Below are 228,265 nucleotides of genomic sequence, written 5' to 3' on the forward strand. Positions count from 1 at the left end.
ACGTCTCAGGCTTCATGGCGGCCAGCACTCCGTCCAGCCGGTCGTAATTGGTTTCAAGCGCCCGCCGCAGCATGCCGAGCCATTGATCGATCTCGGCGACCGCCGTCGGCGCCAGCCGGCACGGCCGCTTGGTGCCTTCAACGCGGCGAACGATCAGACCCGCGCCCTCGAGCACCTTGAGATGGCGGGAGATCGCGGGCTGGGTCATCTCGAACGGCTCGACCAGCTCCATGACAGTCGCCTCACCCAAAGCGAGACGCGCCAGGATCGCCCGGCGGGTCGGGTCGGCGAGTGCGGAAAAGGCGGCGTCGAGGTTGGGCATCCTTGATCCCGTATCTGTTATATAACCGACTTGCTATATAACCGATCACGCATAGTCAAGCAAAATCCGCTGCGGCGATGGCGCGCAGCGGATTTGGTCGTCCCAGTGCAGGATTGGCGCGCCGCCGGGCGCGGTCAGCGGCTAGACGTCGAAGAACACGGTCTCGTCGTCGCCCTGCAGATGGACGTCGAACGTGTAGGTATTGCCCGCACCGGCCTTGCGCTTCGCGATCAAGGTCGGGCGGCGATCGGCCGGCACCAGCGCGAGCACGGCATCGCCGGCGTTGCCGGCTTCGTCGTCGAAATAGATCCTTGTGTAGAGATGCAGCAGCATGCCGCGTGCGAACACCGCGAGCACGATGTGCGGCGCCTGCGGCTTGCCGTCGGCATCAGGCACCACGCCGGGCTTGATGGTGTCGAACGCATAGAAGCCGCTCTTGTCGGTGCCGCAGCGACCGAAGCCCTTGAACGAGGAATTCGGCAGCGCGCGCGCATCCTGCGGATCGGAGAAGCGGCCCTGGCTGTCGGCCTGCCAGATCTCCAGCATGCAATCCGGGATCACGGCGCCGTCGCCGTCATAGACGGTACCCTCGACACGGATGCGCTCGCCCGAGGCGTCAGGCGTCAGCAAGTTGTTGGTGAAAGCATCGTTCCACTCATACTCGCCGTTCGGCGTCAGGCCGTATTTGAAATAGGGGCCGACGGTCTGCGAGGGCGTGATTCCATCAGGACGTGACACTTACTTGGTCTCCATCGGCGTGGCGCTGCGCCCGCGCAGCACGATATCGAAGCGATAGCAAAGCGCCCATTCCGGCTTGGTGTTCTCGAGATCGAACGACGAGATCATCCGCGCCCGCGCCTTCTCATCCGTCACCGAATTGAAGATCGGATCGAACGGGAACAGCGGATCGCCGGGGAAATACATCTGCGTCACCAGCCGCGAGATGAAGGAATGCCCGAACACCGAGAAGTGGATATGCGCGGGCCGCCACGCATTGTGATGATTGCCCCACGGATACGCGCCGGGCTTGATGGTGATGAACTTGTAGTAGCCTTGCGCGTCACTCTGCGTCCGGCCGGCGCCGGTAAAATTCGGATCGAGCGGCGCGGGGTGCTGGTCGACGACGTGGATGTAGCGGCCGCAGGCATTGGCCTGCCACAACTCGACCAGCGTATTCGGGACCCCGCGGCCATCCTCGTCGCGCACATGACCGTGCACGATGATGCGCTCGCCGAGCGGCTCGCCCTTGGCCTGGATGGTGAGATCATTGTCGTGCGCGCGCACGGTCTCATGACCGTAGACCGGACCGGTCAGTTCCGAGAGCGTGTGCCGCATCGGGATCAGCGGCTTTTGCGGCGAGCGCTTCACGGTGGAGCGATAGTCCGGCGACAGCCGCGCCGGATGGGCCGCAAGCGATTGCAGCGGGTACAACAAGGTCATGGCGAATTCCTCCGCGGCCCACGCGCCCCGTGGGCTCACATCAGATCATTATAGCGCATAACCAAATTGGGGAAGGGCTGTTTTCAGCCCTTCCAAGCCATTGGATTAGTTCAGCTTTTCGATCGCGACGGCAACGCCTTGGCCGACCCCGACGCACATAGTTGCCAAGGCAAGCTTCCCGCCCCGCTTCTCCATGCCGTGCACGGCGGTCAGTACCAGCCGCGCGCCGCTCATGCCGAGCGGATGGCCGAGCGCGATCGCGCCGCCATGCGGATTGACGAAATCGGCGTCTTCCTTGACGCCGAGCTGGCGCAGGCAGGCGATGCCCTGCGAAGCGAAGGCTTCGTTGAGCTCGATCAGATCGAAGTCCGACACCTTGATGCCGAGGCGCTCGACCAGCTTCTTGGTCGCAGGCACCGGGCCGATGCCCATGATGCGCGGCGGCACCGCGGCCGAGGCGAGCCCGAGGATTTTTGCGCGCGGCGTCAGGCCGTGCTTCTTCACCGCGGCCTCCGAGGCCAGGATCATCGCGGCGGCGCCGTCATTGACACCGGAGGCGTTGCCCGCGGTCACGGTGCCCGGATTGCGCACGATCGGCTTCAGCTTGGCGAGAGCTTCGAGCGTGGTCTCCGGCCGCGGATGCTCGTCCTTGTCGACGGTGATCGGGCCGGCCTTGCCGCCCGGCACCTGGATCGGCACGATCTCCTCGGCGAAATAGCCCGATGCGATTGCGGCACCTGCGCGCTGCTGCGAGCGGATCGCCATCGCATCCTGATCGGCGCGCGAGACCTGGAATTCCTCGGCGACGTTCTCGCCGGTCTCCGGCATCGCATCGACGCCGTACTGCGCCTTCATCAGCGGATTGATGAAGCGCCACCCGATCGTGGTGTCGTAGATCTCGGACGAACGTGAGAAGGCCTCCGAGGCCTTGCCCATTACGAACGGCGCGCGCGTCATCGATTCGACGCCGCCCGCGATCGCGAAATCGATCTCGCCGGCGCGGATGGCACGGCCCGCGGCGCCGACCGCGTCGAGGCCGGAGGCGCAGAGCCGGTTCAGGGTCTGGCCGGGAACCGATTCCGGCATGCCGGCGAGCAGCAGCGCCATGCGCGCGACGTTGCGGTTGTCTTCGCCTGCCTGGTTGGCGCAGCCGAAATAGACCTCGTCGACCTCGTTCCAGTTGATCGTCGGATGCTTGGCCATCAGCGCCTTGATCGGGGCCGCGGCGAGATCGTCGGCGCGCACCTTGGCGAGCGAACCGCCGAAACGGCCGATCGGAGTCCGGACGGCATCACAAATGAACACATCACGCATTGAATCTCTCCCTGAATGCCGCGACTTAGGCGCTGGATCGGCTGGAACTTGAGGTGAGTTTTAGGAGCGTGCCCGCGGCAGGTCAATTGACGCGGCAGCGCGCCCCGCACGCATTACCGTGAGAGCTGTCATAATGGCACCGTGGACAGGGTGGAAAACTCCGCCTTCGCGGATAGGACCGCATGGCGAAATTCTGTAGTTTCCGCCCCTTGGAGCCCTGACGGTTCTGATGAAATCAGAATCGGGCTCCAGATTCTTCTTTGGACGCGTTTTCTTCACGCGAACCGGTGCCCACTTCTCTTGAAAACGCTTCGATGACCATTCAGCAGCCCATCCCCGCTCCGCCCGAAGCGACTCCCGCCGAGGCCCCGTCGCGCATCACGCCGATGATGGAACAGTATCTGGAGATCAAGGCGGCCCATCCCGGCCTGCTGCTGTTCTATCGGATGGGCGATTTTTACGAGCTGTTCTTCGAGGACGCCGAGATCGCCTCCAAGACGCTCGGCATCGTGCTGACCAAGCGCGGCAAGCATCAGGGCATCGACATCCCGATGTGCGGCGTGCCGGTCGAACGCTCCGAGGACTACCTGCATCGCCTGATCGGCGCCGGGCACCGCGTCGCGGTGTGCGAGCAGACGGAAAATCCCGCGGAGGCAAAAGCCCGCGGCAACAAGAGTGTAGTCCGCCGCGGCGTGGTGCGGCTGGTGACGCCGGGCACGCTGACCGAAGATACGCTGCTCGACGCCCGCACCAACAATTACCTGATCGCAATCGCGCGCGCCCGCGGCTCGGCCGGCGCGGATCGTCTCGGCCTTGCCTGGATCGACATCTCGACCTCCGAATTCATGGTGACGGAATGCGCGACATCAGAGCTTGCGGCGACGCTGGCGCGGATCAACCCGAACGAGGCTATCGTCACCGACGCGCTCTACAGCGACAATGAACTGGCGCCGACCTTGCGCGAACTGCCGTCGGTGACGCCGCTGACCCGTGACGTGTTCGACAGCGCCACCGCGGAGCGGCGGCTGTGCGACTACTTCGCGGTCGCGACCATGGATGGCCTGTCCGCGATGTCGCGGCTGGAGGCGACCGCCGCGGCCGCCGCCGTCACCTATATCGACCGCACCCAGGTGGGGAAACGTCCGCCGCTGTCGCCGCCGGCGCGCGAGGCCGCCGGCACCACGATGGCGATCGATCCGGCGACCCGCGCCAACCTCGAGCTGACGCGGACACTGGCCGGCGAACGCCGCGGCTCGCTGCTCGATGCGATCGACTGCACCGTCACGGCGGCGGGCTCGCGCCTCCTCGCACAACGCCTTGCCGCGCCGCTGACCGATGTCGCCGTGATCGCGCGGCGGCTCGATGCGGTTTCGGCGTTCGTTGCGGACTCGGCGGCGCGCGAGGACGTCAGAACCGTGCTGCGCGCGGCGCCCGACATGTCGCGGGCGCTGGCCCGGCTCTCGGTCGGCCGCGGCGGCCCGCGCGATCTCGCCAGCCTGCGCGACGGCATCCTCGCCGCCGACCAGGCGCTGGAGCTCTTGGCGCAGCTGACCAACCCACCGGCGGAAGTCTCCACGGTGATGGCGGCCTTGCGGCGCCCCTCGCGCGATCTGGCGCAGGAATTCTCCCGCGCACTCTCCGAGCAGTTGCCGCTGATCAAGCGCGACGGCGGCTTCGTCCGCGAAGGCTATGAGGCCGCGCTCGACGAGAGCCGCAATTTGCGCGATGCCTCGCGCCTCGTCGTCGCCGCGATGCAGGCGCGCTATGCCGAGGACAGCGGCATCAAGACGCTGAAGATCCGGCACAACAATGTGCTTGGCTATTTCGTCGAGGTCACCGCGCAGCACGGCGACAAGCTGTTCGCGCCGCCGCTGAATGCGACCTTCATCCACCGCCAGACGCTGGCGGGACAGGTCCGCTTCACCACGGCAGAGCTCGGCGAGACCGAGGCCAAGATCGCCAATGCCGGCGAGCGCGCGCTCAATCTCGAGCTCGAGATCTTCGAGCGGCTGAGCGCGCTGGCGCTCGCGGCGAGCGACGATCTGCGCAACGCCGCGCATGCCTTTGCGATGCTCGATGTCGCGACCTCGCTGGCGAAGCTTGCGATCGACGACAATTATGTGCGGCCCGATGTCGACGGCTCGCTCGGCTTTGCGATCGAGGGCGGCCGGCATCCGGTGGTCGAGCAGGCGCTAAAGCGCGACGGCCAGCCGTTCATCGCCAACGCCTGCGATCTGTCGCCGGCGCCGGGACAGAAGTCCGGCCAGCTCTGGCTGATCACCGGTCCGAACATGGCCGGTAAATCGACCTTCCTGCGCCAGAATGCGCTGATCGCGCTGCTGGCGCAGATCGGCTCCTACGTGCCGGCGTCGCGGGCGCGACTCGGCATCGTCGACCGGCTGTTCTCGCGCGTCGGCGCCGCCGACGATCTGGCGCGGGGACGCTCGACCTTCATGGTCGAGATGGTCGAGACCGCCGTGATCCTGAACCAGGCCAGCGAACGGTCGCTGGTGATCCTCGACGAGATCGGCCGCGGCACTGCGACCTTCGACGGCCTGTCGATTGCCTGGGCCGCGATCGAGCATCTGCATGAAAGCAACCGCTGCCGCACGCTCTTTGCCACCCACTATCATGAGCTGACCGCGCTCTCGGCAAAACTGCCGCGGATGTTCAACGCCACGGTGCGGGTCAAGGAATGGCAGGGCGATGTCGTGTTCCTGCACGAGGTGCTGCCGGGCTCCGCGGACCGCTCCTACGGCATCCAGGTCGCCAAGCTCGCCGGCCTGCCGCCGGCCGTGATCACGCGCGCCAAATCGGTGCTGGCGAAACTCGAAGCCCAGGACCGCGGCCAGACCGCGCGCGCTCTGGCCGACGACCTGCCACTGTTCGCCGTCCCCTCCCGCGCCGCAAGTGAGGACAAGCCGCCGAGCGAGGCGGATTTGCTGGTCGAGGCGGTGAAGGCACTGCATCCCGACGAGATGTCACCGCGCGAGGCGCTCGACGCGCTGTATGCGCTGAGGGCCAAACTGCCGAAGACATAGACGGTACCGTAGGATGGGTAGAGCAAAGCGAAACCCATCAACCGTTGTATGCCGAAGCATGATGGGTTTTGCTTCGCTCTACCCATCCCACGCCTCTACAGCTTCGCGGCTTTCCTCCGCCCGATCTGCCACAGCGCCAGATTCCACACGATGCAGGTGGCGAGCGCGCAGCTGAGCCCGATGGCCGAGCCGAATTGCGCGACCGCGATGTGCAGCACGGCGATGCCGAGGCCGAAGCCGAGCAGGCCCCAGGCGCTGTTGGCGAGCACGGCGGCGGTGGCGGGGCCGCCGATCCGCGGATGCAGGATCAGCATCATCGAGGAGAACACGATCGGAAACAGCGCGATCACGCCGGTGACGCGCGGGCCGACCCAGGTCGACGCGGTGACGACGGTGCCGACAAGGCTCGCGACCAGCGCGGCGCGCAGCGGAATGTCGTACCAGCGCCGCGCGATCAGCGGCATTTTCGCGACGTGCCGATAAGGCCTCAGCAGCGGGATGCAGATCGCAAAGGCAATGGCATTGAGGATCAAGCCGCCGGCGAGCGTCCAGGCGAACTGGCGAATGATGGTGCCGAGCACGAGCCACAAGGCGATCGCGGAACCCGCGCTGATCCACATGCCGCGGCGCTGCGCCAGCACGGCGTAAGTGAGGCCCATGAAGATCGTGGCGGCATTGACCGGCAGGCTCGACAGCGCGCCCTCGGCGATGAAGGCGGCGTCATGGTCGAGCGCGAGGAAGGTGTAGGACGGCCCGGCCGAGATCGGCAGCGTGGCGATCAGCGCGCCGATCACCGGTCCCGAACGTTCCGTGATGATGGACGCACTGACCACGAAGGCGGCGGCAACCGCCATGCGCAGCACAAGGAGCAGGACGAAGTGGAGTTCGGGGGACATCACGTGTCGTCCCGGCGAAGGCCGGGACCCATAACCACAAATGGGTGTGAGGAGCGAAAGCCGTCGGGCAGCGCGGCTTGAACCGAGAGGACACGGCGTATGGGTCCCGGCCTTCGCCGGGACGACACCGGTAAAGGCGGCTTAGACCCTGACCATCGACACCGACACCTTCGGGCCGTTCTTGATGGTCTGATAGACCACGCAATAACGCTCGGTGAGTTTCAGCAGCAGGTCGAGCTTGTCCTGCGGTGCGTCGGTGCCGACGTCGAAGCGCAGGCGGATCTCGCGGAAGCCGACCGGGGCCTCCTTGTCGACGCCGAGCGTGCCGCGGAAATCGAGATCGCCCTCGGCGAACACATTGCCGACCTTCAGCGGCACCTCGACGGCGGTCGCGACCGATTTCAGCGTGACCCCGGCGCAGGCGACCAGCGCTTCCAGCAGCATGTCGCCGGAGCAGAGCTCGAGCCCGGAGCCGCCGGTGGCGGGATGCAGGCCGGCGACCGCGAGCGCGCGGCCGGTTTCGACCTTGCAGGACAGGCTTTCGTTGTCGATCGTGCCCTTGGCCTTCAACGTGATCACGGCGGCCTGGGGATCGGTCTTGTAGCGCTCCTTGATCGGAGCCTGCATTGCGCGGAGTTCGGCGGAGTCCATAGGTGTCTGCTCCCGGCTGTTCTTCTTTATTCCGATGTAAGCCCTTGCCGCGCCGATGTCACCACCACATCGCCTCGCCGGCGCTGGATTTGTCCGTGACGTCACGCACCGAACGGTCCAGCGAGCGGTCGAGTGCGGTCAGCACGCGGCGCTTGAAGGTATCGAACAGCTCCGATTTGCGGTCGCGGGGCCGCGCCAGATTGATGGTGATCTCCTCGAACAGCCGGCCCGGCCGCGGCCGCATCACCAGCACCCGGTCGGCCAGCACCACCGCCTCGTCGACGTCATGGGTGACCAGGATCAAGGTCGGCCGCGTGTCGGCCCAGAGATCGAGCAGATGGTCCTGCAGGTCACGTCGCGTGAAGGCATCGAGCGCCGAGAACGGCTCGTCGAGCAGCAGCACTTCCGGTTGCGGCACCAGCGCACGGGCGATCGCGACCCGCTGCGCCTGCCCACCGGACAATTCGCGCGGCCATGCCACAGCCTTGTCGGCAAGGCCGACGCGGGCCAACGCCGCCGCGATCCGCTCGCGCCTGACCTCGGCTGGGAGATCGGCGAGACCGAAGCCGATATTGTCGGCGACGCTGAGCCATGGCAGCAGCCGCGGCTCCTGGAAGATGATGCCGATCTCGGCGTGCGGCGATGTGATCGGCGCATTGTCGAGCGTCACGCTGCCAGTGCTGGCGCGATCGAGGCCGGCGATGGCGCGCAGCAGCGTCGACTTGCCGCAACCGGAGCCGCCGATGATCGCGACGATCTCGCCGGGTGAAATCTCGGCCGAGAAGCGCTCCAGCGCGTGCACACCGTTCGGATAGGTCTTGCCGACCTCTTTGAGCGCCAGCATCACTGCCCTCCCCGCGCGCCGAACGCGTCCTGCCAGCGCAGCAGCGGCGCGGCGGCGACCTCGATCAGCCAGTCGGTGAGCTTGCCGAGGATCGCGAAGATCACGATCGCGGCGAGGATCTGCGCCGGCTTGCCGAGTTGCTGGCCGTCGAGCAGGAGATAGCCGAGACCTTCGGAGGCGCCGATCAATTCGGCCGCGACCACGAACATCCAGCCGAGGCCGAGGCCGACCCGCAGCGACACCACATAGGCCGGCAGCACCGCCGGCAACAGGATGCGGCGGATCATCGCCGGTCCGGAGAGGCGGAACACGCGGCCGACCTCGACGATCTTGCGATCGACCGCCAGGATCGCGCCCATCACGCCGAGATAGATCGGAAAGAACACGCCGACCGCGATCAGCGCGACCTTCGAGGTTTCGAAGATGCCGAGCCAGAGCACGAACAGCGGCACCCAGGCGAGCGAAGGGATCGCACGCAGCGCCTGTACGGTCGGATCAAGCAGCCGCTTGGCAAAATCCCAGTAGCCGGAGATCGCACCCATGATGGTGCCGGCGACGACGCCAAGCGCAAAACCCGCGCCGACGCGCCAGAGCGTCGCCAGGATATGGCGCGACAGCTCGCCGCTTTTGGCGAGCGCCACGATGGTCTCGAACACCTTCGACGGCGGCGGCACCAGGCGGCCGTTGGAATAGCCGAGAGCAACGACCAGTTCCCAGCCCAGCGCGAGCGCGACCGGCAGCACGAGCCCGAGCACCGGGCGCGCATAACGCGACCACCGCGCCGCCGCCGCCGCACGCGGCGCGGCCGTCTGTTCCAGCGCAGGCAGGTCAACGGACATGGCCATAGCAAGAACTATTCTTCCGGCGGGATTGCAAGGTGGGGATCGCCCCCGTCCATTCTACGTCGTCCCGGCGAAGGCCGGGACGACAGTTGTTAATTCGTCGGCAGCGGGACCTGATCGTCGATCAAGCTGTCGAGCGCGGCCTTCACGTCGGTCTTGGCATCGATCACGCCGGCCTGTTGCAAGGCGAGGCCCGCGGCCAGGATCGACTCGCGCTGGGGGCTACCGATCCGGCTGTGGGTCAGCTCGGTGCGCTCCTTGAGCTGCTTGTCGACCACGGCATCGGGCAGCTTGGTGACCGCGATGAAGGTCTTCTTCAGCTCGTCATAGTTCGCCAGCGAATATTTCCGCGCCTCTTCATAGGTGGCGAGCACGCGGCGGACGATATCCGGATGCGCTTTCAAAAACTCCTCGCGCACATTGAGGATGCCCCAGGTGTTGGCGTCGGCCTTCCGGTAGAACAGCTTGGCGCCGTCCTCGACCTCGGCCTGCGCCATCATCGGGTCGAGGCCGGCCCAGGCGTCGACATCGCCGCGGATCAGCGCGGTCTTGCCGTCGGCGTGCTGCAGCAGCACCGGGGTGATGTCCTTTTCCGTCAGGCCGGCGCCGAGCAGCGCACGGACCAGGAAGATGTGCGGGTCGGTGCCCCGGGTCACCGCGACGCGCTTGCCCTTGAGGTCGGCGACGGAGGCGATCTTGGAGTCCTTGGTGGTGACCAGCGCGGTCCATTCCGGGCGCGAATAGACATAGATCGACTTGATCGGGTTGCCGTTGATCCGGGCGACCAAAGCGGCCGAGCCCGCGGTCGAGCCGAGATCGATCGAACCGGCGTTGAGGAATTCGAGCGCCTTGTTGGAGCCGGCCGACTGCACCCAGACGATGCTGATGCCGTCCTTGGCGAACTCCTTCTCCAGCAGGCCCTTCTGCTTCAGGACCATCGACACCGGATTGTAGGTCGCCCAGTCGATCCGGATCTCCTTCAGCGCGTCGGCGGCGAGAGCTGCGCCGGGCAGCAACGCGGAGATCGCGAACAGCGCCGCAAAAGCGCGCCGGGAAAATTTCTGCATTGGTCGCCCCCTCAGGTTGATTAATAAACAGTCTTTTAATTCAATGAGTTAGCCTTGCGGTCAACGAGAAAATCTCTACCCTTTGTTTGGCGGCGCGAGAACGATCTTGCTCACGGCGTCGTCAGGAGAGCATGGAGCTGCTGTCCTTATACTTTGGTCAGTGACAGCAACAGCTCCGTCCGATATCGGAAGAACGTATGGACAGCGTCGTAGCCGAAGTCCGCCCTGAAGCGGATGATCGTTTCGAGACCGAGCGGATCACCGCGGCGGTCAATGCACTCGCCGAACAGCATGCCGGGCGCGAGGACCAGTTCCGCGCCGCGATGGCGCAGTTGCTCAAGGCCGAGCTGATCGCGGCGCGCGCCACGGCGCAGACGCTGCTGCTGAAGGACCGCCACGGCCGACGCTGCGCCGAACGGCTCTGCTTCGTGCAGGACGAGATCATCCGCATCCTCTACGCGGCGGCGACCCGGCATCTGTATCACTCGCCGATCCCCTCGGGCGCCGAGCGCATGGCCGTGGTCGCGACCGGCGGTTATGGCCGCGGGCTGATGGCACCGGAATCCGACATCGATCTGCTGTTCATCCTGCCCTATAAGCAGACCGCCTGGGGCGAGCAGGTCGCCGAAGCCATCCTCTACTGCCTCTGGGACATGGGGCTGAAGGTCGGCCACGCCACGCGCTCGGTCGACGAATCGATCCGCCAGGCGCGCGGCGACATGACGATCCGCACCGCGATCCTGGAGACGCGCTTTCTGACCGGCGACCAACCGCTCTACGACGAGCTGGTCGAACGCTTCGACAAGGAAGTGGTGCAGGGCACCGCGGCGGAATTCGTCACCGCCAAGCTCGCCGAGCGCGAGGAGCGGCATCGCCGCGCCGGCCAGTCGCGCTACCTGGTCGAGCCCAACGTCAAGGACGGCAAGGGCGGCCTGCGCGACCTGCATACGCTGTTCTGGATCGCGAAATACGTCTACCGGGTGCGCGAGACCGACGAGCTGCTGGAACGCGGCGTGTTCGACGCGCAGGAATACCGCACGTTCCGCCGCTGCGCCGACTTCCTGTGGTCGGTCCGCTGCAATTTGCACTTTTTTGCCGGACGCGCCGAGGAGCGGCTGTCGTTCGACATGCAGCGCGAGATCGCGGTCCGCCTCGGCTACACCTCGCATCCCGGCATGCAGGACGTCGAGCGCTTCATGAAGCACTACTTCCTGATCGCCAAGGACGTCGGCGACCTCACCGCGATCCTATGCGCCAAGCTCGAGGAGGAGCACAACAAGCCGGCGCCGGTGCTGAGCCGGATGGTGGCGCGGCTGCGGCCCGGCACGAAGCGGCGGCGGGTGGCCGGCAGCGACGACTTCATCGTCGACAACAACCGCATCAACCTCGCCGCGCCCGATGTGTTCAAGCACGATCCGGTCAATCTGATCCGGATCTTCCGCCTCGCGCAGCAGAACAACCTCGCCTTCCATCCCGATGCGATGCGCACGGTGACGCGCTCGCTGAAGCTGATCAACACCCAGCTCCGCGATAACGAGGAAGCCAACCGCCTGTTCATGGAGATCCTGACCTCGAACGATGCGGAGACCGTGCTGCGGCGGATGAACGAGACCGGCGTGCTCGGCCATTTCATCCGCGCCTTCGGCAAGATCGTCTCGATGATGCAGTTCAACATGTACCATCACTATACGGTGGACGAGCATCTGCTGCGCTGCATCGGCTTCCTGCAGGACATCGAGCGCGGCGGCAATGAGGAGTTCACGGTCGCCAGCGACCTGTTCCGCAAGATCCGTCCCGAGCACCGCCCGGTGATCTATATCGCGACCCTGCTGCACGACATCGCCAAGGGCCGGCCGGAAGATCATTCGATCGCCGGCGCCAAGGTGGCGCGGCGGCTGTGCCCGCGGCTCGGCTTCTCCGCCGCCGACACCGAGCTGGTGGCGTGGCTGATCGAGGAACATCTGACGATGTCGACGGTGGCGCAATCGCGCGATCTGTCGGATCGCAAGACCATCGAGAATTTCGCCGCCGTGGTACAATCCGTAGAGCAGATGAAGCTGCTCACGATCTTGACCACCGCGGACATCCGCGGCGTCGGCCCGGGCGTGTGGAACGGCTGGAAGGCGCAGCTGTTGCGCACGCTGTACTATGAAACAGAGCCGGTGCTGACCGGCGGCTTCTCCGAGGTCAACCGCGCCCAGCGCATCGCGGTGGCGCAGGCCGAGTTCCGCCGCGCCTTCACCGAGTGGCCGGAGGTCGAGCTCAACGCCTATATCGGCCGGCACTACCCCGCCTACTGGCTCAAGGTCGAACTGCAACGCAAGATCCGCCAGGCGCGCTTCATCCGCGCCAGCGAGCAGGCCGGCCACAAGCTCGCGATCAATGTCGGATTCGACGAGGTCCGCGCCGTCACCGAGCTCACGATCCTGGCGACCGACCATCCCTGGCTGCTGTCGATCATCGCGGGCGCCTGCGCCTCGGCCGGCGCCAACATCGTCGACGCGCAAATCTACACCACGACCGACGGCCGCGCGCTCGACACCATCTCGATCTCGCGCGAATACGACCGTGACGATGACGAGGGCCGCCGCGCGACGCGGATCGGCGAGATGATCGAGCAGGTGCTGGAAGGCAAGCTCAGGCTGCCCGAGGCGGTAGCCAAGCGCGCGGTGCGCAGCAAGGCGCGGCCGTTCATCGTCGAGCCCGAAGTGACCATCAACAACCAGTGGTCCGACCGCTACACCGTGATCGAGGTCTCCGGCCTCGACCGCCCCGGCCTGCTCTACCAGCTGACCACCGCGATCTCGAAGCTCAACCTCAACATCGCCTCGGCACATGTCGCGACGTTCGGCGAGCGCGCCCGCGACGTGTTCTATGTCACCGACCTGCTCGGCGCCCAGATCACCGCGCCGACCCGGCAGGCCGCGATCAAGAGCGCGCTGCTGCATCTGCTGTCGAGCGAGGACCAAGCGGCGAAGCCGGCGGCGTAACGCGTCGCCTCTCTCCACTCGTCATCCCGGGGCGCGCCTCTGGGCGCGAGCCCGGAATGACGGCGGAAAAAAGCTGCGGCAAATCCCCGCGCATCCTGCCTCAACCGAACAGCCGCATCAGCAGCGCCTTGCCGACCGGCGCCGCGCGCACGCTGCTGAAGGCGCGGACATATTCGCCGGCATAGAAGGCGCGCACCACATTGACCCGCGTCGCGACCGCGTCTTCGAAACGGACGCCGAAGCCGTCACGGGTGCGGCGGACCACCAGCGCGCTCACGTTCTGGCCGTAGACGTTGCACTTGATCGAAGCGCCGATGGCGGGCGGCGCGGGATCGATGAACCGCGCGCCCGAGATCGATATGTCGGCCATCCGCACCAGCCGCGGCTCGGCGCCCTCGTGCATCAGGATCGGCTCGTCGCGCTCGAAACGCTCGGCCTTGCGGCGCCGCGGCTGCTCGATGCAAATGAAGCACACGATCGCGAGCACAACGCAATTGTACAGGCTCCAGGCCAGCGCCAGCCCGCCATAGGCGATGTTTTCCCCGCGCAGATGCAGGATGAAGGCGTAGGCGATGGCCACCAGCGTGATCAGCAAGGCGCTGCCGTAGAGCCGCAGCAGCGGCCACTCGATGAAGCGCCGGTTGCGATCGCCGCCCTTGGCCGTCACCTTGAATTTGTGGCCTTGCGGCTTGGCGAGGCCGGTCACGACCGCCTTCAGCACCGCGGGCGCGGCGATATATTGCGAGACGTCGGTCATGATCGCGAGCGAGCGGCCACGCGAAATCCAGGCCATCGTGAAAGCGTGCCAGACATAGAACGGCATGAAGTATTTCAGCAACTCGGACAGGTCGGCGTGGACAGCCTTGATCCCGAACAGCAAGAAGAGCCACGGCACGACCAGGCCGAACACCTTGGTGCTATAGACCGCCGCCCAACTCATGAAGGCATCGACCAGCGACAGCCGGTCCATGAATGCGAGCCTGGATTGCCGCGAGAACGGCCCGCTGCGGCCGCGGACGATCTGCATGAAGCCGAGACACCAGCGCCCGCGCTGGGTGATGTATTCCTTCAATCCCTCCGGCGCGAGCCCGATGGTCAGGCGCTCGTTGAGATAGACCGTGCGCAGGCCCTTCTCCTTCAGCCGCAGCGTGACGAGGTAGTCCTCCGTCACCGAGTCGGTCGGGAAGCCGCCGATCTGCATCAGGCCGGAAAAGCTGATCAGCGACGAGGTGCCGCAGCAGAATGCGGTGCCCCAGGCGTCCTTGGCCGGCATCAGGATGTCGAAGAAGAAGCGCTGCTCGTCGGGCCAGACGTCGGTCGCGGCGAGATTGGTCTGGATCGGATCCGGATTGATGAAATGCTGCGGCGTCTGCACGACGCCGACGGTGCCGTCCTGCATCAGGCTCATCGCTCGCGTCAGGAAGTCTGGCATTGGGACAAAATCCGCATCGAGGATCGAGACGAATTCCGGCCGGTCCGCCAGCGCGGACACGTGCTGGAGCGCATGATTGATGTTGCCGGCCTTGGCGTGGCGGTTGTCGGGACGGGTCAGGTAGTTGCAGCCGAGCTCCTGTGCGAGCCGGCGCAGCCAGAGCCTGCGCCCGTCGTCGAGCACCCAGACGCGATAGTTTGGGTAGTTGAGACCCGTCGCGCCGATGATGGTGCGCTCGAGGATCGCCTTTTCCTCGTTATACGTGCAGATGAAGACGTCGACGCGCGGCGCATCCGCCGACGCCTTGGATCCGCGCAGGATGGCGTTGACCTCGGGCGAGCGGTCGATGGTGCGGCTGAGAAACAGCAGCGACAGGCACACCGCGATCATTGAGGCCGCCTCCGCCGCCACGAAGGGATAGCCGATCAGCGCGTCGGCGGTGAGACTCACCGGCGGAAGAGTCTGGGTCACCCGCCAGACGAAGTAGTGCAGCAACAGCAGGAACGACATGCCGGTCATCAAGACGCGGGCCAGCGTCTGCTCGCGCCGGAGCAAGGGCAGGATCGCAAGGCAGGCACCGAAGGCGACCAGCCCGGGCGCAAATGCCGCCATCATGGCTTTGCCGCATCCGTGTTGAACACCACCCGCCCGGTGCGGCCGACCGCGCATTCCTTGCCCGTGGTATCGAGCTCCGGCATCGAGACCGTCACCCGATATGGCTCCTTGTTGAGCGCATCCGGATTGATCGCAAGGTTTGCGGGCGCACCCGACGCGCCGGTGAGATTGACGATCTCACCCTGGATCGCGGCGCTGCCGTCGTTCGGCTCGAAGCTCGCCTGCTCGCCGAGCTTGAGGCGATTGTAGACGCCTTCGGTGACGTTGGCGGTAACCACGGCGCCCGAGCAATCGAGCAGCTTGAGCAAAGGCTGCCCGGCCCTGACGTCCTCGCCCGGCGAGGTCATCATCTCCCAGATGCGCCCGGCGACCGGCGCCTTGATGTCGGCTTCCGCCCGGTTGACGTAATGCAGCTGCTCCGAGGCAATCTCGTGGGTGAGCCAATCGATCTCGGCATCGGAATGCGCGAGATCGGCACGCAGATCGCTGACGCGCTGGCGCATCTCCTCTTCCCGCTGCACGGAACTCGGCCGGTCGTTGTAGCTGTCGCCGAGATAGGTGCCGTTCCTTGCCGCCGTGAGTTCGACCTTGGCGGCATCGAGCCGGCGCTGCGCGCCGATCTCGGTTTGCTGGGCGATCGACTGCTCGCGCGTCAGCCGGGCCATTTCGACCGTCGAGACGCTGCCCGATTTGATCAGCGACGAGGCGCGCTCGACCGCCGCCGTCGCTTCTTCCCGCCGCGCGGCCGCGGCCTCGATCGCGGTCTGGATTTCGGCGATGCGCGCCTGGAGCTGTAGGATGCGACCATCGCGGAACTGGGCCGCCTGGCGGGCAAGGTCCTGTTGCGCCGTCTCGGCGGCGGCAAGCTTGGCGGCGAAACTCGGGCGCTCATTTTCCATCCGGGACATCTGCCGCCGAAGATCGTCGAGCCGCACGCGATCGCCGCGCGCGTTGACGACATGAAGGATCGCATCGCCCTCATGGACCACACTGAGCTGCGTCGAGCTTTGCTGCGGCTTCGCGCTCACGGTGCCGTCGATCGGCGAGCGCAAGGTCACGATCCGGGCATTGACCACGGCCTCGACACTCGAGGTCTGCAGCACGGCCTTCAGTGGCAACCATCCGAACACGGCCACGATCGCAAGGCCGATGCCGACCTTGAGCAGGCGGCGAACCCACCGGCCCGCGCTTGCAGACGCTTCCGGGTGGGGCGTGCTGTCGCCGGCGGGTTCGCTGACCGGCTCGTCGTGCGCCGGCTGCAGCCGGTCCTGCAAGTCACGCTGCAATCCGCGTGCGCCTGCTTCCTCATCCTTGGCGACGGAAACATCGCCTTCGGGAAATGGCTTCTGGTGCTGTGCCTGATTCATGTTGACCGGCCCCTGAACTGTCAGTGCGCGAATCCAACGCACAGCTCCGCGGAGCGATGCCGTTGCCGGACCGATCCAATAATCAGGTGCTTCAAAAGCAGCTAAAGCGAACCGAGCATCTTTCGGAAAAATGTCTGCAGTTTGCGACGGTCGGAAGATCGATGGCGCAGCGACGGTGCCGACCTTGTTCCTCCGCCATTGGGCAGGCGACGGAGAAAACTGAGCCCGGAATCCATCAGGGCCGGGGCTAGACGGGGAGTGGATTCCGGGCTCTCACGGAGGCTGTTGTCGGACCCGTTTTGCGCGACCCAGGCGTGAGCAGCCAGCGCGTCGGTCCCGGCAGCCTGCCGGACTTGGATCCAGAGCGGGCTACGATCCTGGATCCGGCACGTTCTGCAGCGCCGCGAGGCTTGCCCCCAGCAAGGCCAGGTAGCTCGCCTGACAGAGCACCACGCTCAAATCGAAGACGTCGAGTAGATCGATCCAGGGGTCGCCGACCTGCACGCTCGCTGCTTGCTTGCCGCCGTCGATGACGGAGGGCTGGAAGCTGCGGTTACGCGTCCGACGCACGGTCTCCCGCTCGACGTCGTCGGAGCAAACGATCAGATGCAGGCGCGTGTTGGGCATTTCATCTCCCGTCTCTGATTGACGATGGCTGAACCCCGAAAGGCCTCTACTGTCATCGAGTTACCCAGTAAGCGTAGCCAGCGGGAGGGAACCGGCCATTGAACGGAGGTTGATCCGGCCGTTACATTCGGATGGGGACGACATACTTTGGTTTAGCCGCAACCTGGACCTGCGTTCGTCTGGCGATTGCGCTTTCCGCGCGATCTCGCACGAGGCGAGCGGATCGCCAAAAAACGCCCCACGATCCGGTTCGGACGTCGAGAAAGCTGCTAACATGCAGTTAGTTAGGAGGGCGACGTTGTCGCCGCTGATGGTAGCGGTCACCTAGCGACGCAGCGCGGCCCACGATGGCCAAATGCTGGTGCTGCCGATGATGCGCATCCCGACCACGAAGTCCCGGTCGCCCGAGCAATGGCTGCTCGGCGGCATGGTGCTGGCCTTGGCCGCAACCTGCATTGGACTGCTGCTTGGTCCGCAGCCTGCAGCTTCCGCCCATCTGATCGCGCTGGCGCTGCTGATCGCCTCGCTTGTCGCCGCATTGCTGATGATGGGGGTGGTGGGCCGCACCCACAGGCGGATGGAAGCCATGTTGCGCGGCCGGGCCAGCGGCGAAGAGCGCGCAATCGAGGCCCTGCGGAGCAGCGAAGCGCAATGGCGGGAGGTGTTCGAGCACAACCCGGTCATGTACTTCATGGTCGACGCCACGGGTCTCGTGCTGTCGGTCAACACGTTCGGCGCGGCACAACTCGGCTACACCGTCGACGAATTGCTCGGACAATCCGTGCTGCGGGTGTTTGCCGCCGAAGACCATCAGGCGGTCCAGCGCAACGTCGCAGCGTGCCTCGACAACATCGGCCAAACCCACAATTGGGAAATCCGGAAGGTCCGCAAGGACGGCTCACGACTTTGGGTTCGTGAAAATGCCAAGGCCGTACGGCGGCAGGACGATCGATTGATCGTCCTGATCGCATGCGAGGACATCACCGAGCGCAAACAGGCCGAAAACGCGCTGCAGCAGAGTGAGATGTACCTGAGCGAAGCCCAGCGATTGAGCCACACCGGCAGCTTTGGCTGGCACGTCGCCAGCGGTGAGGTGATCTGGTCTGAAGAGACGTTCAGGATCTTCGGATTCGACCGGGCGCCTTCCATCAAGCATGCCGCGGTCCTTCAGCGCATCCATCCGGACGATCGCAGCCGCGTGCAACAGACCGTCGACCGCGTCTCGCTCGACGGCAGGGATTTCGAGCACGGCTACCGGTTGCTGATGCCGGACGGCGCGATCAAATATGTTCACGCCAGGGCGCATGCGGTGACCGCCCCCTCCGGCAATACCGAATTCATCGGAGCGGTCACCGACGTGACCGCCCGCAAGCGCGCCGAGGCGGAGTTGCATGAAGCGCAGAGCAACCTCGCGCATGTCACGCGTGTGACGGCCCTCGGCGAGCTCGCCGCATCGATCGCCCATGAAGTGAATCAGCCGCTCGCTGCCGTGGTCGCCAACGCCGCGGCATGCCTGCGCTGGCTCAACCGGGCGGCTCCCGATCTGAATGAAGCGCGCGGGGCGGTCAGGTCGATCATCAGCGACGGCAACCGCGCCGGCGAGGTCATCCAGCGCGTCCGGGCCCTGGTGAACAAGACAACCGGTCAGATGGCGCCGCTCGACATCAATCAAGCCATCAACCAGGTGATCGGCCTGGTGCAGCATGAGCTGCAGAGCCACCTTGTATCCCTGCAGCTCGACCTCGCGGCCGCGCTTGCGCCTGTGGTCGCCGACCGCGTCCAGCTGCAGCAAGTCATCCTCAACCTCATCGTCAACGGCATCGAAGCAATGCAGCCGGTCACGGACAGGCCACGGGAGCTCGTGATCCGGACCCGCCAGGACGATGCCGGGCAGATCCTGGTCACCGTCATCGACTGTGGTGTCGGGGTTGCGACAGAGGATGCCGAGCGGCTGTTTGACGCCTTCTACACCACCAAGGCCAGCGGCATGGGAATGGGATTGTCGATCTGCCGCTCGATCGTCGAAGCCCACCGAGGGCGCCTGTCCATGTCCAGAAATATCGGTCCCGGCACGACGTTCCAGTTCATCCTGCCGCTGCGTCAGGAGGATCGTGCATGGTGATCGGACACGCGGCATCGTCTCCCGCCCTGGCGAACGCCGAGCCGATCGTGTTCGTCGTTGACGACGACGCGTCCGTGCGAGACTCGCTGAACAATCTTCTCCGCTCGGTCGGCCTGCGGACCGCGGCGTTCGGGTCGGCCCATGAATTTCTCCAGCACAAGCTCCCCGATGTTCCGAGCTGCCTGATCCTGGACATCAGGCTGCCCCGGCTGAGCGGCCTCGACTTCCAGGCGGAGCTGGCCAAGGCCGACATTCATATTCCGATCATCTTCATGACCGGCCATGGCGATATCCCGATGACGGTCAGAGCCATGAAGGCCGGAGCCGTCGACTTCCTGACCAAGCCGTTCCGCGATCAGGACATGCTGGATGCCGTCACGACTGCGATCGAACGCGACAGAACGCGCCGCAATGAGGCCAGGGCGCTCGCGAACCTGCGCGCAGCCTTCGCGACCCTGACCCCTCGCGAGCGCCAGATCATGAGCCTCGTCACCGCGGGGCTGATGAACAAGCAGGTCGCCGCCGAAATCGGCGTCGCCGAGATCACGGTCAAGATCCACCGCGGGCACATCATGCGGAAAATGGCGGCGAAGTCGCTGCCTGACCTGGTCAGGATGGCGCAGATCCTAGGGATCAAGCAGGCGTCCGGCGGCGCGCAAACCTAAGTATGATTCTCCGGCCGCGCCCGACGACGCACTGTGGCGCCGTGAGAGCAGACACCAGAGGCCCCTCTGGCCGTTCCAGGAAGCCCTTCTTGTCCAACCCGGTGATCTCGATCGTCGACGATGACATGTCGGTCCGCACCGCGACCGACAATCTGGTCAGATCGCTGGGCTACGCGGTCCGGACCTATGCCTCGGCCGAGGAATTCCTGCATTCGCCGCAACTGAACGACACCTCCTGCGTGATAGCCGATGTCAGGATGCCGGCGATGAGCGGGCTCGACTTGCAGGCCCGCCTGATTGCCGACGGCCGGCACGTTCCGTTCATTTTCATCACGGCGTTCTCCGTCGAAAGCGATCGGGCCCGCGCCATGGAGGCGGGAGCGATCTGCTTTCTGATCAAGCCGTTTGACGGAGATGCGCTGGTCAAATGCCTCGATGCCGCGCTCGCACAGCATGGCACAGCGACAAGCGCGTGAGTTCAGGTCGAATATACGCAAGGATGATGCCGGGAAACATCTGGACAAGTTGCACATCGACGGTGGCAGCGCGAGATTTCGCGGCGCCGCCCCTCCAGAAGACCGGCGGCAATGACAGCATCAGACATTCTTGATTGGCAAATGGCAGTTCCTTGGAGGGAAGTCGCCATGCGTACGGAACCGCGCTGCGCCCAGTGTGACAGCGAAGATGCCAGGATCATCTGCCTGCGAAGTCCGGCGGGTGAGCGCTACTGCGGACGGCTCTGTCTTCACAAGGGTCAGGAGGATTTCATTCGCTGGCTTTGGCGAGCGAATGCGGAGGCAGCATCATGACCGGCCGTTGCGGGAATCCAGGATGCCGGCGGCCCTTCGGACTGATCCGGCATAGCTGGTACTTCGAGCAATTCTGCTCGACGAAGTGCCGCGAGATCTACAAGCGGCAGCTAGAGCGCAACAAGGTCTATTGGAAGTGGCTCTATCCCCTCCCGAGAACCGGCGGCCCGTCGAAGAAACTGATCTGACGCGCCCAAGGAGATCCGATGACGACGGTCGACGCGATGCTGGTAGGAGCGATCCTCGCATGGGTGCCTTCGTTCATTGTGTTCCTCTACATCGTACGCGATCTGCGCAACATGCCGCGCGAGGATCTCGATTGATCGTCTCGCTGCGGCTGGATCCGGCCGCTAGACCGCCACGCCCTCGTGCCGCAGCAGCCAACGCTTGCGCTCCAGTCCGCCGCCATATTTGACCAGCGAACCGTTGGCACCGATCAGGCGGTGACAGGGCACGACGACGCTGATCGGGTTGGAGCCGTTGGCGTGGCCGACCGCGCGCATCGCATTCGGCACTTTGAGTTTCGCCGCCAGCGCGCCGTAGCTCATGGTGGTGCCCGGCGGAATCTTCGGCAATGCGTGCCAGACCTTCTGCTGGAACGGCGTGCCGGCGACGCGCCATTCGACATCGGCGAGCCGGTCGAGATCGCCGCTGAAGTAATCGCCGAGCGCCTTGCGCATCGCAGCCGGTGCGTGGCCGTCCCGCAAGGTCACGGCGCCATAGTGCAGCCGCAGAAGGTCGAGCATGCGCCCTTCATAGTCGTCCCAGTCGAGCGCGCGCAGCACGCCGTCGCCATCGGTCACCAGCAGCGCGGTGCCGATCGGGGTCTTGAGGCGGTCGAGGTTGAAGGTATGGGCAGTCTTGCGGTCGGCCATGTCGGTCACTCTGGAATGTCGCAGCGCTCGAACGGATCGCTCCGCATACAATTCACCGCGCGCATGCTAGCGTCCACCCGAATTCCGGTGAGGGGATCGAAGATGCTTTGGCTTGCCAATTTTCTGGTCGCGGTGGTGGCTGCGCTGCACATCTATTTCCTCGTGCTCGAGATGTTTCTCTGGACCAAGCCGCTCGGGCTGAAGACCTTCAGCAACTCGATCGAGAAGGCAACAGACTCGGCAGTGCTCGCCGCCAATCAGGGACTTTATAACGGCTTCCTCGCCACCGGACTGATCTGGGGCCTCGTGCATGGAAATCCAGCCTTCGCGTTCCAGATCAAGACATTCTTCCTGCTCTGCGTGATCGTCGCCGGCGCCTATGGCGCGGCCACCGTCAGCCGCCGCATCCTCTATGTGCAGGCGGCCCCCGCCGCGCTGGCGCTGATCCTGCTCTGGCTCGCCTGACGCGACATCGCGCGCAGGGACATCGCCTTGCAATGCCCCCGCCCTTCCTCCATCATCCCTGACAACGGTGACATCCGCCGGCTTGACGCTTGCGGACAAGATCACCGGCAACATGGGAGGTCACGGACATGAGGAGCGTGCAATTGCTCGCTGCGACAGCGCTTGCCATCGCGTTGTCGGTTACATCGGCCACCGCGCAGAAGAAATACGACATCGGCGCGACCGACACCGAGATCAAGATCGGCCAGACCGTGCCGTTCTCGGGCCCCGCATCCGCCTATGCCGGCATCGGCAAGACCCAGGCCGCCTACATCAAGATGATCAACGATCAGGGCGGCATCAACGGCCGCAAGCTGAACCTGATCCAGTATGACGACGCCTATTCGCCGCCGAAAGCGGTCGAGCAGGTGCGCAAGCTGGTCGAGGGCGACGAGGTGCTGTTCACCTTCCAGATCATCGGCACGCCCTCAAATGCCGCCGTGCAGAAATATCTGAATGCCAGGAAGGTGCCGCAGCTGCTGGCCTCCACCGGCGCCTCGCGCTTCTCGGATCCGCAGAATGCGCCCTGGACCATCGCCTTCAACCCGAACTACCAGTCCGAGGGCCGCATCTACGCCAAATACATCCTGGCCAATCACCCGAACGCCAAGATCGGCATTTTCTACCAGAACGACGATCTCGGCCGCGACTACATCACCGGCCTGAAGAGCGGGCTCGGCGACAAGGCCGCGAGCATGATCGTCGCCGAGGTGTCCTACGAGCTGACCGACCCGACCGTCGATTCGCAGATCGTCAAGCTGAAGGCCGCCGGCGTCGACCTGCTCTACAACGCATCGACGCCGAAATTCGCCGCGCAGGCGATCCGCAAGGTCGCGGACCTTGACTGGCACCCGGTGCATATCCTCGACATCAATGCGAGCCCGGTGTCGGCGACGCTGAAGCCGGCCGGCCTCGACATCTCCAAGGGCATCATCTCGACCAATTACGGCAAGGACCCCGCCGACCCGCAGTGGAAGGACGATCCCGGCGTGAAGGCCTATTTCGCCTTCATGGACAAGTATTACCCGGAGGGCGACAAGCTCAACACCGTCAACACCTACGGCTATTCGACGGCCGAGCTGCTGATACAGGTGCTGAAGCAGTGCGGCGACGACCTCACCCGCGAGAACCTGATGAAGCAGGTGACCAGCCTGAAGAAGTTCGTGCCGAGCCTCGCGCTGCCGGGCATGTCGATCACGACGGGACCGAACGATTATCGCATCAACAAGCAGATGCAGATGATGAAGTTCAACGGCGAGCGCTGGGAGCTGTTCGGCCCGATCATCGAGGATACCGGACCGGCGGGCTAGGCTCGCGCCAAAGACGAGATGTGCTCCCTCGCCCCGCTCTTGCGGGGTCGAGACGAGCGAAGCTCGCTCTTAGAGGGTTGGGGTGAGGGGCTGCTGCCGCGCAACGGCTGTAGGTACGCCGGCGGAGACTCCCCCTCACCCGCATCGCATCTTCGATGCGACCTCTCCCCGCAAGCGGGGCGAGGTGAAGCGGAGCCGGCTCTTTCCGGCTGCACCGGCTCTTTTCGCACCGCCCCCTACTTTCGTTGACTGAAATTGCTCGCCTTTTCGGCACCGCTCGTCTTGCGTCGCAGCAATGGTTCCGCCAGTATCCCGGCCCAGCGATGGCGACCGCGGGACCTTGAACCCGCGGACAAGATCATCGGCCAACCATCAGTCACGTGAGGGAAACAGCATTATGAGGAATGGGATTTTCCACCTGGTCACGGGAACGGCGCTCGCGATCGCGCTGTCTGCAACGTCGGCCTCCGCGCAGAGGAAGTACGATCCCGGCGCGAGCGACACCGAGATCAAGATCGGCCAGACCGTCCCCTTCTCCGGACCGGCTTCCGCCTATGCCTCGATCGGCAAAACCCAGGCGGCCTATTTCAAGATGATCAACGATCAGGGCGGCATCAATGGCCGCAAGATCAACCTGATCCAGTATGACGACGCCTATTCGCCGCCCAAGGCCGTCGAACAGGTGCGCAAACTGGTCGAGAGCGACGAGGTGCTGCTCACCTTCCAGATCGTCGGCACGCCGTCGAACGCCGCCGTGCAGAAATATCTCAACGCCAAGAAGGTGCCGCAGCTGTTCGCCGCCACCGGCGCCTCGAAGTTCACCGATCCGAAGAACTTCCCGTGGACCCTCGGCTTCAATCCGAACTACTTCGTCGAAGGTCGCATCTACGGCCAGTACATCCTGAAGGAGCATCCGAACGCCAAGATCGGCGTGCTCTATCAGAACGACGACCTCGGCAAGGATTATCTGAACGGCATCAAGGCCGGCCTCGGCGACAAGGCGGCCAAGATGATCGTGGCCGAAGCCTCCTATGAAGTCTCCGACCCGACCATCGATTCCCAGGTGATCAAGATCAAGGACGCCGGCGCCGACCTGTTCTTCTCGGCCTCGACGCCGAAGCAGGCCGCGCAGGCAATCAAGAAGATCGCCGAGCTCGGCTGGCATCCGGTCCACATCGTCGATATCAACGCCACCTCGGTCGGCGCCGTGCTGCAGCCGGCGGGCCTGGAGGCCTCCAAGGGCCTGATCTCGACCAACTACGGCAAGGATCCCGCCGATCCGCAGTGGAAGGACGATCCCGGCATGAAGCGCTACTTCGACTTCATGGCGAAGTACTATCCCGACGGCGACAAGAACTCGAACTTCAACACCTACGGCTACTCCACCGCCCAGCTGATGGTGCATGTGCTGAAGCAGTGCGGCGACGAGCTGACGCGCGAGAACGTGCTGAAGCAGGCCACCAACCTGAAGAATGTCGAGCTCGACATGGCGCTGCCCGGCATCAAGGGCAACACCACGCCGAACGACTACCGCGTCAACAAGCAGTTGCAGATGATGAAGTTCAACGGCGAGCGCTGGGAGCTGTTCGGCCCGATCCTCGAAGACGCCGGCGCGGCGGGCTAGGATCGCGCAGGTTTGAGATGCAATCGGCGGCCTCCGGGCCGCCGATTTGTTTTTGGAGTGCGAACATCGGCTCCATCACCGTCACCCTGAGGAGCGCGCTCTTGCGCGCGTCTCGAAGGGTCGACGGCCCGACTGTGGCCGTGCATCCTTCGAGACGCGCTACGCGCTCCTCAGGATGAGGGGATAGCAAGCGCTAGCGGTTTTGATGGCCTACGCCGGGATCTCGCCGAAATTCTTGCCCACCGGCAGCACCGCATGCCGGATCAGGCGCGAATCCTCGACGCCGGCCTGGCGGTGTTTCACCGCCTCGCGATAGACGGGGTCGCGAATCATTTCGACGAAGGCGGCGACGCTTGGATACTCCGCGATGAAGCAGTGATCCCAACGCTCCTCTTGCGGGCCGATCAGCATCAGCTCGAAGCGGCCCTGCCAGACGATGCGCCCGCCAAGACGTTCGAACACCGGGCCGCTCTCGCGGCCGTAGGCGGCATAGGCCTCGGCACCGGTCGCCTTGCGGCCGTCGGGATAGGCGGCCCACTCACGCAGACGCACCAGATTGAGCATATGGATCGGGCCCGGCCGGTTGTTGTCCCGGAATTGCGCGAAGACCTCCTTGGTCGGATCGATATGGCCCATGCGGTGCTCCTTTTTTCCTTTGTTCCATCTCTATGTAGCACGCGTCGCCTCACCTCCTAATCCCCCGTTAAGCTTTGCGTAACCGCCCCTTAAACCGGGAACGCTAGCGTGCGCCCCTGTCAGGGTGTGAGCGTTGCGGATGGCGTGGGGACGTAAAAAAGGCGGTGCGCGCAAGGAGCCGCTGTTTGGGCTTCCGGCCGCGCTTGCCGACCTCCGCCTGTCGCCCTCCGATCGCGTTCCCGGCGGCGGCGACGACAAGCCTGCCAGATCCAAACCCAAGAATACCGACAAGAATACCGAAAAGAGCAGCGATTCCGGCAGCGAGAAACCGCGCCCGTCGCGCAGCGGCAGCAAGCGGCGCAGCAAGTCGCGCGGCTTCGGCATTGGCCGCCTGTTCTATTGGACCGCGGTGCTCGGCCTGTGGACGGGCATTGCGGTGATCGGTGTCGTGGTATGGGTCGGCGCGCATCTGCCGCCGATCCAGTCGCTGGAAATCCCCAAGCGACCGCCGACGATCCAGATCGTCGGCATCGACGGCAGCGTGCTGGCGCAGCGCGGCGAAATGGCCGGCGCCAACATCGCGTTGAAGGACCTGCCGCCCTATCTGCCGAAGGCCTTCATCGCCATTGAAGACCGCCGCTTCTATTCGCATTTCGGCGTCGACCCGTTCGGCATCTTACGCGCAGCCGTCACCAACGTGCTGCATCGGGGTGTGTCGCAGGGCGGCTCGACGTTGACGCAGCAGCTCGCCAAGAACCTGTTCCTGACCCAGGAGCGCACCATGCAGCGCAAGCTGCAGGAGGCCGAGCTCGCGTTGTGGCTGGAACGCAAGCATTCCAAGGACGAGATCCTCGAGCTCTATCTCAACCGCGTCTATTTCGGTTCCGGCGCCTACGGCGTCGAGGCCGCTGCGCAGCGCTATTTCGGCAAGTCGGCGAAGAACGTGACCCTGCCGGAAGCTGCGATGCTCGCGGGCCTCGTCAAGTCGCCGTCGCGGCTGGCGCCGAACCGCAACCCTGAAGGCGCGGAGCAGCGCGCGCAGGTCGTGCTCGCGGCGATGGCCGACGCCAAATTCATCACCGAGGCGCAAGCAAAGGCCTCGATCGGCCAACCCTCGATCGCCGTGAAGCCGGCCGGCGCCGGCACCGTGAACTATGTCGCCGACTGGATCGGCGAAGTGCTCGACGATCTGGTCGGCCAGATCGATCAGGACATCATCGTGCAGACCACGATCGATCCAAAACTGCAGAACGTCGCCGAAGCTGCCGTGATCGACGAGCTCGCCGCCAAGAGCGTGAAGTTCAATGTCAGCCAGGGCGCGTTGGTGGCGATGACGCCTGATGGCGCGGTGCGCGCCATGGTCGGCGGGCGAAACTACTCGGAGAGCCAGTACAATCGCGCCGTTACCGCCAAGCGGCAGCCCGGATCGTCGTTCAAGCCGTTCGTCTATCTCACCGCGGTCGAGGCCGGGCTGACGCCGGACACCATCCGCACCGACGCGCCGCTCGACATCAAGGGCTGGAAGCCGGAGAACTACACCCACGAATATTTCGGCTCGGTGACGCTGACCCAGGCGCTGGCGATGTCGCTGAACACGGTGGCGGTGCGGCTCGGCGTCGAGGTCGGCGCCAAGAATGTGGTGCGCACCGCGCACCGGCTCGGCATCTCCTCCAAGCTCGAGCCCAACGTCTCGATCGCGCTCGGCACCTCGGAAGTATCCGTGCTCGAGCTGGTCGGCGCCTATGCACCGTTCGCCAACGGCGGCTACGCCGTGTCGCCGCATGTGGTGACCAGGATCAAGACCAGCTCCGGCAAGCTGCTCTATGACCGCCCCACCGATCCACCCAACCAGGTGATCGAGCCGCGCTATGATGCGATGATGAACAGCATGATGCGCGAGACGCTGATCTCCGGCACCGCACGCAAGGCGGAGATCCCCGGCTGGACCGCCGCCGGCAAGACCGGCACCAGCCAGGATTATCGCGACGCCTGGTTCATCGGCTACACCGCCAAGCTCGTCACCGGCGTCTGGCTCGGCAATGACGACAATTCGCCGACCAAGAAGGCAACCGGCGGCGGGCTGCCGGTGGAAGTGTGGACCCGCTTCATGAAGGCCGCGCATCAGGGCGTACCGGTCGCGGCGATCCCGAACTCGCAAGGCAGTTGGGCGCCCGCGAACCTGATGCAGATCTCCTCGCAAATATCGGCGCCGTCAGCACCGGCGGCACCGATGCAGATTCAACCGCCGATGCAGGCGCCCGCGCCGGTCCCGTCCGGCGGCGGCTATTACCGCCAGCCCCCGCCGACGCCGGCCCGCGCCTCGGCGCCGCCGAATCCGAACGCGCGGCCGGAGGCAGCGGCAGGGCTGGATGGCTGGCTGGCCGATCGGTTGTTTCGGTAGGCCGTCGACAGCTGGTGTGTAGGATGGGTAGAGCGCAGCGAAACCCATCGCTTCGTGCACGCGTCATGATGGGTTTCGCTTCGCTCTACCCATCCTACGGGCGCAACGAGAGCGCCTACTCCTGAATCCCGTAGCGGTGCAGGTCGTTGCCGTAGGTGTCGAGCCAGTTCTTGGCGCGCGTGACCGACGCGCAAACCTTGTCGACCACCCGCCAGAACCGCGCCGAGTGGTTCATCTCGACGAGATGCGCTACCTCATGGGCGGCGAGGTAATCGAGCACGAAGGGCGGCGCCAGGATCAACCGCCACGAGAACGACAACGAACCCGCCGAGGTGCACGAGCCCCAACGGCTGGACTGGTCGCGGATCGAGATCCGCCGCACCCTTACGCCGAGCTCCGCGGCGTGCAGCTGCGCCGCCTTCTGCAGATCCTTGCGCGCCTCGCGCTTGAGGAAGTCATGCACCCGGCGATCCATGTGCTCGACGCCGCCGGCAACGCAAAGGATCTTCTCGCCGCTGTCGCGCGTCTCGGTCCAGACCGTTCCGCGTTCGCCCGAGCGATGCACCAGCCGATGCGGCACGCCGCGCAACGGCACCACGGTGCCGGGCTGGAACGGCGCCGCCTTCGGCAAGCGGCCAAGACGGGCGGCGATCCAGCCGCCATGGATATTGGCGAATTCCTTCGCTTCCACGATCGTGCCCCGCGGCGGCATGGTCAGGATCGCTTCGCGATCGGTCGGATGTATCCTGAGCGTATAGCGGCGCGCGCGCCGGTGCCGGCGCAGCCTGACGGTGAAGAACTGGGAGCCGTGTCTGACCAATACGGTCGCGGGTTCGGCAGGCCGCCGATAGAGGAGCGCGCGAGTAGCCATTTCTGAGAGTCCGGGGAGCAGGAGTTCGCCCGAACTTTGCCATATCCGCCGCCAGGGAAAGCGCTCGGCGCAAAAACAAATCATTTGCCCAATATACAGGGGTTGGCCGTTAATTGACCTCTACCGGCTGGGGTTGGAACCGGATTTTTTCTGATGAATCGGAGTCACGAAAAAGGTCCAAGAGATGAAATTAAATTCATCACTTGAGCCTTCGCTGATTTGACATTCTTTTAGTTAAATCAATTACTTGCGCGACTGCAGCAATCGCGGCCGGGACGATACCTATTCGGCCGCGGCGACCAGGGAAAGCCGCGTATTTGCCGCCGAAACCATGAAATCGGAGATCCGCGGCACGATTTCGGAGCGGAACCGCGAGCCGTTGAACACGCCGTAGTGCCCGACGCCCTTCTGCACGTAGTGGACACGGCGATGGTTCGGAATCGCGGTGCAGAGCGCGTGCGTTGCCTCGGTCTGGCCGAGGCCGGAGATGTCGTCCTTCTCGCCTTCCACCGTCATCAGCGCGACGCGGCGGATCTTCGACGGATCGACCGGCTTGCCGCGATGGGTCATCTCGCCCTTCGGCAGCGCGTGCTTGACGAAGACGAGGTCGACGGTCTGCAGGTAATACTCGGCAGTGAGGTCCATCACCGCGAGATATTCGTCATAGAATTCGCGATGCTTGTCGACGAGATCGCCGTCGCCCTTGACCAAATTGGCGAACAGCGCCTTGTGCGCGTCCATGTGCCGATCCAGGTTCATGCTGATGAAGCCGTTGAGCTGCAGGAAGCCCGGATAGACGTCGCGCATCACGCCCGGATGCGGGAACGGCACCTTGGTGATGACATTGTTGCGGAACCAATCGATGCCGCGCTCCGCCGCCAGATCATTGACAGCGGTCGGATTGCGCCTTGTATCGATCGGGCCGCCCATCAGCGTCATCGACAGCGGCACGAACGGGTCGCTATTGGCTTCCATCACCGAAACGGCTGCCACTACAGGCACCGAGGGCTGGCACACCGCTACAATATGCATGTTGCCGCCGAGCGCGTGCAGCATCTCGATCACGTAGTCGACGTAATCGTCGAGATCGAACCGCCCTTCCGCGAGCGGCACCATGCGCGCATCGGCCCAATCGGTGATGTAGACCTCATGCGTCGGCAGGAACGCCTCGACCGTGCCACGCAGCAGCGTCGCGTAATGGCCGGACATCGGTGCCACGATCAGCACGCGCGGCTGCGGCGCGCGCAGCGGGCGCGTCAGCTTGCGATCGAAATGCAGCAGGCGGCAGAACGGCTTTTCCCAGACCGTGCGAACCTCGACCGCCGTGCGGATGCCATTGACCTCGGTCGTCGGCAGGTTCCAATCCGGCTTGCCGTAGCGGCGCGTCGTGCGCTCGAACAATTCGCAGCCGGCGGCGATCGACTTGCCGAACTCGGTGTGCGTCCACGGATTGAGCGGGTTCTGAAACAGGATCTTGGTGGCGTCGGTCACGGCGCGTACCGGATTGAGCGACGCATGCGCCATCTCGTACATCCAGTACAGCGGCGTCGTGAGTGCCGGACTGCCTTCCGCCGCCAGTGGCGGCGCACCGCCAAATTCACCGATGGGCATAGTATTTTCAGACCCCTGTTTTGCGCCGCAGCATACTGACCAATGCGTAACAATGCGTCAATGCGCCGCGAGCCGAATCTGGGGTCGATATAGGGCTAAAACACCGAGAATCCACGTGAAAGTGACATTTATTCACCACCCGCGAGCAGCGATCCGTTGCGCTTGGCGCTCTGCAAAAGGGCAAGGAAGACCGCAAAAGAGGCAGTGAACAGGATGGCGTTGATGACCAGAGCCCAGGCCATCAGGTCAGCGCGGAAGACGTGATCGATCAGCAGCGACCGCATGCCTTCGAACACGTAGGTCGGCGGCAACGTCCAAGCGACATACTGCAGCCAGACCGGCAGCACCTCGACCGGATAGTAGATGCAGGCGAGCGGCATCACCGCGAACATCAGCGTCCAGACGATGCTCTCCGCGCCGAGCCCGTTGCGCAGCACAAGGCCCGAGGCGAACACACCGACCGACCAGCTGGTGAAGATCAGATTGCAGAAGAACGCGATCAGCGGCAGCCCGATGGCGTAAAAGTTGAAGCCGAAAAAGAACAGCGCCAGCAGCGTCATCGGGATCACGCCGATGGCGAGCCGGATCAGGCTCATGATCATCAGCGAGAGCAGGAATTCGATCGGCTTCAGCGGGCTCATCATCAGGTTGCCGAGATTGCGCGCCCACATCTCTTCTAGGAACGAGATGGAGAAGCCGAGCTGGCCGCGAAACAGGATGTCCCACAGGATCACGGCACCGATCAGCGTGCCGCCCGCCTTGGCGAAGAAGCCGGACGCCTGCGAGATGTAGTTCTGCAGGAAACCCCAGGTGATGATCTGCAAGGCCGGCCAGTAGATCAGTTCCAGCAGCCGCGGCCATGACGAGATCAACAGATACCAATAGCGCAGCACCATCGCGTTGATGCGTTGCAGGGAAATGCCGCGCGGCTGATGGCTGACGATCTCGCTCATGGTGTCTCTTCCCGTACCCGGCCGCGCGCCACGTCGAGAAACACCTCCTCCAGCGTGTCGCGGTTGTAGCGCGCCATGATCCCCTCGGGGCTGTCGTCGTCCTCGATCTTGCCGCGCTTCATGATGATGACGCGGTCGCAGAGGCGCTCGACCTCCAGCATGTTGTGCGAGGCCAGCAGGATGGTCGCGTTATGGGTCTTGCGGTAGGTTTCGAGATGCTGCCGCACCCAGTCGGCGGTGTCCGGGTCGAGCGATGCGGTCGGCTCGTCGAGCAGCAGCAGGTCCGGCTCGTTGATCAGCGCCTTCGCCAGCGCGACGCGGGTCTTCTGCCCGGCGGAGAGCTTGCCGTTGGAGCGGTCCAAGAATTCCTTCAGATCGAGATCGGCGGCGAGCTGGTCGATCCGCTCGCGCAGATGCTTCACGGCATAAAGGCGGCCGAAGATGGTCAGGTTCTGCCGCACCGTGAGCCGCATCGGCATATCGACATAGGGGCTCTCGAAATTCATCCGGCCGAGCACGTCATAGCGCTGCTCGGGTATTTTCGCGCCCAGCACCTCGACGCTGCCCGAGGTCGGCAGCACCAGCCCCATGATCATTGCGATCGTCGTGGTCTTGCCGGCGCCGTTGCCGCCGAGCAGGCCGGTGATGCTGCCGCGCGCGATACTGAAGGAGATGTCATCGACCGCGCGGGTGGTCTTGTAGACCTTGACCAGATGCGCGACGTCGATCGCGGCCGATCCACCCTGATCGGCCACTGGCGCTTGGTCGGCCGCAGTCGCTTCTTTGGCCGCAGGCGCTTGCGCCTGACCTGTCCCGCGCTGTTGCATATCGCCGTCATTGAGGCATTGCGACAATAAGCGCAAGGCTTGCCCGGCGTGCTTGCGCTAAGTCGCGAATTTGTGCGCCGCCCACGGCACAGCTAAAGTCCAGAGATGACCGACTTCGCTTCCGATTTCCGCCAACCCCGCCGCTATGTCCGCCTGGATACGATCCTGCGGCTGCGCTGGCTCGCCGCGCTCGGCCAGCTCGTCGCGATCTTCGTCGTGGCCCAGGGGCTGGAATTCGACGTTCCGATCGTCCCCTGCGTCATCATCGTGACGTTCTCGGCGCTGCTCAATCTGGCGCTGCAGATCGCGTTCAACCCGATGCAGCGGCTGGAGCCGGCCTATGCCGCGGCCCTGCTCGCGTTCAACATCGTCGAGCTCGGCGGCCTGCTGTACTTCACCGGCGGATTGCAGAACCCGTTCTCGTTCCTGTTCCTGGCGCCGGTGCTGATCTCGGCCACGGTGCTGCCGATCCGGCTGACGATCGCGCTCGGCTGCCTTGCGGTCGCCTGCGCCTCGGCGCTGTTCTTCTACCATCTGCCGCTGCCGTGGGACGGCGACGATCCGCTGGTGCTGCCGCCGATCTATCTGATCGGCGTCTGGCTTTCGATCCTGCTCGCGATCGGCGTCACCAGCCTTTACGCATTCCAGGTGACCGAGGAAGCCCGCCAGCTCTCCGATGCGCTTGCCGCGACCGAGCTGATCCTGACGCGCGAGCAGCATCTGACCCAGCTCGACGGCCTCGCCGCCGCCGCCGCGCATGAACTCGGCACGCCGCTGTCGACGATCTTCCTGATCTCGCGCGAGCTCGAGAAGACGGTGCATGACCCGGCGATCACTGACGACCTCAAGACGGTGCGTGAACAGGCGCAGCGCTGCCGCGACATCCTGAGCAAGATTGCGCAATTGTCATCAAGCGGCGCGCCGTTCGACACGATGAAACTGTCGACCCTGATCGAGGAGGCGGTGGCGCCGCATCGCGATTTCGGCATCAACATCAAGGTGCGGCTTGCTGTCGCAGCAACGCGTGAACCGGTCGCGGCGCGCAATCCCGCGATCCTTTATGGTGTCGGAAACATTCTCGAAAATGCCGTCGATTTCGCGCACCAGACCGTCGAGGTGAACGCGTGGTGGAACGCCGAAACCATCGAGATCGTGGTCTCCGACGACGGCCCGGGCATCGCGCCCGACATGCTGAAGCGGATCGGCGAGCCGTATTTGTCGCGCCGCCGGGGCGCAGATGAGGCCCAAAATGCCCGTGGCGGCCTGGGCTTGGGCGTTTTCATCGCAAGAACGCTGCTGGAACGCACCGGCGCCAAGGTGTCGTTTACCAATCGCACCTTCCCCGATCACGGCGCCGTGGTGCAGATCGTCTGGCCCCGCGAGCGCTTCGAGGAAGCGGCGCCGGCCGATGAAACCGAAGCCTGAGAACGATTCTTAATCGCACCTCTGGCATACCGGATGCAGCACTCTTTCCGGAATGGCACGCGACTTTCGGCTGCCTTGGCAGCGCCGCAGTAGGACCCCATATAATGGGTGTCTGCCACAGGGAAAAATGGATCGTGAACGCCATCACTGAACTGAATGACCATGCCGACCGCTCGCTCCTCATCGTCGAGGACGACAAGCCGTTCCTGGAACGCCTGTCGCGTGCGATGGAGACGCGCGGTTTCGCGGTGAAGTCATGCGACACGGTGTCTGATGGTCTCGCCGAGATCGGCCGCGCTGCGCCCGCTTTCGCGGTCGTCGACCTCCGCCTCGGCGACGGCAACGGCCTCGACGTCGTCTCGGCGTTGAAGCGCAAGCGCCCCGAGGCGCGCGCGATCGTGCTGACCGGCTACGGCAATATCGCCACCGCCGTGACCGCGGTGAAGATGGGCGCTGTCGACTATCTTTCGAAGCCCGCCGATGCCGACGACGTCGTCGCCGCGCTGCTCGCGACCGGCACCGAGAAGTCCGAGTTGCCGGCCAATCCGATGTCGGCGGACCGCGTGCGCTGGGAACACATCCAGCGCATCTACGAGATGTGCAATCGCAACGTCTCGGAGACCGCGCGCCGCCTCAACATGCACCGTCGGACCTTGCAGCGCATCCTCGCCAAGCGCGCGCCGCGCTAAGCGGCGCTTCATACGGTTTTGCGATGGCCGGGCTTCGTCCCGGCCATTTGCTTTTTGGATACTTCGTACGGTTCGCAAAGCGAAGCGTGCGCACCCTACGCCTAGTCAATTGTCGACGTGATCTCGTTGGCCCCGCTCTTTGCGCTGCCATACCGCCTTTTAACGCGCGCCCCCTTCATAAAGGAGCGTGCGCGAAGAATCGGTACGACGACTTCAAACAGCCGGTCGGCGTCGGGACCATACATGTAAAGCGTAGCAGCGCTACCATCCGCAGCAATCTCGTTGCCGTCATATTTACCGACGCCGGAGCCGGAGATGGCCTTCTGCAAGAAGTCCTCCAGTTCGAAGAGCCTGTCTAGACTCGTGGATTCGTAACGAAACGCTATGATTACGGCATGTTCGGCCATGCGAGCTTCAGCTCCAGTCGCAGGGTGGGCAAGGTAGAGCACGCCCAGCACCATGAACAACGCAAGCAATGGTCGACAAGCTTTGCTCACCCTACGACCTTCATAACTCATGCCCCTGCGGATCGACCAGCCGGTTGATGCGCTGCGCCGCAGCCATCGCAAAGCGCACCGTCATCGCCTTGCGGGTGGCCGCCGGCAGGCGACGCTCCGGCGCCTCGCAGTGCAGATGCGCGCCATAGGCGTCGGCGATGATCAGGCCGGTGTCCGAGGGGAAGATCTCGCACGGCAGATCCTGCGTGAAGGCGAAGAACAACCGGTCGCAATGCATCCGGTAGTCCTGCCATTTCTGGTCGGCGCGCAGATCCTCAACCGATGACTTGATCTCGACGATCCAGATCTCGCCGCGCTCGTTCAGCGCCACCAGATCGGCACGGCGGCCGGACGGCAGCGGCAATTCGCTGATGCAGGAAAATCCCAGCGACCTCAGAAGCCGCGCGGTGCCGCGCGCGATCGCCAGCGCAGTCTCCGACTGGCGTCGGTCGGGCGCGGGCACAAGGGCGATCTGGCGGGCGGGCGATTCCATCGCTCAAGAATAGCCGATTCCGATGCGCGGCGGCAGCGCCGGAATCGGCCGCAAATTCGCACCCAGGCCGCCGCGATTCCGGCCTCATGCCACCGCGAAGCCGGTGGAACCTTGATTCCGAGGGACGAAACCACTGGAGGAGAGACCCATGCGGTCACGCATCACACTTCGCTCGTTCGTCTTCGCTCTCGCAGCCCTTCCACTGTCCGCCGGACTGTCATCGGCGATCGCCAAGCCCGTTGTCGAAGTCGCCTTCGTGCTCGATACCACGGGCTCGATGGGCGGATTGATCGAGGGAGCCAAGCGCAAGATCTGGTCGATCGCGACCGCGATCGTCGATTCCAATCCCGACGCCGATATCCGGATGGGCCTGATCGCCTATCGCGACATCGGCGACGAGTATGTGACCAAAAAGGTCGAGCTGACGCGCGACATCCAGGATCTCTACGCCAATCTGCTGGAATTGAAGGCGCGCGGCGGCGGCGACTGGCCGGAGAGCGTCAACGAGGCGCTCGACGTCGCCGTCAACAAGATGCAATGGACGCAAGGCCGCGACGGTACGCGCATCGTGTTCCTGGTCGGCGACGCTCCGCCGCATATGGACTATGCGCAGGACACCAAATATCCGGTGACGCTCGCGGTCGCCAAGCAACGCGACATCATCGTCAACGCCGTGCTCGCCGGCAACGCGCAGGATACCGAGCGGGTGTGGCGCGACATCGCGCAGAACGGCAACGGCGAATTCATCCCGATCCCGCAGGACGGCGGCCAGATCGTCACCATCGAGACACCGTTCGACGAGGACATCATCATCCTGCAGCGCGAGATCAACGGCACCGTGATCCCCTACGGCCCGCGCGCGTTGCAGAAGCGCACCGAATCCAAGACCCAGCAGCTGGCGAGCGTCGCGGCAGCTTCACCGGCGCGCGCCTCGGAGATGGCAAGCTTCATCAACAAGCGTGCCAAGGTGACGTCGGAGGCGGTGACCGGCGACGGCGATCTGGTCGCCGACGTCGCGGCCGGCCGCAACGACATCGCCAAGGTCAGGGATGAGGATCTGCCCGACAATCTCCGCGCCATGAAGCCCGAGGCCCGCAGCGCCGAGATCGACAAGCAGATCACCCAGCGCAAGGCGCTGAACGAGAAGCTCGCCGCACTGGTCGCCAAGCGCGACAAATATATCACCGAGCACCGCAAGAGCGCGCCGAAGGCAGCATCGTTCGATCGCGTGGTCGAGGATGCGCTGAAGGCACAGATCAAGCGGTAGGACTGACTACTCTCTCCATTCCCTCCCCCGCTTGCGGGGGAGGGTCAGGGCGGGGGCTCTCGCCGCTGTGGGAGCGGTAATTGTTCACGAGGAACATTTCACGCCTGAGGGGCCAAGCAGATCGTTCGCAACGAACCTTCGAGAGCCCCAATGTGGATAGACCCCCACCCCACCCTCCCCCGCAAGCGGGAGAGGGAGCCTGATCAGCGCGCTCCCCTCACTCTCTGCCGGAGTCCATCGGCAGCCCGAGGATCACGCCCTCATTGCCGCGCAGGTCGAGGACGCCTTCGATCTTCTCGCCTTGGCGGTCCATCAAGGTCGACAGCAGGACCTCGTTGCTGAAGCCGATGGCGCTGGAGGAGACCGACGCGGGGGCCGCGCCGAAATTCAGCGCGATCACGACCACGCCCTCGGCGCTCCGCCGCCGATAGAGCAGGACATCGCCGTGCGCCGTCACCGGCTCATAGCTGCCGTGGACGAGCTGCGGCAGCCTTCGCCGCAGCGCGATCAGCGCCTTGTAGAAGTTGAGGATCGACGCCCGGTCCGCCTCCAGGCTCGCGACATTGTCGGTTGCGAAATCCTGCGCGAGCGGCAGCCACGGCCTTGTGGTCGAGAAACCGGCATGGCGCTCGGCGCTCCATTGCATCGGGGTGCGGCAGCCGTCGCGGCCGACGCCGATGCCAGGCACGTTCTTCTCGAAGGGATCGCGCACCTCGCCAGGGGCAATCGCAACCTGGCGCATGCCGATCTCGTCGCCGTAGTACAGCGTCGGTGTGCCGCGCAGCGTCAGCAGCAGCATTGCGGCAACCGGTGCCTGCGCGGGCCCCACCCGGCTCGCCACCCGCGGCCGGTCGTGATTGCCGAGCACCCAGTTCGGCCATGCCCCCGGCGGCAGCGCCTTCTCATAGTCGGCAATGATCTGCTCGACCGAGCGCGCGCTCCACAAGGTCGACAGCAGCGCGAAATTGAACGGCATCTGCGCGCCGCGCAGATCGTTGCCGTAATAGGCGACCAGCCGGTGCAGCGGCAGATAGATCTCGCCGATCAGCACGCGGTTGTCGAACTCCTCGGTGACGCGGCGCATCTCGGTGATGACCGCGTGGACTTCGAGCTGATCGGTCGAATATTGCGTCAGCACCTTCTCGTGCGGCGGCCGGCCCTCCCGGTAATGCGGGTTCGGCGGATTGTCGCGGAATTCGGCATCCTTGATCAGGTGCCAGATCACGTCGACACGAAAACCGTCGACACCCTTGCGCAGCCAGAAGCGCATCACGTCATAGATCGCGTCCCTGACCTCGCGATTGCGCCAGTTCAGATCAGGCTGCTGGGTCAGGAACGCGTGGTAGTAGTACTGGCCGGAGGCCTCGTCATAGGTCCAGGCACTGCCGCCGAACTCCGACAGCCAGTTGTTGGGTGGGCCGCCATCCGGCCCCGGATCGCGCCAGATGTACCAATCGCGCTTCGGGTTATCGCGCGAGCTCTTCGCCTCGATGAACCACGGATGCTGATCCGATGTATGGTTCGGCACCAAATCGAGGATCAGCTTGAGGCCGGAATCGTGCGCGGCCGCGACCAGCTCGTCGAAATCCTCCATCGTCCCGAACAGCGGATCGATGCCGGTGTAGTCCGAGATGTCGTAACCGAAATCGGCCATCGGTGAGGGGAAGATCGGCGACAGCCAGACCGCGTCGACGCCAAGCCGCGTCAGATAAGGCAGCCGCGCGATGATGCCCCTGAGATCGCCGACGCCATCGCCGTCGCTATCCCCGAACGAGCGCGGATAGATCTGATAGAAGATGCCACGCCGCCACCAGTCCCTGTCGTCCCGATCCATCCCGTCCCCCCAAGCTCGCAGCCCGGTCCAGGCCGTCCCGCGCCCCGGGGCGGTCTGTCGGTTCAGGGATGACGCACAATTCGGGACGGAAAAATGGCTGCAATGCGTCAGTGGCGGGCGATCGCGAGCTGATAGATGGTGATCAGCACCTCGAACAGGATCAGGAAGACGATGATCAGCTCCAGCCGCAGCGAGCGGCTGGTGTCGATGATGTCGGTCAGCACCTGCGCGGTCTCGGCCACGACGGCGAGCTTGCGGTTCAGCGATTCCGCGCGCTCCTTCAACTCGTACTCGTCCTCGAGCCGGGCATAGAGCCGCTCGAGATGCGGCTTGTCCCAGAGGATGTCGGGCTTCTCCGACACCTCGACCGGACCGGCCACGCGATGCCGCACCAACAGCGCGTTGCCGATGTGCTTGAGGATCGCGACGCGGCCGCCCCGGACCTGGCCGCCCTTGGCGAGCTCGCGCGCCAACGGCTCGGTCGTGTCGAACACCGCCCGGACCTCGCGTTCATGCCGCGCCAGCACCACGCTCTTGGCCAGCGCTTCGCCGACCAGGATCAGCCGCTCCGGCGACAGGCTTTGCAGATAGATCGGGCCTCCCGGCGGAATCTGATCTTCCTTCTCGGCCGCGAGTTCGATGATCGCGATCTCCTCCTCGCGCCGCGTGAACAGACCGGTCATGCGCGACTGCAGACTGCGCAGGAATTCATCCTCCTCCAGCGCATTGAGACCGATCAGGACGACGACGCCATAACGGAACAGGATCGCCACGCCATTGTCGTTGACGCGAAACGCCAGCGGCGTGGTGGCCAGCACGTCGCCGCGCTCGAGGCCGGACGTGTTGATGCGGTCCGCGACGAAGAAGGCGCGGGCGGTGGTCCGGGGTCCGCCGAGCGGTGAATTGGGGGCCTGGGTCATGAAGTTCCGGACTGCGAGGACTTAACGCGTGATCGAGGGCAACCGTTTACCGGCCTGCTCATGAAGGTGTTCTGCTGGAGGTGACCTTATCACGGTCCGTTTTGGGATCACACGCCGGAGCCGACGCATTCCCGCGCGTGTTGACGGCAGTTTCCGGTAGCCTATGGTGCCCCCATGAACGAGACAACCGACACCAAACCGAAGGCCGGCGCGATCATCGTGCCGGTGACGCTGTTCGAGCAGAACTGCACCATCATCTGGCACGAGCCGACCAAGAAGGCCGTGGTGATCGACCCCGGCGGCGACGTGGCGAAGATCCAGGCTGCGATCAAGCAGACCGGCGTGACGGTCGAGAAGATCTGGCTGACCCACGGCCATATCGACCATGTCGGCGGCGCCGCCGAATTGCGCGACGCGCTGCAGGTCAAGATCGAGGGCCCGCATATCGCGGACAAGTATCTGCTCGACAACGTGGTCTCGAGCGGCGAGCGCTTCGGCATGACCGGGGTGCGCAATTTCGGGCCGGACCGCTGGCTCGACGAGGGCGATCAGGTTTCGATCGGCGACCTCACCTTCGACATCCTGCACTGCCCCGGCCATTCGCCGGGCAGCGTGGTGTTCTTCAACAAGGGCCTGCGCTTCGCCCATGTCGGCGACGTGCTGTTCGCCGGCTCGGTCGGGCGTACCGACCTGCCCGGCGGCAGCCATCCGACACTGATCCAGTCGATCAAGGAGAAGCTGCTGCCGCTCGGCGACGATGTCGGCTTCATCTGCGGCCACGGCGCCGGATCGAGCATCGGCCAGGAGCGGATGACGAACCCGTTCCTGACCGGCGAGATGTAGAGCGTCTTCGAGCGAAGTGGAAACCGGTTCGCGTGAAGAAAACGCGTCAAAAGCAGGAAGCTTCGGTTCTGATTTAATCAAAACCGAAGCCCTGGCTGCTTCATCAGCCGTTACTTCATCAGGCCTGCGGCGGTCAGCGCCCGCGTGATGACGCCGCCGACGTCGACACCCTTGCTCCGCCGCTTGCGTGGCTGGTCGCTCTTGCGGCCGGATGCGGGCTCAGCCTCGGGCTCGGCCGCAGGCACCGGGATCGTCATCGAGATCGTGTCGGCGCGCTCGCGCGGGATTCCGGTCGGCGCGATGTGCGGCTGACGGACCTTGTCGGTGAGGCCGAAGAAGCTCGCGATGTGATACGACGAGGAGATCCCGGCCTCGATCAGGAACGCGCCCTCCACGCCATAGCGCTCGTCATTGTCGGCCAACCCGAGCGGCGTGCCATGCGCCATGTCGGTGATGCTGAACGATTCGACCAGCGTTTCGCCATCGGCGTTCCACCAGACCTCGCGCGGATGGCCGTCGACATCCGCCTTCGACATCGCAGCCTGCGGCAGGCCGTGAACGTCCAGCCACTGCCGGACGATCGCATCAGCATTGCCGGGATGTACGGTGCGGTCGGCACTGCCGTGCCACACCGAAATCTTCGGCCAGGCGCCGCTATGCGTGGATGCGTTGCGGACCAGTCCGCCGAGTTCGGGCGCGGACAGCGCGCTCGCATGCATCATCGCATTGAGCGCCTCGCGCAGATCGGTGGCGACGCCGAACGGCAGGCCGGCGATGATGGCGCCCGCGGCGAATACATCCGGATAGGCCGCGAGCATGACCGAGGCCATCGCGCCGCCGGCGGACAGCCCCGTCACATAGATGCGCTGCGGATCGATCTGATGCGCGCCGACCATCTGCGCGATCATCTGTCGAATCGAACAGGCTTCTCCCTGCCCGCGCGCGATGTCTTGCGGATTGAACCAGTTGAAGCAGGTGTTGCCGTTGTTGATCGCCTGCTGCTCGGGCATCAGCAGCGCAAAGCCGTAATGCTTCGCCAATGTCGACCAGCCGGCGCCGAGATCATAGGACGCAGCCGTCTGGCCGCAGCCATGCAGCACCACGACGAGCGCGGGCGACCGCGCAAGCTGCGCGGGCACGAACGAGAACATCTTCAGATCGCCGGGGTTGACGCCGAATTCGGTCGTCTCGACGAGCGGCGTCGGCACGGTCGGCGCAAGCGCGCCGAGACCGCTGAACGCGTTCATCTTGGGCAGATGACGCAAGAATTCGACGTTGTTGACCAGGGACAACAGCAACTCCTGAGGTGATTTATTCTTCTGTGTCACCCGATCAGATAATTGCTGCACTGCAAAATGAAAAGGCCGTGCGCTCTCTTTCCCTGCGGAAATGTGAGAATCGGCGTTAACGCGTGATCGCGCGGCGGGCTGGTCGAAAAAGTTGCCTTAGCACTTTGTTCGAGCACCAACTTTTCAAGATTGCGCGCCAGACCGGCGCGGATTCATGCGCTCGCGCGTCGCATCCATGACAGAAATGCGGCTGAAATAATGATCGACAGCACAAACAATGCGCATGCCGCATACAGCGCCAGATGCGCTGATGTCGCACTTTCGACGGCGAAGAACACCGCGCCGATCGCGGCGACGCCGGCCGCGTTGCCGATCTGCGTGGTCGTGCCATACATGCCGGAGCCGGCTCCGGCGCTCGCAGGCTTCACGCTCGACAGCACCGCGCTCGACAGCGGTGCCATCACCAGACCCTGACCGTAGCCGAAGATGACAAGCACCAGCGCAAGCAAGAGCGCCGATGGCGCTGCGATCGCCTGAACCGTCGCGACCAGCACACCGAGGCCGACGATCTGCAACGCGCAGCCCTCGATCAGCACCAGCGTGCCGCGATGCCTCGCGCGCAGGCCGCTGTGACGCGAGGCAATCACGAAGGTCAGCGCCAGCGGCACGAACACCAGCCCGGCCTGCAATGGCGGGATCTGCAAGGCCTTCTGCATGAACATGGTCATGATCAGGTAGAAGGACAGATTGGCGAAGAAGAAGCAAAACACCGCGACCAGGCCGCGCATGAAGGCGCCATCCGACAGCAGCGACAGATCGATAAGCGGCATGCCGCCGCGGCGCGCGACGCTGCGCTCGAACCGCACGAAGGCCGCAATGATCGCAACACCGAGCGCCATCACCAGCCAGATCCACGCCGTCCAATCGAGATCGTGGCCGAACAGCAGTGGCCCGATCAGGCACAGCAAACCCACAAACAGCACGATCGCGCCCGGGATATCGAGCCGCGTGCCTGATCGGCGCGGCACCGTCGGCATGATCTTCAGGGCGGCTGCGATGATGATGACGCCGAACGGCACGTTGACGAAGAACACCGTGCGCCAGCCGAGGCCGGCGAGATCGAGTGTCACCAGTATGCCGCCGAGCATGAAGCCGGCCGCGCCGGCGAGCCCCAGCACGATGCCGTAGATGCCGAACGCCCGTGCGCGGGCGGCATCGGAGAACAGCAGATGCAGCGTCGCCAGCACCTGCGGCACCATCAGCGCCGCCGTCGCGCCCTGTGCCAGCCGGGCGATGATCAGCTCGGGCCCGGACTGCGCGAGACCGCACCACAGCGACGTCGCCGAGAAGCCCGCGACGCCGGCGATGAACACGTTCCTAGTGCCGTGGATGTCGCCGAGCCGGCCGCCGGTGACCACCAGCGTGGCATAGGCGATCAGATAGATCGCGATCACGGCCTCGATCTGCGCCGGCGTCGCGTGCAACTCCGCCGCGATCGTCGGAATCGCGACGTTGACGATGAAGGCGTCGACGCCGAACATGAACTGCGCGGCCACGACGATCGCAAGCACCCACCAGCGGCGGGAGGTCTCCGCCCGCGTCGAAACGATCTGGTGCATGCGCTGTCCTGCCCGAAATGACGTCGTGCCCGACATCAGCAGATTCCAGTCATTGCTTCGATTACCTGCGAGGTAAGCCTGGGATCACGGACGCGCGACCCGGCGCCAATTTGCGTTGATGCGCTGGGAAACATTCCGGAGGGCGGCAATCGCGGCCGATTTGCGCAACAACCATGCGGGCGCCGCAACCCCGGAGCATTGCCTTGCCCCGGGCCACCCCGTAGGTTGGCGGAAAGCCCCCATAACAATCATCCGGAGAGAACGACCAATGGCGCGCCTCAAGTTCGGAGCCTTCCTCGCCCCGCATCACCCGATCGGCGAGCATCCGATGCTGCAATTCCGCCGCGACCTCGATTTCGTCGAACAGCTCGACGCGCTCGGTTACGACGAATTCTGGTGCGGCGAACACCATTCCTCGGGCTGGGAGACGATCGCCTCGCCGGAAATGTTCCTGGCCGCAGCCGGCGAGCGCACCAAGCGCATCAAGCTCGGCACCGGCGTGATCTCGCTGCCCTATCACCACCCCTTCAACGTCGCGCAGCGCATGGTGCAGCTCGACCACATGACCGGCGGCCGCGCCATCTTCGGCTCCGGCCCCGGCGCGCTCGCCTCCGACGCGCATACGCTCGGCATCGACCCGATGACCCAGCGCGACCGTCAGGACGAGGCGATCGCGGTGATCCGCCGCCTGTTCAACGGCGAGCGCGTCACCGCCAAGACCGACTGGTTCGAGATGCACGACGCCGCGTTGCAGATCCTGCCGCTGCAGGAGGACATGCCGTTCGTGGTGGCCTCGCAGATCTCGCCGTCGGGCATGACGCTTGCCGGCAAATACGGCATCGGCATCATCTCGCTCGGCTCGATGTCGACCCAGGGCCTGATGGCGCTGCCGCAGCAATGGCAGTTCGCCGAAGATGCCGCCAAGAAGGCCGGCACCACGGTGAGCCGTTCCAACTGGCGCGTGCTGCTGTCCTGGCACATCGCCGAGACCCGCGAGCAGGCGCGGCGCGAGGCCGGCGCCGGGCTGCTGCGCTGGCACAACGAATATAACGTCGGCACCCTGATGCGGCCGGGCCTCACCGCGTTCGCCTCGCCGGATGAAGCCGTCGACAAGACCGCCTTTGTCGAAGGTGCTGCGTCGACCATCGGCACGCCGGATGACCTGATCAAGATGATCAAGAACCTGGTCGACGTCTCCGGCGGCGTTGGCTCGATCATCGGCTTCGCCCATGACTGGGCCAACCCGGAGAACACGCGCCGCAGCTGGGATATGGTCGCGCGCTATGTCGTGCCGGAGATCAACGGCTATATCGACGGCCTGCGCAAGTCGCGCCAGTTCCTGATCGACAACCGCGCGGTGTTCGAGCGCGCCGGCCAGGCTGTGATGGCCAAGATCATGCAGAACGACAAGGCCGCCGCCGCGCTTCAGCATACCGGCACCGGCCGCGTCGCGATCCCGGCCGTGAATGCGCCCGACCTTGCCAAGGCCGCGGCGAAGCAGAAGGTGTGATCTGCTGCCCTTCCTGGAGGAAGAAAGAACTCCAGCTCGCATCACATCCACCGCGGTCGTCCCGGCGCAGGCCGGGACAATAACTACAGGATTGGGTTGGCGCGGAAAGCTGTGGCCTCATCATTGCGCAACAGCTCTCATTCGGGGTAATGGGTCCCGGCCTTCCCCGGGACGACGATGAGGATGGGGCTCGGTCCAAACAGCGCAGTGTCATCGACCGGGCGCTGACAGTTGTCGTGGGGACGCGGCTTCGCGTTCAAGCGCCCCGTCGGGTTAATTTGTCGCGGCCCGATCAAAGCGGACACCCCGATCACGATCGAATTCCCATCGAGACGGCGTCGCTCTCTCTGCGCTATCCGCCCTCGCGCCCCAACGCCTGAAACTTGATCTCGTCGACCCTTGAGAGAACAAACTCCAACAACGGAGAGCGGTTAGTCTCGTTGTAGCCGATCACCAGATCGACCATGGGCGGCGCACCCTGAATCGGACGGCAGACGATGGATTTCGGGATCAAGTTCTGCGCATAGAGCGGAAGAAGGCTGATGCCGCCGGTGGACGCGATCAGCGAAACGGCCATGGCCAGGTTTTCTGCCTGATGCGCTGTCTCGATCGCCAACCCGTGACGTTTGAAGAAATCATCGATCGCTGCCCGCAGCGTCGGCGCCCTCACCAAGGAAACGCCGATGTAGCTCTGCCCCATCAGATCCTTCGGACGGACCGCGGAGCGCGCCGCAAGCGGATGGTCTCGTGGCATCATGGCCAGGATCGGATCATGGCGGAGCAACTTGAACTGAAGACCCGCCGCGCTCTTCTCCGGACGCATGAACGCGAGGTCGATCTTGCCCCGCGTAAGTGCCGCGGCGAGGTCGGGAGAGTCCTCGCTGCGAATCGTGATTTCCGTGCTCGGCAGCTTGCCACGCAAGATATTCATGACCGCCGGAAGCCAGTCCATCTCGTAGCCGGTAAGAAACCCTATCGAAAAGGTCGATTTCGCAGGCTGCGCCGCACGCCTCGCCGCTTCCGCGGCGGCCTCGACCTGCAGCAGAGCCACGCGCGCATGGTCCAGAAAGACGCGCCCCGATGGCGTCAGTTCGATGCCGCGCGGTCCGCGCACGAACAACTGCACACCGAGTTCCAGTTCAAGGTCGTGAATCTGGCGGCTCAGTGATGGCTGAGCGGTGTGCAGACGCTTCTGGGCCGCGACCGAGAGGCTGCCCTCCTCGGCCACGGCGACGAAATAACGAAGGTGTCGCAGCTCCATAGCTATCCCTCAAAAGTATAGCTCGAACCCTACTAAGTCTTTCTCAAGGAAGCCAGCCTCAACTAAATCTCCTGTCACTGAAGCCACACCGACGCAAATGCCTCCGAGTCTTTCATTGCGGACGAGTTGGCCAACCAGACCGATTAAGCATATCGACCGCACCAGTTGGAGAGTGATATGACCAATCCCGTTGTTCTGATTACAGGTGCCCTTACCGGTATCGGCCGCGCCACGGCACTCGCCTTCGCCCGCGAGGGCGCCAACGTCGTTATTTCCGGTCGCCATGACGATGCAGGCCGTGCCCTGGCGGACGAACTCCGTTCGCATGGCATTGAAGCGGAATTCGTCCGCGTCGACGTCCGGCGCGAGAGCGACGTTGCGGCGTTGGTCGAGCAGACGATCAAGCGGTTCGGCCGGCTCGACGTGGCGGTCAACAACGCAGGCACGGAAGGCACGCCGGGCCCGGTGACCGAGCAGACCGCGGAGAGCTACGCAGCAACGTTCGACACGAACGTCCTCGGAGTTCTGCTGTCGATGAAGCACGAACTCCGGGTCATGCAGCCGCAAGGCTTCGGCAGCATCGTGAACATCTCGTCGACCATGGGCAGCCGCGGCGCGCCCAACGCATCCCTCTACGTTGCCAGCAAACATGCTGTCGAAGGCTTCACCAAGTCCGCCGCGCTGGAGGCGGCGGCCTTCGGCGTTCGCGTCAACGCGATCGCACCTGGCCCGATCGAGACCGCGATGCTCGACCGGTTCACGGGCTCCGCCGATCGCAAGGCAGGGATGGTCGCGGGAGTTCCGCTGAAGCGCGCGGGGCGCCCCGAGGAGCTTGCGGACGCCATCCTGTTTGCAGCTTCGAGCAAGGCGTCGTTCATCACCGGCCAGATCATCAACGTCAACGGCGGCAAGACCGCCGCGTGAACACCCCCGATAACAATCCCACCAGGAGAACAACCATGACCGACCTCATCAGCCGAACCGCTCTCGTCACCGGTGCCTCTCGAGGTATCGGCCGCGCCACCGCCCGCGCACTCGCGCTCGCCGGCGCCCGCGTTATCGTTCACTACGGGAATTCCGCCGAGGATGCGCATTCCCTGGTCGCGGAAATCCGCGAAGCCGGCGGGCAGGCCGACGCCGTCGGCGCCGACTTGTCCGCATCCGATGGCGCGCCGAGACTCGCCGCCGAGGTGCGCAAGCTTGTCGTCGGTCAACTCGACATTCTCGTTGCCAACGCGGGAATTGCCGTGCCCGCCACCATCGAAGCGCAGACCATCGAGGATTTCGATCGCATGTTCGCGGTCAACGTCCGCGCGCCGTTCTTCCTGGTGCAGCAGCTGCTCCCCCTGTTGGGCGACGGTTCCAGCATCGTGATGACGTCGTCATTGGCGGCGCGGGCCGCTGTCGGGCAGTTGTCGGCGTATTCCGCCACCAAGGGCGCGATCGACACGCTCGTGAAGCACTTCGCCTCGCTGCTCGGACCGCGCGGCATCCGCGTCAATGCCGTGGCGCCGGGCATCATCGACACCGACATGTCGGAATTCGCCAAGACGGACGAGGGGCGCGACTACGCGCTCAAGATGCAAGCCCTGCAACGAATCGGCCATGCCGACGACGTCGCCGACGCCGTGACCTTTCTCGCTTCGAATTCCGCCCGCTGGGTGACTGGCGACACGATCCAGGTCGGCGGCGGCTCAAAGCTTTGACTTCGGGAGATCGGCCATGAAGCTCTATCAGTCCTCCAGCTCGCCCAACTCTCGCCGCGTCAGAATCTATCTGGCGGAGAAAGGCATAGCGATGCCCTTCGTCCCGGTCGATCTCGCCTCGCGCGAACAGTCTTCGGACGCTTACGCGGCAATCAACCCACGACGCGTCGTGCCCGCGCTCGTTCTCGATGATGGGACAGTCATAGCGGAAGTACCGGCGATCATCCGCTATCTCGAAGAGGCGCATCCGAACCCTCCGTTACTCGGAAGCTCACCCAAGGAGAAAGCGACCGTCACCATGTGGGAGCGCCGGATGGAACTGGAGGGCTTCGCTCCGATCATGGAGACCGTACGCAACGGAGCCCCCGGCCTGAAGGGGCGGGCAATCGCGGGTCCGCATGGCTACGATCAGATACCCGAACTGGTCGTCCGTGGCCGGCGCCGGATCGCCGATTTCTACGGCGACCTCGACGTACGGCTATCAGAGACGCCGTTCGTTGCGGGTGACACGTACAGTACCGCCGACATCACGGCGATCGTCGCAATCGACTTCGCCAGCAAGGCCCTTGGATTATCCACGCCGGAAGAGCACGGGGCGACGCGCCGATGGTACGATTCCGTCGCTTCGCGACCTAGCATGACAGCCTAAGCGTCAATCGCGAGATATCCTGCGATTGACCGGCGCTTGTGGCGTGACGAGCACACGGTACGCCGTCGCTCCCGCTTGCGAGAGAGGCGAAAGGTTACGCCACCGCTCCGATCCCCACGACGTCGATGCCGTCGACGCGGCCGCGGATCGGGAGCGTGCCGAGATCGCTCACCGGAAACGGCGGCGGCACAGCGAAGCGCGCCATCGCCGCGCGCGAGGCGAGGAAGCCGCCGTCGACCTTGCGGCTCAGCTCCTCCAGCCGCGCGGCGGTGTTCATGACGTCGCCGTTGAACACGATCGCGCGCTTGATGTCGCCGATCTCGCCGACGATCACCGGTCCGAAATGCAGGCTGCCGCGAATCTGCGGCACCGCGCCGAACTCGCGCTCGAACTGCGGCGCCGCCTTTTGCAGCGCGCGGCGCATCGCCACGAAACAGCGCAGCGGCCGGCAATCGACCGCACCGTTCCCCTCCGGCCAGGTGACGATGATCTCGTCGCCGATGTAATTGAGCACCTCACCGCGATAATCGACCACTGACTGCGTCAGCAGGCGGAAGGTGCGGTCGAGGAAGCGATGGATGCCGATGCCGCCGAGCCGTTCGGCAAGCCCGGTCGATCCGGCGATATCGACGAACAGCACGAAGCGGTCTTCCTCGACAGGCCGGTGATAACGTCCGCTGACGAAGTTCATGAAGGCGCGCGGACCGATCAGATTGGCGATGCTGAAGCCGAGATTCACCAGCACCGAGATGCTTGCGGACATGACGAAGCTCGACCAAAAATCCCCGAACGAAGGATCCAACGGCAACCCCGCAACGCGTTCACCGGGCTGCAGCAGCTGAATGCCGATGATGATGACGGCATAGACGGCACTGCGCACAGCCAGATTGGCGATGAACGGCAAGCGGCCGAGCCAATCCCAATCCTCCAGGACGAACAGCTCGATCGTTCCGATCACGGCCGCGAGCAGGAAGCCATAGGTGACGCCAGTGGTCAGCGCCGGCGTCGCAATGCCGCCGCGGATCAATCCCATCACGACACCGGACAGGATGCCAACGATGACGACTGCCATGAGATAGCGCAGCTTGCGCTCGACCCGCGCGCTCACGCGAGCTCGGAGCCGCTGCGAACCATTCATCGATCCGGTCGATGCGGACATAGGCGTCTTACCTCTCTCCGCGTCATTGCGAGGAGCGAAGCGACCAAGCAAATCCATTCCCAGCCAGCGGCACGATGGATTGCTTCGCTTCGCTCGCAATGACGGATGTTGCTAGCCCGCCCCCTGATCGAATGCCTTGCGCAGCGCGACGTAGCCCGCCTGCTGCTGGCTCCAGTTGCGGCCGCCGGTCATGGCGCCGTCGACGACGAGGTCATGGCCGTTGATGAAGCTCGACTCGTCGCTTGCGAGGAACACCGCGGCATGCGCGATGTCGTCGGGCAGGCCCGCGCGCGGGATCGGCTGCGCCGCCTTGTAGACCTCGCGCATCACAGCCGGAGTCTGCTCGGCGGCTTCAGTCGACAACCCCAGCGCCTTGCCGAAAATGCCGGTGGCGATCGCGCCGGGCGAGATCGAGTTGACGCGAACGCCGGACTCGCCGAGCTCCATCGCCACGCATTTGGTGAAATGGATCACCGCGGCCTTCGCGGCGCCATAGACCATCGAGGAGGAGAAGCCGGCGAGCCGGCCGGCGATGCTGCCGTTGTTGATGATGCTGCCGGAGCCCTGCTGGCGCATGATCGGCGCAACATGCTTCATGCCGAGCATGACGCTGCGCACCAGGGTCGCCATCGCGGCGTCGAACCGCTCGACGTCGAGGCCCTCGATGCCGCCGGTCTGCGCCGGTCCGCCGGCATTGTTGAACAGGCAGTCGATCCGGCCGAACTTCTCGACCGCGAGCGCGATCAGCGCCTGCATCTGCTCCTCGACCGTGACATCGGTCTGGCGAAAGATGCAGTTGCCGCCGAGCCGGTGCGCCAGTGCCTCGCCCTCCGGCGCGCGGCGCCCAGCGATCACGACCCTCGCACCCTCTGCGACAAAGATCTCGGCCGTGCGCAACCCGATGCCGCTGGTCGCCCCGGTGATGATCGCGACCTTGCCGTCCAGCCGTCCCATGCCAGTCCCCGACTTTACCTTCGATGTTGCGGATATTCCCCAGCTGCTCCCGCCAGCGCAAGCGCGGGCGCAGTTAACGGCTGGCGAGGTCCACCTGTGGCCAGAAGGCCACAACTGCGGTTTTTCGGTCGCAGCGGCCTTATTTTGGGTCGCCTGTTCACGTGAACTGGCGCGACCGATGGCGAGATGGATCGACGATTTCAGGACGAGTTGGCGAGGTGATGCGCAGCCATCGCTGCTGCTTGCGGTCGGCTTCGCCGTGTTCTGTCTCGTTTTGGCCACGGCCGCGCGGTTCGGGCTCGCCCAGATCAGGCCGGACGTGTTCTTCACGCCCTATTTCCCTGCGGTATTCTTCGCCACCGCCCTTGGCGGCTTCCGGATCGGGATCGCAACTGCGCTGGCCAGCGGCCTGCTCGGCGTCCTGCTCAATTTCAGCAGCGCGCACGCCGACCCGGCGCGCTTTGCGCTGCTGATGATCTTCTGGGTGGTGTGCGGCATCGCGATCTGGGGGGTGGAGCACTACCGTTCCCTGGTCGCGCAGCAGCGCGAAGTTTCCAAGCAGCTGATCGAGGAGGAGCAGTACCGCAAGATCGTGGTCGACGAATTGCAGCACCGGCTGAAGAACAAATCCTCGACCATTCATGCCGTGCTGCATCAGGCGCTGCAGGACCGGCCCGACGTCTGGCAGCGCATCGACCATCGCATCCGCGCGCTCGCGGCGACCGACGATCTGATCGCGCGGGTCGACGGCTATGGCTGCGATATCAAGGATTTGCTGCGCTCGGAACTTGGCCCCTACGGCCATGTGCGGTTCAATCTCAATGGCGAGCAATTGTTCCTGCCCGCCAAGCTCGCCGTCTCGCTGGCGCTGATCTTCCATGAGCTCGCAACCAACGCCGGAAAATACGGCGCCTTCTCCTCGCCGCGCGGATTTCTGCAGGTGTCATGGACGGTGGACGATGGGCGTCTCAACGTGATCTGGGACGAAACCGAGGGACCGGTGGTCGAGGTCATCGGCGAAGCCGGCTTCGGCACCAAGCTGTTGAAGTCGGCGCTGCGGCCGTTCGACGGCAAGACCGAGATCAGTTACCTGAAGACCGGCGTTCACTGCATCATGCAGTGCAATCTTCCGAGCTGTTGATAAGCCTGCTTTTCGGCACACGCGCTTGATTTGCGCGTGCCGACGCAACCGCGCGCTCCGCAACCGCTTTCACCGGCAGCCGATGCCGCCATTGATACTCTGTTAATGACGATTGCCGCGACGGCTTGCGAAAGCAGCCCGGGTCTCTTTCTGTCACGGCATTTCGCAAGTCCGCTTAACCAAAACTACAACGGACTTTGCCAAGGTCGGCGCATGCATAGTTTCACCAAAAACGATTTTCAGGCGGGCACGGCAACAACCGGGCAGGACGACATTTCCAGCAATGAATTGCGCATCCTGCGCGATCTTCTCCAGCTGCTGCCGGCCGGCGTGACGGTCCAGGACGAACAGGGCCAGTTCATCCTGGTGAACGAAGCGGCAGCGAGCCAGTTGCAGCTGGCAGCCGGCGCGAGCCAGCCGTCGCCGGTCGACGAGCGCCATGCCGCCAACCTGGACCTGTTGCGCAGCGGCCGTCCGGTGGTGCTCGAGGAGGTTCTCGCCTGCGGCGCCTCCAAATACGTGTTCCTCACCTCGCACCGGCCGGTGCAGATCGCCGGGCGCAATCTCCTGATTTCGACCTCGACCGACATCAGCGAACAGAAGGCGTTCGAGGACCAACTGTTCCGCTCGGCCTATTACGATGAACTGACCAGCCTGCCGACCCGGCGGGTGATCGAGCATCGCGTCAACGGCCTGATCCGCGACTCCTCGCAGAGCCAATTCGCGCTCGCCTTCCTCGATGTCGACAATTTCAAGCACATCAACGACTATTACGGCCACGCGATCGGCGACGCACTGCTGGTCGAACTGTCCAAGCGGCTCGGCCACGCGCTGCGCGAGACCGACATCCTGTCCCGGATCTCCGGCGACGAGTTCCTGCTGCTGCTGAACCCGATCAGCGGCAATGACGAGGTTGCCGAATTCATCCATGTCATGCAGGAGCGGCTGAAGGCGCCGTTCTTCATCGAGGACTCCGAGATCTTCGCCTCGACCTCGATCGGCGTCAGCCTCTACCCGGTGCATGGCCGGGGCTACGAGGCGCTGCGCCAGAACGCCGACATCGCGATGTACCGCGTCAAGAACAACGGCAAGGGCTCGATCGCATTCTTCGACAACAGCATGGAGCGCGAGGCGCTGGCGCGGATGAAGATCGAGCAGTCGCTGCGGCTGGCAATCCTTGAAAAGCGCTTCTGCTGCGCCTTCCAGGCCAAGGTCGACATCCGCACCCTGGAGGTCAAGGGCATCGAGGCGCTGGTGCGGCTGCGCGACGACGAGGGCGTGATCCAGGCGCCGGGCACCTTCATCGACCTCGCGGTGGAGCTCGGCCTGATCGACGAGCTGACGTTTCTGGTGCTGGCGGAGATCGTCAAGTCGATCGACCTGATCAACGACACGTTCGGCCCCACGGCGACGATCAGCATCAATGTCGCCGCCAAGCAGGCCTCCAACCTCGAGTTCATGCGCCGCTTCGCGATCGCGATCGAGGAGACCGGCTTCCCGAAACGATTCATGATCGAGGTGACCGAGGACGCGTTCGTGACCCGGTCGCATTTCCAGGACCAGATCGTACCGATCCTGCGCGGCATCGGCGTCGGCATCTCGATCGACGATTTCGGCATCGGCTATTCGTCGCTGTCAGCGCTCGCCGACATCACGGCCGACGAGATCAAGATCGATCGCTCCTTCATCACCGACATCCATCAACGGCCGCGCAGCCAGGGCATCCTGCGCGCGATCGAATCGCTGAGCGAGGCGCTCGGCATGACCGTGATCGCCGAGGGCATTGAGTCCTACGAAGAGCTCACCTATCTGCAGGCGGCGACCAAGATCCGTTACGCGCAGGGCTTTTACTTCGCCAAGCCGATCTTCCTCGAGGACCTGAAGCCGGCGACACCGGTCGCCAGCGAGAGCCGCGCCAGCATGGCGGCGCGCCCGGCCCAGGAAGGCCGCCAGAGCTACTCCCGCGCCAGCGGTTTCAGGCGATAGCACCGCGAAGCGACAGCGCCCCTCGCTGGGCACGTTGCCAAAATATTGAAAACAACCCCATGCACAGTAGCCGGCGGCCGCCGGCGTTCGACCAGGCGACTTGACACGTCGGGCAACTCACCGGCACAATTCCATTACTCCGAAATCTCGCCGTGAGTCTGCGGTTCCTCCAGCCTGTCGCCCCTGCCTGGTGCGCAATTGCTCACGGGAGCAGGGACGACGATGAGGATGGTTCTCGATTCAAGGCGTCACACCACGCGGTGTCATCACCCGCGCATGCGGGTGATCCAGTATTCCAGAGGCAGCAGTGCTCGAGCCGAGGAGCCGCGGCGTACTGGATCGCCCGGTCGAGCCGGGCGATGACATCGAATGCAGCTACTTCTCCAGCACCGGCAATGGCGGCACGCTGTCATTGGCAGAGCCGGCCTGCATCGTGATCAGCGTCATCGAGACCAGGTCGTAGTAGCCCATGATGCCGATGATATCCATGATGCCGCGCTCGCCGAACTTCTCCAGCGCAGCCTTGTAGACGGTGTCGCTGACCTTCCGGTCGCGATAGAGCGCGATGCCGAGATCATAGAGCGCGGCTTCATCGTCCTTCATGCCGTCGGGCCGCGCGCCCTTGGCGATCGCATCCGCGATCTTCGGATCGAGCCCGCCCTTCATCGCCAACGGATAGTGCGCGGACCATTCGTATTGCGCGGTCCAGTGCCGCGCCGTGATCAGGATCGCCATTTCGCTCAGCCGCGGCGGCAGCGAGGTGTTCCAGCGCAGATAGTCCGACAGGTTCGACAGCTTCGGCGCCAGGTCGGGATTGCGGATATAGGCGCGGTAGGGCGGCGCGGTGAACTTCGCATTCCGCGGCGGCGCGCTGATCAGGTCGGCCCAGGCCTTTTGCCGCGGCGACAGCTCCTCGGCCTTGAGCGGCGCGAAACGCACGGCGTCCTCGGCTCGGGCTGCGGCTGGTGCAGTCAACGCCAGCACGGCCAGAACGCCCGCCCCAGGTAATTTTCTCATTGTTGCTCTCCCTTTCCGCTGCAGGCTTCTCGTGTCCTGCACGATCGCGCGAGCTTAGTCGCGATCAAGACAGATGCAACGCGGCGAGTGCGCGTTCGGGCCGCACCTACCGCCACGCCCGACGTCAGCCTATATTGAGGGCGTCCGAAGCGGCGCGAAGGTGTCAGCCATGCAGCCTGTGTCTATCCTCCTGAACATCCTCTGGATCCTGATCGGCGGCGCCTGGATGGCGTTTGGCTGGCTGATCGCCGCCGTGATCATGGCCGTCACCATTATCGGGCTGCCCTGGGCACGCGCGGCGTTCAACATCGCGGTCTACACGCTGTTGCCGTTCGGCTCGCGTGCCGTACGGCGCGACGAAGTCACCGGCATGTCCGATATCGGAACCGGACCGCTCGGCGTGATCGGCAATCTGATCTGGTTCATCCTGGCCGGCTGGTGGCTCGCGATCGGCCACCTGATCACCGCCATCCTGCTGGCCGTGACCATTATCGGCATCCCCTTCGCCTGGGCGCATCTCAAGCTTGCCGGCATCGCGCTGTGGCCGATCGGCAAGGTGATCGTGCCGGCGTAAGACGCAGTCCGCAGGCGGATCGCGAGGCGTTCGTCAGCGCGCCAGCGCGTCGACCTGCGCTTCGAGCGCTTCGATCACCATCGTCAGCGAGGCCGCCTTGCCCATCGTCCGCGAAATGATCGGCGCGCCGGACTGGAAGCCGGTCAGCCCGGCGATCATCATCACGGCGCGGACGCGCGCCTGCGCCGTCGTCAATCGCGCGCTGGACGCTGCGATGATCAGCTGGGCCACGAGCTCGATTCCCGGCCGCCACAGCCCGGCATAGAGAACCTCGAACGCCCGCCCGGGATCCGCCAGCTCGCGCTGGACGAACAGGCGATTCTGCTCGCTCGCCGACGTCAGCAGGAAGCGCGCCAGCGCCGTGAGCAGCAGCTTCAACTGCGCACGGGCGCCGTCCGGATCGGGTGCCCCCTGCAGCGATGCGAGGGCGGCCTCGCCGACCGCTGCCATGCTCTCGCGATAGCGCGCCAGGATTTCATGCGCGCAGGCGAGATAGAGGCCTTCCTTGTTGCCGAAATAATAGTTGAGCGCAGGCAGGTTGATGCCCGCCTCCTCGGCGATCTGGCGGGTGGTCACCCGGGCAAAGCCGCTGTTGCCGAACGCCGCGAGCGCGGCGTTGAGGATGCGGTCGCGGGTCTCGTCACCCTTCTTGTAGGGGGTCGTGGCCGATCGCGTCGGCGGCGGCAGGGGGCTGTTTCGTGCGCTCATCGGAAAATCATATCACACGATATTATTTATTGCATTTTCTATCGCTTGATATAAATTCGTTGAATCTAATCAAGATCAGGGGGAGCCGCGGATGCAGGCCGGAACGCTGGAAAAGCTGCGCAGCAATGTCGCCGCGCAGAAGGAGAGAAATCCCGGGATCTACGGCAAGGTCGATTTCTCCATCGTCCCGGAACGATTTGCGCAAGATGCCGGCACGCCGAGCGTGCTTCCCGAAAAATTCGCCGAAGCCCGAGCCGCATTGCTGGCCGATCCCGACCGCATGGCATTCATCCGCGGCTACACGATGATGGGCGACCCGCCGGCCGACGCCTATGCGGCGCTGATGCGCGAATACGGCTTCCGCCGCCTGGTCACCATGCTGGTTCAGGCCTGCGATGCCGGCGTCGAAGCGGTGGCCGATGCGCCTGGTGAACTGATCGCGCTGATCCGCGACATGGAGCGGACGCCCGCCTGGCTCGACATGAAGCTGGTCGAGGAAGGCGCGCGGATCGATCGCAACGCGGCCGCCAATCTGAGCCCCTTCATCATCCGCGGCGCGTTTCTCGCCACCTTCATGAACAAATACGCGGCGCTGCCGATGGCGATCACCAACGCCTTGTCGAGCGGCTCATCGGCACGGCGCGTCAAGGAGACCGCGACGTTCTTTGCCACCTCAGTGCTTCCAGGTGCGCTCGGGCGGTTCGGCGCGGGCTTCAAGGCAGCGGCTATGGTGCGGCTGATGCATTCGATGGTGCGCGCCAACGTGATGCGCCGCGCCGACAATTGGGACATCTCGGTCTACGGCATCCCGATTCCGCAGGTCGACCAGATGCCCGCCGGACTGATCCCGATCTTCCTGCTGGCGCAGAAGGTGCTGGCCGACGGCCGCACCGAGTTCACAGCGGAGGAACGCGCCCGCGTCGAGCTTGCGCGCTACCGCTGCGTCCTGCTCGGCCTGCCGGAGGACCTGCTCGCCGATACGCCGAAGGGAATTGTCGATCTCATGCTGCTGCGTTCCGCGACACTGCGGGCTGGCTATGACGACGAGACCTGCGGCGAACTGGTCCGGGCCACGATGGCGGCAACCTTGCGCTCCGACGAATCCGTTGGCAGCCGCCTGTTCGAATTCTTCGAACGCAGCTTCGCGAAGACGTTCTTCCTGAACAGCTTCCTGAACGGCGACAAAGCGAGGGCCGCATCGATCGGCGTGCCGATCACGGCCAAGGATCGCACCGTGACAGCGCTGGTCGGGATCTTCCTATTCACGCGGCTTGCGCTCTACCGGCTGGCATCCCGCATTCCCGGCCTGCGCGAGGCCGCGGATCGGCGGCTGGTCAAGCGAATCGAAAATCTCTTGAAGGACTACGGCCACGCCGAGTTCACGACAGATGCCTCGGCCTATCGGCCGGCGCATCCATCCGTGGTGAAATCCTGAAGCGCAATGAGATTGAGTTAAACTGAACGACGCGAAGACCTTGCGCTCCCTCTCCCGCTTGCGGGGGAGGGCTGGGGTGGGGGTATCACCGCGAATCCCATCGAGGTGAGAACCCCCACCCGCCGCGCTCAGGCGCGCAAGAGCGCTGCCGAGCGCGTCGGCCTAAGAGCGAGCTTCGCTCGTCTCGACCCCGCAAGCGGGAGAGGCGAAGTCAATCTGCGGTCCGACTGTGTCAGCCAAATTCATCGCGCTTTAGCGCGCCGCCTCGCAGCCGGGAATGTCGAACACCGCGGTCAGGCCGCAAGGCGAGTTGAGCATCTTGCCACCCTCGTGGCCGACGCCGGGCACATCCCACACGCTGTGGTTCGGCGCGCCGTGGTCGCGGGCCTGCATCGCCGCGACATAGGAATGCCCGCGCGCATAGCGATACGGCCCTTCGGCTTCCGCCATGCAGGATTTGTCGAGCGCGGGATGATTGGGGTTGGTGTCGAGCGTTCCCAGGAGATAGATCACGCGGCGCGCGACATAGGCCTGCTCGAGCGCCACCGGGGTCGGCTCGGCGAGATAGGGCGGACGGTCGTCCATGCCGAACTTCCAGCTGTTATAGCCATGACAGTTCGCCGCGATCGCAGGCTCCGGCCGCTCACTGGTGAAATAGGCGTAGGAGGATGGATTGGCGACGACGTAGCGCACGCCGATGCCCTCGCGCAGCAGCACCTGGTCGCCCTCCACCGCGATCGCATAGCGCTGCACCACCTGGCCGCCGCCGGAATGGCCGAACACGACGACCTGCTTCAGGTTCGGAAACAGCTTGCGATCGCCGAGTTTTGCAAGGATGGCATCGAGCGCCTCGAACGAGCTGGCCGGGTTGGGCGCAAGCGCAGGCTCGCCGCCCTGCCAGCCATAGAGGCTCCAGCGCAGCGTTTCCGCCGGCAGCTTGAACGCCTCGACATCGGGCTCGATCAAGAATTGCGGCGCGATCATCAGCGTGCTCTTGCCGATATCGCCGGCCGCGGCCTGCGCGCTCAGCGCCGCGCGGAAATAGTCGTCGGCATTGCGCAGCACCCCGTGCAGCACCAGCACCGCGCGGGTGACGTCCGGCAGCGGAGTGGACCAGTCGGCCGAGAGGTAGACCGGAAAGGTCGCGTTGCCGACGGCAATGCGACCGCTCGCGATTTCCTTGACCGGCTTCTTGTCACGCCCGATCTGCGGCTGCGTTGCCGACACGATCGGCGCGTATGCCACCGTCAGAACGAGCAGCGTCAACGCCGCAAGCCAGCTTCGATGATGCATGGTTCAACTCCGTTGGTGCCATTCTTGTTTTGACGCGTTTTCTTGACGCGAACCGGAACCCACTTCGCTCGAAAACGCTTTGGCAGGGACGATGCGATCGGACGGGATCATGGCGCGTCAGACGCCGATTCACCCATGAATTTTCAGAAAGCTTCCGGATGACACCTTACGCCGCGAGCCGCCCGCGATTGTTGGCAGCGAGGATCGGGCGGATCAGGCGGCCGAACCTCTCGGCCTCCTCATCGTGCAGATAGCCGGACAGGCAGAAGGAGTGGCAGCCGGCGTCGATGAACTGCTGCAAGGTCGCGGCGCATTGCTCGGGGTTGCCGACAACGGCGATGCCGGCGCCGGGCCGCACCTTGGTGATCCCGGTCCACAGATGCGGCATCAGGAGGTCGCCGTAGTCGCGCGCGAGCTGCTGCACGCGCTGGTTGGCCTCGGAGCGGACGTAAAGCGTCTTCATCTCCTGCTTCTGCCGCTCGGTGGCGTGGCGCACCAGCTGGTCGGCCGCCTCCCAGGCGCCGGCCTCGTTCTCGCGGCAGATCACCTGCAGCCGCATGCCGAAGCCGATCGCATCCTCGCGGTCATGCCCCCGCGCCATCCGCCTGATCTCGGCGATATTGTCCGCGATGCGCTCCGGCAGATCGCCCCAGAACAGATGGACGTCGGAATGCTTCGCCGAGACCTCCCAGGCCTGCCGCGAGCCGCCGCCGAGATAGAATTTTGGAAACGGCTGCTGCAGCGGACGCGGCCGGATATGCGCGCCCGAGATGGTGTGAAACCTGCCCTGGAAGTTCACCGGCCCGCGCGTGGTCCACAGCGCCTTGAGGATCGAGACCTCCTCCTCCATCAGCGCGTAGCGTTCCTCCTTGGCGTAGCGCACGCCTTCGGCCTCGACCTCGCTCTCGTTCTGCCCGGCGATCAAATTGATGCAGATCCGCCCGCCCGACATCTGGTCGAAGGTCGAGATCATCTTGGCCATCAGCACCGGGTTGATATAGCCGGGCCGTGCTGCGATCAGCGGCTTGATCCGCGCCGAGCGCGCCGCCATGAAGGCGCCGGATATCCAGGCTTCCCAGCACACCGAGCCGACCGGGATCAGGAGATATTCGAACCCGGCGTCCTCGGCCGCCTTGACCACGCGGTCGCAGAGTTCCGGCGACCCCGCGATCTGCGCCTCCATCAGCCCATAGGCCGTGGTGTCGCCATGCGTGGGCAGATACCAGCCGAATTCCAGCGGACGCATGGGCAAACTCCCTCGAAAGACGGCCTTTTGGGAAGACCTGTCATGTTGGCGCAGGCAGTTTACAGCCCTCGGCCGGTCGGACAACGCCGTTGCCGACCCGGAGCCAATCAGCTAAATGGTGGCCGGTACGCACCCGTAGCTCAGCTGGATAGAGCGTTGCCCTCCGAAGGCAAAGGTCACACGTTCGAATCGTGTCGGGTGCGCCACTTCGGTACAAAACTGGGCACTCCAAAACCTGCCGATTTTGCGCCGGACGCGGCGACGAGAGTGCGCAAGAGCACGCTTTTCGATCCCGTGATGCGAACTTCTTGCGCGTCCACCTCGATGCGCTGGGCCAGCGCGCGCAGGTGATCGCGGCGGTAGCCGCCCTGTTCGGTCCGCATGCGCCGGCGGGCCTGGCTGGCGAAGGCCTTGAGCGCCTGGGGTGTGATGCTCGGCCCAGCCCGATCCAGCGCACCCTCGCCCCGCTCCGCGTCGGCGCGGGCCTGGTCGCGGATCGACTTCAGCTCGGTTACACGCTCCTTGAGCATCGGGTCTGAGACGTCGGCGATCCCGTTTTCGATGGCGTCGTATAGCCGCTTGAGTTTGGCTTCCGCTTCGGCCGCACGCTTGCGCAATTCGGCGATATGCGTCGTTCGGCGCTCGGCGCGCTCCTTCCGGCGATGCAGGACGGCCGATAAGACTTCCTCGAGACGTTTGGGCTGCAAAAGGCGGTGCTCGATGTGCTCGGCTACGACGCTGTCGAGCTTTTCCATGGGAACGGTGCGGCCTTTGCAGCCGGTCTCGCCCTGCCGGGCCTTGGTCGAGCACGTGTAGTACCTGTACCGTCCACTCTTCCCGGTCCTCAGTGTCATCGCGCCGCCGCAGGTGGCGCAAAAGCAGATGCCGGTAAGGAGGGTCGGTCCGCTGACGACGCGCGGCGCGGTCAGCGCCGGGCAGCGCGTCTTGCGCAGCATCTGCACGGCCTCGAACTCGGCCGCATCGATGATCGGCGGCACCGCCATTTCCACCACCTCGGCGTCCGGTTTGCGCTCGCGGGTCTTCCAAAATTTGGTGTTGAACCGGTGACGGCCGATGTACGTGGTTCGCGTTAGTACCTTGTGCACGGCATCGACGCCCCAGCGTCCGCCATCGCGCGTTCGGATGCCGGCTTCGTTCAGATGCTTGGCGATCGATTTGACGCCCATCGACCCGGATGAGCCGCTTCCTTCGCGCGCCAGGCGATAGATCAGCCGCACGGTCTCGGCCTGGATAGGATCGATCTCCAGCGTCTTCTTGGTGCGATGGCCGCGCTGCTCACTGGCTTCCACGATACGGTAACCGATCGGCGGCAACGCGCCATTCCAGAAGCCTTGCCGTGCGTTCTCCTTCATCGCTCGCAGCGTGTGCTTGGCATTCTCCTTGGACTGATATTCGTCGAACAGTGCCATGATTTGGCGGATCATGTTGCTCATCGGATCATCGCCGAGTTCCTGCGTGATCGACACCAGCCGCACGCCATTCTTGGCGAGCCGGCGGACATAAAACTCAAGCTGGAACTGGTCGCGGAAGAAGCGGCTGAAGCTGTGGACCAGGATCACGTCGAACGCCGGCGGCTTGACCGTCGCCGCGTCGATCATGCGCTGGAACTCCGGCCGCCGATCGTCGATCGCGGACGCTCCGGGCTCGACATAGTCAGCGACGATCTCCCACCCACGAGACGCACAATGAGCCTTCGCCTGGCGGCGCTGATCCGGGATAGAAAGATCGCTGTCTGCTTGCCGCCCCGTCGAGACCCGCAGGTAGAGAGCCACCCGAACCGTCGCTGCCATGGTGATTTCCCCCTTAGCCGTCTCCAAACAGCTCGTCGAACAGGTCGCCGAACCAAGCCTCAAAGACGGCGATCTCGGCTTCAGCAACCGGCACGTCTTCCGGCCAGTCATCCGTCACCGTCCATGTCACCGAAGTGCGCTTCGCTCCTCGCCGGCTAGGACGCGCGGGCGCCACTGCATAGTCGTAGAGATCGTCGCATTGCACGTTGGTCGACACGCGCCGCTGCGATTCTTGAGAGCGAGCCATGGCGCCATTGTGGCAAGCTTGGCCGATCCACTGAACAGCCGAAGCGCGCGCTACATCACGCTGCTGTGCTCCGACCTCGCGCTTCGTCTGCCGGCTGAGCGCAATCGCGCAGAGCAAGCTATGATCGCATGGCAGCAAAGGCCGGGCCATCGGAGCGCAGTCAAGGCCGCAAGCCGGCGCAGCCGGTCGCGCAAAGCGCGAGCCTTGACGGCGCACCGTTGGTCCGGCAGCGGTCTCGCATGCGATCATGGCGGGCATCCCGCCGAGCCTGCGCAACACGACGCTACGCTGCGAACGATGGCGCTCGGAACGTTGATTTTGAATGCTTTCTCGGTTCGAGCGGCACCAGACCGCTTCATACGGTGCCGCTGCAGTGCCATCTGAAACAATGTGCAGACAAACACTTAGGACCCCCGACGGCACAGAGCGACACCGTCGCTTTTATCTTGCCGTCCTAATCGGTCGAGATCCGCACTCCAGCTCTTGGCCGGCAATGTCAGGTATTGTCGATAGCGGACCAGAAGGCAGACATGGCAATGCCGACGCGAATGACCCACAGGAGACATTCCGGCTCCTTGCGCTCGCAACTGCGGAGCTCGCATGTCAAGATTAGCGCGGGATTGGAAGCTAGGCGCGAGCGAGAGATTAGTATGACCGGTCAAGTCTGGATCAGTGAAGTGATGAGCAACAACGAGCTCGGCAACAAGCTCGGGCTTCGTCAAAAATGGTTCGGCGAGCCGTGGGAAGCTCCATATGTGAACCATCGCGTCCCGGACACGAGCAAGACGGTGTTCGCGGCCATTATGAAGCACTACGCCGGCCACACGATGAGGCGAGAAGACATGCCGGAAGCGTCGGCCGTGTACAGCATGTCTCATTTCAAGCGCGCAAAGGACATCTTCTTTCTCGGCGGATTCCTCGGCGTGAAAGGCAAGGTCGCCGAGGTGCTTTCCAAGTTCGATTTCGGTGTGGGCGGCGGGCTCGTGCGCCATACCATCTACGAGGCGGACCAGAAGACGCCGCTGGCGGGTCCGTTCTACATCATCAATTTCGGGTCGAAGAAGGATTGTTTTCTTCCGGACGCAAGCACCAACATTGGGAAGCCATCAGTCCACCATGAGACGGGCAGAACTCGTTGGTCGCTCGCCTATCTCAAGGACGGCGATATCGCGGTGTCCCCTGCTGCCTTGGTTGGGGCGGATCTCTGGATGTGTCCCGGCGTGGAGGGGCGCATCTTTATGAGCCATCGCCTCGTCGAGGCGCTGAGGACCGCGCTCATCGATGCGGACTTCGCTGACTTCAAGCTGCATCGCTGCAGGGTCGTGTGAGAGCTGCGGAGAGGATCGTTGCGGGAGGGCAACCGGGCGATGGCGGGCTGCTATAGTGATCGAACGCGGATGCTCAGAAATGTCGCCTTCTGGCCCATCGCGCCGTTCCCGGAATTGATCGAAATGGCCGCAATCGGAGGCTAACCGGACGGCCTGCAAAATTGGGAAGACAGCCGCCCATAAGGGGTAGCACAAGATCGCAGTGCGTCGCTGGTTATCCGGCCGGATCGCTTGGGCGGCCGCTACGTCATAGCGCCACGGCGAAGCAGTAGTGCCCATCTTCATCGGCCGTGGCGCGCCACTTCGTTTTTTCTACCCGATTTGTTGTCCGGCCATGGTACCGGCCGATCTGCCGGTTTCCGGCAGACCGGCCTCGCCTCAATGATGAGCCGACACGCTCTTCATGTATTGGGACATGAGATCGGCACCGGCAAAGTGGCCCACGTCCCCTAGGCTGACCATGCCGACCATCCGTTTGCTCTTGTTGATGACAGGCAGCCTGCGGATCTTCAGCGTCTCCATGTGATGCACCGCTTTCGCCAGATCGTCGTCTTCCCGGCAGCAGTGAATGCCTTCGGTCATCACATCCCGCGCCGTGGCGCGCGCAGAGTTGAAGTTCTTGTTCGCCAGACCTTTGCAGACGAGGTCGCGATCCGTCACCATCCCGATCAGACGATCGTCTTGCCCGATCGGAATGCAGCCGACGTCGTGCCCTTGCATCAATTTTGCGATTTCGGTGATCGGGGTATCGGGGCTAACCCAATCGACACCCTTGTGCATCACGTCCTTGACCTTCATGGAGGATCTCCCTTGCAAGGCAGCAGCCCCCTCGCGTGCAACTATACAGCAGATCGGGTGCGACCGCATGCGCGCTGCGCCCTGGTCAAGACGCAGCGAGCAGGACGCGATCCCTAATTCGGACGCCGCGCCAGGTTCAAGTTCCGGGCCTTGTCCAGATTGCGGGCCTCGGCCAGCGCCGTCGCGCTCGGCAAGACGGCAGACGCGAGGTCGGTCTCGGTCAAATCGGCGCCCGCGAGATTGGCGCCGGAGAGGTCGGCTCCCGCCAGGTCGGCCTTGTTGAGGTTGCAGTTCGCCAGATTGGCGTTCTGCAACTGGGCGAATTCGAGATCGGCGCGCGCGAGATTGGCGCCGCTCAAATCCGCATTGCGGAGATCGGCGGATTTGAGCACGCCACGCATCAGGCCCATCGATTGGTTGCGCATATCGGCGCTCAAATCCGCGCCTGCGAGCTTGGCCCCGATCAGGCTGGCACCGGATAGATCGGCGGTGATGCGGGCGTCGCTCAGATCGGCGCCGCCAAGCTTGGCGCGCTGCATCTGCGTGCCGAGCAGCGATGCCTTGACGAAGGACGCCCCCGTCAGATCTGCGTCGATGAGCCAAGCCTGGTTCAGGATGGCCCGATCGAAGCGCGCGGCTCTCAGATTGGACCGATTGAACTTTACGAGATGAAGGTTGCCGCCGGAGAAGTCGAGGCCCGAGAGATCGAGGCGCGACAGCCGCTTTGCCTCCAAATCTACAGTATGTCGGTCCCCTTGAGGCGCCATCTTGAGGAGCGTGTCGACCTCGGCGCGCGTCATCTCCGACGTCGTCATGTCGAGACTGTCGAGGTCGACGCTGCGCAACATGTCCTGCGACATGGCGGCAATCGGATCAACGAGCAGCGCCGCCATCGATACAACAACAAACGCGAGACGAAACCGCATCGCCGTCTCTCCGCCTCTAAGGTATCGCCTCTCGCATCTCCGCACCGGACGCTGCGTGGAGATTCGCTTCCGGCGTCACAGTATGAGACCGGATCACGGTTCGGGCAATGCTCGTGACCGTTTCGTGCGCAGGAACGGGCCTCGGCAGCGCGACAACCGGTCGATGCGAGCCTGCCGTCTTTCAGCTCCGGCTCAGCAGCTGCCAAGTCGACGTCGCATGCGCAATCGGCTCGCCGGACGCGTTGGAGGCCTGAGACTGCAGGAAGAAGGTCTTCCGGCCGCGCTTCAGGAAGGCCGCGTGACAGGTCACGCGCCCTTCGCGGGCCGCGGCGAGATATTGCACCTTCATCTCGAGCGTGGTGCCGGGACCCGCGACGTGGTTGACGAGATGCCCCATCGAGATGTCGAGCGCGGTCGCGAGAACCCCGCCATGCAACGTGCCTTGCGGATTGAACATGGGCCTCTCGACATCGAACGAGACGATGCACGCCTCGCCTTGGTAGGCGATCTCGAGGCCGAAGAAGCGCGACAGGAAGAACGAACCGAATTCCTGCCGCTCGTCTTCGACGGCGCGAAGCATCATCTGCTCGGCGATATCTCTCATGACGACACTCATTTGGTCACGATATTCACGTGGGCGATCGCACGAAGCTCCGTCCAAAGTCTCCGAACGCGCCTTCGCGGGCGAATCTCTCGAGCCGATCGTCGGTCCAGCCGCGCCATTCCGCAAGCACCTCGCGCGTGTGTTCGCCGAGCATCGGCGGCGGCGTGGAAGGCGCCGGCGGTTCGTCGCCGAACCGCGTCGGCCGGGCGATGAACCTGACATCCCCCGCCGCTGGATGGCTGACGCTCTGGACCATGCCGCGCTGCGTGAGTTGCGGCGTCTCGCAGACTTCGCCGACCGACTTGATCGCGCCGCAGGGAATACCGGCCACGGCGAGCGCCTGCAGCCAATCGGCACGGCTCCTGCGGGCGAAGATGGGAGCGAGGATCGCGACGAGTTCGTTGCGGCTCGCCGCGCGTTTCGGGGCGGTTTCGAAGCGCGCATCTTCGCGCAGGTCCGGCCGGCCGATGACGTCGCAAAACGCCGTCCAGAACTTGTCGTTCGCGACCCCGACATTGATCCAGCCGTCACTCGCCTCGAACGGCTCGTACGGGCTGATGGTCGGATGGACGTTGCCCCGGCGCCTCGGGCTTTGTCCCGAGGCGAAATACATGCCGGCGTTGAACGTCAGCAGCGACGCCATGGCGTCGAGCATCGAGACGTCGACCCGGCCGCCCTCGCCCGTGCGGCTCTTCCGCATCAAGGCGGCCAGCACCGAATGCGACGCGTACAGGCCGGTGACGAGATCGGCGATCGAGGTGCCGACCTTGGTCGGCGGCCCCTTGGGATCACCGGTGATGTCCATCACGCCGGATTCGCCTTGCAGGATCAGATCATAGCCGGGCCGCAAGGCGTCCGCGCCGGTGCGGCCGAACCCCGAGATGCTGCACAGGATGATGTCGCCCTTGCGGGCCCGCAGCGCCTCGAAGCCGAGGCCCCATTTGTCGAGCGTGCCCGGCCGGAAATTCTCGATCACGACGTCGGCAACGGACGCAAGATCGAGCACCGCGTCGCGCCCCGCCGGCGATTTCAGATCGATGGCGCAACTGCGCTTGTTGCGGTTCACCGACAGGAAATACGCGCTCTCGCCGCCGACGAAGGGCGGCCCGTAGCGGCGGCTTTCGTCGCCCTGCCGCGGATCCTCGATCTTGACGATGTCGGCACCGAGATCGCCGAGCTGCATCGTGGCAAACGGACCCGAGACCACGCGGCAGAGATCGAGAACCCTGATGCCCGACAGCGGCTCGCGATCAGACGACCGCATCGGCGAGGTCCTTCATCGACGGCACCAGGATGTCGGGCTGGTGCGGCGTGATGCCGAACGGGCGGTTGCGCCGATCGATGAAGGCGGTCCGCATGCCGGCGGATTTGGCGCCGATGCAGTCGAAGGCATGATTGGCGACGAACAGCACCTCGGCGGGCTTCACGCCCATGATCTCGGCCGCCTTGGTGTAGGTCGCGACATGCGGCTTGAACGAATTGGCTTCCGCCACCGAGATCACGCGATCGAACGGGACCTTGTGGTACTGTTTCGCGGTCTCGAGCATGTCCGGATCGCCGTTCGAGAGCACCACCAGCTTGTATCTGGTTTGCAGCCGCGCCAGCGCCTCCGGCACTTCCGGAAACGGCACCAGCTTCTCGATCTCGCCGACAAGATAGCGCACCTCGTCCATCGTGTAGTCGATCCTGGCGCGGTCCATCACGTGCGACACCGCGCGATGCCCGATCTCGCGATAGGGCGTGTGCTCACGATGCAGCAGCGCATCGATCATCGAATTCTCGAAATGGGTGCGGCGCCACCAGGTGACGAAGGAATTCGGATCGCCGTTCCAGCCTTTCTTCGCGAGGAACGGCGTCGCGATCCTGGTCAGGCCGCCCTGCATGTCGACGACCGTGCCGTACTGGTCGAACATGCAGATCTTCACGTCGCGCTTGATGGTCTCAAAGCTCATTGATGCCTCCTGGGTTCAGGTCGATTGGATACGCGCCGCGCCGCCATAGATGAAATGGATTTGTGATCTCCGACTATTCACGATATGAATGATGCCATGAACCTCCGATCCATCGACCTCAATCTGCTCGTCGCGCTGGACGCACTGCTGACCGAACGTCATGTCACCAAGGCGGCCGACCGCGTCGGTCTCAGTCAACCCGCCATGAGCAACGCGCTCAACCGGTTGCGCGCGATGTTCGAGGACGAACTTCTGGTGCGGACGACAAGCGGGATGAAGCCGACGCCCCGCGCCACCGAACTGGCGGAGCCGCTGCGCCAGGTGCTGCGCCAGGTCGAGCGGGTGATGGCGAGCGACGCCGGCTTCGATCCGGCCCGGACGGAACGCACTTTCACGATCAGGATGTCGGATATTCTCGCCTGCCTGCTGCTGCCGCGACTCGCCGCGGCGCGGCCGCCGGATGCGCGGATCTCCTACAACACGATCCATCTGCCGCCGGCCCTCACGATCGATGCGCTGGAGCGGGACGAGATCGACGTCGCAGTCAGCATGGGACTCGAACACTCCGCATCGATCCGTTCGGAGACGCTGCTGCGGGACCGCATGGTCTGCCTGATGCGGAGCGGTCACCAGATCAAGCGCGGCCGGCTGACCTTCGAGCGCTTCATCGCGCAGGAGCACATGAAGGTCTCGATGAGCCCGGCCGACCTTCGCTTCGTCGACGACGTGCTCGCCGAACGCGGCCACCAGAGACGCATCGTGCTGAATGTGCCGCATTGGCTGGTCGTGCCTCACGTCTTGAAGAGCACCGATCTGCTCGCAGTGATGCCGCGGCACCTCGCCGCCGTGCTGATGGACGACGGACTGCGAATGGAGGAACTGCCGTTCGAGTCCGCGCCTTTCGACTGGATGTTGTACTGGCATCGCCGATACGATCAGAGCAATGCCAATAGCTGGCTCCGCGATCGGCTGAGGGCGGCGTGCTCCGACCTGGGCTAGACACCGATGTCCGCCGGCCTCCGCGCGATCGACGGCTCGCTTCCCGTCTCGGCATTCGCCACGGCCGACGCGTCCTCCAACGAGCGTCCCTTGGTCTCGAATCCGAACACCAGAAACACCACGGCCTGGAACACGAGGATGCCGGCGAGGGTCGTCAGCACGCCGGTCAACCCTTGCCAGGCGAAGATCGCGACCACGACGTACTGCACCAACGCGGTCGCGATGCGTCCGGACGTGGCGCAGATCGCCGTGCCGCGAAGCCGGTAGCGCGTCGGGAACAGTTCAGGGACATGCATTGCGAACCCGGTCGCCAGCATGACGTAGATCGCGGTGACGAGAAGGAAGCCCACGCCCGCGAGCGCAACACCGTCCGCCATGTATGGATAGGCGATGCCGAGCACGGCTGCCGCAATCGACGAGCAGACGATCGAGAGCCGGCGTCCCAGCCGGTCCGCCAGCACGAGCCCGATCAGCGATCCGACCGGACCGCCAAGCGCCATCACGGTGGTGTAGCCCAGCGAGGAGACCACGCTATGGCCGCCCTTGACCATGAAGGTCGGCAGCCAGCCGATGAACCCGTAGAGGCTGAAGCCGACGACGATGTGCAGCAGGCTGCCGAGCAGCGTGCGTGCGAGATATGGCGGCTGGAACAGGCGCCAGACCGCGCCAGGCGGTTCCTGCACCGTCGCGCCGGCGCCGACGGGAGCCAGCGTTCCCTTGTGCGCGGCCTCCGCTTCGATCGCCGACAGAATCGCCTCGGCCTCATCGGTGCGGCCGTTGGCAGCAAGCCAGCGCGGCGATTCCGGCATCGACTTGCGCAGGAACCAGACGATCATCGCCAGGATGCCGACGAGGCCGAACATGTAGCGCCAGCCGAGTGTCGGGATCACCCACAGACCGATCATGGACGACGCGAACAGCGAGAAGTTGGTGATCACGGCCAATAGCCCGATCCAGCGGCCGCGCGAAGCCGTCGGCACGAACTCCGTCAAGGTCGCATAGCCGACCACTATCTCCGCGCCGAGCCCGATGCCGATGATGAAACGCAGGCCGATCAGGACGGCCATGTTGGGCGCGAAGGCCGCCGCGATCGACGCGAGGCCGAAGATCGCGAGGTTCATCTGGTAGGAGAAGCGGCGGCCGAAGCGGTCGCCAAGGATGCCGGAGAACCAGGCACCGATCGTCATGCCGACAAAGGTCGCGGAGACGAATGCCGCGTTGAGCTCGAGCGTCGACCAGCCTTCCTTGAGCACCGCACCCAGCACGCCGCCGGCCAGATAGATGTCGAATGCGTCGAGGAACATGCCGGCGCCGATCAGGGCCAGGATACGCCAGTGGAATCCGCAGATCGGCAGCCGGTCGAGGCGCGCGCCCGCGTTGATGTCGATGTCGGCGGATCGCGCCATTCCAAACCTCCCTGCCCGGCCTTATGCGAGCCGGATGTTCCGATGATCGATTGATGACGCGCAGGGGGTCGTCGTCCAATTCAAATCGAAAATTCGACTATTTGGCGGACTGATGAAGCCGATGCGGGCGTCGCGCTCGCGACGCAAGACGCCAGCACAACTTGACCAGCCGCGAGGTCGCTCGCTTTGAAGGCGCAGCCGATCGAACACAGCTGATGCAGACCCGAAGCAGACACGCGCTACACGCGCGTCTCGTGCAACTCGCGTGGTCCATATCCGAACTGCGAGTTGTCGTGATTCGCGTTCCATCCTGACACCGAGCTGACGCGCATTCGCTGTCGTTAACGCTTTCATCGCCGCGCGATCGCGAAATCACGATGTCGGCACAAACATTCACAACGGGTTCATGTCGCCGCCACTATTCAACTCCAACGCTGGGGGGAAGAAGATTGGAGTATGTGCCATGCGCCGCATCGCCGGACTGCCTTTCGCCTTAGCTCTCAGCCTCTGCTGTCTCTCTCCACCTCACGCTGCGCGCGCGCAGCTTGCCATCGGCATCGGCATCAGCGTCGATGCAGCACCGCCGCCCTTGCCTGTTTACGAGCAGCCGCCAATCCCTGGCGACGGCTACATCTGGACGCCCGGCTATTGGGCGTGGAGCGACGACATCGGTTACTACTGGGTTCCCGGCACATGGGTGCTGCCGCCCGCACCTGCATTGCTATGGACGCCCGGCTATTGGGGCTGGAACGATGGCGCCTACGCGTTCCACGCCGGTTATTGGGGAGCGACCGTCGGCTTCTACGGCGGCATCTCTTATGGCTTCGGCTACACCGGCATCGGCTATGAGGGCGGCTATTGGCGCGGCGGCAACTTCTTCTACAACAGTTCCGTCAACAACATCTCGAATGTCTCGGTCACCAACGTCTACAACAAGACCGTCATCAACAACACGACCAACGTCAGCTACAACGGCGGCACCGGCGGCACCGCGGTGAGACCGACGCCGCAACAGCTCGCCGCGGCGAACGAACACCATGTGGCTGCGACCGCCGAGCAGACCCGGCACGCGGAAGCGGCGATGAAGGATCCGGCGCTGACGCTCGCCAACAACCATGGTCATCCGGCGGTCGCCGCGACCGCGCACGCGGCACGGTTCAGCGGTGCCGGCGTGATCGCCGCGCATCCGGGCAAGCCGATCGCGGCGCCGCCGCCCCATCATGCGCAATCCGCGACAGGGCATGCTCCGCAGACGGGAAATGCCGTGCCGCCAGGACACGCTCTGCCGAGCGGAAACGCGCTGCCGCCCACACATGCATCGCCGACCGGGCACGCCTTGCCTTCCGGAAACGCGCTACCGCCGGCACAGACAACGACGACAGGACACGCCTTGCCCACCGGAAACGCGCTACCGCCGGCCCACGCGTCGACAACGGGACACGCCTTGCCCACGGCAACCGCCTCGCCGGCTGCACACGCGCCGCCGACCGGACACGCTCCGCCGGTCGCCGCCAACCATCCCGCTCCGGCGCCGCGCGTCGCAGCGCCAGCCGTGCATGCGCCGAGACCTCAGATCGCACAGCACGCGCCACCTGCGCCGCGCCCGGCCGCGCATCCGCCGGCGCCGCACGTCGCGCAAGCAGCCGTGCATCGTGCTCCGCCGCCGCCCCGGCGTGCGCCGCCACCGCACGTGTCGCGGCCGGCACCTCGGCCCCATCCCGCGCCACGGCCGCAGCATCCCGCTGCGAGGCCAGCGCCACACAGGCACGCGTGATCCAGCCTATCGGCGTGCCCGCAACGGCACGCCGATGTCGTATGAGAACCGATCGCGTGCGGAACGGCACGCGAAGCAAATCAGTCACGGGATTTCAGGCGCGCCAGGCGTACCGTCAGGCCAGCTCGTCGGCTGCGTCCGCGATCGCGGCATAAATCTCAACGAGGTCCGCCTCCGTCACGCAGTAGGGCGGCATCACATAGATCGTGTTGCCGAGCGGGCGAAGCAGCAGGTTTCGACGGGCGAAGAAGGCCTGAAGCTTGGGGCCGATGCCCGCGAGATAGCCGGCATCGCCTGCCTTCAGGTCAAGCGCGGTGATGGTGCCGGTGCGGCGGACATTCTCGAAGCGGGCGTCGGCGCGGAATGGTGCGATCAGACGCTCCTGCATCGCGGCGAGCGATGTGGCGCACTCGCCCGCGCGGTGTTGCCAGAGCTCGAGGTTTGCTCTTGCCGCGGCGCAGGCGATCGGGTTTGCCGTGTAGGAACTGGAATGGAAGAACATCCGCGAACGATCGCTTGAATAATGCGCGTCGTAGATCTCGGCCCGGCAAAGCGTCACCGCGAGCGGCAGCGATCCACCGGTGAGACCTTTCGAATAACAGGCGATGTCCGGCGTGACGTCGGCCTGCTCGCACGCGAACAACGTGCCGGTGCGGCCCCAGCCGGTCATCACCTCGTCGGCGATGAACAGCACATCATGGGCTTCGCAGACCCGCTTCATTTCCTTCAGTACCCGGGGCGGATACATCAGCATCCCGCCCGCGCCCAGGATCAGCGGCTCGACGATGAACGCGGCCGCGGATTCCGTCCTGCACGCGGCTTCGAGCGCATCAAGTGTCGCCTGCTCGTGGCCGGCCGCGGGAAACGGGATTGATTCGACGTCGAACAGCAGCGGCTCGTACGCCTTGTTGAACACGCCGCGGGCGCCGACCGACATCGTTCCCACGGTGTCGCCGTGGTAGGAGTGCTGCATCACGATGATGCGCGTGCGCGGCACGCCGACATTGTGCCAGTAGCCGAGCGCCATCTTCAGCGCCACTTCCACGCTGGTCGAGCCGGAGTCGGAGAAGAACACATACTCCAGGCCGCGCGGCGCCAGCTTCAGGAGCTGCGCGGCGACCTCTTCGGCCGGATCATGGGTATGACCGGCAAAGATGATCTGGTTGAGCTGTTCGGCCTGGTTCTGGATGGCGCGCACGATATGCGGATGGCAATGGCCGTGGGTCACGACCCACCAGGATGAGATCGCATCGATGATCCGGCGGCCATCCGCGGTGTAGAGATAGGCGCCCTCCCCGCGCACGATCCTGGTCATCCGGTCGTGCAGCGCGTGCTGGGTGAACGGGTGCCAGATCGGCGATTTCCGAGCTGATGTCATGGGTTGAAATCGTCGCGGCGGAACGAGGCGTTGAAGGCCGTCTGCAGCGTGTCTGCGGCGAGCGGAGACAGCCAGGGCAACCGGCCGAGCCGACGGACCTGCCCGAACTCGCAGATCGCCCGCTCGCTCTCGGGATTGCTCTCGCCGATGAACGCGATCCCGAGAACATCAATGTTGCGCTTGCGCAGCGCCTCGACTGACAGCAGCGAGTGATTGATGGTGCCCAAGGCAGTGCGGGCGCAGAGCACGACCGGCAGCCGCCACCGTTCGAACATGTCGATGAAGAGCGTGTCGTCATTGAGCGGCACCATCAGCCCGCCGGCGCCCTCGATCACCAGCGGCCGGCCGCCGGTATCTGGCACGTCGAGCGCGGCTGGATCGATCCGCAAGCCATCGATCGCGGCGGATTGATGCGGCGACGCCGGCTTTCGAAGCCGGTAGCGTTCCGGCACGATGCGATCGGCGGCAAGTCCCGCAAGCCGCGCCACCAGCTGCGCATCGGTCTCTTCCTCGAGGCCGGACTGGACCGGCTTCCAGTAGCTTGCGCCGAGGAAACCGGCGAGGCCCGCGGAGAAGATCGTCTTGCCGATCCCGGTATCGGTGCCGGTCACCACGACGCGGCTGATCATTGCGCCCAGCCCTGCGTCTCCGCGACGAGCGCATCGAGCAGTGCGCGCACGTCGTCCTCATCGACATTGAGGGTCAGCGCAATGCGCAATCGCGCGGTGCCGGCCGGCACGGTCGGCGGCCGGATGCCTCTGATGTCAAATCCGCGCGCCTGCAGCGCCGAGGCAAGCCGCATCGCGCGCGCATTGTCGCCGACGACATAGGGCACGATCTGCGAACGCGACGGACTGCGCCAGCCGCGCAGATCGAGCTCGCGATGTGTGAACGCAACCAGGTCTGCGAGGCGCTGCTGGCGCTCGGGCTCCTGCTGCAGGATCAGCAGCGCCTCGCGCACGGCAACGGCCACAAGCGGCGACGGCGCGGTGGCGAAGATGAACGGGCGGGATCGATTGACCATGAAGTCGCGCAGCACGGTGGAGGCCGTGACCAGCGCGCCTGCTGCGCCCAGTGCCTTGCCGCAGGTATGAACGATCACGAGATTCTCGCGCCCTTCATAGGGCGCCGTCAGCCCGCGGCCCTGTTCGCCGTAGACGCCGGTGCCGTGCGCTTCGTCCACCATCAGGAACGCGTCGTGCCGTTCGGCGATGGCGATGAGGTCGTCGAGCGGCGCGACGTCGCCGTCCATGCTGTAGACGCTCTCGACCACGATCCAGACCCGGCCCATTCCGCCCTCGGCGCGCCAGTCGCGAATGGTGTCCTCGACCGACCCGGGATCATTGTGCGCGCTGAACCGGAACGCGGCCCGGCCGGCCCGCGCGCCCTCATGAATGCTGGCGTGCACCAGCGCATCGAGCACGAGCAGGTCGCCGCGCTGCGGCAGCGTCGTCAGCACGGCAAAATTCGCGACATAGCCGCCGCCGAAGAACAACGCGGTCTCGGCGCGGAAGAACGCGGCGGCCTCGGCTTCCAGCCGTTCATGCTCCTCGCAATTGCCGCGCAACAGCCGCGACCCGCCGGCGCCGATCGGTGTGCCGGCCTCGATCGCGGCCGAGACAGCCCGCTTGATGCGCGGCGCGCTCGCCAGCGCCAGATAGTCGTTCGATACGAAATCGATGCCCGCGCGCGGCTTGAGACCGCGCAGCCGATCGTCCTCGCGCAGGGCGTGCAAGGCCGCGGCGTAATCAGCGGCCTTGGCCGCCTGAATTGCGCTCATGCTTCACTCTCAGGATGGTGGTTGGCCGCGCGGCGAATAACGCCGCGCGCTCGCGGATGATTGCGGTCAGGCGAGGCGGGATGTGATGCCGAGCCGGTCCAGCAGATCGGCGTCACGATCGCGCTGCGGGTTCTTGGTGGTCAGCAGCACATCACCGATGAAGATCGAATTGGCGCCGGCGAGGAAGCACATCGCCTGCAATTCGTCAGTCATGTATTGCCGTCCGGCCGACAGCCGCACCACGCTGTTCGGCATCATGATCCGTGCCGTGGCGACCAGCCGGACCAGCGCGATCGGATCGGGGCGTTCCGCGGTGTCGTTGACCGGCACGCCCTTGACCTCGTTCCACAGATTGATCGGCACGCTCTCCGGATGGCTCGGGAGATTGGCGAGCAGCATCAGCATGCCGAGCCGATCCTCGACCTGCTCACCCATCCCGATAATGCCGCCGCAGCAGACCTTGATGCCGACGTCGCGCACATGCGCAAGCGTATCGATGCGGTCCTGCAAGGTGCGCGTGGTGATGATCTTGTCGTAGTACTCCGGCGAGGTATCGACGTTGTGGTTGTAGAAATCGAGCCCGGCGTCGGAGAGGCGTTCGGCCTGATTGGGCGTCAGCATGCCGAGCGTGACGCAGGTTTCCATGCCGAGGCCCTTCACCGCGCTGACCATGTCGCAGACCTGATCGAGATCGCGGTCCTTCGGACTGCGCCAGGCCGCGGCCATACAGAACCGGGTGGCGCCGGCGTCCTTGGCGCGCTGCGCGATCGCGACGACCTCGTCCCGCGGCATCAAGCGGGTGGCCTTCAGGCCGGTGTCGTAGTGGGCGCTCTGGGAGCAGTAGCCGCAGTCTTCCGGACAGCCGCCGGTCTTGATGCTGAGCAGGCTCGCGGTTTCGACGTGGTTCGGATTGAAGTTGGTGCGGTGGATGCCCTGCGCCTGAAACATCAGGTCCGCGAATGGCAGGTTGTAGAGCGCCTCGGCCTCGGCACGCTCCCAGTTCTTGCGGAGCGGTGCGCTGTTGCGGCTTTCGGTCCGTTCGATCTCAACGACATCAACCATCGGCTTGCCTTCTTGCTTGTGTAAATCATAGATAATCATGTATATTATCTATGATAATGGACTTAGAATGATGCTAGCCGAGCTCAAACGAGAGCGCACCCGTTTTTGTGATAGATAATCTATGAGTAGCGAAGGCGAGAACATGACGACCGCCGGGCGCATCGCCGAAGCGATCGGCGAGCGCATCATCGGCGGCGCATTGCCGCCGGATGCTCCGCTCCGGCAGGACCATGTCGCGCGGGAATTCCATTCCAGCCACGTCCCGGTGCGCGAGGCCTTCAGGCAATTGGAGGCGCAGCATCTCGTCGTAGCCGTGCCGCGTCGCGGGGTGCGGGTTGCCCCGCTCGATACCAAGTCGGTGAAGGAGATCGCCGAGATGCGCGCCGCGCTCGAGGTGGTGGCGCTGCGCAATGCCGCTCCCAGGTACACATCCGCCCATCTGGCGCGGATCGAGGTCGCGCTGATCGAAGGCGATAATGCCGAGACCGTTCAGGAATTCGAACTGGCCAATCGCGCCTTCCATTACGCCCTGGTCGCGCCCTGCGCGATGCCGCGACTGCTCGCCAGCCTCGACGGACTGCAGCTCGCAAATTCACGACTGGTGTTCGCGATGGCGCGCAACGCCGGCTGGCGGCCGCGGCCGAGCCAGGATCACCGCGTGATCCTGCAGGCGCTGCGCACGCGCAACATCGAGCAGGCCTGCAGCCTGCTCGCGCGGCATATTCAGACCATCGAGCGGCTTGCGCTGCCGGCGGCGTGACGGGGAGCAGCGATCCGCTCCACGTTAGTTTTTCTCACACCATGGGCGAGTTCTTGAAGATTGTCCGGCTCGTACCCGAGAGATACGTTCACTCCGAATGGGAGGCACGGGCAGCATGGTGGACGACATGAAGGTGCGAGCGGGCCAGTGCCATTGCGGCGCCGTGCGTTTCGAGGTGTCGCTCAGCGACGACTTCAATTCGATTCGCCGCTGCACCTGTTCCTATTGCCGAATGCGCGGCGCCGTCGTTGCCATGGCAGAAATGGGCGGGATCAAGTTCCTGCAAGGTGAGGACGTGTTGACGAGCTACCGCTTCCATACCGGATCAGCGCAGCACTTCTTCTGCTCCCGCTGCGGAATATACACGCATCATCAACGGCGATCCGACCAGAGCCTCTATGCCGTCAACGTGGCTTGCCTCGACGGGGTAAGCCCGTTCGATTTCCCGGAAGTACCTGTGATGGACGGCGTAAATCACACCAACGACACCGGCAGGCCGACGCGTCGCGCAGGTACACTGCGCTTCATCTCGGCCGACTAACGATCACCGTCTGCAACGACCGCGCGACAAGATTGAGAATCTCGAATCTTCGGTTCCGATTGACCAGACCGAAAATGCTCTAGGCGATCGCGACGATCTCCAGCTCCTGGGCGCCCGAGCCCGTGACGTCGCCCACGGCTTTTCCCATCAGCGATCTCGCCACCGGCGAGACGAAGGAGATCGAGCCCGCCTTTGGATCGGCCTCGTCCTCGCCGACAATGCGGTAGGTCTGCACGCGGCCATCGGCGCGGCTGAACGTCACGGTGCTGCCGAAGGCAACGGTTTCGGTTGAGGCGGGATCGGGGACGACCTGCGCGGTGCGGAGCCTTTCGGTGAGATAGCGTGTGTCGCGCAGCGGCACCGCCGACTGCCGGCGCCGTTCGTTGACGTCATCCAGCTGCTGCGCGGTCTCGTAGGCCTCGCGCGCCTCCAGGAGTTGGCGCTCCAGTGCTTTCCGTCCTGCCTCGGTCACGAGATTGGGATGCGGCGATATGGGGCGGTCCGGCAACAGCGTTTCGGACGCGGTCTCAGCGCTTTCTTCCTTGGTAAAGGCAACACTCAATCCAGAACTCCATCGCTGGGGCGGGCAGTATAGCCCCACCTCACCCGTGCCGCTAATGCGCGATGGGATTAGGCCGGGTCGTCATCGCACATTGGCGCGTTGATCACGCACGATCCTTCCGGATCTAATGCGACGTGGACTGTTCCGTCTTGCCGCGACGGCCGAAACGGCTCTTTGCACCCTCGCGCCAGCCCTGGAAGGTGACAAACAGCATCGGCACCAGGAAGATGCCGATCGAGCTGGCGGCGAGCATGCCGCCGAATACCGCGGTGCCGACTGCACGGCGGCTGATTTCCGCGGCACCGGTCGCGATCACCAGCGGCACCAGGCCGAGGATGAAGGCGATCGAGGTCATCATGACCGCGCGGAACCGCATCTGCGCGCCCATCGTCGCGGCCTCCGCAATCGGCCTTCCGGCCTCGCGCTGCTCCTTGGCGAACTCGACGATCAGAATGCCGTTCTTGGCGGCGAGCGCAATCAGCACCACGAGGCCGATCTGGCCGTAGAGATCGAGGTTGAGGCCGGCAAGCTTGATGCCGAGATAGGAGCCCAGCACGCCGACCGTGACCGACAACAGCACCGGAATCGGGATCGTCCAGCTCTCATACAGCGCGACCAGGAACAAATAGGCAAACAGCACCGCGAGCGCGAGGATGATGCCGGTCTGGCCGGAAGCCGCCTGCTCCTGATAGGCGGTGCCGGTCCATTCGTAGGAGTAGCCGGAAGGCAGCGTCGTCTTGGACAGGTCGGCCATCGTCGCGATCGCGGTGCCCGAGGACACGCCCGCGGCCGGGCTGCCGTTCACCGTGACCGAGCGATAATTGTTGTAGCGCGTGATCACCTGCGGGCCGGTGACGATGCGCAAGCTTGCGATCGAGCGGATCGGCACCATCTCGCCGCCGGTGTTGCGGACATAGATCTGCCAGATGTCGGGGATGTCGCGCCGGTCGGCCGCATCGCCCTGCACATTGACCTGCCAGGTGCGGCCAAACAGGTTGAAATTGTTGACGTAGATGCCGCCGAGCGTGGCCTGCAGCGCGGTGAACACGTCGGCCATGTTGAGGCCGAGCGCCTGCGCCTTGGCACGGTCGATATCGAGATAGACCGATGGGTTGGTCGCGGTGAAGGTCGAGAACACGCGAGCCAGATTCGGATTGCGGTTCGCAGCACCGATCAACCCGCCCATCACGCTGCTGAGCGACGCCGGATCCTGCCCTTCCAGCGCCTCGAGCTGATATTCGAAGCCGCCGGAGGTCGAGAGCCCGATGATCGGCGGCAGGTTGAACGGCAGCACCGAGGCCTGGCGAATCTGCGATCCCCCGACGAAGGTCTGCCCGATCGCCGCCTGCACCGATTCGGTGACAGCCTTACGGTCCGCGAACGCCTTCATGCGCGCCACCATGAAGGCGGAATTCGGCTCGCTGGCGCCGTCGAGCAGCGAGAAGCCGATGATCGACAGCACGTGGTCGATCGCCGGATTCTTCTTCAACAGCGCCTCGACCTGCTTGGTGACCTCGCTGGTGCGCGCCACCGAAGCGCCATCAGGCAGCTGCACGGCGATGAAGAAGGCGCCCTGGTCTTCCTCGGGCAGGAATCCGGTCGGCGTGATCTTCGAGACGCCGAACACCGCGCCGGCAAACACCAGCACCGCAACCAGCGACAACACCGCCACGCGGACCAGCCGCTGTACGATGCCGGCATAGCGGTCGCGGACCCAGTCGATGCCGCCGAGCACCCGTCCCATGATGCCGCGGCGCGGTCCGCCGTGACGCAGGAACACGGCGCACAACGCCGGCGACAATGTCAGCGCGTTCAGCGCCGAGATCACCATCGCGGCACTGATCGTCACCGCGAACTGGCGGAACAGCGTACCTGATATGCCGGGAATGAACGCGATCGGCACGAACACCGAGAGCAGCACCAGCGAGATCGCGATGATCGGCGCCGTGATCTGCGCCATCGCCTTCTTGGTAGCGTCGGCCGGCGACAGCTCCGGCTCCTCCTCCATGACACGTTCGACGTTCTCGACCACGACGATGGCGTCGTCGACCACGATGCCGATCGCCAGCACCATCGCCAGCAGCGAGACGGTGTTGGCGGAATAGCCGAGCGCCAGCAGCACCGCGAAGGCGCCGATCAGGCTGACCGGAACCGCGACCGCCGGAATCACCGTGGCGCGCAGATTGCCGAGGAACAGGAACACCACGATCACGACGAGCACGAAGGCTTCGCCGAGCGTCTTCATCACTTCCTTGATCGTATCGGAGACGAAGGTCGTGGAGTCGTACTGCACGAGGTAGGTCAGCCCAGGCGGGAACCGCTCCGACAGCCGCGCAAGCGTGGCCTGCACGGCCTTGGCCGTGGTCACCGCATTGGCGCCGGGCGCCAGATAGATGCCCATCGGCACGCCGGGATTGCCGTCGATCCGCGATTCCGAGTCCGAGTTCTGCGCGCCGATCTCGACGGTTGCGACGTCCCTGATCCGCAGCACCGAGCCGTCGGGATTGGCCCGCAGCACGATGTCGCCGAACTGCTTGGATGTCGTCAGGCGGCCCTGGGTCTGCACGTTGAACTGGAATTGCTGGTCGTTGCTGATCGGACGCGCACCGATCCGGCCGACCGGCGCCTGCACGCTCTGGGCGCGGATCGCGGCGATCACGTCCGATGGCGCCAGATTGAGGCTGGTCAGGCGCTGGGTGTCGAACCAGATCCGCATCGAATAGTTCAGCTTGGCGAACAGCGAGGCCTGTCCGACGCCGGGCGTGCGCGAGATCGCGTCGAGCACGTTGATGATGGCGTAGTTGGTGATGAACAGCGGATCCTGCTCGCCGCTCTTGCTGTAGAGCACGATGAACTGCAGCACGGCCGAGGATTTCTTCTGCACGGTCAGGCCCTGCGCCTGCACCTCGGTCGGCAATTGGGCGAGCGCGCTCTGCACGCGGTTGTTGACGTTGACGGTGTTGATGTCGGGGTCGGTGCCGAGCGCGAACGAGACCGTCAGCGTATAGCTGCCGTCGTTGCCGCTGGTCGACTTCATGTAGAGCATCTTGTCGACGCCGACGACCTGCGCTTCGAGCGGCTGGGCGACGCTCGATTCCACCACTTCGGCCGAAGCACCGGGAAATACGGCCGAGACCGTGACCTGCGGCGGCACGATGTCCGGGAACTGGGCGACCGGGATTTGCATCAGCGCCAGCGCGCCCGCGATCGTGATCACGAACGCGATGACGATCGCAAGCCGCGGACGATCGACGAAGATTGCGGAAATCATGGGTTGTTGCCCGTCGCTTTCGGCGCGCTGCCGGCACTGCCGTCCGCCGAAACCTTCATGCTCGACTGGATCAGCGCGCTGGCGGGCCCCGGCGCGACCACCTCGCCCGGCTTGACCTTCTGCAACCCCTCGACGATCACCTTGTCGCCGAGCGCGATGCCGCTCGTCACCGCAGCGATCGTCGATGTCGATTGCCCGAGCTGGATCCGCTTCTGCTCGGCCTTGTTGTCCGCGCCGACGACGTAGACATATTCACCCTGCTGGTCCGACAGCACCGCCGAGCGCGGGATCGCCACCACCTCGACCGGCTGCACACCTTCCAGCAGAACGGTGACGAACTGATTGTCGGTGAGCTCGCGGACCGAGCCGCCGGTCGCAACGGACGTGTAGGTCGACGGGTTGGGGATGGTGCCACGCAGGGAGATGGTGTCGGTATTCTGCGCGATGGTGTTGTTGACGAAGTTCAGCTCACCGGTCTTCTCGTAGAGCCGGCCGTTCGGCAGGCGCACCCGGATGATGACAGCCTTGAAGCCACCGCGTGTCGCATAGCGGTCGCGCAGGTCGAGCGCCTCGCGCACCGGCACGGGGAAGGTGACATACATCGGGTCCTGGCTGACGATGGTCGTCAGCGTTCCCGAGCTCGGCGTCACGACGTTGCCTTCGGTGACCGAGGTGCGTCCGATCCTGCCGTCGATCGGCGAGTGGATCTCGGTGTAATCGAGATTGATCTGGGACAGGTCGACCTGCGCCTGCGCGGCCTGCACCTGTGCCTCGAGGCTTTGCTGGTTGGCGACTGCGGCGTCGACGCTCGATTGCTGGCCGGCCGGTCCGCCGAGCAGCGATTTGGCGCGGTCGGTGGTCAGCTTGGCGTTGACCAGCGTCGCCTGCAACTGGGCGACCTGCGCCTTCTTCGAGGCGAGGTCCGCCTCGAACGGGCCGCGCTCGAGTTGATACAAGAGGTCGCCGGCCTTGACCTCGGCACCCTCGACGAAGTTCCGCTTCTCGAGGAACGCCGTGACGCGCGCCACCACGTTGACGCGGTTGGGAGCCTCGATGCGTCCCAGGAATTCATTGGTTTCGGTGACCGGACGCTTCACCGCCTCGAATACGCCGACGGCAGGAGGCCCGGGCGGTCCCGCCTGAGCATGGGCCGCCGAAATCCCGAGTGCCGCCAATCCCGCCGATACCAGAAGCCCTGCCAATCCACCGAGCATTCGTTCCGTACCACTCATGCTGTTCAACCCTTCGGCTACCAACAAGCTCTACGAGACGGATATGACGTCGAGTTCCCTCAGACCGAGAAGGTCAGGATGGGCAAGGTGCATCACAGGAGATCATAACGCGGCCAATCCGACAATCCTGTAACCTGAACGCCCGTTTGGCTCATCCCGGCAACAGGCGCTTCGAGCCTTGTAAGGTCGAAGTCAGACGTGGCGCCCGTATGACGACGTCTTGGAAGCGGGGGCAACGGCGGACGCCGCTCACAACGCGATGGCGTTCTTCAAGCGGGATGTCTCTTGATAGGCGGGCGATGCCAGATGGCCGTACAGCCATGGCTTCGCGCGCTTGCCGCTGGCCTCGTGCACGCCGTCGAACACGTCCATGTCGATCAGATCCGGATGGGTGCATGATGCATAGACGGATCGCATCTCCGCGAACTTCTCATCCCGCCCGAGCTCGATCGCGTTTGCGGCGTCGCGGCTGCCGATCTCGACGAACACCGGACACGGACGGAGCAGATACGCCAGCTCCGCACCGGTGTATTTGGCGCGGCCGTTGGCAAAATGAATGTAGGCCGCAAGTTCGATGCTGAGGTTCTTGCTGATGACGGATGACATCAGAAACTTCTTCTCGTCACGCATGTATCCGGAAGCGACGGTCGGCCGCATCCGCCCCGTCGCGGCTTCCAGATGCAACGCGAGGAAGGCGCCCCACGACACCCCATAGACGCCGACATTCAGACCGGACGCTCCGGTCAGCTTCCGGCAAACGGTCTCGCCGGCATCGATCGACGCACACGACACGTTGTGCGCCGAGACGCCATGGGATGCCAGCATCGCGGCGATGTTGTTCTGGCTCTCCTGATTTCCGATCTGGACGATGTAGGGACACCACACGACATAGCCGTCCTGGCAAAGCTGCTTGCCGATCGCGTTCATGTAGTCCTTGTCGGCATCATCGAAGCACCGCTCCGGCGTGCTCGCCATGCCGTGGCCGAGCAGGATCAATCCCTTGAACGGGCCGTCGGGAATCCCGAGACATCCACGCACCGGCACGCCGCATTCCAGGTCGAACTCGACCTTCACGACCGAGAATCGATCCGCCGTGCCACGCCACAGAATCCGGATCTCGTCGTGCGATGGCCGATACAGCCGCCGCTCCCGGAACAGCGAGTGCATCTCCCTTCGAATGTCCGGGCCGGTGGCGACTGCGCGGAGCTTTCCTCGGGTCGCGATATCAAAGAACGATCGGCAGAACGTATCGTAGCCCAGCGCCGGCAGATCGACATTCGCACACGATCCCCGGCAATGACTCAGCGTCAGCGTGTTGCCGGTGACCGATGAGGGGCCGACCAGCGTCATCAACAATCCGGAAAGCACCCTGCGGCTGATCATCGGCCCTCCCCGAGCCGGCGTTGGCTCGATAGCATGTCAGCGATCGCCGCGTAGCAGGCGCGACAAGTGACGCGGATACAAATTAAAGGATGTTCATGGTCGAATGATCGCGCGCAGCGTTGCAAAGGTGTGACGCTCGCAGGCCTTGCGCCGCGGCAGTTCACGCCGAATGCGTTTCGAGACGCTTCGGAAATATGTCTGACTGTCTCGCAGCTTCAATTTCGCCACACGCGGCGGTGATCGCGAGGTCAAGTCTTGGGCTTGACCTCGGTGACCTTGGCGTCGGCGGCCTTCGGCGCGTCGCCAAAATCGAGCTTCTTCTGGAAGCCGATCTGCACGTTGAGTGCCCACGGCTGCACCTCGTCGGGCCGCCGGACCTGCCGGATCGAGGCTCCGGCCGTACCGATATATCCGTCGCCGAAATCGTGCGCGAAATCGAGGCCGGTGAGGAACGTCGTGCTCCACAGATCGGTGTTGAGATAGTCGTCACGGCGATAGCGCGCCAGCAGGCTGACGGCGTTCTTGTCGTCGAACTTGTAGCTGACCGAGGCCTCGTTCGACTGCCCGACATCGAGCGATGCAAACGAGAGCGTGGTGTCCGTGACCGTTCGCGACGACCCGACGCCGAATGTCCATGAACCGGTCTGGTACTTGGCCTTTGCGGTGTAGAGCAGCTGCTTGACGTCGTCGAAATCGGTCGTGTCGTATTGGGCGAGGTATGGCGACACGGACCCTTCGACTTCGATACCATTGCTCTTCATCGTGAAGAAGACGTTCGGCTGCACGATGTTGTGGCTGCGATCGAGGCCGAAAATGTCGGTCGCGAGATAAGCGACGCGCGACAGCACGAGCGACGTGCCGATCTCTCCGGTCCCGAACTTGTAGGCAAAGCCGGGCATGAACGTGCGCGTCACGAAGTTCTCGTCCTGGGGCAGGAAATCACCCAGCGTGAAGATGTTTCGCTCGTTGAGCGCATTGATGCCGGCGTCGACATTGGCGAATATTCGGAAATCGGTGGTGTCGTATTCGACACGGTTGCGCAGCTGGACGCCATGCGAGCGGCGCGCCCAATTGTCGTCGACCGTCGTCGTCAGCGTGGTGCGCAACGCCAGCTTCGGCGCAAGCTCGATCGCCCCGCTGGCTGCGATGATGGCCGTGGTGCTGGGGGCCGCGACGCCGGGATCGTATTGCGTATCGGCGAACTTGACGTTGAGCCCGATGATGCCGTCCTGGAGCGAGCCGCGCAGATAATCGTAGTTGATCGTCTGTGTCGCGAACACGCTGCCGCGCGCGCCCAGCGTGTCGGTCGGATTGGAATCGTAGCCCGTGCGCAGGCCGATCGAGCCCGCGTTCACGGTCACCGTCTCCGCCGGCGTGGCCTGCGCGAGTGCCGCTGAGGCGCCGAGCTGCGAAGCAACAACAACTGCCGCCATCAACGCACGCCGAATCATGGACGCGCCCCCCTCGCACAGGGTCGGAAATCATGGTTAATCGGCCGTTAAATATGCAATTTCTGGTTGATTTGACCCTCGAGCCCCGATGGCGGGATGTTCGATTTTGATGGGATCATCAGCAGCAATAAGGGCATCATGGAATTTGATGGTATGGTTAACGCTAAGTATTAGAGTAAAGAACTACTTCAAGTTGTAAGCGAATTCGAGGCGTGGATAGTGGCGGCGACCAAGCAAACGGCTTGGCTTGATAACAACGGAGGAAGTCATGAAGCAGTATATCGTCGCCGTCGCTCTCGCCTCGCTCGTCGCCTCGCCGGCCTTCGCCGGTGGCCCCCGTGGTGGTGGCGGCGCGCTGATCGGTTCGGTGATCGCTCCGATCACGACCGCGGTCTCCGCGCTCAATGTCAACGCGCTCAACAACGTCAACGTGCTCGGCGGCGGCGTGAACGTCCTGAACGGCAACAAGACCAACGTCTCGGCGATCCTGCCGATCAGCCTCAAGAACACCAACATCCTGTCTGGTATCCTGGGCGGCGGCCGCTCGCACGGCTGCGGCTGCAACTAAGGGCCGATCTCGGGAGGGCGCCGAGGTGTCCTCCCAACACCTTTGGGCGAGCTTCCTGCAAGCCTCACCATTCGACCAGTTCACCCGCCTCCAACCTCCTTCCCCAATTCCGGATCGCGTCGCGGCAGTTGTCGGACGCTGAGGTTCCGGTCGTCATTCCGCGGGCCTGATTGCCCTGCGAGCCCGGGAATGGTTGCCAGTCCTGCCTTTGCCGAATTCCTGCGCGAGCAACTCGCGCCGCTCGGCCGCATCACGATGCGGCGCATGTTCGGCAAGACCGGCGTGTTCTGCGACGGCGTGATGTTCGGGATGGTCACCGACAATACATTCTACGTGCGGGTCGAGGATCAGAATCGCGAGATCTTCAAGGAGGCGGCGGCGAGCCCGCCGCTCAACTACGCCAAGCGGGGCGCGACCATCGATCTCGCCTTCTGGCGGGTGCCGGAACGGCTGTTCGATGAGCCCGACGAACTCGCCGTCTGGGCGCAGGCTGCGCTGGCCGCCGCGCACCGGGTCGCAGCCAAACGAGCGGGCCCCTCCGCGCCCGCGCGAAAATCCCGAGCAAGCCCGGCCAAACGCCGCAATTCCCCGTGATGCGCGCCGACGCGCACCGGGATAGCCCGGACTCGTGGCTTGGTCTGAATTGCACTACGCAATACTTTCGCGGTCGATGGGTTAATCTGTTGGGCAGCAATATTTCCTGGAATGGCCGATGGCGAACGACCTGCACGAGCATCTGATCGAACTGGCCTATGAGGCCGCGGTCGTCCCCGAGCTTTGGCCGAACGTGCTGCATCAGGTCGGCGGGATCGCGCGAGCGCGCGGTATCGTGCTGCTGACGGCAGCCCCGCACGACGTCCGCTGGGTCGCATCGCCCGACATGCACGACGACACGGTTGCCTATGTCGAGGGCGGCTGGCACGAGCGCAACGGACGGTTGCCGCGCCTGTTGGCGGCCAACCATGCCGGCTTCCTGCGCGACATCGACGTATTCGACACGCCCGAGGAAGTGCAGCAGGATTTCCAGATCCGAGAGTTCTTCCGCCCGCGCGGGCTCGGGTGGGGCGCCGGTACCGCGATTCCAGTACCGAGTGGCGACGTGCTGATCTACAGCGTCGAGCGCGAGTACCGGCACGGACCGATCGAGCGGGAAGCGATCGAGCAGCTCGACGCGCTGCGCCCGCATCTGGCGCGGGCAGCGCTGCTGTCGGCACGGCTCGGGATGGAGCGCGCCAGGGCGGCAACCGAGTCGCTGGCGATGCTCGGACTGCCCGCGGCGGTGCTGCGGCGCGGCGGCCGTCTGATGGCGGCCAACCCGCTGTTCGACCGCCTGGTGCCCGATGTGATGCAGGATCGCACCGATCGCCTGACGCTGGCGGCAACCGCCGCCGACGCGCTGTTCGCGCAGGCACTGGCCGCGCTCGATCAGGGCCTCATCAGCGCCGAGGTCCGCTCGGTCCCGATCGCGGCACAGGACGATCGCCCGCCGCTGATCGTGCATCTGGTCCCGATCCAGGGTGCAGCGCGTGACTTGTTCGACCGCGCGCTGGCGATCGTGATCGTGACGCCGGTGGTGCCATCGGAGGTGCCGACCGCGGAAGTGCTGCAGGGCCTGTTCGACCTGACGCCGGCGGAAGCGCGCGTCGCGCGCGGCATCGGCGAAGGACGCACCGTCGAGGCCATCGCCGGCGCATTCGGCATCTCCCGCGAAACCGTGCGCAACCAGCTCAAGGCCGTGCTGGCGAAGACCGGGCTCGGCCGACAGGTGGAATTGGCCGGACTGCTTGCCGGCGCCAAGGTGCCGCCGGGTTCAGCGGCGGACTGAGACTCAAGGCACGTTCAGACGAGCCTGGAAGAAGCCGGCGACACGGTTGACCGCATCGACGGTCATCGGATCATTGTCGGCGAAATCGAAGCCGTGCGCCCTGCCCGGATAGAGAGCGCGCAACCATCCGCCGGCCCACGCCCCTCAGGGGCATCGCAAAGGATCACATGTTCAAACGGCGCGGGTTGCGCTAGTGATAGCTCCCCCTCCTCCCACCGTGCGCCGATCCCGGCGCGCGTCCAGTCAATGAGTGCATCTGAATGGCCGAAGCCGACCTCGACGCCGTCATCCGGCAAACCGCAAGAGCGCAGACCAAGGCCGTGATGGCGGCTGCCAAGAAGCGCCAGGCCGTCTGGGTCGCGCGCGCTGCCAAGGCCAAGGACAAGGAGACCAAGGCGCGCTTCCGCTTCCTCGCCAAGAGCACGATCCTGAACGCGACCGCGACCGCCAAGCGGTTGCAGAATTCCGCAGAAAACGCCGCCGACGCCTATGCGCGCGCCATGAAGAAGGCGATGGAAGAGCCGCCGCCGGCCAACAAGCCCGAGAAGAAATCCGAGAAGAAGCCGGCGAAGAAGAAAGCGGCCGCCTGACAAGGAGCACAGATGCTCACCGTTCACCATCTCGGCAAGTCGCAATCGGAGCGCATCGTCTGGCTGTGCGAGGAGCTTGCAATTCCGTACGAGCTGAAGTGCACCACCCGCGACCCGGTCACGATGCTGGCGCCGGCCGATTACAAGGCGCTGCATCCGATCGGCGCCGCGCCCGTCATCACCGACGGCGAGCTGGTGCTGGCCGAATCCGGCGCGGTCGTCGAATACATCGTCGCCAAATACGGCAATGGACGGCTGACGCTGACCTCAGACCATCCCGATTTTGCGCAGTTCCTGTACTGGTTTCACTTCGCCAACGGCACGCTGCAGGCGCAGATGGGCCGCAGCATGATCCTGAACCGCCTCAACCTCGCGGCCGACAATCCGGTTCTGGCTGCGACCCGGGCACGGGTCGACCGCTCGTTCGATCTGATCGAGGCGCGGGTGCGCGACGCCGAATATCTCGCGGGCGAGGCGTTCACGACGGCCGATATCATGATCGGCTTCTCGCTGACGACGATGCGCTACTTCCTGCCCTACGACCTCAGCCGCCGGCCCTGCATCAGGAATTATCTCGGCCGCATCGCCGCACGTCCGGCCTATCAGCGCGCGATGCAGAAGGGCGATCCGGGCATGGCGCTGCTGCTGACGTGAGGTCGTGATGCCGCGTTACGTCGCCTTGCTGCGCGCGGTCAATGTGGGCGGCACCGGCAAGCTGCCGATGACCGAGTTGACGGCGATGTGCCTCGATGCGGGATTTGCTGATGTGCAGACCTATATCGCCAGCGGCAATGTCGTGTTCTCCTCGAAGCTCGGCGCAGCGAAGGTCAAGGCCGCGCTGGAACAGCGACTACACGCCTATGCGGGCAAGCCGGTCGGCGTCGCGGTACGGAGCGCCGACGAGATCGCCGCGGTGCTGAAGGCCAATCCGTTTCCAAAAGCGCCGCCGAACTTCACCGTCGCGATCTTCCTCGACGAGCCGCCGCCCAAGGACGCCCTGAAGGACGTCAAGGGCCAGCAGGACGAGCAGATGCGGCTCGGCAAGCGCGAGATCTATGTCGCCTATGGCAGCGGCATGGGCCGCTCCAAGCTGAAGATCCCCGCCGCCGCCAACGGCACCGCGCGGAATATCAACACGATCGCGAAGCTCGCCGAGCTGGCGGCAGACGAGGATTGAGTCCAGTCGAGAACCCAATCCCGTCATCCTGAGGCGCGAGCCACTTCGGCGAGCCTCGAAGGATGAATCGGCCACCAGCCGGGCCGTGCATCCTTCGAGGCTCGCTCCGCTCGCACCTCAGGATGACGGGTTAGGTGCTTCGACTCGGGTCGGTACAGCGTCAGCTAGCTCTCCCGCACCGCAAATCCTTCGGCGCCGAGCCTCGCCAGCACCTCCTCCAGATGCGCGCGGTCGCGGGTTTCGATCACGAGCTCGAGCAGCGTCGCCTTGGCCGGCAGGTCGGAGAAGGTACGCTGGTGCGAGACCTCGATGATGTTGGCGCCGGCATCGGCAAGCAGGATCGACACCGCGGCGAGCTGGCCGGGCCGGTCGACGATGTCGAGCGCCAGCTGCGTCAACCGTCCCTCGCGCGCCAGCTCGCGGGTCAGCACCGAGGCGATCAGCCTGGTGTCGATATTGCCGCCGGTCAGCACCAGGCCGACATTGCGGCCGGCAAAGCGTTCGGGTGCCGCGAGCACCGCGGCGAGGCCGGCGGCGCCGGCGCCCTCGACCACCGTCTTCTCGATCGAGATCAGGGTCGCGACCGCGCGCTCGATCTGGTCCTCGCTGACCAGGACGATGTCGTCGACGAGGTCGCGAACGATTTTGGTGGTGATCTGCCCCGGCGCCTTGACGGCGATGCCCTCGGCAAGCGTATCGCCGCGCATCGGCAGCTGCGCGCCTTTGACGGCATTGTACATCGAGGGATAGAGCTGGGCCTGCACGCCGATCACCTGCACCGACGGCTTGATCGCCTTCGCGGCGGTGGCGATGCCCGAGATCAGCCCGCCGCCGCCGATCGGCACCACCAGGATATCGAGCTCCGGCACCGCCTCGAGCATTTCGAGCCCGATCGTGCCCTGTCCGGCAATGATCAGCGGATCGTCATAGGGATGGACCAGGATCAGGCCGCGCTCGGCGGCATGCGCGCCGACGAACGCGAAGCATTCTTCCAGCGTCTGGCCGGTGATGATGACCTCGGCGCCGTGCCGCCTGGTGTTCTCGATCTTCACCATCGGCGTGCCCACCGGCATCACGATGGTGGCGGGGATGCCGAGCCGCTTGGCGTGATAGGCCACGCCCTGGGCGTGATTGCCGGCCGACATCGCGATCACCCCGCGCTTGCGCTCCTCGGGGGACAGCGCCTGCAGCCGGTTCAGCGCCCCGCGCTCCTTGAAGGTCGAGGTGAACTGCAGGTTCTCGAATTTGAGGAACAGCCGGCAGCCGCAGATCTCACCCAGCGTACGGCTCTCGTTGCACGCCGTGACCATGACCGAATCCCGGATCACGTCGGCAGCACGGCGCACGTCGGCAAGCGTCACGGCTGCGGGGGTCACAGCGGGTGTATTGGAAGGATGCGGCATCGGGTTTCGCTTGGGTCCGTTTCGTCGGACGGAACCTAGCGTGTTTCGGCGCCGAAAACGACCGCGCTCGAGCATGATCCGGAAAAGTGCGAAGCGGTTTTCCGGAAAGACCATGCTTAAACAACGAGCTGGAGCGCGATGAGGGCTGAACCCCGGCGCGCTTTAGCTTGCGGTCAATGCCTCTTCCTCCGGCTGGGCCGGCCCGGCCAGCTCGATCTCATCACATTTGGGGCAAACCAGCGCGGTCCGGAAATGCTTGTCGAGCACAATGGTGCGCGTCCTGCCGCACTGGCAGCGCATCGGCTTGTCCATGGAAGGTCGGCCCGGGTTCGAGATGCAGGGAAGGCTGCGCTTTGCTATCCCGGTCCGGTTAACCCAATATGACGCGCCGCCGGAAAAATCAGAAGAAGCCCGCGCTCAGATCGAGGCCATAGCTTGCCCTGAGCACCGCGACGAACAGGATCGCAAAGCCGAACAGCAGGACATGCCGGGCGATATTGCTCCGAAGCGAATTGGCCGGAAACACGCGTGCGATCGATTGAGCCAAAGCAGTCATTTGCGACCTCCAGAGCCACGTCCCGAAGTTAGGTCGCGCGCGGGGCCATGAGGTTCAACGCGGCTCGCGGAACGGCCGGCGGCGCACCGCTGCGCTCGGCTCCGGGTCGCGCTGCGGCCGTGCCTTGTTCCTGAAGCGGTGACCGACCACGATCAGCTTGCCCTCTTCGCGGATCGCGGACTCGGCCAATGGCGCAGCCGGCAGATTGTCTTGCGTGACAGCCTCCAGCGCGCGCAGGAACTCTCGACCGGCCGCTGTGATCTCCCAGCCTTCGACATCACGCAGCACGTAGCGATTGCTAAAGATGTCGAGTTCGGGAACCCGCGATGCCAGGCGCTTGATCCGCGCATGCCAATCGTCGCCGCTCGAGGAGAGAATGGCGAGGTCATGCTTGAGTGAATCGAGCGTAGCTCTGCCGCTGACGTGACTGGCCAATATTTTTAGAATCGCAACCTGTATGCTCAACTCAAAGCCTCGACCGCCACGGTTCTTTTTGTTCTGCGCAGCCGATCTGGAAATTATCGCGCTGATGACTCAGGCGTCCAGTCATCAGCGCCAGTTATCCAGAAGACGGCATGACGGTATCGATTTACGCTGCGCGTGATGTGCCGACGCGGCGCTCGGGCCGCTGTGACGACATCGACTCCTCCTCCATATCCTGCGGCGCGCCCCAAAATTCCCGCACCGTCGGCCCGTGCTTCAACCTGCGGGCGCGCAGGAAGCCGAGAATCTCGTGCGGCCAGACCCGGCGTCCCATCTGCGTGTACCAGCGCATCGCATGACGAAGTCCGGCGTCGCGATGCAGCAGCACGCGGAGCAAGGCCTTCGGGCGGCACTGCAACACCATCTCGGTGAACTTGAACCAGAGCAGCACGCGCCACGGCGGCATGTGCCGCGTCGCGAGCACCTGATGCTTGTAGTCCCAGAGCCGGCGATCGGTCTGGATCACGCGCCGTTCTGCCGCAAGACGGAAATACGGCGTCCGGCGATGCGGCGTGACGTAGAGCATCTGGATCTGATCGGGATCGTAGGACAACAGCTGCCGCAGGCCGCGCCAGTGATCGCGATCGGTCTCCTCCTCGAAGCCGACCACCCAGGTCGCCATCGACAGGATGCCGTGCCGGCGCATCAGGCGAAACGCCTCGCGATCGATCGTGGTGGTCGCGCCCTTGCGGATCAGTTGCAGCGTCTTCTCATCGGTGTTCTCCATGCCGAGCAGGAAGCGCTGCCAGCCCGCCCTCTTGTAGAGATGCAGGATGTCGGCATCGCGCACGATGTCGTCGGCGCGGGTCGAGCCGACCAGGATCAAATCGACATTCTCCGCGATCAGGGCCTCGAGGAAGCTCCGCCAGGCTTTCTTAGAGACGGTCGGATTCTCGTCGGCGAAATTGATCACCTTGACGCCGTGCTCGCGATGGAGCCGCGCCAATTCCCTGGCGAACCGCACGGGATCGCGGTGTCGCCATCGCGTCCAGAAACCGCGCTGGCCGCAATAATTGCACAGATGCGGACAACCGCGCGAGAACTGCACCACGACGGCGCGCAGCCCGCCCCAATAGCTGTAGCGCGCGTGATCGATCAACTCCCAGCCGACGCGATAGGCATCGAGATCGCGGATGACGGGCGCGGGCCGCGTGGCGCGCGGTCCGTCATCGTCGCGAAATGCGATGCCGTCGATGCTGCCGAGGTCGCCGCCAGACTCCAGCGCCCGCATCAGGCGGCGCGCAGTCTCCTCGCCCTCGCCGCGCACGATCGCGGTGACGTAAGGCTCCTCGCACAGGATCTCGCGCCAATGATAGGTCGGGAACACGCCGCCGTAGACGATCAGCGCCCTGGGCACGGCCCTGACGATCGCCTGCGCCACCTCGGCGATGACCGGATGGCCCGAGGTCGAGCCGGAGTGGCCGAACAACACCGCATCCGGCGAAAACCGCGATGCCTCTGCCAGGATGGCGGCAAGCGGCATCGGCCCGAACTCGGCATCGAGAAGCCGGACTTCTTGTCCGTCGTCGATCAGCGGACCGCCGATCGACAGCAAGCCGAGCGGCGGCAAATGGTCGTCGGGAATCCGGCTGCCGATTGCCGGATGCGGCACGTTGATGAGAAGTATGCGCATGGATGATCGCTCCCGCTTTGATTGGCGTGATCGTTCGTCCCCGCATGTTGTGGAAGAGAGCCCAACCCCCCGGCCGGGCTTTGAGAAGAGAACAGTTGGCGCCGCTTGACGCGCTAGAGGTTCGGTACCTCCGCCGGTGCGATCGCGGTCAGCCCGCCGAAGCGGCGCTCGCGGCCATGGAAGGAGGCGAGCGCGTCGGCGAGATCGTCGGCATCGAATTCGGGCCACATCCGCTCGGTGAAATGCAGCTCGGCATAGGCGCCTTCCCAGAGCAGGAAGTCCGACAGCCGCCTCTCGCCGGAGGTGCGGATGATCAGGTCGACGTCGCGCAGGCCGGCTTCGCCGGTGATGAGATCGGCAAAAGCCTCGCGGCTCAGCTGGCCTGCGCCGGCGACGCGCGCGGCGGCGTTCAGGATGGCGTCGCGCGCCGAATAGTCGATCGCGATGCGCAGATGCAGCGTGGTGCCGTCGGCGGTCTCGGCCTCGGCGCGCGTGATCGCGGCAGCGATGCCGTCGGGCAGCCGGTCGCGGCGACCGATCACGGTGAGGCGGACGCCATTGCGGACCAGGGCTGCGATCTCGTTGGCGAGATAGAACCGCAGCAGCCCCATCAGCGCCGTGACTTCGGCCTTCGGACGGCGCCAATTGTCGCTCGAGAACGCGTAGAGCGTCAGCGTGCCGACGCCGTGGTCCGGCGCGGCCTCGACGATACGGCGGATCGCCTCGACGCCCGCCTCATGTCCGCGCAGGCGCGACAGGCCGCGCCGCGTCGCCCAGCGGCCGTTGCCGTCCATGATGATGCCGACGTGGAGCCGTCCGGCTACCTCCGGCTTGAGCGCGACGTTACTTTGCATCACAAAGTCTCCGGGTAAAAAATGGCATAATCAAATCGTTTGAACGCCGAGCCGTCCGGGCGCGCCTTCGTGCTTGCCGGCGGCCTTGGCCGCGTCGCGCACCAGCTGCTCGAGCACGGCGAGATAATCGAGGAAGCGGCGGCGGCCGCTCTTGGTCAGGCGGCAGGTGGTGTGCGGGCGATTGCCTTCATAGCCCTTGATGACGTCGACGAGGCCGGCCTCCTGCAGCACCTGCAGATGCCGGCTGAGATTGCCGTCGGTCAGGCCGCAGAGTTGCTTGAGATCGGCGAAGGCGAGCCCCTTCGGATGCGCCATCAGCGAGGTCAGTAGTCCAAGCCGCGCCTTCTCGTGGATGACCCGGTCGAGGCCATCATAGGCGAACGGCGCGGTGGTCACGTCAGTCTTCGGCATCATTGCCTCCGGAAGCGAAATACAACAGCGCTGCGAGCAGCAGCTGGCCGATCGCGAATGGCAGGCCCATGGTCCAGGGCGACAATGCGTGGCTCTGGCTTGCGATCAGCAACACCGTGAAGCCCGACAGGAAATACCAGGCGCCGCCGAGCGCGATCGTGCGCGGCAGCAGGCGGACCGAGGCGAACACGCCGAGGCTGACCAGCACCTGCCACAGGCCGGGCAGCATCCACAGCGTCTCGGGCGCGAATTTCCATTGCAGGATCGCGAGCAGCACGCCGGCGATGACAGCGGGAACGAACTGCTCGATCGCCTGCTGGACCATCGCGTCGGCAAGGCCGGAATGGTGCCGCCGCGAACGCGCCTGCATCTCGATCCAGATCAGCAGCGCGGACAGCAACGCGGCTGCGGCCCAGCCGGCGAGGAACGCGATCGGATGGTGGGTCGGATCATCGAGCCAGAGATATTGCGCAAGCGCCGTAACCAGCGCGATGCCGCTGGTGGCGGCGACCGTCGCCGGACCGTAGCCGCGGAATGCGGTTCCCGCCGCGATCTGACTGCGGATCGCGAGAATATCGGCCAACGCCTTGTCGAGGTCGCGCATGTTCTGCCCGCACTTTGTAATGCAAAGTATACGGGATCACCAAGCAAACGCAAGCGTCATCGCACCGCTTGCCGATCGTGATGTTTAATGGCCGGTTACTGCACGGATTGCGGCGAAAGCGTGCCGCCTCAGACCTTCACCAGGCTGGTAAAGCCGCCATAGATCATCCGCTTGACGTCGAACGGCACGTCGCCCTTGCCCATCGATTCCAGACGGGGGTCGGCCATCACCTTGGCGTTGATCCTGTCGCGCTGGGCGCGCGACTTGTAGGTGATCCAGGCGAACACGACGGTTTCGCCGGCCTTCAGTTTCACGCTTTGCGGAAACGAGGTCAGCTTGCCGGGCTTGACGTCGTCGGCGACCCATTCGCGATAATCCAGCGCACCGTGTTCGCGCCAGACCTTGCCGACCATCTTCGAGAGCTGGGCGTAGGCTTTGAGTTTCTTCTTCGGCACGGCGACGACGAAACCATCGACGTAAGGCATGGGCGTTTCCTGTTGTTACGTTGACGTCATTGCGAGGAGCCAACGGGTTGCGCGGATGCGCGCCCGATGACAGGCTCCGCGACGAAGCAATCCAGCTCGACGCTTGCAGCGCGATGGATTGCTTCCCTTCGCTCGCAATGACGCCGCGTGACGCGTTGCGCGTCAGCTGTGACAGCAGGATGCCTGAACCGGCGCCGGTTGGTATTGGTCACGTAGCCGCACCCAATCCATCGGATAGGGCAACCCCTCCTCGTGGCGGCCAAGCGGCGTCAGGTCGAGATAGTGATAGGCGGCGTTCATCATGTCGAGGCCGCGCGCGAAGGTCGAGTAAGTGTGGAACACGTTCCCCTTCTCGTCGCGGAAGAACACGCTGATGCCGGGCAGTTCGGGACCATAGAGCGGGGTCGTTCCATAATTGTATTTCGCGTCCCCGGCATCGATCTGGCCTTGCGTGAACGACACACCGTAGTCGTAGTTGAAGTCATTGGCGCCCGACGACACCCAGTCGAAGGTCCAGCCCATCCGCTGCTTGAAGGCCTCCAGCTTGGCGAGCGGCGCAAGCGAGATCGCCACCATCGTCGTGTCGCGCGCAGCCAGATGCGGAACCATGCGTTCGAAGCCGTCGACCCAGAACGAGCAGCTCTTGCAGGCTGCGTCCCAATCGGGCGCGAACATCACGTGCTGCACCACGAGCTGCGGCCTGCCCTTGAAGAGATCGCCGAGCGTCACCTTGCCATCCGGTCCGTCGAACACATAGTCCTTGTCGACCTTCACCCACGGCAGTTCGCGGCGCTCTTGGCTCAGCGCCTCGCGGGCCTGGGTGAGCTCCTTCTCGCGGGCCATCAACGCCTTGCGGGCCGCGATCCATTCGTCACGCGAAACGATCTTGTGCTGTTGCATGCGATGCTCCTTTGCGGGGTCAGGCGTCGACATATTGCGCGAGATTGCCGAGGAATTCGGTCCAGCCGCGCTGGTGGTTGTCGCGCGCGGTCTCGTCGACGAACTGCGCGTGACGGAAGGTGAGCAAGGTGCCGCCGGCGTCGGGCTTGATCGACACCGTCACCTCGGACTCGCGCTCCGGCGTCGAATGCCAGGCCCAGCTGAACACCAGCTTCTGGTTCGGCACTACTTCGCGGTAGACGCCGCCGACCTCGTGATACTCACCGTTGGTGCCGGTGAATTTGATCCGGTAGCGTCCGCCGACGCGGACATCGAGCTCGGCCTGCGTCGTGCCGGGCTTGACCTCGCCCGGGCCGAACCACCGCACTAGGTTTTCCGGCTCGGTCCACGCGGCGTAGACTTTTTCCGGCCGGGCGCGGAGGCGCCGCGTGAGGGTGAGGCTTGGTCGCGCGGCAAGGCCGGCGTCGGCTGCGGATTGGTTTGCCGATTCAGTTGCCGATTCAGTTGCCATGGGTCTTCCTCCACAAAAGCGGCAAGGCGGTCGAGATTATCGGACCAGAATTGCGCATAGCGATTGAGCCAGTTCATCGCCTGCTCCATCGGCCTCGCGGTGAGGCGGCACGCCACCGTGCGGCCGGTCTTTTCGCGCGCGACCAGGCCGGCATCCGTGAGCACGTCGAGATGCTTCATGATCGCCGGCAACGACATCGCGAATGGCTGCGCCAGCTCGCTCACCGACAGGCTTTCCTGCGCGCCGAGCCGGGCCAGCAGCGCGCGGCGGGTGGGATCGGAAAGCGCCGCAAAGGTGCGGTCCAGCGTCTCGTCTTGATACTTAACCATGTGGTTTAGTATAGGCGCAAACGGCGCGGCGTCAAGCGCCTACCTTCACGATCACGTCAATGCCGCAGCGTCGCGACGCCGGATGGTTGGGACGATTGCAGGCGGAGAGCAGAAGCGCCCTCCCGGCCCACGGCTACTGCCGGTGGTGCCGGTGCCGATGCCCGTGACGATACGGCGGAGGCTGCTCCGGCTCGAGCTGCTCGCGAAACAGGAATCGCGGATTTTCGCCGCAAGCGAGGAAGCGCCCCGATACGCTCGCAAGGCACTGCTGGTAGGTCCGATAGGCGCATTCGCCGGGATAGCCGAGGCTCGGGCCCTGTGCGCACCACGGGTAGTCATAAGGATCGGCGGCAGCAGGCCTGATGCTCGCCGCACCGGCAAGCGTCATCGCTCCCAAGACAAGCATTGCCATTTGCGATGCGCGCATGATCCGCCTCCTCAGATGCCGCAGTTAAAGCGCGGCATCTTGGGTAAGGTTCCTGAAGGTCATTTTATTCCGCGTCAAGGTTCGGCAATTTTCGGGCTCGCCCGCGCGGATCAGACCTGGCCCGCGCGGTTCAGCCAAGCTGAACATACAAAGGCCTACTCGACCTTGAGGCCGGCGAACTCGACCACCTTCTTCCACTTGTCGGTCTCGGCCTTGATGTCGTTGCCGAAGGCGTCCGGCGTCTGGATCAGCGAGTCGCCGCCGAGCTCGACCAGGCGCTTCCGCATGTCGGGTTCGGCGAGAACGGCGTTGATCTCGGTGTTGAGCTTGGCGATCAGCTCCTTCGGCGTGTTCTTCGGCGCGCCCATGCCGAACAGCGCGCTCGCCTCATAGCCCTTCACGGTCTCGGCGATCGCCGGCACATCAGGCAATTGCGAGGAGCGTTCCGTCGTGGTCACGCCGAGCGCGCGCAGCGAGCCGGAGCGGATGTGCTGGATGATCGAAGGCATATTGTCGAAGATCACCTGTACCTGGCCGCCGAGCATGTCGGTGATCGCGGGCGCGGCGCCGCGATACGGCACGTGCTGCATCTTGCAGCCGGTCATCGACATGAACATCTCGCCGGAAAGGTGCACCGAGGTGCCGTTGCCGGAAGAGGCCATGTTCACCTTGCCGGGATTGGCCTTCACATACTCGATGAACTCGGCGACGTTCTTCGCCGGTACGTCCTTGTTCACCGTCATCACGTTCGGCACGCGGTTGAAGGAGGCGACCGGCGCGACGTCGCGCACGAAGTTGAACTTCAGGTTGGCGTAGAGCGAGGCGTTGATGTAGTTCGCCGGATTGACCAGCAGCACGGTGTAGCCGTCCGGCTCGGCATTGATCGCAGCTTCGGTGCCGATATTGTTGCCGGCGCCCGGCTTGTTCTCGATCACGAACTGCTGGCCGAGCTTCTCCGACAGCCGCTGCCCGATCAGGCGCGCGATGATGTCGGTGGCGCCGCCCGGCGGATAGCCCACGATCCAGCGCACCGGCCGCGCCGGATAGTCGGCAGCCGAGGCGCGGCCGATCGCGAATGTCGAAATCCCCGACCCGATCAGGCCCAGCGCGGCGCGGCGTGAAATCATGAAGTCTCTCCCAATCCCGCAGGGTTCGACCCTGCCCGTTTCTGTTGCGTTGCGTGCGGCGCGGTTCTAACAAACAATGTCTGAAGCGGCCAGTGCGACACGTGCGACATTGACCGCGACGAAAGGCTAAGCTGCAACGCTCCGAACCGAAGAGAATCGATCATGTCCGTCAAGGTGAATGGGCTCGACCATCTCGTGATCAACGTCACCGATGTCGTGCGCTCGGTTGCCTGGTACAGCAGGATCCTCGGCATGGAGGTGAAGGTGTTCGACCCCGGCAAGGGCAAGACACCGCGGACCTCGCTGGTGTTCGGCAACCAGAAGATCAACGTGCGGCCACGCGACGCGGACAAGGTGGACTGGTTCACCGCCGATCATGAAGCGGCCGGCAGCGACGATCTCTGCTTCCTCACCTCGAGCCCGCCCGAGGCGGTGGTCGCGCATCTGAAGGCCCACGGCGTCAAGATCGAGGAAGGCCCGGTAGCCAAGCAGGGCGCGCGCGGCACGCTGCGCTCGGTCTATTGCCGCGACCCCGACGGCAGCCTGATTGAGATCTCGTCGTATGAGAGGGATCCAAGCTAGCTGTCGTTCGGCATTGCTAGCAAACCAGTCGGGCGAACGCGCGCCGATGGCAGCGGCGCGAACAGATCCACCCGTTCCGTGCGGCGGAACGAATTGCTTCAGCGCAAGATCACTTTGCGAATCCCGATTTGCTCTCGGCGCACACCGATGGCAGAACTGATCTCAACCAAGATCAATGGCGGCCGGCAAGGCTGCGCGGGAGGACACATGACGACTTCACAGCCAGTGCCGGGCATCGTCGGACCGTTTGCGGGGCTCGACGTGCCGTGGCTGCTCAGGATGCGCGCCGAGGTGCGCCGCGATCATCCATTCCTGATCTGGGCGCCGTTCGATGCGCCGGCACGGCGCTGGAGCTACGGCGAATTCCATGAGCGCGTCGGCGCGCTCGCGGCGGGCCTCGCCAGGCGCGGCATCAAGCAGGGCGACTATGTCCTGATCCATCTCGACAACTGCGTCGAGGCGATCATGGCGTGGTTCGCCTGTGTCGAGCTTGGCGCCATTGCCGTCACCACGAATACCCGCTCGGCCGCGGCCGAGATCGAATATTTTGCCGGTCATTGCGGCGCGGTCGCCGCGATCACCCAGCCGGCCTATGCCGAGCTGATATCTGCCAACTGCAAGGGCCTGCGCTGGATCGCAGTGACCTCGCATGATGCGGGGCAGGCGCCGGCACAGCCGGCCGCGCGCGGCGACAGTTTTGACGCATTGTTCGCCGACAGCGCCGACCGGCCGAAGCGCCCGATCGATCCGCTCGCTCCCTGCAGCGTGCAATATACCTCAGGGACCACATCGCGGCCGAAGGCGGTGTTATGGACGCATGCCAACGCGCTGTGGGGCGCCAAGATCAACGCCGCCCATCAGGACCTGCACGCGAGCGACGTGCACCAGACCTACCTGCCGCTGTTCCACACCAACGCGCTGGCCTATTCGATGCTGGCGAGCCTGTGGGTCGGCGCGACCTGCCTGATCCAGCCGCGCTTCTCGGCGAGCCGGTTCTGGCGGGTGGCGATCGAGCACGGCTCGACCTGGACCTCGACGATCCCGTTCTGCATGAAGGCGCTGCTGGAGCACGAGGTTCCGAAGAACCACAAGTTCCGCCTCTGGGGTACGGCCGTGAACGAGCCGCCGGCATTCGCCGTGTTCGGCATCAAGATCATCGGCTGGTGGGGCATGACCGAAACCATCACCCACGGCATCATCGGCGAGGTCGACCAGCCGAACCCGCCGATGTCGATCGGCCGCGCTGCGCCGGAATACGAAATCCGCATCACCAACGATGACGGTGCGCCAACCGGCGTCGGCGAGACCGGCAATCTCCTGATCAAGGGCATCCCCGGCCTGTCGCTGTTCGCCGAATATCTGCATAACGAGAAGGCGACGCGCGAGAGCTTTGACGAGCACGGCTATTTCATCACCGGCGACCGCGTCACGATGCTGGAGCGCGGCTATCTCAGGTTCGGCGATCGCTCCAAGGACATGCTCAAGGTCGGTGGCGAGAACGTCGCGGCCTCCGAGATCGAGCAGGTGATCGCGGTGGTGCCGGGCGTGCGCGAGGCCGCCGTGGTGGCGAAGAAGCACCCGATGCTGGACGAGGTGCCGGTCGTCTTCATCATCCCGCAAACCGGCGTCGCGGCGCTGCCCGCCGACCTGCACGACAAGGTCATGACCGCCTGCCGCTCCGCGCTCGCCGACTTCAAGGTGCCGCGCGAGATCCGCTTCGTCGACGAGATGCCGCGCTCGACGCTGGAGAAGGTTGCGAAGGCGGAATTGCGGAAGATGCTGGAGTAGGAACGGCACTGTGCCTCGCCGTCATTGCGAGCGAAGCGAAGCAATCCACCGGCCCGCGTACGCTGAAGCATGGATTGCTTCGTCGCTTCGCTCCTCGCAATGACGGTCAATTCACCTCGAACCGGATCGGCAGCTTCTTCGGGCCGTTGACAAAATAGGCCTGCGTCATCTTCACCTCGCCGTCGAGCGACAGCGATTTGAGGTGCGGCAGCAGCTCCTCGAACAGGATGCGCATCTCGAGCTTGGCCAGATACTGGCCGAGGCAGAGATGCGCGCCATAGCCGAACGCGACGTGGCGATTGGGCTTGCGGTCGCTGCGGAAGCGATCGGGATCCTCGAACACGTCCTCGTCGCGATTGCCCGAGGCGTAGCACAGCATCAGCCAGTCGCCCTTGGCGATCTTGCGGCCGCCGAGCTCGGTATCCGCGGTGGCCGAGCGCATGAAATGCTTGACCGGCGTCATCCAACGGATCGCCTCGTCGACCAGGCCCGGGATCAATTCCGGGTTGGCCTTCACCTTGGCGAATTCCGCCGGGTCCCTCGCCAGCGCCCAGATCGCACCCGCGGTCGAGGATGAGGTGGTGTCGTGGCCCGCGGTCGCGACGATCATGTAATAGCTGGTCTGATCGTGCTCGGGCATGTAGTCGCCGCCGATCTTCGCGTTGGCAATGACGGTGGCGAGATCGTCGCGCGGGTTCTGGCGACGTTCCTCGGTGATCTTGCGGAAATAGGCGGAGAAGTCGGCGACGATCGACTGCAACATCGCCGAGACCTGTTCCGCGCTCAGCGCCTCGCGGACCCGGGCGGTGTCGGGATCCTGCGGGCCGAACAGCTCCTGCGTCAGCTTCAGCATGCGCGGCTCATCCGCTTCGGGCACGCCGAGGATCTCCATGATGACGTGCAGCGGGTAGCCGAGCGCGACGTCCTCGACGAAATCGCAGGCGCCGCCGCGGTCGAGCATGCGCTGCACCGTGGCGCGCGCGATCTCGCGGACGCGGGCCTCGAACTTGCCGAGATTGGCCGGCATGAACCAGCCCTGCGTCAGCGCGCGGTACTTCGGATGGTCGGGCGCATCCATCTGCACAAGCGAGCGCACCAGATTGGGCCCGCCGGTGATCTTGCGCACCCGCTCCTCCAGCGCTTGCGTCGTCAGCGTGGTCGGCCGGTCGGCATTGTGGAACAAATCGTTCTGGCGGCTGATCGCCTGGATATGGGCGTGCTTGGTCACCACCCAGAACGGGTCGAACTTCTCGGGGCGCGCGATGCCGAGCGGGTTGTTGGCGCGCAGCCAGCGATAGCTGTCGTGGATGCGGTCGTCGGCATAGGCGACGGGATCGACGAGGGTTTCAGCGATATTGGCGGGGATATCAAAATCCCCGGTCGTTGCCGTGTCCATGATCGTCCTCACCTGCCCAAGCACCGGTCGCGCGCCGATGATCGCCGAAATCTAGGCGGAGGTAAGGAGGGCGACTTGCGTTGATTGGCTAAACGCGGCGCCGCACGCGCTATTGCGCGGCATGGCGGAGCAATGACGGCGGGCTCAATAATGCCCGAACGCCACCGGGCGGAACGCCTGCAGCAATTGCTGGTCGAGCTTGCCGCCCATCTCCTCCATCATGGAGAACGCCTTGGCATGGGTGAATTGCAGCCGGTAGGCGCGCTTCTCGACCAGAGCGGCGTAGACATCGACGATCGTGGTGACGCGGACGATGTCGCTGATCTGGTTGCCGCTGAGGCCGTTCGGATATCCGGTGCCGTCGAGGAATTCGTGGTGATGCAGGATCACGTCGAGCATCTCCGGCGGGAAGCCGCCCTGCGCCGACAACGCCTCGTAGCCGCGGCGCGGATGCTCGCGCATCTCGGCCATTTCCTCGACCGTGAATGCGCCCGGCTTGTCGAGCAGCGCGACCGGAACGAAGGCCTTGCCGACATCGTGCAGCAGCGCGGCACGGGCCAGCCGGCGCTGATCGTCGTCGCGCATGCCGAGATGCTGCGCGAACGCGACCGCAAAGCCGGTCACGAACAGGCAATGGCGATAGGTCTCCTGGTGATGGCAGCCGACCGTGGTCAGCCATTCACGCAGCGAGTTGTGCTTGATCGCCTTCAGGATCTTGTTTTCGGCGGCAACGATGTCCTCGAACTTCAGCGGCTCGCCGGCGCGCATCCGCTCGAACATCTTGACCATCACGCCGTGCGCGGCTTCGACGCCGCGGTTGAGCGCCTTGCCGCGATCGGTCTCGTCGTAGCCGCTGTTGTCGGGAAACGCGGCGCGAATGCGCTGCAGGATGCCGCGCGCGTCGAACGGCCGCGAGATCGTGTCGGTGGCGCCGAGCGCCCAGGCCTGCATCGAGGCGTGATGCAGCGCATCCGCCAGCACGAACAGCCGCGGCATCTCGCGATAGGCGTCGGCCTGCAGCTTGGCACGGACCATCTGCACGGCTTCGGGCGAGCGCAGGTTGATGTCGACCACGATGCCGGAGAGATCGCGGGCCGGCTGCTCGGGAATGTCCGACGTCGGAACGGTATCGACCTCGCCCACCGAGCGCAGGATGCTGGCGAGTTCGTTGCTCTGATCGCTTCGATCTGACGCCAGCAGGAGGCGGCGCTTCGAAGTCTGGTTATTGGCTAAGGCAGTCATGACATCCCCGTCGCGGTAACGACCGACGGGTGGACGCTACCCGACGATGCGTTCCCTCCGGCTTAATGGGGATGCTGAACGGCGGTTGAGCGCAATGGATACAATTTGAGGAACCGCGGAATCCGCCAGCAGAATCAGGCCGCCAGAAAATGATGGCGGGTGGCCGCAGCGCCGGCGAATCGTGAATTTTTGCGGTGTCAAAGACGCCGACGCCGTCCCCACCCGGCCGGTGCCCAGAGCAAAGAAAAACGCCGGAGAGCGCTGTGCTCTCCGGCGCCTTCATTGGTTCAGGCCGTTACGCCTTCATCGCAGCCTTGACGGCCTCCGCGGTGATCGGCAGGCCGCGGACGCGGGCACCGACCGCGTTGAAGACGGCGTTGCCGATCGCCGGCGCCACCACCGTCACTGCGGGCTCGCCGACACCGGTCGCCTTCTCGCCATTGGCGATGACGTTGACCGCGACTTCCGGCAGCTGGCTCATCCGAAGCGGCGTGTAGCTGTCGAAATTGGTCTGCTCGATGCCGCCGTCCTTCAACGTCGCCTTCTCGAACAGCGCCAGTGACATGCCCCACAGCGCCGCGCCCTCGACCTGGGCCCGGATGCCGTCGGGATTCACTTGCGTACCAACGTCGGTCGCAACCGTCAGCTTCTTCACCGTCACCTCGCCCGAGGGGGCGACGGCGACGTGGGCGACGCAGGCGGTCCAGCTCGCCGTGGCGCGCTCCTGCGACGACACACAGGCAACGCCCATGCCTTCGCCCTTGGGCAGCTTCTTGGTGCCGTAGCCGGCGAGACCCATCGCCGCGAGCAAGGTGTTACGGAGACGCTGCGCACCACCGTCGTTCTTGCCCTTGCCGTCGAGCAGCTCGACGCGAAGCTGGGCCGGATCCTTGCCGGTCGCATGCGCGATCTCGTCGACCATGCTTTCGACCGCCCAGAACGTCCAGCCCGGCGCCACCGAACGGAGCTGACCCGACGGGGTGGCGTTGTGCGCCATCTCGTTCTTGATCGCCCGCACATAGTGGTTGGGGACGGTGTAGAAGAAGTCCGAACCGTTCACCGTGAACGCATCGAGCGGCCCCTTCTTGTCGACCGATGGCGACAGGAAGTCGGGGATGCCCCAACGCTGGGTCGGCCAGGCCGAGACGACGTCGTGGCTCAATGCGACGAGCTTGCCGTCGCCGTCCACGCCGGCCTTCACTTTCTGGTAGGTCAGCGGACGCGAGAAATCCATCGTCATGTCGTTTTCGCGCGTGTAGATGACCTTGACCGGCTTGCCGACGGCCTTGGCCGCCTGCACCGCGGGCACCATCATGTCGGCGTCGAGACGCCGGCCGAAGCCGCCGCCCAGCCACATCTGATGCATCACCACGAACTTCGGATCGATCCCGGCGGCGCCGGCGGCGATCGCACCGGAGCGCGTCGCGAACTGGTTGCCGGAATAGATGTGCAGGATGTCGCCCTTGAACTCCGCGGTGGCGTTCATCGGCTCCATCGGCGCGTGGATGTTGATGTTGGTGGTGTATTCCGCCTCGAGCACCTTGGCCGCCGTGCCGAAGGCTGCGTTCGGATCGCCGTCCTTGACGAAGAACTCGCCGGAATCGCTGAGTCCCTGAAGCCGCTTGGCCTCGGCGAACAACGATTCGCTCGACAGTTTGGCGTTCGGACCGCCATCGTAGTCGATCTTCAGCGCCGCCGCCGCTTTCTTGGCGTTGGCGTAGGTGTTGGCGACCGCGACGACCCAACCGGTCGTGGTTGTGGTCTTGTCGTCGAGGGTGACGGCCTTGATGAAGCCCGGCACCTTCTTGGCCGCGCCATCATCCACCGACTTCACGGTGGCGCCGTAGCGGACCGGCGGGGTGACCAGCGCGCCGTAGACCATGCCCGGCAGCATCACGTCGATGCCGTACTTGGCGGTGCCGTTGACCTTCAACGGAATGTCGAGCTGCGGCACCGAGACGCCGATCATGGTGTACTGGTCGGCCGACTTCAGCTTGATGGCCTTCAGATCATCCGCCGTGAAGGTCTTGGTCGCCTTGCCGCTCTTCACCACCTCGGCGAACGACATCGACTTCTTCGACTTCGGATGGCTGATCGTCGACGCGCGCACCACCAGCTCGCCGGCCGGGACGCCCATCGAGGCCGCCGCCGCCTCGGTCAATGCGATGCGGCCGGCGGCGCCGGCGCGGCTCATGGCGTCGAAGTTCATCATCGTCGACCAGCTGCCGCCGGTGATCTGCGCGCCCAGCACGGGATCGTTGAACTTCGGATCGTTGGAGGCGAGCTGGACCCGCATGTCCTTCCAGTTCGCGCCGAGCTCTTCGGCCACGATCTGCGCCATCGTCGAGGCGACGTGCTGGCCCATATCGGCCTTGCCGCAGGTCACGGTGACGAGACCATCGGGCGCGATCGAGTACCAGACGCTGGGCTCGAAGTTGGCGGGTGCGGGCGCCGCCAGCGCGCCATCGATGCCGGACCCGGCGTAACCGAGCACGAGGCCGGTTGCAGCGGTGCCGACCAGGAAGGAACGGCGGCTGAGATCGGTCGTCTCAGGAGCGAGGTTTTTCACGTGCTTGTTCATGTGGCCCTCCGCTCGGATCCGGTGGCCGATGCGGTGCGCATGTCGGACGCAGCGCGCATGATCGCCTTCTGGATTCGTGAATAGGTCATGCAACGGCAGAGATTACCGTCCATATGCGCGACCACTTCTTCCTTCGTCGGGTTGGTGTTCTTCGACAGCAGCGCTGCCGCCTGCATGATCTGGCCGGACTGGCAGTAGCCGCATTGCGGCACCTGCTCGGCGACCCAGGCCTTCTGCAAGGGATGTTCGCCCTTGGCGGAGAGGCCTTCGATGGTGGTGATCTTCTTGCCGACGGCGTCGGCGAGCGAGGTCTGGCAGGACCGCACCGCTTCGCCGTTGAGGTGAACCGTGCAGGCGCCACAGAGACCGGCGCCGCAACCGAATTTGGTGCCCGTCATCTGCAATTGCTCGCGGATGACCCAAAGCAGCGGCGTGTCACTGGCCGCCTCGACGGACATATTCCGTCCGTTGATATTGAGATTTGGCATCTCTCTCCCCTTCCGGTGTCGGAAGCCGCTTACGGCGGCAACTCACTGTTGGGTCATGGCTGGCGCCCACCGGGTAAGCGACAGTTGCCGAAACAATGATCCGGTTCCCGGCTGGAGGCAATCCAATTTGGAATTGCTCGAAAGGAATAAATTTCGGAAACTGCCTGTTGTGCGATGCGGCAACGGCATGAAGCTTTTGAAATGCCAGTATTGATGCCGTATCGATGGCTCCTACCAAGGTCGGTAGCGCTGCCGGACCCGAGATCGACAACAGAAGGAGCCCGTCAATGGCCAAGCTCAACCGCAGCGGTGTCGATATCTATTACGAGATTCATGGCAGCGGCCCACCCCTGATCCTCACCCACGGCTATTCGTCGACGTCTGCGATGTGGCAGGGCCAGATCGAGGCGCTGTCGAAGCGGCACAAACTGATCCTGTGGGACATGCGCGGGCACGGCCAGTCCGACTATCCCGACAATCCGGATGCTTATAGTGAAGCCCTGACCGTGGGCGACATCGCCGCCCTGCTCGACGCCGCCGGCGCCGACAAGGCGATCGTCGGCGGGCTGTCGCTCGGCGGCTACATGTCGCTTGCCTTCCACCGCGCTCATCCAGAGCGGGTGCGTGCGCTCTTGATCATCGACACCGGTCCGGGATTCAAGAAAGACGACGCCCGCGAGGTCTGGAACAAACGCGCCCGCGACACCGGCGACCGGTTCGATCGCGAAGGGCTCGAGGTGCTGAAGTCGCTGAGTGCCGAGCGCGCGTCGGTCACGCATCGCAACGCCAAGGGCCTGGCGCTCGCCGCGCGCGGCATGCTGGCGCAACGCGATGCGCGGGTGATCGAGTCATTGCCTGGGATCAAGGTGCCGTCGCTGGTTGTGGTCGGGGCCGACGACACGCCGTTCCTGGCGGCGTCCGACTACATGGCGGCGAAGATTCCTGGCGCGCAGAAGGTGGTGGTTCCGAACGCCGGCCACGCCGTCAACATCGATCAGCCGCAGGCCTTCATCGAAGCCGTGCTGCCGTTCCTGGATAGCCTTGAGGCCGGCGCGCCGGGAAAGGCCGCCTCATGAAGTCGATTGCCGTCGCCTTGTTGCTGATGGCGGCCGCGACTGCAGCGAACGCCCAGAAGCTGCGGCCGTTCGCTGACCCGGCCACGCCGACCTTCACCGCGACGCTGTCGAACAACACACCGCTGGTGTTCGGCATGGATGTCGCGGACGCGCAGCGCGCGCTCGGCACCCCCTTCACCCATGTCAGCGGGCGGCCCGGCAACGAGATCTTCCTGACCTTCCGCGATCTCGGCGGCAGCGGGCTGTTTCCGCACCATGACCGTCTCTATCTGCAGTTCCGCAAACACCGGCTGACCGGCTGGAAGGCCGACTGGGGCGAGAACTGGATGTGGCGCTAACCCTCATCATCGAAAGCTTCATGCAACCCCCAACGTGACAAGGATGGACCATGGGACAAGACATCAAGCTCAAGGCTTCGGACGGATTTGAACTCGGTGCCTATCGCGCCGATCCCGCGGGCGCGCCGAAGGGCGCGATCGTGGTGATCCAGGAGATCTTTGGCGTCAACCACCACATCCGCTCGGTTTGCGACCGCCTGGCGAACGAAGGCTATGTCGCGGTTGCGCCATCGATCTTCGACCGCATCACACCGAACTTCCAGAGCGGCTATTCTCCCGACGAGGTGGCCGAAGCGCGCAAATTCGTCGCCAATCCGGACTTTGCCGCGATGCTGCGCGACAGCCAGGCGGCGATCGACGCGGTGAAGTCGGTCGGGCCGGTCGGCATCATCGGCTTCTGCCTCGGCGGCAGCATCGCCTATGCGGCCGCCACCAAGCTGACCGGGCTCTCGGCCGCGATCGGCTATTACGGCGGCGCTGTGATCCGCTTCGCCGACGACAAGCCGGCCGTGCCGACGCAGCTGCATTTCGGCGAGAAGGATGCCGGCATTCCCTTGAGCGACGTCGAGACCATCAAGTCGAAGCGGCCCGAGGTTGAGGTCTTCATCTATCCCGGCGCGCAGCACGGCTTCCATTGCGATGAGCGCGCCAGCTACGACAAGGCAAGCGCCGACATCGCCTGGCCGCGCAGCATGGAATTTTTTGGAAAGCATTTGAAGAAGTAGGACGCACCCCTACTCCATCATCATTCCGGCGCGCGCGACGCGCGAGCCTCAGGTGCGCTATTGCGCACCTGGAAACCTCGAGATTCCGGGTTCGATGCTGCGCACCGCCCCGGAATGACGAGGGATGTTGTCCTTCGTCAGAACCAGCGCTCGCCGACGAACACCGTATCGCCCGGGCTCATCGGCGTGCCCAGCGGCACCACGAAGCGGCCGGCGCCGGACGCATCCGTATGGGTCAGCGTCACGCTGTCGCGGCGGGCGCGCGGCGAGAAACCGCCGGCGATCGCGACCGCGCTTTCGACGGTCATGTTCGGCACGTAGGGATATTGGCCAGGAGCCTGGACCTCGCCGAGGATGAAGAACGGCCGGTAGGATTCGATCTCGACGGCGACCGAAGGATCGCGGATGAAGCCGTTGCGCAGCCGTGCCGAGATTTCGCCGGCGAGCCCGGCCGGCGTGCGGCCGCGTGCCGGCACCGAGCCGATCAGCGGCATGGTGATCGAGCCGGCAGCGTCGATCGCGTAGGAGTTGGTCAGGCCTTCCTGGCCGTAGACCACGACGCGGAGCTTGTCGCCCGGACCGAGATGATAGGAGTTGTCGTAACCGGCGGGCCCACCCGGGGCGGCGGCATAAACCACCGGGGCGGCGCCCGGCGCGGCATAGCCATAACCGGGAGACGTGCTGGCGAAGGCGGAACGCAATGCGCTGATCGCACCACCGCCGCCTGCATCGGCAACCGGGACGGGTCCGTAGGCCGGGCCATAGGTGACGGCATCGACACCTTGCGGGCCGATGGCAACAGGGCCGGACGTGCTCATGCAGCCAGACAGCGCGAGCGCAGCCACAACGGCAGTGATCGGCAATCGTAACGCGCGTGCAACCGGCACCGGACCTATCCCTCAACGGCGAGACAAGCCCAGTCTTGCACCACTTATGGTTAATAAAGGGTTTTCGAGGACCGAGTGGGGAGCCGGAAAGCCCGCCTCCCCCTCGATTTAGAGCACGACACGGCGATCAGGCAGTGACGCCGACGCCGATCGGGCAGGACACGCCGGTGCCGCCGAGCCCGCAATAGCCCGCCGGATTCTTGGCGAGGTATTGCTGATGGTAGTCCTCGGCGAAGTAGAATTCGCCGGCCGGCGCCACCTCCGTCGTGATCGCGCCGAGGCCCTTGGCGGCGAGCGCCTTCTGATACATCGCCTGCGACGCATCGGCGGCTTTGCGCTGCGCGTCGCTGTACGTGTAGATCGCGGAACGATACTGCGTGCCGATGTCGTTGCCCTGGCGCATGCCCTGTGTCGGGTTGTGGTTCTCCCAGAACGTCTTCAGCAGCTTCTCGTAGGAGATCTTCTTCGGATCGAACACGACCAGCACGACTTCGGTGTGGCCGGTGCGTCCCGAGCACACCTCTTCATAGGTCGGGTTCGGCGTGTGGCCGCCGGCATAGCCGACCGCGGTGGTGTAGATTCCGTCGCCGAGTTCCCAGAACTTGCGCTCCGCGCCCCAGAAGCAGCCGAGCCCGAACACGGCCTGCTCGAGGCCTTGCGGATAGGGCGGCGTCAACTTGCTGCCATTGACGAAATGCGTCGTCGCGGTCGGGATCGGCGTCGCGCGGCCTGGCAGCGCCTCGGCGGCGCTTGGCAACGCGGTGGTCTTGCGCATGAACAACATGGATACCTCCGGGCGGGACATCGGCCGACGCGGGCTGCGGCCTGCGGGCCGGCTGTCACCTATATATGTCCTTACGCGGATGATGGCAGCCCCGTTACTGAACGGCTGCGGCCAAGACAAGCTCAAGCGGATCGCGGTCGGTTCAGTCGCGTGCGTAGCCGATCAGCGGCTTGCGCGGCCGGAACAGGATCATCAGCAGGATGCCGGCAATGCCGAGCACCGCGAACACCGGCTGCTCCAGAAGCAAGCGGATCACGTCGTTCCACAGCCAAGGCGCGAAGCGGTCCACCCAGGCGTGGAACGCCTGCTGGCTCGACTGATGGATATCGTTCCAGAACTGGCCGAACTGGGTGAACCGCAGGCTCTGGTCGGCGACGTAGCGGGCTCCGTCATAGACCATGAAGATGAAACTGCCGGCCAGCAGCAAAAGGCCGATCAGGCGGAAAAAGCCGCGGATCATGCGTCACCCTAACTCCCAGTCGTGCCCCACGCGTCGACAGGCCTTACCGGGCGCCCCCCGGAAATTCAACCTCTTCAGCGGCTTATCCGGCCCTCGCGAGGCCGATTTCGGGCCCTTTTTCGGTCCCGAAAGCGTTGACGGTTAAGCCTGCGCCATCTATAAGACCGGCCGATGGCGGCGGGCGCAATCCTGCCGCCGCTGTTCTTTGGACAGTGCCGCATGCGGGGGCAGCATTTTGCGCTCTTCGTATGGCCGCCTCAAGGACACCCAAGACAACACCTTGGACAAATACATCAGAGTTGAGATTTGAACCGGCCGGTGCGCGCCAGCCCGACCACCGAGCGATCACCGCCGAAGGACAGTTAGAGAACCATGGCCAACACCACCTCCGCCAAGAAGGCGACCCGCAAGATTGCTCGCCGCACCATCGTCAACAAATCGCGTCGCACGCAGATGCGTGGCGCGGTGCGCACCGTCGAGGAAGCGATCAAGAGCGGCGACCGCGAGGCGGCACTGAAGGCGATGAGCAAGGCCGAGCCCGAACTGATGAAGGCAGCGCAGCGCAACATCATTCACAAGAACCTCGCGAGCCGGAAGGTGTCGCGCCTTACGCAGAGCATCGCCAAGCTCGCCAAGTAAGCGCAACAAAGTAAGCTCAGCGCGTAACGCTCGCCGCGCGAGCTGACGGAGGAACACATTTGTCACGAAGCCCGGCTCGCGCCGGGCTTTTTGTTTTGGTCTCGCATTTTGTCGTGGAAGTTTCATAGCGCGAGAAGAGCAGGCGTTGCCGCGCAACGCACTGCGTGTCATGTTTCGTCGCGTCCGTAGTTCTACCGGCTCAACATGCTTAATGCGCCGCACTCGCGCACAGATTGTTCTGCGCTAAGCTAGATAGATGGAATAGCGCGCAGCATTTTCGCGTTGAAAATTACTCAGCGGGGTTACCCTGCAAAAGTAATCGAGAAAAACGACGCTTCGCGAGTTACTTATCCACATAGCGCCGAGCAGCGATTGGAAAAATGACCGGCGCGAGACCAAATGTAAATTTTCTATGAAAAATTTTTGGTATTGCACCGTCGTTTGTGACGCGCGTGAATCTGTACGCTGATTCAAAACCTTGCTTTCGCAACTCTGCATTTGCAACACCGCAACAGTCGCGAAGAGTCACGATCCCCGTCGAATCCACGGATTGTCAGAAAATACGCTTGGTGTATTTATTTCTTGTTCGCGACGCCCACGGCTCTCCAGATCAGCGCGGTTTGAGACCCAAGGGCGGACGTGCAAATCGGCGGCGGTGTGCGCGTTAGCGACGCTCTCCAAGCGAAGCTAGATTGACGGCTCATAGCGATATGAGGACGGTCGACCTGTGTCAAAATATCTCCGGCGATGTCCCCGGCAATTTGGGGGATCGAACAAGAGAGACCAGGGCGTCAGTCGGAGTCTGGCAGCGGGAACGCGGCGCAAGCGAACGGATTGACGACGACACGCGGCGGCGAAGCGCCGGGCATTTCGGTGTTCGGTAGCAGCAGTTCGATTTTGAAGACACCAGCAAGCTGACAACTTGCCGCGATACGTCGCGGTGGGAGGGGGAGGACTTATGCCTTACGGTATCATCACTGCAGTCGAACCGACGACAGCCCAAGTGCAGACTTCCTGTGGTGCCGTAATCACCCCCTCGGACGCTGGCTCTCACCCGCAGAGACCGTCGAGTACGCGCTGACCTCGCGGGACGCATCTTCTCCAAACAGCTGACCTGTCGCATGGCGCATGGCCGCCACACGGGAGAGCTTTGTCCGGAGCAGACCGCGCCCGCTAGAGGTCGCGTCGTGGCAGCAATCCTGCGCGGCGCTTTCGCATTCATCATCTCTCTCAGTTTTGGAAAAGTACGAAGGCAATGACGAACACGGAACAGGATCGCTGGTCGCGGGTGAAGGGACGTTTGCGGACGAGTGTTGGCGAGGACGTCTACACGAGCTGGTTTGCGCGGATGGATCTGGAGAGCGTGCACGACGAGAGCGTGCACCTGTCGGTTCCGACCCGGTTCCTCAAGAGCTGGATCCAGGCGCATTACGCCGAACGCGTGCTCACCTGCTGGCAGGCCGAGATGCCCGAAGTGCATCGCATCGACCTCACCGTGCGCTCGGCGATCCGCGCGACGGCCCCGGTGAAGGAAGCGGCTGCGCCCGCCGAAGTACGCCGTGTCGAGCGCCATGACGGCCGTCCCGCGCCCGAACTGCGCTCGTTCGCGACCGCGCCGGTGTCCGCCAGCCATGACGCGCTCGGCGGCTCGCCGCTCGATCCGCGCCTGACCTTTGCAAGCTTCGTCGTCGGCCGTTCCAACACGCTGGCCCATGCGGCTGCGCGCCAGGTCGCGGAAGGTCGCCGCGGCGATCCCGTGATGTTCAACCCGCTCTACATCCACGCCGGCGTCGGCCTCGGCAAGACGCATCTGCTGCAGGCCGTGACCTGGGCCGGCAATTCCGGCGGCGAGCGCAAGGTGCTGTATCTCACCGCCGAGAAATTCATGTACGGCTTCGTCGCGGCGCTGAAGACGCAGACGGCGCTGGCGTTCAAGGAGGCGCTGCGCGGCATCGACGTGCTGGTCATCGACGACCTGCAGTTCCTGCAGGGCAAGTCGACGCAGGCCGAGTTCTGCCACACGCTGAACGCGCTGATCGACGCCGGCCGTCAGGTCGTGATCGCGGCCGACCGTCCGCCGTCCGACCTCGAAAGCCTCGACGACCGCGTGCGCTCGCGGCTCGCCGGTGGCCTGGTGGTCGAGATGGGTTCGCTCGGCGAGGAGCTGCGGCTCGGCATCCTGAAGTCGCGCGTCGCCGCGGCCCGCGCCCACCATGCGACCTTCGATGTGCCGGAGGAAGTGCTGGACTATCTGGCGCGCACCATCACCCATAACGGCCGCGACCTCGAAGGCGCGATCAACCGCCTCTTGGCGCACTCCAAGCTCAACAACCAGCCGGTGACGCTGGAGATGGCCGAGCGCGAGGTGCGCGACCTGATCCGCCCGCAGGAGCCGAAGCGAATCAAGATCGAGGACATCCAGCGCGTCGTCGCCCGGCAGTACAACGTCAGCCGCTCCGACCTCCTGTCGTCCCGCCGCACCGCCAACGTGGTGCGCCCGCGCCAGGTTGCGATGTATCTGGCCAAGACGCTGACCCTGCGCTCGCTGCCGGAGATCGGCCGGCGCTTCGGCGGCCGCGACCACACCACGGTGTTGCACGCGGTGCGCAAGATTGAGGCACTGGTCGCCAAGGACACGACGCTGTCCGAGGAAGTCGAATCGCTGAAGCGGCAATTGCAGGAATAAGACTGCAGGAATAAGGCCGCCTCATCCGGCCGGATCGTTCCATGGCCCTCCCCTTTATCAAGAGGGGAGGGCCAAACTTTTTTCCGGCCCAAAACGTGGGGAACGGGGCCCGTTTCGCGCCCGTATCCCTTGCACCGGCCGCCCATCCGCGCCACCTTGCGGTCCCCCCGTGGGTTTGATCAAATCCGGTATTGATCCGGCTTATCGGGTTTCCAACGCCGCGGTGCTGCCCTGAACGGCCGCCCGGCTTTTCCATCTGAGGGATCTGGCGGGTATTGCAATGAAGGTCACCGTCGAGCGCGCGCAACTCCTGAAATCGCTGGGCCACGTTCACCGCGTAGTCGAGCGTCGCAACACCATCCCGATCCTCGGCAACGTGCTGATCCGCGCCGAGGGCGCCAAATTGTCGCTGAAGGCGACCGACCTCGATCTCGAGGTGACGGAGACGCTGCCGGCCGAGACCGGAACCGCCGGCTCGACCACGGTGCCCGCGCACATGTTCTATGACATCGTCCGCAAGCTGCCCGACGGCTCGCAGATCGTGCTGGAGGCCGACGGCGACCGCTCGGTGCTCGCGGTGCGCGCCGGCCGCTCGCGCTTCACGCTGCAGACGCTGCCCGAGAGCGATTTCCCGGGCCTTGCCGCCGGCGACATGACGCATTCGTTCTCCCTGCCGGCCTCCGACATCAAGCGCCTGATCGACCGCACCCAGTTTGCGATCTCGACCGAAGAGACCCGCTATTACCTCAACGGCATCTATCTGCACGCCGCCGGCAGCGCCAAGGCTGCGACCCTGCGCGGGGTTGCGACCGACGGCCATCGTCTGGCGCAGATCGACCTCGCGCTGCCCAAGGGCGCGACCGGCATGCCCGGCGTGATCGTCCCGCGCAAGACCGTCGGCGAGGTGCAGCGGCTGATCGAGGGCGACGACGCCGAGATCTCGATCGAGCTGTCGGACGGCAAGATCCGTTTCACGCTCGGCAATGTGGTGCTGACCTCGAAGCTGATCGACGGTACCTTCCCGGACTATGGCCGCGTCATTCCGCAGAACAACGACAAGGAACTGGTGGTCGACAAGAAGGATTTCGAGGCCGCCGTCGATCGCGTCTCGACCATCTCCAGCGAACGCGGCCGCGCGGTGAAGCTGGCTCTGTCCGCCGGCAAGCTCGTCCTCTCGGTCACCAACCCGGATTCCGGCAGCGCCACCGAAGAGCTCGAGGTCGAGTACGCCTCCGACGCGCTCGATATCGGCTTCAACTCGCGCTATCTGCTCGACATCGCCGCCCAGATCGAGGGTGAGGTCGCAGTGCTGAAGCTCGCCGATCCCGGCTCGCCGACCCTGGTGCAGGACCGTGACAGCAAGGGCGCGCTCTACGTGCTGATGCCGATGCGGGTGTGACGCACTTCTCTTGGCGCACATCAGCACTAGATTGCGTCGTGGCTGGGCACGACTGCCCGGCAATGACGAGCTGAGATGACCCCGTCCCGCATTCATCGCCTGTCGCTGACGCATTTCCGCAATTACCGGGCGGCGACGCTGCAGGTCGCGGGCGACATGGTGGTGCTGGTCGGGCCGAACGGTGCCGGCAAGACCAATTGCATGGAGGCGGTCTCGTTCCTTTCGCCGGGCCGCGGCCTGCGCCGCGCGACCCTGGAGGACATCGCCGACAATCAGGGCGACGGCTCCTGGGCCGTCTCGGCCGAAGTCGAGGGCGCGCTCGGCCTTGCTACGCTCGGCACCGGCATCGATCCGCCGACCGGCGAGGCGAGCAACAGCCGGCGCTGCCGCATCGATCGCGAACCGGTGGGGTCCGCGACCGCGTTCGGCGACCATCTGCGCATCGTGTGGCTGACGCCGGCGATGGACGGCCTGTTCATGGGCGCCGCGTCCGAGCGGCGGCGTTTCTTCGACCGCCTGGTGCTGGCGATCGATTCCGAGCATTCCAGCCGGGTCTCGGCGCTGGAGCGCTCGCTGCGCTCGCGCAACCGGCTGCTCGAGGTCCGCAACTACGACGACCATTGGTGTGATGCGATCGAGCGCGAGACCGCCGAGCTTGCGGTCGCGGTCGCCGCATCACGCGGCCAGACCGCCGCCAAGCTCGCCGCGATGCTGCGCGAGCGCGGCGCCGCCTCGGCCTTCCCGTCCGCCGAGATCATGCTCGACGGCTGGATGGAGAACGCGCTGCTGCAGGAGCCTGCAACGGCGGTGGAAGACCGCTACCGCGAGATCCTGCGGGCCAGCCGTCCGCGCGACGCCGCCGCCGGGCGCACGCTGGACGGCCCGCATCTGACCGACCTGCAAGTGATCTACGCGCCGAAGAACATGCCGGCGCGCGACGCCTCGACCGGCGAGCAGAAGGCGCTGTTGATCGGGCTGGTGCTGGCGCATGCCACGATGGTCGCGGAGATGACCGGCATCGTGCCGCTGCTGCTGCTCGACGAAGTCGTCGCCCATCTCGACCCCAACAGGCGCAAGGCGCTGTTCGACGAACTCGCCAAGCTCGGCGCACAGGTCTGGATGACCGGCGCCGATCCCGCCGCCTTCGTCGATATCGGCCCGACGGGAGAGATTTTCGACGTCGAATCCGGCCGCGCCACGCGGCGCGGCTAATTGGCTGGTCTAAGGACGTCTGAGGTGACGGCGCCGTCGCAGGGCGCTTTGTCAAAATACCGAAAACAACCCCATGCAAAGTAGCCGGCCGCGGCCGGCGTTCGACCAGGCAGCTTGACACGTCGGGCAACTCAGGAGCATTATTCTAATATTCCGAAATTGTGCCGGTATCCCCCTCGCCCCTGGCTTGCCGAGGGGAGAAGCGAACCGCCGAAGCCGCTCCAATTCAGCCGGGTCCCATCATGTTTCTGGCCGTGCAGAATCGGCCTCGATATGGGCTCCGAATCCGCCACCGAATCGGGCTTTTCAGAGCCCTCGGAATCGGCCTTTGAAGACCTTGAAAGAGGCCTAAAAAATCCTATTTATTCAATAGTTTGTAGACGGAGACTTTGCGCTAGGCGCAACTCGTCTTTCATGGCACAAATAGCGGAATCAGCGCCTCATTTTGTGCAGCTGATTCGGGACATCCTCGAAGGCCTCACATGACTGAACCTGCCCGGCAGACCCCTGCCGAATCTGAGCATCCCATTCCGGCCGAATATGGTGCGGAATCGATCCGGGTGCTGAAGGGCCTCGACGCTGTCCGCAAGCGGCCCGGCATGTATATCGGCGACACCGATGACGGGTCCGGCCTGCATCACATGGTCTACGAAGTCGTCGACAACGCGATCGACGAGGCGCTGGCGGGCCATGCCAGCCGCGTCCTGGTCACCCTCAACGCCGACAATTCCGTCACCGTCTACGACGACGGCCGCGGCATTCCGGTCGACATCCACAAGGGCGAAGGCGTCTCCGCCGCCGAGGTCATCATGACCCAACTGCACGCCGGCGGAAAGTTCGACCAGAACTCCTACAAGGTCTCCGGCGGCCTGCACGGCGTCGGCGTCTCCGTGGTCAACGCGCTGTCGAGCAAGCTGGGCTTGCGGATCTGGCGCGACGACAAGGAGCACTACATCGAATTCGCGCACGGCGATGCCGTGGCGCCGCTCAAGGTGGTCGGCGATGCCCCGGGCAAACGCGGCACCGAGGTCACCTTCCTCGCCTCGCCCGAGACCTTCAAGAACATCGAATATGATTTCGCGACGCTCGAGCATCGGCTGCGCGAGCTCGCCTTCCTCAATTCCGGCGTCCACATCGTGCTCTCAGACATGCGCCACGCGGTCGAGAAGCGCGAGGAGATGTACTATTCCGGCGGCGTCGAGGAATTCGTCAAATATCTCGACCGCAACAAGAAGGCGATCGTGCCGGCGCCGATCATGGTGCGTTCGGAAGCCAACGGCATCGGCGTCGAAGCCGCGCTGTGGTGGAACGACAGCTACCACGAGAACGTGCTGTGCTTCACCAACAACATCCCGCAGCGCGACGGCGGCACCCATCTGGCCGGCTTCCGCGGCGCGCTGACGCGCCAGGTCAACGGCTATGCCGAGGCCAATGCGAAGAAGGAAAAGATCGCGCTGACCGGCGATGATTGCCGCGAAGGCCTCACCGCGGTGCTGTCGGTGAAGGTGCCCGATCCGAAATTCTCGTCGCAGACCAAGGACAAGCTGGTGTCCTCGGAGGTTCGACCGGTGGTCGAGAACGTCCTCAACGAGGCGTTGGCGGCCTGGTTCGAGGAGAATCCGAAGGAAGCCAAGGAAATCGTCGGCAAGGTGATCCAGGCCGCCGCAGCCCGCGAGGCTGCGCGCAAGGCGCGCGAGCTGACCCGCAAGAATCCGCTCAGCGTCTCCTCGCTGCCCGGCAAGCTCGCCGACTGCCAGGAGAAGGATCCGGCGAAGTCCGAACTGTTCATCGTCGAGGGCGACTCGGCAGGCGGCAGCGCCAAGCAGGGCCGCAACCGCGAATTCCAGGCGGTGCTGCCGCTGCGCGGCAAGATCCTCAATGTCGAGCGCGTGCGCCCGGACAAGATGCTGTCGTCGGAGCAGATCGGCACGCTGATCACCGCGCTCGGCACCGGCATCAGCGACGATTTCTCGGTCGAAAAGCTGCGCTATCACAAGATCATCGTGATGACCGACGCCGACGTCGACGGCGCCCATATCCGCACGCTGCTGCTGACCTTCTTCTATCGCCAGATGCGCTCGATCATCGACGGCGGCTATCTCTATATCGCCCAGCCGCCGCTCTATAAGGTCTCGCGCGGCAAGTCCGAGCAATATCTGAAGGACGAGCGCGCGCTCGAGGATTATCTGATCTCGACCGGGCTCGACGAATGCGTCTTCAAGCCGGCCTCCGGCGACGACCGTTCGGGCCGTGACTTGCTGTCGCTGGTCGAAGACGCCCGGATCATCCGCTCCGTGCTGCGCAACCTGCACAGCCGCTACAACCGCGCGGTGATCGAGCAGGCCGCGATCGCGGGCGTGCTGACCCCGAAAATCACCAGCGATATCGCGACCGCCAACTCCGCGGCCGATTACATCGCCAAGCGCCTGGACGCGGTTGCCGACGAAGTCGAGCGCGGCTGGATCGGCACCTTCACGGAAGGCCAGGGCTTCCAGTTCGAGCGCACCGTGCGCGGCGTCAAGGAAGTGGCCGTGATCGACGACGCGTTTCTCGGCTCGGCCGATGCACGCAAGCTCGACGAGTATGCGACCAGGCTGCAGGAGATCTACGTGCGGGCGGGCAAGCTCCGGCGCAAGGATGCCGAGCAGATCATTCACGGCCCGATCGACCTGTTCGAGGCCGTGACCGATGCCGCCCGCAAGGGCGTCTCGCTGCAGCGCTACAAAGGTCTCGGCGAGATGAATCCGGAGCAGCTGTGGGAGACCACGCTGGACACCGAGGCGCGCTCGCTGCTCCAGGTGAAGGTCAAGGAGGTCGACGAGGCCGACGACATCTTCACCAAGCTGATGGGCGACGTGGTCGAACCGCGCCGCGACTTCATCCAGGAAAACTCGCTCAGCGCCACCATCGACATCTGAGGACCTGCTCCCGGCGGCCATACAGCTTCCGGGGCGATGGCTCAGCGAGAGTGACGTGTCCGTGACAAGGCGATCGGCAGCGTCGCGCGGCTACCTTTCGGGTGGAAGCTGCGCCGGAAGTTGTGTTACGGTGCCGAGCGGCCCTTGATTCCGTTACGGAATTTCGCGCGGCCAAGTTCGAATCCAAGTCTGATGCGTTAGGGGACATTCCGCGTGCCGCCGATCCAATACATCGTCGAAGGCGGCCGCCGCCTCTCGGGCACCATCGAGCCGTCGGGCAACAAGAACTCCGCGCTGCCGATCATCGCGGCTGCCCTGCTCACCGAGCATCCGGTCACGCTGACCAACGTGCCGCGCATTCGCGACACCGAGACGCTGGTCGAGCTGTGCCGTTCGGTCGGCGCCAGCGCCGAATGGACCGAGCGCAACACGCTGCAGATCCATGCCAAGGAGATCCGCGCCGCCGATCTCGATCCGGCGCTGTGCGCGCGCATTCGCGCCTCGATCCTGCTGGCAGGTCCGCTGCTCGCCCGCTGCGGCGAGGTCGCGCTGCCGCCGCCCGGCGGCGACGTGATCGGCCGCCGCCGGCTCGACACGCATTTCCTCGCCTTCGAGCAACTCGGCGCCACGGTCACCGCGACGCATCGGCTCGAATTCCGCGCTTCGCGTCTGAAGGGCGCCGACGTGTTCCTCGACGAGCCCAGCGTCACCGCGACGGAGAACGCGCTGGTCGCCGCCGTCGCCGCCCGCGGCACCACCTATCTGCGCAACGCGGCGTCCGAGCCGCATGTGCAGGACCTCGCCAATTTCCTGGTGGCGCTCGGCGCCAGGATCGAGGGCATCGGCACCAACACCATCATCGTGCATGGCCAGGCGACGCTCGGCGGCACGAGCTACGCGATCCAGCCCGACCATATCGAGGTCGGATCGCTGATCGGGCTTGCCGCGGTGACCCGCTCGCCGCTGCGCATCGCGCGCGCCGGCGTCGAGCATCTGCGCTCGATCCGGATGGGCTTTGAGCGGCTCGGCATCGTCTGCGGCATCGAGGGCGACGACCTCGTCGTGCCGTCGAACCAGACCATGAAGATCCAGGACGATTTCGGCGGCCACGTGCCGAAGCTCGAGGACCAGCCCTGGCCGGCCTTCCCGGCGGACCTGATGTCGATCGCGATCGTCACCGCGACGCAGTGCGACGGCGTCATTCTGATGCACGAGAAGATGTTCGAGTCGCGGATGTTCTTCGTCGACAACCTGATCGCGATGGGTGGCCGGATCGTGCTGTGCGACCCGCACCGCGCGATCGTGGCAGGTCCCAGCCGGCTGCGCGGCGCGCCGATGAACTCGCCCGACATCCGCGCCGGCATGGCGATGCTGCTGGCCGCGGTATGCGCCAACGGCACCTCCACCATCAACAATGCCGACCAGATCGAGCGCGGCTATGAGCGGATCGACGAGCGGCTGAACGCGCTCGGCGCCAAGATCAAGCGGATACCCGCGCGATCGTGATACCCTGCGGCAGCTTGGCCATGCATTTGGCCGATCTGCCGTGTTAAGCCCGTCGCCATGACCTGCATCGACAAGATCGACCCGGCCGCGTCGCGCGCGGCCGTCGTCCCCTCTCGCAAGCTGCTGACGGCCGAGCTCGCGGAAACGCTGAAGCTCGCGGTGCCGCTGGCGCTGACGCAGCTCGGGCAGATCGCGATGATGACGACCGACCTCGCCTTCATCGGACGGCTCGGCAGCGAGAACGTCGCCGCGGCGGCGCTGGCGCACACCGTGTATTTCGTCAGCTTCACCATCGGCATGGGCATGATGTCCGCGGTCTCGCCGCTGGCCGCGCAGGCGTTCGGCGCCCGCGACCCGCGCGTGATGCGGCGCGCGCTCCGCGTCGGCCTGTGGGCCGGGTTCTTCATGGTGCTGCCGCTGATGGCGCTACCGTTCCATGGCGAGCGCATCCTGCTCGCGCTCGGCCAGACCCAGGCCACCGCGCATCTGGCGCAGCAATATCTGTTCGGGCTCGCCTGGGGCATTCTGCCGGCGCTGTGGTTCATCGCGATCCGCGGCTTCATGAGCGCGGTGAACCGGCCGGAGCCGGTACTGTGGATCACGCTCGCGGCGATCCCGGCCAATGCGCTGATGGTCTATCTGCTGCTGTACGGCAAATGGGGCATGCCCGAACTCGGCATGTTCGGCGCCGGGCTTGCCACGACCATCGTCAATCTCGGCACCTTCCTTGCCGGCGTGTGGTTCGCGGCGCGTCGCCGCCCGTTCCGCAAGTATCACGTGTTCAGCCGAGTCTGGCGCATCGACTGGCCGTTGTTGGGCAAGCTGGTTACGATCGGCGCGCCGATCTCGATCGCCTTCCTGCTGGAATACGGCCTGTTCGGCGCGGCCGGCCTGCTGATGGGGCTGATCAGCACCACGGCGCTGGCGGCGCACCAGATCGCGCTGCAGATTGCGGCGATCCTGTTCATGGTGCCGTTCGGCGTCAGCATGGCCGCCACCGTGCGGGTCGGCCAGGCGGTCGGCCGCCGCGACACCGAGGCGGTGCAGCGCGCCGGCTTTGTCGCGGTCGCGCTGTCAGGCGTGTTTATGAGCATCATGACGCTCGCGGTGATCCTGGCGCGCTTCGAGATCGCGGCGCTGTTCCTTGGCGAGGCCTCTGACGCCACCGCGCAACTCACCGCGATGCTGCTGCTGATCGGCGCGACCTTCTTCATCGCCGACGGCGTGCAGACCACCACCGCCGGGGCGCTGCGCGGCATGCACGACACCCAGGTGCCGCTGCTGTTCGCCGTCATCAGCTACTGGCTGATCGGCTTCGCGGCGGCTTCTGCGCTGGCCTTCTGGGCCGGGCTCAACGCCCCCGGTGTCTGGATCGGGCTGTCGCTCGGCACCGCCGTCTATGCGACCCTCCTGATCTTGCGTTTCCGCCTGCTGGCACGCAGACTGGTCGGACGAAGGTCGACGAGGTCACAACGAACGGAGGCTAGCGCATGACCTTGTCGGTCGACCTGTTCTTCTCGTTCCGCAGTCCGTACAGCTATCTGGCGCTGCCGAAGACATTGAAGATGGTCGCCGACTACGACCTCGCGGTGAATTTGCGGCCGGTCTATCCGCTCGCGGTGCGCGTGCCCGGCTTCTTCAAGAAGACCAATCCGCAGTTCGCCCGCTATGTCGTGCTCGATTCCAGCCGCGTCGCCAAGCATGAGAACATCCCGTTCCGCTTTCCGCGCCCGGACCCGATCGTGCAGGACATGGCGACGCTCGACGTCGCCGAACACCAGCCCTACATCCACCGCCTGACCCGGCTCGGCGCTGCCGCGCAGCTCGATGGACGGTCGCTCGCCTTCACTGCCGCGATCAGCCGCGTGCTGTGGGACGGCTCGGTGAAGGGCTGGCACGAGGGCGATCATCTGGCGAAGGCTGCCGATGCCGCCGGCTTCGATCTCGCGGAGATGGATGCGGCGATCGCGGCAGATCCCGATCGCTATGAAGCGGTCATCAAGGGCAACGAGGACGCGCACGCCGCCTCCGGCCATTGGGGCGTGCCGACCTTCGTGTTCGAGGACGAGCCGTTCTTCGGTCAGGACCGTATCGACCTCCTGATCTGGCGCATGGAAGGCAAGGGCCTGACGCGCCGCACAACATAGCCGAAGGTCAAGCCGCACTCTTCTCCGACGTTTCGGCAACGATCTTTTCGGCAGCCTCTTCGTTGGTGCACCAATTGCCGTGGCAGCGCTTGAGGTCGTTCAGGTTCTGCCGCATCTGGTCGAGCGAAAATCCAAGCGCGAAGAACCGCTCCATGGCATCGACCGGAAGGCCCCGGGTCAGGCCTTCGCTGCGCACCGCGGCAACCTCCTCGCTGTAGGCATGCAGCGCGGCATCGACCGGCGCCATGTCGGCCGGGCCGCTGCCGGCGCGCAACGCGGTCGCGACCGCCACCATGTAGGTCACGATGGCATTGCTGACGTCGGCCAACGGCCGCGCCAGCCTGGCCTGGATATCGGCCGGCAGCGGCACCACGCAGGCGCGCCCGATCATCACGACGTCGTGCCGCAACCGCTGAATCGTCCGCAGCAGCGGACCGGTGTCCGGCCCGGATGACAGATGCATGGTGCGTTCGCGCTCGGCCTCGAGGCCGGTCGCGTGCAGATTGGTCACCGCGGTGCCGATGCCGTCCTGGATCCGGTGCAGCGCGTCGTTGTCGAGCCCGCGGGTCAGGCCGGCGAGCAATTCGGCGAACGCCGCCGAGAGCAGTTCCAGCAGCCTCGACGCGTTGACCCTGATCTGGCTGACCGCGCGCGACGGCAGTACCAGGAACGAGATCACAAGGCCGGTGAGCGCGCCGACCGTGACCTCGAGCACGCGGTCGATCGCGGAGTCCAGCGGATTGGAATGATGCATCGTCGGCAGCAGCAGCACGATCACCGCCGTCACCGTCGCCGAGTTCAGGCTGGGATTGAGCGCGGCGATGAACGCCAGCGGCACGATCGCCAGGACCAGCAGCGCCAGCAGGCTGCCCTCGCCGGAGTGCGGGATCAGCACCGCGATCGCGCCGCCATAGATGGCGCCGCCGATGGTGCCGAGCATGTAGTCGCGGGTCGCCTTCAGCGAGCGGCCGACACTCATCTGGGTCACGATCAGCGAGGTCAGCACCGCCCACAGCGGCAGCAGCAAATGGAGCGCCAGCGCGATGGCATAGGCCGCCACGCCGGCGGACGCGATCCGGACCGCCAGCGCCAGCTGCGTCTTTCGGGTCCAAAGCTTGTCGAACATGCGTTTTGCGAAGGTCCTCATGCACCCTGATCCGCAGTCAATGGAAAGGCCCGTGTTACATGACTTGAGGTCCAGCGACCTGAAGCATGGCTGCTGCCCGCGGCGGCAAGGTGGCTTGAAAGGCCAAACCCGCCCGCCTACCCTGCGCCGCAAAATTGAGGAAACACGATGGCCCACGAAACCGCAACGCTCGCCGCCTACGTCGCCGACCTGAAATATTCCGACATTCCGCCGGAGGTGCTGGCGCGCGCCAAGGTTTTGACGCTGGATTTCCTGGGCAGCACCATCCGCGCCCGCCGCGATGCGGAATCCACTCCGTCGCTGATGAAGATGCTGGAGGCGCTGGCGCTGGACGGCAAGGGCGAGGCCACGGTGTTCGGCGACACCAAGACCTGGACGCCGGCGGTGGCGGCGCTGCTCAACGGCGCGCTCGGCCATTCGCTCGACTTCGACGACACCCACGCCGATTCCTCGTTGCATCCGAGCGCGCCGGTGGTGCCCGCTGCGTTTGCAGTCGGCGAGATGGTCGGCGCCTCCGGCCGCGACGTGCTGACCGCGATCGTTGCTGGCTATGAAGTGTGCTGCCGGCTCGGCAACGCGCTCGACCCGACCTCGCATTATGCGAGGGGTTTCCACCCGACCGCGACGGCCGGCACCTATGGTGCCGCGGCGGCGGCAGCCAAGCTGTTCGGGCTGACGAAGGAGCAGATCGTCTCCGCGTTCGGCGTCTCCGGCAGCCAGGCCGCCGGCTCGCTACAATTCCTGGTCAACGGCGCCTGGAACAAGCGCTACCAGGTCGGCGCCGCCGCGATGAACGGCGTGATCGCCGCGACCTTGGCGCGCAACGACTTCATCGGTTCGAGCGAATCGGTCGAAGGCAAGCACGGCCTCTTGGTCGGCTATACCGATGACGCGCATCCGGACAAGGCGGTGGCCGGCCTCGGCAGCACCTACGAGACGCTGAAGATCGGCGTGAAGCCGTATCCGAGCTGCCGCTACACCCATGCCGCAATCGACGCGCTGATCGCGATGCGGCGCGAGCACAATCTGACGCCGGACCAGATCAAAAAGGTCGAGATCGGCCTGCACCGCAACGGCATCACGCTGACCGGCGATGCCGCCACCAAGCGCCACCCGACCTCGGTGGTCGGCGGCCAGTTCTCGATGTTCTTCACCGGCGCGATCGCGCTCGACCAGGGCCATTTCGGCTGGGACGATTACGACCGGCTCGGCGATGCGGCGATCGACGCGCTCGCCGACAAGTTCGACGTGGTGCAGGACGACCGTCTCGAGGTCGGCCGCACCCATCCGTTCGGCGCCCGCGTCTCGATCACCACCGATGACGCTACCCATGAGCGTCTCTATGCCGATCCCTCCGGAGAGCCGACCTCGTTCCCCGATGCGCAGGCGATGCAGCAGAAGTTTTTGACGCTGGCCCGCCCGGTGCTCGACAAGCGCGCCGACCAGCTCGCCGACGCGATCCTGACGCTGGAGCGGTTCGACCGCGTCGAGAAGGCGACGCAGCTGGGAAGGCAGTAAGCGAATCTAGATGCTGCGCGCCATACCTACCGCTGTGGTCCCTGCTAAGGCAGGGACCCATAACCACAGGGTTGCGTTGTTGAAGGGAGCGGCGGCCCCAACCTCGCGCAATAATTCTCATTTGGGGTAATGGGTCCCGGCCTTCGTCGGGACGACGGTGAGGATGGTTTTCGATTCAAGTCGTCGCTCCGTCATTCCGCTCCATCAATGATCACGAAATCCCCGTCCGAATATTTCTGCCGGATCGCCTTCGCGGCCTGATAGTCGGGGCAGGTGTAGCATTCCATCGCGGTGGCGCGATCCCTGAACTCGATGACGAAGTTGCGCTGGCGCGTTGCGCCCTCCATCACCTCATGGGGACCGTTACGCACGATGAAATTGGCGCCGTATCTATCGAATACCGGCATCGCGGCAGCGAGATATTCGGGATAGCGCGCTTCATCGTGCACCGTGACGTGCACGATCCAATAGGCTTTCGGCATGGCGCTCTCCGGCTGAGGCGTGTTTCAAGAAACTGTGGCGCACCCCTGCGAGATGCGCCACGGCATCAGAAAATTCCGGAGGCTAAGATACAATTCACGATCGCGCGGGTGTTGCGTGATGCCTCCGTCAACTACCGCCCGCGAGCCGCGCGCTTGTCGAGGTTGCCGTCACAACGTCACGGACCAGATCGGACATACCGTCCGCCTCGGGCGGCATGTTCGGCGAGCGGCCGAGCCGGACGATGACGAGGTGCTGCGACGGCACGATCACGGCATATTGCCCGATCGTGCCCTTGGCGAAATACGCATCGTGCGGCCAGCCATGCGCGATGCGATGGTTGGCGCCGAAGCTGTCGCCGAGATTGGTCCAGAAGCCCGCGCCGTAACCGACCCAGGCATTCGGCGTGGCCGAAGCCGAATAGGCCGCCCAGCCCTCCGGCAGAATGCGCTTGTCGCCGGCCATCCCGTCATTGAGGTAGAGCTGGCCGAGACGCGCCCAGTCGCGCGCGCTCGCCATCATCGCGCCCGATCCTTCCAGCGTGTCCGCAGCATCGAACTGCATCACGACATTGCGCATGCCGAGCGGACCGAACAGCTTTTCACGCGCGAAGCGGATGACGTCCGCCGCGTGCCCGCCGGCGGCGTTGCGGATCAGATGCGAGAGGATCAGGTAGTTGCCGTCATGATAATTCCAGACCCGGCCGGGCACGCTCTCCAGCGAAGCGCTCTCGGCGAAGGCGGCCATATCCGATTCCATGTACTTCATGCGGTTGACCGGTTCGAGCACGGACGCCAGCGACGCCTGCAGCGAGCTGCCGAGCGCAAGCCCAGCGGTGTGGCGCAGCAGCTCGTCGACCGTGATCGCGTGGCGCGGATCGTCGGGATTCCGCCAGGCCGCGATCGGGACCGGCTGGTCGCGCGTCAACCTGCCTTCGCGGACGAGGATTCCGATCAGGGCGGAGACCGCCGACTTGCTCATGGAGAAGCCGAGCAGCGGCGTCTCGATGCCGATGCCGTCGGCGTAGCGCTCGGCGACGATGCGGCCGTCCTTCATCACGACGACAGCGCGGGTGTGGCGGAACGGCGGCTCCGCCGGCTCGGCAAAGGCGCGGTCGAGCGCGGCTCCAAGCTGCGGGCTTCGTGGCGCGACGAGCGCAGGACCTGCGATCTCGGGCAGCGATGCGGCTTGCAGCCTCGAAGGCGGCACCGCGGTATCGGCCAGCGTCTCGCCATGTTCGAGCATGCAGCCGAGCCCCTCGCGATAGACCGCATGGCTGCGGCCAAGCCCGAACAGCGTCACGGTGACGTCGCGGCGATCGAGGTCGACCTCGGTGTCCATCGCCCAGTTGAGCAGGCCAGCCCCTGGCATCGCATCGGTGGTCTCGGTCAGGTTTCGCCTGGGGTCGAGGCCGCTGACGAAGGTCTCCGAGCAGACGATATTCGCAACAAAGCCGGTTGCGACCTTCGGCACGTCGCGGGCACGGGCGGCGGACAGCGCCAGCGCCCCGAATGCAGTGGTGGCGGCGAGAATGAGAAAGAGCTTTCGACGGGTCACGGGATCCTCCGGCATGGCGCGATGGGTGCGTGGCCGGGATCAGGCCGCAGCGGACGCGGTGGCGCTCGCCGGATTTGGAAATGAGGCTAGTCGAGAACTCGGGGCGCCTCGCCGATTTTGAAATTATCAAACAATTACTGTGCTTTAGGAACGAGGCGAGTCTTCCCTTCTCCCCTTTTGGGAGAAGGTGGCGCGGATGAAATCCGCGACGGATGAGGGGTCTGCATCCGCGGAGACAGACCCCTCACCCGGCTTCAATGCGTCCGCATTGAAGCCACCCTCTCCCACAAGGGGAGAGGGTGCAGCTGAGCTCGCGGCAACCTGATCACGCCGCGCTCGCCTTCAGCCGCCGGTACTCGGTCGGGGTCACGCCTGTGGTCGCCTTGAAGGCACGGTTGAAGGGGCCGAGCGACTGGAAGCCGGCGTCCATGGCGATGGTGATGACGGGGACCTCGGCCTGCGAGGGATCGGCGAGCGCGGCCTTGGCTTCCTCGATCCGGTGGTTGTTGAGAAAGACATTGAAATTGCGGTAGCCGAGCCGCTGGTTGATCAGCCGCCGGAGACGATATTCGGGAATCTTCAACCGGGACGCCAGGGTGCCGATCGTGACGTTGTCGTGGCGATAGATGCGCTCGTCCGCCATCAGCCGCATCAGGGCATCGACCAGTTTCTGGTCCGCCGCCTCCTCGGCCGCGGCCGGTTTCGTCAGCACGACGGCCTCCGCCGGCACCGTGAACAGGTCGGCGCCGTCGACGCGCATCATCGCCCAGGTGATCGCGGCCACGATGACGGTGAGCACGGCCGCGTTCAGCAGATTGGCCCATTCCACGGTCACGCGGCTGCCGGCATAAGCAATCTGGAGCAGCGCGTTCATGCCGCCGTACAGCGCGGATGCGGCGACGATGAAGACGCGGACACGGCGGCGGCGCTCGACCAGATCCGCCGACCACGATCCGATGGTTTGCGCCACCGCGAGCGCAATGAAGACGAGCGAGAGCGAATTGACCATGGTGATCGCGATCCGCGCGTGTCCGGCGGGTGCAATCCACATGCAACTGACGAAGCTGTAGGCCACGACCGCGGCCCAGACCAGGCCGTGCCACCAGCGCAGCACAAACCCGTCATCGAACAGCGCGCGCGTGAACAGCCAGAACACCACGATAGCGCCGGTCGAGAGCGCGATCAGCGGCGCATGCCAGTCCGAGACCGGCGGCCCGGCACCAATCGACGCGGTCACCGCATGCGCGGCCGAACCAAGCGCGAAGGCGGCCGCAAGTCGCCCGGCCAGCACTTTGCTGAAATCCGCGAACATCGAGGCCGCAAGCACCAGCAGCAGCGTCACGGTGGCGGCGCGCAGGCACAGTTCGGTCGCGGCAAAGGTCATCGGTCGATGCGATCTCCAAGGTCAGCAGAGAATCGTCCGTCAGGCGAGATTTTTCAAGAACCATCGCGCGGCCAGCGGCTGCGCTGCGTGACCCAGATATCGACCACATCGCCCTCGAGCTTGCCCGAGCCCTCGTTCTCGGCACCCAGCCGCCGCGCCACGGCCTGCGAGGCGAAATTGGCGGGATCGATGCAATGGATGATGCGGTCGATGGTGAAGTTCGCGAACACAAAGTCGATCGCGGCGCGTGCGGCTTCCACCGCATAGCCCTTGCCGCGGCACTCCCTGGCGATGCCCCAGCCGACTTCGAAGCCCGGCCATTCCGGCGGATAATACGGGCCGACACGACCGATATAGCGGGACGAGGATTTTTCCTCGACCGCGAACATGCCGAAGCCGTGCAGCGCCCAATGGCCGGAGATGACGGCAGCGTTACGCCAGCCCTTCAGCTCCGAGGTGACCGGCTGATGATCCGGCGTGATGAAGCGCGCCGTCTCGGGATCGGACAGCATCTTCGTGTTGTCAGCGATATCGGACGCACGCCATGGCCGCAGGATGAGACGCGCGGTCTCGATCACGGGACCATCGATCCGCAACAGCCTTGCGCCTGGCTTGATCAGAGAAACCATGGTTGGCTCCGGTTTCCAGGACTTTACCGTTACGCTCGGCGGACACTCAAGCCGCACTTACTTGCGTCCTCCCTGCTCGCGCTTCGCTTGGCCGGGACGACGGATAGAGAGTATGATTGCCGTGAAAGCGTATGATGCGGCAAAACTGCAAGGAGTCCGACATGAGCTGGCAGCCCTCGACCGATCCCGAACTCGGCGATCCCCAGACCTGCGACGCGCTGGATCTGATCATCGTGCCGCGCACCCGCGATCTCGGCGACGGTTTTGCCGTGCGCCGCGCGCTGCCGCACGGCAAGCGCCAGATGGTCGGGCCCTTCATCTTCTTCGACCATTTCGGCCCGGTGCAATATCTCGCCGGCAAGGGCATGGACGTGCGGCCGCATCCGCATATCGGGCTCGCCACCGTCACCTATCTGTTCGACGGCAGCATCATGCATCGCGACAGCGAGGGTAACATCCAGGAAATCCAGCCCGGCGCCATGAACCTGATGACCGCAGGCCGCGGCATCGCGCATTCCGAGCGCACCCCCGACGTGCAGCGCCGCGACGGCCAGAAGATGCTGGGTCTGCAAAGCTGGATCGCGCTGCCGGCCGGCAAGGAAGAGATCGCGCCGTCGTTCCAGCATTATGGCGCCGGCGACCTGCCGATGATCTCGGAACGCGATTTCACCGCGCGCGTCATCGCAGGCTCGGCGTTCGGCATCAGCTCGCCGGTCAGCATGGTCTCGCCGTGGTTCTACACCGAGGTGACCGCGCAGGCCGGCACCTCGGTGCCGCTCGACCCCGACCACGAGGAGCGCGCGATCTATCTCGTCGACGGCGAGGTCGAGATCGCGGGCGACCGCCACGAGGGGCCACGGCTCCTGATCTTCCGGCCCGGCGACCGCATCACCGTGAAGACGCTGCGGCCGACCCGCATGATGTTTCTCGGCGGCGATGCGCTGGAAGGGCCACGCCACATCTGGTGGAATTTCGTCTCGTCCTCCAAGGAGCGGATCGAGCAGGCCAAACAGGACTGGAAAACCGGGCGTTTCGCGCAGGTTCCGCACGAACACGAGTTCATTCCACTGCCGGAGTGAGCTATTTCCTATGGCTCTTTGATTTGAGCATGATCTTTTCGGAAAACCGCTGCACACTTTTCCGGATCATGCTCTAGTCTCTGGCGCCCGCACGCCTCGTGCGGGCGCACGTCTTTGAGAAACGAGCCCGGAAAGACCCCGCCCATGACCGCGATGCTATCCAGCGATTTGCCCCTGCCCCGGATCGGCCGCGGCAAGGTGCGCGATATCTACGCCGTCGGCGACGATCGCGTGCTGCTGCTCACCACCGACCGCATCTCGGCATTCGACGTGGTGATGGCGGAAACCATTCCGATGAAGGGCGCGGTGCTGACCCAGATCAGCGCCTGGTGGTTCCGGCAGCTCGAAGGCACCGTGCCGCATCACATGATCAGCGCCGACGCCGACGAGATCATCCGCGCGGTGCCTGAGCTGAAGAACCATCGTGCCGACATCCTCGGGCGCGCGATGCTGTGCAAGCGCACCACTGTGTTTCCGATCGAATGCGTCATCCGCGGCTACATCTCTGGCTCGGCGTGGAAGGAATACGCGGCCGAAGGCACGCTCGCCGGTGAGAAGCTGCCGGCGGGCCTGGTCGAAAGCCAGAAGCTCGAACCTGCGATCTTCAGCCCGGCGACCAAGGCCGAGGCCGGCCATGACGAGAACATCACCGTCGCCCGCGTGCGCGAAATCCTGGGCAACGATGTTGCCGCGACGCTGGAGAAGATGGCGCGCGACGTCTACGCTTACGGCGAGCAGACCGCCCGCGCCCGCGGCATCATCATCGCCGACACCAAGTTTGAATTCGGCCACGACAAGGACGGCCGCATCATCCTGATCGACGAGGTGATGACGCCGGATTCGTCGCGCTTCTGGGCGGTCGATGCCTACAAGCCCGGGCAGCCGCAGCCAAGCTTCGACAAGCAGCCGCTGCGCGACTATCTCGACGTCGAGCGCCACGCCGGCCGCTGGAACGGCGACGCCCCGCCCCCGCCGCTGCCGGCGAGCGTGGTGGACGCGACCAGCAAGCGATATCTGGAAGCGTACCGCCGCGTGACGGGGACCGAGCTGAAGGTTTAGCTACATCGTCAGCACGTTCGCTCTATCACCGTCACCCTGAGAGATTGTGAATGTGTTGAGCGTCGTCCTGGCGAAAGCCAGGACCCATTACCCCAACCGCTGTTGTTGTGCGACGCTGGGGCCACGATCGCACTCTCAATCGAATTCGGTGGTTATGGGTCCTGGCTTTCGCCAGGACGACGAAATGGAGAGAAGTGCGCACTTGGCTCTATCACCGTCACCCTGAGGAGCGCGCAGCGCGTCTCGAAGGGTCGACGGCCACCAGCGGGGCCGTGCATCCTTCGAGGCTCGCTCCGCTCGCACCTCAGGATGACGGGGGGGAGAGGCTAGGTGAATCCCATTCACCCCTGTTGAAGACATACCTTTTGTCGGCACATCCGCGGCGCTGCACTCTCTGCTCAAAGCGGAGAGAGCACGATGCGGCAATTGACTTATATCGGCGGCAACAAGGTCGAGTGGTGGGACGTTCCCCCGCCGAGGCTCCAGGATGACCGCGACGCGCTGGTGCAGCCGCTCGCGGTGACGCGCTGCGATCTCGATCTTGCGATCGTGCATGGCCGATCGGGCTTCGCAGGTCCGTTTGCGCTCGGACATGAGACCGCCGGCCGCATCGTCGACGTCGGCGTCGCCGTGAGGAATTTCGCACCCGGCGATCTCGTCATCGTTCCGTTCCAGATCAGCTGCGGGGCCTGCGACCGCTGCCGGCGCGGCCACACCAATGCCTGCACGGCAGTGCCGTTTCGTTCGTCCTACGGGTTGAAGCCGGTCTGCGGCGTGGAGTATGGCGGCGGTCTGTCCGACCTGATCCGCGTGCCGTTTGCCGATCACATGCTGGTCCGCCAGCCGAATGGCCATGCCCTGTCGCAAACCGCAGGACTGGCCGACGGCGCGACCGACGGATTCAGCGCGGTGGCGCGCTGGCTCGCGCAACGGCCGGGCGCCGACGTGCTCGTGATCGGCGGCTTCGCGCAGTCGCTCTCGCTGTTCGCGGTGCAGTCGGCCGTGGCGCGCGGCGCGGGCCGCGTCGTCTATCTCGACGATCACGCACCTCGCCTCGCCAAGGCGAAGTCACTGGGCGCCGACATCATCGAAGCCCCAAGCGGCCTGTCGATGGAGCCGCCCGGCCTGTTCCCGATCGTGATCGATGCCGCCGCGACCGACGCCAGCACGCTGCTGGCATTCCGCGCGACGGAACCGAACGGTATCTGCCAGCGGATGTATGGCGACTTTGCCGAGACCACGCCGGTGCCGCTGCGGCATATGTATGGCGTCGGCATCACGTTGAAGGTCAGCCGCGTCAATGTTCGCGCCGAACTGCCGGATTGCGTTGCCCATGTTGCGGCAGGTCACTACCACCCGGAACACGTCATCACCCGCCGCGTTCGCTTCGAGGATGCGCATGAGGCGATCGGGGATCCGACCATCCGCGTCGCCTTCGTTCGCGATGGCATTGCCTGACGGGGACAGTTAGGTTGGCTCCAACCAATAAACTCAGGGAGCGACCCATGTCCGATGCCGATACCGTGCTCGTCGAGCGCGACGGTCCCGTCACCATCATTTCTATCAACCGTCCGCACAACCGCAACGCCGTCGACGGCGCCACCGCGCGGAAACTGTATGACGCGTTCCTTGCGTTCGATGCCGACGCAAGCGCATCGGTTGCGGTGTTCACCGGCACCGGCGGATATTTCTGCGCCGGCGCCGACCTGAAGGCGGTGGCGGCAGGCGATCCCGAGAAGAAGCGCGAGATCGGCGGCCACAACACGATCGCGCCGATGGGACCGAGCCGGCTGCGGCTGTCGAAACCGGTGATCGCCGCGATCGAGGGCTTTGCGGTCGCCGGCGGCATGGAGCTTGCGCTGTGGGCCGACATGCGCGTCGTCGCCGAGGACGCCACCTTCGGCGTGTTCTGCCGCCGCTTCGGCGTGCCGCTGATCGACCTCGGCACCATCCGCCTGCCGCGCCTGATCGGCCATTCGCAGGCGATCGATCTAATCCTCACCGGACGCCCGGTCGCAGGCCCCGAGGCGCATCGCATGGGGCTGGCGAACCGCCTGGTGCCGAAGGGCGAGTCGCGCGCACACGCCATCGCGCTCGCCAAGGACATCGCGAAATTCCCGCAGAACTGCATGCGCGCCGATCGGCTGTCGGCGTTGCGGCAGTGGGATCTGGAGGAAGAAGACGCGATCAAGAACGAGATGCGCGGCGGGCTCGAGGTGATCGGGTCGGGCGAAACGCTGGCGGGTGCGACGCGCTTTGCTTCGGGTGTCGGTCGCCACGGCGCCTTCGGCAACGAGGTCGGGAACGGGTAGTCGCACAGCGCCTGCCTTTGCATTCCCGGCGCCGGCGTGCTGAGCTGTCGCACCATTCCGAGATCGTCGGCCCCGGCAAGGCGGTCGACACCAATCGTTACTTCGCGATCTGCCCGAATATGCTGGGCTCGTCCTACGGCTCGACCAACGCGGCAAGCATCGACCCGCGGACCGGCCGCCGCTACGGGCCGCGCTTCCCTGACATCACCGTCGGCGACATCGTCGCCACCCAACGCGCGATGCTCGATGAACTCGGCATCGACAAGCTCGTTGCGATCGTCGGTCCGTCCTATGGCGGTTTCCAGGCGCTGCAATGGGCGGTGAACTATCCCGACGCCATGCGCGGCATCGCCGCCGTCGTCACCGCGCCGCTGGTGCCGCGCGAGCGTGCCGAGGGCAACGTCGCGCGCCTGATGGCGGTGCTGTCGCAGGATCCGAACTGGAACGGCGGCGACTATTACGATCACGGCGGCGTGCTCGAAAGCATGATCCAGATCCGCACCGCGACGCTGAAGACCTACGGCATCGAAACGCGGCTGCGCGACACGCTGACCGACCCCGCAAAGATCGAGGCCGCGATCCGCGCCGAGGCGGCGGAATGGGCCAGGGGGTTCGACGCCAATTCGCTGCTGACATTGGCCAAGGCGCTGCGCGACTTCGATGTCACGGCGCAGTTCGGACGGATCAAGGCCAAGGTGCTCTATGTCCTGTCGCGGACCGACAAGCTGTTCCCGCCGGAACTCGCGCCGCAGGTGATGCCGGCGCTGAAGGCCGCCGGCGTCGACGCCGATTATTTTCTGCTCGACAGCGACTACGGCCACTCCGCATCGGGCCGCGACGCGCACAAATGGGCGCCGCGGTTGCGCACCTTCATGGACAGCCTCGGCTAGAGCATGATCCCGCTCAAACAAAGAGCTCAGGCGCGATGACGATTCAACCTCATCTCATCGCGCCTTAGAGCAAGCCGCTGGCGGTCGCCTCAAGCTCCTCCATCAACGCCTTGTCCTGATAGCGCGCGAGCGAAAGGCTGCGGGCGAATGCGGGCGCCGGCGCCCCGACCACGGCGCGCGCGCAGAGGTCGCCGGTGGCGCAGGCGCCCATCGTGCCGTAGCCGGAGAGCGCGGTGGCAAGAAACACGCCCGGGGTCTTCGCAGCCCCGATCAGCGGCCAGTTCTCCTTCGTCATCGGATAGTAGCCGCCGTAATGCACGCGGTCGCGCGGCAACGCACCGAGATACTGTGCGAGCCGTGGTTGCAGCCGGCTCGCCGCGCGCAACACCACCTCAGGGAAGTACGGGTTCAGCTCCGGCTCGCGGACTGGCGCGATGGTCTGTTCAGCGTTGAAGGCCCAGCCGAGCTTGATCCATTCGCCGTGATCGCCGCCGTCGGGCCGGCAATGGATGCTGCCCGGCATCGGCGCCAGCAGCTGCGCGAATTCCGGCGCCGCGGACAGCGCCTCGCGCTCGTCATCGGACCAGGCCAGCGTCTGGCCGTCGAGATCGATCGCGAACGGCATCTTGCGATCGACCGCGCGGTTGCGATCGGCGAAGGCGATCTTCTGCTGCAGCACGTTGACGATCGGCAACTGCTCGCCATGCATCGCCGCGACATCCGCGGCGAACGGGCCGGCGGCGTTGACGATGATATCGGCCTTGATGGTCTGCCTCGCGCCATCGGCCAGCACGTCGACAACGAAACGATCGGTCTTTGCGATGCCGACCACCCTCGCCTGCTGGAGTTGCGCGCCCAGCGGACGCATGGTTTCCAGCATGTACTGGCCGAGCTGCTGACCGCTGATGTCGCCCGCCCGGCGAATGTGCAGCGCCGTTGCGACCTCCTTGTCGAAGGCCGGATAATGCGTCTGGATCAGATCGCGCCCCTGCAGGACGTCGACGCCGTCGGGCGCGCGCTGCCAGTCGGCCGAGTGCGGCGGCACATAGCCGCGGCTCTCTCCTTCATGCAGGCGGATCAGTTTTGCAGCCTGCTCGCCGTAGCCGGCGTAGAGCTGCTGCAGCAGCGCCTCAGGCTTCTCCTCGCGCGTGACCAGCAGATATCCGCGTCGCGTCATGTGGATGCGGTTGTCGCTGCGGCGCGCGATCTCCTCCATCAGGTCGGTAGAGTGATTGGTGAAGTCCGCCATCGTCGGGTGCGGCCACCAGTTGCGGTAGTTCTCGCCTGATTGCGCCGAGGTCAGCGCCATCGGTTGGCCTTCGTCGACGATCAACAGACGCGACCGCTTGTGCTGGACGGCGAGGTAATAGGCCGTAGCGATGCCGACGATGCCCGCACCGATCACCAGGATTTCGACGTCATTGGTCTTCACGCGCATTCTCCTGCGGCCCGCAACGGAGCCCGCGATAATTCAATCTGTCTCATGGTAATCAGGCGGGACGTTCCGGGCCCGCATCGCGCACCGCCTGGCGCTGCGCCGAGCGCAGCGTCTTCTGCGTCTCCTCGATGTGATCGCGCAGCAGGCGGACGGCCTTCTTGACCTCGCCGTCGCGGCAGAATTCGAGCAGCCGGTAGTGCTCGCGCTGCGGACGCTCCTTGCCGGTCGCCTGCGACACCAGCGCCCGCGTGAAGCGGCCAACGTGGCCGTAATTCGCCTCGATCATGCCGAGCAGGCGCGGCCGGTTGCACGGCGCGTAGAGCGTGGCGTGGAATTTCCAGTTGAAGGCGCCCCATTTTGCCGGATCAGGCTCGGCATCGTAGGCGCGGAGGATCTTCGTCGCCGCCTCGAGATCGATCTCGCCCATCGCGGGGATCGCCAAACGCAACGCGTGGCACTCGAGCGCGATACGGATCTCGAGCAGCTCGATCACCTCGTCGATCGACAGGTCTGAAACCACCGCTCCACGGTTGGGCAGGAACGTGACAAAGCCTTCGGCCTCGAGCTGGCGCAGCGCCTCGCGCACCGGGATACGGCTGGTGCCGAACCGCGCAGCGAGCTCGTCCTGGCGGAGCTGCAGTCCAGGCGCGAGCTCGCCCGAGCTGATCGCGGCCCGTAGCGCCTCACGCACGGCGTCAGGTGCGGAACCGTGAGGTCCGGCCCCTCGGTGGGTTGCGGCGGTTGCAGGTTCCATCCGGCTTCTCTCTCGCTGGCGCCAAGCCATGGTATCCGATTTGGCCAAGATTGTATAAAATCGGATTGCCGATTATGCAATCCTGTGTATAAAATCTTGGCTGATCGTATCCAGTTCTGCCGGCGACCGCGAGTACCTGATGAATAATGCACTCAAGCAATTGACTTACCTGGCCTTTCTTGCGGCGGCGATATCAGCTCCAGCGCAGGCCCAATCGCCCGGCGGCACGCTGGCCAAGATCCGCGACACCGGCGAGATCCGGCTCGGGCACCGCGACGTCTCGGTCCCGTTCTCCTATCTCGACGACAACCAGAAGCCGGTCGGCTTCGCGATGGACCTCTGCGCGCGGATCGTCGATGCGGTGAAGACCGAACTCAAGCTGCCGGCGCTGCAGACCAAACTGCAGCCGATCCAGCTCTCCACCCAGATACCGCTGATCGAGAACGGCACGATCGACATCGTCTGTGGTCCCGCGACCAACACGCTGGAGCGGCAGAAAGTCGTCGCCTTCAGCACCACGATCTTCGTGTCGAGCATCCGCGCGGTGGTGCAGAAGGACGCGCCGATCAAGACCTTCGAGGATCTCGGCGGCAGGCCAGTGTCGCTGACCTCGGGCTCGACCTCGATCGGACTCTTGAGCGCGCGCGCCCAGGCGAATAACTTTCAGACCAAGAACATCCTGACCCCGGATCATGCCGCATCGTTCCTCGCGCTGACCACCTCCCGCAGCGACGCCTTCGTGATGGACGACATCCTGCTCGCGAGCCTGATCGCGGGCAGCACCAATCCCGCGGACTGGCGCATCATCGACGACAGCCTGCGCACCGAGCCCTACGGTCTGATCATCCGCAAGGGCGATCCGGAGTTCAAGGCGCTGGTCGACCGGACGCTGGTCGCCATGATGAAGAGCAATGAATTCCAGGAGCTCTACGCAAAATGGTTCACGCGGCCGATTCCGCCGAAGAACGTGAACCTGAATTTTCCGATGACGGCGCCGCTGAAGGACGCCGTCATCAATCCGAACGACAAGGGCGTGTGATTGCGCGCGAAGGGAGCGCTAGGCGCCCCATCTTCCTCAGTCAATCCAAGCAATCTGCCTCTCAGCCGATCGTCAGCCGGTCGTCGACCGAGTGAACGCCTGGGGCTGACCACGCAGCGTTTTCGATCGCTCGCTTTTCATGCCAGTTGTCGACCTTCCCCTCAAGGAGAACGGTATCGTCGTTGCGGACGCTGACGCGGATCGCCCTTGCCTGCGTTGCGGCATGACGTTTCAATGCGTCCTCTATCCTGGCTTGAACGTTCTCGGCCTTGATGCGCGGGGCGATCTGGATGCTGTTGCTCACGCCACGGACACCCGAGAGCTTCTTCACGGCGTCTTCGGCCGCACGCTTCTGGAAGTACCACTCGACGCTTCCCGACAACCTGACCCAGCCATCCCGCACCACGACCGCAATCCCGGCCAGCACCATGCTATCCCACGCCAGGATGTCCAGCGCCCGCTTGGCGATTTCATCGTCGGCGGTCTTCTTGTCCGCCGGAGCACGGACATCGATCTCATCGGCAATCGCCCTCACGCCCTTGACCCTGCGCGCGGCGGCAATTGCCGAGAGCTTCTCCAGGTACGTCTCGACATGGCCGCTGAGCGTGACGACGCTGCCTTCTGCCGTAACCCCGATATGGGCGGCATTCACACTGGGCTCGAATTCAAGCTCGTCCAGCACATCCTGACGCATCTGCAATTCACCCATGGTCACCTCCTGTCGCTCCTTGAACATCAGATTGCATCTGCTCCTGTTCTTCCTTGTGACCGCTCAATAAGCGATCCAGGTTGAACTGCGCGCCTATTCGTCGAACGCCGGAGACTGCCTCTCCTCGCTCGCTTCACGCTCGATCGGCTCGTTTCCGCCGAGGGGCAGTTCGCGCTCGATGTCGACCCGATCCCGGTCGATCTGGCTCGGCGCTTCGTCGGCGTCATCAGCCGGCGCCAGATGGTCCTTGCGGGGACCCGGCGGCAGGTCATTCCTCGTCGATAACGCGCGCATGCCGCCTCCTGCCGCGACGATCAGGGCGTGGGCGATGCCGCCGGCGCGGCCACCACGTGCTTCTCGATTTCCCAGACCGGAAGCTTGGTCAGATCCTTGGCGATCTCAGCCACGATGTGTCGCTTGACATCGGAATGGAAGGCCGTCCGCAGTTCTGCCAGCGTTCGCGGCGGCGCCACGATCAAGAGCGCGTTCGCCGTTCCACGGCGAACAGCCAACTCCACGGCCGCGGCGACCTGCTTCGTGAAGCGATGTTCCTCGATATCGTGCCAATCCGTCGGCTCGACCGCGCTGCGCTGGCCCGAATGCATTTCCTTGCCGACCCGCCCCGGCCGGTCGGTGCCCTGCAGGTGCGTCGCGGGGTTCTGGCTCTCGAAAACGGCTTCAGCCTTCAGATTGGGAAATTTTTCATCTCCTTCGTTGCGAAGGAACAGCGCCTTGCGTCCGTCACCAACGAACACCATGGCATGATGTGGAATAGTCGCCATGAAACCCTCCGTCTTCAGCGTAAATCGCTAGCGCAGCGACGATGCCGTCGGATTGATTCCGGTCAATCACAGGGAGAAGAATCCAGCCAAGAATGCCCTCTGTCTTTTCACACGGAGTCTTCGCCATGCAAGCGCGCGACGTGATGGTTTCGCCTGTCATTACGGTGGGCGCCGACGCAACAGTTCGCCAGGTCGCCTCCACGCTGCTGCAGCACCGCATCAGCGCCGTCCCCATCGTCGACGCTGGCGGACGGATAGTCGGCATCGTCACCGAAGGCGACCTGATGCACCGCGCCGAAGCGGGGACCGAACGCCCCTATTCGTGGTGGCTACGGCTGCTGGCCGGAGATGCGCAGATGGCGTCCGACTATGTGAAATCGCATGCGGCCAGGGTCAAGGATATCATGACACGGGAAGTCGTGACCGCAGCGCCCGAGACGCCCCTGCATAAAATTGCGATGCTGCTCGAGAAACATCAGATCAAGCGTATCCCGATCGTTGCAAGGGATGGTCAGCTTGTCGGCATCGTCGCCAGAGCGAACCTGCTGCAGGCTGTCGCGAGCGCCGGGCGGAAGCTGGAGATCTCGCTCTCCGATTCCGCCATCCGGACGAAATTGCTCGACGAGCTTCGCAAGCAGCCGTGGGTGCACACGTTCAACCTCAATGCAACGGTGCAAAATGGCGTGGTCGACCTGTGGGGCTATGCGCCTTCGGCCGCCGAACGCGCGGCAGTGCGTGTGACCGCCGAAGCGATCCCCGGTGTCGCGCTGGTGAACGATCACCTCTTTGAAACGCCAGTTCTCGTCTATTGAGCGCGACCAATCCCTCAGGCAGCGGCTCGGCCGCTGTCCGAGGAAAATGCAATCCCGCGATCAGCGCATCAGACGCCGGCCATCATCACGTATTTGATCTCGACATATTCATCCATGCCGTGGCGCGAGCCTTCGCGGCCGAGGCCCGATTCCTTGACGCCGCCGAACGGCGCGACCTCGGTCGTGATCAGGCCGGAGTTGACGCCGACCATGCCCGACTCCAGCGCTTCGGCGACGCGCCAGACGCGGCCGATGTCACGCGAATAGAAGTAGGAGGCGAGGCCGAACGGCGAGGCGTTGCACATCGCGATCACATCGGCCTCGTCCTTGAAGCGGATCACCGGCGCGAGCGGGCCGAAGGTTTCCTCCTGCGCCACCAGCGCGTCGGGCCGCACGTCCGACAGCACGGTCGGCTCGAAGAAGCTGCGGCCCAGCGCCGAGCGCTTGCCGCCGGTCACGATCTTGGCGCCGCCCTTCACCGCATCCGCGATGTGCCGTTCGACCTTTTCGATCGCCTTCATGTTGATCAGCGGGCCCTGGGTCACGCCCTGTTCGGTGCCGTCGCCGATCTTCATCTCCGCAACCTTCTTCGACAGTTTCGCGACGAACTGGTCGTAGATCTTGTCCTGCGCGTAGAGGCGGTTGGCGCAGACGCAGGTCTGGCCCATGTTGCGGTACTTCGAGACGATGGCGCCTTCGACCGCGGCGTCGATGTCGGCATCGTCGAACACCACGAACGGCGCGTTGCCGCCGAGCTCGAGGCCGAGCTTCTTCACGCCGACCGATGCTTGCCGGTACAGGATCTTGCCGACATTGGTCGAACCCGTGAAGCCGACGAACCGCACCGCAGGATGTTCGCACAGCACCTGGCCGATCGGCGGCGCATCGCCGGTGATGATGTTGAGCACACCCTTCGGCACACCGGCCTTCTCAGCCAGCACAGCGAGCGCGAGCGCCGACAGCGGCGTCTCGTTGGCGGGCTTCAACACGACGGTGCAGCCGGCGGCCAGCGCCGGCGACACTTTTCGCGTGATCATCGAGTTCGGGAAATTCCACGGCGTGATGGCGCCGCAGACGCCGATCGGCTGCCGGATCGCCAGCAGGCGGGCATCCGGACGCTGGGTCGGAATTGTCTCGCCATAGACGCGGCGTGCTTCCTCCGCGAAGAACTCGACATAGGCCGCGCCGATATCGACCTCGCCGAGCGCTTCCGCCAGCGGCTTGCCCTGCTCGGAGGTCAGGATCAGCGCGAGATCCTCGCGGTTGGCGATGATCAGGTCGAACCATTTGCGCAAGATGTTGGAGCGCTGCTTGGCGGTCAGCTTGGCCCAGGCCGGAAATGCGCGCTGGGCGGCCTCGACGGCCCTGGTGGTATCGTCGGCGCCCAGTTGCGGAATCCTGATCAGCTCGACGCCGGTCGCGGGATTGTTGACGGCGAATTCAGGCGTGCCGACCCAGGCGCCGTCGATGTAGCAGCGGTCGCGCAGCAGCGACGGGTCCTTCAGGCGGCTTTGCAGGGAGGATGCTGCGGATTGCGTGGCGCGAGCGGCAACGGGCGGGTTCATGGCGTTACTCCTGGAATTTCTCTGAATTTCCTTGAATTTCCCTTGGGGGGTATTCGGCGCCTATATAGGCGGAAAGCCGCGGCGATGCACTGGCGGCCAGCGCGACCCTGCTTGGACGCAAACGCGGCGCCGTTGCGAGCTGCTGTTCCAGGACGAAGCCTGGCATCGATCCTCAGGTGCGCAATTGCGCGCGGGGAGATCTCGTCAGATCGCGCCGCCCGACATGTAGGTTTCGCGGCGGCCGATCATGCGCTCTGCGGCGGCCTTGGCATCCGCCTTGGTCGAGGTCGCGCAGGTCCGGTATTCGAGGTCGGCCTGTGCCCGCGCATCGCGGCGGCCGAACCAGGACTTGGCACCGGTCTGCAGCAGCGCCAGCGCCTGGGCGACATTGTCGACGGCCTCGAACGAGTGCAGCGCGCCGGTACCCGCGTAGCGAACCTCATAGAGACCTGGGCTGATCGGCGCCTCGATGTTCTCGCCGCGGCCCGGCCGCGGATAGCGCTTCCATTCACTCCATGTCGAAATCATTGCTGCGTCCCCGCGGGGCGTGAAATGACGACGCTTTTCGTCAAATCCGGCCCAATCTGCTGCAACGTTTGTGCAGCGATCTGAATGCGTTAATGCAAAAAAACAGGTACGAAAATCAATCTGCCGATCACGTTACCGTGGCCGCCTTTCCGGGTCATCGGGACTTGCACGGAGTCCACCGCTAAATCTGCGCGCGTGGTGAACGTCCTCTCAGCGAAGCCGTTCCCGTGTGGCCCCGCTGTCACGACATCGCGACATCATCGCAGCGCGCCCGCCTTGCGGGAGCGGAAAAGCGGGAGGATGATCCCCGCACTTCAAAACAATAACCCATCGGAGGACGCCCCCAATGCAGAGCAAGGCTCAGATCGATCAGGTATTGCGGCAGAAGAGCGAGGCAAAGGAGATTCCCGGTGTGGTCGCCATCGCGGCCACCGGCAAGGACGTGATCTACGAGGGCGCGTCCGGCAAGCGCGACCTTTCCAAGAGCGACCCCATGACGGCGGACAGCGTGTTCTGGATCGCCTCGATGACCAAGGCGGTGACCTCCGCGGGCGCGATGCAGCTCGTCGAGCAGGGCAAGCTGTCGCTCGATGAGCCGATCGGCAAGCTGCTGCCCGATCTCGCCGCCGTGCAGGTGCTCGACGGCTTCGATGCCAAGGGCGAGCCGAAGCTGCGGCCGGCGAAAAAGCCGATCACGCTGCGCCAGCTGATGACCCACACCGCCGGCTTCGCCTACGACATGTGGGACGCCGATCTCGGCAAATATCTGGAGAAGACCGGTACGCCCGGCATCATCACCTGCCTGAATGCCGCGTTGAAGACGCCGATCATGACCGACCCCGGCACGCGCTGGGAATACGGCACCAATATCGACTTCGTCGGCAAGGCGGTGGAAGCAGCATCCGGCAAGAAGCTCGATGCCTATCTGCGCGACCACATGTTCGCGCCGCTCGGCATGAGCGACACCGCCTTCAAGATCACCGACGACATGCGCAAGCGGCTGGTCGGCATGCATGCGCGCGGCGAGGACGGCACGCTGGCTGCGATCCCGTTCGAGCTCGAGCAGAACCCTGAATTCCACATGGGCGGCGGCGGCCTCTATTCGACCGCGGCCGACTATATCAAGTTCTGCCAGATGATCCTCAACAAGGGCAAAGGCAACGGCAATCAGGTGCTGAAGGCCGAGACCGTCGCGACGATGGGGCAGAACCACATCGGCGAGCTCACCGTCGACAAGATGACGACGGCAGCGCCGATGTACACCAACGACGTCGATCTCTGGCCCGACATCGTCAAGAAGTGGGGCCTCAGCTTCCTGATCAACACCGCCAAGACGCCGGAAGGCCGCAGCGCCGGCAGCCTCGCCTGGGCGGGCCTCGCCAACACCTATTACTGGATCGATCCGTCGCGCGACGTCTGCGGCGTGATCCTGACCCAGCTGTTGCCGTTCGCCGACAAGCATAGCCTCGAGGCCTTCGCCGGCTTCGAGAGGGGCATCTATGCCGGCCTCGACGCCGGCAGCGGACAGCGAGCGGCCTGAGGTTCCAGTCCAGCAGCAACAAATCCCTCCCCTTGCGGGGAGGGATTTTTCATACTCGCCATAGGTCGGGCCTGTCCTGTCGGCGTCAAACGACTAAGATCGCGCAAAAAGCGTGACGACACGAATACGAGGAGGACGAGCTTGGCACCCTCACCCAAGGCAGACAGCTATGTCTGCGGCATTTCCGATACGCCGTTGCTCGGCGAAACAATCGGCCGCAGCCTCGACCGCGCACGCGCGCGCTGGGGCGATCGCGAGGCGCTGGTCTCGCCCAGCCACAGTGTACGCTGGACCTGGAACGAATTCGCCGCGCGCGTCGAAGCGCTGGCGGCCGGCTTCCTTGCGCTCGGGCTGCAACGCGGCGAGCGGATCGGCATCTGGTCGCTGAACCGACCGGAATGGACGCTGACGCAGTTCGCCGCCGCGAAAGCCGGACTCACCCTCGTCACCATCAATCCCGCCTATCGACTCAGCGAGCTCGAATTCGCGCTTGGCAAGGTCGGCTGCGCCGCGATCGTGACCGCGACCGCGTTCAAGACCTCGGCCTATATGGAGATGCTGAACACGCTGCTGCCCGAGCTTGCGAGTGCGGAGCCCGGCCATCTGCGCGCGGCGCGGCTGCCGCAGCTGCGCGCCGTGATCCAGATCGGCGGACCGGCGGCGCCGGGCACGATTCCGTTCGATGCAGTCGCGCAGATGGGCGGCGAGCGCCATCGCGAACAGCTCGCGGCGCTCGGCGAGAGCCTGCAATTCGATGATCCCGTCAACATCCAGTTCACCAGCGGCACCACTGGCTCGCCCAAGGGCGTGACGCTGACCCATCACAACATCCTCAACAACGGCTACTTCACCGGCCGCGCCATGCGCCTGACCGAGCAGGACCGCATCTGCATCCCCGTGCCGCTTTATCACTGCTTCGGCATGGTGATGGGCAACCTCGCCTCCGTCACGCTCGGCACCACCATGGTTTACCCCGGCGAAGGTTTCGATCCGCTCGCGACACTTGCGACGGTCGCGCAGGAGAAATGCACGACGCTGTACGGCGTGCCGACCATGTTCATCGCCGAGCTCGATCATCCCGAGTTCAAGCGCTTCGACCTGTCGTCGCTGCGCACCGGCATCATGGCCGGCGCGCCCTGCCCGATCGAGGTGATGAAGCGCGTCAACACCGAGATGAACATGCGCGAGGTGACGATCGCCTACGGCATGACCGAGACCAGCCCGGTGAGTTTCCAGAGCGCGACCGACGATCCGCTGGAGCGGCGTGTCTCCACCGTCGGCCGCATCCATCCGCATGTCGAGGTCAAGGTGGTCGATCTCGACGGCAAGGTGGTGCCGCGCGGCGAACGCGGCGAGCTCTGCACACGTGGCTACAGCGTGATGCTCGGCTATTGGGAGGAGAAGGAAAAGACCGGCGACGTGCTCGACGCCAGTGGCTGGATGCACACCGGCGATCTCGCCGTGATCGACGACGAGGGCTATTGCAACATCGTCGGCCGCATCAAGGATCTGGTGATCCGCGGCGGCGAGAACCTCTATCCAAGGGAGATCGAGGAATTCCTCTACCGCCATCCGAAGATCCAGGACGTGCAGATCTTCGGCGTCGCCGACGCGCGCTATGGCGAAGAGCTGTGCGCCTGGGTCAGGGTTCGCCAAGGCGAGACATTGACCGCCGACGAGGTCCGCGCCTTCTGCCAGGGCCAGATCGCCCACAACAAGATCCCGCGCTATGTCGAGTTCGTCGACGAATTCCCGATGACGGTGACGGGGAAGATCCAGAAGTTCGTGATGCGCGACGCGGTGGAGCAGCGGCTCGGACTGAAGGCGGCGAAGACGGCGTAATCTTTCTTCCCCCTCGCCCCGCTCTTGCGGGGAGAGGGTCGGGGTGAGGGGCCGCCTCCGCAAATCCGAAAGCAGTGAGTACCTGGAGACTCCCCCTCACCCGGAACGCATGAGCGATGCGTTCCGGCCTCTCCCCGCAAGCGGGGCGAGGCAAGAGGCACTTAGACCAACAACCCCTTCTGCTTCGCCAGATCCTTCAGCGACACCAGCGGGCGGGCGCCGATGTGCTGGATCACTTCGGCGGCGGCGAGTGCGCCGAGACGGCCGGCGTTCTCATGGCCGACGTTGCGGACGAGGCCGACCAGGAAGCCGGCGGCGAACAGGTCGCCGGCGCCAGTGGTGTCGACGAGCTTGTCGATCGGAGAGGCGGGCGCCGATACGACGGCATCGCCTGAAATCACGACGCAACCCTTCTCGCTGCGGGTGACGACGCCGAGTTTTGTATCCTTGCCGAACTGCTTCAGCGCGGTGTCGAAATCGGAGGTCTGGTACAGCGAGTGCAGCTCGGACTCGTTGGAGAAAACCAGGTCGACCGTGCCCTTGCGCATCAAAGCGAGGAATTCGTCGCGGTAGCGATCGACGCAGAACGAATCCGACAGCGTCAGCGCGACCTGGCGGCCCGCGCCATGCGCGATATCGGCCGCCTTCACGAACGCGTCCTTCGCGTTCTTCGGATCCCAGAGATAGCCTTCGAGATAGATGATGCTGGCGGCTGCGATCTGGGCCGGATCGATGTCGTCGGGCGTCAGGTCCTGCGCGGCGCCGAGATAGGTGTTCATGGTGCGCTCGCCGTCCGGCGTCACCAGGATATAGGAGCAGCCGGTGGCCGGGCCGGTCTTGGCCGGCGCGGTATCGAACGCCACGCCGGCGGCGCGGATGTCGTGGGCGTAGAGCTTGCCGATCTGGTCGTCCTTGACCTTGCCGACATAGGCGGCGCGGGCGCCGAGATTGCCGACGCCGACGATGGTGTTGGCGGCCGAGCCGCCCGATATCTCGGTCGCCACGCCCATATCACTGTAGATCGCGGTAGCGCGCGCCTCGTCGATCAGCCGCATCGAGCCCTTGGTCATGCCGTGACGGGCAAGGAATGCCTCGTCGGTCTGCACCAGCACGTCGAAGATCGCGTTGCCGATCCCGAGAACGTCATATTTTGCGTCAGCCATAGACCTGCCCTGTGTTAACGCCACCCAACAAGAGCCGCGACCTATCACGTTACGGCTTGGGGCAGCAAGGGAAGGGCTGCTGCTAGTTCCGTCATCCCCTCGCCTGTAACCCGTCATCCTGAGGTGCGAGCCTCTTGGCGAGCCTCGAAGGATGGACGGCCCGACTAGTGGCCGATGCATCCTTCGAGGCTCGCTTCGCTCGCACCTCAGGATGACGGGGCTGACGGAGTGCCGCTGGCAGCAAAGCGCGCTACTGCTATACAGACCTCATGTTCCGCTCCTTCCTCACGGTCTCCTCGGGAACGCTGGCCTCGCGACTGCTCGGTTTCGTGCGCGATTCCGTGATCGCGGCACTGCTCGGCGCGGGGCCGGTGGCGGATGCGTTCCTGGCGGCATTCCAGCTTGTGAATGTGGTGCGACGGCTGCTGTCCGAGGGCGGGCTGAATGCCGCCCTGGTGCCGGCCTGGCTGAAGGCGCGCGATGCCGACGGCAGGGCGGCGGCAACCGCGTTTGCCGGCCGCGTGCTCGGCACCGTCAGCGCCGCTGTCATCGCTGCCGCGCTCGTGATCGGCGTACTGATGCCGCTGGTGATCGCGGCGATCGCGCCCGGCTTTGTCGGCCACGAGACGCTGCAATTGGCCGTCGACGACGCGAGGCTGATGCTGCCCTATCTCGCCTTCGCCGGCCCCGTCACCGTGATGATGGCGCTGCTCAACGCGCAGGGACGCTTCGCGCTGACCGCGTTCTCGCCGCTGCTGTTCAACATCGCGCTGATATCAGTGATGGCCGTGCTGCTGGTGCGGCAGCAAGAGCCGGTGCAGGCCGCGCTGGTCATGGCGGCGACGATCGGCGTTGCCGGCTTCCTGCAACTGTCGATGCTGGCGCTGCGCGGCGCAAAGCTTGCCGCACCGCTCCGTATCTCCTTCGACCCTGAGATGCGCGGCTTTCTCGGCCGCGCGGTCCCCGGCATGGTCGCGAGCAGCGCGCCGCAATGGCTTGTCGTGGCGGGCGCCGTAATCGCGTCGACCTCGCCATCGGCGGTGTCCTGGCTCTACTTCGCCAACCGCCTGCTCGAGCTGCCGCTCGGTATCGTCGGCGTCGCGATGGGTACCGTGCTGATCCCGGAGATGACGCGCGCGGTGCGCAGCGGCGAGCATGCCGCGATCGCGCATGCGGAATCGCGCGCCCTGGAGCTTGCGGTCGGGCTGGCGCTGCCGGCAACGCTCGGCCTGATGGTGCTGAGCGAGCCGATCGTGCGGATGCTGTTCGAGCATGGCGCGTTCACCGGGCAAGATACCACGGCCACCGCGCAGGCCCTGATCTGGCTGACGCTGGCGCTGCCGGCGCATGTGCTGGTGAAGGCGCTGTCGCCGGCGTTCTTTGCGCGCGAGGATACGCTGACGCCGCTGTTGGCGACGCTGAAGGCCATCGTGGTCGCGATCGCGGCGGCCTTCCTGCTCGGCCATATCTTTGGCGCCGGCGGAATCGCGGCCGGCATCGCGCTCGGCGCCTGGAGCAATGCGCTGACGCTGATCCGCAAGGGCGCCGCGACCTTCGGCTTTTCGATCGATGGCGCGGCGCGCCGCCGGCTGCCGCGCATCCTGGCCGCAGCGCTCGCGATGGGCGGCCTGCTCTGGCTCGCGGCAGGCGCGCTGCCGGCGGCCGGCAGCCACGGCTTCGTGCGGACGGCCTCCCTCCTCGTGCTGATCGCGGCCGGTATCGCTTGCTACGGACTGCTTTTGTCGGCTTTCGGCGTCACCGGCTGGCGACAGGCGGTTAACGCCGTCAGGCAAAGGCGCCCCGCCTGACTTGCGCGCGCAGGGCTTAAGTGGCAAACGACCCGGCAAAAGCAGCCCCATTTCCGGGAATCGAGACCATGGCGTTCGTTGAACGGGTTTTCTCAGGCGTCCAGCCGACGGGCAATCTGCACCTCGGCAACTATCTCGGCGCCATCGTCAACTTCGTGAAGATGCAGCAGACCCACAACTGCATCTATTGCGTCGTCGACATGCACGCGATCACGCAGGGCGTCGAGGTCTGGGGCGGCCCGGCCGAACTCGCGCGCAACACCCGCGAGGTGACCGCGGCCTTCATCGCCTCCGGCATCGATGCCAAGAAACACATCGTGTTCAACCAGAGCCAGATCGCCGGCCATGCCGAGCTGACCTGGATCTTCAACTGCGTCGCGCGCATCGGCTGGCTGAACCGCATGACGCAGTTCAAGGAGAAGGCCGGCAAGGACCGCGAGAACGCCTCCGTCGGCCTCTACGACTATCCTGTGCTTATGGCTGCCGACATTCTCTTGTACCGCGCCACCCATGTGCCGGTCGGCGAGGACCAGAAGCAGCATCTGGAGCTCTCGCGGGATATCGCGCAGAAGTTCAACAACGACTTCGGCGATTCCATTCGTGGTCACGGCTTTGCCGACGGTCTGTTCTTCCCGCAGCCCGAGCCGCTGATCACGGGGCCGGCGACGCGGGTGATGAGCCTGCGCGACGGCACCAAGAAGATGTCGAAGTCGGATGCGTCGGACAATTCGCGCATCAACCTCACCGACGATGCCGACACCATCGCGCAGAAGATCCGCAAGGCGAAGACCGATCCGGAGCCGCTGCCGTCGGAGGAAAAAGGCCTCGAGACCCGCCCGGAGGCCGACAATCTGGTCGGCATCTACGCGGCGCTCGCCGGCGTCTCCAAGCAGGAGGTGCTGACGCAGTTCGGCGGCGGGCAGTTCTCCAGCTTCAAGAACGCGCTGGTCGAGGTTTGCGTCGCAAAACTGGCGCCGATCGCCTCCGAGATGAAGAAGCTGGTCGCCGATCCCGGCCATGTCGATTCGATCCTGGTCGACGGCGCCAACCGCGCCCGCGGCATCGCCGACGAGACCATGCGCATCACCAAGGACATCGTCGGCTTCATCCGCCAGCGCTGACATCACCGGCAGGACTGCGCGCGCCCTCTCCCCAACAGGGAGGGAGTGTGGCAGCATGGGCCTGGTTTGAGCATGATCTTTTCGGAAAACCGCTGCGCACTTTTCCGGATCATGCCTGTTGGTTCAGCACCGGGACATGCATGACCGCCCAGCGACGAAGCTACGAGACAGGTCACAAGCCGAAATGCCTCGTCATTGTTGACGACACTGCGGAATGGGACCGCGCGGTCTATTACGCCAGCCGGTGGGCGATCCGGGTCGGCGGCGGCGTTCTGATGCTGCGGGTGATCGAGACCGAGGACCAGAACCAGCAATGGCTGGGAGTCGCCGACATCATGCGCGCCGAGGCCGAGGAAGCCGCCAATGAGGCGCTCGACCGTGCCGCCGGTCGCGCCAACGGGATCGCCGCGATCACCCCGGAACGGGTGATTCGCGAGGGCGACCCGACCGAGCAGATCCTCGACGTGATCGACAAGGACGTCGATATCGCGATGCTGGTGCTGGCCGCCAATCCGGGCGCCGAAGGCCCGGGGCCGATCATCACCACCATGGCCAAGACCATGGGGGCGTTCCCGATCCCGGTGACCATCGTGCCGGGCGGCCTGACCGACGCCGAGATCGACGCCCTTTCCTAGTTTATCGGCCCGAAACCGCCCCAGAGCATGGATACGGGCCCGGAACCGCGGTTTTGCGGCTTGATCGCGAGCTTTTTAGTTGCCATTTGATGGGGGAACTCAACGCGCCGGCCTTGAACCGGCGACGCCGGAGACAGCAAATGTTCATTCAGACCGAAGCCACGCCCAATCCCGCTACCCTGAAATTCATCCCGGGCCGCACAGTGCTCGACAGCGGCACCCTGGAATTCTCGTCAGTCGAGACCGCCGCGCGCTCGCCGCTCGCCGAACGGCTGTTCGCCGTCGCAGGCGTCACCGGCGTGTTCTACGGCGCCGACTTCATCACCGTGACCAAAGCGGACGGCGATTGGCAGCACCTCAAGCCCGCGATCCTGGGCGCCATCATGGAGCACTACATGTCCGGCGCGCCGTTGCTCGCCGACGGCACCGCTGCCAGCGACGACGCCCGCGACGAGGAAGACGAGTTCTTCGACGAGGCCGACGCCGAGACGGTCGACCAGATCAAGGACCTGATCGAGACCCGCGTGCGTCCGGCGGTTGCCAATGACGGCGGCGACATCACTTTCCGCGGCTTCAAGGACGGCATCGTCTATCTCAACATGAAGGGCTCCTGCGCCGGCTGCCCGTCATCCACCGCGACCCTGCAACACGGCATCCAGAACCTGCTGCGGCACTTCGTGCCCGACGTGCAGGAAGTCCGGCCGATGTGATGGAGCGGCGAATGGCGTATGGCGGATCGCGAACAGCGCTCTCCTCGAATTTCCGGTTCGCCATTTCGTATTCGCCATTCGCCCTCCCATGATGATTCTCGCGATCGATACCGCGCTCGATGCCTGCTCCGCAGCGGTGCTCGACACCGACTCCGGCAACACCATCGCCATCGAATCGCAGGCGATGCAGCGCGGCCATGCCGAGGCGCTGATGCCGCTGATCGCGCGGGTGATGAAGGAAAGCGGCATCGGCTTTGCCGGGCTTGACCGCATCGCCGTCACCACCGGCCCCGGCAGTTTCACGGGCCTGCGTGTCGGGCTGTCGGCAGCACGCGGCCTCGCGCTGTCCGCGGAAAAGCCGGTGGTCGGGCTGTCGACGCTCGCCGCCTACGCCGCGCCGGTCGTCGCCGAGAATGGCGCACCCCCGATCCTGTCGGCGATCGATGCGCGGCACGATCACGTCTATTTCCAGCTCGTGGGCGGCGACGGCAGCTTGATGCTGAAGCCGAAGGTTGCGCCGATCGCCGAAGCGCTCGAGGCCGCACAGTTCGGCGCGCTGCATCTGGTCGGCAACGCCGCCAACATCCTCGCTGAGCGCTGGCCGGCGGATGCTGCTCCGCCGGTCAAGGTCGACAGGCAGCCCGCACCCGACATCACCTGGGTCGCGTGGGTCGGCGCCGCCGTGGATCCCGACACTGCGCCGCCGCGGCCGTTCTATCTGCGCGCACCCGACGCGAAGCCGCCGAAGGATCGCCTGGTCATCAGCGCGCCGCCATCGACATGACCGGCTGGCTGTCGCGATGGTGGGGCGGCGGTCCGCCCGCGGTCGAGCCCGCATCCTTGCGCGATGCGGCGCGGCTCGCCCAGTTGCACGGCGCGTCGTTTCATCGCGGCTGGGGCGAAGGCGAATTCGAGGCGATGCTGACCGAGCGCAACACGCTGGTGCATCGGCTGCGCCAGGGCCGCAGGGTGATCGGCTTTGCGGTCTCGCGAATGGCGGCGGATGAAGCGGAAATCCTGTCGATTGCGATCGATTCCAATCAGCGCGGGCGTGGCCTGTCGCGCGATCTGCTGCTGACCCATCTCGGCCATCTTGCCGGCCGCGGCATCCGCACCATCTTCCTCGAGGTGGAAGAGAACAATCAGCCAGCACGGCGGCTCTATGAAAGGGCCGGATTCGGCGTGATCGGCCGCCGCGAACGTTATTACAAGCAGCCCGGTGGGGAACATTTGAACGCGCTTCTGATGCGGCGCGACTTGTCGTAACATCGGCGCGATGGCAGAACACCCTCCGCTCTGCCACCCAAGGTTTGAAGAATACGGCCCGAAACCCATGACCACGGTGAAAATCCCGCCTGCGCACAAAAATACCGGCATCGAGGCGCGTTGCGCCGCGACCGGCATGCGCATGACCGAACAGCGCCGCGTGATCGCGCGGGTGCTGGCGGAAGCCATGGATCATCCCGACGTCGAAGAGCTTTATCGCCGCTGCGTGGCAGTCGACGACAAGATCTCGATCTCGACGGTCTATCGCACCGTCAAGCTGTTCGAGGACGCCGGCATCATCGAGCGTCACGACTTCCGCGAGGGCCGCGCGCGCTACGAGCAGATGCCCGAGAGCCATCACGACCATCTGATCAATCTGCGCGACGGCAAGGTGATCGAATTCACCTCCGAGGAGATCGAGAAGCTGCAGGCCGAGATCGCGCGCAAGCTCGGCTACAAGCTGGTCGATCACCGTCTCGAGCTCTATTGCGTTCCGCTCGACGACGACAGCAAGTCGTAAACCGGGTGAGCTTCGATCTCGTCATCTTCGATTGCGACGGCGTGCTTGTCGACAGCGAGGTAATCTCCTGTCGCGCGCATGCGGACACGCTGACGCGGCACGGCTTTCCGATCACGCCCGACGGGGTGCTGAAGCGTTTCCTCGGCGTGTCCGACCGCGAGGCGCGGCGGATCGTCGAAAGCGAGATCGGCCGCGCGCTGCCCGAGAGCTTCGAGGCCGAGGTCAAGCATGCGACGCTCAGTCTTTATGCCGACGATCTCAGCGCGATCGCCCATGTCGGCGACGCGATATCGGCGCTGACCTTGCCGAAATGCGTGGCCTCCAGCGGCACGCCGGAGAAGATCCATCACGGCCTGACCTGCGCCGGGCTCTACGACCAGCTCGCGCCGCATATTTTCTCCGCCACCGAGGTCAAGCGCGGCAAGCCGGCGCCCGATCTCTTCCTGTTCGCTGCGACCGAGATGGGCGCCAGCCCGGCGCGCTGTATCGTGATCGAGGACAGCGTGGCCGGCGTCACCGGCGCCCGCGCTGCGGGGATGACCGTGCTCGGTTTTTACGGCGGCAGCCACTGCACGGCGGAACATGAGGACCTGCTGCGCCAGGCCGGCGCGGCCATAACCTTCGCCGATATGCGCCAATTGCCCGATTTGATCGCCCAGGCCGGCCAAAAACACGGCTCGATCGCTGGATTTTCCCCGGTTTAAGCCTTATTTGAGCAACGGCGCCCTGATGGCGCCATTTCCATTTCCGCACTCAGGGTTCCATGACGACGCCGCGCAAGCTGCACATCAAGTCCTATGGCTGCCAGATGAACGTCTACGATGCGCAGCGCATGGTGGACACGCTGGCCGGCGAGGGCTTTGTCGAGACCGCGAGCGCCGAAGACGCCGACCTCGTGATCCTCAACACCTGCCACATCCGCGAGAAGGCGTCGGAAAAGGTCTACTCCGAACTCGGGCGGCTGCGCGTCGCCAAGGATGATGCCGCGCGGGCGGGCCGCGAGATGAAGATCGCAGTCGCCGGCTGCGTCGCGCAGGCCGAAGGCGCCGAGATCATCCATCGTGCGCCGACCGTCGACATCGTGGTCGGGCCGCAGAGCTATCATCATCTGCCTGCGCTGCTGAAGCGCGCCAGGGAAAACGGCCGCGCGCTCGAAACCGAATTCCCGATCGAGGACAAGTTCGGCTTCCTGCCGCAGCCGAAGCCGGACGCGATTCGCGCCCGCGGCATCTCGGCCTTCGTCACCGTGCAGGAAGGTTGCGACAAGTTCTGCACCTTCTGCGTGGTGCCCTATACGCGCGGCACGGAAGTCTCGCGTCCGGTCGCGAAGATCATCGACGACGTCAAGCAGCTCGCCGACAACGGCGTGCGCGAATTCACGTTGATCGGACAGAACGTCAACGCCTATCACGGCGAAGGCCCCGACGGCCGCGTCTGGCCGCTCGGCAAATTGCTGCAGCGGCTCGCCGAGATTCCCGGCGTCACGCGGCTGCGCTATTCGACCAGCCATCCGCGCGACGTCGACGACGACCTGATCGCCGCGCATCGCGATCTGCCCGAACTGATGCCGTTCGTGCACCTGCCGGTGCAGTCGGGGGCGGACCGGATCCTGGCCGCCATGAACCGCAAACATACCGCCGATGACTACCGGCGAGTCATCGACCGGTTCCGGGCCGCACGGCAAGACATTGCTTTTTCATCAGATTTCATCGTGGGCTTCCCCGGAGAGACCAGGGAAGAATTTTCCGCCACTCTCGCGCTTGTCACGCAAATCGGGTACGCTGCGGCGTATTCATTCAAGTATTCGCCTCGGCCAGGCACGCCGGCGGCGGAGATGCGGGAGACGGTGTCAGCAGCCGAGATGGACGAGCGCTTGGGGCGGCTTCAGGAATTGATCGACAGCCAGCAATCGGCCTTCAACCGGGCTGCGATCGGCACAACGGTCGACGTGCTGTTCGAGCGCGCCGCGCGCAACCCGGGCCAGATCGTCGGCCGGACCGCCTATCTGCAGCCCGCCCATGTGATCGCATCGCCTGACATCATCGGTCAGGTCCTCCCGGTGAGGATCGACAGCCTCGAGCGCTACAGCCTGATCGGCGAGCTCGCCACGCAATCCGCACCCGGCCTCATTTCGCAGACCATTGGAGCCTGAAATCCTTGCCCAAAAGCGCATCGGATTCGCCTTCGCTAGCTCCCAGCCGCAAACCTGACCGCGACATGCAAATGCCACCCGAGACCCGGCCCCCTGAAACTCAGGTCGTCATCGATTTCGACGACAACCGTGCCGCATCCGCGCTGGTCGGCCCCTACGGACAGAATCTGGCGCTGATCGAGCGGCGGCTCGGCGTCGTGGTCGATTCCCGCGGCAATCATCTCACCATCGCAGGCTCCCGCGACGGCTGCGATGCGGCGCGGCGCGTGCTCGAGACGCTCTACGCGCAGGCCGTCGAAGGGCACGACCTCGATCAGGGCGAAGTCGAAGGCGCGATCCGCGCCGTAATCGCACAGGGCTCGCTGTTCGAATTCGACAACAAGACCGCCAAGCCGACCTTTGAAACGATCAATCTGCGCAAGCGTCCGGTGCGCGCCCGCACCGCGGCGCAGGATTCCTACATTCGCGCGCTGAAACGGCACGAGCTGGTGTTCGGGATCGGCCCGGCCGGCACCGGCAAGACCTGGCTCGCGGTCGCTCACGCAGCACAATTGTTCGAGCGCAAGGAAGTCGATCGCATCATCCTGACGCGGCCCGCGGTCGAGGCCGGCGAACGGCTCGGCTTCCTGCCCGGCGACCTCAAGGAGAAGGTCGATCCGTATCTGCGCCCGATCTATGACGCGCTGTACGATCTGATGGATGCCCGTGTCGTCGAACGCGCGCTGCAGGGCAACGAGATCGAGATCGCGCCGCTCGCCTTCATGCGCGGCCGCACCCTGACCAATGCCGCCATCATCCTCGACGAGGCGCAGAACACCACGACGATGCAGATGAAGATGTTCCTGACGCGTCTCGGCGAAAACAGCCGGATGATCGTCACCGGCGACCCGTCGCAGATCGATCTTCCGAACGGGCAGACCTCAGGGCTCGCGGAAGCCGTGAAGCTGCTCGACGGCGTCGAAGGCATCGCGCAGGTGCATTTCAAGGCCGAGGACGTCATCCGCCACGAATTGGTGGCGCGCATTGTGGCCGCCTATGAGGGATTGCCGCAAAAGCCGGCAAACGTCAGATCTTGAGTCCAATAGCTTCGGCCGCGAGCCCGCGCGATGCGGGTTCCGGCCATAACGCAGATTTTGAAACCAACGTGTCTGCTTTTCCTGCAACCGAGGTTCTCGTCACCGCCGAATGCTGGCAGGCCGAGCCCGATGCCGACGCGGTGATTCACCGCGCCATCGAGGCTGCCGCCGCAATCGCCGATGCCGATGTCGCGGATGCCGAGCTTGCGGTGATGCTGACCGACGATGCCGGGATCCGCACCCTGAACGCCAACTGGCGCAGCATCGACAAGCCGACCAACGTGCTGTCGTTTCCGGCGCTGCAGCCGGAAGGCGCCGGCGGCGAGGGCGATGCCCCGCGCATGCTCGGCGATATCGCGATCGCCTATCAGACGACGCGGCGGGAGGCCGATGAAGAACAGAAACCGTTCGACCATCATTTGAGCCATCTCGCGGTGCATGGCTTCCTGCATCTGATCGGGTACGACCACGAGAACGATGACGATGCCGAGGACATGGAGGCGCTCGAGCGCGAGATCCTCGCCTCTCTCGGCGTTCCCGACCCCTATGCGGATCGGATCGCCTGACATGCCGGATTCCGACCCGACCCATGACAATCCGCGCAACGTGAGCAACCTGCCCGCCGTCGTGCACGAGGGCGAGGTGCAGCGTCCGGCAGCGGAAGGCTGGCTGGTGCGCGCGATCCGCACGCTGTTCGGCTGGAAGGCCGGCTCGGTACGCGACGATTTGCAGGTGGTGCTCGACGCCTCGACGCCCGACGATGTCGGCTTCTCGGCGATCGAGCGCACCATGCTGCGCAACATCCTCTCACTGAACGAGCGGCGGATCGCCGACGTCATGATCCATCGCGCCGATATCGTCGCGGTCAAGCGTGACATCCCGCTCGGCGAATTGATGAGCCTGTTCGAGAGCGCCGCGCATTCACGGCTCGTCGTCTACAACGAAACCCTCGACGACCCCGAGGGCATGGTGCACATCCGCGACCTGCTCGCCTTCATGACCGCGAAGGCGCGCGTCACCGACGCGACGAAGACGAAGCGCAAGAAGCCGTTCCCCGCCGGGCTCGATCTGCGCAGCGTCGATCTCGCGCTGCCGCTGGCCGACGCCCATATCATCCGCAAGCTGCTCTATATCCCGCCGTCGATGCGCGCGATCGACCTGTTGGCGCAGATGCAGGCCTCACGCATCCATCTTGCGCTGGTGGTCGACGAATATGGCGGCACCGACGGGCTGGTGTCGATCGAGGATATCGTCGAGCAGATCGTCGGCGAGATCGACGACGAGCACGATTCCGACGAGCCTCCGTCCATCGTCCGCCAGCCGGACAACTCCTTTATCGCCGACGCGCGCGCCAGCCTCGACGATGTCCGCTCGGTGATCGGCGAAGACTTCGTCACCGGCGAGGCCGGCGAGGAGGTCGAGACGCTGGGCGGCTACCTGGTGTCGTTCGTCGGCCGCCTGCCGGTGCGCGGCGAGGTGATCTCCGGTCCGGGCAATTACGAGGTCGAGGTGCTCGACGCCGATCCGCGCCGGGTCAAGCGCGTGCGGATCACGACGCGCAAGGAACGGCCGGCGCCGCGCAAGGAGCGCGAGCGGCGCCGCGAGCAGGCGCCGGACTCCGGCAACCCGCAGGCGAATGACAACATGCCGCCGCCCGGCGAAGGAGCCGGTCCGCAGTGAGGCTCTCCGACAAGCTCCGATCGATCGGTCTCGCCGTCATCCTGACCTGGGGATGGAGGCGCGTCGTGCTCGCGCTCGCGGCGGGCGCCTTGTCCTCGCTGGCGATGGCGCCGTTCAACGCCTGGCCGGTGCTGTTTCTGACGTTTTCGATCGCGGTCTGGCTGATCGATGGTAGCGCTGCGGGACGCTGGCGCGGCGTACCCGCCGCAGCGCTGTCGGGCTTCTGGTTCGGCCTCGGCTATTTCGTGCCGGGACTGTACTGGATCGGTTACGCCTTCTTCGTCGATGCAGACACTTTCGCCTGGCTGACGCCGTTCGCGGTGCTCGGCCTGCCCGCATACCTCGCGCTGTTCACCGCCTTCGGCTTCGCGCTGGCGCGGCTGATCTGGCCGCGGGACGCCTCGCGCGTGCTGGCGCTGGCGGTCAGCTTGACGATTTCGGAATGGCTGCGCGGCCATCTGCTCAGCGGCTTTCCGTGGAATGCGTTCGGCTACGCGCTGACCGAACCTCTGGCGCTGGCCCAGACCGCATCGCTGATCGGGCTGTGGGGCATGACGTTCCTGGCCGTCGCGATCTTCGCAAGTCCGGCCGTGCTGATCGACGGCGCCTCGCGCGGCCGCAAGCCGTGGCGCGCACCGGTGGCTGCGGTGCTGGTGCTCGCCGCGATGCTGACGTTCGGTGCGGTCCGCCTTTCGCAACAGCCGACCAGCATGGTCAGCGGCGTCAAGCTGCGCATCATGCAGCCCGATCTGCAGCAGGACGCCAAGTTCAACTACTCCGCCAAGGCGGCGGTGATGCAGAAATATCTCACCCTGTCGGATCGTGCGTCGGGACCGCACTCCACCGGCGTGAGCGACTCCACCATCCTGATCTGGCCGGAATCCGCATTTCCGTTCTTCCTGACCAAGGAAGCCGATGCGATGGCCCAGATCGCCGATTTGCTGCCGAAGGGAACTGTGCTGATCACCGGCTCGGTGCGCGCGCCCGATCTGCCGCCCGGCGTCCGCGTCACGCGCGCATATAATTCGATCTACGTCATCGACCATGATGGCAGCGTGCTTGCGGTCTACGACAAGCTGCACCTTGTCCCATTCGGAGAATATCTGCCGTTCCAGGACTGGATGGAGAAGCTCGGCTTCGTGCAGCTCACCAAGGTGCAGGGCGGCTTCATTCCCGGCACGATCCGCCGGACGCTCGATATTCCCAATGCGCCGCGCGCGCTGCCCTTGATCTGCTACGAGGCGATCTTCCCCGGCAACGTCGTGAGCCGCGACGACCGTCCCGGCTGGATCATCAACGTCACCAATGACGGCTGGTTCGGAATCTCGACCGGCCCCTATCAGCATCTGCAGCAGGCCCGGCTGCGCTCGATCGAGGAAGGCCTGCCGATGGTGCGCGCCGCGAATACGGGCATCTCGGCCATCATCGATCCGCTCGGGCGGATTGTCGCCCAACTTGGGCTCGGCATCGAGGGCGTGCTCGATGCCGGCCTGCCGACGGCCATCGCGCCGACGATCTATGCGCGTGTCGGCAACATCCCCGCCGCGGTGATTGTGTTAGTTGCCCTCGCAATCGTCTTGCGGAGGCGTTTTGTCAGGCGAAAGGCCTGACGGCGCTTATCGCCGGTTGTCACACGAACCCGAAAAAGTGTCGAAATTCACCTCAGCGTGATTCCACCTGTTGACAGATCGACCGTGCACTTCGCATTGTACGGGTCCACGCGAAATCACAAGCCAAGTCAGCCCCTTTGCGCAAATTGTCCGCATTTCGTCCCGATCCTCCTTGCAGGATTTGACGGCACCGGCGCCTGAGGCATACTCCACGTCCAACTTGCCTCACCCACCGGGCGCGCAATCCCTTAGGAGAGTTGGAGATGTCCACCAAAGCGCCCAATCCTGTTGACAAATATGTCGGCAGCCGCGTCCGAATGCGACGCATCATGCTCGGCATGAGCCAGGAAAAACTGGGCGAGGCGCTAGGCCTGACGTTCCAGCAGGTGCAGAAATACGAGAAGGGCACCAATCGTGTCGGCGCCAGCCGGCTGCAGCAGATCTCCGAAATCCTGCAGGTGCCGGTCTCTTTCCTGTTCGATGGCGGCCCGAGCGGCGTCAAGACCGCCGACGGCTTCAGCGAGGGCTCCTCGCCGGCCTATGTGTCCGACTTTCTGGCAACCGCCGAAGGCCTGGCCCTGACCCGCGCTTTCACGCGGATCGCGGACGCCAAGCTTCGCCGCAGCATCGTCGAACTGGTCGAGCAGATCGCGGCGCGTGAGGCGGCCGAACAGGTCTGATCCGGCCATATCCGTTTGAGCGATCGTCAAATCTGGAATATGTCATTCCGGCGTACGCTAAGGCGCGACGAGTTCCGATGGAATCTCGTCGCGCTCTAGCTCCTTGATCGAACATGATCTTTCCGGAAAGCCGCGTCACGCATTTCCGGATCACGCTTCGGCGCATGCGCTGAATGACAAAGCGAATTCACAGGCGACGACAACAGCATGTCCAGCAATCCGTTCGAAACCGCTGCTATCCTCGACGGCATTCGCCGTTGGGTCGAAATCGAATCTCCGACGGAGCGGCCGGATCAGGTCAACAAACTGGCTGATCTCGTCGCGTCAGGCTATCGCGACCTGCCGGCCACCGTCGACCGCGTTGCGGGACGCGACGGCTGCGGCGATCATCTGGTGACGCGCTCGTCCTGGGGGCAGGACGCGCCGGGCATTCTGGTGTTGAGCCATCTCGACACAGTTCATCCGATGGGATTCATCGAACGGTTACCATTCAAGATCGACGGCGACAGCGCGTTCGGCCCCGGCATCTACGACATGAAGGGCGGCGCCTATCTCGCCTATCACGCATTTCGGCAGATCTGCGCCGACGACGTACGCCCGCCGCTCGGCATCACCCAGCTCTACGTCTCAGACGAGGAGATCGGCAGCCCGACCTCGCGGTCGCTGATCGAGGCCGAGGGCCGCAAGGCCAAATACGTGCTGGTGACCGAGCCGGCGCGCGACGGCGGCAAGATCGTCACCGGCCGCAAGGGCGTCGCGCGCTTTGACGTGCACATCAAGGGCGCACCGGCACATGCCGGCACGCGCCCCGAGGACGGCCGCAGCGCGATCCGGGAACTCGGCCATGTGATCCTGGCGCTGGAGGCGATGAACGATCTCAAGCGCGGCGTCACCGTCAATGTCGGCGTGGTCCGCGGCGGCACCAAGCCGAACGTGATCGCCGAAGAGGCCCATGCCGAAGTCGACATGCGCGTACCGACCATGGCCGACGCCGACGAGCTGGTGCCGAAGATCCTCGGCATCACCTCGCGCACCGACGGCGTCGCCGTGAAAGTGACCGGCGAATTGAACCGTCCGCCCTATGAGAAGAGCAATGCCGGCGCCGCGCTCTACGAACACGCCAGGGAGCTTGCAGGCGAACTCGGCTTCGAGCTGATCGATGTATTCACCGGCGGCGGCTCCGACGGCAATTTCACCGCGCCGCATACCGCAACGCTCGACGGCCTCGGCGTCGACGGCAAGGGCGCGCATACCCATTACGAGCAGCTCTACATCTCGTCGATCGAGCCGCGCGCACGCCTGCTGTACCGGCTCTATCAGACGCTGCGATGACCCCTGCTCCGAACGACAGCGACGATCGCGATTCGTCCGACGATGGCGCGATGACCCATTCGCGCGGCTCGTTCTTCGGACGGCGCAAGGGCCACAAGCTGCGCGCGCACCAGGCCGATCTGATCGACACCCTGCTGCCGCATCTTTCGCTCGACATCGCGGCGCCCGCACCCGAGGCGCTGACCGAGCTGTTCGATGATCGCATCGAAAACGTCAGGCTCGAGATCGGCTTCGGCGGCGGCGAGCATCTGATAGCGGAAGCACAGGCCTTTCCGGCAACCGGCTTCATCGGCTGCGAGCCCTATGTCAACGGCATGGCCAAGATCCTGACCCAGATCGAGGCACTGAACATCGACAATATCCGCCTGTTCGCCGGCGACGCAGCAGAGCTGTTGGCCTGGGCGCCACCGCGCTCGCTGGCGCGCATCGACCTGATTCATCCCGATCCCTGGCCGAAGCGGCGGCACTGGAAGCGGCGCTTCGTACAGGATGCAACGGTCGCGGCGATGACCCGGCTGCTGCCGCCGGGCGGCGAATTCCGCTTCGTCAGCGATATCGATGATTACTGCGCCTGGACGCTCGCGCATCTGATGCGCTCGCCCGACTTCGCCTGGCTCGCCGAGCGCGCGATCGACTGGCAGCAACCGTGGCCGAACTACACCATGACGCGCTACGGCGCCAAAGCCGAGCGTGAAGGACGCAAGGCGGCGTATCTGCGATTCAAGCGCTTGCCCTGAATTTCGTTATCCCTGCCCCGCCATCCGCGCCTTCCTGACGTCGGTCGCTTCCCAGACCATGCGCTTGCCGCGCTCGCGGCCAAGCAGCTCGATCGGATCGTGATTATCGATGTGGCCGAACTGGCCCTTGTAGACGCTGTAGCCGCACAATTCCTGCAAGCGGCGCGGAAAGCGGGCCGCGGTCTCGCGCGAAATTCCGAGCTGCAAGTTTTCCTGCTGGCGCATCCAGCCCCAGCAATAGGCGCAGGAGAAGGCAAAGCGCCTTGCGTCGCTGGTGTTGGCACCGCCGCCATGCCACAGCGCGCTGTCGAACAGCATCACGCTGCCCGCCGGCATGGTCGCAGTGACCGCGTCGTAATCCTTGCCGTATTCCGGCGACGAATCGAATGTGTGGCTGCGCGGAATGATCCGTGTCGCGCCGTTGTCGTCGCGGAAATCGGACAGCGCCCAGATCGCATTGATCGTGATCGGAATATGCGGCCGCGGCAGCGGGATCAACTGGGTGTCTTCGTGGATCGGCTGCGCCTCCTGGCCGGGGCCGAGCACCAGCGAGCAGAACGACGACAGCAGGCATTCTTTGTCCAGCACGCGCTCGACCACCGGCAGCACGTTCTCATGCAGCGGCACCTCCCAGAACAAATCGTCATAGGTCAGGAGGTTGTTGATGCGCAGTGTCTTGAAACCCTCGAACGAGGTCCTGGCATGTGCGAGATTGTGCTCTCGCTCTATTTTCAGCACCGCGTCCCTCAATCCCTCGACCAGGTCCGGCGAGGCGGCGAGCTCGATCACGGTGTATCCGTCGTCGCGGATCCGTTCCGCGTGCGATTGGATGTCGGCGTCCGTCAGCATGGCGATCTCCCCGTTGGCGCTGTATCGCGCCTTGCGGAAAGCATAGCGGAACCACTCCAGTCCGTCACCCTGAGGAGGCCGCAAGGCGGCCGTCTCGAAGGGTCGACGGCCGGCCGGGCCGTGCATCCTTCGAGACGCCGCTGCGCGGCTGCTCAGGATGACGGATGCCAAGCGTTGGCGCTTGAACTAGCGCGACTTCCAGAAGTCCACGACGCGCTGCGCGGTCGACGGCATCAGGCGGACGAAATTCACCCGCGCGCCTTCGATATCGGCCGGTGACGGCACGCGGTTCGGCCCGAGCCGCATCAGGATCAGGACGCGCACGGTCGGCCATTCGAAGCCGATCGTCTTGCTGGCGATCAGGATCGGATCGTAACGGTCGCCGGAGATCAGGCGATCGAGCGTGACGATCTTCACGCCGGTCAGCGCCGCGAGCGCCGCCACGCATTCCTCATATTTGAAAGCCTTGGCGAAGCCCGCCACCGCGGCCTCGTTCAATTCGCCGGCGCGATGCAGCACCAGGATCGTGCGCTGCGCGGCTGCGAAGTCGCGGCCCTCGACCTGCGCGACGACGCCTTCGATCTCGTTCAGCGCCAGCTTGATCTCGGCCTGCCGTTCCGGCTTGGCGACGATCTGCAACCGGCGGCGGATCACGTCGATCGAGCCGGCCAGCAGGCTCTTCAGATGCACGGGCGGAAGATCGTCACGGCGGCCGATCCGCAAGGTCAGCACGCCATCCTGACCGGCGCGCCGCACCAGCGTCGTGAAGGAGGCGTCCGAGAACGCGGCGCCCGCATTGCCGGCGGCGGATCGGATCACATCGCGATCGCCGCGACGGACGATGACATCGGTCAGCGCGGTCGAGAGCCTGGACCGTTCGGCCATCGCCAGCAGATGGCCCTGGCCCTTGGCATTGGCGATCTCGACCAGCACCTTTTCGTCAATCACCGGCGACTGGCGCAGCACGGGCCCCGCGATCGCGACCTCGTCCTCGCGGGCGAGTTGCCCGACCAGATGCCGCGGCGCGTTGGCGAGCGGCGCAAGCCGTTCGGCGAGATTGATCCGCGCCGCCAGGTCGGCATGCGGGACCAGACTGGTCAGCACCCCATCGAACAGGTCGATATGGTCGGGGCGAAAGCCCGCGGCGCCCTGCAGGAACAGCTCGCCGAGCCGGCGCGCGGCCTCGGCGCGACGCTTGGGGTCGCCGCGGCGAACGATGTCGTCGAGTTCCGGGATCAGCGCGGGGGCTGTCGTCATGAGCCTTGTCCAATCGGCGACTTCTGCCGATTTTCGGCAATCTATGGCCCCGTTCGTAAACGGAGGGTTAGGTCAAACCTGCACCCCGGAGCCCGCAAAATCGCCTTCCGCCTGATACGGAGGCCTTGCCGGACCGGGGCAAAAGGGCTATATCCACCGCAACTTATGGTATCTCATACGATCGCGTAGGAGAGTGGGCCCCCCGGGACCCGCTCTTTTTTATTACCTGACGGGACCCGGCGAGGCCGGGTCCGGTTTAGGTAGCGTTAGCGGCCCCTTAAGGCCACCTGAACAACACAACAGACCTCAGACAACCCGCAGACCTTAGACAGCCTTTGACACTGGATATGACCGATCCGACCGCCACGCCCGTGGACACCGAACTGCTCGCCGAGCCGCGGCTCGTCGTCGAGCCCGGGGTCGCGGCGCGCGTCGCCGCCGTCGCAGTCCCGGTGCTGCAGGGCATGGGCTATCGCCTGGTGCGCATCAAGGTTTCGGGCGACGCCGGCTGCACCGTGCAGATCATGGCGGAGCGCCCCGACGGCTCGATGCAGCTCGAGGATTGCGAGGCGATCTCGCGCGCGCTGTCGCCGGTGCTCGATGTCGCCGACCCGATCGAGCGCGCCTACCGGCTGGAAATCTCCTCGCCCGGCATCGACCGGCCACTGGTGCGCCGCTCCGACTTCGAGCGCTACACCGGGCATCTGGTGAAGATCGAGATGGCGGTGGCGCATCAGGGCCGCAAACGGTTCCGCGGCCTGCTCGGCGGCGTCGAAGGCGATGCGGTGCGCATCAAGCGCGACGATCCGCGCCCGACTGAGGACGCCGAGGTTCTCCTTGTGATGGAGGACATTTCGGACGCGCGGCTGGTGCTGACCGACGAGCTGGTCGAGGAATCGATGCGCCGCGGCAAGGCCGCCGAACGCGAGCTGCGCCGCGAACTCGGCCTCGCGCCGCCGCAGCCGGCTCACGCGAAGAAAAGCGATCCTGCGAAGAGTCAGAAGCCGAAAGCCAAGCCTGCCCACAAGCTCGGCACCAAGCCAGCGCCGACCAACACCAAAAAGCACCGCCTGGCCGCCGAGCGCGCGCGCCGCGGCGAGATCGATCCATTCGAAGGAGACTAAGCCATGGCAGTCAGCGCCAACAAACTCGAACTGCTGCAGATCGCAGACGCAGTTGCGCGCGAAAAGTCGATCGACCGCTCCATCGTGATCGCGGCGATGGAAGACGCCATCGCCAAGGCGGCGCGGGCCCGCTACGGCAGCGAGACCGACGTCCATGCCGAGATCGACGCCAAGAAGGGCGAGCTGCGGCTGACCCGCCACATGCTGGTGGTCGAGGTCGTCGAGAACTCGTCGAACCAGATTTCGCTGCATGATGCGCAGCGCGCCAATCCGGGCGCCCAGGTCGGCGACACCATCGCCGACACGCTGCCGCCGCTGGAATATGGCCGCATCGCCGCGCAGTCCGCCAAGCAGGTAATCGTGCAGAAGGTGCGCGAGGCCGAGCGCGACCGGCAGTACCAGGAGTTCAAGGACCGCATCGGCGACATCGTCAACGGCATCGTCAAGCGCGTCGAATATGGCAGCGTGATCGTCGATCTCGGCCGCGGCGAAGCCATCGTGCGCCGCGACGAGATGCTGCCGCGCGAAGTGTTCCGCAACGGCGACCGCGTCCGCGCCTATATCTTCGACGTCCGCCGCGAGACCCGCGGTCCGCAGATCTTCTTGTCGCGCACCCATCCGCAGTTCATGGCGAAGCTGTTCGCGCAGGAAGTGCCGGAAATCTACGACGGCATCGTCGAGATCAAGGCGGTCGCCCGCGATCCCGGCTCGCGCGCCAAGATCGGCGTGATCTCGCGCGATTCCTCGGTCGACCCAGTCGGCGCCTGCGTCGGCATGCGCGGCTCGCGCGTGCAGGCCGTGGTGAACGAGCTGCAGGGCGAGAAGATCGACATCATTCCGTGGTCGCCCGACATCGCGACCTTCGTCGTCAACGCGCTGGCGCCCGCTGAAGTCGCCAAGGTCGTGATCGACGAGGACCGCGAGCGCATCGAGGTCGTGGTTCCCGACACCAACAACCAGCTGTCGCTGGCGATCGGCCGCCGCGGCCAGAACGTCCGCCTCGCCTCGCAGCTGACCGGCTGGGACATCGACATCCTGACCGAGCAGGAAGAGTCGGAGCGCCGCCAGGCCGACTTCGAGAACTCGACCCGCGTGTTCATGGAAGCGCTCAATGTCGACGAGGTGGTCGGCCAGCTGCTCGCCTCCGAAGGCTTCACCTCGGTCGAGGAGCTCGCGCTGGTCGACGTCAAGGAACTCGCCGGCATCGAAGGTTTCGACGAGGAGACGGCCACAGAGCTGCAGACCCGCGCCCGTGAATATCTGGAGCAGCTCGAGGCTGAACTCGAGGCGAAGCGCAAGGAACTCGGCGTCGAGGACGCCATGAAGGACGTGCCCGGCATCACCGGCAAGATGCTGGTGAAGCTCGGCGAGAACGACGTGAAGACCGTCGAGGATCTGGCCGGCTGCGCCACCGACGATCTGGTCGGCTGGACCGAGCGCAAGGAAGGCGGCGAGCCGACCAAGCATGCCGGGTTCCTCGATGGCATCGAGGTCTCGCGCGACGAAGCCGAGGCCATGATCATGCAGGCCCGTCTGAAGGCCGGCTGGATCACCGAGGCCGACCTTGCCAAGCCTGCCGAGGAGGCCGAGGCCGCCGAAGCAGAAGCGGCGTCGTAAGGAGATGCCCCACGGATGCTCGCTCAGGCTGACCCCGATCTCGACGATGGGCCGCGGACGCAGAAGTCCGCGACCACGCGGATGTGCGCGGTCAGCCGCGAGGTGCATCCGATCGACGAACTGATCCGGTTCGTCGTCGCGCCCACGGGCGAGGTGATCCCGGATCTCAAGCGCAAGCTCCCGGGCCGCGGACTATGGGTTTCCGCATCGCGGCGCAGCGTTGCGGAAGCGGTCCGTCGTCACCAATTTAGCAAGGGATTCAAGCGCGATGTCCGCGTCGCGCCGACCCTTCCCGCCGACACCGACGCCCTCCTGGTCCGCAGCGTCACCGAGGCCCTGGCGATGGCCGCCAAGGCCGGTCAGGTGGTTGCCGGCTTCGGCAAGGTCGAGGACGCACTCAACCGGAACGAAACTGCAGCCCTGATCCACGCTTCGGACGGCGCAGCGGACGGAATCCGCAAATTGGACGCGATCGTCAGGCAAAGGGGCGAAAAACGTGGTGAATCGCCGGTAATCGCCGTCGTCAATGTTTTGACGTCGGAAGAATTGGATTTGGCACTTGGGCGGTCAAATGTGATACATGCTGCGCTGCTCGCGGGCCCGGCGAGCAAGACGTTCCTGTCGCGCTGCCAGATGCTGGTCCGATACCGGATGGCCGACGACGACAAGACCGCCGAAGCGGCCAGAAATTCCAGAGCCTGATCCAGGAAGGCGGAGGCCGTCTTTCCGACCGGATCATGCTCAGCAAACGACGACACGTTGAAGTATTTGTGCGGCAAACGCACAGCGAAACGAGATTAGGACTGCTGAATGGTTGATACCAAGACCCCTGGCGACAAGACTCTGAGTGTCCCGAGCAAGACGTTGTCGCTGAAGCCGCGCGTCGAGACGGGCACTGTGCGCCAGAGCTTCAGCCACGGCCGGACCAAGCAGGTCGTGGTCGAGAAGCGCGGCAAACGTCGCGTCGGTGGCGATGGTCCCGGCGAGGGGCATGCGCCGGAACCCGTGGTTGCAAAGCCGGTAGCGCCCGCACCGAGACCGCCGCAAGGCCGCCCCTCGGGTCCGCCTCCCGGCCAGCAGCAACGCAACACCCGCTCCGGCGTGGTGCTGCCGACCTTGACCGAAGACGAGCGCTCCGCGCGTGCCAGCGCGCTCGCCGACGCCCGTCAGCGCGACATCGAGGAGCGCCGCCAGGCCGAAGAGGAAGCCAAGCGCCGCGCCGTCCGCGAGGCCGCCGAGAAGGTCGAGCGCGAGGCCGCCGAGGCCCGCCGCAAGGCGGAAGAGGAGCGCCACCGCCACGAGGAAGAGGCCAAGCGCAAGGCCGAGGTCGAGGCCAAGCGCCGCTTCGGCGAGGGCGAGGCCAAGCCCGGCGCGCCAGCCGCCGCCGCACCGGCCAGGCCGGCCGCAGCCACTCCCGCATCTGCTGCTCCGGCAGCGCGGGCGCCGGCAGCCCGCACGACCACCACGACGACACCCGCGCGCACGCCGGCCGCTGCGCCGAGGCCTCCGGGGGTCGCCGCAGAGGCGGACGAAGACGAAGGTCCGCGCCTGGTGCGCCGCCCCGGCGGCGCCGTGCGTCCCGTTGCGGCCCCGAAGACCACCCAGAAGCCCGGCCCGCAGAAGCAGCGCGGACGCCTCACGGTCGTCACGGCGCTCAACGCCGACGACGTCCGCGAGCGCTCGATCGCCTCGTTCCGCCGCCGTACCCAGCGTCTGAAGGGTCACGCCGCGAACGAGCAGAAGGAAAAGCTGATCCGCGAAGTCGTCATTCCGGAAGCGATCACGATCCAGGAACTCGCGAACCGCATGTCGGAGCGCGCGGTCGACGTCATCCGCATGCTGATGAAGCAGGGCGCGATGCACAAGATCACCGACGTGATCGACGCCGACACCGCACAACTGATCGCCGAAGAACTCGGCCACAGCGTCAAGCGCGTCGCCGCGTCCGACGTTGAGGAAGGCCTGTTCGACGTCGTCGACGATTCCACCGACACCGAGCCGCGTTCGCCCGTGGTCACCGTCATGGGCCACGTCGACCACGGCAAGACCTCGCTGCTCGACGCGCTGCGCCACGCCAACGTGGTGTCGGGCGAAGCCGGCGGCATCACCCAGCACATCGGTGCCTATCAGGTGACTTCGCCGGAAAGCGGCAAGAAGATCACCTTCATCGATACGCCCGGCCACGCCGCGTTCACCGCGATGCGCGCCCGCGGCGCCAAGGTCACCGACATCGTCGTGCTGGTGGTCGCGGCCGATGACGGCGTGATGCCGCAGACGATCGAGGCGATCAACCACGCGAAGGCGGCCAAGGTGCCGATGATCGTGGCGATCAACAAGATCGACAAGCCCGATGCACGGCCGGAGCGCGTGCGCACCGAATTGCTGCAATACGAGGTGCAGGTCGAATCGCTCGGCGGCGACGTCGTCGACGTCGAGGTCTCGGCCAAGAACAAGACCAATCTCGACCGGCTGCTCGAAATGATCGCGCTGCAGGCCGAAATCCTCGACCTGAAGACCAATTCGCAGCGTCCGGCGGAAGGCACCGTGATCGAAGCCAAGCTCGATCGTGGCCGCGGTCCGGTCGCGACCGTACTGGTGCAGCGCGGCACGCTGCGCATCGGCGACATCATCGTGGCCGGCGCCGAGATGGGCCGCGTCCGCGCCCTGATCTCCGACCAGGGCGAAAATCTCGACGAGGCCGGGCCGTCGGTGCCGGTCGAGGTGCTCGGCTTCAACGGCCCGCCGGAAGCCGGCGACCGTCTCGCCGTCGTCGAGAACGAAGCCCGCGCCCGCCAGGTCACGAGCTACCGCGCGCACCAGAAGCGCGAGAACGCGGCTGCCTCGATCTCCGGCATGCGCGGCTCGCTCGAGCAGATGATGTCGCAGCTCAAGACCGCGGGCCGCAAGGAGTTCCCGCTGATCGTCAAGGCCGACGTGCAGGGCTCGCTGGAAGCGATCCTGGGCTCGCTCGAAAAGCTCGGCACCGACGAAGTCGCCGCCCGCATCCTGCATGCCGGCGTCGGAGGCATCTCGGAGTCCGACGTCACGCTGGCCGAAGGCTTCAACGCCGCGATCATCGGCTTCTCGGTCCGCGCCAACAAGGAAGCGGCGGCCGCAGCCAAGCGCAACGGCATCGAGATCCGCTACTACAACATCATCTACGACCTCGTGGATGACATCAAAAAGGCGATGTCCGGCCTGCTCGCGCCCACGCTGCGCGAAACCATGCTGGGCAACGCGCAGATCCTGGAAGTGTTCAACATTTCCAAGGTCGGCAAGGTCGCGGGTTGCCGCGTCACCGACGGCACCGTGGAACGCGGCGCCAATGTTCGCCTGATCCGCGACAATGTCGTGGTGCATGAAGGCAAGCTGTCGACGCTGAAGCGCTTCAAGGATGAAGTGAAGGAAGTGGTCGCCGGCCAGGAGTGTGGCATGGCATTCGAGAACTACGGCGACATGCGCGTCGGCGACGTGATCGAATGTTACCGCATCGAGACGATCCAGCGCTCTCTGTAAGTCCAAATCTTACGAAGCGCAGATCTTACTAAGCGTTGGGTCCATTTGACTGAAAATGCGACGACGTGGCCGGACTTTAGTCCGGCCACCGGCGCATCGTCCGATTGAAAGCAAAAGCTAGGACATTGATGCCCGCGGCCAAAGCCAGCGGGCGCGACGGTTTTGGAAGAAGGTCATGCCTCGTCAAAAGAAGAGTTCCAGCCCCGGCGGATCGCAACGTCAGCTGCGCGTCGGCGAAACGGTTCGCCATGCAGTTGCCGAGATTCTGTCACAGGGTGAGGTTCACGATCCCGATCTGGAAGGCCACATCATCACCGTTCCCGAGGTGCGCATGTCGCCTGACCTGAAGCTCGCCACGGTCTACGTGATGCCGCTCGGCGGTCGCGACACCGACGTGGTGATAGCCGCGCTCGAGCGCAACAAGAAGTTCCTTCGCGGCGAGATCGCGCATCGCGTCAACCTGAAATTTGCACCCGACATTCGCTTCCGCGTCGATGAGCGGTTCGACGAGGCGGAGCGCATCGAGAAACTACTGCGGACACCTGCGGTGCAGCGAGACCTTGCACCCGATTCGGACGATGAGTGATGACTGTGATGACGACCAACAGCGTGATCGACGCGAAGGATGCCGACGCGCGCGACGCTGAGCGGGATGCCTTTGCCGGGCCGCGCACCGACGATTCGCGCCGCACCAACAACGACCCGCGCCAGAAGCACGGCAAGCAGAACCAGCAGCCGCGCCGCGACAAGCGCGACGTCCACGGCTGGGTGGTGCTCGACAAGCCGATCGGCATGACCTCGACGCAGGCCGTCGCCGTGCTCAAGCGCCTGTTCCAGGCCAAGCGCGCCGGCCATGCCGGCACGCTCGATCCGCTCGCCTCCGGCGGCCTGCCGATCGCGCTGGGCGAAGCCACCAAGACGGTGCCGTTCGTGATGGACGGCCGCAAGCGCTACCGCTTCACGGTCAGCTGGGGCGAGGAACGCGACACCGACGACACCGAGGGACGGCCGGTCAGGACCAGCGAGAGCCGGCCGACCGCCGATTCGATCCGCGAGCTGCTGCCGCGCTTCACCGGGGTGATCGAGCAGATCCCGCCGCAATATTCGGCCATCAAGGTGCAGGGTGAGCGGGCCTATGACCTGGCGCGCGACGGCGAGACCGTGGAACTGAAGCCCCGCCCGGTTGAGATTCACGAATTAACCTTGGTAGAACATGGAGATAACGGACAATCCGTGTTCGAGGCCGAGTGCGGCAAGGGAACCTATGTCCGGGCCCTGGCCCGCGATATGGGCCGGATTCTGGGCTGTTTCGGCCATATCTGCGCCCTGCGGCGGACCCTGGTCGGTCCGTTTACCGAGCGGGACATGATTCCGCTGGAACAGTTGGAGGCTTTATGCAATAGAGCCGCGTCTGGCGAGGGCAGCCTCGCCGACGCGCTTTTGCCCGTTGAGACCGCGCTGGACGACATCCCGGCACTGGCCGTCACACGGGCTGATGCGGCAAGGCTCCACAGGGGCCAGGCCGTTTTGTTGCGCGGACGGGATGCGCCCAATACCAGCGGCACAGTCTATGTCACGGTGGCAGGCCGGCTTCTCGCGCTTGCCGAGATTGGCAATGGCGAACTCATCCCCAAGCGCGTGTTCAACCTGAACGGACTGACTGCCAGTCCGGCTCGCAACAATGAAAGTAACTGACGATGTCGATTACCGCCGAACGCAAAGCGGAAGTCATCAAGACGAATGCCAACAAAGCCGGCGACACCGGCTCGCCCGAGGTTCAGGTCGCGATCCTGTCGGAACGCATCAATAACCTCACCGAGCACTTCAAGAGCCATGTGAAGGACAACCATTCACGCCGCGGCCTCCTGAAGCTCGTGTCGACGCGTCGTTCCCTGCTTGACTACATCAAGCGCAAGGACGAGGCGCGCTACAAGGCGCTGCTCGAGAAGCACAACATCCGTCGTTGATTTGAGAAGCACGCGCGCGAGGTTCGCGCGCGTTTTCGCATGGTCGTCCGTGAACTCGGACTTTCGAATTGTCGAAAGATGATCATGCGCAACAGCATGGCCATCGCGCCATGCACTAGCGTCCAGCAGCAATCCGGCCGCTGGACCGGGCAAGATGCCCAGATGACCGAAAGGATGGACGCCATCCGAAATCCAGGGACCATGGCAGGATCGCCGGATGCTGACCGCAGCAGCGCATCAGTGTCTCGCCGTCTTGGCATGGTCTTTGTGTTTCAGGGCGCCGTGCTTTCGTGAAACCATGAAAGAAAACCGAAATGTTCAATTCGCATTCCGTCGAGATCGACTGGGGTGGACGTCCCCTCAAACTTGAAACCGGCAAGATCGCCCGCCAGGCCGACGGCGCCGTGATGGCCACCTACGGCGAGACCGTGGTGCTCGCCACCGTCGTCGCCGCGAAGTCGCCGCGCGAAGGCGTCGACTTCCTGCCGCTCACCGTCGACTACCAGGAGAAGACCTATGCCGCGGGCCGCATTCCCGGCGGCTATTTCAAGCGCGAGGGCCGTCCGACCGAGAAGGAGACGCTGGTCTCCCGTCTGATCGACCGCCCGATCCGCCCGCTGTTCGTCGACGGCTGGCGCAACGAGACCCAGGTGATCGTCACCGTGCTGTCGCACGACATGGAGAACGATCCGGACATCGTCTCGCTGGTCGCCGCCTCCGCTGCCCTGACGCTGTCGGGCGCGCCGTTCAAGGGCCCGATCGGCGCCGCGCGCGTCGGCTTCGCCAATGACGAGTTCATCCTCAACCCGACGCTCGACGAGATGGCCGAAACCCAGCTCGACCTCGTCGTCGCCGGCACTGCCGACGCCGTGCTGATGGTCGAATCGGAAGCCAAGGAACTCAACGAAGACGTGATGCTCGGCGCGGTCATGTTCGGCCACCGCCACTTCCAGCCGGTCATCAACGCGATCATCGAGCTCGCCGAGAAGGCCGCCAAGGAGCCGCGCGAAGTCACCACGATCGACAATTCGGAGATCGAGAAGGAGATGCTCGGCATCGCCGAGCAGGAGCTGCGCAAGGCCTACGCGATCCCGGTCAAGCAGGAACGCTATTCCGCGGTCGGCGCCGTCAAGGAGAAGGTGCTCGCGCACTTCTTCCCGGAAGGCCAGGAGCCGAAATACGACAAGCTCCGCGTCGCCGCGGTGTTCAAGGAACTGGAAGCCAAGATCGTTCGCTGGAACATCCTCGACACCGGCAAGCGCATCGACGGCCGTGACGTCAAGACCGTGCGCAACATCGTCGCCGAAGCCGGCGTGCTGCCGCGCGCCCACGGTTCGGCGCTGTTCACCCGCGGTGAGACCCAGGCGATGGTGGTGACCACGCTCGGCACCGGCGAGGACGAGCAGTACATCGACGCGCTGTCGGGGACTTACAAGGAAACGTTCCTGCTGCACTACAACTTCCCCCCCTACTCGGTCGGTGAAACCGGCCGCCTCGGCGGCACCAAGCGCCGCGAGATCGGCCACGGCAAGCTCGCCTGGCGTGCGATCCACCCGGTGCTGCCGCCGCATCACGAGTTCCCGTACACGATTCGCGTGGTCTCCGAGATCACCGAGTCGAACGGCTCGTCCTCGATGGCTTCGGTCTGCGGTGCCTCGCTGTCGCTGATGGACGCCGGCGTGCCGCTGAAGCGGCCGACCGCCGGTATCGCCATGGGCCTGATCCTCGAAGGTCAGCGCTTCGCGGTGCTGTCGGACATCCTCGGCGACGAGGATCATCTCGGCGACATGGACTTCAAGGTCGCCGGCACCGACCAGGGCATCACCTCGCTCCAGATGGACATCAAGATCGAGGGCATCACCGAGGAGATCATGAAGGTGGCGCTCGGCCAGGCCAAGGAAGGACGCATCCACATCCTGGGTGAGATGTCCAAGGCCCTGACCGCGGCGCGCGCCGAGCTCGGCGAATACGCACCGCGCATCGAGACCTTCAAGATCGCCACCGACAAGATCCGCGAAGTGATCGGCACCGGCGGCAAGGTGATCCGCGAGATCGTCGAGAAGACCGGCGCCAAGGTCAACATCGAGGACGACGGCACCGTGAAGGTTGCCTCCAACGACGGCGAGGCGATGAAGGCTGCGATCAAGTGGATCAAGTCGATCGCCTCCGATCCGGAGGTCGGCCAGATCTACGAGGGCACCGTCGTCAAGGTGATGGAGTTCGGCGCGTTCGTGAACTTCTTCGGCGCCAAGGACGGCCTCGTCCACATCAGCCAGCTCGCGGCCAGCCGCGTGCAGAAGACCTCCGACGTCGTCAAGGAAGGCGACAAGGTCAAGGTCAAGCTGCTCGGCTTCGACGATCGCGGCAAGACCCGCCTGTCGATGAAGGCGGTCGACCAGGAGACCGGCGAGGACCTCGAGGCCAAGCAGAAGGCCGACGCTCCGGCGCCGCGCGAAGCTGCCGGCGAGTAAGCCTGCTCAGAGCGAAACAACGAAGGGCGGCCGAGAGGCCGCCCTTTTTGTTTGGTGCGATGCCTGAGCGCGTGAGGCCCTGCAGGGACAATGCGATTCTGGAAGGGCCTTGGCCGTGCGCCATGCGGCAGCAAAGGCCGGCACATTCGCGGTATGAGCTGGCAAGACTCCCTGGCCGCAAGCGGCTACGCTAGGCTTGAGAGCTCCGCGAGATGCGCGGGGCTTTCTTATTGGAAATCGGCGACCGGAGGAATCGACGATGACACAGCCGATCATCCGGCCTGCCCGTCCCGACGAACTTGACGCGATCGCGCGCGCCTGGATGGACAGCTGGACGTCGACCGGGCTCTCGCAGGCGAGCGAAAGCCTATTGAACGATCTGCGCGCCCGCCTGCCGCGCGAGATCGCCGGCGGCTGGAGCCTGTTCGTCGCCGACGATCGCGGCACCATCGCCGCAATGCTGGCGCTGCACCTGCCGACTGCGCTGCTCGACCAGCTGATGGTCGCACCAAGCTATCAGGGCCAGAGTCTGGGACGCCATTTGCTCGCGTTCACCCGTGAGCAAATGCCCGACGAGATCTGGCTGAAATGCGTCCGCGAGAACGAGAAGGCCTGGCGCTGGTACGAGCGCGAAGGCTTCGTGTTCGAGAAGGAGGCGATCAATCCGGCCACCGGGTTCATGATGAAGTACTACCGGTGGAAGAAGCGATAGACATCCACCGCTCGCTTGCGGGAGGCGGCTGCACGCTCTAGTTTGCCGTGACAACGCCATCAACTTCCGCTTACCGAGCAATGTACCGCAGCTTCGCCGTCGCCCTACTCGTGTCATGCTTTGCCGCGGCGGGATGGGCTCAGTCTCCCTCAACCTCAGCGTCGCCCGCAGCTCCGCAGGCCGCCAAATCCGCCGCCAAGAAGCCGACACCCAAGGCCGCTGCACCGAAGGCAAAATCGGACGGCAGAGCCGCGCCGGCGGCGTCCGGACCCTGCAGCTTGGGCGTGATCTCGGCGATCGGAGATCGCTTCGCGGTCCACAAGTTCGGCGTGACGGTGTTCGAAACCGAGGACAACGAGGTGCCGATCGACAATTGGGGCCTCGATGACGTCGTTCTGGCACGCGTGCGCGCGCTGACAGGTACCGATCCCTCGATCCGCAAGATCAGTTATCCGAGGGGCGCATTCGAGCCGTTCTACAATCCGAAATCACGACTCCTGCGCGATCCAGGTGAAGACTTGCCGGCGATCGTACGAGGCATCACGGCCAATGCCAATTGCGAGCGCTACTTGGTCGTCACCCGCTTCAAGGCCCAGCTGCCCGGCACCAGTCTGACTGTAAACGGCATCGGCGCCTATAACAGAGGTCTCGGGAGCCTCGTGAGGCATTCGCACCTGTTCGCGAACATTTCCATCAGTCTGCTGGACGGCAGGACGTACGAAAGGATCGACCGTCGAATGGCGCTCCTCAAGGCCACATTCGCCGACGGAATGAGGCTCACCGAAGACCCGATGACCCAGCTCGACAACTCGCTGTTTCCCGATCCTCCAGCAACGGCATCAGGCAGCGCGGTGCTTCGCGAGAAAACGCGCGCGCTCGTCGCGGCAAAGCTGGATCTGTCGCTCCCCGCCTTTCTCAGGGATGAATAGACAGGGCTTGCCGGTCTGCGCGGTTGGCGGCGTTGACCGGCATGCCGACCTGAACTCGCACGCCTTGTCCTGTGTTGGTGTGTTGCCAATCTGGGCCGGTCGCGCGATGAATGGCCGCCATTCATCCACGCCGAAGAAAGGGACCGCACCATGATCAAGCTGTACTGGTCGCCGCGCTCGCGCTCGTTCTCCGCCATCTGGCTGCTCGAAGAATCCGGCCTGGCCTATGAACGGGTGCTGACCGACATCAGCACCGGCGCGCAGAAGTCGCCGGAGTTCCTCAAGATCAACCCGATGGGCAAGGTACCGGCGTTGACCGACGGCGACGCAAAGCTCGCCGAGGCCGCCGCGATCTGCGCCTATGTCGCCGACCGTTATCCCGAGACCAGGCTCGCGCCGGCCACCAACGATCCGAAGCGCGCACGCTATCTGCAATGGCTGTTCTTCTCGCCGAGCTGCATCGAGCCGGCGCTGATCCAGCTCTTCACCAAGCTCGAGGTGCCGACCAGCACCGCGGCATGGGGCAGCGCCGCACAGGTGTTCGACGTGCTCGATGCCGAGCTGCAGAAGGGGCCGTGGATCCTCGGCGATCAGTTCTCCGCCGCCGACATCGCGATCGGCGCGGGACTGAACTTTGCGGTGCGCGTGTTCAAGATGGTGCCGCCGCGGCCGTCATTCGAGGCCTACATCGACCGCTGCGTGGCGCGGCCCGCGTTCCAGCGCGCAGAGAAGATCGCAGCGGGGTAGCAGCGACGTAGCTCGGATGAAGCGCAGCGCAATCCGGGCTACGAAACAGTGGATGAGGCTGGCCTAACCCGGCACGACGCGCGGATCGACGTCCTGCGTGTAGTCGACGCCGTCGATGCCGAAGCCGAACAGGCGGAGGAACTGGCTCTTGTATTCGCCGAGGTCCGCCAGCTCGCCGAGCGTCTCGGTGGTGAGCAACGGCCAGCGCCGCGACACCTCCGTCTGCACGTCCGGCGACAGCTCCCAATCGTCGACGCGAATGCGTTGCGTATCGTCGAGCGCGACGCCCTTGCCGAGCTTCGTCCGGAACAGGCGGTCGATCTGCTCGATGCAGCCTTCATGGAGCCCGAGCTGCTTCATCACCTTGAACAGCACGGTACCATAGAGCGGCACCACCGGAATCGCCGAGCTCGCCTGGGTGACCACGGCCTTCAGCGCGACGACGCGGGCGGCGTCCGCACCGAGCCGGCCCCGGATCGCTTCCGCCTTGCTGTCGAGATCGACCTTGGCGCGGCCGAGCGTGCCGTTCCAGTAGATCGGCCAGGTCAGCTCGCTGCCGATATAGGTGTAGTTGAGCGTCCGGAAGCCCGGCGCCAGCACGCCGGCATCGGCGAGCTGGTCGATCCAGCGCTTCCAGTCGTCACCCCCCATCACCGCGACCGTGGCCGCGGTTTGCTCCTCGTTCGCGGGCTCGAGGGTGGTCTGGAACACCTCGCCGGTCTCGGTGTCGAGCGTCTTGATCTCGACCGGGGCGCCGAGCGGCTTGATGACCGAGCGATAGGTCTTGCCGGTGTCCGGATCGGTGCGGACCGGCGCCGCCATGCTGTAGACCAGCAGGTCGAGCTGTCCGAACTTTTCGCGCACACGCTCGATGAAGTCCTTCTTCATCTCGTCGGAGAAGGCATCGCCCTCAAGCGTGAGCGGCGAGCGTCCGATCTTCTGGGCCTCGATCTCGAAGGCGCGGTTGTTGTACCAGCCGGCGCTGGCGCTTCGCTTTTCCGACGGCTCGCGCTCCAGCGAGACGCCGATCGTGTCCGCGCCACCGGCGAAGGTCGCGACGATGCGGCTCGCGAGGCCGTAGCCCGTCGAGCAACCCAGCACGGCAACGCGCTTCGGACAGTCAGCGACCGGGCCCTGCTTGAGAACGTAAGCGATCTGCTCACGGACATTCGTGGCGCAGCCGACGGGATGTGCCGTCGTGCAGATGAAGCCTCGCACGCGCGGTTCAATAATCATTCCCACCCCATTCCGGATCGTTGCAATATCCCATTCGCCGCCTGCGGATCTCCCTCAGCAAGCGAGGAGAGACGAAATCAGGCATCAAGCCGCCTGAACACCAGCGTGGCATTGGTCCCGCCGAAGCCGAACGAGTTCGACAGCACGGTCGTGAGCTTGGCGTTGTCGATGCGCTTGCGCACGATCGGCATGTCGGCGAACGCCGGATCGAGCTCGGTGATATGCGCGCTTTCGCAGACGAAGCCGTTGTTGAGCATCAGCAGCGAGTAGATCGCCTCCTGCACGCCGGTGGCGCCGAGCGAGTGGCCGGTCAGCGCCTTTGTCGCCGAGATCGGCGGGCACTTGTCGCCGGTGCCGAACACCTTGCGGATCGCCTCGATCTCCGGCGGATCGCCGGCCGGCGTCGAGGTGGCGTGCGGATTGATGTAGTCGACCGGCGTGTCCACCGTCGACATCGCCATGCGCATGCAGCGCTCGGCGCCCTCGCCCGACGGCGCCACCATGTCGTAACCGTCCGAGGTCGCGCCGTAGCCGACGACCTCACCGTAGATTCGCGCGCCGCGCGCCTTGGCATGTTCGAGCTCTTCGAGCACCACGACACCCGCGCCGCCGGCGATCACGAAACCGTCGCGGCTGATGTCGTAGGGACGCGAGGCGGTCGCCGGCGTGTCGTTATACTTCGACGACATCGCGCCCATGGCGTCGAACAGCACCGACAGCGTCCAGTCGAGTTCCTCGCAGCCGCCGGCGAAGATGATGTCCTGCTTGCCGATCTGGATCGTCTCATAGGCATTGCCGATGCAATGGTTCGACGTCGCGCAGGCGGAAGAGATCGAATAGTTCACGCCCTTGATCTTGAACCAGGTCGCGAGCGTCGCCGACGCGGTCGAGGACATTCCCTTCGGCACGGCGAACGGACCAACGCGCTTCGGGCCCTTGGCGCGCGCGATGTCGGCGGCCTCCACCAGCGTGCGCGTCGACGGTCCGCCGGATCCCATGATGATGCCGGTGCGGATGTTGGAGACTTCGTTCTCCTCAAGGCCGGAGTCGCGGATCGCCTGCTCCATGGCGACGTGATTCCACGCAGCACCTTCGGCAAGGAACCGCATCGCGCGGCGATCGATCACCTCGGCGGGATTGAGCGTCGGCGCACCGTGCACCTGCGAACGGAAGCCGAGCTCGGCAGCCTTCTCCGCACGCGAAATGCCCGACTTCGCCTCGTAGAGGCTCGCAAGCACTTCCTGGGTGTTGTTACCGATGGACGAGACAATCCCCATCCCCGTGATGACAACCCGCCTCATGTTCGCCTCGCCCTGCCTTTATGTTGCCGCATGGTGATCCTGCTCAAGACGGCGCCGTGCCCTGCTTGAACAATCCGACCTTCAAGTCCTTGGCGCGATAAATAATCTCGTCGTCCATGGAAAGCCACCCGTCGGCAATTCCAAGCACGAGCTTTGACCGCATCACGCGCTTGATATCGATGTTGTACACAACCTTGCGCGCGTGCGGCAGCACCTGTCCGGAGAACTTCAGCTCGCCGAGGCCAAGCGCGCGGCCGCGACCTTCGCCGCCGATCCAGCCGAGATAAAAGCCGACCATTTGCCACATGGCATCGAGGCCGAGACAGCCCGGCATCACCGGATCGTTCTTGAAATGGCAGCCGAAGAACCACAGATCCGGCTTCACTTCGAGCTCGGCGCGCACCAGCCCCTTGCCGTACTCGCCGCCATTCTCCGAGATCTCGCTGATGCGATCGAACATGAGCATCGGTGGCAGCGGCAACTGGGCATTGCCGGGACCAAAAAGCTCGCCCCGTCCGCAAGCCAGCAAATCCTCGTATTCGTAACCGCCGCGCCGATCCAGCATCCTCTTTCCACCTCTGATGTCCCGATGAAGCGCTTTGCTTGGTCGGACCTTAATCTACCCACGGGAACCGGAATAACCCGTCCCGCATCTTGGCGCTACCTGGGTACGCTACCGGCCTGTTATCTCTGCCGAAAGCGCATATGTGGTCCGCGCGCTCTCTAACATAGGGCTAACTGGGCGGCAAAGCGGCATTCCAATGATAAATTGCCGTCTCTCCTTAGGTTTCTACCGCAGCTTGGATTCGTTCTAGTTGCGAAAAACTTGCATCTGATGGGCATCCTTTTTATATTTAAGAGGAATATTGCCTGAGTTGGGTGCATAGAGTGGATATGAACGACGAAGTACCGGCCGTGAACGACGATGCCGTGCACCCGGCTGCCCGGGGCGCTGGGCATCACCCTGCCCTGACCGGCTGCCCGTGGCACGACGTCAACGAGATGCTGCAGTCTGCCGGTCTCCGGCCGACCCGCCAGCGCATGGCGCTGGGTTGGCTGCTGTTCGGCAAGGGTGCCCGCCACCTGACCGCTGAAATGCTGTACGAGGAAGCCACGCTGGCCAAGGTTCCGGTGTCGCTGGCGACCGTCTACAACACACTCAACCAGCTGACCGATGCCGGGCTGCTGCGCCAGGTCAGCGTCGACGGCACCAAGACCTATTTCGACACCAACGTGTCGACGCATCATCACTTCTATCTCGAGCACAACCACGAGCTGGTCGACATTCCCGACCCGAACCTCGTGCTGTCGAAGATGCCCAACGTGCCTGAAGGCTACGAGATTTCCCGCGTCGACATGGTCGTGCGGCTGCGCAAGAAGCGCTGATCCGGCCTTGGCGTCGATTTGAGTTGTGATGGCCGGGCTCGTCCCGGCCATTTTCGTTGGGGACGAAGAAACTCAGTCCACCTTCTCGTCGGCGTAGACGCCCCACAGGCGTTGCTGCTCGATCCAGCCGTCGAACCCGTTGCCGGTGACCCGGCACCAGTTATTGGCGCATTTCTTGACCTGCGCCACGACGCCGGCCTGCAGGCGCGCGGCGATGGCGCTGGTGGCGTCGGGGCGATCGTACAGCGAGGCCAGATCGTCCTTGTTCTTCATCGTCACGACCGCGGTGCGGCGGCCGGACAGCAGGGAGTGATAGACCCAGCCTTCGGCGCCCTCGGAATCGCGCACCCGGCGCCAGTTCTCGAACTCGGCGGTGATTTCGACCGGCAGCCCCGACCGCGTGTAGACCCAGGCGACGTCATTGTCCTTGGTCGGGCCGGCCCGGACGTTCACATGATCGGATTTCAGGCTGACATAGCGCGGAATCGGCAGGCCGCTGGTGGTGGGGCTCAAATCCTTGGCGGTATGTCCGGGCATGACCGACGCACTCAGCATGCTCCCGACCAGAGCCACCAATGAACCCAAACGCCAGACCATCAACTCGTCTCCTGCCGAGATGCCCAACCCGCATTCGGCGAGCTGCAACCCAAACCCAAATTCAAACCCAAGCCTAAGCCCATGCCCCAAGGCCCCTGCGTGTCCCTGCCCGCATCGATCCGAGGGGTTCTTGTCTTGGGCCGGCCTTCTGCTAGAGAGGACGGAACGCCTGAGAGCCAGAACACCCGAATTTCCCCTGGCGAAAGCCGAGGCAAGTATCGGGGAACCCTAGGAAACGCGAAGGAAACGCCGGGACAGCGCGGCTATCAGCAGTGTCGAACAACCGGGTTAATGAGGCCTCAACGGCTCGGTTTTTGACGAGCCGCGCGCCTCATGAAAGCAGGACATGTCGGTGAAGAAAAAGCCTCTCGTCGTCGTCACCCGCAAGCTGCCGGACTCGATCGAGACCCGGATGCGCGAGTTGTTCGATGCCAGACTGAATCTCGACGACACGCCGATGACGCCGGAACAGATCGCCGAGGCGGCAAGGACCGCCGACGTGCTGGTGCCGACCGTGACCGACATGATCCGCGAGGACGTGATCAATCAGCCCGACTGCAAGCTGAAGCTGATCGCCAATTTCGGCAACGGCGTCGACAATATCGACGTCACCGCCGCGCATGCCCGCGGCATCACGGTGACCAATACGCCGAAGGTACTGACCGAGGACACCGCCGACATGACCATGGCGCTGATTCTGGCCGTGCCGCGGCGCATGATCGAGGGCGCCTCGATCCTGACCGAAGGCAAGCAGCACTGGGCCGGCTGGTCGCCGACCTGGATGCTGGGCCACCGCATCGGCGGGAAGCGGCTCGGCATCATCGGCATGGGCCGCATCGGCCAAGCCGTGGCGCGCCGCGCCCGCGCCTTCGGCCTGCAGATCCACTATCACAACCGCCGGCCGGTCGCCCCCGTCATCGCCGATGAGTTGGGCGCGACCTACTGGGAAAGCCTCGACCAGATGCTGGCGCGGATGGACATCATTTCGGTGAACTGCCCGCACACGCCGGCGACCTATCATCTGCTCTCGGCGCGGCGGCTCAAGCTGATCCGGAAAGAGGCCTATATCGTCAACACCGCGCGCGGCGAGGTGATCGACGAGGACACCCTGATCAAGCTGATCGAAGCCGGCGATGTCGGCGGCGCAGGCCTCGACGTCTACGAGCATGAGCCCGCGGTGAACCCGAAACTGGTGCGGCTCGCCAGGGCCGGCAAGGTGACGCTGCTGCCGCACATGGGCTCGGCCACCATCGAAGGCCGCGTCGAGATGGGCGAGAAGGTCATCATCAACATCCGAACCTTCCTCGACGCCCACAAGCCGCCGGATCGCGTGCTGCCGAGCATGTTGTAGGAATTCCGTAGCCCGGATGGAGCGCAGCGAAATCCGGGACAGCATCGCAGCGTCAAGACCGCCCCGGATTGCGCTTCGCTTCATCCGGGCTACGGCACCGCCAAAATATCGAAAACAACCCCATGCACAGTAGCCGGTGCGGCCGCAGCTCGACCACCCAACTTGAAACCAACACTCGCTGTCGTCCCGGCGCAGGCCGGGACCCATAACCACCGATAGTCATTGCTCCACAGTGCTGGAACGACGAGTCCCACTCCCAACTTCCGCTGCGGAGTATGGGTCCCGGCCTGCGCCGGGACGACGATGTGGTGAGAGTTCGTCTTATTTCGTCTTCCGCCGCGCCTGCTTGCGCCAGTCGGCGACGAACGACACGAACGCGGCGAGCGCCGGGGGCGGCTGGCGGCGGCTGGGGTAGTACAGGAACGGCCCGTCGAACGGCGGACACCAGTCGTCGAGCACGCTGACCAGCGCGCCGGATTTGATGCCGTAGCGGACATAGCCCTCGAACGTCGCCCAGTAACCAACGCCGTCATGCACCGCGCGCAGCGCGAGGCCGAGATAGGTCGCGGTCAGCTTGGCCGGCGGCGATATCTTCACCACGCGGCCGCTCTTCTCGAACTCCCAGTCGAACATCACGCCGTTGCTGAAGCGGCTGCGGATGCAGGCATGCGCCAGCAGATCCTTCGGATGCATCGGCCGGCCGTGCTTCGCGACATAGTCGCGTGACGCCACCACCGCGTAACGCTGCGGCGCGCCGAGCTGGACGGCGATCATGTCCTGCGCCAGGTGCTCGCCATAGCGCACGCCGGCGTCGAAGCCCTGCGCGACCACGTCGACGAACGCACTCTCGGCGACCACGTCGAGCTCGACTTGCGGATATCGGGCGAGGAACGGTGCGATCATCGGCGCCAGCACCAGATCGACCGCGGGCGGCGGCGCGTTGATGCGCAGCCGCCCCGACGGCTCGGCGCGCAGGCCGCGCACCTCGGTGATCGCGTCGGCGACGTTGACCATTGCCGGAGCGACGCGGGCGAGCAGCAGTTCGCCGGCTTCGGTCAGCGCGACGCTGCGGGTGGTACGGTTCATCAGGCGGACGCCGAGCCGCTCCTCCATGTCGCGCAGGCGCTGGCTGAGGCTCGAGACCGAGACGCGGCTCTCCAGCGCCGCACGCCGGAAGTTGCGCGTGCGCGCCACCGCCACGAAGGCGTCGAGGTCGCGAAGGTCAAAATCCTGCATTGTTCGATATAGTGAACAACCTATTCTGGATTGTCCAGCTTATCCCGAAAGCCGGATCGGCCCATATCAGCTGCGTCATCTGGCGGCGGATTTTCCGCCGCAACATCTTTGGGAACACCACCATGGACGCACGCAAACTCGGTTCCACTGGCCCGGCGGTTTCGCTGATCGGCCTCGGCTGCATGGGCATGTCCGACTTCTACGGCCCGAGCGACCGCAGCGAGAGCATCGCCACCATCCATGCCGCGCTCGAGGCCGGCATCACGCTGCTCGACACCGGCGACTTCTACGGCATGGGCCACAACGAGATGCTGATCGGCGAGGCGCTGAAGGGCCGCAGCCGCGACAATCTCGTGATCAGCGTCAAGTTCGGCGCGCTGCGCGATCGCAACTACGGCTTCCTCGGCTATGACTGCCGGCCCAATGCCGTGAAGAATTTCGTCGCCTATTCGCTGCAGCGGCTCGGCGTCGATCACATCGACATCTATCGCCCGGCGCGGCTCGATCCCAACGTGCCGATCGAGGAGACGGTCGGCGCGATGGCCGACATGATCAACGCCGGCTGGATCAGGCATATCGGCCTGTCCGAGGTCGGCTCCGACACCATCCGCCGCGCCCACAAGGTGCATCCGATCGCCGATCTGCAGATCGAGTATTCGCTGATCTCGCGCGGCATCGAGACCGACATCCTGAAGACCTGCCGCGAGCTCGGCATCGGAATCACCGCCTACGGCGTGCTGGCGCGCGGGCTGATCAGCGGACACTGGTCGAAGGACCACGGCGGCGCGAAGGATTTCCGCCTGATGAGCCCGCGCTTCCAGGCCGGCAACATCGACACCAATCTCGCGCTCGCCGATCGGCTGCGCACCATCGCCGGCGAGATCGGCGCCTCTCCGGCGCAGGTCGCGATTGCCTGGGTCGCGGCACAGGGTACGGACATCGTGCCGCTGGTCGGCGCGCGGCGGCGCGAGCGGCTGACCGAGGCGCTCGGCGCACTCGACGTGAGGTTGACCGCGGCGCATCTCGCCGCACTCGCCGAAGCGTTTCCGCCTGGCGCGGCCGCCGGCGGACGCTATCCGGAGGAGCATCTGCGGCACATGGACAGCGAGAAGCCCGCGGCGGCCTCGTAACGTCTAGAGCGAGATGATTTTATCGCGAATCGGCGGAGCGCTCCTCCTCACCTCGCCCCGCGTGCGGGGAGAGGTCGGAACGCATCGTTAGATGCGTTCCGGGTGAGGGGGAGTCTCCGCGAATACATCTGTTGCCGGATATGCGGAGGCAGCCCCTCACCCCAACCCTCTCCCCGCAAGAGCGGGGCGAGGGAGCGCAGTGCCGTCGCGCTCGCTATCCAAGCTAATCTCGTCCCGTTCAGAGATGCCCGCTCAGATCGGTGATCCCTGGTGCATCACCATTGAGCGGGTTCTGCGGATCGCGCGCGTAGCGCAGGGTTTCGAACCGCATCGCGCGCGCATCCACCATCAGGAGGCGGCCGACCAGGCCTTCGCCGAAGCCGACGATCTCGCGGATCGCCTCCAGTGCCATCATCGATCCCATGAGGCCGGCCAGCGCGCCCATCACGCCGGCCTCGGCGCAGGCCGGCACCGTGCCCGGCGGTGGCGCCTCCGGGAACAGGCAGCGATAGGTCGGGTTGAAGGCGCCGTCCGCGTTCTTCTCATGCGCGCGGATCGTGGTCAGCGAACCGTCGAACTGCCCGAGTGCGGCCGTGATCAGCGGCCGTTTCGCGAGGAAGCAGGCATCCGCGACGAGGTAGCGCGTTTCGAAATTATCGGAGCCGTCGAGCACGAGATCGTAATTTCCGATCAGCGCCATCGCATTGTCGGCGGTGAGCCGCATCGGATGCGCCTCGAACGCCACATGCGGGTTGAGCGCATGGATCTGCGCCGCCGCGCTGTCGACCTTGCGCTTGCCGATGTCGGATGTCGTATGGATGATCTGGCGCTGCAGATTGGACAGCGAGACGATGTCGTCATCGATCACGCCGAGCCGGCCGACGCCGGCGGCCGCCAGATACATCAGCACCGGCGCGCCAAGACCGCCGGCGCCGATCACCAGCACCGACGCCTTTTTCAGCGCATTCTGGCCGGGGCCGCCCACCTCGCGCAGCACGATGTGGCGGGCATAGCGTTCAAGTTCGTCGGCACTGAGCATCTCGATGTCCTGCGCGCTGTTCCCTGAACCGGAGCGCGGTTGTTGCCGACCAAGCAGATGTGCTTAATTGCGTGGACGTCAATGGTATCAGTCATTTCCCCCGGATTTGTCATGAGATTGGTGCTTTCGGCAACATTGATGGTCGCGGCCGTAATGGTCGCAGGTATGGGCGCTGCGCAGGCCCAGTTGACGCCGCCGACGACAGCCGGGGCCAAGCCGAAGACGGTGACGACGGTACCGGTCCGCCCCGCTTTGCAGAAGCCGGAGGATACCGCCAATGCCATGGCGCAGGCCGAGCGGCTGGCGCTGCAATCCGATCTCGCCTGGGTCGGCGAATATAATGGTGCGATCACCGGCGACGTCAGCGAGCGCATGGTCAATGCGATCAAGGAATTCCAGAAGAACCGCGGCGGCAAGCCGACCGGCGTGCTGAACCCGCAGGAGCGCGGCATGCTCGCCGACACCGCGCGGCGGAAGCAGGAGAGCGTCGGCTGGAGGGTCGTCACCGAGCCTGCCACCGGAGCGCGGCTCGGCATTCCCACAAAACTGGTGCCGCAACTCACCAGCGACGCCTCCGGCGCCAAATGGACCTCGCCGACCGGCACTGTCCAGGTGCAGCTCGCCCGGCGCAAGGAAGCGAACCCGACCACCGCAAAGCTTGCCGAGCAGGAAAAGAAGGAGCCGGCCGGCCGCACCATCGACTACACCGTGGTGAAGCCGGATTTCTTCGTGCTCTCGGGCATGCAGGGGCTGAAGAAATTCTATCTGCGCGGCACCTTGAAGGGTGATGAAGTCCGCATCCTCACCATTCTCTACGACCAGGCGATGCAGACCACCGTCGAGCCGGTGGTGATCGCGATGTCGAGCGCCTTCAACGCATTTCCATCAGGCGTGCAGGCCGGCCCGCCACCGCGCAAGACCGTCGAATATGCCACCGGCGTCGTGGTCAGCGACGATGGCGCAATCGTCACCGATCGCATCGCGACCGACGACTGCATCGCGCTGACGATCCCGGGCTACGGCAACGCCGATCGGGTCGCCGCGGACAAGGAGCACGATCTCGCTTTGCTGCGCATCTATGGCGCACGCGGGCTGAAGCCGCTCAACATCGCGGGCCAGGCGATGCAGACCGCGCTCGACGTCACCGGCATCGCCGATCCGCAGAACCAGGGCGGCGGCGCGGCCGCGAGCAGCGTCAAGGCCTCGGTGGCGCAACTCGGCGGCGGCGATCAGGCGCTGTCACCGCCGCCGGCGATCGGGTTCTCCGGTGCGGCAGCACTCGACGGCGGCGGCAAGTTTGCCGGCATCGCGGTGCTGAAGCCGGTCGTCGTCGCAGGGCCCGCGAACGCGGCACCGCCGGCGCAGGCGGCATTAGTGCCGGCCGACACGGTGCGCAGCTTCCTGAAGGCGCACGGCGTCAACCCGTCGGGCGAATCGGCGGACGCCAAGGCCGCCGTGGTCCGCGTGATCTGCGTCAGGAAGTAGGATGCTGTCATCGCCCGCGCATGCGGGCGATAGGGCATTCCAGAGACTCCTGTGATTCAGCCACGGCTCTTCCCACACACGTCGTCCTGGCGAAAGCCAGGACCCATAACCACCGCATTCAGCGATGGAACCGGTCGCGGCCCCAACGTCGCACAACAGTGAGATTTGGGGTAATGGGTCCTGGCTTTCGCCAGGACGACGTTGGGGATGGTGCTCGGTTCAGCCTGTCAAGCAGCGTAGTCGGCGTCACCTCAGCGCAAACCGCACGCCGGCGCGGGCGAGACCACCGGCGATGCCGACCGGCGTGCCGTCGGCGCGCCAGCAGGCTGCACCCGACATCGTGCCGTCACCATGGAACTGGATCGCGTTCATCCCGCCGGCGACCGTCGGCACCACCTGCACCTTGTGGCCCTTCGCTGACAGCGCCGCGCGGATGCTCTCCGGCACCGCCTGCTCGAGCTCCAGCGCGTTGCCTTCGGTCCACACCCGCGGCGCCTCGACCGCCTCCTGCAGCTCCATGCCGTGATCGATCAGGTTGATCAGCGCCTGCATCGCGCTCGGGAAGATGCGCTTTCCGCCGGGCAGGCCGAGCGCGTAAACCAGTTTGCCGTCGCGCAGCGCCATCATCGGCGACATCGAGGTGGTGACGCGCTTGCCTGCGGCGAGCGACAGCGCATGCCCCGGCCGCGGATCGAACAGGTTCATGTAATTGTTCGGCACGGTGCCGAGGCCCGGGATCAGGATCTTGGCCCCGAACAGATTGTTGATGGTCTGGGTGGTCGCGACCACGTTGCCCATCGCATCCGCTGCCGTCATGTGCGTGGTGTGCGCGCTTTCGAGCTGGGTGACGCCGGCGCTCCAGGCCTGCGCGAGGTCGGGATCGATCGCGCGGCGGCGCTCGTCGGCATAGACCTTCGAGGTCAGCCGCTCTACCGGGACGTTGATATAGGCGGGATCGCCGCTCGCGGCCGCGCGATCGGCAAAGGCGATCTTCAGCACCTCGGCGAGATAATGGATCGTCTCGGTCGTGCCGAAGCCGAGGCGCGCGATGTCATAGCCTTCGAGGATGTTGAGCATCTGCGTGATGTGCACGCCTGACGCTGCCGGCGGCGGCGGACCGAGGATTTCCCAGCCGCGGTAGTCGCAGCGGATCGGCTGCCGCTCGACGGTCTTGTAGGTCGCAAGATCCTCTTGCGCGATGAAGCCGCCATGCTTCTTCATGTAGTCGACCAGGATGTCGCCAAGCGGCCCCTGATAGAGCGCGTTGTCACCGTGGTCGGCGATGTATTTCAGCGTCTCGGCATATTCAGCCTGCACCACGCGCTCGCCCGGCTTCAGCGGGGTGCCGCCAGGCAGATAGATTGCCGCGATCGGCTTGTCCTTTAGCATCTCCTCGGCGCCGTCGGTGATGCATTCGTGCAAGTAAGGCGTCGCCGCATAGCCGCGCGCGGCATGCTTGATCGCGGGCTGCATCACGTCGGCGAGGCTCATGGTGCCGAAGCGGCGCAGCGTCTCGCACCAGGCTTTCAGCGAGCCCGGCACCGCGACCGCCTTCGGCCCGTTCAAATTCTCGTTGCCGACGGTGTCGAACACGTCATGCGCCGAACCGGGCTTCGAGGTGTAGGTATCCGGCTTCACCGCCTTCGGCACCGTGCTCTGGCCGTCGATGAAGCGATGGCTGCCGTCGGCGAGGCGGATATGCGCCATGCCGCCGCCGATGATGCCGACCATCATCGGCTCGACCACGGTCAGCGTGAACAAAGTGGCGATCGCCGCGTCGATCGCGTTGCCGCCGGCAGCGAGCATCTCGGCGCCGGCGCTCGATGCCAGCGGATGATTGCTCACCACCATGCCGCGGCTGCTGGTGGCCGGCTGCTTCTCGCACTGAAAGCTTGTCGCGGCGCGATCGCGCCAGTTGCCGTTCATCGCCATTGTGTTCTCGTTGTTGATGGAGCGATGGGGCCCATGTTCTGCGGCCTCGCATCCGCGGTCAAGCCGCCGCGAATTCCCTCACGGCGGCATTCGCAAGCGAGGTCACGTCGCCGGGCGATCACGCAGCCAGGTTTCGCGCGTGACCTTCCACTTCTCCGCCCGGGACTCGCCATTGTGGTGCGGAAGCTCGACGAAGCCGACGAATTCGGCTCCGGTCTTCTGCTTGACCCGGCGCGAGGCGACGTTGGACTGCGCGTTGCAGACGTGGAAATGATCGAGGCCGAGCGTCAGGAAGGCGAAATCATTCACCGCGGCGATCGCCTCGGTCATGAGACCCTGATTCCAGAAGGGCTCGGCAAGCCAGAAGCCGCGATTGCCCTTGCGGCCCTCGGCGCGCGGCCGGAAGTTGATGTTGCCGATCGCCTCGCCATCACCGGCGCGCAGCACCAGCACCCATTGATAGCTTTCCTCGCCGGCCGCGATCTTGTCCAGCTCGCGCTTGATGAAACTTTCCGCGCCGTCGTCAGGATAGGGCCACGGCACCACCGTGGCGAGCGTCCTGATCACGTTCCAATTGTTGAAGTGACGTTGAATCGCCGCGGCATCCGACAGCGCAAGCGGCCGCAGGATCAGGCGCCGCGTCTCGATGCGTGGCGTCTCGAACATGTTACTTCTGGCACTTCGGGCACCAGAACGTGGAGCGGCCGTTCTGGGTGAAACGCCTGACGATGCCCCCGCAGCCTGACGTGCGGCATGTCTCGCCTTCACGGTCATAGACCTGGAACGAATGCTGGAAGTAGCCGAGATCGCCGTTGGTCAGTCGATGGTCGCTGATCGAGGAACCGCCGGCCTTGATCGCCTGGTTGAGCACCGAATGGATCGCATCGACGAGACGTTTGGCGTGGTCGGTGGGCTCGGCTTTCTTCGTCGCCAGCGTCGCGGCCAATCGCCGCGGCGACAGATGCGAGCGAAACAGCGCCTCGCAGACATAGATGTTGCCAAGTCCGGCCACCACGCGCTGATCGAGCAGCGCGGCCTTCAGGCTGGTCTTCTTGTTGTGGCAGGAACGCGCCAGCATCGCCGCGTCGAATTCGTTGCCGAGCGGCTCTGGCCCGAGCCCCTTCAGCAGCGGTTCGTCCTCGATCGCGTTGCGGGCGATGATCTTCATGTAGCCGAAGCGCCTGGGATCGTTGAACACGACCGCCGCGCCCGACGACATGTAGAACACGACGTGATCATGCGCGCGATCGTCGCTACGCGGATGGTGGAATTGCCCCGGCGCCGCCGCGCCCTCCTGCTTCAGCACGCGGAACGAGCCCGACATGCCCAGATGCATCAGCAGCACGTCGCCGGAGTTCAGGTCCGCCATCAGATATTTGGCACGGCGGCCGAGCCCGGTGATGGTCTGGCCCTCGAGGCGGGCGATAAAGTCTTTTTGAAACGGAAACCGCAAATCCTTGCGGCGGGCCTCGGCCTTGAGGATTTTGGAGCCTTCCATGGCCGGTTGCAGGCCGCGGCGGACGGTCTCGACTTCGGGTAATTCCGGCATGGCAGGCATTCACCTTTTGGAAGTGACGTGATAGCGCCATTGCGGCCGCCGCGCTATGGTCTGGCTGGAGCGTTTTCGAGCGAAGTGGACACCGGTTCGCGCCAGGAAAACGCGACCAACAAGGGTTGAGAGTCTGAGTAATGGATCGGCCGGATCAAACCACGCATTTCGGCTTCAGGGACGTGCCCCTGGGCGAGAAGCAGACGCTGGTGAACGAGGTGTTTCACAGCGTAGCGTCGCGCTACGACCTGATGAACGATCTGATGTCGGTAGGCCTGCACCGGGCCTGGAAGGACGTCATGATCACGACGCTCGACCCGCCGAAGGGCGACCAGCCGTTCGCACTGCTCGATGTCGCCGGCGGCACCGGCGACATCTCGTTTCGGGCCGCCAAGACCGCGGGCGCCGGCTTCCATGCCACGGTCTGCGACATCAATACCGACATGCTCGCGGTCGGCCGCGAACGCGCCACCAAGCAGCACCTCGATGACCGCGTGTCGTTCGTCGAGGGCAATGCCGAGGCATTGGGTTTCGCCGACCGCGCGTTCGACGCCTACACCATCGCGTTCGGCATCCGCAACGTGCCGCAGATCGACCTCGCGCTGCGCGAGGCCTACCGGGTGCTCAAGCCCGGCAGCCGCTTCCTGTGCCTGGAATTCTCCACTGTCGATGTGCCCGGCCTCGACCGGATCTACGACCTGTTCTCCTTCAAGGTGATCCCGCCGCTCGGCCGCGCCGTCACCGGTGACGCCGAGTCCTATCAATATCTCGTCGAGTCGATCCGCAAATTCCCGCGGCCGAGCGCGTTCGCCGACATGATCGGCGCCGCCGGCTTTTCGCGCGTGAAGTGGCAGAGCCTCTCCGGCGGCATCGTGGCGCTGCATTCGGGCTGGCGTTTGTGATCTCTGCACTGACCCACATTTCGCGCCTTGCCCGCGCCGGTTTCGTGTTTGCGCGCGAGGGCGTGTTCGGCGTCGTCGATCCCGCGCTGGTGCCGCCGCCCGGGCAGCTCGCGCTGAAGCTGGCGCGGCTGATCGAGCGCCGCTCCGCCAAGTCAGGCCCACGGCTGTCGCGCGCGCTGACCCGGCTCGGGCCCGCCTACCTCAAGCTCGGGCAATTCCTCGCCACCCGGCCCGACGTGGTCGGCGTGGCGATGGCGCGCGATCTCGAAGCCCTGCAAGACCGGCTGCCACCATTCGCGCAGGAAGAGGCCGAAGCCGTCCTCACGCAATCGCTGGAACGGCCGCTGTCGCAGGCCTTTGTGCATCTGGGTCCGGCGGTTGCCGCAGCCTCGATCGCACAGGTGCATCGCGCCGAGGTCGAGCGCGACGGCGTGCGGCATCAGGTTGCAGTCAAGGTGCTCCGGCCCAATGTCGCCGCGCGCTTCCGCCGCGACCTCAGCGACTTCTTCTTTGTCGCGCACAAGGCCGAGGCGCATTCCGCCGAGGCGCGGCGCTTGCGGCTGATCGAAGTCATCAACACGATGTCGCGTTCGGTCGCGATGGAGATGGACCTGCGGCTCGAGGCGGCCGCGCTGTCCGAGATGGCCGAGAACACCCGCGACGATCCGGATTTCCGGGTGCCCGCGGTGGATTGGGATCGCACCGCGCACAGCGTGCTGACGATGGAGTGGATCGACGGCATCGCGCTGAACGATCACGCTCGCCTGGCGGAGGCCCAGGTCGACCTGCCGGACCTCGGCCGCAAGGTGATCCAGAGCTTCCTGCGCCACGCGCTGCGTGACGGCTTCTTCCACGCCGACATGCATCCCGGCAATCTGTTCCTCGACGACGCTGGCCGCCTCGTTGCGGTGGATTTCGGCATCATGGGGCGACTCGGGCTGAAGGAGCGGCGCTTCCTTGCCGAGATCCTGCTCGGCTTCATCACCCGCGACTACCGCCGCGTCGCCGAGGTGCATTTCGAGGCCGGCTATGTGCCGGGCCACCATTCGGTGGAGAATTTCGCGCAGGCGATCCGCGCCATCGGCGAGCCGATCCACAACCGCACCGCCGAGGAAATCTCGATGGCGAAGCTGTTGACGCTTCTGCTCGAGGTCACCGGCCTGTTCGACATGCAGACGCGGCCCGAACTGATCCTGCTGCAGAAGACCATGGTGGTGGTCGAGGGCGTGGCGCGCGGCTTCGATCCCAAGCTCGACATCTGGAAGATCGCAGACCCCGTGGTGCGCGAATGGATCACGCACAATCTCGGCCCGGCCGGCCGCATCCAGGGCGCGATATCGGGTGTGGGCGAGCTCAGCCGCGTCATCGCCAATTTGCCGTCGATCGCCAGCCGCGCCGTGACGGTGCTCGAGCAGCTCGAGACCATGACGCGGGAGGGCCACATGCTGTCGTCGGACTCGATCGACGAGATGGCCCGCGCCGAGGCCCGCAAGGCGCGGGTGCAGACCGTCGGCCTCTGGGTCATTGCCGCCGCCCTGATCGCGATCTTTTTCGCCATCCGCGCACATTGATTGCAATGCATGCATGATATGATAGCATCGCTATCATATTTGGGGGTATGCCATGGCCAGCCTGACCATCCGCAAACTCGACGACACGCTGAAGGCCTATCTCCGGCTCCGCTCCGCCAAAAACGGCCGCTCGGTCGAGGAAGAGATCCGGGTGATCCTCCGGGACCTCGCAGAGGGCGGTACGGAGCCCGCAGAGGCGCCTAGCGCAGGTTCCCTGACGGCTGCAGCCCCCGCCCCACGGGTCACCAGCGCGGCCGGCGAGCCCCGCGTGACCCTGATCATCGGCGGCGGCATTGCGGCGTACAAGGCGCTGGATCTGATCCGGCGGCTCAAGGAGCGGCACATCCAGGTCCGCTGCGTGCTGACCAAGGCAGCCCAGCAATTCGTCACCCCGCTAGCGGCCAGCGCGCTGTCGCATGAGCGTGTCTACACCGACCTGTTCGACGCCGAGAGCGAGTTCGACGCCGGCCATATCCGGCTGGCGCGGGACTGCGACCTGATCGTGGTGGCGCCGGCGACCGCCGACCTGATGGCCAAGATGGCGCAGGGCCATGCCGACGATCTCGCCACCGCCACGCTGCTTGCGGCCAACCGGCCGATCCTGCTGGCGCCGGCGATGAACCCCTTGATGTGGAACAATCCGGCCACCCGCCGCAACGTGCTGCAACTGCGCCGCGACGGCGTCCACACCGTTGGCCCCAACGCGGGGGAAATGGCGGAAGCCGGCGAGGCCGGGGTCGGGCGGATGGCCGAGCCGACCGAGATCGCCGCCGCCGCCGACCGCATGCTGCGGCCGCCGCAACCGCGCCCGCTCGCCGGCAAGCGCGTGCTGATCACCGCCGGCCCGACCCATGAGGCGATCGATCCGGTCCGCTACATCGCCAACCGCTCGTCCGGCAAGCAGGGCTTTGCCATTGCGGCCGCTGCGCGCGCCGCCGGCGCCGAGGTCGTGCTGGTGACCGGCCCGGTCGAGCTCGGCGATCCCGCCGGGATCTCCATCATGCGCGTGGAGTCCGCGCGCGACATGTTGCACCGGGTCGAGGCGGCGCTGCCGGTCGACGTCGCGATTTTTGCTGCGGCGGTCGCCGACTGGCGGGTCGCCAGCGAAGGCAGCCAGAAGCTGAAGAAGACCGCAGCCGGGATGCCGCCGCTGCAACTGGTCGAGAACCCCGACATCCTCGCGACGATCTCGAAGCTGAAGGAGAAGCGGCCGCCGCTGGTGATCGGCTTTGCCGCGGAGACCGAGCACCTGATCGAGAACGCCAAGGCGAAATTCGCGCGCAAGGGCTGCGACTGGATCGTCGCCAACGACGTCTCGCCGGCCACCGGCGTGATGGGCGGCGATCGCAACACCGTTCACCTGCTTTCGCGCGAGGGCAAGGACGTCACCGTCGATTCCTGGCCGGTCATGACCAAGGAAGAAGTCGCGAGCGCGCTGGTGTCGCGGATCGCAAGAGCCGTAGGAACCGCATCGTGAGCGCCATCATCAAGGTCGAAGTCCACCAATTGCCGCATGGCGCAGATCTTCTGCTGCCGATCTACCAGACCGCTGATGCCGCCGGGCTCGACCTGCTGGCCGCGGTGCCGCGGTCGGCGCCGTTGCTGCTGCTGCCGGGGCGTTACGAGATGGTTCCGACCGGGCTGACGATCGCGCTGCCGCCGGGCTATGAGGCGCAGGTGCGGCCGCGTTCCGGCCTTGCCGCCAAATACGGCGTCACGGTGCTGAACTCGCCCGGCACGATCGACGCCGACTATCGCGGCGAGATCAACGTGCTCCTGATCAATCACGGCCAGGAGGCCTTCTCGATCCGGCGCGGCGAGCGCATCGCACAGATGGTGATCGCGCCGGTCACAAGGGCCGAGCTGGTTCCAGTCGACGTGCTGTCGCCGACCGATCGCGGCAGCGGCGGCTTCGGCTCGACCGGGCGCTAGAACGCGACGAGAAGTGTGCGGCTCTCTCCGAGAGATCACGCTCCCCGCGCGAATACGGACTCAATTCGCATAAAATCCACGTCACGCGCCGCATTTTTTCACAGCGGATTCTGCGTTCACGGTCTGGACTCTTACTCGCCGAGTCCGGTTGGGACTATTCTGGATTGATTCGAGCGCGACGGGGGTCTTCGTCGGGCTGTCGGGTCCTGCTTGGGCATGATCCCCGGACAAACGTCCAACGTTTGCCGTGAGGGAATACCGGTCTCCTGGTTTCCGGATCATGCCTTAAGGTTTGTGCGTTCTGGGGCAACATATGTCGGGCGTAGTCGCGGCAATGCGTCGAACCCTGCTGTCATGCACCTCACTGGCGCGCGACGGCATGCTTGGGCTCGCCATGTCAGCATTGCTGCCGGCCCGCGCCGCGTTTGCGGCCGAAAACCTGGTGACCCAGGCGCTGTCGGATCATTTCGGCTTCAATCATCAGGAGGTTGCGGTTCTCGCGACGTCGTTCGCGCTGGTCGGTTTCTCCGCCGTCGCCGCGATCCTTTTGATGCGCACCCGCCTGCGCGCGACGCGGAACGAGGAGCTGCTGCAGTCCGAGATCACCGACCTGCAGGCGCAATCCGACCGGCTGCGCGCGCTGCTGTTCGTCGAGCCGCAGGTGCTGATCTCCTGGGCCGCCGGCGACAACCGGCCGCAGATCTCGGGCGACGTCTCGCTGGTGATGTCGCAGGAAAGCGCGCCGCAACGCATCCTCGCCTTCGGAACCTGGCTGCCGCCCGAGCCGGCGCTGCAGATGGACCACGCGGTCGACGCGCTGCGCGAGAAGGGCGAGGCGTTCCTGCTCAACCTCTCGACCTCGGCCGGCCGCGCCATCGAGGCGATGGGCCGCGCGATCGGCGGCCAGGCCATCGTGCGGATCCGCGAGCTCGGCGGCCTGCGCCGCGAGCTTGCCGAATCCAACCTGCGCTACAAGACGCTGCAGGAGGAGACCGAGCTGCTGCGCGATTTCGCCGCCGCCGCGCCATGGCCGATCTGGGCCAAGAGCCTCGAGGGCAACCTGCGCTACGCCAACGCGGCCTATGTCCGCGCCACCGAGGGCAAGAGCGTGTCGGACGCGCTGCAGCGCAACCTCGAACTGCTCGAAAGCGACCAGCGCACCGAACTGACCCGCGCGCTGAACGACAATGCCAATTATGCCGCGCGGCTGCCGATCGTCGTCAGCGGCGAGCGGCGGATCTACGACGTGCAGGCGCTGAAGCTAAGCGGCGGCAGCGCCGGCATCGCGATCGACGCCAGCGAGGCCGCGGCGCTGCGCGCGGCGATCGCACGGATGGTCGAAGCGCACCGGCGCACCCTCGACCAGCTCTCCTCGGGCGTCGCGGTGTTCGATGCCGACCGCCGGCTGACCTTCTACAACGAGTCCTATCGGCGGCTGTGGGGCCTCGACCAGGCCTTCCTCGACAGCAACCCCGACGATTCCAGCGTGCTCGACCGGCTGCGCGCCAACCGCAAGCTGCCCGAGCAGCCGGATTTCCGCGCCTGGAAGGCCAAGCTGCACGAGGCCTATCGCGCGGTCGAATCCGAGACCTATACCTGGTTCCTGCCCGACGGCCGCGCCATCAGCGTCGTCACCACGCCGAACCTCGAGGGCGGCGTCACCTATCTGTTCGACAACGTTACCGAGAGCCTCGACCTCGCGCGCCGCTACGACCGCCTGACCCGGGTGCAGCGCGAGACCCTCGACAATCTCGGCGAGGCGGTCGCGGTGTTCGGCAGCAACGGCCGCGCCGAGCTGTTCAACCCGCCGTTCGCCAAGATGTGGAAGCTGCCGGCCGATGCGCTGCAGGGCGAGCCGCATATCGAGGCGGTGGAGGCGCTGTGCCGGCCGCTGTTCGACGACGCGCCGACCTGGCGGACGCTGCGCGAGCAGATCACCGCGATCGAGAACCGCGCCCAGGTCGCGCTCAAGCTGGAGCGCAAGGATGGCAGCGTGCTGAATTGCATGACCATCCCGCTGCCCGACGGCAAGACCTTGCTCGCCTTCCAGGACATCACCGACACCGAGAATGTCGAGCGGGCGCTGCGCGAGCGCAACGAGGCGCTGGAAGCCGCCGACCAGATGAAGGTGGATTTCGTCCACCACGTCTCCTACGAGCTGCGCGCGCCACTCACCACCATCATCGGCTTCGCGCATTTCCTCAGCGATCCCTCGACCGGGCCGCTGACGCCGAAGCAGGCCGAGTATCTCGACTACGTCACCAAATCGACCAACGCGCTGCTGGCGCTGACCAACAACATTCTCGATCTCGCCACCATCGACGCCGGCGCGATGAAGCTCGAGCTCGGCCCGGTCAATATCGGCCAGGCGATCGAGGCCGCCGCCGAGGGCATCCAGGACCGACTCGCGACCGACCGCATCACGCTCAAGGTCGATATCGAGCCCAACATCGGCGCCTTCGTCGGCGACGAGCGGCGCGTGGTGCAGGTGCTCTACAATCTGCTCGCCAACGCGGTCGGCTTCTCGCCGCATGACGCCACCGTCACGATCAGCGCGCACCGCACCGAGCACAGCGTGGTGTTTGCGGTGACCGACGCCGGACCCGGCATTCCGGCCGAAATGCGCGACAAGGTGTTCAACTGGTTCGAGAGCCATTCGCACGGCTCGCGGCATCGCGGCGCCGGGCTCGGCCTGTCGCTGGTCCGCTCCTTTGTCGAACTGCATGGCGGACGGGTGCGTGTCGATTCGACCGTAGGCCGCGGTACGACCGTGACCTGCGACTTCCCGATCGACCAGACCGCACATCGCAACGCCGCGGAATGACGGCGACCTCGACATTCTCGGTGGCGCTCGCGAACGAAACCGCCACCGCCGAGCTGATGGCCGACCTTGCGCTCCTGATCGGCGCCGGCGACGTCATCACGCTGTCGGGCGACCTCGGCGCCGGCAAGACCGCGGCCGCCCGCGCGCTGATCCGCTATCTCGCCACCGACGATACGCTGGAAGTACCGAGCCCGACCTTCACGCTCGCTCAGACTTACGAACTGCCGTCGTTTCCGCTGGTTCATGCCGACCTCTACCGCATCAACGATGCCAGCGAGCTCGAGGAAATCGGGCTGTCGCCGCTGCCCGACGACATCGTGGCGCTGATCGAGTGGCCGGAACGCGCACCCGACGCCATGCCAACTGACCGCATCGACATCGCGTTCAGCCACCGCCCGGCGCTCGGATCGGCCGCCCGCGCGGCCGAGATCACCGGCCATGGCAAGGGCGCGGCGAAGGTTGCGCGGCTCAACGAGCTGCGCCAGTTCCTCGAGCGCGGCGGCTTCCTCAACGCCCGGCGCGAGCGCATGCCGGGCGATGCCTCGACGCGCTCCTATGCGCGATTGCGCAACGACGACGGCAGCGTCATCCTGATGAACTCGCCGCGCCGCCCCGACGGCCCGGCGATCTACAACGGCAGGTCCTACAGCGCAGCGGTGCATCTCGCCGAAGACGTCAGGCCGTTCGTCGCCATCGGAAACGGCCTGCGCAAGCACGGCTTCTCCGCTCCCGCGATCCGGCACATCGATCTCGAATCCGGCTTCCTGATCACTGAGGATCTCGGCGCCGAAGGCGTGATCGAAGGCGATCCGCCGCAGCCGATCGCCGAGCGTTACGAGGCTGCCGTCGACATGCTGGCGGCGCTGCATCGCGAAGTGCTGCCCGACACGCTGCCGGTGACATCGGACGAGAGCTACGACATCCCGGTGTTCGATATCGACGCCTGGCTGATCGAGATCGGGCTGATGCTGGAATGGTACCTGCCCGATCGCGGCGTGCAGCCGAGCGAGGAGCTCCGCAGCGACTTCCTCGGGATGTGGCGCGGCCTCTTGCAGAAGCCCGCCGCGGCGCCGCAGACCTGGGTGATCCGCGACTTCCATTCGCCGAACATCATCTGGCTTGCCGAGCGCACCGGCATCCTGCGCGTCGGCATCATCGACTTCCAGGACGCGCTGCTCGGCCCTGCGGCCTATGACGTGGTGTCGCTGCTGCAGGATGCGCGGATCGACGTGCCGGAGCAGCTCGAGCTCTCGCTCCTGACCCGCTACATCAAGGCGCGGCGCGCCACCGACGAGAGCTTCGATCCCGCAGGCTTCGCCGAGCTGTATGCGATCATGTCGGCGCAGCGGAACACCCGCCTGCTCGGCACCTTTGCGCGGCTCAACCGCCGCGACGGCAAGCCGCAATACCTGAAGCACCAGCCGCGGATCTGGACCTACCTCGAACGGTCATTGGCCCATCCGGCACTGGCCACCTTCCGCATCTGGTACACAGCCAACGTCCCTCCCCCGGTACCGTAGTTTACGGGTTATTAGCCTTGGGTCTCCTAAGGTTGCGGAGGCCGCACGTCATCCAGGGCGCGGCCGGATCGGGAGCAGGACCACACGATGGGGACGGAACGACGCAAGGGCGATCGTGTCACGTTTGAGCGCGGCATAGCCGCGCACATGATGGGCATCGACGGCACCTGGCGGCGCGACTGCACCATGGAAGACGTGTCGGAGACGGGCGCCAAGCTGTCCGTCGAAGGCTCGGTGGAGGGCCTGAACCTGAAGGAGTTCTTTCTGCTGCTGTCGTCCACAGGATTGGCCTATCGCCGCTGCGAACTGGCGTGGGTCAATGGCGACCAGATCGGCGTCAACTTCCTCAAACAAGGCGACAAGAAGAAGAAAACTGCCAGGCGCGGCGCGCAGGCTGCCGACGTCTAGGCCCCGTTGCCGTCTTACGGCCGTCATGTCCCGTGACTATGGCGGATATGATTGCCGAATCGCCGTGATATGATCGGCGCCGAGAGATGATGACCGAGAATATCAGGAAAATGCCCGTCACTCCCCACAAGGCTATGGTGCTCGCTGCGGGCCTCGGCGTGCGCATGCGCCCCCTGACCAACACGATGCCGAAGCCGCTGGTGAGCGTCGCCGGCCAGCCGCTGCTCGACCATGTGCTCGACAAGCTCGCCGGCGCCGGCGTCACCGAAGCGGTCGTCAACGTACATTATTTGCCCGACCAGATCATCGAGCACGTCAAGACCCGCAGCCGTCCGCGCGTGATCATCTCCGACGAGCGCGACCAGGTGCTCGGCACCGGCGGCGCGGTGGTGAAGGCGCTGCCGCTGCTCGGCGAGGCGCCGTTCTTCCATCTCAACGCCGACACGATGTGGATCGATGGCGTGCGCTCCAATCTGGCGCGGCTGGCGGAAGCCTTCGACCCGGCGCGGATGGATATCCTGCTGCTGATGGCGCCGACCGCCTCGAGCATCGGCTATAGCGGCCGCGGCGACTATTCGATGCTGCCGGACGGCGCGCTGCGCAAGCGCCGGGAAAACCAGGTGGTGCCGTTCGTCTATGCGGGCGCCGCGATCATGTCGCCTGCGCTGTTCGCCGACGCCCCTGCCGGCGAATTCTCGCTGACCAAGATGTTCGACCGCGCCAACGAGCAGGAGCGGCTGTTCGGGCTGCGCCTCGACGGCGTCTGGATGCATGTCGGGACCCCCGACGCGATCCAGGCCGCGGAAGACGCTTTCCTGGAAAGCGTCGCGTAGCGCGTTTTCGTGCGAAGCGGATTCCGGTTCGCATGAAGAAAACGCGTCAAAACTAAAGCCTGGCGCCGCCCTCAGCCTTCGGCGTCGATGGCGAGCACCGCAAAGCTCGCGAGCCAGTGTTCGCCCATATAGTCGCTGGCGATATGCGGCAGGCCGGCGTCAAGATGATCTCGAGCAGCATCCAGCAGGATCGGGCGACGCACATCCGCTTCCGGCAACGCGCCGGCCAGCGCGCGCCAGCACCATGCCCGGCTGAGATTGAGTCCATCGAGATGCGCGAGCTTGCCGTCGGTGCGATCGGTGACCGTCGCGGGCCGGAACAAGGTTGTCGGTTCGTGCTGCGCGAGGTGCGGCAGGAAACGATCGAACCAGGGCAGGAAGTCGCGGGGCGACAGCAGCCGGCGCATGCATTCGGCTTCGATCAGCGCCGACGACTGGAAATCATCGCCGCTCGGCTCACCCCAGGCGGGGCAATCCTGATCGGCGCCGTACCAGCGCAGCGCCGTCTCCTGCAGCAGCGCGCCGAGCGCATTATCGTGTGTCGCGGTCGCGTAGTCGGCGGCCATGCGAAGCCCGAACGCGGTGTTGAAATGCGTGCCGACCCGCACCGGATAGGTGGCAAGCGGCAGGAAATCGCGGAAGCGCTGCGCGAAGATTTGGGCCAGCGGCGCAATCTGCTCGCGCCAGCGCATCTCGTCCAGCGCAGCGAGCTCCGCGGCAAGCTTCAACAGCCAGCCCCAGCCGTAAGGCCGCTTGAAGCCGCGCGCCGTCGGGGCGCCGAGATAGTCGCATTCGGCCGCGATCTTCTCCGTGACGAACTGCGCGTCGAACAGAGCGCGGATGTCGTCCGCCACTTCGGAGGCCGGATAACGGCGCAACAGCCGGGCGAGCATCCAGGTGCTGTGGACGCAGGAGTGCCAGTCGTAGCTGCCGAAGAACACTGGATGCAGCTCGCGCGGCGTGCGTGCATCCTGCGGCCCGGCCAACACGTGATCCGGCTTGTTCGGATATTCGCGCGTAACGTGGCCGAGCGCGATGCGGGCGAAGCGGACGGCGAGGTCCTCGGTCAGGGTGGTCTCGCTCATGATGGGGCTTTCTCCTTGCGCTCGCGCCGGACCAGCATCTCGATCAGGCGCGGCATCATATAGATCGGAAACTGCGTCGCGGCGAAGAACAGCGCCGTCATCGGCGACACCGTCGCGCCCATCGCCGACCAGACCAATCCGACGTTGCGGTTGCTCAGGATGAGGCCCGTGGTCAACCGCTCGGCCAGCGGACCCGGCGTGAGCAGCGCGCCAAGCGCTTGCAGCGCGAGATTGCAGGCGAAGGCAAGGCCCACCAAAGTCAGCGCGGTGGCCGGCTGCGTTGCGATCTGTGCACGCACCCCGGCCATGGTGGAAATCGCGAACACGAGCAGCGAAGCGAGCACGAGCGCGTCGATGATGCGCGAATGCCGCGCCAATTGTGCTGCGGCCTGACGGCGCAGCAAGAGCGCCAGCGCGCCGGCACCGACAACCAGCAGCGCCAGCCGCGCGGCGAGCGCCAGCGGATCGATCGCGAGACCGGCAAATCCCGCCGCGATCAGCGGAACCGTGACCGGAGCCAGCACCATTGACAGCAGCGTCACGGCCAGCGGAATGGTCGCGTCGAAGCCGAGCATGCGCGCGACCGCCGCCGTGCCGGTCGATGGCGGCGCGCACACCGACAGCACCAGCGCGACGATCAGTTCGGTGCGAAATCCAGCGCCGCGCGCCGCGAAGCCGATCGCGAGCGGGCAGGCCAGCATCGCCAGCGCCGGCAGCAGCAGCGAGACCAACGGACGCCCCAGCGCGCGCCGGAACGCCGCGCCGTCGACCTGGAGAAAAGTCCCGAGGACGAGAACGAAGATCGCCGTCGCCATCAGCGGGCGCGCGCCGGCCGCCAGAGCAGGGAAAGCCAGCCCGGCCAGCACGCCGATGACCAGCAAGGTCGGCCCGCGCGGCATCAGCTTCGCGAATGAATGTCCCAAGTATTTCCGCCTCGTCGTCCTGTCGGTCGCGACCGTAGGCCCAAGCAAATCATTGTTGAAATCGATTATTCTTATAAGTATTATTGCTACGATGAATTTATCGGCCGTCGATCTCAACCTGCTGGTCGCCTTCGAGGCGCTGATGGAGGAGCGCCACGTCACCCGCGCCGCCGAGCGCATTGGGCTGGCCCAGCCGTCGATGAGCAGCGCGCTGCGAAGGCTGCGCGCGCTGTTTGCGGACGAACTGTTCCTGCGCGCCGGCGCCGGCATGCAGCCGACCGAAAAGGCATTGGCGCTGGCCGGGCCGATCGGAGAGGCGTTACGGCACATCAGGGGTGCGCTGGCGCCCGATCGAAGCTTCGATCCGGCCACCGCACGACGGCGTTTCACCATCGCTGCGACCGACTACGGCGACCTCGTTCTGGTACCGGAACTGAGCCGTCTGTTGCGCATGGAAGCACCTGGCATCGACCTTGCCGTGCGTCCGCTGACTGACACGACGGCGGCCCTGGCTAAGCTCGAGCGCGCCGAACTCGATGCGCTGATCGGCGGCCATCTGCCGGACTCGCCACGCTGCGTCCGGCATCGGCTGTTCGAGGAACGCTTCGTCTGCATCCGAGACGGCGCGCGCGCGGGCCGATCGGAGGCGCTCAGCCTGGGCGATTATGCCACCCTGCCGCATGCGCTGTTCTCCGCGGCCGGCGGCGATGGCCTGCCGAGCGTGATCGACGCGCTGCTGGCGCGGCATCGGCTGAAGCGACGGGTGGCCGTGACGCTGGCGCATGTGGTGGCCGTTCCCTTCGCGGTGGCTGGCACCGATCTCATCGCCACGATGGCCGAGCGCGTCGCCCGCCGCTTCACGCATCTCGCCGAAATCGCCGTCGTGATGCCGCCGATCGACATCCCTGCCTTTGCGATCGACCTGATCCATACAGTCCGCGCGGCCGAGGATCCGGCGCTGCGCTGGTTCCTGGATGCCGTCGATCGCAGCACCCGCCGGCTGCGATAATCGGCTGACTCGGTTGAGCGAGAGGGGTGGCTAACGACAGCCGCCGCTCCCTATATTGGCGCCTGATTCGAACCAGGCAGCCCATGCGCGTTTTCAGCGTTCCCGTCTCCGCGCCATTCCTGCGCACCGTCATTTCGGCGCTGGTCGATGGCCGGCTGGTCGCGGGATTTGAGGCACGCAACGATCCCGCAAAGCTCGCCGGCGCCACGCTTTACCTGCCGACCCGCCGTGCTGGACGCCTAGCGCGCGAGATCTTCCTCGATGTGCTCGATTCCGACGCCGCGGTGCTGCCGCGCATCGTCGCGCTCGGCGAGATCGATGAAGACGAGCTTGCTTTCGCCGACCAGGGCGACGACGTCGGCGGCACCGCGCCGCTGGAGATTCCGCCGAGGCTCGGCGAGCTCGAGCGCCGGCTGACGCTGGCGCATCTGGTCGCGGCGTGGGCGAAGACGCCGGTGTCGGCGCCGCTGGTGGTCGGCGGACCTGCCTCAACCTTGCAGCTCGCCGGCGATTTGGCGCGGCTGATGGACGACATGGCGACGCGCGGCGTCGACTGGCGCGCGCTCGACCGTCTGGTGCCGGACCAGCTCGACAAATACTGGCAGCATTCGCTCGACTTCCTGCGCATCGCGCGCGATGCCTGGCCGAACTACCTCAAGGAGATCGGCCGGATCGAGCCCGCGGCGCGCCGCGATCTCCTGATCGAGGCGGAAGCGGCGCGGCTCACCGCGCGTCCCACGGGCCCGGTGATCGCGGCCGGTTCGACCGGCTCGATGCCGGCCACAGCAAAATTCCTCCACGCGGTGGCGAAGCTTGCGAACGGCGCCGTGGTGCTGCCCGGGCTCGACACCGATCTCGACGAGGATTCCTGGGACACGATCGGCGGCGAGCGTGGTGACGACGGCAGGTTCACCACGCCGCCCTCGTCGAACCATCCGCAATTCGCAATGCACGCATTGCTCGACCGGTTCGGCATCAAGCGCCGCGACGTCGAGAGCCTTGCCGAGCCTGCGCCGCTCGGACGCGAGGTGCTGGTGTCGGAGACGATGCGCCCCTCGACGGCGACCGCGCAGTGGCACGACCGACTGGAGCGGCCCGAGATCGTGGCGCGGATTTCCGCCGGGATGACCAACCTCACCGTGGTCGAAGCGCCCAATCCGGAAATGGAAGCGCTGGCGATCGCGGTCGCGATGCGCGAGGCGCGGCATCTCGGCAAATCAGCCGCGCTGGTGACGCCGGATCGCGCATTGGCACGCCGCGTGATGGCCTCGCTGACGCGCTGGAATCTGGCGTTCGACGATTCCGGCGGCGATGCGCTGATGGAAACCCCGCCCGGCGTGTTCGCCCGCCTCACCGCGGAGGCCGCCGCCAAGGGGCTGGAGCCGCCGACATTGCTCGCGCTGCTCAAGCATCCGCTGTTCCGGCTCGGCGGCGCCCATGGCGCGCTGAAGCGCGCGATCGAGGTGCTGGAGATCGCGCTGCTCCGCGGCACGCGGCCGCAAGCTGCGACCAGCGGCCTCGCGCGCGACTTCGCCCGCTTCCGCGCCGAGCTGGTCAAGCTGCATGGCGGCGAGACCTCGTCACTGCACGCCATGGAGCCCCGCGCCCGGCTGCGCGACAACGAGCTCAACGAGGCCCAGAGCCTGATCGCCAGATTGCAAAAAGCGCTGGCGCCGCTGGAAGGCATGGCCTCTTCAAAACCCTATGATTTCGCCGAGCTGGCCGCACGTCATCGCGAGGCGCTGATCGCGCTGTCGGCCGATCAGGACGGCGTCGCAATGGTGTTCGAGGAACGCGCAGGGGCGTCGCTGGCGTCCGCCTTCGACGAGTTGCTCGCCAAGCAGCAGCCGAGCGGGCTGATGACGCCGCTGTCAGATTATCCCGAGGTGTTTCAGACCGCGTTCGCCGACCGCATGGTACGGCGGCCGGAATCGGCGCGCGCGCAGCTCAACATCTTCGGCCAGCTCGAGGCGCGTCTGACCGAGTCCGATCGCGTCATCCTCGGCGGTCTGGTCGAGGGCATCTGGCCGCCGGCGCCGCGGATCGATCCGTGGCTGAGCCGGCCGATGCGGCACGAGCTCGGGCTCGATCTCCCCGAGCGGCGCATCGGCCTCTCCGCGCACGACTTCGCGCAACTGCTCGGCCATGACGAGGTGATCCTGACCCATGCCGCCAAGGTCGGAGGCGCGCCGGCAGTCGCTTCGCGGTTCCTGCACCGGTTAGAGGCGGTTGCGGGCGAAGCGCGCTGGAAGACGGCGACAGCGGCCGGCGAGGCTTACGTGCAATACGCCGCCGAGCTCGACCGGCCCGACACGGTCGAGCCGATCGAACAGCCGGAGCCGCGGCCGCCGCGCGAGGCACGGCCGCTGAAGATGTCGGTCACCGCGATCGAAGACTGGTTGCGCGATCCCTACACGATCTATGCGCGCTACATCCTGAAGCTCGATCCGCTCGACCCGGTCGACATGCCGCTGTCGGCGGCCGATCGCGGCTCGGCGATCCACGAATCGCTCGGCGAGTTCACGCAAACTTATGCCGACGCGCTGCCTGACGACATCAAGAGCGCACTGCGGGACATCGGCGCCAAGCATTTTGCGCCGCTGATGGAGCGGCCGGAGGCGCGCGCGCTGTGGTGGCCGCGCTTCCAGCGCATCGCGGCGTGGTTTGCCGAATGGGAACAGGCGCGGCGCGGCAGTATCGACGCGATCAAGGCCGAGATCCGCGGCGAGATCGGCATTCCGCTCGACGATGCCAGGACGTTCGTGCTCTCGGCGCGCGCCGACCGCATCGAGCGGCGCGACGACGGCAGCTTTGCGATCCTCGACTACAAGACCGGGCAGCCGCCGACCGGCAAGCAGGTGCGCATGGGCCTGTCGCCGCAGCTGACGCTGGAAGCCGCGATCCTGCGCGAGGGCGGCTTTGCCGACATTCCGGCGGACTCCTCGGTCGGCGATCTCGTCTATGTCAGGCTGAGCGGCAACAACCCGCCGGGCGAGCAGCGTTCGCTGGAGCTGAAGATCAAGACCAACGACACGCCGCAGCCGCCCGATGAAGCCGCCGATAGCGCGCGGCGCAAGCTGGAAGCCTTGATCCGCGCCTTCGACGACGAGAGCCAAGCCTATACCTCGCTGAACCTTTCGATGTGGGCGAATCGCTACGGCGCCTATGACGACCTCGCGCGCATCAAGGAATGGTCCGCGGCCGGCGGTTTGGGGATCGAGGAATGGTGAAGGCGCCCCGCCCGATCCCGCATGCGGTGCGCGACGCGCAGGCGCGCGCGTCCGATCCGAAGGCGTCGACCTTCGTGTCGGCCAATGCCGGCTCGGGCAAGACCCACGTGCTGGTGCAGCGCGTGATCCGCCTGCTGTTGTCGGGCGTGCCGCCGGAGAAGATCCTCTGCATCACCTTCACCAAGGCCGCAGCAGCCAACATGGCCGAACGCGTGTTCACGACGCTCGGTCACTGGGTGACGCTCGATGACACCGCGCTCGATACCGCGATCCGCGAGGCCGGCATCGCGCATCCCAGCGCCACGCTGCGGCGTGAGGCGCGAAAACTGTTTGCCTGCGCGCTGGAGACGCCCGGCGGCTTGAAGGTGCAGACCATCCACGCGCTGTGCACCCGTCTGCTGCAGCAGTTTCCGTTCGAGGCCAACGTGCCGGCGCGCTTCGCCGTGCTCGACGACCGCGACCAGAATGAGATGATGGAGCGCGCCAATCTCGCGGTGTTCCTCGAAGCGTCGCGGATTCCCGACAGTCCGATCGGCCGCGCGCTGCGGACGGCGATGGCGAACGCTGCCGACGTCACCTTCAAGGAGGTGGTCCGCGAGGCTTGCCTCAGCCGCGACCATTTCATGGCCTGGACCGATGCCGCCGGCAACGCCGCGGCCGCCGCTGCGCAGATGTCGGCCGCGCTCGGCGTGTCCGCCGAGATTCGCATCGAGGATGTCGAACGCGAGATCGTCGACGGCACGAATCTGCCGCGGTCGAGCTGGAAGGAGATGGCGACGCTCCTCGACACCAGCAGCAAGGCGGATCAGAAGCAGGCCGAACGGCTGCGGAGTGCGCTGACCTTTACCGGTGCGGCCCAGGTCGACGAATATCTCGGCGTCTTCCTGACCGATGACCGCGCGCCGCGCGCCTCCGTCATCACCAACAGCTTCATCAAGAAGAACCCCGTTGCAGGCCACCGGTTCGAGGCGGAGATCGACCGGCTCGGTCCGCTGATCGAGCGGCGCCGCGCCGTGGTCGCGCGCGACCGCACCGAGGCGCTGATCCACATCGCGACCGCGGCAGCCGCGCATTACCGGCGCGAGAAGCTGGAGCGCGGCCTGCTCGACTACGACGACCTGATCGACAAGACGCTGGCGATGCTCGACCGCGTCTCCTCGGGCTGGGTGCATTACAAGCTCGACCGCGGCGTCGATCACGTGCTGATCGACGAGGCGCAGGACACCAGCCCCCGGCAATGGGACATCGTCGCCCACATCATCTCGGAGTTCACCTCCGGCGCCGGCGCGCGCGACGGCCTCGTGCGCACCGTGTTCGCGGTCGGCGACGAGAAGCAGTCGATCTTCTCGTTCCAGGGCGCCGCGCCGCGCGAGTTCGACCTGCGGCGGCGCGAGCTGAAGCGGCGCTTCGAAGAGGCCGGGCTGAAATTCGATCCGGTGTCGTTCACCTATTCGTTCCGCTCGGGGCCGGTGATCCTGCACTCGGTCGACCATGTGTTCCGCGAGCAGGAGATCTTCCGCAGCATCCATGCGGTCGAGAACGGTTATCCGATCCACAATGCGATGGCTGATGCCGGCCCCAGCCTGATCGAGCTCTGGGATCTCGCCGTCGCCGACGACCGCCAGGACATCGAAGGCTGGCGCGCGCCGTTCGATGGCGTCGCGGTGACCAGCCCCGAAGTAAAACTCGCGCGGCGCATCCAGGCCGAGATCAAGCGCCTCGTGACCAGCGGCACCATGACGGGCAGCGAAGGCGGACGACGGCCGCTGCGCTATGGCGACATGCTGATCCTGGTGCGGCGGCGCGGCAATGCCTTCGACGCTGTCATCCAGGCGCTGAAGCACGCAGGCATTCCGGTCGCCGGCGCCGACCGGCTGAAGCTAACCGAGCACATCGCGATCATCGACCTGATGAACCTTGCCGACGCGCTGCTGCTGCCGCAGGACGATCTCGCGCTCGCGGTGGCGCTGAAGAGCCCGCTGTTCGGCCTCGACGATGACGACCTGTTTAAGCTGGCGTATCAGCGTCGCGGCTCGCTGCGCGAGGCGCTGGCCGCACAGGCGCCGACCGATGAGCGGTTCGCGGCCGCGCTGCGCCGCCTCGAACAATGCGAGCGCCGCTTCATCGAGGAGACGCCGTTCGCGTTCTACGCTTGGCTGCTCGGCGGCGACGGCGGGCGCGCCCGCATCCTGCGCCGGCTCGGCCACGAGGCCAACGACGCACTCGACGAATTCCTCGAGCTCGCGCTGGGCTATGAACGCAAGGCGCCGGCCTCGCTGCAGGGCTTTGTCGCCTGGCTGCGCGCCGCCGACACCGAGGTGAAGCGCGACATGGAGATCTCGCGCGACGAGGTTCGCGTCATGACCGTGCACGGCGCCAAGGGCCTCGAAGCGTCGGTCGTGTTCCTGGTCGACACCACGACCTCGCCGTCGGACACGCAGCGGCTGCGGCTGATCCATCTGCCGCAGGGCAATGCCGCGCCGAACGCGCCCGGCGTCGTGGTGTGGGCCGGCAAGAAGGCCGAAGATCCGGCCAATGTCGCCGATGCGCGCAAGGCGATGCTCGGCGACACCGAGGACGAATATCGCCGCCTGCTCTATGTCGCGATGACCCGCGCCGCCGACCGGCTGATCGTCGGCGGCTGCATGCCCGGCAACATGAACACGGTGCGGAAATCCTCCTGGTACGATCTGATCACCAAGGGGCTCGCCAATTCCGGGCTCAAGCTCGAGGAGCTCGAGACGCCGGCCGGCAAGGTGATGCGCTATTCGCGGCCGGATGACATGGCCGATCTCACTGGCGCTGCGGCGTCAACGGCCGCGGCACCGATTGCGCTGCCGTCCTGGCTGCGGACGGCGGCCGCACCTGAAGCCTCCGTCGAAGGTGTGCTGCGCCCGTCCGATCCGGCCGATGACGACCGCCATAAGATACGCACTGGCGAATCGGTGCAGCTGCGCGCCCGCGCCCTGCAACGCGGCACGCTGGTGCATCGGCTGTTGCAATCGCTGCCCGATGTCGCGGTGGAACGACGGCTCGGCGCGGCGCTCGGCTATCTTGCGCGTAACGCCGACGGCTGGAGCGAGGAAGAGCGGGCGGCGCTGGCTCGGCAGGTGGTCGCCCTGACTGTCGATCTGCGCTTCGCGCCGGTATTTGCGCCCGGCAGCCGTGCCGAGGTTTCGATCGTGGGCCGGCTGGAGCGGCCGGGCCAGCCGAAGGTGCTGGTCTCGGGTCAGATCGACCGGCTGGTGGTGACGCCGAGCGAGGTCCTGATCGTCGATTTCAAGACCAACCACGCTCCGCCACGGACCGCCGCCGAGGCCCCCAAGGGCTATATCCGGCAGCTCGCGCTGTACCGTGCGGTACTGGCAAAGCTTTATCCCCAAAGGATCATCCACGCCGCCCTGCTCTGGACCGAAATCCCTGAAATGATGGAGATTTCGGCCCCCGCGCTGGACGCCGGGCTGGCATAAGGTCATGTCGGCGTGAGCGAGCTTGACCCGGCAAGGGGGCATTCATACGTTTGCCCCATGCTCCCGGGGCGCGATTCTCAGCCGCCCTTTTGTCTCAACCGAACGAGGTACTCATATGGCCGTTGGCAAGGTTTCTGACGCCGATTTCGAAGCCGAAGTGCTCAAGGCGACCGGGCCAGTGGTCGTCGACTTCTGGGCCGAATGGTGCGGCCCCTGCCGCATGATCGCACCCGCTCTCGATGAGATTTCCGGCGCGATGGGCGACAAGGTCAAGATCGTGAAGCTCAACGTCGACGAGAGCCCGAAGACCGCATCGAAGTATGGCGTGATGTCGATCCCGACCCTGATGATCTTCAAGGGCGGCGAGATGGCGTCCCGTCAGGTCGGCGCCGCGCCGAAGGCCAAGCTGCAGCAGTGGATCACCGCTGCGGTCTGATCCGATTCGAATTAGCTGATTTGTGCAAACGGCCGGCGCCAAGCCGGCCGTTTTGTTTTACCTGATCCATCCGGTCGCCAGCGCCGAAGCGAGCTCGGCCAGGCCGCGCTGCCGAGCCAGCGCCGCCATCGCTTCGTGGTCGTAGCGGATGTGGCGGAAGGTGACGTCCCAGTTGCCCTCGACCTGTTCGAGAATGGCGTAGCGCGCATCGGGCGAGCCGGCCTCCACCACATGCGGATGCGGCTTGCCGGCGCGATAGCCGGGTGAGCCGACGCTGCCAGGATTGACGATCAGCCGGCCATCGCGAAGCCGCACGGCGCGCGCGGTATGGGTGTGCGCGCACAGGATCAGCGACTGCCTCACGCCTGCCGCCCTCGCCTCGATCGATTCCAGCGTCGACATGCAGACTTCGCCGCCCGGCAGCACGGTCTCGAGCCAATAGGTCTCGTCGTCCTGCGGCGTGGCGTGACAGAGGAACACATCGTCGCGATAGACCGCATTCGCCGGCAGCGTGCGCAGCCAGTCGAGATGCCGCGGCGCGAGCTGGGTGTAAGTCAGCCGCTCCCATGAGCCCATTTTCTCGTGCGGGCGGTCGATCAGATAGCGGTCGTGATTGCCGAGCAGATGGACCGCATCGAGCTCGATCAGCATGTCGATGGTCGGCCGGGCGTCGAGCGGCCCGCTCACCATGTCGCCGAGATCGACAATGTCGGAAATGCCCTGCGCGCGGATGTCCGCCAGCACCGCTTCGAGTGCGAGATGGTTGCCGTGGATGTCGGCGATCGCAGCAAAACGCATGGTGTGTCGTCCTCCCACATGCGCACCGCATCCGGGACGCGGGACCACTTATGCAGGAGGCGTGCCGTTGGCCGCAAGCACCGGGCCGGCCAGGTACAGCGAGCCGGTGATCAGGATGCGCGGCGGCACCTCGTAGGCCAGCGTGGCAAGCCGTTGCAACGCGGCGTCGACGCCGGAGGCGATCTCGACGCGCATGCCGAGCGCACGCGCGGCGTCGGCGAGCTTGTCCGGCGCCATGCCGTTGTCCCGGCCAGGCACCGGGACCGCGATGATGTGGCGCGTCAGCCCGGCGAAATTGGCGAGGAAGGCATTGGCATCCTTGTTGGCCATCATGCCTGTGATCACGACCAGCGGCCGCGACACCCGCTCCTCGAGATCGCCGAGCGCCGCCGCCGCAACGCGGCCGCCTTCGGCATTGTGCCCGCCATCGAGCCAGACCTCAGAGCCCTGCGGTCCCTGGCAGACGAGGTTGCCTGAGACCAGACGCTGCATCCGCGCCGGCCATTCCGCATTGACGATGCCGGCCTCATAGGCCGCGATGTTGAGCTTGAAGGTGTCGATCGCACGCAAGGTCGCGATCGCGAGGCCCGCATTGTCGAACTGGTGCCGGCCGAACAGCCTTGGCGCGGCGAGATCCAGCAGGCCGCGCTCGTCCTGATAGACCAGCCGGCCGCGCTCGACGCCGACATGCCATTGCTGTCCGGCCGCATGCAGCGGCGCGCGCATGCGGTTCGCCTCAGCCTCGATCACGGCCATCGCCTCCGGCGCCTGCTCGGCGCAAACCACCGGCACCTTGCGCTTGATGATCGCGGCCTTCTCGCCGGCGATCAAAGCCAGCGTATCGCCGAGGAATTCCATGTGATCCATGCTGACCGGCGTAATCACCGAAGCCAGCGGCGTCTCGACCACATTGGTCGAATCGAGCCGGCCGCCGAGCCCGACCTCGAGCAGCGCAACGTCGGCCGGATGCTTCGCGAACAGGCAGAACGCCACCGCCGTCTCCATCTCGAAGATGGTGATGGGATTGCCGGCGTTGATGCGCTCGCAATGCTCGAACGTGGTGCGCAGCTCGTCGTCACCGACGAGCTTGCCGCCGCCGACGGCGCCCAGCCGATAGCATTCGTTGAGCCGGACCAGATAGGGCGAGGTGAAGACGTGCACGCGCAGGCCGGCGGCTTCGAGGATCGCGCGCAGATAGGCGATCGTCGAGCCCTTGCCGTTGGTGCCGGCGACATGGATCACTGGCGGCAGCTTGCGCTCGGGATGATCGAGCCGCTCCATCAGGCCGCGCATGCGATCGAGGTTGAGATCGATGCGCTTCGGATGCAGCGCCGATATCCGCGCGATCAACGCCTCGAACGAGGGTTGCGATGGGGTGGCGCTTGCGGTCACGCGTGCGGCGCGGCCGGCACCGTCTCCGGTGCCGTGACGATCTGGGTCGGCTCGGTGACGGCGACCGTGGGCTTGGACGCGGTTTCAGGCGCCGGTGCCTTGGTCAGCAGGCGGCACAGCCGCGCCAACGTGGCCTTCATCTCATGGCGGTGCACAACCATGTCGACCATGCCGTGCTCGCGCAGATATTCGGCGCGCTGAAAACCTTCCGGCAGCTTCTCGCGGATGGTCTGCTCGATCACGCGGGCACCGGCAAAGCCGATCAGCGCGCCGGGTTCGGCAATCTGGACGTCGCCGAGCATCGCATAGGAGGCGGTGACGCCGCCGGTGGTCGGATTGGTCAGCACCACGATATAGGGCTGCTTCGCCTCGCGCAGCATCTGCACGCCGACCGTGGTGCGCGGCATCTGCATCAGCGACAGGATGCCTTCCTGCATCCGCGCGCCGCCGGATGCGGCGAACACGATGAAGGGCGACTTCTTCTCGACCGCGAGCTCGAGCCCGCGCACGATCGCTTCACCGGCAGCCATGCCGAGCGAGCCGCCCATGAAATCGAAATCCTGCACCGCGACCACGACGCCGGTGCCTTCCAGTTTGCCGTAGCCGACCTTGACCGCGTCGTTGAGGCCGGTCTTCGCACGCGCATCCCTGATCTTGTCGACGTACTTGCGCTCGTCGCGGAATTTCAGCGGATCGGCCGTCACCTCGGGCAGCGCGACGTCGAACCAGGTCTCGTTGTCGAAGATCGACTTCAGCCGTGCCACAGCGCCCATGCGCATATGGTAGTTCGAGCCGGGGATCACGAACTGGTTGGCCTCGACGTCCTTGTAGAACACCAGCTGCCCGGAATCCGGACACTTGATCCAGAGGTTTTCCGGGGTCTCGCGCCGCAGGATGTTGCGGATCTTCGGCCGGACGACGTTGGTGAGCCAGTTCATGGTTCGCTCCGAAATGCGGGTCGGTCCCGCACCAGCTGGATATATGGCGGGCCGGGCGAACCCGGCAAGCCGCCGTCTGCGGCCTTGTTGCCGCAAAATGTGGCTTATTCAGCGGCCTGCCTGGCGCCCCGGACCCCCTGCGCCAGCGCGGACACGAGGTCCGCCACCGCGCTCACGGTCTTCGGCGTCGCGCGGCCCTCTGCATCGAGATTGGCGCGCACCACGTCGACGATCGCGGTGCCGACCACGGCGCCATTGGCGTTCTCGGCGATCGCGCGCGCCGTTTCCGGGGTGCGGATGCCGAAGCCGACGCAGACCGGCAGCTGGGTATGCCGCTTGATGCGGGCGACCGCTTCCGCGACCGCGCTCGAATCGGCCGTCGCAGCGCCGGTGATGCCGGTGATCGAGACGTAATAGACAAAGCCCGAGGTGTTCGCGAGCACCGCCGGCAGACGCTTGTCGTCGGTGGTCGGCGTCGCGAGGCGAATGAAGTTCAGCCCGGCCTTCAGCGCGGGGATGCAGAGCTCGGTGTCTTCCTCCGGCGGCAAATCGACGATGATCAACCCGTCGACGCCGGCGGTCTTCGCGTCGGCCAGGAAGCTCTCGACGCCGTAGATGTAGATCGGATTGTAGTACCCCATCAGCACGATCGGCGTCGTGTTGTCGTCCTTGCGGAAGTCGCGGACCATCGCCAGCGTCTTGCGCAGCGTCATGCCGCCCTTGAGCGCGCGCAGGCCGGCGGCCTGGATCGACGGGCCGTCGGCCATCGGATCGGTGAAGGGCATGCCGATCTCGATGACGTCGGCGCCGGCCTTCGGCAGCGCCTTGAGGATGTCGAGCGAGGTTTTGGCGTCGGGATCGCCGGCCATCACGAAGGTGACGAAAGCGGAGCGGCCCTGCTGCTTCAGCTCGGCGAAACGTGCGTCGATACGGGTGGTCACTTCTGCCTCGCCTTCAAGATGTCGCCGACCTGCGGCACGTCCTTGTCGCCGCGGCCCGAGAGATTGACCACCATCAGATGATCCTTCGGCCGCTGCGGCGCGAGCTCGGACAGCTTCGCGATGGCGTGCGCGGATTCCAGCGCGGGGATGATTCCTTCGAGGCGCGACAGCAGCTGGAATGCGGCCAGCGCTTCCTCGTCGGTAGCCGAGAGATATTTGACGCGGCCGGTTTCGTGCAACCAGGCGTGCTCGGGGCCGATGCCGGGATAGTCGAGACCCGCCGAGATCGAATGCGCTTCCTCGATCTGGCCGTCGGCATCCATCAACAGATAGGTGCGGTTGCCGTGCAGCACGCCGGGGCGCCCGCCGGCGAGCGAGGCCGCATGCAGCTGCGTCAGCCCGTGACCGGCCGCCTCGACGCCGAAGATCTCGACCGAGGGATCGTCGAGGAACGGATGGAACAGGCCCATCGCATTGGAGCCGCCGCCGATGCAGGCGATCAGCGAGTCCGGCAGGCGGCCCTCGGCCTCCTGCATCTGCGTGCGTGTCTCGTGACCGATGATCGACTGGAAATCGCGCACCATCATTGGATAGGGGTGCGGACCCGCCACCGTGCCGATGCAATAGAAGGTGTTGTGCACGTTGGTGACCCAATCGCGCAGCGCATCGTTCATCGCGTCCTTCAGCGTGCGGGCGCCCGACTGCACCGGCACGACCTTGGCGCCCAGCATCTCCATGCGGATCACGTTCGGCTGCTGCCGCTCGACGTCGACCGCGCCCATGTAGACCACGCATTCGAGCCCGAAGCGCGCGCACAGCGTCGCCGTCGCGACGCCATGCTGGCCCGCTCCGGTCTCGGCGATGATGCGCTTCTTGCCCATGCGGCGCGCGACCATGATCTGGCCGAGCACGTTGTTGACCTTGTGCGAACCGGTGTGGTTGAGCTCCTCGCGCTTCAGATAGATCTTGGCGCCGCCGAGATGCTCGGTGAGCCGTTCGGCGAAATACAGCGGCGAGGGCCGGCCGACATAGTCCTTCAGATAGACATTCATCTCGGCCTGGAACGCCGGATCGGCCTTGGCGTCGGCGTAGGCCTTTTCGAGATCGAGGATCAGCGGCATCAGCGTTTCCGCGACGAAGCGTCCGCCGAAAATGCCGAAATGCCCGCGCTCGTCGGGGCCGCTGCGGAAGGAATTGGGCAGGTTTTGATTCATCGAACCATCAGTTCTTGGGTCGTTCTTTGGGTTGCGCGTGCGGCGCGGATGAAGGCGCGGATCAGCTCGGGATCCTTGACGCCGGGCGTGCGCTCGACGCCCGACGACACATCGACCCCGCCGGCGCGGGTGACGCGGACAGCCTCCGTGACGTTGTCGGCATTGAGCCCGCCGGAGACCATGTAGGGCAGCGCCAGATCGAGATTTTCCAGCAAGTGCCAATCGAACGGCGCGCCGAGACCGCCCGGCCGCGTGGCATCCTTCGGCGCGCGCGCATCGAACAGGATGCGGTCGGCGACGCCGGCATAGCCCGGCAGCGGAGCGAGGTCGGCCGCGGTCTCGACCGGCAGCGCCTTCATCAGCGGCAGGCCGAATTTCTGCTTGATGTCGCGCAGCCGCGCGGTGGTTTCCTTGCCGTGCAATTGCAGGATATCCGGCCGCAGCGTCTCGACGATGTTTTCGAGCGTCGCGTTGTCGGCATCGACGGTCAGCGCGACCTTGACGGCGCGGCCCTTGGCCTGGTCGCCAAGCTCGCGCGCGGTCTCGAGGCTGATATGGCGCGGCGACGGCGGGAAGAACACGAACCCCACCATGTCCGCACCGCCCTCAAGCGCGACGTCGAGCGTCTCGCGTGTGGACAGGCCGCAGATTTTGACGAGCAGGGGCATGGTCTCGAAACGGGTCTCAAAACGGGTTTTCGGGCGTCCGGAACAGGGGCTGGCCCGGGTCCGACGGGGCGGGTTCTACAACGTCGCGCCCTGCTTGTCTCGCCCATTGGGCCCGTAAAGCCCCAGCTGGGCCGGGGCCGAACGACGCTGCGCATCGTCCCGGGAGGCGGTAGCCCTGAGGTCGGCGAGTTCGGCGCGAACGTGGCGGGCGTCGGCTTCATGCTGCCGGGCGGCGCGGCGCCAGCGCCCCTGCTTGAACCAGGTTCCGATGCCACCGGCGATCACGCCGAGAATGGCGGAGGCGATGATGACGACGAACAGCGGCAGTGTGACCGCAACCATCGGCGTCACAGAGTTGAAAGGATCGAACGACACCGTCACCCAGTGACGATTGGCGACGGCGAAGATGATGAAGATCAGTCCGAGCGGAACGACGACCACTGCCGTGAAGAACTTTCGCATGACCATCTCTCGCCGCGATGGAGAAAGTGCGGGCGCATCGCCCACAGCAACGCCAGGCGTTGCGCGCCAAGCGTCCGCCCCGTTAGGCGTCAGCCTTGGGCGCGTCGATCTTGGAGGCTCCCGCCTCAGCCTCGTCGCGATTGAGGCGCTCGCGCATTTCCTTGCCGGTCTTGAAGAACGGCACGCTCTTCTGATCGACCGGCACATGCTCGCCGGTACGCGGATTGCGGCCGGCACGGGCCGGGCGATGCTTCACCGAGAACGCGCCAAAACCGCGCAGTTCGACGCGGTCGCCACGCGCCAGCGCCGCGACGATTTCATCGAGAATCGCATTCACAATGTTCTCGACGTCCCGCTGGTAGAGGTGCGGGTTGTGCTCGGCGATACGCTGAACAAGTTCGGATTTGATCATCGAAAATGGGATCCGGGCTCTTGCGGAAACCCATTTCCGTGAAAATGCCGTGCACTGTCAAGACGCTAAATCGATTTAGGACGCCGTGAAATCGCGTGACAAATAGCCCAATTGGGGCATGCGGCGATTCCCGCACAGCGGGAATACCCTGATCGGTACGCCTTTCGCTCTCGGTAGAGCCTGTTCCGTTCCGATTGAATCGGAACGGGGCTCTAGATTTTTGCTTTGACGCGTTTTTCTTCACGCGAACCGGCGCCCACTTCGCTCGAAAACGCTCTAGTCGGTTCCTCCGGGAGTCCACAGCGCCAGCATGCCGTCGAGCCCGAATCTGTCGACCGCCTGGGCCACGCCACCCTGCTCGATCCGCCGCGCGATGCCGCCGAGACCGAACGCATCAAGCGTCACCGACGCTGCGGTGCGCAGGAAGGTCAGATCGCCGAATCGCGGATTAAGCTTGTAATTGCGCACCGGCAGGTCGCTTTTGACCTTCTTTTCCGCAACCAACCAGGCGATCGCGGTCTTTTCATCCCCGAGCTGATCGATCAGCTTGAGATCGACCGCCTGCCGGCCGGTGAAGACGCGGCCATCCGCGACCTTCTCCAGCAGGGCGTCGTCCATGCCACGCCGTTCCTTCACCAATCCACGGAACCATGCATAGGAATCCTTGACCAGGCCGTCGATCGCAGCGCGAGCCTCCGGGCTGGTCGGCTCGAAGCCGTTGGGCGCCGCCTTCAGCGGGGACGATTTGATCTCTTCCATCTTCACGCCGACGGTCTTGAGCAATTCGGACACGTTGGGGAACTGGAACAGCACGCCGATCGAACCGACCAGCGAGGTCTGCTGGGCGACGATATGGTCGGAAGCGATCGCCGTGATGTAGCCACCCGAGGCCGCCAATCCCTCGACCACGACGACAAGCGGCTTCTTCGCCTTCAACTGCATCAGCGAGTCGTAAAGCTGCTCGGAGCCCGCGGTGGTGCCGCCGGGCGAATTGATATGCACGACAACGGCCGCATAGCTCGACTTGCCGAGCCGCTCCAGCGCCTCGACGCGCTCCTGGTCGCTGCGGATCAGTCCGTCGATATTGATCCGCGCGATGGTGTTCGACGTCGAAAAGGTGCCGCGTCCGCCGGCGGCGATGACGCCCACGCCGACGATGGCCGCGATTGCAATGACCGCAGCGGCGACGCGCCAGAACGTCAGCTTGCGCCTGATCCGGCGGCGGTCGACGATCACGTCTGAATCCAGCGACATCCGATCTCTCCAGAAATAGTCAGCGCGCAACCCGCGCGTTTTGCCGTCGCAGCGTCACTATCAGCTTAGCCAAATACATCAATTGCGACGCAATATGAAGAAAACAAGGCCCGCCATTCGGCAAACAAAAGGGCCCCGGCTTACGCCGGGGCCCGATTGTTCGCCTCAACGAGACGAAGGCTTACTTGTCGGTGCCGCGGTTCTTCAGCGCGGTGCCGAGGATGTCGCCAAGCGTCGCTCCCGAATCGGAGGAGCCGTACTGCGCGATGGCTTCCTTCTCTTCGGCAACTTCCAGCGCCTTGATCGAGACCTGCACCTTGCGGGCCTTCTTGTCGAACTGGATGACGCGGGCATCGACCTTCTCGCCGACGGCGAAGCGTTCGGCGCGCTGGTCGTTGCGATCGCGGGCCAGCTCGGACCGCTTGATGAAGGTGGTGAACTCGGTGCCCGAAATCCGGACCTCGATGCCGCTCTCCTTCACTTCGAGCACTTCGCAGGTCACGACCGCGCCCTTCTTGACGTCGCCCGGCTCCGCGAAGGGATCGCCTTCGAGCTGCTTGACGCCGAGCGAGATGCGCTCCTTCTCGACATCGACATCGAGCACCACGGCCTTGACCATGTCGCCCTTCTTGAAGTTGTCGATGACCTGCTCGCCCGGAAGCTTCCAGTCGAGGTCGGAGAGATGGACCATGCCGTCGACGTCGCCCTCGAGACCCAGGAAAAGTCCGAACTCGGTCTTGTTCTTGACCTCGCCCTCGACCACCGAACCGACCGGGAACTTCTCGACGAAGACTTCCCAGGGATTGCGCATGGTCTGCTTGAGGCCGAGCGAGATGCGGCGCTTGACCGAATCCACTTCGAGCACCTGCACTTCGACTTCCTGCGAGGTCGAAACGATCTTGCCAGGGTGCATGTTCTTCTTGGTCCACGACATCTCGGAGACGTGGATCAGGCCTTCGATGCCCGGCTCGAGCTCGACGAACGCGCCGTAGTCGGTGATGTTGGTGACGCGGCCGGTGAAGCGGGCACCCAGCGGGTACTTGGCTTCGATGCCCTGCCACGGATCATCCAGCAGCTGCTTCATGCCCAGCGAGATGCGGTGCGTCTCGTGGTTGATCTTGATGATCTTGACCTTCACCGTCTGGCCGATGGTCAGCACCTCGGTCGGGTGGTTGACGCGGCGCCAGGCGATATCGGTCACGTGGAGCAGGCCGTCGATGCCGCCGAGATCAACGAACGCACCGTAATCGGTGATGTTCTTGACCACGCCGTCGATCACCTGACCCTCTTCGAGGTTCTGCACCAGCTCCTGGCGCTGCTCGGCGCGGGTCTCTTCGAGAACCGTGCGGCGCGACACCACGATGTTGCCGCGGCGGCGGTCCATCTTGAGGATCTGGAACGGCTGCGAGTTGTTCATCAGCGGCGCGACGTCGCGGATCGGACGAATGTCGACCTGCGAGCGCGGCAGGAAGGCCACTGCACCGTCGAGGTCGACCGTGAAGCCGCCCTTGACCTGGTTGAAGATGACGCCGTTGACCTTTTCGTTGTTCTGGAACGCCTTCTCGAGCTTGCCCCAGCTTTCCTCGCGGCGCGCCTTGTCGCGCGACAGCACGGCTTCGCCGAGCGCATTCTCGATCCGGTCGAGGAACACCTCGACTTCGTCGCCGACTTTCAGATCACTTTCACGGCCGGGGCCGGCGAATTCGCGCAGCGCAACGCGGCCTTCGGTCTTCAGGCCGACGTCGATGACGGCCATGTCCTTCTCAATTGCAACCACCTTGCCCTTGATGACCGAGCTTTCCTGCAGATTGCCGCCGGCAAAGGATTCATCAAGCATCGCCGCGAAGTCGTCGCGGGTGGGGGTATAGGAAGACACAGTATTCGAGGCCATTTGTTCTCCAAATGCGGGATCTTGCCGGCCGTTCGGGTTGATGGGCGCACCGCGCGTGAAGTGTCAGGGATCCGCAAACCCTGACGACCGCTCATTGCAGGAGGTGCAACAGCGGGCCGGCAGCAAGACTGCACGTTCGGTACGTTTGAATTGATCGGAGCCTGAAACGAAAATATCGACTTCAAGACCTGGGAGCGGGCGTTCCTCCAGATGCGGCGAGGGTTCAAACCCGGCGCCGGCCCGCTCAGACAAGGCCTCGACACGGTCGATGGCGCTCCGAACGGCGCTGATATAGCCCTGCAAGCCGTTTTCGGCAAGCAGGAAATGCCCCATTTTACTGGGTTTTCGGGCCGAAAGGGCCCTCCAATGCCGACGATTCTAGCGCCGGGCGCGCGCCGCCTCGACGATGGCGATGGCGGCGCGGACGCCGGCCTCGATGTCGAGATTGGAATTATCCAGCGTGTGGGCGTCCGCTGCCGGCCGCAACGGCGCAACAGCCCGATTCTTGTCCCGCTCGTCGCGCTTGAGGATGTCGGCGAGCACCGCTTCCTCGTCGGCTTCCTCGCCGCGGGCGCGGGCCTCCAGGGTGCGCCGCCGCGCCCGCACGCGGGGGTCGGCGACCACGAAGATCTTCACGTCGGCGTCCGGGCAGATCACGGTGCCGATGTCGCGCCCATCCAGCACTGCACCGGGCGGATCGGCGGCGAACTGGCGCTGGAAGCTGACCAGCGCCTCGCGCACCCTCGGAAAGGCCGAGACGACGGATGCGCCCTCACCGACCTTCTGGGTCTTCAGGATCGGATTGCCGAATTTCTCGGGATCGAGCTCGAGCGCGACGGCCACGGCCCGCGCCTCGTCGTTGAGGTCGGCGCCCTGCGCCATCATCGCATAGGCCACCGCGCGGTAGATCACGCCGGTGTCGAGATGGCGGTAGCCGTAGTGGTGGGCGAGCCGCTTGCCGAGCGTGCCCTTGCCGGAGGCGGCGGGTCCGTCGATGGCGATGATCATGCGAAGTCAGCTCCCAGCGCGCGCATCATCGGAATGAAATCCGGGAAACTGGTGGCGATAAAGGCGGTGTCATCGATCTTCACCGGCCGATCCGAAGCACAGCCCATCACCAGCGCCGACATCGCGATGCGATGATCCATGTGGGTGGCAACAAGGCCGCCGCCCGGAACGTGGCCGCGGCCCTCGACGATCAGATCATCGCCGGAAACCTCGACCTTGACGCCGTTGACGCGCAGCATGTCGGCGGTGGCTTCGAGACGGTCGGACTCCTTGACGCGCAGCTCCTGCAGGCCGCGCATGATCGTGGTGCCTTCGGCATACGCCGCCGCAACCGCCAGCACCAGATACTCGTCGATCATCGACGGCGCGCGCTCCGGCGGCACCTCGACGCCCTTCAGCTTCGAGGCCCGTACGCGCAACGCCGCCATCGGCTCGCCGGCATCGCCGCGCACGTCGCTCTCCTCGATCGAGGCGCCCATTTCGCGCAATGTGGTGAACAGGCCGGTGCGCAGCGGATTGGTCATCACGTCGGAGAACACGACGTCGGACCCTTCGACAATCAGCGCCGCCACGATCGGGAACGACGCCGAGGACGGATCGGCGGGCACCACGACCTCTGCGCCATGCAGCTCGGGCTCTCCGTTCAGCGAGATCCTGCGGCCGTGGCTGCCTTCCTTCTCCGTGGAGATCTCGGCGCCGAAATGCTTCAGCATCAGCTCGGTGTGGTCGCGGCTCGCCTCCTGCTCGATCACCGTGGTGATGCCGGGCGCGGACAGGCCCGCCAGCAGCACCGCGGACTTGATCTGGGCCGAGGCGACCGGGGTCTTGTAGACGATCGGCACCGGATAGCGGGCGCCATGCAGGGTGAGCGGCAGCCGGCCACCTTCCCGGATGTCGCTGGTCCGGGCGCCCATCAGCTCCAGGGGATCGAGAATCCGGCGCATCGGCCGCGTACGCAGCGAGGCGTCGCCGTCGAAGACGGCCGCGATCGGGCAGCCGGCCACGGCACCCATCACCAGCCGGCAGCCGGTGCCGGAATTGCCGAAATCGAGCGGGGCGGAAGGCTGGGCGAAGCCGCCGACCCCGAGACCGGCGACCGACCAGGTAAACGGCGCCGTCCGCTCCACCTTGGCGCCCAGCGCGCGCATGGATTTGGCGGTATTGAGGACGTCCTCGCCCTCCAGAAGGCCGGAAATGCGGGTTTCGCCGACCGAAAGTGCCCCGAGGATCAGGGCCCGGTGGGAAATCGATTTGTCGCCGGGAACGCGGACCTTGCCGGCCAAGGGGCCGCAAACGCGCGATTCCAGCGGGGTCGGGGTGTCGGAATGAGCCAAGATTGTGTCCTCTCGCGCCGCGGCAGGTATCACATAGGCAACACCGCGTCACGCGCCCGTCACTTGCGCGCAAACCGCTATTGACAGCGGCTCCTCAACTAGCCAAGTGAAGCACCGTTTTTCAGCAAAATTCTGGGATGACCACGTTGGCTAAGTCCGAGCTCGGAACCAAGCGCATTTGCCCGACCACGGGCAAGAAGTTCTACGACCTCAACAAGAATCCGGTGATCTCGCCCTACACCGGTGAGGTCGTGCCGATCGCGCCTGTCGCCCCGCCGCGGGGCCGTGGCGCGACCGTCAGTTCCCCTGCGACCGCCGCCGAGATGCCGGAGGCGGCCGAGACCGAAGAATTGGTCTCGCTCGAGGAGGCCGATGCCGAGGAGAACACCGGCAAGGTCAAGGCCCAGGTTCCCGAATCCGAGGACGATATCGAGGTCGATGAGACCATCGACGACGATGACGACGACGATTCGACCTTCATTGCCGACGAGGAAGAGGGCGATGAGGACGTGACCGATATCATTGGTGACGTCGGCGGCGACGAAGAGACTTGAGATCGGCGCCGATCTGTGATCAACGGTGCTCCCGCGCGTGTCGCCTAGGCCGCGCGGACCGGGATTGATCCCCCAGGATCGTCCCAACTGGATAAGGGGCCATAGCTCAGCTGGGAGAGCGCTTGCATGGCATGCAAGAGGTCGGCGGTTCGATCCCGCCTGGCTCCACCAGCCTTCGCTCGCTTCGCGAGCTACGGCTCGGCAAGCCCGGAAAGGTCCATCGCAGCGATGCGGACGAAGGCCGCCGTGGCGCAGCTCGAAGGGCGAGGCCGGGCTCTCACCGAAATTCAAATGCGTTAGCATCGACCGCTGGCTCCACCAGCCAATCGTGCACCACGGCGATCTCATTCCTTCGGGCCGGCAGTTTCGCTGACCGTAGCGATCCGCCCCGCATTTTTGATCCAGAACAAAGCTCGAGCGTCTATCGGTTGCTATCTTGTCCGGCGCAACGGACCCCAACCATGCGCGATTCCAACTGGACGGAATTTTTGCGGTGCCCCAGGTGCCCGCGCACGGGCTATGCCCGGCTCTCGGAAATCACGCCCTTCAGGAATCGGATCGATATGGTCCCGGACGGCTTTGAGATTCGTCACGACGAGCGCGGCAGCGATTTCCAGTGCGCGACTTGCAGAGTGCCGGTGCTGCCATAGCGGACGCGCCTCGTTCGACGCCCGCTACTCCCCCAGCACCGCATTGAGCCGGTCGCGCAGGGCGACGATCTCGTCCTTCATCGCCATCAACTCGCCGACCGTGCAGTCTGACGCTGCGAGGATCGACTGCGGGACGGCCTTGGCCTTTTCACGCAGCGCGTGGCCCTGCGGCGTCAGCGCGATCAGCACCACCCGCTCGTCTTCGGTGCTGCGGGTCCGCCTGATCAGCTCCGCCGCTTCCAGCCGCTTCAAGAGCGGCGTCAGCGTGCCGGAATCCAGAAACAGGCGTTCGCCGAGGTCCTTCACGGGCACGTCGTCGCGCTCCCACAGCGCCAGCATCACGAGGTACTGCGGATAGGTCAGCCCGAGCCGGTCGAGCAGCGGCTTGTAGACGCGGTTGAAGGCGTGCGCGGTCGAATAGACCGCAAAGCAGATCTGGTTATCGAGCCGCAGCGCCTGATCCGCCGCCGTCTGTTTCCTGACCATGACTCCCATCGAATCCATCTCGTTTCCGGGTCATTCTCGGCTCAAAGGACCGCGAATTCAATTGCGAACAATTAAATGTGAGGCCCCGCAAAATCATATTGCACGCAATCTAATTGCATGCAATACATCGATCGCTGAATTCGAACTGAAGTCCAACCCCAAGGGAGACCACGATGTCTGTGAACGTGCTCTACAAGACCAGCGCCAAGGCAACCGGCGGCCGCGACGGCCATGCGGCAACGCTCGACGGTGCGCTCGACGTCAAGCTCACGACCCCGAAGGAGCTTGGTGGCGGCGGTGGCGCCGGCAACAATCCGGAGCAGCTGTTCGCAGCCGGCTATGCCGCCTGCTTCATCGGCGCCATGAAGTTCGTGGCCTCCCAGGGCGGCCCCAAGGTTCCCGCCGACGCCGCGGTGACCTCGACGGTGGGCATCGGCCCGCGCTCGGAAGGCGGCTTCGGCCTCGCCGTCGATCTCGCCGTCTCGCTGCCCGGCCTGTCCCGCGCTGATGCCGAGGCGCTGGTCGAGAAGGCGCACCAGGTGTGCCCCTATTCCAACGCGACCCGCGGCAATGTCGACGTCAAGCTGAGCGTCGTCTAGTCTCACCGACTGCCGATAGTCCGCCACGTCCCGCGTGGCGGACTATCGCATTTCAAGAGCGCATTGCATTGCGGATGCCAGTTCGCCTTCAGTTCGCTTGGCGAACGCACGCGCCGCCTGCTGCATGGGCCTGCGCCGACGGAAGCATTGCTGCCTCGCCTGAAGACCGTTAGCTCTGGGACCTCGTCTTCTAGTCCCAACTGAGCGAAGGTTGTTTCCATGAATACCCCAGCGGCTACGGGCGCGATGACCGGACTGCGCGTGATCGATCTGACGCGCGTGCTCGGCGGCCCGTATTGCACCCAGATCCTTGCCGACCACGGCGCCGACGTGATCAAGGTCGAGCCGCCCGCCGGCGACGAG

210 protein-coding genes, 2 tRNA genes and 1 pseudogene (2 of these 213 cut by a window edge) are annotated in these 228,265 nt (G+C 65.1%); 104 read left to right on the forward strand and 109 right to left on the reverse strand.

What is annotated here, in order from left to right:
* The 4 genes from CO675_RS06210 to pcaF form a co-directional block, all read right to left on the reverse strand.
* A protein-coding gene (locus tag CO675_RS06210) for an ArsR/SmtB family transcription factor (protein ID WP_097671156.1) crosses the window boundary here: on the reverse strand, nt 1-322 show its 5' portion. 2 nt of this gene lie to the left of the window's left edge; 322 of the gene's 324 nt are visible here — the first part of the coding sequence; the start codon lies at nt 320-322; only part of the stop codon is in view: it crosses the left edge, with 1 base visible at nt 1.
* 141 nt (nt 323-463) lie between these two features.
* Nucleotides 464-1,060, reverse strand: a complete 597-nt coding sequence (gene pcaG / locus CO675_RS06215; protein WP_097671157.1) for a protocatechuate 3,4-dioxygenase subunit alpha — start codon at nt 1,058-1,060, stop codon at nt 464-466.
* Nucleotides 1,061-1,762, reverse strand: coding sequence for a protocatechuate 3,4-dioxygenase subunit beta (pcaH, locus tag CO675_RS06220; protein ID WP_097671158.1), 702 nt, complete (start codon nt 1,760-1,762; stop codon nt 1,061-1,063).
* Between the two features lie 105 nt (nt 1,763-1,867).
* On the reverse strand, nt 1,868-3,076 hold the full coding sequence (pcaF, locus tag CO675_RS06225) for a 3-oxoadipyl-CoA thiolase (RefSeq protein WP_097671159.1): 1,209 nt from the start codon (nt 3,074-3,076) through the stop codon (nt 1,868-1,870).
* A 314-nt stretch (nt 3,077-3,390) separates the two neighbouring features.
* Between pcaF and mutS the strand changes: the two genes are divergently transcribed.
* Entirely contained in the window at nt 3,391-6,117 is a 2,727-nt protein-coding gene (mutS, locus tag CO675_RS06230; RefSeq protein WP_097671160.1) for a DNA mismatch repair protein MutS, read from the forward strand.
* A 95-nt stretch (nt 6,118-6,212) separates the two neighbouring features.
* On the opposite strand, the gene CO675_RS06235 is transcribed toward mutS, so the two are convergent.
* The 5 genes from CO675_RS06235 to CO675_RS06255 all read right to left on the reverse strand — a co-directional run bounded on the left by CO675_RS06235 (nt 6,213) and on the right by CO675_RS06255 (nt 10,417).
* Nucleotides 6,213-7,013 (reverse strand): hypothetical protein, encoded by an 801-nt coding sequence (locus CO675_RS06235; RefSeq protein WP_097671161.1) that lies wholly within the window; start codon nt 7,011-7,013, stop codon nt 6,213-6,215.
* Nucleotides 7,014-7,154: 141 nt separating this feature from the next.
* The gene (locus tag CO675_RS06240; RefSeq protein WP_097671162.1) at nt 7,155-7,664 is read right to left on the reverse strand and encodes an OsmC family protein; all 510 of its coding nucleotides are present in this window, start codon (nt 7,662-7,664) and stop codon (nt 7,155-7,157) included.
* A gap of 58 nt (nt 7,665-7,722) precedes the next feature.
* A complete protein-coding gene (locus CO675_RS06245; protein WP_097671163.1) occupies nt 7,723-8,508 on the reverse strand; it encodes an ABC transporter ATP-binding protein in 786 nt (261 codons plus the stop codon).
* Nucleotides 8,508-9,347 (reverse strand): ABC transporter permease, encoded by an 840-nt coding sequence (locus CO675_RS06250; protein WP_097671413.1) that lies wholly within the window; start codon nt 9,345-9,347, stop codon nt 8,508-8,510. The genes CO675_RS06245 and CO675_RS06250 overlap by 1 nt, the downstream gene beginning before the upstream one ends.
* A gap of 95 nt (nt 9,348-9,442) precedes the next feature.
* Nucleotides 9,443-10,417 carry an aliphatic sulfonate ABC transporter substrate-binding protein gene (locus CO675_RS06255; protein WP_097671164.1) on the reverse strand — a complete coding sequence of 325 codons (975 nt, stop codon included), beginning with the start codon at nt 10,415-10,417 and terminating at the stop codon, nt 9,443-9,445.
* A 197-nt stretch (nt 10,418-10,614) separates the two neighbouring features.
* On the opposite strand from CO675_RS06255, the gene CO675_RS06260 reads away from it, so the two are divergent.
* Nucleotides 10,615-13,407 (forward strand): [protein-PII] uridylyltransferase, encoded by a 2,793-nt coding sequence (locus tag CO675_RS06260; RefSeq protein ID WP_097671165.1) that lies wholly within the window; start codon nt 10,615-10,617, stop codon nt 13,405-13,407.
* 100 nt (nt 13,408-13,507) lie between these two features.
* On the opposite strand, the gene CO675_RS06265 is transcribed toward CO675_RS06260, so the two are convergent.
* The 3 genes from CO675_RS06265 to CO675_RS06275 form a co-directional block, all read right to left on the reverse strand.
* Nucleotides 13,508-15,454 carry a glycosyltransferase gene (locus tag CO675_RS06265; RefSeq protein WP_097671166.1) on the reverse strand — a complete coding sequence of 649 codons (1,947 nt, stop codon included), beginning with the start codon at nt 15,452-15,454 and terminating at the stop codon, nt 13,508-13,510.
* Nucleotides 15,451-16,821: an HlyD family secretion protein gene (locus CO675_RS06270; protein ID WP_245452651.1), complete on the reverse strand. Its 1,371-nt coding sequence runs from the start codon at nt 16,819-16,821 to the stop codon at nt 15,451-15,453. The genes CO675_RS06265 and CO675_RS06270 overlap by 4 nt, the downstream gene beginning before the upstream one ends.
* A gap of 369 nt (nt 16,822-17,190) precedes the next feature.
* On the reverse strand, nt 17,191-17,448 hold the full coding sequence (locus tag CO675_RS06275; protein ID WP_097671167.1) for a hypothetical protein: 258 nt from the start codon (nt 17,446-17,448) through the stop codon (nt 17,191-17,193).
* A 355-nt stretch (nt 17,449-17,803) separates the two neighbouring features.
* On the opposite strand from CO675_RS06275, the gene CO675_RS06280 reads away from it, so the two are divergent.
* The 4 genes from CO675_RS06280 (at nt 17,804) to CO675_RS06295 (ending at nt 21,232) form a co-directional block, all read left to right on the forward strand.
* Nucleotides 17,804-19,570 carry a PAS domain-containing sensor histidine kinase gene (locus tag CO675_RS06280; RefSeq protein ID WP_245452652.1) on the forward strand — a complete coding sequence of 589 codons (1,767 nt, stop codon included), beginning with the start codon at nt 17,804-17,806 and terminating at the stop codon, nt 19,568-19,570.
* Nucleotides 19,564-20,235 carry a response regulator transcription factor gene (locus tag CO675_RS06285; protein WP_097671168.1) on the forward strand — a complete coding sequence of 224 codons (672 nt, stop codon included), beginning with the start codon at nt 19,564-19,566 and terminating at the stop codon, nt 20,233-20,235. The genes CO675_RS06280 and CO675_RS06285 overlap by 7 nt, the downstream gene beginning before the upstream one ends.
* 89 nt (nt 20,236-20,324) lie before the next feature.
* A complete protein-coding gene (locus tag CO675_RS06290; protein ID WP_283808099.1) occupies nt 20,325-20,711 on the forward strand; it encodes a response regulator transcription factor in 387 nt (128 codons plus the stop codon).
* Between the two features lie 329 nt (nt 20,712-21,040).
* Nucleotides 21,041-21,232, forward strand: coding sequence for a hypothetical protein (locus CO675_RS06295; RefSeq protein ID WP_143278889.1), 192 nt, complete (start codon nt 21,041-21,043; stop codon nt 21,230-21,232).
* A gap of 162 nt (nt 21,233-21,394) precedes the next feature.
* Here CO675_RS06295 and CO675_RS06300 read toward each other — a convergent pair whose 3' ends face one another.
* A complete protein-coding gene (locus CO675_RS06300) occupies nt 21,395-21,919 on the reverse strand; it encodes a methylated-DNA--[protein]-cysteine S-methyltransferase (RefSeq protein WP_097671170.1) in 525 nt (174 codons plus the stop codon).
* Between the two features lie 102 nt (nt 21,920-22,021).
* On the opposite strand from CO675_RS06300, the gene CO675_RS06305 reads away from it, so the two are divergent.
* From CO675_RS06305 to CO675_RS06315, 3 genes are all read left to right on the forward strand, one after another.
* Nucleotides 22,022-22,384, forward strand: a complete 363-nt coding sequence (locus CO675_RS06305; RefSeq protein WP_097671171.1) for a DUF1304 domain-containing protein — start codon at nt 22,022-22,024, stop codon at nt 22,382-22,384.
* 128 nt (nt 22,385-22,512) lie between these two features.
* Nucleotides 22,513-23,733, forward strand: a complete 1,221-nt coding sequence (locus tag CO675_RS06310) for an ABC transporter substrate-binding protein (protein WP_097671172.1) — start codon at nt 22,513-22,515, stop codon at nt 23,731-23,733.
* A 397-nt stretch (nt 23,734-24,130) separates the two neighbouring features.
* Nucleotides 24,131-25,357 carry an ABC transporter substrate-binding protein gene (locus tag CO675_RS06315; RefSeq protein ID WP_097671173.1) on the forward strand — a complete coding sequence of 409 codons (1,227 nt, stop codon included), beginning with the start codon at nt 24,131-24,133 and terminating at the stop codon, nt 25,355-25,357.
* A gap of 210 nt (nt 25,358-25,567) precedes the next feature.
* Here CO675_RS06315 and CO675_RS06320 read toward each other — a convergent pair whose 3' ends face one another.
* A complete protein-coding gene (locus CO675_RS06320; protein ID WP_097671174.1) occupies nt 25,568-25,993 on the reverse strand; it encodes a DUF1330 domain-containing protein in 426 nt (141 codons plus the stop codon).
* A gap of 139 nt (nt 25,994-26,132) precedes the next feature.
* Here CO675_RS06320 and CO675_RS06325 point away from each other — a divergent pair, with 139 nt between their 5' ends.
* The gene (locus CO675_RS06325; RefSeq protein ID WP_097671175.1) at nt 26,133-28,394 is read left to right on the forward strand and encodes a penicillin-binding protein 1A; all 2,262 of its coding nucleotides are present in this window, start codon (nt 26,133-26,135) and stop codon (nt 28,392-28,394) included.
* A gap of 115 nt (nt 28,395-28,509) precedes the next feature.
* Here CO675_RS06325 and CO675_RS06330 read toward each other — a convergent pair whose 3' ends face one another.
* The 4 genes from CO675_RS06330 to CO675_RS06345 all read right to left on the reverse strand — a co-directional run bounded on the left by CO675_RS06330 (nt 28,510) and on the right by CO675_RS06345 (nt 32,683).
* Nucleotides 28,510-29,349: a M48 family metallopeptidase gene (locus tag CO675_RS06330; protein ID WP_097671176.1), complete on the reverse strand. Its 840-nt coding sequence runs from the start codon at nt 29,347-29,349 to the stop codon at nt 28,510-28,512.
* A gap of 198 nt (nt 29,350-29,547) precedes the next feature.
* Nucleotides 29,548-30,876: a polyhydroxyalkanoate depolymerase gene (locus CO675_RS06335; RefSeq protein ID WP_097671177.1), complete on the reverse strand. Its 1,329-nt coding sequence runs from the start codon at nt 30,874-30,876 to the stop codon at nt 29,548-29,550.
* A 128-nt stretch (nt 30,877-31,004) separates the two neighbouring features.
* On the reverse strand, nt 31,005-31,829 hold the full coding sequence (locus tag CO675_RS06340; RefSeq protein ID WP_097671178.1) for an ABC transporter permease: 825 nt from the start codon (nt 31,827-31,829) through the stop codon (nt 31,005-31,007).
* Nucleotides 31,826-32,683, reverse strand: a complete 858-nt coding sequence (locus CO675_RS06345) for an ABC transporter ATP-binding protein (protein WP_245452665.1) — start codon at nt 32,681-32,683, stop codon at nt 31,826-31,828. The genes CO675_RS06340 and CO675_RS06345 overlap by 4 nt, the downstream gene beginning before the upstream one ends.
* Nucleotides 32,684-32,761: 78 nt before the next feature.
* On the opposite strand from CO675_RS06345, the gene CO675_RS06350 reads away from it, so the two are divergent.
* Both CO675_RS06350 and CO675_RS06355 read left to right on the forward strand, forming a co-directional pair.
* Entirely contained in the window at nt 32,762-34,081 is a 1,320-nt protein-coding gene (locus CO675_RS06350; protein WP_097671179.1) for an ActS/PrrB/RegB family redox-sensitive histidine kinase, read from the forward strand.
* A 134-nt stretch (nt 34,082-34,215) separates the two neighbouring features.
* The gene (locus tag CO675_RS06355; protein ID WP_016845514.1) at nt 34,216-34,770 is read left to right on the forward strand and encodes an ActR/PrrA/RegA family redox response regulator transcription factor; all 555 of its coding nucleotides are present in this window, start codon (nt 34,216-34,218) and stop codon (nt 34,768-34,770) included.
* Between the two features lie 101 nt (nt 34,771-34,871).
* Here CO675_RS06355 and CO675_RS06360 read toward each other — a convergent pair whose 3' ends face one another.
* Nucleotides 34,872-35,177 carry a hypothetical protein gene (locus CO675_RS06360; RefSeq protein WP_158231190.1) on the reverse strand — a complete coding sequence of 102 codons (306 nt, stop codon included), beginning with the start codon at nt 35,175-35,177 and terminating at the stop codon, nt 34,872-34,874.
* Between the two features lie 100 nt (nt 35,178-35,277).
* Complete coding sequence (locus CO675_RS06365; RefSeq protein WP_097671181.1) at nt 35,278-35,760, reverse strand: MmcB family DNA repair protein; 483 nt, start codon at nt 35,758-35,760, stop codon at nt 35,278-35,280.
* Nucleotides 35,761-35,908: 148 nt separating this feature from the next.
* Between CO675_RS06365 and CO675_RS06370 the strand changes: the two genes are divergently transcribed.
* A complete protein-coding gene (locus CO675_RS06370; RefSeq protein ID WP_097671182.1) occupies nt 35,909-37,027 on the forward strand; it encodes a vWA domain-containing protein in 1,119 nt (372 codons plus the stop codon).
* A gap of 217 nt (nt 37,028-37,244) precedes the next feature.
* Here the strand turns inward: CO675_RS06370 and CO675_RS06375 are convergent, their stop codons facing one another.
* Together CO675_RS06375 and CO675_RS06380 are read right to left on the reverse strand one after the other, a co-directional pair.
* Nucleotides 37,245-38,861, reverse strand: coding sequence for an alpha-amylase family glycosyl hydrolase (locus tag CO675_RS06375; RefSeq protein ID WP_097671183.1), 1,617 nt, complete (start codon nt 38,859-38,861; stop codon nt 37,245-37,247).
* 107 nt (nt 38,862-38,968) lie between these two features.
* A complete protein-coding gene (locus CO675_RS06380) occupies nt 38,969-39,781 on the reverse strand; it encodes an RMD1 family protein (protein ID WP_097671184.1) in 813 nt (270 codons plus the stop codon).
* A 174-nt stretch (nt 39,782-39,955) separates the two neighbouring features.
* Here CO675_RS06380 and CO675_RS06385 point away from each other — a divergent pair, with 174 nt between their 5' ends.
* Nucleotides 39,956-40,624 carry an MBL fold metallo-hydrolase gene (locus CO675_RS06385; protein ID WP_097671185.1) on the forward strand — a complete coding sequence of 223 codons (669 nt, stop codon included), beginning with the start codon at nt 39,956-39,958 and terminating at the stop codon, nt 40,622-40,624.
* 110 nt (nt 40,625-40,734) lie between these two features.
* On the opposite strand, the gene CO675_RS06390 is transcribed toward CO675_RS06385, so the two are convergent.
* The gene (locus CO675_RS06390; RefSeq protein WP_198964507.1) at nt 40,735-41,916 is read right to left on the reverse strand and encodes an extracellular catalytic domain type 1 short-chain-length polyhydroxyalkanoate depolymerase; all 1,182 of its coding nucleotides are present in this window, start codon (nt 41,914-41,916) and stop codon (nt 40,735-40,737) included.
* A 209-nt stretch (nt 41,917-42,125) separates the two neighbouring features.
* Nucleotides 42,126-43,532, reverse strand: a complete 1,407-nt coding sequence (locus CO675_RS06395; protein ID WP_097671187.1) for an MFS transporter — start codon at nt 43,530-43,532, stop codon at nt 42,126-42,128.
* Between the two features lie 268 nt (nt 43,533-43,800).
* Here CO675_RS06395 and CO675_RS06400 point away from each other — a divergent pair, with 268 nt between their 5' ends.
* Nucleotides 43,801-45,042, forward strand: coding sequence for an LLM class flavin-dependent oxidoreductase (locus tag CO675_RS06400; RefSeq protein ID WP_097671188.1), 1,242 nt, complete (start codon nt 43,801-43,803; stop codon nt 45,040-45,042).
* Between the two features lie 352 nt (nt 45,043-45,394).
* On the opposite strand, the gene CO675_RS06405 is transcribed toward CO675_RS06400, so the two are convergent.
* Entirely contained in the window at nt 45,395-46,303 is a 909-nt protein-coding gene (locus CO675_RS06405; RefSeq protein ID WP_097671189.1) for a LysR family transcriptional regulator, read from the reverse strand.
* Between the two features lie 177 nt (nt 46,304-46,480).
* On the opposite strand from CO675_RS06405, the gene CO675_RS06410 reads away from it, so the two are divergent.
* The 3 genes from CO675_RS06410 to CO675_RS06420 are packed head-to-tail and all read left to right on the forward strand — an operon-like array spanning nt 46,481 to nt 48,658.
* Nucleotides 46,481-47,227, forward strand: coding sequence for an SDR family NAD(P)-dependent oxidoreductase (locus tag CO675_RS06410; protein ID WP_097671190.1), 747 nt, complete (start codon nt 46,481-46,483; stop codon nt 47,225-47,227).
* A 35-nt stretch (nt 47,228-47,262) separates the two neighbouring features.
* On the forward strand, nt 47,263-48,009 hold the full coding sequence (locus CO675_RS06415; RefSeq protein ID WP_097671191.1) for an SDR family NAD(P)-dependent oxidoreductase: 747 nt from the start codon (nt 47,263-47,265) through the stop codon (nt 48,007-48,009).
* Between the two features lie 16 nt (nt 48,010-48,025).
* Nucleotides 48,026-48,658, forward strand: a complete 633-nt coding sequence (locus tag CO675_RS06420) for a glutathione S-transferase family protein (RefSeq protein WP_097671192.1) — start codon at nt 48,026-48,028, stop codon at nt 48,656-48,658.
* Nucleotides 48,659-48,752: 94 nt separating this feature from the next.
* Here the strand turns inward: CO675_RS06420 and CO675_RS06425 are convergent, their stop codons facing one another.
* On the reverse strand, nt 48,753-49,766 hold the full coding sequence (locus tag CO675_RS06425) for an adenylate/guanylate cyclase domain-containing protein (RefSeq protein WP_097671193.1): 1,014 nt from the start codon (nt 49,764-49,766) through the stop codon (nt 48,753-48,755).
* Between the two features lie 162 nt (nt 49,767-49,928).
* Entirely contained in the window at nt 49,929-50,771 is an 843-nt protein-coding gene (locus CO675_RS06430) for an SDR family NAD(P)-dependent oxidoreductase (protein WP_097671194.1), read from the reverse strand.
* Between the two features lie 178 nt (nt 50,772-50,949).
* Here CO675_RS06430 and CO675_RS06435 point away from each other — a divergent pair, with 178 nt between their 5' ends.
* Nucleotides 50,950-51,912: a sensor histidine kinase gene (locus tag CO675_RS06435; RefSeq protein WP_097671195.1), complete on the forward strand. Its 963-nt coding sequence runs from the start codon at nt 50,950-50,952 to the stop codon at nt 51,910-51,912.
* A gap of 213 nt (nt 51,913-52,125) precedes the next feature.
* The gene (locus CO675_RS06440; protein WP_198964508.1) at nt 52,126-53,898 is read left to right on the forward strand and encodes a putative bifunctional diguanylate cyclase/phosphodiesterase; all 1,773 of its coding nucleotides are present in this window, start codon (nt 52,126-52,128) and stop codon (nt 53,896-53,898) included.
* 375 nt (nt 53,899-54,273) lie between these two features.
* Here CO675_RS06440 and CO675_RS06445 read toward each other — a convergent pair whose 3' ends face one another.
* Nucleotides 54,274-54,915, reverse strand: coding sequence for a carboxymuconolactone decarboxylase family protein (locus tag CO675_RS06445; RefSeq protein WP_097671196.1), 642 nt, complete (start codon nt 54,913-54,915; stop codon nt 54,274-54,276).
* 169 nt (nt 54,916-55,084) lie between these two features.
* Between CO675_RS06445 and CO675_RS06450 the strand changes: the two genes are divergently transcribed.
* A complete protein-coding gene (locus tag CO675_RS06450; RefSeq protein ID WP_092120423.1) occupies nt 55,085-55,489 on the forward strand; it encodes a YccF domain-containing protein in 405 nt (134 codons plus the stop codon).
* 33 nt (nt 55,490-55,522) lie between these two features.
* Here the strand turns inward: CO675_RS06450 and CO675_RS06455 are convergent, their stop codons facing one another.
* Nucleotides 55,523-56,197 (reverse strand): CerR family C-terminal domain-containing protein, encoded by a 675-nt coding sequence (locus tag CO675_RS06455; protein ID WP_097671197.1) that lies wholly within the window; start codon nt 56,195-56,197, stop codon nt 55,523-55,525.
* Between the two features lie 91 nt (nt 56,198-56,288).
* Between CO675_RS06455 and CO675_RS06460 the strand changes: the two genes are divergently transcribed.
* Nucleotides 56,289-57,632: an oxygenase MpaB family protein gene (locus tag CO675_RS06460; protein WP_097671198.1), complete on the forward strand. Its 1,344-nt coding sequence runs from the start codon at nt 56,289-56,291 to the stop codon at nt 57,630-57,632.
* A gap of 252 nt (nt 57,633-57,884) precedes the next feature.
* Here the strand turns inward: CO675_RS06460 and CO675_RS06465 are convergent, their stop codons facing one another.
* Together CO675_RS06465 and CO675_RS06470 are read right to left on the reverse strand one after the other, a co-directional pair.
* On the reverse strand, nt 57,885-58,925 hold the full coding sequence (locus tag CO675_RS06465) for an alpha/beta fold hydrolase (RefSeq protein WP_097671199.1): 1,041 nt from the start codon (nt 58,923-58,925) through the stop codon (nt 57,885-57,887).
* Nucleotides 58,926-59,091: 166 nt separating this feature from the next.
* Nucleotides 59,092-60,171 (reverse strand): LLM class flavin-dependent oxidoreductase, encoded by a 1,080-nt coding sequence (locus tag CO675_RS06470; protein ID WP_097671200.1) that lies wholly within the window; start codon nt 60,169-60,171, stop codon nt 59,092-59,094.
* A gap of 129 nt (nt 60,172-60,300) precedes the next feature.
* On the opposite strand from CO675_RS06470, the gene CO675_RS06475 reads away from it, so the two are divergent.
* A tRNA-Arg gene (locus tag CO675_RS06475) sits at nt 60,301-60,377 on the forward strand.
* Here the strand turns inward: CO675_RS06475 and CO675_RS06480 are convergent.
* Both CO675_RS06480 and CO675_RS39795 read right to left on the reverse strand, forming a co-directional pair.
* On the reverse strand, nt 60,348-61,982 hold the full coding sequence (locus CO675_RS06480; protein WP_097671201.1) for a recombinase family protein: 1,635 nt from the start codon (nt 61,980-61,982) through the stop codon (nt 60,348-60,350). The genes CO675_RS06475 and CO675_RS06480 overlap by 30 nt on opposite strands.
* A 13-nt stretch (nt 61,983-61,995) precedes the next feature.
* Nucleotides 61,996-62,346 (reverse strand): hypothetical protein, encoded by a 351-nt coding sequence (locus CO675_RS39795; RefSeq protein ID WP_143278893.1) that lies wholly within the window; start codon nt 62,344-62,346, stop codon nt 61,996-61,998.
* 533 nt (nt 62,347-62,879) lie between these two features.
* On the opposite strand from CO675_RS39795, the gene CO675_RS06490 reads away from it, so the two are divergent.
* On the forward strand, nt 62,880-63,557 hold the full coding sequence (locus CO675_RS06490) for a hypothetical protein (protein ID WP_097671203.1): 678 nt from the start codon (nt 62,880-62,882) through the stop codon (nt 63,555-63,557).
* A 378-nt stretch (nt 63,558-63,935) separates the two neighbouring features.
* Here the strand turns inward: CO675_RS06490 and CO675_RS06495 are convergent, their stop codons facing one another.
* The 5 genes from CO675_RS06495 to CO675_RS06515 form a co-directional block, all read right to left on the reverse strand.
* Nucleotides 63,936-64,355: a CBS domain-containing protein gene (locus CO675_RS06495; RefSeq protein WP_097671204.1), complete on the reverse strand. Its 420-nt coding sequence runs from the start codon at nt 64,353-64,355 to the stop codon at nt 63,936-63,938.
* 113 nt (nt 64,356-64,468) lie between these two features.
* Nucleotides 64,469-65,281, reverse strand: a complete 813-nt coding sequence (locus CO675_RS06500) for a pentapeptide repeat-containing protein (protein WP_097671205.1) — start codon at nt 65,279-65,281, stop codon at nt 64,469-64,471.
* 181 nt (nt 65,282-65,462) lie between these two features.
* Nucleotides 65,463-65,885, reverse strand: coding sequence for a PaaI family thioesterase (locus CO675_RS06505; protein ID WP_198964509.1), 423 nt, complete (start codon nt 65,883-65,885; stop codon nt 65,463-65,465).
* A 25-nt stretch (nt 65,886-65,910) separates the two neighbouring features.
* Nucleotides 65,911-67,149 carry a CaiB/BaiF CoA transferase family protein gene (locus tag CO675_RS06510; RefSeq protein WP_097671206.1) on the reverse strand — a complete coding sequence of 413 codons (1,239 nt, stop codon included), beginning with the start codon at nt 67,147-67,149 and terminating at the stop codon, nt 65,911-65,913.
* Nucleotides 67,136-67,837: a haloacid dehalogenase type II gene (locus CO675_RS06515; RefSeq protein ID WP_097671207.1), complete on the reverse strand. Its 702-nt coding sequence runs from the start codon at nt 67,835-67,837 to the stop codon at nt 67,136-67,138. The genes CO675_RS06510 and CO675_RS06515 overlap by 14 nt, the downstream gene beginning before the upstream one ends.
* A gap of 96 nt (nt 67,838-67,933) precedes the next feature.
* Between CO675_RS06515 and CO675_RS06520 the strand changes: the two genes are divergently transcribed.
* On the forward strand, nt 67,934-68,836 hold the full coding sequence (locus tag CO675_RS06520; RefSeq protein WP_097671418.1) for a LysR family transcriptional regulator: 903 nt from the start codon (nt 67,934-67,936) through the stop codon (nt 68,834-68,836).
* Here CO675_RS06520 and CO675_RS06525 read toward each other — a convergent pair.
* On the reverse strand, nt 68,833-70,242 hold the full coding sequence (locus CO675_RS06525) for an MFS transporter (RefSeq protein ID WP_097671208.1): 1,410 nt from the start codon (nt 70,240-70,242) through the stop codon (nt 68,833-68,835). The genes CO675_RS06520 and CO675_RS06525 overlap by 4 nt on opposite strands.
* Nucleotides 70,243-70,705: 463 nt before the next feature.
* Here CO675_RS06525 and CO675_RS40890 point away from each other — a divergent pair, with 463 nt between their 5' ends.
* A complete protein-coding gene (locus CO675_RS40890) occupies nt 70,706-72,016 on the forward strand; it encodes a YXWGXW repeat-containing protein (RefSeq protein WP_198964510.1) in 1,311 nt (436 codons plus the stop codon).
* Between the two features lie 115 nt (nt 72,017-72,131).
* Here the strand turns inward: CO675_RS40890 and CO675_RS06535 are convergent, their stop codons facing one another.
* The 4 genes from CO675_RS06535 to bioB all read right to left on the reverse strand — a co-directional run bounded on the left by CO675_RS06535 (nt 72,132) and on the right by bioB (nt 76,236).
* Entirely contained in the window at nt 72,132-73,394 is a 1,263-nt protein-coding gene (locus tag CO675_RS06535; RefSeq protein ID WP_097671209.1) for an adenosylmethionine--8-amino-7-oxononanoate transaminase, read from the reverse strand.
* Nucleotides 73,391-74,023: a dethiobiotin synthase gene (gene bioD, locus CO675_RS06540; protein ID WP_097671210.1), complete on the reverse strand. Its 633-nt coding sequence runs from the start codon at nt 74,021-74,023 to the stop codon at nt 73,391-73,393. Before bioD ends, CO675_RS06535 begins: the two co-directional genes overlap by 4 nt.
* The gene (locus CO675_RS06545; RefSeq protein ID WP_097671211.1) at nt 74,020-75,174 is read right to left on the reverse strand and encodes an 8-amino-7-oxononanoate synthase; all 1,155 of its coding nucleotides are present in this window, start codon (nt 75,172-75,174) and stop codon (nt 74,020-74,022) included. Before CO675_RS06545 ends, bioD begins: the two co-directional genes overlap by 4 nt.
* A gap of 66 nt (nt 75,175-75,240) precedes the next feature.
* Nucleotides 75,241-76,236: a biotin synthase BioB gene (gene bioB / locus CO675_RS06550; protein ID WP_097671419.1), complete on the reverse strand. Its 996-nt coding sequence runs from the start codon at nt 76,234-76,236 to the stop codon at nt 75,241-75,243.
* A 121-nt stretch (nt 76,237-76,357) separates the two neighbouring features.
* Here bioB and CO675_RS06555 point away from each other — a divergent pair, with 121 nt between their 5' ends.
* Both CO675_RS06555 and CO675_RS06560 read left to right on the forward strand, forming a co-directional pair.
* Nucleotides 76,358-76,996, forward strand: a complete 639-nt coding sequence (locus tag CO675_RS06555) for a GntR family transcriptional regulator (RefSeq protein WP_097671212.1) — start codon at nt 76,358-76,360, stop codon at nt 76,994-76,996.
* A 115-nt stretch (nt 76,997-77,111) separates the two neighbouring features.
* Nucleotides 77,112-77,537 (forward strand): GFA family protein, encoded by a 426-nt coding sequence (locus CO675_RS06560; RefSeq protein WP_097671420.1) that lies wholly within the window; start codon nt 77,112-77,114, stop codon nt 77,535-77,537.
* A 79-nt stretch (nt 77,538-77,616) separates the two neighbouring features.
* On the opposite strand, the gene greA is transcribed toward CO675_RS06560, so the two are convergent.
* The 5 genes from greA to CO675_RS06585 all read right to left on the reverse strand — a co-directional run bounded on the left by greA (nt 77,617) and on the right by CO675_RS06585 (nt 85,418).
* Nucleotides 77,617-78,099: a transcription elongation factor GreA gene (gene greA / locus CO675_RS06565; RefSeq protein ID WP_097671213.1), complete on the reverse strand. Its 483-nt coding sequence runs from the start codon at nt 78,097-78,099 to the stop codon at nt 77,617-77,619.
* A 124-nt stretch (nt 78,100-78,223) separates the two neighbouring features.
* Nucleotides 78,224-81,370: an efflux RND transporter permease subunit gene (locus CO675_RS06570; RefSeq protein ID WP_097671214.1), complete on the reverse strand. Its 3,147-nt coding sequence runs from the start codon at nt 81,368-81,370 to the stop codon at nt 78,224-78,226.
* A complete protein-coding gene (locus CO675_RS06575; RefSeq protein ID WP_245452654.1) occupies nt 81,367-82,602 on the reverse strand; it encodes an efflux RND transporter periplasmic adaptor subunit in 1,236 nt (411 codons plus the stop codon). The genes CO675_RS06570 and CO675_RS06575 overlap by 4 nt, the downstream gene beginning before the upstream one ends.
* Before the next feature lie 249 nt (nt 82,603-82,851).
* The gene (locus tag CO675_RS06580) at nt 82,852-83,985 is read right to left on the reverse strand and encodes a hypothetical protein (RefSeq protein WP_097671215.1); all 1,134 of its coding nucleotides are present in this window, start codon (nt 83,983-83,985) and stop codon (nt 82,852-82,854) included.
* Nucleotides 83,986-84,233: 248 nt separating this feature from the next.
* Nucleotides 84,234-85,418 (reverse strand): hypothetical protein, encoded by a 1,185-nt coding sequence (locus CO675_RS06585; RefSeq protein WP_143278895.1) that lies wholly within the window; start codon nt 85,416-85,418, stop codon nt 84,234-84,236.
* Between the two features lie 286 nt (nt 85,419-85,704).
* Here CO675_RS06585 and CO675_RS06590 point away from each other — a divergent pair, with 286 nt between their 5' ends.
* The 6 genes from CO675_RS06590 to CO675_RS06620 all read left to right on the forward strand — a co-directional run bounded on the left by CO675_RS06590 (nt 85,705) and on the right by CO675_RS06620 (nt 89,596).
* Nucleotides 85,705-86,004: a hypothetical protein gene (locus CO675_RS06590; protein ID WP_097671217.1), complete on the forward strand. Its 300-nt coding sequence runs from the start codon at nt 85,705-85,707 to the stop codon at nt 86,002-86,004.
* A 189-nt stretch (nt 86,005-86,193) separates the two neighbouring features.
* Complete coding sequence (locus tag CO675_RS06595) at nt 86,194-86,598, forward strand: TfoX/Sxy family protein (RefSeq protein WP_097671218.1); 405 nt, start codon at nt 86,194-86,196, stop codon at nt 86,596-86,598.
* A 118-nt stretch (nt 86,599-86,716) separates the two neighbouring features.
* Complete coding sequence (locus tag CO675_RS06600) at nt 86,717-87,829, forward strand: helix-turn-helix transcriptional regulator (protein ID WP_097671219.1); 1,113 nt, start codon at nt 86,717-86,719, stop codon at nt 87,827-87,829.
* A 260-nt stretch (nt 87,830-88,089) separates the two neighbouring features.
* The gene (locus CO675_RS06610) at nt 88,090-88,419 is read left to right on the forward strand and encodes a hypothetical protein (protein ID WP_097671220.1); all 330 of its coding nucleotides are present in this window, start codon (nt 88,090-88,092) and stop codon (nt 88,417-88,419) included.
* A gap of 12 nt (nt 88,420-88,431) precedes the next feature.
* On the forward strand, nt 88,432-89,073 hold the full coding sequence (locus tag CO675_RS06615) for a glutathione S-transferase family protein (RefSeq protein WP_097671221.1): 642 nt from the start codon (nt 88,432-88,434) through the stop codon (nt 89,071-89,073).
* 7 nt (nt 89,074-89,080) lie between these two features.
* On the forward strand, nt 89,081-89,596 hold the full coding sequence (locus tag CO675_RS06620) for a DUF1697 domain-containing protein (RefSeq protein ID WP_097671222.1): 516 nt from the start codon (nt 89,081-89,083) through the stop codon (nt 89,594-89,596).
* Between the two features lie 164 nt (nt 89,597-89,760).
* Here the strand turns inward: CO675_RS06620 and CO675_RS06625 are convergent, their stop codons facing one another.
* The 14 genes and pseudogenes from CO675_RS06625 to CO675_RS06685 all read right to left on the reverse strand — a co-directional run bounded on the left by CO675_RS06625 (nt 89,761) and on the right by CO675_RS06685 (nt 99,319).
* The gene (locus tag CO675_RS06625; RefSeq protein ID WP_097671223.1) at nt 89,761-90,999 is read right to left on the reverse strand and encodes a threonine ammonia-lyase; all 1,239 of its coding nucleotides are present in this window, start codon (nt 90,997-90,999) and stop codon (nt 89,761-89,763) included.
* A 162-nt stretch (nt 91,000-91,161) separates the two neighbouring features.
* Nucleotides 91,162-91,311, reverse strand: a complete 150-nt coding sequence (locus tag CO675_RS40400) for a hypothetical protein (RefSeq protein ID WP_158231191.1) — start codon at nt 91,309-91,311, stop codon at nt 91,162-91,164.
* Between the two features lie 88 nt (nt 91,312-91,399).
* Nucleotides 91,400-91,555, reverse strand: coding sequence for a response regulator (locus CO675_RS06630; protein WP_244522179.1), 156 nt, complete (start codon nt 91,553-91,555; stop codon nt 91,400-91,402).
* Nucleotides 91,556-91,609: 54 nt separating this feature from the next.
* Nucleotides 91,610-92,020: an aminoacyl-tRNA deacylase gene (locus CO675_RS06635; protein ID WP_245452655.1), complete on the reverse strand. Its 411-nt coding sequence runs from the start codon at nt 92,018-92,020 to the stop codon at nt 91,610-91,612.
* A gap of 124 nt (nt 92,021-92,144) precedes the next feature.
* Entirely contained in the window at nt 92,145-93,671 is a 1,527-nt protein-coding gene (bchE, locus tag CO675_RS06640) for a magnesium-protoporphyrin IX monomethyl ester anaerobic oxidative cyclase (protein WP_097671225.1), read from the reverse strand.
* A 113-nt stretch (nt 93,672-93,784) separates the two neighbouring features.
* Nucleotides 93,785-94,525 (reverse strand): di-trans,poly-cis-decaprenylcistransferase, encoded by a 741-nt coding sequence (locus CO675_RS06645; protein ID WP_097671226.1) that lies wholly within the window; start codon nt 94,523-94,525, stop codon nt 93,785-93,787.
* Nucleotides 94,526-94,555: 30 nt separating this feature from the next.
* A complete protein-coding gene (locus CO675_RS06650; RefSeq protein ID WP_198964511.1) occupies nt 94,556-94,936 on the reverse strand; it encodes a transcriptional regulator in 381 nt (126 codons plus the stop codon).
* Nucleotides 94,923-95,540, reverse strand: coding sequence for a hypothetical protein (locus tag CO675_RS06655; RefSeq protein ID WP_097671228.1), 618 nt, complete (start codon nt 95,538-95,540; stop codon nt 94,923-94,925). The genes CO675_RS06650 and CO675_RS06655 overlap by 14 nt, the downstream gene beginning before the upstream one ends.
* Nucleotides 95,541-95,668: 128 nt before the next feature.
* A complete protein-coding gene (locus CO675_RS06660) occupies nt 95,669-96,025 on the reverse strand; it encodes a DUF1428 domain-containing protein (protein ID WP_097671229.1) in 357 nt (118 codons plus the stop codon).
* Nucleotides 96,026-96,187: 162 nt separating this feature from the next.
* Nucleotides 96,188-96,925 (reverse strand): DUF899 domain-containing protein, encoded by a 738-nt coding sequence (locus CO675_RS06665; RefSeq protein WP_097671422.1) that lies wholly within the window; start codon nt 96,923-96,925, stop codon nt 96,188-96,190.
* 19 nt (nt 96,926-96,944) lie between these two features.
* Nucleotides 96,945-97,307, reverse strand: a pseudogene (locus CO675_RS06670) (SRPBCC family protein); the annotation flags it as partial.
* Entirely contained in the window at nt 97,292-97,765 is a 474-nt protein-coding gene (locus tag CO675_RS06675) for an ArsR/SmtB family transcription factor (protein WP_097671230.1), read from the reverse strand. The gene CO675_RS06675 and the pseudogene CO675_RS06670, both read right to left, overlap by 16 nt.
* A 133-nt stretch (nt 97,766-97,898) precedes the next feature.
* Nucleotides 97,899-98,192 (reverse strand): DUF3551 domain-containing protein, encoded by a 294-nt coding sequence (locus tag CO675_RS06680; protein WP_198964512.1) that lies wholly within the window; start codon nt 98,190-98,192, stop codon nt 97,899-97,901.
* A 155-nt stretch (nt 98,193-98,347) separates the two neighbouring features.
* Complete coding sequence (locus tag CO675_RS06685) at nt 98,348-99,319, reverse strand: Bug family tripartite tricarboxylate transporter substrate binding protein (protein ID WP_097671232.1); 972 nt, start codon at nt 99,317-99,319, stop codon at nt 98,348-98,350.
* 162 nt (nt 99,320-99,481) lie between these two features.
* Here CO675_RS06685 and CO675_RS06690 point away from each other — a divergent pair, with 162 nt between their 5' ends.
* A complete protein-coding gene (locus CO675_RS06690) occupies nt 99,482-99,901 on the forward strand; it encodes a VOC family protein (protein ID WP_097671233.1) in 420 nt (139 codons plus the stop codon).
* 207 nt (nt 99,902-100,108) lie between these two features.
* Complete coding sequence (locus tag CO675_RS06695; protein WP_097671423.1) at nt 100,109-101,689, forward strand: AMP-binding protein; 1,581 nt, start codon at nt 100,109-100,111, stop codon at nt 101,687-101,689.
* A 106-nt stretch (nt 101,690-101,795) separates the two neighbouring features.
* Here CO675_RS06695 and CO675_RS06700 read toward each other — a convergent pair whose 3' ends face one another.
* The 4 genes from CO675_RS06700 to CO675_RS06715 form a co-directional block, all read right to left on the reverse strand.
* On the reverse strand, nt 101,796-103,085 hold the full coding sequence (locus CO675_RS06700; protein ID WP_097671234.1) for a cytochrome P450: 1,290 nt from the start codon (nt 103,083-103,085) through the stop codon (nt 101,796-101,798).
* A 144-nt stretch (nt 103,086-103,229) separates the two neighbouring features.
* The gene (locus CO675_RS06705; RefSeq protein WP_097671235.1) at nt 103,230-104,327 is read right to left on the reverse strand and encodes an HD-GYP domain-containing protein; all 1,098 of its coding nucleotides are present in this window, start codon (nt 104,325-104,327) and stop codon (nt 103,230-103,232) included.
* Nucleotides 104,328-104,622: 295 nt separating this feature from the next.
* Complete coding sequence (locus CO675_RS06710; RefSeq protein ID WP_097671236.1) at nt 104,623-106,908, reverse strand: xanthine dehydrogenase family protein molybdopterin-binding subunit; 2,286 nt, start codon at nt 106,906-106,908, stop codon at nt 104,623-104,625.
* Nucleotides 106,905-107,396 carry a (2Fe-2S)-binding protein gene (locus CO675_RS06715; RefSeq protein ID WP_050405446.1) on the reverse strand — a complete coding sequence of 164 codons (492 nt, stop codon included), beginning with the start codon at nt 107,394-107,396 and terminating at the stop codon, nt 106,905-106,907. Before CO675_RS06715 ends, CO675_RS06710 begins: the two co-directional genes overlap by 4 nt.
* Nucleotides 107,397-107,683: 287 nt before the next feature.
* Here CO675_RS06715 and CO675_RS06720 point away from each other — a divergent pair, with 287 nt between their 5' ends.
* Genes CO675_RS06720 through CO675_RS06730 form a run of 3 tightly spaced genes read left to right on the forward strand, consistent with a single transcriptional unit; the run spans nt 107,684 to nt 109,535 of the window.
* Nucleotides 107,684-108,472 (forward strand): alpha/beta fold hydrolase, encoded by a 789-nt coding sequence (locus tag CO675_RS06720; RefSeq protein WP_097671237.1) that lies wholly within the window; start codon nt 107,684-107,686, stop codon nt 108,470-108,472.
* A complete protein-coding gene (locus CO675_RS06725; protein WP_097671238.1) occupies nt 108,469-108,810 on the forward strand; it encodes a hypothetical protein in 342 nt (113 codons plus the stop codon). Before CO675_RS06720 ends, CO675_RS06725 begins: the two co-directional genes overlap by 4 nt.
* Before the next feature lie 50 nt (nt 108,811-108,860).
* Nucleotides 108,861-109,535, forward strand: a complete 675-nt coding sequence (locus tag CO675_RS06730; protein WP_097671239.1) for a dienelactone hydrolase family protein — start codon at nt 108,861-108,863, stop codon at nt 109,533-109,535.
* A gap of 137 nt (nt 109,536-109,672) precedes the next feature.
* On the opposite strand, the gene CO675_RS06735 is transcribed toward CO675_RS06730, so the two are convergent.
* The 3 genes from CO675_RS06735 to CO675_RS06745 all read right to left on the reverse strand — a co-directional run bounded on the left by CO675_RS06735 (nt 109,673) and on the right by CO675_RS06745 (nt 111,666).
* Complete coding sequence (locus CO675_RS06735) at nt 109,673-110,422, reverse strand: polysaccharide biosynthesis/export family protein (protein ID WP_245452656.1); 750 nt, start codon at nt 110,420-110,422, stop codon at nt 109,673-109,675.
* A gap of 127 nt (nt 110,423-110,549) precedes the next feature.
* Nucleotides 110,550-111,206, reverse strand: a complete 657-nt coding sequence (gene msrA, locus CO675_RS06740; protein ID WP_097671241.1) for a peptide-methionine (S)-S-oxide reductase MsrA — start codon at nt 111,204-111,206, stop codon at nt 110,550-110,552.
* A 142-nt stretch (nt 111,207-111,348) separates the two neighbouring features.
* On the reverse strand, nt 111,349-111,666 hold the full coding sequence (locus CO675_RS06745; RefSeq protein WP_016842666.1) for a hypothetical protein: 318 nt from the start codon (nt 111,664-111,666) through the stop codon (nt 111,349-111,351).
* 372 nt (nt 111,667-112,038) lie between these two features.
* On the opposite strand from CO675_RS06745, the gene rpsT reads away from it, so the two are divergent.
* The 8 genes from rpsT (at nt 112,039) to CO675_RS06785 (ending at nt 124,173) form a co-directional block, all read left to right on the forward strand.
* On the forward strand, nt 112,039-112,305 hold the full coding sequence (gene rpsT, locus CO675_RS06750) for a 30S ribosomal protein S20 (RefSeq protein ID WP_029079417.1): 267 nt from the start codon (nt 112,039-112,041) through the stop codon (nt 112,303-112,305).
* A gap of 1,255 nt (nt 112,306-113,560) precedes the next feature.
* Nucleotides 113,561-114,991 (forward strand): chromosomal replication initiator protein DnaA, encoded by a 1,431-nt coding sequence (dnaA, locus tag CO675_RS06755; RefSeq protein WP_097671242.1) that lies wholly within the window; start codon nt 113,561-113,563, stop codon nt 114,989-114,991.
* A 280-nt stretch (nt 114,992-115,271) separates the two neighbouring features.
* On the forward strand, nt 115,272-116,390 hold the full coding sequence (dnaN, locus tag CO675_RS06760; RefSeq protein ID WP_097671243.1) for a DNA polymerase III subunit beta: 1,119 nt from the start codon (nt 115,272-115,274) through the stop codon (nt 116,388-116,390).
* A 75-nt stretch (nt 116,391-116,465) separates the two neighbouring features.
* On the forward strand, nt 116,466-117,602 hold the full coding sequence (recF, locus tag CO675_RS06765; protein WP_097671244.1) for a DNA replication/repair protein RecF: 1,137 nt from the start codon (nt 116,466-116,468) through the stop codon (nt 117,600-117,602).
* A gap of 482 nt (nt 117,603-118,084) precedes the next feature.
* Complete coding sequence (gene gyrB / locus CO675_RS06770) at nt 118,085-120,520, forward strand: DNA topoisomerase (ATP-hydrolyzing) subunit B (protein WP_097671245.1); 2,436 nt, start codon at nt 118,085-118,087, stop codon at nt 120,518-120,520.
* Between the two features lie 213 nt (nt 120,521-120,733).
* Entirely contained in the window at nt 120,734-122,026 is a 1,293-nt protein-coding gene (murA, locus tag CO675_RS06775; protein WP_097671246.1) for a UDP-N-acetylglucosamine 1-carboxyvinyltransferase, read from the forward strand.
* 57 nt (nt 122,027-122,083) lie between these two features.
* Nucleotides 122,084-123,520, forward strand: coding sequence for an MATE family efflux transporter (locus CO675_RS06780; RefSeq protein WP_097671247.1), 1,437 nt, complete (start codon nt 122,084-122,086; stop codon nt 123,518-123,520).
* The gene (locus tag CO675_RS06785; protein WP_097671248.1) at nt 123,517-124,173 is read left to right on the forward strand and encodes a 2-hydroxychromene-2-carboxylate isomerase; all 657 of its coding nucleotides are present in this window, start codon (nt 123,517-123,519) and stop codon (nt 124,171-124,173) included. Before CO675_RS06780 ends, CO675_RS06785 begins: the two co-directional genes overlap by 4 nt.
* Before the next feature lie 7 nt (nt 124,174-124,180).
* Here CO675_RS06785 and CO675_RS06790 read toward each other — a convergent pair whose 3' ends face one another.
* The gene (locus CO675_RS06790) at nt 124,181-125,320 is read right to left on the reverse strand and encodes an FUSC family protein (RefSeq protein WP_097671249.1); all 1,140 of its coding nucleotides are present in this window, start codon (nt 125,318-125,320) and stop codon (nt 124,181-124,183) included.
* A gap of 147 nt (nt 125,321-125,467) precedes the next feature.
* Between CO675_RS06790 and CO675_RS06795 the strand changes: the two genes are divergently transcribed.
* Nucleotides 125,468-126,838: an MmgE/PrpD family protein gene (locus CO675_RS06795; protein ID WP_097671250.1), complete on the forward strand. Its 1,371-nt coding sequence runs from the start codon at nt 125,468-125,470 to the stop codon at nt 126,836-126,838.
* A 191-nt stretch (nt 126,839-127,029) separates the two neighbouring features.
* Here the strand turns inward: CO675_RS06795 and CO675_RS06800 are convergent, their stop codons facing one another.
* From CO675_RS06800 to CO675_RS06815, 4 genes are all read right to left on the reverse strand, one after another.
* Nucleotides 127,030-127,320 (reverse strand): DUF1330 domain-containing protein, encoded by a 291-nt coding sequence (locus tag CO675_RS06800; protein ID WP_097671251.1) that lies wholly within the window; start codon nt 127,318-127,320, stop codon nt 127,030-127,032.
* A gap of 127 nt (nt 127,321-127,447) precedes the next feature.
* The gene (locus tag CO675_RS06805) at nt 127,448-128,875 is read right to left on the reverse strand and encodes a serine hydrolase domain-containing protein (RefSeq protein WP_198964513.1); all 1,428 of its coding nucleotides are present in this window, start codon (nt 128,873-128,875) and stop codon (nt 127,448-127,450) included.
* A gap of 325 nt (nt 128,876-129,200) precedes the next feature.
* The gene (locus tag CO675_RS06810) at nt 129,201-130,259 is read right to left on the reverse strand and encodes a helix-turn-helix domain-containing protein (protein ID WP_198964514.1); all 1,059 of its coding nucleotides are present in this window, start codon (nt 130,257-130,259) and stop codon (nt 129,201-129,203) included.
* A 53-nt stretch (nt 130,260-130,312) separates the two neighbouring features.
* Nucleotides 130,313-130,888, reverse strand: coding sequence for a GNAT family N-acetyltransferase (locus tag CO675_RS06815; protein ID WP_097671253.1), 576 nt, complete (start codon nt 130,886-130,888; stop codon nt 130,313-130,315).
* A 161-nt stretch (nt 130,889-131,049) separates the two neighbouring features.
* On the opposite strand from CO675_RS06815, the gene CO675_RS06820 reads away from it, so the two are divergent.
* The 5 genes from CO675_RS06820 (at nt 131,050) to CO675_RS06840 (ending at nt 136,228) form a co-directional block, all read left to right on the forward strand.
* Nucleotides 131,050-131,967, forward strand: coding sequence for a pirin family protein (locus CO675_RS06820; protein WP_097671425.1), 918 nt, complete (start codon nt 131,050-131,052; stop codon nt 131,965-131,967).
* Between the two features lie 144 nt (nt 131,968-132,111).
* Nucleotides 132,112-133,026 carry a phosphoribosylaminoimidazolesuccinocarboxamide synthase gene (locus CO675_RS06825; RefSeq protein ID WP_097671254.1) on the forward strand — a complete coding sequence of 305 codons (915 nt, stop codon included), beginning with the start codon at nt 132,112-132,114 and terminating at the stop codon, nt 133,024-133,026.
* A gap of 417 nt (nt 133,027-133,443) precedes the next feature.
* On the forward strand, nt 133,444-134,484 hold the full coding sequence (locus tag CO675_RS06830) for a zinc-dependent alcohol dehydrogenase (RefSeq protein WP_097671255.1): 1,041 nt from the start codon (nt 133,444-133,446) through the stop codon (nt 134,482-134,484).
* A 47-nt stretch (nt 134,485-134,531) separates the two neighbouring features.
* On the forward strand, nt 134,532-135,338 hold the full coding sequence (locus CO675_RS06835) for a crotonase/enoyl-CoA hydratase family protein (protein WP_097671256.1): 807 nt from the start codon (nt 134,532-134,534) through the stop codon (nt 135,336-135,338).
* A 17-nt stretch (nt 135,339-135,355) separates the two neighbouring features.
* On the forward strand, nt 135,356-136,228 hold the full coding sequence (locus CO675_RS06840) for an alpha/beta fold hydrolase (RefSeq protein WP_158231192.1): 873 nt from the start codon (nt 135,356-135,358) through the stop codon (nt 136,226-136,228).
* Nucleotides 136,229-136,292: 64 nt separating this feature from the next.
* Here CO675_RS06840 and CO675_RS06845 read toward each other — a convergent pair whose 3' ends face one another.
* Both CO675_RS06845 and CO675_RS06850 read right to left on the reverse strand, forming a co-directional pair.
* Complete coding sequence (locus CO675_RS06845) at nt 136,293-137,666, reverse strand: NAD(P)/FAD-dependent oxidoreductase (RefSeq protein WP_198964515.1); 1,374 nt, start codon at nt 137,664-137,666, stop codon at nt 136,293-136,295.
* A 52-nt stretch (nt 137,667-137,718) separates the two neighbouring features.
* Entirely contained in the window at nt 137,719-138,420 is a 702-nt protein-coding gene (locus CO675_RS06850; RefSeq protein ID WP_097671258.1) for a GntR family transcriptional regulator, read from the reverse strand.
* Between the two features lie 139 nt (nt 138,421-138,559).
* On the opposite strand from CO675_RS06850, the gene CO675_RS06855 reads away from it, so the two are divergent.
* On the forward strand, nt 138,560-139,459 hold the full coding sequence (locus CO675_RS06855; protein ID WP_097671259.1) for an amino acid ABC transporter substrate-binding protein: 900 nt from the start codon (nt 138,560-138,562) through the stop codon (nt 139,457-139,459).
* Between the two features lie 61 nt (nt 139,460-139,520).
* Here CO675_RS06855 and CO675_RS06860 read toward each other — a convergent pair whose 3' ends face one another.
* The 3 genes from CO675_RS06860 to CO675_RS06870 form a co-directional block, all read right to left on the reverse strand.
* Nucleotides 139,521-140,168, reverse strand: a complete 648-nt coding sequence (locus CO675_RS06860) for a BON domain-containing protein (protein WP_097671427.1) — start codon at nt 140,166-140,168, stop codon at nt 139,521-139,523.
* A gap of 93 nt (nt 140,169-140,261) precedes the next feature.
* Nucleotides 140,262-140,462, reverse strand: a complete 201-nt coding sequence (locus CO675_RS06865; RefSeq protein ID WP_097671260.1) for a hypothetical protein — start codon at nt 140,460-140,462, stop codon at nt 140,262-140,264.
* A 20-nt stretch (nt 140,463-140,482) separates the two neighbouring features.
* The gene (locus tag CO675_RS06870; RefSeq protein ID WP_097671261.1) at nt 140,483-140,950 is read right to left on the reverse strand and encodes a baeRF12 domain-containing protein; all 468 of its coding nucleotides are present in this window, start codon (nt 140,948-140,950) and stop codon (nt 140,483-140,485) included.
* A 125-nt stretch (nt 140,951-141,075) separates the two neighbouring features.
* Here CO675_RS06870 and CO675_RS06875 point away from each other — a divergent pair, with 125 nt between their 5' ends.
* Nucleotides 141,076-141,762, forward strand: a complete 687-nt coding sequence (locus CO675_RS06875) for a CBS domain-containing protein (RefSeq protein ID WP_097671262.1) — start codon at nt 141,076-141,078, stop codon at nt 141,760-141,762.
* 68 nt (nt 141,763-141,830) lie between these two features.
* On the opposite strand, the gene CO675_RS06880 is transcribed toward CO675_RS06875, so the two are convergent.
* Nucleotides 141,831-143,327, reverse strand: a complete 1,497-nt coding sequence (locus tag CO675_RS06880; RefSeq protein WP_097671263.1) for an NAD-dependent succinate-semialdehyde dehydrogenase — start codon at nt 143,325-143,327, stop codon at nt 141,831-141,833.
* Nucleotides 143,328-143,531: 204 nt separating this feature from the next.
* Nucleotides 143,532-143,855 (reverse strand): hypothetical protein, encoded by a 324-nt coding sequence (locus CO675_RS06885; RefSeq protein ID WP_097671264.1) that lies wholly within the window; start codon nt 143,853-143,855, stop codon nt 143,532-143,534.
* A gap of 346 nt (nt 143,856-144,201) precedes the next feature.
* Here CO675_RS06885 and CO675_RS06890 point away from each other — a divergent pair, with 346 nt between their 5' ends.
* Nucleotides 144,202-145,395, forward strand: coding sequence for a serine hydrolase domain-containing protein (locus tag CO675_RS06890; RefSeq protein ID WP_097671265.1), 1,194 nt, complete (start codon nt 144,202-144,204; stop codon nt 145,393-145,395).
* Nucleotides 145,396-145,536: 141 nt separating this feature from the next.
* Complete coding sequence (locus CO675_RS06895; protein ID WP_097671266.1) at nt 145,537-147,237, forward strand: AMP-binding protein; 1,701 nt, start codon at nt 145,537-145,539, stop codon at nt 147,235-147,237.
* A 161-nt stretch (nt 147,238-147,398) separates the two neighbouring features.
* Here CO675_RS06895 and CO675_RS06900 read toward each other — a convergent pair whose 3' ends face one another.
* The gene (locus CO675_RS06900; protein WP_097671267.1) at nt 147,399-148,400 is read right to left on the reverse strand and encodes an adenosine kinase; all 1,002 of its coding nucleotides are present in this window, start codon (nt 148,398-148,400) and stop codon (nt 147,399-147,401) included.
* A gap of 269 nt (nt 148,401-148,669) precedes the next feature.
* On the opposite strand from CO675_RS06900, the gene murJ reads away from it, so the two are divergent.
* The 16 genes from murJ to trmB all read left to right on the forward strand — a co-directional run bounded on the left by murJ (nt 148,670) and on the right by trmB (nt 163,727).
* Complete coding sequence (gene murJ, locus CO675_RS06905; protein ID WP_097671268.1) at nt 148,670-150,208, forward strand: murein biosynthesis integral membrane protein MurJ; 1,539 nt, start codon at nt 148,670-148,672, stop codon at nt 150,206-150,208.
* 68 nt (nt 150,209-150,276) lie between these two features.
* Complete coding sequence (trpS, locus tag CO675_RS06910; protein WP_097671269.1) at nt 150,277-151,329, forward strand: tryptophan--tRNA ligase; 1,053 nt, start codon at nt 150,277-150,279, stop codon at nt 151,327-151,329.
* A 140-nt stretch (nt 151,330-151,469) separates the two neighbouring features.
* On the forward strand, nt 151,470-151,964 hold the full coding sequence (locus CO675_RS06915; protein WP_092120638.1) for a universal stress protein: 495 nt from the start codon (nt 151,470-151,472) through the stop codon (nt 151,962-151,964).
* A gap of 140 nt (nt 151,965-152,104) precedes the next feature.
* Nucleotides 152,105-152,674, forward strand: coding sequence for a NifU family protein (locus CO675_RS06920; RefSeq protein WP_097671270.1), 570 nt, complete (start codon nt 152,105-152,107; stop codon nt 152,672-152,674).
* An 88-nt stretch (nt 152,675-152,762) separates the two neighbouring features.
* Nucleotides 152,763-153,458 carry a tRNA (adenosine(37)-N6)-threonylcarbamoyltransferase complex dimerization subunit type 1 TsaB gene (tsaB, locus tag CO675_RS06925; RefSeq protein ID WP_097671271.1) on the forward strand — a complete coding sequence of 232 codons (696 nt, stop codon included), beginning with the start codon at nt 152,763-152,765 and terminating at the stop codon, nt 153,456-153,458.
* Nucleotides 153,455-153,940, forward strand: a complete 486-nt coding sequence (gene rimI, locus CO675_RS06930; protein ID WP_097671272.1) for a ribosomal protein S18-alanine N-acetyltransferase — start codon at nt 153,455-153,457, stop codon at nt 153,938-153,940. Before tsaB ends, rimI begins: the two co-directional genes overlap by 4 nt.
* A 67-nt stretch (nt 153,941-154,007) precedes the next feature.
* Complete coding sequence (locus tag CO675_RS06935; RefSeq protein WP_092120651.1) at nt 154,008-154,460, forward strand: Fur family transcriptional regulator; 453 nt, start codon at nt 154,008-154,010, stop codon at nt 154,458-154,460.
* Between the two features lie 5 nt (nt 154,461-154,465).
* Entirely contained in the window at nt 154,466-155,164 is a 699-nt protein-coding gene (locus CO675_RS06940) for an HAD family hydrolase (RefSeq protein WP_097671273.1), read from the forward strand.
* Nucleotides 155,165-155,223: 59 nt separating this feature from the next.
* Nucleotides 155,224-156,612 carry a tRNA (N6-isopentenyl adenosine(37)-C2)-methylthiotransferase MiaB gene (miaB, locus tag CO675_RS06945; protein WP_097671274.1) on the forward strand — a complete coding sequence of 463 codons (1,389 nt, stop codon included), beginning with the start codon at nt 155,224-155,226 and terminating at the stop codon, nt 156,610-156,612.
* A 5-nt stretch (nt 156,613-156,617) separates the two neighbouring features.
* Nucleotides 156,618-157,688: a PhoH family protein gene (locus CO675_RS06950; RefSeq protein ID WP_198964516.1), complete on the forward strand. Its 1,071-nt coding sequence runs from the start codon at nt 156,618-156,620 to the stop codon at nt 157,686-157,688.
* Between the two features lie 68 nt (nt 157,689-157,756).
* Nucleotides 157,757-158,254, forward strand: a complete 498-nt coding sequence (gene ybeY / locus CO675_RS06955; protein ID WP_097671276.1) for an rRNA maturation RNase YbeY — start codon at nt 157,757-157,759, stop codon at nt 158,252-158,254.
* A gap of 1 nt (nt 158,255) precedes the next feature.
* Entirely contained in the window at nt 158,256-159,368 is a 1,113-nt protein-coding gene (locus tag CO675_RS06960; protein ID WP_171947917.1) for a hemolysin family protein, read from the forward strand.
* Nucleotides 159,365-160,978 (forward strand): apolipoprotein N-acyltransferase, encoded by a 1,614-nt coding sequence (gene lnt, locus CO675_RS06965; RefSeq protein WP_097671277.1) that lies wholly within the window; start codon nt 159,365-159,367, stop codon nt 160,976-160,978. The genes CO675_RS06960 and lnt overlap by 4 nt, the downstream gene beginning before the upstream one ends.
* A gap of 263 nt (nt 160,979-161,241) precedes the next feature.
* Nucleotides 161,242-161,658, forward strand: coding sequence for a helix-turn-helix domain-containing protein (locus CO675_RS06970; RefSeq protein WP_021082652.1), 417 nt, complete (start codon nt 161,242-161,244; stop codon nt 161,656-161,658).
* A gap of 207 nt (nt 161,659-161,865) precedes the next feature.
* On the forward strand, nt 161,866-162,990 hold the full coding sequence (locus CO675_RS06975) for a M20 family metallopeptidase (protein ID WP_097671278.1): 1,125 nt from the start codon (nt 161,866-161,868) through the stop codon (nt 162,988-162,990).
* Nucleotides 162,987-163,727, forward strand: a complete 741-nt coding sequence (trmB, locus tag CO675_RS06980; RefSeq protein WP_097671279.1) for a tRNA (guanosine(46)-N7)-methyltransferase TrmB — start codon at nt 162,987-162,989, stop codon at nt 163,725-163,727. Before CO675_RS06975 ends, trmB begins: the two co-directional genes overlap by 4 nt.
* A 6-nt stretch (nt 163,728-163,733) precedes the next feature.
* Here the strand turns inward: trmB and CO675_RS06985 are convergent, their stop codons facing one another.
* On the reverse strand, nt 163,734-164,576 hold the full coding sequence (locus CO675_RS06985; RefSeq protein ID WP_097671428.1) for a phytanoyl-CoA dioxygenase family protein: 843 nt from the start codon (nt 164,574-164,576) through the stop codon (nt 163,734-163,736).
* A gap of 186 nt (nt 164,577-164,762) precedes the next feature.
* Nucleotides 164,763-165,833 carry a DUF2336 domain-containing protein gene (locus CO675_RS06990; RefSeq protein WP_097671280.1) on the reverse strand — a complete coding sequence of 357 codons (1,071 nt, stop codon included), beginning with the start codon at nt 165,831-165,833 and terminating at the stop codon, nt 164,763-164,765.
* A gap of 347 nt (nt 165,834-166,180) precedes the next feature.
* Between CO675_RS06990 and rimP the strand changes: the two genes are divergently transcribed.
* The 11 genes from rimP to CO675_RS07050 all read left to right on the forward strand — a co-directional run bounded on the left by rimP (nt 166,181) and on the right by CO675_RS07050 (nt 178,916).
* Complete coding sequence (gene rimP, locus CO675_RS06995) at nt 166,181-166,957, forward strand: ribosome maturation factor RimP (RefSeq protein ID WP_097671281.1); 777 nt, start codon at nt 166,181-166,183, stop codon at nt 166,955-166,957.
* A gap of 3 nt (nt 166,958-166,960) precedes the next feature.
* The gene (nusA, locus tag CO675_RS07000; RefSeq protein WP_097671282.1) at nt 166,961-168,574 is read left to right on the forward strand and encodes a transcription termination factor NusA; all 1,614 of its coding nucleotides are present in this window, start codon (nt 166,961-166,963) and stop codon (nt 168,572-168,574) included.
* 15 nt (nt 168,575-168,589) lie between these two features.
* Complete coding sequence (locus tag CO675_RS07005) at nt 168,590-169,276, forward strand: RNA-binding protein (protein WP_097671283.1); 687 nt, start codon at nt 168,590-168,592, stop codon at nt 169,274-169,276.
* Nucleotides 169,277-169,384: 108 nt separating this feature from the next.
* Nucleotides 169,385-172,090, forward strand: coding sequence for a translation initiation factor IF-2 (infB, locus tag CO675_RS07010; RefSeq protein ID WP_097671284.1), 2,706 nt, complete (start codon nt 169,385-169,387; stop codon nt 172,088-172,090).
* A gap of 175 nt (nt 172,091-172,265) precedes the next feature.
* A complete protein-coding gene (rbfA, locus tag CO675_RS07015; protein WP_097671285.1) occupies nt 172,266-172,676 on the forward strand; it encodes a 30S ribosome-binding factor RbfA in 411 nt (136 codons plus the stop codon).
* The gene (gene truB / locus CO675_RS07020) at nt 172,676-173,785 is read left to right on the forward strand and encodes a tRNA pseudouridine(55) synthase TruB (protein WP_097671286.1); all 1,110 of its coding nucleotides are present in this window, start codon (nt 172,676-172,678) and stop codon (nt 173,783-173,785) included. The genes rbfA and truB overlap by 1 nt, the downstream gene beginning before the upstream one ends.
* A gap of 2 nt (nt 173,786-173,787) precedes the next feature.
* Nucleotides 173,788-174,057 carry a 30S ribosomal protein S15 gene (gene rpsO, locus CO675_RS07025; RefSeq protein WP_016844725.1) on the forward strand — a complete coding sequence of 90 codons (270 nt, stop codon included), beginning with the start codon at nt 173,788-173,790 and terminating at the stop codon, nt 174,055-174,057.
* Between the two features lie 314 nt (nt 174,058-174,371).
* Nucleotides 174,372-176,528 carry a polyribonucleotide nucleotidyltransferase gene (pnp, locus tag CO675_RS07035; protein WP_097671288.1) on the forward strand — a complete coding sequence of 719 codons (2,157 nt, stop codon included), beginning with the start codon at nt 174,372-174,374 and terminating at the stop codon, nt 176,526-176,528.
* A 259-nt stretch (nt 176,529-176,787) separates the two neighbouring features.
* Nucleotides 176,788-177,240, forward strand: coding sequence for a GNAT family N-acetyltransferase (locus CO675_RS07040; protein WP_097671289.1), 453 nt, complete (start codon nt 176,788-176,790; stop codon nt 177,238-177,240).
* Between the two features lie 284 nt (nt 177,241-177,524).
* A complete protein-coding gene (locus CO675_RS07045) occupies nt 177,525-178,169 on the forward strand; it encodes a hypothetical protein (RefSeq protein WP_245452666.1) in 645 nt (214 codons plus the stop codon).
* Nucleotides 178,170-178,319: 150 nt separating this feature from the next.
* Nucleotides 178,320-178,916, forward strand: a complete 597-nt coding sequence (locus tag CO675_RS07050; protein WP_097671291.1) for a glutathione S-transferase family protein — start codon at nt 178,320-178,322, stop codon at nt 178,914-178,916.
* A gap of 63 nt (nt 178,917-178,979) precedes the next feature.
* On the opposite strand, the gene fabV is transcribed toward CO675_RS07050, so the two are convergent.
* The 3 genes from fabV to fabA all read right to left on the reverse strand — a co-directional run bounded on the left by fabV (nt 178,980) and on the right by fabA (nt 182,018).
* Nucleotides 178,980-180,152 (reverse strand): enoyl-ACP reductase FabV, encoded by a 1,173-nt coding sequence (gene fabV, locus CO675_RS07055; RefSeq protein ID WP_097671292.1) that lies wholly within the window; start codon nt 180,150-180,152, stop codon nt 178,980-178,982.
* A gap of 77 nt (nt 180,153-180,229) precedes the next feature.
* A complete protein-coding gene (gene fabB, locus CO675_RS07060; protein WP_097671293.1) occupies nt 180,230-181,453 on the reverse strand; it encodes a beta-ketoacyl-ACP synthase I in 1,224 nt (407 codons plus the stop codon).
* 43 nt (nt 181,454-181,496) lie between these two features.
* A complete protein-coding gene (gene fabA / locus CO675_RS07065; protein ID WP_076863629.1) occupies nt 181,497-182,018 on the reverse strand; it encodes a 3-hydroxyacyl-[acyl-carrier-protein] dehydratase FabA in 522 nt (173 codons plus the stop codon).
* A 329-nt stretch (nt 182,019-182,347) separates the two neighbouring features.
* On the opposite strand from fabA, the gene irrA reads away from it, so the two are divergent.
* Nucleotides 182,348-182,839: an iron response transcriptional regulator IrrA gene (gene irrA / locus CO675_RS07070; RefSeq protein ID WP_097671294.1), complete on the forward strand. Its 492-nt coding sequence runs from the start codon at nt 182,348-182,350 to the stop codon at nt 182,837-182,839.
* A gap of 72 nt (nt 182,840-182,911) precedes the next feature.
* Here the strand turns inward: irrA and CO675_RS07075 are convergent, their stop codons facing one another.
* A complete protein-coding gene (locus tag CO675_RS07075) occupies nt 182,912-183,436 on the reverse strand; it encodes an SH3 domain-containing protein (protein WP_097671295.1) in 525 nt (174 codons plus the stop codon).
* Nucleotides 183,437-183,782: 346 nt separating this feature from the next.
* Between CO675_RS07075 and CO675_RS07080 the strand changes: the two genes are divergently transcribed.
* Entirely contained in the window at nt 183,783-184,787 is a 1,005-nt protein-coding gene (locus CO675_RS07080) for a 2-hydroxyacid dehydrogenase (RefSeq protein ID WP_097671296.1), read from the forward strand.
* A gap of 321 nt (nt 184,788-185,108) precedes the next feature.
* On the opposite strand, the gene CO675_RS07085 is transcribed toward CO675_RS07080, so the two are convergent.
* On the reverse strand, nt 185,109-186,023 hold the full coding sequence (locus CO675_RS07085) for a LysR family transcriptional regulator (RefSeq protein ID WP_097671297.1): 915 nt from the start codon (nt 186,021-186,023) through the stop codon (nt 185,109-185,111).
* Between the two features lie 122 nt (nt 186,024-186,145).
* Between CO675_RS07085 and CO675_RS07090 the strand changes: the two genes are divergently transcribed.
* Nucleotides 186,146-187,153, forward strand: a complete 1,008-nt coding sequence (locus CO675_RS07090; protein ID WP_097671429.1) for an aldo/keto reductase — start codon at nt 186,146-186,148, stop codon at nt 187,151-187,153.
* A gap of 238 nt (nt 187,154-187,391) precedes the next feature.
* Here the strand turns inward: CO675_RS07090 and CO675_RS07095 are convergent, their stop codons facing one another.
* Complete coding sequence (locus tag CO675_RS07095; protein WP_097671298.1) at nt 187,392-188,192, reverse strand: HesA/MoeB/ThiF family protein; 801 nt, start codon at nt 188,190-188,192, stop codon at nt 187,392-187,394.
* 111 nt (nt 188,193-188,303) lie between these two features.
* Here CO675_RS07095 and CO675_RS07105 point away from each other — a divergent pair, with 111 nt between their 5' ends.
* Nucleotides 188,304-189,677: a serine protease gene (locus tag CO675_RS07105; protein ID WP_198964517.1), complete on the forward strand. Its 1,374-nt coding sequence runs from the start codon at nt 188,304-188,306 to the stop codon at nt 189,675-189,677.
* A 246-nt stretch (nt 189,678-189,923) separates the two neighbouring features.
* Here CO675_RS07105 and ggt read toward each other — a convergent pair whose 3' ends face one another.
* The 3 genes from ggt to mutM all read right to left on the reverse strand — a co-directional run bounded on the left by ggt (nt 189,924) and on the right by mutM (nt 193,158).
* Nucleotides 189,924-191,603, reverse strand: a complete 1,680-nt coding sequence (gene ggt, locus CO675_RS07110) for a gamma-glutamyltransferase (RefSeq protein ID WP_097671430.1) — start codon at nt 191,601-191,603, stop codon at nt 189,924-189,926.
* A gap of 108 nt (nt 191,604-191,711) precedes the next feature.
* Nucleotides 191,712-192,275, reverse strand: coding sequence for a GNAT family N-acetyltransferase (locus tag CO675_RS07115; RefSeq protein WP_097671301.1), 564 nt, complete (start codon nt 192,273-192,275; stop codon nt 191,712-191,714).
* Nucleotide 192,276: 1 nt separating this feature from the next.
* Entirely contained in the window at nt 192,277-193,158 is an 882-nt protein-coding gene (gene mutM, locus CO675_RS07120) for a bifunctional DNA-formamidopyrimidine glycosylase/DNA-(apurinic or apyrimidinic site) lyase (RefSeq protein ID WP_097671431.1), read from the reverse strand.
* A gap of 140 nt (nt 193,159-193,298) precedes the next feature.
* Between mutM and ubiE the strand changes: the two genes are divergently transcribed.
* The 8 genes from ubiE to CO675_RS07160 all read left to right on the forward strand — a co-directional run bounded on the left by ubiE (nt 193,299) and on the right by CO675_RS07160 (nt 203,148).
* Nucleotides 193,299-194,060 carry a bifunctional demethylmenaquinone methyltransferase/2-methoxy-6-polyprenyl-1,4-benzoquinol methylase UbiE gene (gene ubiE, locus CO675_RS07125; protein WP_097671302.1) on the forward strand — a complete coding sequence of 254 codons (762 nt, stop codon included), beginning with the start codon at nt 193,299-193,301 and terminating at the stop codon, nt 194,058-194,060.
* Nucleotides 194,057-195,631 carry a 2-polyprenylphenol 6-hydroxylase gene (gene ubiB / locus CO675_RS07130; RefSeq protein ID WP_097671303.1) on the forward strand — a complete coding sequence of 525 codons (1,575 nt, stop codon included), beginning with the start codon at nt 194,057-194,059 and terminating at the stop codon, nt 195,629-195,631. Before ubiE ends, ubiB begins: the two co-directional genes overlap by 4 nt.
* A 52-nt stretch (nt 195,632-195,683) precedes the next feature.
* Nucleotides 195,684-197,108 (forward strand): bifunctional phosphopantothenoylcysteine decarboxylase/phosphopantothenate--cysteine ligase CoaBC, encoded by a 1,425-nt coding sequence (gene coaBC, locus CO675_RS07135; protein WP_097671304.1) that lies wholly within the window; start codon nt 195,684-195,686, stop codon nt 197,106-197,108.
* Entirely contained in the window at nt 197,105-197,563 is a 459-nt protein-coding gene (dut, locus tag CO675_RS07140) for a dUTP diphosphatase (RefSeq protein ID WP_097671305.1), read from the forward strand. Before coaBC ends, dut begins: the two co-directional genes overlap by 4 nt.
* 313 nt (nt 197,564-197,876) lie before the next feature.
* The gene (locus CO675_RS07145; protein WP_097671306.1) at nt 197,877-200,387 is read left to right on the forward strand and encodes a sensor histidine kinase; all 2,511 of its coding nucleotides are present in this window, start codon (nt 197,877-197,879) and stop codon (nt 200,385-200,387) included.
* Nucleotides 200,384-201,907 carry a tRNA (adenosine(37)-N6)-threonylcarbamoyltransferase complex ATPase subunit type 1 TsaE gene (gene tsaE, locus CO675_RS07150; RefSeq protein WP_097671307.1) on the forward strand — a complete coding sequence of 508 codons (1,524 nt, stop codon included), beginning with the start codon at nt 200,384-200,386 and terminating at the stop codon, nt 201,905-201,907. The genes CO675_RS07145 and tsaE overlap by 4 nt, the downstream gene beginning before the upstream one ends.
* An 87-nt stretch (nt 201,908-201,994) precedes the next feature.
* A complete protein-coding gene (locus CO675_RS07155) occupies nt 201,995-202,315 on the forward strand; it encodes a PilZ domain-containing protein (RefSeq protein ID WP_097671308.1) in 321 nt (106 codons plus the stop codon).
* 110 nt (nt 202,316-202,425) lie between these two features.
* Complete coding sequence (locus CO675_RS07160) at nt 202,426-203,148, forward strand: nucleotidyltransferase family protein (protein WP_097671432.1); 723 nt, start codon at nt 202,426-202,428, stop codon at nt 203,146-203,148.
* A gap of 71 nt (nt 203,149-203,219) precedes the next feature.
* Here CO675_RS07160 and CO675_RS07165 read toward each other — a convergent pair whose 3' ends face one another.
* Together CO675_RS07165 and CO675_RS07170 are read right to left on the reverse strand one after the other, a co-directional pair.
* Entirely contained in the window at nt 203,220-204,233 is a 1,014-nt protein-coding gene (locus CO675_RS07165) for a DUF2891 domain-containing protein (protein WP_097671309.1), read from the reverse strand.
* Nucleotides 204,230-205,132 carry a hypothetical protein gene (locus CO675_RS07170; protein ID WP_097671310.1) on the reverse strand — a complete coding sequence of 301 codons (903 nt, stop codon included), beginning with the start codon at nt 205,130-205,132 and terminating at the stop codon, nt 204,230-204,232. The genes CO675_RS07165 and CO675_RS07170 overlap by 4 nt, the downstream gene beginning before the upstream one ends.
* Between CO675_RS07170 and CO675_RS07175 the strand changes: the two genes are divergently transcribed.
* From CO675_RS07175 to trxA, 4 genes are all read left to right on the forward strand, one after another.
* A complete protein-coding gene (locus tag CO675_RS07175; protein ID WP_245452657.1) occupies nt 205,104-206,165 on the forward strand; it encodes a LysR family transcriptional regulator in 1,062 nt (353 codons plus the stop codon). The genes CO675_RS07170 and CO675_RS07175 overlap by 29 nt on opposite strands.
* An 83-nt stretch (nt 206,166-206,248) precedes the next feature.
* Nucleotides 206,249-209,395 (forward strand): double-strand break repair protein AddB, encoded by a 3,147-nt coding sequence (gene addB / locus CO675_RS07180; protein WP_097671312.1) that lies wholly within the window; start codon nt 206,249-206,251, stop codon nt 209,393-209,395.
* Nucleotides 209,389-212,865, forward strand: a complete 3,477-nt coding sequence (addA, locus tag CO675_RS07185; protein ID WP_198964518.1) for a double-strand break repair helicase AddA — start codon at nt 209,389-209,391, stop codon at nt 212,863-212,865. Before addB ends, addA begins: the two co-directional genes overlap by 7 nt.
* 115 nt (nt 212,866-212,980) lie before the next feature.
* Nucleotides 212,981-213,301, forward strand: a complete 321-nt coding sequence (trxA, locus tag CO675_RS07190) for a thioredoxin (protein WP_016847387.1) — start codon at nt 212,981-212,983, stop codon at nt 213,299-213,301.
* A 57-nt stretch (nt 213,302-213,358) separates the two neighbouring features.
* On the opposite strand, the gene CO675_RS07195 is transcribed toward trxA, so the two are convergent.
* From CO675_RS07195 to aroA, 13 genes are all read right to left on the reverse strand, one after another.
* A complete protein-coding gene (locus tag CO675_RS07195) occupies nt 213,359-214,099 on the reverse strand; it encodes a metallophosphoesterase family protein (RefSeq protein WP_097671314.1) in 741 nt (246 codons plus the stop codon).
* A gap of 48 nt (nt 214,100-214,147) precedes the next feature.
* A complete protein-coding gene (locus tag CO675_RS07200; protein ID WP_502693368.1) occupies nt 214,148-215,392 on the reverse strand; it encodes a bifunctional folylpolyglutamate synthase/dihydrofolate synthase in 1,245 nt (414 codons plus the stop codon).
* A 95-nt stretch (nt 215,393-215,487) separates the two neighbouring features.
* Nucleotides 215,488-216,429 carry an acetyl-CoA carboxylase, carboxyltransferase subunit beta gene (gene accD / locus CO675_RS07205; protein WP_097671316.1) on the reverse strand — a complete coding sequence of 314 codons (942 nt, stop codon included), beginning with the start codon at nt 216,427-216,429 and terminating at the stop codon, nt 215,488-215,490.
* 104 nt (nt 216,430-216,533) lie between these two features.
* A complete protein-coding gene (gene trpA, locus CO675_RS07210) occupies nt 216,534-217,370 on the reverse strand; it encodes a tryptophan synthase subunit alpha (protein WP_097671317.1) in 837 nt (278 codons plus the stop codon).
* Nucleotides 217,367-218,584, reverse strand: a complete 1,218-nt coding sequence (trpB, locus tag CO675_RS07215; protein ID WP_092120781.1) for a tryptophan synthase subunit beta — start codon at nt 218,582-218,584, stop codon at nt 217,367-217,369. The genes trpA and trpB overlap by 4 nt, the downstream gene beginning before the upstream one ends.
* The gene (locus tag CO675_RS07220; protein WP_097671318.1) at nt 218,581-219,252 is read right to left on the reverse strand and encodes a phosphoribosylanthranilate isomerase; all 672 of its coding nucleotides are present in this window, start codon (nt 219,250-219,252) and stop codon (nt 218,581-218,583) included. The genes trpB and CO675_RS07220 overlap by 4 nt, the downstream gene beginning before the upstream one ends.
* 75 nt (nt 219,253-219,327) lie before the next feature.
* Entirely contained in the window at nt 219,328-219,714 is a 387-nt protein-coding gene (locus CO675_RS07225) for a LapA family protein (protein WP_198964519.1), read from the reverse strand.
* Nucleotides 219,715-219,796: 82 nt separating this feature from the next.
* On the reverse strand, nt 219,797-220,126 hold the full coding sequence (locus CO675_RS07230; protein ID WP_050426527.1) for an integration host factor subunit beta: 330 nt from the start codon (nt 220,124-220,126) through the stop codon (nt 219,797-219,799).
* A 276-nt stretch (nt 220,127-220,402) separates the two neighbouring features.
* A complete protein-coding gene (gene sppA / locus CO675_RS07235; RefSeq protein WP_097671320.1) occupies nt 220,403-221,380 on the reverse strand; it encodes a signal peptide peptidase SppA in 978 nt (325 codons plus the stop codon).
* A 181-nt stretch (nt 221,381-221,561) separates the two neighbouring features.
* The gene (gene rpsA, locus CO675_RS07240; protein ID WP_050404279.1) at nt 221,562-223,271 is read right to left on the reverse strand and encodes a 30S ribosomal protein S1; all 1,710 of its coding nucleotides are present in this window, start codon (nt 223,269-223,271) and stop codon (nt 221,562-221,564) included.
* A 63-nt stretch (nt 223,272-223,334) separates the two neighbouring features.
* A complete protein-coding gene (locus CO675_RS39800; RefSeq protein ID WP_143278898.1) occupies nt 223,335-223,604 on the reverse strand; it encodes a hypothetical protein in 270 nt (89 codons plus the stop codon).
* Between the two features lie 45 nt (nt 223,605-223,649).
* Nucleotides 223,650-224,279, reverse strand: a complete 630-nt coding sequence (gene cmk / locus CO675_RS07245) for a (d)CMP kinase (protein WP_097671321.1) — start codon at nt 224,277-224,279, stop codon at nt 223,650-223,652.
* On the reverse strand, nt 224,276-225,613 hold the full coding sequence (gene aroA, locus CO675_RS07250; protein WP_198964520.1) for a 3-phosphoshikimate 1-carboxyvinyltransferase: 1,338 nt from the start codon (nt 225,611-225,613) through the stop codon (nt 224,276-224,278). Before aroA ends, cmk begins: the two co-directional genes overlap by 4 nt.
* A gap of 146 nt (nt 225,614-225,759) precedes the next feature.
* Between aroA and CO675_RS07255 the strand changes: the two genes are divergently transcribed.
* Both CO675_RS07255 and CO675_RS07260 read left to right on the forward strand, forming a co-directional pair.
* Nucleotides 225,760-226,167, forward strand: coding sequence for a TIGR02300 family protein (locus tag CO675_RS07255; protein ID WP_097671433.1), 408 nt, complete (start codon nt 225,760-225,762; stop codon nt 226,165-226,167).
* Between the two features lie 95 nt (nt 226,168-226,262).
* Nucleotides 226,263-226,338, forward strand: a tRNA-Ala gene (locus CO675_RS07260).
* Nucleotides 226,339-226,841: 503 nt separating this feature from the next.
* On the opposite strand, the gene CO675_RS07265 is transcribed toward CO675_RS07260, so the two are convergent.
* On the reverse strand, nt 226,842-227,303 hold the full coding sequence (locus tag CO675_RS07265; RefSeq protein WP_097671434.1) for a MarR family winged helix-turn-helix transcriptional regulator: 462 nt from the start codon (nt 227,301-227,303) through the stop codon (nt 226,842-226,844).
* A 173-nt stretch (nt 227,304-227,476) separates the two neighbouring features.
* Here CO675_RS07265 and CO675_RS07270 point away from each other — a divergent pair, with 173 nt between their 5' ends.
* Together CO675_RS07270 and CO675_RS07275 are read left to right on the forward strand one after the other, a co-directional pair.
* Nucleotides 227,477-227,902, forward strand: coding sequence for an organic hydroperoxide resistance protein (locus CO675_RS07270; RefSeq protein WP_097671323.1), 426 nt, complete (start codon nt 227,477-227,479; stop codon nt 227,900-227,902).
* A 219-nt stretch (nt 227,903-228,121) separates the two neighbouring features.
* Nucleotides 228,122-228,265: the 5' end (the start) of a CaiB/BaiF CoA transferase family protein gene (locus tag CO675_RS07275; protein WP_097671324.1), read on the forward strand. 1,062 nt of this gene lie beyond the right edge of the window; the window shows 144 of its 1,206 coding nt (coding positions 1-144); it begins with the start codon at nt 228,122-228,124; its stop codon lies off the right edge, out of view.

This window comes from Bradyrhizobium sp. C9, from assembly GCF_002532045.1.
In the GTDB taxonomy this organism is placed as follows: domain Bacteria; phylum Pseudomonadota; class Alphaproteobacteria; order Rhizobiales; family Xanthobacteraceae; genus Bradyrhizobium.

Bases quoted from the DNA above. Each gene is read 5' to 3' on its own strand.
- fabV (WP_097671292.1), bottom strand. From the start codon at position 180,152: ATGATTATTGAACCGCGCGTGCGAGGCTTCATCTGCACGACGGCACAT.
- CO675_RS07080 (WP_097671296.1), top strand. From the start codon at position 183,783: ATGTCGGTGAAGAAAAAGCCTCTCGTCGTCGTCACCCGCAAGCTGCCG.
- dnaA (WP_097671242.1), top strand. From the start codon at position 113,561: ATGACGAACACGGAACAGGATCGCTGGTCGCGGGTGAAGGGACGTTTG.
- CO675_RS06510 (WP_097671206.1), bottom strand. From the start codon at position 67,149: ATGCGGTCGTCTGATCGCGAGCCGCTGTCGGGCATCAGGGTTCTCGAT.
- CO675_RS06645 (WP_097671226.1), bottom strand. From the start codon at position 94,525: ATGCAAAGTAACGTCGCGCTCAAGCCGGAGGTAGCCGGACGGCTCCAC.
- CO675_RS06480 (WP_097671201.1), bottom strand. From the start codon at position 61,982: ATGGCAGCGACGGTTCGGGTGGCTCTCTACCTGCGGGTCTCGACGGGG.
- CO675_RS06405 (WP_097671189.1), bottom strand. From the start codon at position 46,303: ATGGAGCTGCGACACCTTCGTTATTTCGTCGCCGTGGCCGAGGAGGGC.
- CO675_RS06235 (WP_097671161.1), bottom strand. From the start codon at position 7,013: ATGTCCCCCGAACTCCACTTCGTCCTGCTCCTTGTGCTGCGCATGGCG.
- infB (WP_097671284.1), top strand. From the start codon at position 169,385: ATGGTTGATACCAAGACCCCTGGCGACAAGACTCTGAGTGTCCCGAGC.
- CO675_RS06820 (WP_097671425.1), top strand. From the start codon at position 131,050: ATGAGCTGGCAGCCCTCGACCGATCCCGAACTCGGCGATCCCCAGACC.
- CO675_RS06795 (WP_097671250.1), top strand. From the start codon at position 125,468: ATGGCCCACGAAACCGCAACGCTCGCCGCCTACGTCGCCGACCTGAAA.
- CO675_RS06785 (WP_097671248.1), top strand. From the start codon at position 123,517: ATGACCTTGTCGGTCGACCTGTTCTTCTCGTTCCGCAGTCCGTACAGC.
- CO675_RS07095 (WP_097671298.1), bottom strand. From the start codon at position 188,192: ATGCTCAGTGCCGACGAACTTGAACGCTATGCCCGCCACATCGTGCTG.
- trpS (WP_097671269.1), top strand. From the start codon at position 150,277: ATGGCGTTCGTTGAACGGGTTTTCTCAGGCGTCCAGCCGACGGGCAAT.
- CO675_RS06330 (WP_097671176.1), bottom strand. From the start codon at position 29,349: ATGATTTGTTTTTGCGCCGAGCGCTTTCCCTGGCGGCGGATATGGCAA.
- CO675_RS06275 (WP_097671167.1), bottom strand. From the start codon at position 17,448: ATGCCCAACACGCGCCTGCATCTGATCGTTTGCTCCGACGACGTCGAG.
- CO675_RS06865 (WP_097671260.1), bottom strand. From the start codon at position 140,462: ATGCGCGCGTTATCGACGAGGAATGACCTGCCGCCGGGTCCCCGCAAG.
- CO675_RS06720 (WP_097671237.1), top strand. From the start codon at position 107,684: ATGGCCAAGCTCAACCGCAGCGGTGTCGATATCTATTACGAGATTCAT.
- CO675_RS06365 (WP_097671181.1), bottom strand. From the start codon at position 35,760: ATGGAATCGCCCGCCCGCCAGATCGCCCTTGTGCCCGCGCCCGACCGA.
- CO675_RS06350 (WP_097671179.1), top strand. From the start codon at position 32,762: ATGACCGACTTCGCTTCCGATTTCCGCCAACCCCGCCGCTATGTCCGC.
- rbfA (WP_097671285.1), top strand. From the start codon at position 172,266: ATGCCTCGTCAAAAGAAGAGTTCCAGCCCCGGCGGATCGCAACGTCAG.
- CO675_RS06460 (WP_097671198.1), top strand. From the start codon at position 56,289: ATGCAGGCCGGAACGCTGGAAAAGCTGCGCAGCAATGTCGCCGCGCAG.
- CO675_RS06990 (WP_097671280.1), bottom strand. From the start codon at position 165,833: ATGACGACAGCCCCCGCGCTGATCCCGGAACTCGACGACATCGTTCGC.
- CO675_RS06570 (WP_097671214.1), bottom strand. From the start codon at position 81,370: ATGATTTCCGCAATCTTCGTCGATCGTCCGCGGCTTGCGATCGTCATC.
- CO675_RS06470 (WP_097671200.1), bottom strand. From the start codon at position 60,171: ATGCGTCCGCTGGAATTCGGCTGGTATCTGCCCACGCATGGCGACACC.
- addA (WP_198964518.1), top strand. From the start codon at position 209,389: ATGGTGAAGGCGCCCCGCCCGATCCCGCATGCGGTGCGCGACGCGCAG.
- CO675_RS06680 (WP_198964512.1), bottom strand. From the start codon at position 98,192: ATGCGCGCATCGCAAATGGCAATGCTTGTCTTGGGAGCGATGACGCTT.
- rimP (WP_097671281.1), top strand. From the start codon at position 166,181: ATGACCGATCCGACCGCCACGCCCGTGGACACCGAACTGCTCGCCGAG.
- fabA (WP_076863629.1), bottom strand. From the start codon at position 182,018: ATGCTGGATCGGCGCGGCGGTTACGAATACGAGGATTTGCTGGCTTGC.
- CO675_RS06545 (WP_097671211.1), bottom strand. From the start codon at position 75,174: ATGAGCGCAATTCAGGCGGCCAAGGCCGCTGATTACGCCGCGGCCTTG.
- CO675_RS07195 (WP_097671314.1), bottom strand. From the start codon at position 214,099: ATGCGTTTTGCTGCGATCGCCGACATCCACGGCAACCATCTCGCACTC.
- CO675_RS06730 (WP_097671239.1), top strand. From the start codon at position 108,861: ATGGGACAAGACATCAAGCTCAAGGCTTCGGACGGATTTGAACTCGGT.
- CO675_RS06265 (WP_097671166.1), bottom strand. From the start codon at position 15,454: ATGATGGCGGCATTTGCGCCCGGGCTGGTCGCCTTCGGTGCCTGCCTT.
- CO675_RS06875 (WP_097671262.1), top strand. From the start codon at position 141,076: ATGCAAGCGCGCGACGTGATGGTTTCGCCTGTCATTACGGTGGGCGCC.
- CO675_RS06240 (WP_097671162.1), bottom strand. From the start codon at position 7,664: ATGGACTCCGCCGAACTCCGCGCAATGCAGGCTCCGATCAAGGAGCGC.
- CO675_RS06305 (WP_097671171.1), top strand. From the start codon at position 22,022: ATGCTTTGGCTTGCCAATTTTCTGGTCGCGGTGGTGGCTGCGCTGCAC.
- CO675_RS06320 (WP_097671174.1), bottom strand. From the start codon at position 25,993: ATGGGCCATATCGATCCGACCAAGGAGGTCTTCGCGCAATTCCGGGAC.
- CO675_RS06900 (WP_097671267.1), bottom strand. From the start codon at position 148,400: ATGGCTGACGCAAAATATGACGTTCTCGGGATCGGCAACGCGATCTTC.
- CO675_RS06665 (WP_097671422.1), bottom strand. From the start codon at position 96,925: ATGCAACAGCACAAGATCGTTTCGCGTGACGAATGGATCGCGGCCCGC.
- dnaN (WP_097671243.1), top strand. From the start codon at position 115,272: ATGAAGGTCACCGTCGAGCGCGCGCAACTCCTGAAATCGCTGGGCCAC.
- CO675_RS06500 (WP_097671205.1), bottom strand. From the start codon at position 65,281: ATGCGGTTTCGTCTCGCGTTTGTTGTTGTATCGATGGCGGCGCTGCTC.
- mutS (WP_097671160.1), top strand. From the start codon at position 3,391: ATGACCATTCAGCAGCCCATCCCCGCTCCGCCCGAAGCGACTCCCGCC.
- trmB (WP_097671279.1), top strand. From the start codon at position 162,987: ATGACCCCTGCTCCGAACGACAGCGACGATCGCGATTCGTCCGACGAT.
- CO675_RS06465 (WP_097671199.1), bottom strand. From the start codon at position 58,925: ATGCATCATCGAAGCTGGCTTGCGGCGTTGACGCTGCTCGTTCTGACG.
- CO675_RS06300 (WP_097671170.1), bottom strand. From the start codon at position 21,919: ATGGCCGACCGCAAGACTGCCCATACCTTCAACCTCGACCGCCTCAAG.
- CO675_RS06690 (WP_097671233.1), top strand. From the start codon at position 99,482: ATGTCCGTCAAGGTGAATGGGCTCGACCATCTCGTGATCAACGTCACC.
- CO675_RS06915 (WP_092120638.1), top strand. From the start codon at position 151,470: ATGACCGCCCAGCGACGAAGCTACGAGACAGGTCACAAGCCGAAATGC.
- CO675_RS06295 (WP_143278889.1), top strand. From the start codon at position 21,041: ATGACCGGCCGTTGCGGGAATCCAGGATGCCGGCGGCCCTTCGGACTG.
- trxA (WP_016847387.1), top strand. From the start codon at position 212,981: ATGGCCGTTGGCAAGGTTTCTGACGCCGATTTCGAAGCCGAAGTGCTC.
- addB (WP_097671312.1), top strand. From the start codon at position 206,249: ATGCGCGTTTTCAGCGTTCCCGTCTCCGCGCCATTCCTGCGCACCGTC.
- CO675_RS07090 (WP_097671429.1), top strand. From the start codon at position 186,146: ATGGACGCACGCAAACTCGGTTCCACTGGCCCGGCGGTTTCGCTGATC.
- CO675_RS06830 (WP_097671255.1), top strand. From the start codon at position 133,444: ATGCGGCAATTGACTTATATCGGCGGCAACAAGGTCGAGTGGTGGGAC.
- CO675_RS06370 (WP_097671182.1), top strand. From the start codon at position 35,909: ATGCGGTCACGCATCACACTTCGCTCGTTCGTCTTCGCTCTCGCAGCC.
- CO675_RS06800 (WP_097671251.1), bottom strand. From the start codon at position 127,320: ATGCCGAAAGCCTATTGGATCGTGCACGTCACGGTGCACGATGAAGCG.
- CO675_RS07200 (WP_502693368.1), bottom strand. From the start codon at position 215,392: ATGCGCGGCCTGATGGAGCGGCTCGATCATCCCGAGCGCAAGCTGCCG.
- bioD (WP_097671210.1), bottom strand. From the start codon at position 74,023: ATGATCAGCCGCGTCGTGGTGACCGGCACCGATACCGGGATCGGCAAG.
- CO675_RS06270 (WP_245452651.1), bottom strand. From the start codon at position 16,821: ATGAATCAGGCACAGCACCAGAAGCCATTTCCCGAAGGCGATGTTTCC.
- bioB (WP_097671419.1), bottom strand. From the start codon at position 76,236: ATGGTTGATGTCGTTGAGATCGAACGGACCGAAAGCCGCAACAGCGCA.
- CO675_RS06870 (WP_097671261.1), bottom strand. From the start codon at position 140,950: ATGGCGACTATTCCACATCATGCCATGGTGTTCGTTGGTGACGGACGC.
- rimI (WP_097671272.1), top strand. From the start codon at position 153,455: ATGACCGGCTGGCTGTCGCGATGGTGGGGCGGCGGTCCGCCCGCGGTC.
- gyrB (WP_097671245.1), top strand. From the start codon at position 118,085: ATGACTGAACCTGCCCGGCAGACCCCTGCCGAATCTGAGCATCCCATT.
- CO675_RS06860 (WP_097671427.1), bottom strand. From the start codon at position 140,168: ATGGGTGAATTGCAGATGCGTCAGGATGTGCTGGACGAGCTTGAATTC.
- CO675_RS06395 (WP_097671187.1), bottom strand. From the start codon at position 43,532: ATGCACCAGATCGTTTCGACGCGGGCGGAGACCTCCCGCCGCTGGTGG.
- CO675_RS06705 (WP_097671235.1), bottom strand. From the start codon at position 104,327: ATGACTGCCTTAGCCAATAACCAGACTTCGAAGCGCCGCCTCCTGCTG.
- recF (WP_097671244.1), top strand. From the start codon at position 116,466: ATGACCCCGTCCCGCATTCATCGCCTGTCGCTGACGCATTTCCGCAAT.
- CO675_RS39800 (WP_143278898.1), bottom strand. From the start codon at position 223,604: ATGGGGCATTTCCTGCTTGCCGAAAACGGCTTGCAGGGCTATATCAGC.
- CO675_RS06440 (WP_198964508.1), top strand. From the start codon at position 52,126: ATGCATAGTTTCACCAAAAACGATTTTCAGGCGGGCACGGCAACAACC.
- CO675_RS07040 (WP_097671289.1), top strand. From the start codon at position 176,788: ATGACACAGCCGATCATCCGGCCTGCCCGTCCCGACGAACTTGACGCG.
- CO675_RS06660 (WP_097671229.1), bottom strand. From the start codon at position 96,025: ATGCCTTACGTCGATGGTTTCGTCGTCGCCGTGCCGAAGAAGAAACTC.
- ggt (WP_097671430.1), bottom strand. From the start codon at position 191,603: ATGAACGGCAACTGGCGCGATCGCGCCGCGACAAGCTTTCAGTGCGAG.
- CO675_RS06835 (WP_097671256.1), top strand. From the start codon at position 134,532: ATGTCCGATGCCGATACCGTGCTCGTCGAGCGCGACGGTCCCGTCACC.
- CO675_RS07230 (WP_050426527.1), bottom strand. From the start codon at position 220,126: ATGATCAAATCCGAACTTGTTCAGCGTATCGCCGAGCACAACCCGCAC.
- rpsA (WP_050404279.1), bottom strand. From the start codon at position 223,271: ATGGCCTCGAATACTGTGTCTTCCTATACCCCCACCCGCGACGACTTC.
- CO675_RS06815 (WP_097671253.1), bottom strand. From the start codon at position 130,888: ATGGTTTCTCTGATCAAGCCAGGCGCAAGGCTGTTGCGGATCGATGGT.
- CO675_RS06280 (WP_245452652.1), top strand. From the start codon at position 17,804: ATGCTGGTGCTGCCGATGATGCGCATCCCGACCACGAAGTCCCGGTCG.
- fabB (WP_097671293.1), bottom strand. From the start codon at position 181,453: ATGAGGCGGGTTGTCATCACGGGGATGGGGATTGTCTCGTCCATCGGT.
- CO675_RS40890 (WP_198964510.1), top strand. From the start codon at position 70,706: ATGCGCCGCATCGCCGGACTGCCTTTCGCCTTAGCTCTCAGCCTCTGC.
- CO675_RS07050 (WP_097671291.1), top strand. From the start codon at position 178,320: ATGATCAAGCTGTACTGGTCGCCGCGCTCGCGCTCGTTCTCCGCCATC.
- rpsT (WP_029079417.1), top strand. From the start codon at position 112,039: ATGGCCAACACCACCTCCGCCAAGAAGGCGACCCGCAAGATTGCTCGC.
- CO675_RS06575 (WP_245452654.1), bottom strand. From the start codon at position 82,602: ATGAGTGGTACGGAACGAATGCTCGGTGGATTGGCAGGGCTTCTGGTA.
- CO675_RS06710 (WP_097671236.1), bottom strand. From the start codon at position 106,908: ATGAACAAGCACGTGAAAAACCTCGCTCCTGAGACGACCGATCTCAGC.
- CO675_RS06850 (WP_097671258.1), bottom strand. From the start codon at position 138,420: ATGGAACCTGCAACCGCCGCAACCCACCGAGGGGCCGGACCTCACGGT.
- CO675_RS06715 (WP_050405446.1), bottom strand. From the start codon at position 107,396: ATGCCAAATCTCAATATCAACGGACGGAATATGTCCGTCGAGGCGGCC.
- tsaB (WP_097671271.1), top strand. From the start codon at position 152,763: ATGATGATTCTCGCGATCGATACCGCGCTCGATGCCTGCTCCGCAGCG.
- CO675_RS06855 (WP_097671259.1), top strand. From the start codon at position 138,560: ATGAATAATGCACTCAAGCAATTGACTTACCTGGCCTTTCTTGCGGCG.
- CO675_RS06630 (WP_244522179.1), bottom strand. From the start codon at position 91,555: ATGACTGCTTTGGCTCAATCGATCGCACGCGTGTTTCCGGCCAATTCG.
- CO675_RS06285 (WP_097671168.1), top strand. From the start codon at position 19,564: ATGGTGATCGGACACGCGGCATCGTCTCCCGCCCTGGCGAACGCCGAG.
- CO675_RS06610 (WP_097671220.1), top strand. From the start codon at position 88,090: ATGGCCGAAGCCGACCTCGACGCCGTCATCCGGCAAACCGCAAGAGCG.
- CO675_RS07175 (WP_245452657.1), top strand. From the start codon at position 205,104: ATGACCAGCAAGGTCGGCCCGCGCGGCATCAGCTTCGCGAATGAATGT.
- CO675_RS06845 (WP_198964515.1), bottom strand. From the start codon at position 137,666: ATGCGCGTGAAGACCAATGACGTCGAAATCCTGGTGATCGGTGCGGGC.
- CO675_RS06920 (WP_097671270.1), top strand. From the start codon at position 152,105: ATGTTCATTCAGACCGAAGCCACGCCCAATCCCGCTACCCTGAAATTC.
- CO675_RS07165 (WP_097671309.1), bottom strand. From the start codon at position 204,233: ATGAGCGAGACCACCCTGACCGAGGACCTCGCCGTCCGCTTCGCCCGC.
- CO675_RS07155 (WP_097671308.1), top strand. From the start codon at position 201,995: ATGGGGACGGAACGACGCAAGGGCGATCGTGTCACGTTTGAGCGCGGC.
- CO675_RS06250 (WP_097671413.1), bottom strand. From the start codon at position 9,347: ATGTCCGTTGACCTGCCTGCGCTGGAACAGACGGCCGCGCCGCGTGCG.
- CO675_RS06675 (WP_097671230.1), bottom strand. From the start codon at position 97,765: ATGGTTAAGTATCAAGACGAGACGCTGGACCGCACCTTTGCGGCGCTT.
- pcaF (WP_097671159.1), bottom strand. From the start codon at position 3,076: ATGCGTGATGTGTTCATTTGTGATGCCGTCCGGACTCCGATCGGCCGT.
- CO675_RS06525 (WP_097671208.1), bottom strand. From the start codon at position 70,242: ATGGCGCGATCCGCCGACATCGACATCAACGCGGGCGCGCGCCTCGAC.
- nusA (WP_097671282.1), top strand. From the start codon at position 166,961: ATGGCAGTCAGCGCCAACAAACTCGAACTGCTGCAGATCGCAGACGCA.
- CO675_RS06600 (WP_097671219.1), top strand. From the start codon at position 86,717: ATGGCGAACGACCTGCACGAGCATCTGATCGAACTGGCCTATGAGGCC.
- CO675_RS06685 (WP_097671232.1), bottom strand. From the start codon at position 99,319: ATGATTTCACGCCGCGCCGCGCTGGGCCTGATCGGGTCGGGGATTTCG.
- cmk (WP_097671321.1), bottom strand. From the start codon at position 224,279: ATGATCATCGCCATCGACGGACCCGCCGCCTCCGGCAAGGGCACGCTC.
- CO675_RS07220 (WP_097671318.1), bottom strand. From the start codon at position 219,252: ATGCCCCTGCTCGTCAAAATCTGCGGCCTGTCCACACGCGAGACGCTC.
- CO675_RS07225 (WP_198964519.1), bottom strand. From the start codon at position 219,714: ATGCGAAAGTTCTTCACGGCAGTGGTCGTCGTTCCGCTCGGACTGATC.
- CO675_RS06960 (WP_171947917.1), top strand. From the start codon at position 158,256: ATGCCGGATTCCGACCCGACCCATGACAATCCGCGCAACGTGAGCAAC.
- CO675_RS06695 (WP_097671423.1), top strand. From the start codon at position 100,109: ATGACGACTTCACAGCCAGTGCCGGGCATCGTCGGACCGTTTGCGGGG.
- CO675_RS06515 (WP_097671207.1), bottom strand. From the start codon at position 67,837: ATGAGCTTTGAGACCATCAAGCGCGACGTGAAGATCTGCATGTTCGAC.
- CO675_RS07085 (WP_097671297.1), bottom strand. From the start codon at position 186,023: ATGCAGGATTTTGACCTTCGCGACCTCGACGCCTTCGTGGCGGTGGCG.
- CO675_RS06490 (WP_097671203.1), top strand. From the start codon at position 62,880: ATGACCGGTCAAGTCTGGATCAGTGAAGTGATGAGCAACAACGAGCTC.
- CO675_RS06335 (WP_097671177.1), bottom strand. From the start codon at position 30,876: ATGCCCATCGGTGAATTTGGCGGTGCGCCGCCACTGGCGGCGGAAGGC.
- CO675_RS07145 (WP_097671306.1), top strand. From the start codon at position 197,877: ATGTCGGGCGTAGTCGCGGCAATGCGTCGAACCCTGCTGTCATGCACC.
- CO675_RS07265 (WP_097671434.1), bottom strand. From the start codon at position 227,303: ATGGTCAGGAAACAGACGGCGGCGGATCAGGCGCTGCGGCTCGATAAC.
- coaBC (WP_097671304.1), top strand. From the start codon at position 195,684: ATGGCCAGCCTGACCATCCGCAAACTCGACGACACGCTGAAGGCCTAT.
- CO675_RS06615 (WP_097671221.1), top strand. From the start codon at position 88,432: ATGCTCACCGTTCACCATCTCGGCAAGTCGCAATCGGAGCGCATCGTC.
- CO675_RS06970 (WP_021082652.1), top strand. From the start codon at position 161,242: ATGTCCACCAAAGCGCCCAATCCTGTTGACAAATATGTCGGCAGCCGC.
- CO675_RS06745 (WP_016842666.1), bottom strand. From the start codon at position 111,666: ATGATCCGCGGCTTTTTCCGCCTGATCGGCCTTTTGCTGCTGGCCGGC.
- tsaE (WP_097671307.1), top strand. From the start codon at position 200,384: ATGACGGCGACCTCGACATTCTCGGTGGCGCTCGCGAACGAAACCGCC.
- CO675_RS06380 (WP_097671184.1), bottom strand. From the start codon at position 39,781: ATGACCCAGGCCCCCAATTCACCGCTCGGCGGACCCCGGACCACCGCC.
- trpB (WP_092120781.1), bottom strand. From the start codon at position 218,584: ATGAATCAAAACCTGCCCAATTCCTTCCGCAGCGGCCCCGACGAGCGC.
- CO675_RS06655 (WP_097671228.1), bottom strand. From the start codon at position 95,540: ATGCGCGACCTCGACAAGGCGTTGGCCGATATTCTCGCGATCCGCAGT.
- CO675_RS06520 (WP_097671418.1), top strand. From the start codon at position 67,934: ATGAACCTCCGATCCATCGACCTCAATCTGCTCGTCGCGCTGGACGCA.
- miaB (WP_097671274.1), top strand. From the start codon at position 155,224: ATGACGACGCCGCGCAAGCTGCACATCAAGTCCTATGGCTGCCAGATG.
- CO675_RS06455 (WP_097671197.1), bottom strand. From the start codon at position 56,197: ATGAGCGCACGAAACAGCCCCCTGCCGCCGCCGACGCGATCGGCCACG.
- CO675_RS06360 (WP_158231190.1), bottom strand. From the start codon at position 35,177: ATGGCCGAACATGCCGTAATCATAGCGTTTCGTTACGAATCCACGAGT.
- ubiE (WP_097671302.1), top strand. From the start codon at position 193,299: ATGGATCGGCCGGATCAAACCACGCATTTCGGCTTCAGGGACGTGCCC.
- pnp (WP_097671288.1), top strand. From the start codon at position 174,372: ATGTTCAATTCGCATTCCGTCGAGATCGACTGGGGTGGACGTCCCCTC.
- CO675_RS06790 (WP_097671249.1), bottom strand. From the start codon at position 125,320: ATGAGGACCTTCGCAAAACGCATGTTCGACAAGCTTTGGACCCGAAAG.
- CO675_RS06535 (WP_097671209.1), bottom strand. From the start codon at position 73,394: ATGACATCAGCTCGGAAATCGCCGATCTGGCACCCGTTCACCCAGCAC.
- CO675_RS06410 (WP_097671190.1), top strand. From the start codon at position 46,481: ATGACCAATCCCGTTGTTCTGATTACAGGTGCCCTTACCGGTATCGGC.
- CO675_RS06700 (WP_097671234.1), bottom strand. From the start codon at position 103,085: ATGGACACGGCAACGACCGGGGATTTTGATATCCCCGCCAATATCGCT.
- CO675_RS06400 (WP_097671188.1), top strand. From the start codon at position 43,801: ATGGCGCGCCTCAAGTTCGGAGCCTTCCTCGCCCCGCATCACCCGATC.
- CO675_RS06340 (WP_097671178.1), bottom strand. From the start codon at position 31,829: ATGAGCGAGATCGTCAGCCATCAGCCGCGCGGCATTTCCCTGCAACGC.
- CO675_RS06560 (WP_097671420.1), top strand. From the start codon at position 77,112: ATGGTGGACGACATGAAGGTGCGAGCGGGCCAGTGCCATTGCGGCGCC.
- CO675_RS06780 (WP_097671247.1), top strand. From the start codon at position 122,084: ATGACCTGCATCGACAAGATCGACCCGGCCGCGTCGCGCGCGGCCGTC.
- CO675_RS06445 (WP_097671196.1), bottom strand. From the start codon at position 54,915: ATGAGAAAATTACCTGGGGCGGGCGTTCTGGCCGTGCTGGCGTTGACT.
- pcaH (WP_097671158.1), bottom strand. From the start codon at position 1,762: ATGACCTTGTTGTACCCGCTGCAATCGCTTGCGGCCCATCCGGCGCGG.
- rpsO (WP_016844725.1), top strand. From the start codon at position 173,788: ATGTCGATTACCGCCGAACGCAAAGCGGAAGTCATCAAGACGAATGCC.
- CO675_RS06495 (WP_097671204.1), bottom strand. From the start codon at position 64,355: ATGAAGGTCAAGGACGTGATGCACAAGGGTGTCGATTGGGTTAGCCCC.
- CO675_RS06590 (WP_097671217.1), top strand. From the start codon at position 85,705: ATGAAGCAGTATATCGTCGCCGTCGCTCTCGCCTCGCTCGTCGCCTCG.
- CO675_RS06375 (WP_097671183.1), bottom strand. From the start codon at position 38,861: ATGGATCGGGACGACAGGGACTGGTGGCGGCGTGGCATCTTCTATCAG.
- CO675_RS06595 (WP_097671218.1), top strand. From the start codon at position 86,194: ATGGTTGCCAGTCCTGCCTTTGCCGAATTCCTGCGCGAGCAACTCGCG.
- CO675_RS06260 (WP_097671165.1), top strand. From the start codon at position 10,615: ATGGACAGCGTCGTAGCCGAAGTCCGCCCTGAAGCGGATGATCGTTTC.
- CO675_RS06430 (WP_097671194.1), bottom strand. From the start codon at position 50,771: ATGGGACGGCTGGACGGCAAGGTCGCGATCATCACCGGGGCGACCAGC.
- CO675_RS06585 (WP_143278895.1), bottom strand. From the start codon at position 85,418: ATGGCGGCAGTTGTTGTTGCTTCGCAGCTCGGCGCCTCAGCGGCACTC.
- CO675_RS06885 (WP_097671264.1), bottom strand. From the start codon at position 143,855: ATGATTTCGACATGGAGTGAATGGAAGCGCTATCCGCGGCCGGGCCGC.
- CO675_RS06435 (WP_097671195.1), top strand. From the start codon at position 50,950: ATGGCGAGATGGATCGACGATTTCAGGACGAGTTGGCGAGGTGATGCG.
- accD (WP_097671316.1), bottom strand. From the start codon at position 216,429: ATGAACTGGCTCACCAACGTCGTCCGGCCGAAGATCCGCAACATCCTG.
- msrA (WP_097671241.1), bottom strand. From the start codon at position 111,206: ATGTTGTTCATGCGCAAGACCACCGCGTTGCCAAGCGCCGCCGAGGCG.
- CO675_RS07115 (WP_097671301.1), bottom strand. From the start codon at position 192,275: ATGTTCGAGACGCCACGCATCGAGACGCGGCGCCTGATCCTGCGGCCG.
- CO675_RS06975 (WP_097671278.1), top strand. From the start codon at position 161,866: ATGTCCAGCAATCCGTTCGAAACCGCTGCTATCCTCGACGGCATTCGC.
- CO675_RS06325 (WP_097671175.1), top strand. From the start codon at position 26,133: ATGGCGTGGGGACGTAAAAAAGGCGGTGCGCGCAAGGAGCCGCTGTTT.
- CO675_RS06415 (WP_097671191.1), top strand. From the start codon at position 47,263: ATGACCGACCTCATCAGCCGAACCGCTCTCGTCACCGGTGCCTCTCGA.
- CO675_RS40400 (WP_158231191.1), bottom strand. From the start codon at position 91,311: ATGGACAAGCCGATGCGCTGCCAGTGCGGCAGGACGCGCACCATTGTG.
- CO675_RS06450 (WP_092120423.1), top strand. From the start codon at position 55,085: ATGCAGCCTGTGTCTATCCTCCTGAACATCCTCTGGATCCTGATCGGC.
- CO675_RS06620 (WP_097671222.1), top strand. From the start codon at position 89,081: ATGCCGCGTTACGTCGCCTTGCTGCGCGCGGTCAATGTGGGCGGCACC.
- CO675_RS06880 (WP_097671263.1), bottom strand. From the start codon at position 143,327: ATGAACCCGCCCGTTGCCGCTCGCGCCACGCAATCCGCAGCATCCTCC.
- CO675_RS06810 (WP_198964514.1), bottom strand. From the start codon at position 130,259: ATGACCTTTGCCGCGACCGAACTGTGCCTGCGCGCCGCCACCGTGACG.
- CO675_RS06985 (WP_097671428.1), bottom strand. From the start codon at position 164,576: ATGCTGACGGACGCCGACATCCAATCGCACGCGGAACGGATCCGCGAC.
- CO675_RS06650 (WP_198964511.1), bottom strand. From the start codon at position 94,936: ATGCCGAAGACTGACGTGACCACCGCGCCGTTCGCCTATGATGGCCTC.
- CO675_RS06245 (WP_097671163.1), bottom strand. From the start codon at position 8,508: ATGCTGGCGCTCAAAGAGGTCGGCAAGACCTATCCGAACGGTGTGCAC.
- CO675_RS06825 (WP_097671254.1), top strand. From the start codon at position 132,112: ATGACCGCGATGCTATCCAGCGATTTGCCCCTGCCCCGGATCGGCCGC.
- CO675_RS06310 (WP_097671172.1), top strand. From the start codon at position 22,513: ATGAGGAGCGTGCAATTGCTCGCTGCGACAGCGCTTGCCATCGCGTTG.
- sppA (WP_097671320.1), bottom strand. From the start codon at position 221,380: ATGTCGCTGGATTCAGACGTGATCGTCGACCGCCGCCGGATCAGGCGC.
- CO675_RS06315 (WP_097671173.1), top strand. From the start codon at position 24,131: ATGAGGAATGGGATTTTCCACCTGGTCACGGGAACGGCGCTCGCGATC.
- murJ (WP_097671268.1), top strand. From the start codon at position 148,670: ATGTTCCGCTCCTTCCTCACGGTCTCCTCGGGAACGCTGGCCTCGCGA.
- CO675_RS07270 (WP_097671323.1), top strand. From the start codon at position 227,477: ATGTCTGTGAACGTGCTCTACAAGACCAGCGCCAAGGCAACCGGCGGC.
- CO675_RS07075 (WP_097671295.1), bottom strand. From the start codon at position 183,436: ATGGTCTGGCGTTTGGGTTCATTGGTGGCTCTGGTCGGGAGCATGCTG.
- CO675_RS06555 (WP_097671212.1), top strand. From the start codon at position 76,358: ATGAGTAGCGAAGGCGAGAACATGACGACCGCCGGGCGCATCGCCGAA.
- mutM (WP_097671431.1), bottom strand. From the start codon at position 193,158: ATGCCGGAATTACCCGAAGTCGAGACCGTCCGCCGCGGCCTGCAACCG.
- CO675_RS06255 (WP_097671164.1), bottom strand. From the start codon at position 10,417: ATGCAGAAATTTTCCCGGCGCGCTTTTGCGGCGCTGTTCGCGATCTCC.
- CO675_RS06725 (WP_097671238.1), top strand. From the start codon at position 108,469: ATGAAGTCGATTGCCGTCGCCTTGTTGCTGATGGCGGCCGCGACTGCA.
- CO675_RS06935 (WP_092120651.1), top strand. From the start codon at position 154,008: ATGACCACGGTGAAAATCCCGCCTGCGCACAAAAATACCGGCATCGAG.
- CO675_RS07005 (WP_097671283.1), top strand. From the start codon at position 168,590: ATGCTCGCTCAGGCTGACCCCGATCTCGACGATGGGCCGCGGACGCAG.
- CO675_RS06625 (WP_097671223.1), bottom strand. From the start codon at position 90,999: ATGCCGCATCCTTCCAATACACCCGCTGTGACCCCCGCAGCCGTGACG.
- CO675_RS06385 (WP_097671185.1), top strand. From the start codon at position 39,956: ATGAACGAGACAACCGACACCAAACCGAAGGCCGGCGCGATCATCGTG.
- CO675_RS06890 (WP_097671265.1), top strand. From the start codon at position 144,202: ATGCAGAGCAAGGCTCAGATCGATCAGGTATTGCGGCAGAAGAGCGAG.
- CO675_RS06580 (WP_097671215.1), bottom strand. From the start codon at position 83,985: ATGATCAGCCGCAGGGTGCTTTCCGGATTGTTGATGACGCTGGTCGGC.
- truB (WP_097671286.1), top strand. From the start codon at position 172,676: ATGACTGTGATGACGACCAACAGCGTGATCGACGCGAAGGATGCCGAC.
- CO675_RS06420 (WP_097671192.1), top strand. From the start codon at position 48,026: ATGAAGCTCTATCAGTCCTCCAGCTCGCCCAACTCTCGCCGCGTCAGA.
- CO675_RS06505 (WP_198964509.1), bottom strand. From the start codon at position 65,885: ATGAGAGATATCGCCGAGCAGATGATGCTTCGCGCCGTCGAAGACGAG.
- CO675_RS07105 (WP_198964517.1), top strand. From the start codon at position 188,304: ATGAGATTGGTGCTTTCGGCAACATTGATGGTCGCGGCCGTAATGGTC.
- bchE (WP_097671225.1), bottom strand. From the start codon at position 93,671: ATGCGCATACTTCTCATCAACGTGCCGCATCCGGCAATCGGCAGCCGG.
- CO675_RS07170 (WP_097671310.1), bottom strand. From the start codon at position 205,132: ATGCCGCGCGGGCCGACCTTGCTGGTCATCGGCGTGCTGGCCGGGCTG.
- CO675_RS07160 (WP_097671432.1), top strand. From the start codon at position 202,426: ATGCCCGTCACTCCCCACAAGGCTATGGTGCTCGCTGCGGGCCTCGGC.
- irrA (WP_097671294.1), top strand. From the start codon at position 182,348: ATGAACGACGAAGTACCGGCCGTGAACGACGATGCCGTGCACCCGGCT.